A 170,972-nucleotide genomic window follows, 5' to 3' on the forward strand; every position below is an offset into this window, starting at 1 on the left:
GCTGAAACGAGTTCACTTATTAGATTATCCCCAAGTATAAATAGAAAAGAACCGCCCATCAAGAAGTATTTCTCCTCAATCGGCGGTCAAGTTCATTTTAAATTAATACATCAATCTCTACTCCAGACTTAAACTCAACGGTCAGCTTATTATCAAATACCGTAACTTTTTCAATAAGCCGCCTTACCAGTTGCTCATCATATTCCTCCAGCTCATAGGACTGTTCATTCAAGAAGTCTGTCATTTCAGCTATTCGCTGCTTCTTCCTTCACGCTCTGCATTTTTAACCAGCGCATTTTGCTTCTGCTCCCGCAATCGGTAATCCAATTATGTCTCCTGTAGTTATTTATAATAGTATAAGTACTCTTCCCCTACTGGCGGCTATCTTAATACGAGCTTATAGGTTTACTTCTATTTCTAACCCTGACTTAAACTCTACCACTAGCCTGTCATTATATACAGTTGCCTTTTCAATTAGTTTTCTAACCAGTTTATCATCAAATTCCGTAATACCACCGGTTTGCATATTAAGGAAGTCCGTCATCTCAGCGATCCGATCCCGCTTATCTTGACGGAGAGCGTTTCTTGAAAGGGTTTCTTGCCTTAAGTCCCGTAAGCGGTAAATCTCATTGACAATATTATCATATGCTTCCTTTGAATTTGCCAATTGGATCAACTCGGCTTGAAGCTCTTCCAGCCTTTTATCAATATCTGCCGTACTCTCGTCCAAATCCTCGTTTAATACGGTTTCAATATTCTTTTTCAGTATGGCCAGGAAAGAGTTTTTCCCGCTGACGGCTATATTGATAGCTTCTACAATCTTCTCTTTGAGAGTATCTTCAAGTATAGTGGAAGCGGTACAAAACAAACCGGTGTTTTCCAATCTGCTGACGCATCTCCAAACGATGGATTTTTTCCCTCGATTATTCCAATGAACCCTGCGGAATACTTCATGACACTTGCCGCAGAACACCATTTGGGATAAGGGATGATTATTGCTGTAGTTTCTCTTCTTTCCGTTCTTACTTATATGCACACATCTTCTGCGGACAAGCTCTTCCTGAACCTGCATATAAATTTCACGCGGGATTATGGGCTCATGGCTGTTTTCTACATAGTATTGAGGAACTATGCCGTTATTGGCCACCCTTTTCTTCGATAAAAAATCTACTGTATAGGTTTTCTGCAACAGCGCATCACCGATATATTTTTCATTCCTCAAAATCTTATTGATGGTGCTGGTATGCCATCTGTGATTGCCTGCACCTGTCAGAATTCCGTCAGCTTCCAGACCTCTTGCTATCTGTAGCATACTGGAACCTTCAAGGTATTCTCTGTAAATGCGTTTAACGATCTCTGCTTCTTCAGGTACGATAACTAAATTGCCATCCTTATCCTTTGTATAGCCAAGAAACCGGTTGTGATTAATATGGATTTTTCCTTGCTGATATCGGTACTGAATACCCAGTTTTACATTCTGGCTTAACGATTGGCTTTCTTGCTGCGCCAAAGAAGCCATAATGGTCAGCAGGATTTCCCCTTTGGAATCCAATGTGTTTATATTTTCCTTTTCAAAGTAAACTGGAATATTTTTTTCTTTAAGCTGCCTTATGTACTTTAGGCAGTCCAGCGTATTTCTTGCAAAACGGCTGATAGATTTCGTAATTATCATATCGATTTTGCCCTGCATACATTCTTCTATCATCCGGTTAAACTCTTCACGCTTTTTCGTGTTGGTTCCAGTAATCCCTTCATCCGCAAATATGCCAGCTAACTCCCATTCCGGATTGCTTTTAATGTAGTTTGTGTAGTGCTCAATTTGCGCTTCATAACTGGTTGCCTGCTCCTCGCTGTCCGTAGATACGCGGCAATAGGCTGCTACCCGAAGCTTAGGCAATTCTTCAGCCTTTGCACTATTTCCAATCCGTTTACGAGCAGGGATTACCGTAACATTCCTGATTGCCATCTGAAATCACCTCGCTCTTAATAAGACTATAAGCATACTCTGCCTGCTGAAATGGATCATCATATAGATTATCTGGCATTGAAGCATGAAACCTAAAATTTAGGCATTTCTTTTCATTTCCTTTATGTTCATAAATCCTGCCAAGTGCCTCAGCTCGCCTGCGTCTTTCCAGTTGTACTTCTTCGAATGTATCCCTGCTGATAATGGGCGGATAGAATTTATCCTCTACATACCGTTTATCTGTCAGCATTCTTGCAATAGATGTATGGCAGCGCTTAATACCCGCGTTTTTGGCCGCTTCAGTTAAAGAAAGCCCGGAAAGATAAGCCCCAAACAGCTCCTTTATCTTAACCGCTTCCTTTTCGTTAACAACAGCCTTGCCGTTTTTAATGGCATACCCAAAAGGTATATGGCTCATCATCTCACCATCCTTTCCCTCAGGTTCAATCCGCATTTCATTTTGAAGCCTATTTCCTCCTGCGAAAACACAATGATTTCTTCAATAAAATTCTCAAATATTTCACTATCAAATCTATCAATCTGCTTTTCAGCTTTCATTGCAAATTTAAGAAGTTTCTCAACTTCAACAAGAGCAGTCATGCCCCCATTGATTGCGCGGTTTATGGCTTCTTTTTGTTCTTTTAACAAGGCTGCTTCTTTGCTCAGCTCATTTTTCTGTGTATTAAAAAGAGCGGGTTCCAGGTATCCTTTGGCCATAAGTCCCATAATCACCTGTACCCGCTCTGTATTTTCTTTTATTTTAGTTTCCAGCTCCTGAATCTTAGTTATGTTATCTGAGTAATTTGTTTTCTTTAAGCTTTGCAGCAATGGCCTTAGAATGAACTTATGTCCGAAAATAAGCTTATTCATCATAACAACAAAAGCCTGATGGATCCCATCCTCTCTGACAAATTTCATTGAACAAGCCGAAGCGTCTTTTATATGCTTTGTGCAGCACCAGGCAATGTATTTATGATTACCACTGCCATGAATTCGACGCTTAAAACTGCTGCCACATTCTGCGCATTTGATTTTCCCCGAGAAAGGGTAGCGGTTTTGATATTTACTGCTTCCCTTGATTACGCCTTTTTCTTTACCTCTTTGCTTCAATATTTCTTTGACGGCTTCAAATTCCTCATGGGATATAATGGCTTCATGATGATCCTTTATCATGTATTGATCCTTTTCACCACGATTATAATGCCGCTTAAAATTCTCATCTGTATATGTTTTTTGCAGAAGGACATCCCCGGTATATTTTTCATTGCTAAGGATACCGCGGATAGTGGTCGCTGTCCAATGTGAACCTCTCTTTGTTGGGATTTTATCCAAATTTAACCCATCTGCAATTTTCTGTGTGCCTTTACCAGCCAAAGCCTCGGAAAAAATCCGCTTTATGATTTCAGCCTGTTCTTTATTGATAAATAGCTTTCCATCCACATAATCGTAACCATAGGGAGGATACGAAATTTTGTATGTTCCGTTTTGGAACCTACGTCTGATAGACCACTTACTATTTTCTGCAATGGATAATGACTCGTTTTCTGCAAGACTGCTCAAAATTGTCAGCACCAATTCGCCTTCCATGCGCTGTGTGTTTATATTCTCTTTCTCGAAATAGATGAAAACACCGAGATCGGTAAGTTTTCTCACCATCTCAATACAGTCGGTTGTGTTTCTGGCAAATCTGCTGACCGACTTGGTTATAATAAAGTCAATTTTCATGTTTTCACAATCTGCAAGCAGCCTTAAAAGTTCAGTTCGGTTTTCCTTTTTTGTGCCTGATATGCCTTCGTCATAGTAAATCCCTGCAAATTCCCAATCCGGGTTTGCTTTTATATAGGATTCATAATGGTCTTTTTGTGCTTCCAGGCTTGCCATTTGCTCATCGCTGTCGGTTGAAACCCTGCAATAAGCCGCTACCCTCACCTTTGGCTTGAAAGCTTGGAGAGCATTGTTTCCATCAATCCTCGTTACCTTTCTCACTGTTTTCACCTCCTTTGGGCATGTGACATGTTACCTCTGTGTGCCGCTAATAGCAAGCTAATTAGGCCATAAGCTGTGCGTACATCGGCGAGAAAGTTTTAAGATTTAACTTGTCGATTTTGTCGAATTCTTCCTCTGAAATCAGTCCCGCTTTAAGCATCTTTTGCAGGATTTTATATGCCCGCCAGTAATCAACCTCTCTTTGAATTTCCTCCTGTGTTATCTTTGTATTGTTCGTTTCCTGCGGGTTATATGGTAAATGATTAGCCCCCTCTATCATTCAAGCACCTCCTATAAAAACTTGGGACAGCCGCGATTGGCTGTCCTTTATCGTTATTTAGGCAATTTCAGAACTTGTCCGGGGTAAATAGTATCCGTAGTCAGGCTATTCAGTTTCTTGATCTCCGGATATCTTGTTCCTCTACCGAGTTCTTTTTCTGCTATTCTCCATAAGGTGTCGCCTTTTTGCACTGTATAGGTTCTATTGCTCTTGTTATCTGTAATACTGTTTACTATTACAAGGTTTTCTTTTGCTACCCAAGTGTTTATACCTGCAACCTCTAAACCGCCGGATTTCTTAACCTTTTTGCCAAGTAAAACACACTCTTTGCCGCCTTTTATGACCGGCTTGCCTTTATATAAAGTCTGTGTGACCCTGTGGTAATAGTCATTTTTGACCCACGTTGGAACTTCCACACTGCCGGGGTAGTAATTCTTTACACTGACCTTAAACTCCACCATATCTCCAATTCCAATATCAGTATTGATATCTGTACTGTTCTCCAGCGCTTTTTTTACTGCTTTACGGAAAGTGTCCATATTCTCCCCATGCTTGGGAAACCAGTGCATCACATCAGCATGGTTGCTGGCAATACCGAGCTTATATCCTTCGGAGTGGCAGATGATGTCATTCTCATTAAGACCGTACTTCTTGCAGAGCATAACGCAGAGTTCAACAGCATTCTGCCACGCTTTACGGAAATAATCTTCCTGCTTTGCTGCATCATAACCCACCATTACCGACCCGGATTTATACGAAAACCCAGCAGGCTCACAGATTTCAAAGCCAATATGGGTATTGTTGGCTGCTCCTCCCGCATGCCACCCGCGATGATCCCAAGGCAGGTATTGCCAAACCTCTTTATCGTCTACAAAAGCGTGAACACATACCTGCCTATTTATTTCGCCGGCCTTGTAAGATTTGTTCCAACGGGAAAACCACTCAGCCGCCATTACACCCGGCACAGCCGTCGAATGTGCCATGATTCCTTTAGGCGTGATTTTTCGGTCTGCTGTATAGCAATCGTTTCGCGTCATGTACTTCGTGTACAGCTTCATTTCTTTTCATCCTCCTCATTTGAGTGGCCATGCAGTTGTTCCAATGCGTTCTTCAGCTTTTCAGGAATGGGCAGTCCTATATGTGCTGCATTCTCAAGAATTGAAATTCCCTCGTTACTCAGGTAAAAGAAAATCACCGCTGTCCGGATTGCCCCGCCATTGCCGAGCACCTGGCTGTCGATGATGTGTCCTACTCCTACAAGTACAAAAATAAGCACTTTCTTAAAGATGCCCTTGGCCCCGACTTCACTCGAAAGCTTTCTGTCTACAACGGCACACATCACTCCGGTCACATAGTCAATGGCTACAAAAGCGATGAGTGCGTATAAAAATCCATCCAGCCCTCCAAGAAACCATCCAAGAAATCCGCCAATAGCAGTAAAAACCGCCTGCGCCCAGTTCCATACTGTTTTCATTGTCTTAAACCTCCGTTCAACTTGAGTTTTGCATATAAAAAAGCGCCCTGCCTTAAAGCAAAGCGCTGAAAATTAAAACTTCTAATCTATATTTGCTTCGGAAGCGCCTCCCACAACCGCATATCCTCCTGCCCAAGAGACCAGATGGCTATACCTCGCAGTTTCCATCGATAAGCCGCTTCGTTTGCCCAGTAAACAAGGCTGTCCACATCCTGATAATACAGAATAGAAAAACCATCTGCATCTCCGAGGAAGAGACGGGATATCCAAATATTGATGTCTTTCGGTATAATCTTTACTTCATAGTCATTACCGCAAGAAAGAGCCAAAAGTTGTGAGTGGAAGAAGTCATAATCCATCGAAATGTCCTCACTGCGAGTTATCGATTCCTCCACATCGCTATTTACTGAAAACACCTGAAATTCATCATCCCACGTGACACCAGTGCGAGCAAGCCTGCCAAAGCTGGTTATAGTTCCATCCGGGAGTTCCACATCAAAACGCTCGTATGGTTCATATACCCACGCATCGCCCAGCCGCAGCAGCTCGCATACCGTCCGGTTGTCCGAGCAGTACCCTGCATAACCACTACCACCGATTACATTCACTGTGAAACGCAGGGTTGAAGCTGCACCAGAATATACTCTTACTTTATTGCCGCGTTTTCGCATCTCTATAGTATACATATTCGGATTAGCACGAAGATCGGCATCTACAGTTTTTGAGAAACTGGTGGAATAGCTACCAAGCAAGGAATTACCTTGATAAAGCTCGACTCTTTGCGTGTCATAGTTTAAGCAGCAGAAAATATCCCCAAGGAACACCCCAGCCCGTCCACTGCTATTTTGAGGGAAAGCCAGCCTTGCCCGGATATGGATGTCGGAAAACCCGTCGTATTTCCATGCAAGTTTGCCATATCCCTCGAGCTGGGAATATGGGCGACTTTCTGTGCTGTCTGGCTCTTGCCAAACATCCCATTCGCCGTCCAACACAGTCCAGTAATTTTCAGGCAGGATGTTCCTGTCCCGAAAATCTTCATACCAAATAAGCGTCGAGTCGGGTTTTCTTCGCAACATTTCAAAGGTCAGTTTAAAACCTCGATCCGGCTCAACCATCACACCATTTACATCCTTGAACCGACGAGGAGAGAGCATAAAGCTGGCTTCACCGGCAAAGGGATACTCCGAAAATCCACTGCAAACCCTAAAACCGTAAAACTGGACTCCCGGCACACCACCGCTTATGCTGACAGCATGCGTTCCCTCTTGGAGAAATACACCTTTTGCAAGTGTCAACCAGCAAACTCTTCTCCAGTATGGCCACCATAAACGGTTCTCGCTGAAAGTCTTTGATTCACCATCAAGGGAAACGATAATCGCATTTTTGTCCCAGTAAGGAAAGCAAAGCTGTACTGCAATATCGTAATATCCCGCTTCTCTTATCTCAAAACGGTACTCTGCTGACGCCTGGTCATCTCCAAGTGAGGCCATCTCATCAGTAATAATGACATTTCCTTCGTATTCATCCGGAACTCCGTTCCTGTCAATATAAATGGTTCCGAACTCCGCTTTCGGCTCCTTGCCATAGCTTGTCAAATATCTTCGCCTGTTATAAACCCCTTTTAGCAGCGGATATTCCCAGGATATAGCATCCCACCCTTCCATATAGTCATATACATGAGGAAGAGCCCAAGGTACTTTGTTATAGTCATCCCAGTAAGCCACAATTGGAATAAACGGCTGGGGCGGTGCATCGCCTGTGAAATTGTAAACCCCAGTCATCCAGTATTTTGCCGCATAGTAGGTATTAGACACCCCTCGATAGGTTATTCCAAGGTTTTCAGGTGTATCATGAATCCTCCAGTTCCAGCCATAAGCAGGCAACCCCATGAATATCTTATCGGGTGACATAACGGAAACAGCATAATCATATATGCCCTCAAGCCAGTCACGAGGAGATACTGGGCCGGGAGCAGAGCCCGCCCATGCCATGCCATAGCTCATGATGGCGGCGGTATCGCAATAGTCGTTAAGATCGGCATAAACACACCAGTTTTCACCGCCCACCGAGCCTTGAACGCCGGTCATACCAGGCAGGCAGATGTTGACAAGCTTTGTTGCATCATAAGACTTAACTGTATTGTATATATCCCTAAATAGTGCATTCGCCGCATCCTTGTTTTCATAACCGCCGCCGCGCTCCAGGTCAATATCTACCCCAGCGCACCATGGATACTTGTTCATGATTCGGATGATTTCAGTAAGAAACTTATCCTTTGCACCGTTTTCGTTGTTGCGAAGTGCAGTAAAAATATTGGCTATTCCATGATTCATAATAGTGAGCAGCCACTTAATGTGCGGCCATTTCTGAATATACGGTAGCATGCTGCTGATGCTGGTACCGGTTTCAGTGATTGTGCCTGTTGCGTCAACCTCAAAAGTAAAAATGCCTACCGTATCAAATCGGTCGCCGTAGTCTCTAAGTGCTTCATACATTCGGGCATTTCCCATAAAACTCCACACCATGCAACGTTTGCCTTTTAAGAAATCCCTCACAACCGGTCACCGCCTTCTTGCATCTCCTGAAATTCAAAGAGCACCCGCGCCGATTTTCTCTCTTCCAGCTTCACCATATGTTTGCTATCCCATGCCGCAGAGTATTGATAAAATCCATCCTTACGAGTAGGGCTTCCGTTTTTAAGGCATTGGCGGGTGGAAGCCTTGAGCGCCAGCTCATCGCCTGCATTAACCGGGTCAAGAAACCTTACCTTATGCGCACCTACACCTTGGGATAGTTCAATACTCCCTGCGGCCATATCCTGTATAGGATAAATATAGCAGTCAAGGCCAGCAGAAGTTTTACCCAGGTTGAATAAAATTACAGTCTCCGCTGTTCGCACCACACCGTTATAATGCCGGGGCGGAACTGGCTGCCCGTTTTCCTGCATTTTCGTTAGCATTTTGCTCGTGTGGACGGTATAGCCTGTCAACTGATCTCCATCCTGAAGCTGCAGGTCGGTGAAATAGATTATTCCGGTACAGTCGGAAATCTTGAGTATCACAGTAACGCCCACCACATGTTTATTGCTTTTTAGTTGTATGGTTTCTGCAAATCTTGAAAACTGCATCCATTTCACCTACCCGTCTAATGTCCACTGTATTTCGCATACATGCCCGATCCATCCGGTGGAAACCGAGCCGCCCTGAAGCAATAAGTCTGTAAAGTACACTGTGCCGGTGCAGTCAGTGACGCACAGCCTGATGGTGATAGACTTGACTCTGCTGATACTTTTGGGAGAAATACTGTGTGCGATTTGATTGAAATATGCCATATCACCACCCTCAAATCAGGTCTATAAATCTTGTTTCCGTTGTACCGTCCTCGTATTCAATGACTATCTCAACACCAACTTGGCCGTTTTCGCCCTTTTCAAGGTTTTCGGAAGCAATCTGCGCTGAAAATGTATAGCTTTTACGTGTCGCTGGGTATACCGTCTGTGACAGACTCTTTGTCATACCAGGTACACCAACAGCCTTGAAGGAAGCAGTTCCCGAAACACCATTCTCAGTGTCTACTTCAAAACCGGAATTGACCCAGTAGGCAAAACCATCATCCGCCCTGGAATTGCGCAGATGGTTGAATGGTACCATATCTTTAATTTCCTGACGGTTTACCAACTCTGCTGAGGACAGCGCATCCGCTGCCTTGTCCCACTGTGCTGAAGAATCGCCAAGTTCCCGCAGTTTAGTTGAAAGCTCAATCACTGTTTTCCATGGCTCCTGTAAGTTATACTGCCTTCTCACAACACGTGTCTTTACCAAAAGGCCTAGTTCTTTATCGTCTACTGTAACAATATCACCCAGTTTCCATGCTTCGTGCTCATAACCGGTTAGCGCAGATAAATCCATTGCAGACAGTACATAAGAGACGCGAGGCTTCGAATATTCTGCAAGCCGCATTTTTGCATATTCCAGCATCTGATACGGATTTGTAAACGACGAACAATCAAGCGTCGACACCCTCACTTCACTGGAAAAAGTGTAATCTTCCACGTATTCCTTACCTCCATTAATTGAAGCGAAGGTCAATCCGTCCTTTCCATAAGCATAGAGCCTTGTCACTAATTCACGTGTATCGACTACCCGCTGAATACTTTTCAAATTCTTTCTATATGAAAAAAGCGCTCCGCTATCAGTACCACTAAAAGTCAAAAGGTGTACCTGGCGGTTGGCGCTGTCAAACACCAGATCGCCGCCATAAATATTCTGTACAGTGCGAAGGATGGATAAGGCATTTTTTTCTGTACACTGCCATGTCCGTTTCGTAGTGACAGTAACATTTCCTACTGTCCAGCCTGTACCCAAAAGTGCATATTGCATCGGAACATCTGCAGTATCTGCATTGAATTCTCTAGGTTCTTTTTCCGCACTGAAAGACAGATCGTAAAATACCGCTTCAGCATATACTTGCGTAATAACACGCCCATCTTCGCTTTTATTGTCCGTTAAGGTTCGGATCCGGTAAATGTCATTTACGATTTGCACTTGTTTTTCATTTTCCAGTGTGCTTCTTTTTGGATCATGGAACGGAAGCTTGAATTCCAGCGTATCCGCGCCGTTCACCTCACCAGTGACAATGATATCAAAGGCATTTTCAAGAACAGCTTCCCATGCTCCGTTTTTGTCCAAAATCACAGGACGGGCAAAGCCTAGTTTCTCATAGGGCGCTTTCGGTATATCATGAAGCTGTATTTCCAGAAGTTTTGGTGTCTTCAACGGATCGCTGCTGGTAAGGGTAACACGGAACCTTATATATTGCCGATTTGGCGATTGAAGTTCACCGCTGGTTCCCACAGCCTGCCATGCAGACCATTCTTCAAGATCATCGCTTGTGCTGGTCTCTACTATAGACACTGAAGTAACACCTGCAGTATATTCGCTTGTCACAGCTACACGACCGCTGCCCGATAATGCACATGGAACCGCCCTTGTATAAAGTACGCCACTTGCAGGATACTCGCCATCTGTTGCTTTAAGGGTGACTGCGCCAGGCTCTGCCAAAGCATCTACATCCGAAGCCGCATCCCCACCGTTTGCATGTAAAGACGACTTAAAATATAACAGCAAATCATCAGCTGTAAGCTGTGAGTCCGTTTCCAGAAACCAGTCGTCGAAGCCTCCGGCATAGTAGTAGGTATTTGCATGCATCCCCATAATAATGTTTGCTATACACTCCCGATTCAGCTCTCCCGAAAAGGAACGCACAGGCGACACCCAGGTTGCCCCGTCGCTGCGATCGCATATGATGTTCTGTACCTTTTTGTTGCTTACTTCAATGATGGAGGCGATAAAATACCAGCCGCCGTTTTTCAAGGTAATGGTAGACGTTTCACTCTGGTCGTAGATTAGTGCGCCGGAGGAGTTATACAACATCAGCCTAAGTCTCCCTTGATAAAGTGAAACATAAAAAATTGGCTGACCGGGTCCTTGGCGGGTATTGAATATGGGTATATATGTCTGGCCGACCGAATAGGTGGTAGGATTAATCCAACCTCCTACAACAATCTTTTCGCCCAGATTGCTAAAGAAACTCCCATCATTTTCTGCTATAAGATGGGTCTTTTCAGAAGTCGGATTAACAATATTTTGCCTAAAGTATCTTCCGAATCTTCCAGCAATAAGGTTTGCTGATGTACCTGACCAGCCGGAGATGGTAAAATGTCTGCCATGTCCCGATGAATCCATAAGCTGAAGATTTTCGTCTGGTGTTTTTTCATTAAATCGCCATAAAGCAGACGTCCTTGATGTTACAGGAAACTCACCGGTAAAATCCTCTTGGCTCGTTAGAATTGATTTTATCGCCATATTATCACCTCCATCTGCTTTTTGCCTGTATTTTTAACTCAGTAAAGGTCGCGTTTTCTGCGGCAATCTCAATATGATTAACACCTTTCCTGAGAATTGGAAAATTCAGATCCTGCAGGCTGGGAAGACCATTTCTCAAGGTTCGGCCTGTTTCATCAATAACCTTAGCTGTTACCATGCCGGAGTCGACAATCAGAGTTTCACCTTCAGATAATGAGCCAACAATTAGCAATTCCTCGCCGTTTGTAATAAGCGAAATATAGCTTGATGAGGACGTTGATATCAAACCCTTCAAGAGATAAACCGGATTGGAATCCGCATTTCCTTTAACCCTCTCCAATTCATGCAGACCTGTTTCAGAAAGAACAAATATCTCATCTTCCAACGCGTAAACATACGGGTCGGGACAAACAAACCGAAGTTCAAAGCTGCCCGCTGTCCGCAATATCCGCTCACAGTCAACCGCTTCTGATAAGCGAGCCATGAAATATCGGTCGGGCAAATCATCTAGAACAAGTTGTCTAAGACCGTTTTCCGGATTTAACCATTCAGCAACATTATCAAGAACCGATACAAGATCGGCAAAACTGCGCTGGGGAAGCACACTACAGCTAATTATTATGTTTCGTTCTGATATGTCGCAGCCAAAATCTGCAATACCTGCTTTGCCCGGCACAGTTTCAAATGAATTGCGCAGGGCAGGGGAGACCTGCCATTTGGTAAGTCTTGCTCGTATTTTCATACTTTGCGACGATATTCCATTGTAGATAAATCCCATATGCTTCCCTCCATTACGCTGTTATAAAACGTCCCTGCGCCCTTGAACCTGTCTGCATCAGGTTATATAACTCCTGTGAAATCCTACGTATGTCTTCTTCACCACGAACAATCATCTGCTGCACCACAACAAGCGGCCCAGAAGCTAAACCGCTAAATCCACCTCTTCCACTTACATTAATATCAGGAGATATATTAAAATCTGTCGGCACTGCATTTTGCATATTGTCTGCCACTCTGGCCATAGCCTTGTCAAATCCCTCACCAATACCCAGTGCCATATTGCCGCCAATACCTTCAAAAACAGTGGACGGAGATCTGATTCCAAGAAAATTCTTTACTCCATCAACAATACCGGAAAAGAAACCGGAAACCTTATCCTTAATCCAGCTACCAAGGCTTTTAATACCTTCCCAGATGCCTTTTACAATGTTCTTACCAATCTCAACCACTGAAACAACCGCCTTGCCCAAACCTTCTATAATAGCCGCAACAATCTGAGGTAAAGACTTTACTAGTTCTGGAATGGCTTTCACAAGCCCGGCAGCAAGCTGTACGATAAGCGTAATTCCCAATTCTATGATCTTCGGCATATTGTTCGTCACAAAGTCAATGATTGTTGTAATTATCCTCGGCAGTGCTTCAATTAGTTCTGGCAATGCATTTAAAAGTCCCTGCGCCAGTCCCTGAATCAATGTAAAAGCAGCTTCAAGGATTTTGTCCATATTATCCAGCAGCCCTTGCACAATGGTGATCACTGCTTGAACCGCTGCTGGAATTAGCTCCGGTAATGCTTCTCCAAGCCCCATTACCAACGCTGTGATTAGCTGTACCGCTGCATCAATGAGTAAAGGCAGGTTATCAATGAGTGCTCCGACAATGGTCATGACCGCATCTACTGCTGCTGGAATCAGCTCCGGCAGCAGGCTCAAGAGAGTTTGAAGCACCTGAGAGAACAATTCAGTTACAGTTTGCAACAGCACGGGAAGCAGATCTTTGACTGCTGAGATAATCGCACCGGTTGCCTCCGGCAGAGCAGCCACTATATTTTCCAAAACCGGTACAATATTTTTAACTACAGCCTGAAAGGCATCCACAAGATTTTGTGTTAGGTTCGTCATATCAGCGTTCGCATTGCCAAGTCCTGCTATAAACGAACTTAGAGAGGCTTGTAAAAGACCAATGGAACCGCTGATGGTCTGGGTAGACTCTCTTGCGAAGTTTCCAGCATACTGTTCGGTTTTTTCAAAAAACATCTGCATGGCGATCTCGGCCTTTTCGGCATTGGTTGCGCTATTCCAGGCAAAATCCAGCCCTTTTGCAAGAGCATAAGCTTCGATGGTAGTGGCGTTCATGGCGACACCCAGATTATCCATCATGGTGAAGTTACCCTTGGCTGCGCCAGCGATGGATTCCATGGCAGTCTGCATGTCAATGCCCATAACCGAAGCCATATCTGCCGCCCGTTGCATGGCCTTCTCGGTAAGTTCCAGACTTTTTTGCTGATCGACACCAGCACCCTGAAACAGTGCGCCCATTTTGTTGGCGGTGGCAAGGTACTCGGATTGGGACAAGCCCAGATTCTTGTAGGCTTCTTCTCCCGTTTTTTGGATACGTGCAGCATATTCGCCAAACACAGCTTCAGAACCGCCAAGGTTCTGCTCAAGCTCACCAAACTGCTCCACGACCTCTTTTCCCAGCTTGATGGCAGCCGCGCCCGCTGCGGTCGCTGCAGCACCCATAGCCGCGCCAACACCTTTAAGAACGCTGCCCAGCTTCTCAAATTTCGAGCTGGATTTTTCGGCATTGTCTCCACTTTCCTTCAATTCGTCCCCAAGCTCGTCTGCACTTTCAGCAGACTGTTCGAGCTCGCGCTCCATTTTGTTCAGTTCGGCTTTTGCATTATTAAGCTGTATTTGCCACGACTGAGTACGTCTGTCGGTTTCTCCGAAAGATGAGGCGGCATTGGCAAGGGCTTTCTCCAAAGTAGCTATTTTTTCTTTCTGCAATTCGATCTCTTTGTTAAGCACCTTGTTTCTTGCAGTAACAGCTTCAACTGACTTATCCTGCTTGTCGAACTGAGATACGACCAGGTTCATTTCGCTACCCAGTACCTTAAAACTTTGATTGATCTCACGAATGGCGTTTTTAAATTCCTTTTCGCCTTCAATCCCGATCTTCAGGCCAAAATTGTCTGCCACATAACCGCCTCCTTTCCTGCAAAATTTTTAAATTCCGTAAGGTATCACATCATCAATGGTAAGCATACGCTTTGGTTTCGCCAGCCCTAAAAACTGCTTATGGCACTCCCATAAATCAAGCAGGTACCCAATAGGCATTAGCCATACTTCATCCTCTGAACGGTTGAGCTGAACAGTACCGTAATATAGAAGCCGAGTGAACAATTCCTCATCGCTCACTCGGCCGGTGTGTTTTTTAAGTCATCCTCACTTTCAACGTTTCTTTTGGTACCCTTGAACATTGCTTCCATGATAGCGTCTTTATATGCTGCCAGTTCCAAGGGAGATGTGAGAAGTTCCACTGTCTCTTCAGTCAGGAGTTCACGCTTATCCTGATTTTTGAGGTTGTGTATCAAAATGCTCTGGTTAGCCAGCAGTGTAATCAGCCATACCACTTCGTCAAGAGCCATCTCGAAGTTCTCGGTTTTCATCAGTTTCGTGCCGAGGTTTTCAAGACCGCCGTACCTTTTTGCAATCTCCTTTGTCGCTTTAGTGGTTAGAATAAGCTGATATTCTTCATCGCCTATTTTGATAATTGCGCTTCTGTCATTATCCTGCATTATTCGCTACCTCCTCCCACAGCAAATACCGGCTCATAAACTTCCGTATACCAACCGGTAATAGTTTCAGGCGATACACCGGGATCGTCTTCGCTGACCTCCGCCTTCCAAGGGTGCTTTCCCTGGCCATCTGGTTTGTTACGTCTCATGACTGTCCCTTCAATGGTGGGTGTCGAAAAGGTAATGCTGTCGCCCTTCGTCTGCAGATTTGTCGCCGGAATGCCGAATTTTACCCTATAAAGCCAAAAATACCTGTACTTGCCGTTAGCTTTCTTGGCTCTAAAGCCGATTGCCACAGGTGCGCCTCCATCCTCACTGGCAGAAATCAGCACCTTATTGTCATCAAGAGTGGCTCCCGTCAAAACCTCAGCAGCGTCTACTCCGATATCTGCAACACCAAGAGTCAGGGTGCCGCTTTGAAATTCCTTGACCACTTCTGCCGCCCCGTCATCGGCATAAAGTGTCGCCTCTGCCAGCTCCACAGAAAGCTCTGCCGTAATAGCCTTAGCCAGCGGAACAGGCGTGTCGTATGTCTCTTCTCCGTTTTCATTCTCAGTTATTTTGGCATAATATAACCTGTCCAGTCCGATTGTGGCCATGTTTTTCATTCCTCCTTTACTTCATACTCTTTTGCCACATCAATGGCATAGTGGTGATAGCCGGTATCGTCCTCATGGCCTATATACCGCCTGTCGGTAATGGTAAAGCCCGCTTGAAGCAATGTGTTCACTATTTCGTTTTTACGTACAGTGTAGTTTCCCTTTATAAATAAAGACAACCTTACCTCCTGGGTTTCTACCTGAGGCCGGTTGTCTGCAAAAACTTCAAATGTATCTGTCATCGGAGTAATGACAAGGTACTCATCTGGCGGTACACCGCTAAATACCCCGGTTTCAATGGGGATACCCAAACCATCTAATAACGAGTTTAATTCTGACAATATGCTCATATACGACCCAGCTCCTGTTCCAGTCTTGACTTCATTACTTCGATGCAGGACTTCCTTGTAGCTGATTTTGCCGGTTTCAAAAAGGGCCTTGGAGGCTGCCCGGACTTACCATACTCAATAATATTAGCAATCTTCGCATTGCTTTCCCCATCCTTCCTTGGTTCAGTAAAGCCGATTTTTATGTTGTGGTTTCCATCCCTGTCCTGTTTGGCAGGAGAGAGTCCCAAAGCATTTACCAATTCACCGGTTGCCCTGGACGGATATTTAGTGCCGCTCCCGATAACTGACTGAAGGTTGGACTTCACTTTTGAAAGTACCACTTCTCCGCCTGCTTCCAGCACCTTAGGTATGATTTCGTCTGTTCTTTCTCCAAGTCTTGACAACTTGAGCAAGAACTCTTCCGGCATTTTAACTTCCACCTTAGCCATGCAGCCCCCTCCTCTTATGCTTTGCTTGATTTCACCTTTTCCGCAAGCACCTCAATATACATTCCACGTCCTTTTACGTCCTCTACGCTGATAATGTTGTACCTGCCATCGCTGCAAACGAGTACAAGATCTGTGGTAACTTCCAGGTTAGGTATCTTACGGAAGCGGAACAGGGCAGACGCCTGCGAAAACGCCGCCCTGTTTGCCCATTTTTCACTGCCATGCCTATCTTCCTTGTATGCCCTTACCGAAGCAAGAATGACATCACCTTTTTCAGTAAAACCCTCACTATCCTTAACCGGCTTGGTTGAGATAATGTCCACGAAAGTTTTCATTTTTCCAAAGCCCATATTTACACCTTCCAATCCCGGTCGAGCCGCAGCAATAGATTTACTGTATTCCATACCTGCTGTCCTGCCTGCACACTATCTCCAAAAAAGCCAGCCGTCGAGCCATCCCTGCTTTCATAAAAATGGCTCGACAGCATAATGACAGCCTGCTCAGTAGTAGGCGGCATGGGGTTTTCGGCATAATATCCTTCCGGCTTTTTCTGGTAGCTTTCCGCATAGGCAACTGCGGCTTTGATATAGTCCTGCAGAAGTGCGTCATCTTCGCTGTGCTGCAATATGAGGTTTGCTTTAACCTTCTCCAAAAGTTCCATGCCGCGGCACCTCCGTTTTCATTAAGCTGATTTCTGCTGCAGTATCTTGACTGCTTCAGACAGTACCAGTTTGCCATCTACACGTTGTGTTGCCATGAATCCAACTTGTCCGGTCGCAGCATACAACTCATTAAGCCGCTTAAAAACCCTGCCTTGACGGTCTGCCACCCAGTAATAAGAAAAATCGCCGAATACAATCGTTTTTGCTCCAGCGGCAATGGCTGGCATGAATGCAGAAGTTTTAACTGGACGATTTAAGATAGTATCCGGTGTTCCAGCAGTTACAGAAGGCTGCCAGAGATACTGACCGTTGTTGTCTTTGAGCTTCCTTATAGCTTTAATTGTCGAATCATTCATAATGAATACAGCGTTCCTGCGGTACGGAGACTTGAGGCTGTAGAACAAGTCCATGATCTCGTCAAGGGTAATGGCTGTTGCACTCGCCGCGGTTACTCCTATCTCGCCACCGCCGTTATCCGCCAAGATACCGGTTGGCTTGCCAGATCCGTCGCCGATAAAAAATGCTTCCTCCTCTTTTGCTCCGATTCGGCGGGCGAACTCTTTGGCGATATACTGTTCAAGGTTAAATACACTGTCGTTTAACAGTTCCTCTGACACCTTGATCATAGTAGCCAGCTTATATGCGCCGATGGATACCTGAGCAAAGGAATCGTCGCTTTCGGGAATCTGGCCTTCCTCATCCACCCAGGATGCAGTACCCTTGCTTGCCACCACAGGAATTTTCTTGTCACCGCTGGACGTGGTAATAACATTGGCAATCTGCCTAAAGATATTCTCCTCCTCCAGTGCTTCCACAAGAGTACGCTCAAAGTCGTCGGGAACAAGATATCCACCTTCGGTGTCCTCTCCAATCTGCAGCGCGTTGTGTACGTCATATTTGCGCCTGCCGCGCATCATGTTCCAGAAAGACTGCCTGTACTCATCGCTGGCACGTCCGGTTTTTTCATTGTTGCCAGATATGGAAGTGGGTTTGTCTGTAATAGGAATATTCAACGGTTTTGACAGTTCCAAATCTATGGCAGCCTGACGCTCAAGACGCTCTATTTCTTTGCCCAGCGCAATAACGTCGGCTTCCATTTTTTCATAAGTCGCGGTATCCTCCGGTGAAAGCAGTCCGTCGTTCCCGCGTTTGCTGTCGAGGAAAGCTTTAGCAGCTTCCCATACTTTAGCGCGTTTTTCACGCAGTTCCAGTATTTTGCTCATAATCAAATCCTCCTTAAGGTTTTAATAAAAAAAGCCGCTTTTCAAGCGACTCAATTGGTGTTCCTTTTGGTTTCTCTTTTGGTTTAAGCTTTTGCAGGATGGAATTTGTTACTGCCTGCCTGCTGAAGATCATTCCTCCTGATACTTCAAATTCGGATGGGAATGATTCATCCTCCATAAACAAGATTCCATCGGCAAAGCCAAGTTCCACCGCTTTTCTTGCGTTAAACCAGCTTTCTGCATCCATTAGGTGCGATATTTTTGCCCTGGAAAGCCCGGTTTTCAGCTCATAAGCGTTGATGATGGATTCCTTTATTTCTTCCAGCATTGCGATAGCTTTCTCCATTTCTTCTGTATCACCGATGGCTATTGTCATAGGGTTGTGAATCATCATCATGCTGACTGGTGACATAAAGACGTCACCTCCGGCCATAGCTATGACCGAAGCGGCGCTGGCTGCAATACCGTCAATCTTTACCGTCACTTTGCCTTTGTAATCCATAAGCATGTTGTAAATTTGATTAGCTGCAAATATATCTCCGCCAGGGCTGTTGATCCAGATCGTTATATCACCCTCTCCGGACAACAGCTCTGATTTGAACTGCTTGGGAGTTACTTCGTCTCCCAGCCAGCTTTCTTCAGCTATTGGGCCGTCAATATATAATGTCCGGCTGCCATCATCGTTTTGTATCCAGTTCCAGAAGCGGCGAACCGGTTTTTGTTTTTGTGATTTGTTCAACTTTTGATCCCTCCGTTTCAGCATTGTTTTTACCTGCAAAGGCACCTGCATCGGCAAGCCTGGTCATGTTACCGTTAACAAGATACAGATCTCCGCCCAACTCCGCCGGAATCCGGTTCATGTCCTCAAGCTCGCGGATATCGTTAGCAGACATCCAGCCGTTCTGGCGAGCTACAGCATAACCATTCATGCGGCTTGCATAATCACCGCGCAGAAGGCCATCTACATTGAATTTGACAAAGTATGCCCGCTTCTCTGATGGTAAAAGCAGCGCTTTTTGGAGAGCCTGTTCCCAACGCACCACCCACGGGTCAAGCGTGTATTTAACAAATTCCAGAGATTGCTGTTCGATGTTTGAAAAGCTTGACTTTTCAAGATCTCCAACCATATGGGGAGGTACTCGGAATATCCGAGCGATTTCATTTATCTGAAACTTTCTTGTCTCTAAAAACTGTGCCTGTTCGGGTGGAATGCCGATTGGTTGAAACTTCATTCCCTCTTCCAGAACTGCAATGCGATGAGCATTGGCACTTCCTTGATAAACAGCGTTCCAGCTTTCTCGCACCTTTGCCGGATCCTTTAATACGCCGGGATGTTCCAGAACGCCACCCGGATTTGCTCCGTTGGCAAAAAAGGATGCACCATACTCCTCACAGGCAATAGCCATGCCTATGGCGTTCTTGGCCATAGCAATAGGGGAGTATCCAATCAGCCCGTCAAAACCGAGTCCCGGGATGTGAAGAACCTCCTCACTTCGTAGGTATATAAGGCCTGCTTTTGGATTAACCCTGCTCTCATCGCTGTCGCGCCGATAAGTGTAAAACAGTTCTCCATTTGGAGCCCTGTCTACCGTCATTTTGTTTGGCAAAAGTGGATAAAGCGCCAGCACTCGTCCGGAACCGTCCCTAATAATTTGAGCGTAAGCATTTCCCCATAAAAGAAGATGACTCATCAGTGTTTCTCGAAACACGAATGAAGTCATCTCAGGGTTTGGTTCGTCATGGAGTAAATAATAGAGCGGGTGGGTCAACGCTTTTTCTTTGCCACCGTCTTCTTTATAGCGGTACACATGAAGCGGAAGCCCGGCGATGGCTTCTGCAAGTATCCTTACACAGGCATACACTGCAGTTGTCTGCATAGCAGTCCGCTCATTTACAGTCTTTCCGCTGGATGTGCCGCCGAAGAAAAAGCTATATGCATTACCGAACAGGCTGTTTTTCGGCTTATCCCTTGCTTTGAACAAACGGGAAAATACACTCATATAATCAACAGCCCCCTTTCATCATAAATTGATCCGTTGTGTTCATCCCCGTCATGCCTTAACGCGCGGTCAAGCGCCATAATTAACGCTACCGCACCATCTATTCTCTCGGTGGATTTTTCTTTATCCGGCTTAATGTTTCCGGCGGGATCGGTTTTGACATAGATATTGTCCATCATCCACCGCAGTACTGGATTACCGCCATGGGCGATGCGTTCTTCCAATGTCAGCTTCATCAACTCTTTTGTAGGCGGGGACATATCCTTGAAGCCTTGACCGAATGGAACAACCGTAAAACCCAAAGCCTCGAGGTTTTGCGTCATCTGAATTGCGCCCCAGCGGTCAAAGGCTATTTCCTTAATGTTATATTTCATTCCGAGTTCCTCAATAAAGGTCTCGATAAAACCGTAATGTACCACGTTACCCTCGGTGGTAAATAAAAAGCCCTGCCTCTCCCAGACATCATAAGGCACATGATCTCTCCGCACACGCTGATCAATATTCTCCTCCGGTATCCAGAAAAAAGGTAGAATCTGATATTTGTCAGATTCATCAAGCGGTGGAAACACTAGCACAAAGGCGGTAATGTCGGTAGTAGATGACAAGTCAAGTCCTCCGTAACAGGTTCTGCCGCGCAATTTTTCTGCATCAACAGGAAACGCACACTTATCCCATTTATCCATTGGCATCCAGCGCACCGATTGTTTCACCCACTGATTTAAGCGGAGCTGACGAAATAAATTTTCCTCTGCAGGATTTTGTTTGGCATTTTCACAAGCCACTCTCAGTTTTTCGATATCAACTGTAATGCCCAGTGACGGGTTAACCTTTCTCCATACCTTTTCACTTGTCCAGTCATCGGTATCGGCTGCGCTGTAGATAACAGGGTAGAAAGTCGGATCTATCTTACGTCCCTGAAGAATATCCTCTGCTTTTTGATGTACTTCCCAGCAGATGGAATTGCGGTCTGTGCCAGCAGTTGTAATCAGGAAAAACAGCGGTTGTTTTCTTGCATCGCCAGATCCGTGAAGCATTACATCATAAAGATCCCTGTTTGGCTGGGCATGAAGTTCGTCAAATACCACACCATGGACGTTTAGGCCATGTTTCGTATATGCCTCCGCTGAAAGCACCTGATAAAAACTGCCTAACGGTTTATAAACCAGCCGCTTCTGTGACAGCATTGGCTTAATTCGAGATTTTAATGCCGGACACTGTTCCACCATATCTACCGCAACATCGAAAACGATGGATGCCTGCTGACGGTCAGATGCACATCCGTAAACCTCGCCACCATGTTCGAAATCACCGCAGGTAAGGTATAAAGCAATTGCCGCTGCAAGTTCGCTCTTACCCTGCTTTTTTGGAATTTCTATATAGGCAGTGTTAAACTGCCGATATCCGTTAGGTTTCAAGATTCCGAATATATCCCGGACAATCTGTTCCTGCCAGTCAATTAATTCAAAAGGCATTCCATACCATTCACCCTTGGTATGCTTCAGGCAGTTTATAAAAGTAACAGCGGCATCCGCCGCTTCCTTGTCATATCGAGAACCTTCCGCCATAAACTTGGTTGGTTTATACCGTTTTAACTTCCGCAGCTTTGCCGCCTCCTTTCCTAAAATTGAGCAAGAAAAAAGGAACCTCATGGATGAAGTTCCTCTCTAAAGTGGATTTCTATGAAACTTGTTACGTTATAACCGTTATCGTTTGCCTGTCAGGATAAACTCGGCATATTCTTTCTTGTGTTCATTAAGAAATACTACTAATTCATAAAACCCCATTTTATATGCCTCTTCCTGTACTCTTGGCAAGTCAAACATATTACAGGCACCGCTGTCCCGTATGGCCATAATCTGCCGATAAATCTTATCAGTTATCAGATTCTCGTTACCCATGTCCTACACCTCTGACTTCTCTGCCGCTGAAATTGAATCTCTTACCGCTTTATTGAGAAACGAAATATCAAAACCCGCATCTATATAGCCCTGCCGGATCACCTCGTAATAGTAACGACCCGGTGCTCCCAAAGGTCTACCTTCATTCATGATATACACCATTGCGGGTACCCACTGCCCTTTGAAACGTACCTTAACCGTTTCTTTCCGGTATAGATGCGGATAACCTTCATATCTGTCCAGCGCCTTCTCATCATTAGGCATGATTCTCCAGAGCAGTACCGGTACACTTTCACCTTTTTGTTTTTCTATTGTCGCTACTGCGCCGCCATTCCCTCCTCTGAATAACAGCCGGTATCCTGTGAGTTTTGCACTCCCCAGCACTTTTGCCGTTGGGCAGCGGTATGCCATCTGCCTTAAGTTCAGATTGCTTCCGTATGCTAAATATATGGTTCCTTTTTCTTTGCTCATCGTATCATCCTCCTTGTATTTACCAAGGCAGAGGCGGAGATCCACCCCTGCGCTTGTCTATCTATGCTGCCCGAAACCGCCATGCTGCGTTACCATCAAGGTGTTTGCAAAGATGCTCCCGGCAGTTTTTGAACTCATCACCAATAAGTCCTATGCGGTTGAGATATGTCCGCATGGCAAACTTCTCGTTTTCAACCTGTGGTTTCTTGCTGGAAGCGCATTTTTGGGTTAACGCCTGATGGTTTAACGCAAGGGCAAGCACTATGTAGCTTCTGATTTTTCCCGCATGAAGTTCGCTGTTAAAGCCTCGAAGCTCAATCGTCCCATTGCCGTTAAAAAAGCTGTGCAGGTTCAAAAAGTGGTACCTGCTATTATGGTAATGGGTGCTTTGGCTTTCGCTGTAACCTTCGTACCAGATGCTCTCAATCGCCGCCATGGTTTTGGGCTTACGTCGATTCATCTTCTCAACCAGTGCCGCATCCATCTTTTTACAAAACCGCATCCTGTCCGGCGCAATCTGCAATGCTTTATAGAAAAGGTCATTCTTGCTGGCGATAATGTTGATAAAATTACGGATGCTTCGCGGTGTGTGGTCTGCACCGTCTATATGGATATGAATTCCACAGCTTGTGTTTGCAAAACCTCCAGCCTTGCGAAGCCTCCTTATCAATTCCTGCAGGGTTTCAATGTCTTCGCGGTATGTCAGTATCGGGCTTACCAACTCGACGCTATATTCCCGGCCAGCCGCCACAATCCTGCCGTTTTCCTTTTTCTGAGTCCGGATGCTCCCGTCGCTCATGAATTTCCATATCCGTCCATCCGGTGCAATAACCTTTTGGGTATCGTAATAATCTCCGCTGGATTCAACCCTCCCTCCAAGAAAAGCTGCTGCAGTTTTTGCCGCTTGTTTTCTTGTAATCCCCGTCAGTTCTACCTCGATTCCAAATCTCGTTGTAAGCATTGCGCTTTCTCCTCGCTTTCTCTGTGTTTTTTGCCCTTTGGCAGTGTACATTAGGCCACTGAAAACACAGGATAGCAAGGCAATTCTGCGTGAGTTTCCACTGGATTTTGAACAATTTTACACATCTTGAATTGTGTACATTTACAGCTTTCTGATCACATCTATACCATAGGCTACACCCAAAGAAGAACCGCAGTCCCAGTTGATATGAACAGTTCCGATATCATCCACGAAAGATACTGTTCCTTGGTCTCCCGGTTTCAGCTTAGAATACGGATCATCCATGCAGATAAGCTCAACACGTGTTCCCGGCGGATACTGCTCTTTAATGCGAAGGACTGTTTCTTTTGAAGGGAAGCCTCTTGCACTCATAGTTCGTCCTCCTCTCCAGGATAATATGCGGCATACTTTGGGTAATCTCTACCATCCGGCATTACCAACACTCCATCAGACCGTCCCCGCTGCTTAACCAGCAGGCAACGCCACACTCCATTCTCATTAACATGACAAAGCCCTTTATTTTCCTCAATGAAAATGCGATCAACACATAGGTCGGCAACGAAGTTATCATAATCAATCTTTGATAGCTCGATAGTTTTTACAACTACAAATCGTTTCCTCGTCTCATACCGATGCGGCACTTTTAAATCCTCTATTCTAAACGGATGCTTGACAAAGAAGGCGGTGCTATGAAAATTATTCATTTTCGTCCACCGCCTTTGCTCTGCCTTTCCGATACGCCCCGTTACCGGACAGCCTTGAAAGTAACACCTTGCGTTCAGTTTTGAAGTTATCACCTATAAACCCCAACCTAAGCAGGAAACAGCGAAAAGCATATTTTTCATTATCTGTTGGTTTTTCTTTTCGTAGTACTCGCTTCTGTAATTTTGCCTGTTCTGCCATCTGCTTTGCCAGCGTTATATAGGTCTGCACTTCATCAGCATTTAAAGTCGCGTTCCAGAAAGGGAAGGAAATCTCATCATTTTCAGCTAAGACTACAAGTTCCCCCTCAATCAACATCGCCTTCTTTATCAATGTCTCTTTGCTGGCCAGCATATTATTTAGGTTTTCAAGGCTAATCGCGCTAAAGCCCTCCAACGAAAGAGTAATTGTCATGGTCCCCTCTGCTGAAAAGCCCTCCACATTCAACGTGTCAATAACTGAACGGATGGTTTTTATTTCATTGAGACTGATTTTCGGTGAGTGAACCACACTGTCCCTGTCAATCGTCCAACTGCCAGCAGATTTTTCGTCTTTAATCTCATACAAAAACTCCGGTGCTCCGGCATAGCGCACCTGGCCTTCCAGGGCTTCAGCTATGACCGAGGCAATGGCTTTTCTCTCCTGACCGACAATCTTCTGTGAAAAGCGAAAGCTGTTATTGCTCATGCCATACACCTCCCCTCAAATAAGCTAAAACATTTTTGATTCCCATAAAAAATCCCACCTTTCCTTTTTGGTGGGGTACATTAACGCTCTGTTTTGAGGGGAAAGCAAGGACATTTTTAATCAATCTGTGTTTCCGCGTAAGGTATTTTTTCACTACCTGTTACCAAGAATACTGAATCTGCGCCAAATTGTGAAACATAGCGCTTTACAATCACATCGCAGTATTTCGAGTCAAGCTCCATCATAAAACAAACCCGCCCGGTCTGCTGTGCCGCAATCATTGTCGTACCAGAACCACCGAACAGGTCAAGAGTTAAATCTCCAATATGGGAACTATTGAGCATTGCCTTTGCTACAAGCGATACCGGCTTCATGGTAGGGTGCTCCTCCGATACTTTAGGACGGGGTATCTCCCAAACATCTGACTGTTTACGGTCTTTAAGCGGGCAAAGGCGTGTTCCATCAAGCCAACCATACCAGATCGGCTCGTACTGGGTATGATAGTCCTTTCTTGATAGTACCAAGCTGTCTTTTTTCCATATAATTGTGCTCGACCAGTGATACCCTGCCTCCCGCATGACGTTCATCAAACTGCCCCATTCCTGAGCACTCATTACCACATAGGTCATGCATCCGGCTTCAGAAACCTCTTTCATGCATTTAAAAGCGCGCAATAAAAAAGCACCGAATTCTTCGGTGCTCATATTGTCATTTAGAATTTGTCTTGGCTTCCAGCTTGGATGCCTGGTATCTGAACCGTAATCAACATTCCAGGGTGGGTCGGTGAAAACAAATCTCGCCTTTTGTCCGTTCATCAGCTTTTGCACATCTGAAAGCATGGTGCTATCACCGCACATCAGACGGTGGCTGCCAAGTACCCATATGTCGCCCTTTTTGGTAACCGGAATTTTAATCTCTGCAATTGCCTTTTCTGTATCGAAATTATCCTCTTTGACATTAGCGGTTGATTTATCACGGAACAACTCATCAATTTCCGCAGCATCAAACCCGGTAAGAGAAACGTCAAAACCATCTTCATTTAAATCCATAAGCAGATCGGTCAAAAGCGGAATATCAAACTCGCCACTGATTTTATTCAGTGCAACATTGAGCGCCTTTTCCCGCTGTTCATCCAAATCAAGTACAACACAGTCGATCTCCTTATACCCCAAAGCTGTAAGTACTTTATAACGCTGATGTCCGCCGACAATATTCCCGGTGCGTTTATTCCATATGACCGGCTCTACATATCCAAACTCTTCAATGGATCGGCGGAGTTTCTCGTATTCAGGATCGCCCGGTTTTAAGTCCTTCCGCGGGTTATATTTCGAAGGTTTTAATTTTTCTGCTGGTATTTTCAGTATATCCATAAATCTTAATCCTCCAGTTTGACGGCTTTTTCGCCGGTGAATTCCTCCCAGCGCTTAACAGCTAAATCACAGTAAACAGGGGATAACTCCATTGCGTAGCATTTACGCTCGGTCTGTTCAGCCGCAATTATAGTGGTGCCGCTGCCTGAAAACGGCTCAAGCACAATACCGCCTTTGTCGCTGTGCATTTTGATGCACCGCCATGGAAGCTCCACAGGGAACATTGCAGGATGCTCCTTGTTTGCCCGTACAGTGGTCATCTCCCATATCCCAGCATAACCCCATTTCTTGCGTTCTTCCTTTGTAAGCCGTTTCACAAATTTATAACTGTGTCCCGCAAAGGCTGAAAGCCATACATATTCCTGATCGTTATATTCCTCAACTTCTCCTTTATTGCTGAAGGCTGAAATATACTCATACTGCTGAACCGGCTTGTTTGAAACAAGATGATAGGGTCCTACGCCGAAATTTTGCCCTTGCTTCTTCCAAATGCGGATCCAGATAGGGCGGTAACCGTTGTCCAAGAACATATTCACGCTGTAAACACTGGTGGGTTCAATAAACTGAGAGCCGGTGGCATAGAGATCACCTAAGTTCCAGCAGACAATATCTGCATACCTGCACAGGTTTCTAATCACTGGGCGTACTGTCTCGAACCATGGTTCAATCCCGGCCTTTTCATATTCTTTGCCTACCCCATATGGAGGGGAAGTCACTGCCATCTGTGCGTGACACCCTTCCATCAACTTCTCAAAATCCTCATCCTTAGTAGAGTCGCCGCACATCAAGCGATGATTCCCGAGAAGCCAGATATCGCCCCGCTTCGTTACAGGCTCGCGCTGCACAATTTCCTCATGCGCTTTATCTATGTCAAAGCTGTCTTGTATCGCCTCTTTGGAGTACCATCGGTTAAGCAGTTCGTCTATTTCAGAAGCGTCAAACCCTGTAAGCGAAACATCAAATGCACCTGCGTCCAACTCAGCCATTAGCTCGGCCAGTTTATTCTCGTCCCACTCTCCCTGAATCTTATTAAGAGCAAGATTAAGCGCTTTTTCTCTCTGCGGGTCAAGATCCACTACAACGCAGTCTATCTCAGTCTGTCCCAAGTCCAGCAAAACCTTTAAGCGTTGATGCCCGCCTACCACATTACCTGTCTTTTGGTTCCAGATAACAGGCTCCACATAGCCAAATTCCTCTATTGACCGTTTTAGCTTTTCATATTCCTTATCGCCAGGTTTTAAATCCTTGCGCGGGTTGTATGCTGCTGGATTAAGTTTTTCAACAGATATTTTTTGTATGTTCATACTGCATTCTCCTGTTCAATATTTTCTTAAGACCCTTTTTTGCGCCCTCACAATCTCCGTTTATTACTTGCCCCCGCAGAGTCTTAAACTGCTGCTTCGTTAAACGGTCTTTATATTTTCTTAGTTCCCTAAGAAAGATTGAATTTGTTTTATGCATCAGCCACCCCTCCTGGCTGTCAGGAGTTTTTCCATCACATCATCGTGGGGAGTAGCCCCTTTGTATTCGGTAGCACAGTTTTCCCGCACAACTTGGTAAATTTGATACCACAGGTTATTGGCCTGTTTCATGAAGCTTTGACTCATGGCCACATAAGGTGACGGGATGGCATTGCCAGTGGTCGGATGCTTAGCAAGAAAGCCAAATTCGGTGATACATTCCTCGCACTGGATCCACCGCGCCACACTCTGGGCATATTGCTCTATAAGCTGCGCAGGGATAAGGTGAACACACCTGCGTTCCTTAAGCCACTGCCATGTTTTTTCGTATATTTCCACTGCCAGTGTTGTTTTTCCGTTCTTCTGCTTTGCAGCAAGATAATCCCTCGGTGGCGGCATGCTCTCGCCTTCCAGTTCCTCAGCATCCGTAAACTCCATTACCATTAGTTTTCGTCTGCCGGGGTTTCCTTCCAAAATCTTATCCGCCAGAGGCTTTTTCTTCTGTCCTGCGCCGATACGCGCCCCGCCGCGGTAGGTACCGTCTTTTGCCATACACATCACCTCGATTCCTATAAAAATAAACGGGGGATATACCCCGTTTGAAACTGCGATTTTTCGCGCGTGACCCCCCGCCCGTTGCACGATAAAAAAGTCACAGAGATTTTGACCGCCCCTTCCTGTTCCATCTTCCACCTTCTTGTGCAGTGATCTCAGAGTGACAGGAAGTACACAAGGACATAAGATTACTCGTTTCATTAGTCCCACCACAGGACAGTGGCTTGATGTGGTGTACTTCTTCGGCCGGGGTAATTCGTCCTTGCTTCTCACAACGCTCGCAGAGAGGGTGCTCCGCTATGTATCTATCCCTGATACGCTTCCATGTCCTGTTGTATCGTTTCCTCACAGCAGGGTCGCGGTCATAGCGTTCATATCGCTTGGCTTCATGTTTTGCATGTTCATCACAGAACCTGCCGTCCGTCAGCTTGGGACAGCCGGGATGAGAACAAGGACGCTTGGGCTTAAAGGGCAATTGGATCACCTCGCTTGGATAAAAGAAAAGCCCCCGCGGGTTCCCCCTCGAAGGCTCTCGTCATAATATTCGATGATATAAACTATATCATACGGGAAGGCAAACATTCCCTCGTAATTCCCTCATATTTATCCGAACAACATGCTGCGTAGGTGATTCAGCGCTGCTGCCCGTAGACGTTCTACCTGGCTTTCACTGTAGTTTAGTTCATTCATAAGCCGGTATGTAGCGCCGGACTTCTGATCGTTACCCATGTAAAACTCGGCAAGTATATGCTGCTCGGTATCTGTGAGGCTCGACCATGCCGGTTCAAACCAAGACATGTACTCCAGTGCCTGAGTGTATCTTTCTCGCAGTATGTCCAGCTTATCAAGCTGTGCAACCAGCTTGTCGGTACCTGCCTGAGGATTCCTTTCAGATGGCAGACCGGAAAGCTTTGGCGACCTGGGGGAAGCCATTTTCTCATACACATCCTTGATCTCCTGCGGAGTATTGTTGATGATAAACCGCATATTGTTATAGTCTCGGATGGCGGCAATAGTCGCTGCATTCTTATTTATATACTTTAGCGCAATCATATGAGCGCCTCCTTTAGGTTTGCTTTGACCGCATCGATAAGTGCGGCCTGGGTTTTATCTTTTCGCTTTAGAGTTTTCATAACTTGTTCGTCAATTGTGTCCTTCGCGACGATGTGATGAATTATCACTGTATCCCTTTGACCTTGTCTCCAAAGGCGGGCATTAGTCTGCTGGTATAGCTCCAGTGACCATGTTAGCCCGAACCATACAAGGCTAGAACCGCCGGCCTGCAGATTTAGTCCGTGTCCTGCGGATGCGGGATGGATAACGGCTACCGGGATTTCACCATCATTCCACCGTTTTATGGATTCGGCGTTATCCAACCGGATAGCCGGAAAGCGCTCCATTATCCGTTCAAGGTCGTGCTTATACCAGTAGGCTATAAGCACCGGTTTCCCATTTGCTGCTTCAATAATATCCTCTAAAGCGTCCAGCTTGCGATCATGAAGGCGGACAACCCCGCCGTTGCCGTCATAGACCGCACCGTTTGCCATTTGAAGCAGTTTATTACTCAATGCGGCAGCATTGACTGCATCGATTACCTTGCCTTTGAGTGAAAGCACCATTTCCGACTTCATGATTTCATAATGCTGTCGTTCATCCTTTGATAGATGGACTGGAATTTCATTTATCACCAAATCGGGCAACTTCAGATAATCAGTGTTTTTCATGCTGATAGTAATATCAGAAATAAGCCGATATATGGCTTCCTCCGCACCGGGCTTCGGCTTATAGGTAAATATGACCTGCTGATTCCGTTTATCCGGTACAAAATAGGCATATCGGAAATGGGATATATACCTTCCGAGCCGCTTACCCATATCAAGGATGCCGATCTCGGCCCATAAGTCCATCAATCCGTTGCTTGAGGGCGTTCCTGTTAAACCGACGATTCTTTTTACATTTGGCCGTACTTTTCTAAGCGCCCTGAACCGCTTTGAGGTATGAGATTTAAATGATGACAACTCATCGATAACCACCATGTCATAATCGAATGGTAAGCCGCTATCGTTGATGAGCCAATCCACATTTTCCCGGTTTATAAGATATACCTGCGCTCTCTGCAGAAGGGCGGCTTTTCGCTGGGCTTCACTGCCTACGGCGACTGAATAGGTAAGTCCATTCAGGTGATCCCATTTTTCGATTTCTGCAGGCCAAGTGTCTCGTGCAACTCGAAGCGGAGCAATAATTAACGCCTTGCGAATCAAGAAGCTGTCCAATGTCAGATCGAAGATGGCCGTCAAAGTAATGACACTTTTACCAAGACCCATTTCCAGAAGTATTGCCGCGATTGGATGGCTTAGTATGAAATTGGTGGCATATTCCTGATATTCATGTGGTTCGTATTTCATCCAGCATTCCTCCAATCTGACTCTCGTCGTCGATAACATAAACCTTAAACCCTAATTGTCGAAGCATTTCATGCCTTCGTTTCTGTAACGGTCGAGGTTTTGATCCACTCGCTTTTATTTCAGCAAATGCGATGATTCCCCCCGGCAGGAGGAGCAGCCTGTCCGGTACTCCATTAAAACCGGGGGATATAAATTTTAAAGCAAGTCCTCCTGCTGTCTTGACCGCTTTTATCAACTTTTGCTCGATATATTTCTCTCTCATGAGCACCTCCAGGTGTTCCCGAAATCCAAAAAATCTCTTACGCGCGTATATGCGTGTTTTCTTGCAATATATAGCCCTTTTTCTTTGCTATTATTTTTAATAGTAATCATTGGAACAATGGAACACAGGTCATAAAGCACCGCGCTAATTAATGAGCTGGCGCTTGTTCCAATGTTGTGTTCCAAAAGGCTGTTTTTGGCACATGGGAACAGGATTTTTTGTTCCTGACTTCACACATGTTCCAAAGCACGGTCTCTTGGAACAGAGTCAGGAACAGCCGCGCGGACATACACCCATTGCGGGCCGTATAACGGGATGCGCTCCTTTTTCGGTGCTATCTTCCATTCGCCAATTCCCGACATTATTGCAGAGATCTCGTTGCTGTCCATGCGTTTACAATTAGCGCGGTCTTTACCAAAGCACTCACACCAAATCTCAAGGTTGGAAACTGAGGTGCGTCTGCGGACGCCTGCTTTCCGGCTTTCTCCAAATTCGGTGCCATTTATATAAGCCCTGCGCTCATATAAGTCCATCGTGTCCCAATCTTCCGGCAGGAGCATATCTAGATAATCGCGTACGAGACCGTCGCGCTCATCAGATTCCATCGCTTCCCGCTGTTCCTCTTTAGCAAGTTTTTCAAGGCCGGGATCTAAATACAACTTTTCGCCCGCTTTAACATACGCAAGCGCTTCTGCCCATATCTGCAAGACTTCACTCTGCGCGAGCTGCCAAGACTTCTTTGTCCCATTGCCAGGTGTTTTTACCGGCCAGAAGCGGCGGTTGCCGGTAGTATCCCGAAGATATCCTTTCTCGGCATTGGTGGTTCCGAAGAAAACGCACTGCCGCATGTGCGGTGTTGCCCGGCGCCCGAAGCTGGCTCGGTAGATATCATTTTGCCGGGAAAGGAAGCTGCGGAGTGTTTCTAATTCAGCCTTCTTCAACCCAGCGAGTTCTCCAATCTCCAGTATCCAATAGCCCTGGAGCTTTTCAGCTGCTGTCTTGTCTTTGGTGTCCGATAGCGAGAGACTGTCAGAAAACCACTCTCCACCCAGCTTGGCAATTAAGGTGCTTTTGCCTCCACCCTGTGGGCCGTTTAGCACCAGCATGGAGTCAAATTTGATGCCGGGCGTCAGGACACGTGCAATTGCGGCGCACAGGGTCTTTCTTGTGACAGAGCGTACATATGCGTTGTCGACAGCGCCAAGGTAATCGACCAGCAGTGTATCCACGCGCGGGATACCGTCCCATTCAGGCAGAGTATCTATAAACTCGCGTATCGGATGATATGATCGGTCATCAGCCACCTTTGTAACTGCAATCTCATAATTTCGAGCAGAGAAGGTTCCGTAGCGGCTGTCGATATAACTGATTAGCTGGGCATCATCTGCGTCCCGCCAGAATCTTGATGGATGCTGCCACGGCACTTCACCCTTAATTTCCAAGCTGTCGGAGAGCTGGTTGAACACAATCCCCTTGAGCGCGGGGTCATTTTCAATAATCAACGTGAGATTGCGGAGGGTGTTCTTTACCGCGCCATTCTTCTCAAGCTCCAGCTGCTTTTGCCAGTTTTCATTATTAAACTCCGATTTAGCCTGCGCCTTGCGTTCCTCGGCGAATTGCTCCTTGACGCGTTCATCCTTAATCGCCAGCTCCGTCATTGCTCTAAAAGACGGAAGTTTACCGGGTGGAGTATCCTCGGTTGTTTTATCATCCAGATCGCGGAATCGATGTATACGCACAAGGTCAAACGAGTTGAGCAGCTTTCCGCATGCCGGGTCAGTGGCATGGTGACTATAGGCAAACTTTCCGTCGTATATGACCAGGCCTGCCGAAGAATCAGCAGGAATATAATCGTACCTTCCGTGGATTGCGCTTGGCTCATATACATCAGAAAGAAACTCTTCTATTGCTTCCATGATGGAATACGCTCTGCAAAACGCCCCCACTGCACCTTCCTTTGTCAGCGGATCAGCTTGACGGGTTATCTGCCGCCGCACAATCTCTGATTGCCGTGATGACACCGGCCATGTAGAGGTATCTCGCCAGTCAGCATATTTGGAAAGATACACGTCCGGATCAAGCAGAGTTCCATCTTTCTCCCGAAATACAAACTCGCCGTCGGATGGCGTCGACGGCCAGTACATTAACCGCGAAGCTTCATAGGTGGTATCATCGAACAGATCAATTCCGATTTCTTTTGCCACCATGCGGCCTAACGCTGGATATTCGTCCTCGCTGACCTCGCGGGAAAGGGGTACGATTAGCCGAAGTCTCGGAGCCTCAGGCGTATGCTTATGCGTGGAATATACACAGCACTGCCAGTCATGGAGAGACTCAATCATATCCCAAGTATCGGACTTTGCATAATCCATATCCAGGGTAAGCATCGAGCGGCATAGCACATAACCGTTTCTGCGCTTGCCCTCGCGAAGGACTCCTCCTACGAAACCACCCACATCCTTAATTGCGTCTTGACGGGCACGGTTCATCTTACGGAACTCCGACACCGTTTCAGTTGTACGCTTTGTGGTACGGACGGTGTTTTTGAAGTCCTCCCATGTGATGTCACGATTCTTCCACTTTCTGTCCATACGGCTGTTTCCGACCGCTATCTTCATATCCGCTCCACCTCATCGCAGTTTTCCGTAAAGTATCTGATTGGAATATGCCGCCGTTTTGCTTTATCGATTTCGGCGGCCATCCCCGGAGAAATGTTGCTACCAAATACCCAGAGTTCATCACATTTACACAGCCACACCATACCAAAAAACAAGCCAAGTCTCCGCTGCACCGGATCGCTGTCGTCCAATACCTGCGGGTAAAGCAGGTGTGGTGCGAACGGAATCGCGCTTTCATTCACTGCAAACTTTAAATATCTCTTGGCGTTTATGGTATTGCGCTTGATGTCGCCTGCATAGGGAGAACAAATGAATACACAGGGTTTCCGGCCTTTCGCAATTTCCTCGCGGATAATATTTTCCAGCGCTTCTGCAGCAGTGGGATCAGGATATCCTTCTGCATTAAATTTGCTGATGTGCATTTTAATCACCACTATACAGCAACGCGTCCGCGGCATCTGCATCTGTGATGCCTGTTTCTTGCACAAGCTGTGCTTTGAACCGCTCAAGTTCACCCTTGAGATACCCGTTCTCGGCTGCCAGCGTCTCGGCCTTGGTTTCAAACCTTATCCCTTCAGTAAGGCCATTAATTACAGCAAAGGTTAAGCAAAAGATGCAAAGATACATTAATACGCAGGGAAGCGCGGATGCTATTTTTGAAATGAGTTTTCCCCCAGGTTTCGTTTTCATTTCTCTTTCCATGTCACATTACCTCAAATTCAAGGCTTTGTTCGATAAGCGGCAGATAGCCATGGGACTTAAGCAGTTCGTAGATAAAGAGGCGGCCTTTCTGTGTCCAGTAAGTATGGACTTTCGCGTGATACTCACCATCGCTGCCCAGATAGTTATGGGTTTTGGTGCAGGTATATCCGTTCTGCGCATATTTTTGATACAGAAGCCAGATGTTGCCCTGCTTGTACTGCACTCCGAGGGTGTGAAGATACTCATTAAGCCATTGACCGGACTTCCCATAATCTTTTGCGATAGTAGTAATTGCAACAGCATCTTTGCAGTTTAGGATAACATCATAGTAACTGGCCTTTGGTTTCATCTCAGCAATTTGCTGTCTTTGGATGTGAACTGTTTCTGTAAGAGCAGCATTTCTTGTCCGCTCAGCCTTAAGCTCCTGAAGTGCCATGATCAAAAGATCAGGATCGGCAAGCAGTTCATCCACGGCATATACTCCATGCCTTCGGATGGAAGGAAGGACTTCATGAGTCACCCAGTGCTTAAACTTCTTCGCTTCAGGTTTGCGGGAAAGCAGGATAACGTTATAAAGCCCGCTCTCGCTAATAACTGTAATTGGCTCATTGCTTCGTGACCCTAAGTATTGTTTAGGGTCAACTTTCATTTGCTCGTCCTCGTCCAGCCTATCTGCAATCATGCTGGGATTCGAAAGCTCGAGTACATCACAGACATCCTTTAGAACCCACCACGTTTCCCCGCCGCGTTGGACAGTCCGAATATCCTTGCCTTCGTAATTGAATACTGTCAGTTCGTTCATATTGAACCTCCTAAAAATATGGATTCGGAGCGATAATATGCTCCTGCCCATATGCGAAAATCAGAAGTAATTCGAACCCCCCCACAATCAGTCTTTTTTATAAAACTGACATTCGAAGCCATCAGCGCATAGGAATAAGCCCTCCGCCCAAGGCGGTGTTTCGCTCATAATGCGGCAAACAATCTCCGGCGACACATCGCATGATGTTTCTATAACCACCTCATCATGAATGTGCATAACAATCGAAAAACCCATGCTGCTCAGCCTTTGCATCGCATAGCAGAGAATATCCCGGCTTATTGCCTGCACGATGTTCTCGACAAATTTCGGGCCATAGCTTTCGATGCGCTCCCACTTCTTTGAAGCGCCAACGCCTTCGTATGTTATCGAATCGGAGCCAAAGCGGTTAGCTTCAATGCGCGGCTTTACATAAGCAAGCTTTCTGCCGGACGGGAGTGTGATAAAGAGAAATCCACTGCGGTATTCAAATAGGATGTTGTGTGTTTGTTCTGCGGTCTTTTCCCGTACTGCTGTTTTTGCTGCACGGTCAACATCCCACCATAGTCTGGTGATGTTGGGATTCGCTGCACGCCATGCGGTTACCAACGGCTGGAGTTCATCCTCTGCAAGGCCCATATCAAGAGCACCCATCGCTTTGAGAGCACCGACCGATCCACCGTACCCGAGAGCCAGTTCAGCGATCTTGCCCTTTTGCCGAAGCGGACTGCCTTTTGTTATTTCCTCGATGGGAACACGGAACATCTGGCTCGCCGACGCTTCATAGATCTTCCCGTGGCTTGCAAACACCTCATTTCGCCACTGTTCTCCGGCAAGCCATGCAATGACACGGGCTTCGATTGCACTGAAATCAGCAACGATAAACTTGTATCCGGGCATAGGTACAAAGGCGGTACGGATAAGCTCCGATAGAACGCCTGGTACGGAATCGTATAGGATTTCCAAAGCATCGAAGTCACCAGACTTAACAAGCTGCCGAGCCTGAACCAGATCAGGTAAATGGTTCTGCGGAAGGTTCTGAACCTGAATCAGCCTGCCTGCAAATCGTCCGGTTCGATTCGCACCATAAAACTGCAATAGACCTCTGACTCTGCCGTCCGAGCATACTGCGTTCTCCATAGCCGTGTATTTCTTGACGCTGCTCTTGGCGAGGTCTTGCCGTAATGCCAGCACCTCCCGGAAACTCTCCGGCGCTGTTTTCAGTAGTTCCTTGACGGCTGCTTTACCAAGTGTCTCGGTTTCCAAGCCATTTTCAGCAAACCACGCCTTCATCTGGGCAACAGAGTTGGGATTGTCCAGGTCGGTGATATCTCGCACGGCTTCGGTAAGTACGGTCCTTGATCGCCTGTCACAACGGATGGCCTCTCTAATCAGATCCATATCTAAACAGATGCCCCGATCATTAATCTCCTGATCAAGGATGTAGTACTTCCATTCGTCCTCCGGCACAGGGAATTTTGAAAGCCGCTTCATTATTGCCATTTCCGTTTCTACATCGCGAGCGTTATATTCCTTGTATTTCTCCCACTTATCCGGTGCATGAACCGGCAGGTTACGCGTGCGCCCGCCATTAGACTTGGTGGGTTTACAGGGCGAGGAAAAATAGCGAATGAGCTCCTTGCCCTCGGTCAGCTTCTGTTTCTCCGCACCCGTGACCAAAGCGGCGCCCTCCAGCGAGAGGGGTAATCCGAGATAGGCGGACCACACCATCGTGCAGCGCCACGATGCCGGATTAAGGAAATTGCTATTCCCATTCAAAGCTTTTAAGTTGATACCTTGGCGCTCCAGCCAGCGCGACAGGCAGACCCGCTCAAACTGCGCATTGTGTGCCCATTTCACAACTGTTTCGTCTGTTAGCGCGTCTAAAACTTCAGTCGGTAGAGCTTCTCCCGAAGCCAGATCAATAACACGCACCTCATCATCGTCTGCACAGTATCCAAAAAGGAGCACCTCAAAGTCCGGCGCCTCTGAATAGCGATAGACCCCGGATTTACCGAGGTCTGTTCCGCTATATGTTTCAATGTCTATAAAGAGCTCTCTCATGACAGGAAGTCATCATCGCTGTCTGTGGCAAAATCATCTACTGCGTTAGAGCGACTGCCCAGCGGCTCTCCGTCTCGGATTTTTTGGATGTTGCCAAGGCCACAGGCAATGCCCCTGTTGCCGTTGGAGTTGAAAGCGTAGAAATTTATCGACACCCTGGCATATACACCGGAGTAAACCTCAGAGCGGTCAAGGATCGGCTCAAGTTGGCGGTTAACGATCTGGGGAGCCGTGGTGGAGTTGGCATTAACGAAATAGCTGTTGGCGTAGGCTTCGTCGTCAGGGCGGTCTATGTCACCGTCACGCAAGGGGAGCTTAAGAGCTGCTTTGTTCGGTATCTTCCCGCCGAATTTACCCTTGCCCTCCTCGATGGCAGCGTCCACGGCTGCATTAATAGCCGCAATGGTCTTGGTATCTGACTTCGGGATGATCAGGCTGACACTATATTTTTCAGTGCCTCCGTTTATGGACTTTGGCTCCCATACATTGGCATAGGACAGGCGAACAACACCGGTAACGACCTTAGTGGGGTTCTTTCTAGGATTAGAGTTTGTACGGTTATCAGTATTTGTCATGATTTACATTCCTCCATAAAATCAATTTTTGCGTTCGATATGTTCATAGGTGGACGCTTATCCGAAAGCGGAACAAGCGTCGGCTTACTCAGCGGTTTGATAATGAGCCCGCCGAGGACTTCGTTGAATTTTGATTTTCCCATTAGCTTTTCCATCTCAGTAATGGTGATAAGGCTCTGCCTGTAGATGTCACGATATCCGGCTGCCTTTGCCGCTGCAGCGACGGCTCCTTCATCGGAATACTTACGATTGGAGCGCCCCTCGACCACCTTGAAGCCAGGCCACTGTTTTCCGCGATTCACAGCCGCATCGGTGGCATAGGCAATGATTTCATTGGCCCAGCTCGTCAGATCGCCGATTGAGGCGAGTATTTCAGATATCTCCTCATCAGAGAGCAATGGTGGCAGGGCAAACTCGAAAGCTGCCAGCTTCATCTTTGACTCAGCTCTTGCTCTGCACTTAACTGCCGCCTTGCAAAACCGGCAATGCTCTCCGGGCACATATTCACCTCCGCCTTCATAGGCAAGGGCTGCAGTAGGTTTTAGGACTTCCTCTGCCCATTGGTAAAGCAATTCCTTAGAAACCGTATAAGTACTTACGTTTTCGCGTCTCGGCTGGAAAATGGTCATGGACACTTTGCCGATATCGTAGATGCCATCAAACAATTCCAAAGCGCCGAGAGCGTAAAGCTTCATCTGCGGGTTGTCCTCAGCTTCAACCAAAACGCCCTGGCCGTACTTGAAATCCACGATGTGGAGCGTCCCATCGGCTATAATCACGCAATCTCCTGTGCCGAAGCCATCCTTAACATATTTGGAGAAGTCTAACTTCTGTTCGATGAGCACCAACGGGTCGGAACATCTCTGCTTTGCTAAAGCGATCTGTTCCAGCACGAAAGACACGTAATCGTCTGTATGAGCGTCCATCTCATCGCTGTCGTACTTTGATACAGGCTTCTTGGAGCGCATCTTTAAGGCTTTGCGGAGCTTGTGTTCAGCAAGCGCATGGGCAGCTGTCCCTTCGTCGGCAGCAGCGCCGGAGTTATCGTCGAACTCCAACTCCAGCCGTGCCGACGGAGTACAAGCTAACCAGCGGTGTGCACTGGAAGCAGAGAGAATAGCATGTTCGCTCATTCCAATGCCTCCGCTTCCGCAAGAAGGGCGGCATACCTGTTTGGATCGATCTGGCTGAGTTTTGACGCGCCATACTTTTCAAGAAGGCCTCGGACCTCGGCTGTAAAACCGTCATGGGACTTTTCAGCCAAAACCGCGCGCACTTGCTCCAATGTAACTGCCTTTTCCTCGGGCTTCTGAGTTGGCACCTGAGTTGGTGTTTCAGGCTGTGATGCATCGACAGGCTCATTGCCTGCTATTGCATCGGCCGCTGCCTGCAAGCTGTCCGCCAGAGATCTCAGATCCGTGACAACATCAAGAAGCAGTTTGATCTTGCTCATGCTCCACGCCTCCTTCCTTGATTTCCTTGATCTCAACCGTTTCGACCGAATCGCCCGGCGTGATCACGAATACGCCGATCTTCTCTCCGAACAGCCAATTTAAAAGCCTGCTGCGGATACTCTTAGAGCCGCTTTTTATCACAGGATCACGGATGCCGCCGGGTCTGGCAACGCTGATAGTAACCTTGTGTTTCAGACTCATTTTTTTGTCTCCTTTCTGGGGGCGATTTCCTGCCCCCTCATCGATAAGCGAAAAAGGGAGTTCTTTCGAACCCCATTTCAGAAAATATTTTTATATAAATGGTTTTTTGAACCCTATCAGGATAGTATTTTCCTAAGCTTTTCTTGGAGCTTCTTAAGGCGGCCGCGAATAGCTGCTTCCGTAACGCCTTCCTCTGCTGCAATCTCAGTGTTGGTTCGTTTTTCCAGATACACCTTTTTGAAAAGCTCTTTTTGCTGGGGTAAAAGACATTCCATAGCTATTCTTAACTTGTCCAGCATATCTCGATGTTCGGCTTCATTTTCTGCCTGAATTATAAGCAGTTCAGGATTTCCAGTCTCATCAGCAAGATACTTATTACGATCATCGGCATCTTCGCCTTCGCCGTCATGATAGGCATCCAGATGTGCTGTTACCCGATAATCGTATCGGCGTTGCTCGTCCACTTCGTTATCATCCATAGTGTGTAAAAGCTGGATGTCCGCTTCGGTGACACCATTCTCGCCTGGAGTTATTACGATTTTTGCTCCATCTGCGGTGTAATAAATGTAGTTGATTCTCTTCTTTTGGCTTGTTTTGAAATTCCTTGACATGTTTTTGCATCCTTTCCGCCGGATTGCATTGGCGGCGAGGATGCATAAAAAAGCCGGTGCTTCGATGTACACCGGCCACAGTTACCTAAAATGGGCATAGCAAGGCACGGTGGGTACATCTGAAGCTCCCCGCATGGCTCTTGCCATGTTCAGAACTTCCTATGTATCCCGCCGCCTTAATGCGCATCTCGGGCTTTGAGATTATTTTATTTTCCAGAGAGGATGAGTTACTTTTAACTCATCCTCTCTTGTGTTCATTATCGCATTTCTAAAATTTACATGTCCAACTCGGTAAGTTGGTTGAAACCCTATCGAAATGACGAGGATTATGATTGAAATTTAACTTTTGGACATAAAAAAGGACCCCTTTCGGAGTCCAAAACCAACTTAATGAGTTATCGAATTATTAATCTTCATCATCTTTTATTGTACTACCCAGTTTTGGTATGCCTGCCTGTTCCAAAACACTGTTAAAATCTTGTATCGACAATCCGGGCATATTCTCTAGTATATGGATGTATGTCTTGTCCGGGTCTTTATAGTAATCTAATTTGTTTAAAGACTTTTCGAATATCTTTTCTATAATACGGAGATTCAGACCTAATCCAACACAGATCGCCATCAATACATCAGTACCAATATTGTTGTACTTATCATTTTTTATTTTTCCGTGGTAATTCTTATGGAGCAACGTTTTTTCATGAAATATTTCAGGATACTTCCATTTTCTGTTCTCCATCAGAAACCATAAGCACTGACACAACGTGGTTGTCGGATCTCCTAATTTTTTAACTAGCTCAATCTCTTCATTTTCGTCATAGGATAAGATGTGTTCGTGGAATGCTGCATAAACCTCATCTGGTTCATAATCGAAATTTGCCTGATATTTTGGATGGAATGTCAGCATCCGCTGATCAACTCCAACAACATTATACAGGACAGTATACGCCATGAAGTCTTTTTGAATATTCTGATAGGCTGAATATTTTTGCTCGTGTATATTAATAGCACATTTAGCCAGGTTCTTTTTTGCTTTGGTGCTTAAATGCAGTATCCCATTTTCTGTTGTTATATATTTAGGGTCTGCCAGTACAAAATAACCATCGACAAATACGAATCGTCCACCGCTGACCCACTCTTGGAGAGTAGAGTCCAGACGCAGTAATTGATACGCTTCTGCAGGAGTCAAGGCAACAAATTCTTTACGGTTATTAATTTCAGCAAAAATCGTATCATAATCTTCAAATTCAGATATTTTTTCGAGAAGTCCAACTTCAATAAGACGATATTTTACAGATGCCCTCGATGCAATAAAGAATTCGCTTAGGTCTTCAACTAAAATATCGCAGGAGGGGACAATATTGTTCTGTGGATTCATGTAACGATCAATCAGTTCCAGAGCTTTTTGCTTAAATGTCTTATATGGCATCAGCACTCTCGGGGCTAACCTGTGTGCCTGCCATTCCAGCCATTTTACTTCGTTCTCCTTTGTTTTTTTCCCTTCCGGCGGTTCGTAGAATGTTTCTGACTGGCGGCACATGATCGGATAGAGTTTTTCAGTAGCCTCAGCATTTTTGAGTGCTAAAATTTCAAAATAAGTTTTATCCTTCTCCCAATGCAATGCTTCATGAATTAGAGTGTTTCGTTTAGAGCCTTCGCCGTATAGCGCTTCAGAATTGGGATCGACTAATATAGTTCCAGCAGGGAAGAAGGTAGAATGATATGTACCAGACTCACGATCGTAGACTTCAACCTCACCGTCAAGCAACATGCAGCATCCAAAAATGTCCAAGTTTCTGGAAAGGGATACTTCCTTGACTGTAAGGCCGACTTTCTGCAGAATCTTTTCAACGGGCAGCGGCATCGGCGTTGTCAGAGCTTCTTTACAATGCCTTGTTAAGAATTTTGTAGCGTAATCATCAAGGCGATTTTTTCCAAGAATTAGTGCTCCGGTTTTTTTATTTACATCAAAGATATCGCTCGATGTCGGTCTGCTCGTCATCTGTTTCCTTTTCTCCTTTCTCCATATGGTCAAGAGGCATAGTAGCCAGAATCTTCTTTACTTCTTTCCAAGTAGGGCATAATTCCTCAATAAGCGCATGGAATCGGTGTGTATGGTTTCTCTCCAATAAATGTACCAGTTCATGAATCACCACATATTCAAGACATTCCATTGGTTTCTTGACAAGCTGAAGGTTAATCCATATCCTACGTTTATCAATATTGCATGTACCCCACCTGGTTCTCATATTTTTGATTCGAAATTCCTCTGCATGAATTCCCGTCTTTTTCTCACAGTCTATTACAACAGTCTCCAGTACCCGTTTTAATTCCTTCCTGTACCATTCGATGAGCAGCTTTTCTCTTGCCTTAGTGTTCGTTCCCTCTGGTACTGTCATTATTATTTTAGTCGGTGTCTTGACAACTTTATGACGTGTTCCCTCATACACTACCTGCAATCGGTAAGGCTTACCCCACAAATAATGGGATTCTCCGGAAACATATTCTCTCTTGCTTTGACGTTCCTGTGCCAACATCCTGTCTCTGACTTTAGTGATCTCCGGTATTTTTTTAAGAACAAACATTTCGATATCCTCGTCCTTTATTCCGGTTGGCGTGCTGACAGTAACATCACCCTCTGGCGGGTTTATCCTGATATATAAATTTTTCAGATTTTCCTTTCTGATAATCTCAATCGGTAATCCACCGATTATCATTTTTTCATTACGCATCGTATTCTTCCTGTCTTTGTACTATTTCGAAAACATTATTGGTTTCTTCCGTCGCTCTGTCTTCAGTATACATATGAGACAATAATTTTTTATATATAGCAAGTCTAATACGCTGCTGTTTTTGAAAATTTCTTTTCCAATCAGGCTGGATGGAAATGCGAATCGCATTGTCAACATCGACCGTCAGTTCAACATTATTTTGAAAATAATCATACAGAGCACGCCTTGCTGCGCTATCTTTGACCTCATCAGGATAGTTGCTGGTTGTTTCCGGATGAAGAATAGCCTCTGCCAATTCAACGACTTGTCTGAGGTATTCTTCATAACTCATCGCTTCCGCCTTGCGTTGTAGGATAATTTTCTTAAGCATTTCTGACATTTTACCGTAATACACACTGTTTGAACTCATTTTTCTGACAATTTCATGCTGCAAGTTGTTTTCAATAATCTCTGCTTTTGCTTCGTTAGTACCAGGTAAATCTTTGACTAAATCGACTGGCGTGGTGGTTTTACCCTTTAGAAGCAATTCGACAATTGACATATTTCCCAGTTCACTGATAACCCTGGAATCTTCGGCGCGGATATAAGTGTCAAGGATATAACACATATCCGCCTCATAAGGCTTTAGGTCGATATAGTCGCAGCTTGCCAGCTTTATCATTTCTTTAATTTTGTTGTATCCGGAAATCTCTTCGCGCAAATGATTGACATCATCTTCCGAATAGCCATAATCAGATACAAGTTTATCACAACAATTCACAAAAGAACGAGTGAGCGCCGCCGTTAACGTGTACAGAGTATCTCTACGCGCTGTTTTTTCATCGTCTTCGCTGTTATCTCCGCAGAAATATTCAATGAAGTCAGTATCAGCTTTCGGTTCCGGAACGTTCTCGAATAATGCCTCCAACGATGCAAGTGTACCTTCCATTTCTGACTTTGCTTCATCATAGCGACCTTTAATAAGTCCTTCGACATCCTCTTTGTCAAACCCATCAAATGCCTCTGACGTATAATCAGAAATGGCAAGCTGTAGATTACGGAATAAATCCATATAATCAACAATATAACCATAGTCCTTATCTTCGCCATCCGGTCTATTGACACGACAAATAGCTTGAAAAAGGTCATGGTCACGCATGGATTTATCAATGTATAGATAAGTGGCACTTGGTGCGTCAAAGCCTGTCAGCAATTTATCAACCACAATAAGAAGCTTCATTTGTGCTGGGTTTTCTTTAAATTGCTTCTTCACATCTTTTTCAAATTCCGAGAGCTTCTTGCCACCAAGCATCCGCTCATAAATGGACTTTTTGTATTCTTCGCTTTCCTGTGAGAGATCAGAAGTAGCCGTCCGCACACTTTGGGTGGTTGACTCATACGATGTTACAACGGCACATTTTGTAAAGCCCATGCTCATGAAAATTTCCCAATATCTGCAGGCTTCGTAGATGCTATTAGCAACGAGCATAGCAGTACCGCGATCTTCTTTCAATCTTGGTTTAAGACTCATATCAAAAACTATATCAGATGCTATTTTCTCCAAGCGTTGCTTTGAGCTATATAGTTTTTTAATGGAAGTCCAACTTTGTTTGAGTTGGAGCTTTGCGCGTTCTGTTAAGCCCTTTGTTTTTTGTTCAAACCACAGGTCAACTTTATCTTGACTGGACAAATCCTGGTCAACATCTCTTGCCTCATATCTCAAGTCCAAAATAACACCATCGGCCACACCTTCATCAAACTTATAAGTATGAATGTATGGGCCGAAGATTTCAAGGCTTGTTTTCTTATCCGTCTTAAGCAATGGAGTACCAGTAAAACCAATTAAGACTGCATCGGGCATCAATGTTTTTACTGCTTCATGCAGCTTGCCAGAATTGGTACGATGGCATTCGTCTATAAAAGCAACGATGTTTCCCTTTGCCTTAAAGTCTTTCGGAAGATCCTTCAGAAGTTCCTTACGGTATTGGTCTATATCTGCTTGTTTCCCCGCATTATGACCATACTTGTGAATTAGCGAGCAAACAATCGGGTCATCGCTTTTATCTAAAATATCACGAAGGTCCTTACAGCTTTTTGCTCTGCGTACTTTTTCGTTTACGTCGATAAAAAGACTTTCAATCTGGTCATCCAATTCTTCTCTATCTGTGATAATTACAACACGACTATCAGGGACATTTTCTACAATCCATTTTGTAAGCCACACCATAATTAGAGACTTTCCTGAACCCTGTGTGTTCCAAATAATACCGCCCTGTTTCTCAAGAATTCTCTTTCTTGCAGCAATATTAGCAAAATACTGGTTATGTCTTGGAATTTTCTTAATACCGGCATCAAAAATCACAAAATCATGTACAAGAGATAAAAAGCGTTCTTTCTGGCAAAGTGAAATAACACCATCTCTCAGACGATTCGCTTCCTTTTGCTGTAGCGTTTTGATTTTTGCAGACAAGTCATCTGTTGCATTTTTATCTTCTTTCCATTTAAGGTAATACTTTTCTGGTGTGTTGATAGTACCATAAAACAATCCTTCGGCTTCATTTCCTGCAAACAAAAGCTGTATAGCACCAAAGAAATTGAGTATGTTTTCCCTTTTCTGATTAGTTAACATCTGTCGAATACCCGTGCCCGAGCTGACATAGGAACTTTTCAACTCAAATACACCCATAGCTATGCCGTTAATATACAAGACCAAATCAGGACGCTTTCTTGTTACTTTGTCATACCGAAGGACGGACACCTCCTCAGCTACGGCAAAATCATCTTTGTCGATATCCACCCAATCGATGTAATGCACGGTCTGGCGTTGTCCATTGGCATCTTTTATTCCCTGCCGACCATAACGAAGGAGGGAATATACCTTCTGGTTAATCTCATAAAGCGTATCAGCCTGGTTATTGATCTTGCTTACGAGTTCATTGATGGCAATCTTAATCTGGTCATCGCCATACCCACGCTTTTTCAGATTCGCTCTCAGAAGTTCTTCTTTTACAGATGTGTTATCGATATCCTCTAAATTACCAAGATAAGTGTAGCCCAGGTCATCAACCAGCCAGTGAAGAACTCTATTTTGCAATTTCTTCTCAGCATCAACTGTTGCCATCTTGATTCCTCCTTACACAGTGAGGCGCACACGGCCCGTTAAGAGATCGTCCATTGCGCCTTCACGGATTTGTATCATTTTATCTCGTTCAGCTTCCAAGTTTTCAATTTCTTTGTCCATAGCTGTCAACACTGAAGCTATAGCTTGTTGCTCCTCATACTTAGGTATTCTAATTGGAATATTTTCAATAACCTTTCTTGACAAACTTGGCCTACCTGACGATTCAGTATAATCATACCAAGGAATTGCACAAAAAATGTAATACTGAAATTTTACACATTGATTTTCTACGGGTTTTGAGTAATATAAGGTATCTATCGTCCAAAATGGACTATTCATGTAAATTGGTTTGTCTATAGTTCCTTTTCTACCAATTAATACACACTCCCAATCACACAAATATTCAGTTGCTTTTCCTATAACACCACCCGTACCTAAAATAGGGTACTTGCCATTATAACTTTCAACACCCCGCTGGCTTTTCCCGTGTAGGATTTTCAATATATCTCCAATTTTTCCATTATCCCATTCATAATCAAACCCTTCCAACCTCGTTCTACCGCTAATCAAATCCACCAGTGCACCATCACGGATGCTCTTTTTCTTATTTATTAGCTCGGAAAGATTATCAATGTAGGCATCGAAATCAGATAAAACTTTGACAATCTCTCTTTGCTCTGAAACTGATGGATGAACAAATTCCATATCTGCAATCATCGCTCGTCTTACTGAATCAACTGATGATTTTGCTGTATATTTTTCTACTTCTTTGAAAAAGTTTTTTGAAAAGAAGTAATAAAAGTATTTGCCATCAATATTTCTAAAATTACTCATTACATATACTCGCTGATGCGCAGAAAACTTTCCTTTAACATAATGGTACACCTTCCCGGTTCCAATACCGTCCCCAGCAGTCAGTACGGCTTCACAATCAAAGTCAGCTACATCAATACGTTCCACGATAGGGGAACGAACAAAAAATGGATATTTGCCATTTGCTTTGTTATCTTGTGTATCACGACATCCTGTCGTAATATCAACAACATTTGAAACTGTATCTTTTTCCCAATCACTCGGATAAGTTACCATTTGTATCCCATCCTCTCCAAAGCTGCCATAACCGCTTTTCTTGATGCTTCCGCCTTTTCTTCAATTTCTCCAAGTGTATGCTCATATCGCTTTGCAATAAGCAACACCTTAGCAGACATAGTATTTAGCACCTGTTCAATCTCATCTTTAATATCCGCTTCCAGCTTTGCCATCCACTTCATATTAAAGAGCAGATGTTTGATTTCATCCACAGTCAGCTCTACGTATTTTGCTTGCACCTTGTCATCAAGAGCCTTTTGCGCTTCTTTTATAGCTTTGTCCGTTTCTTCTTTCTTTATCATTTTAGCCTGGTACGCAAGTAAAGCATCGTACTCTTCTTTATATATCTCGGGAACAACTGCTGAATCCATAGCAAGCTTAAATGCTGCTTTTAGCTTGGCTTTTCCGAAAGTTCCATTCTTGTTTCTGATATCGAATTTAGCCAGTTCCGGAGTTTTACTAATTAGTACCTCCATCTCGTCGGTTTTATCCTCATCAAATAGAGTCATCAGCTTTGTCATGGCGTCCATAGCCACAGAGGTTTTCTTACTATCCAATTCCTTTAGCCGCTTAATAAGATTCGTCTTCGGGATGCCATCTTCATTCTCATTGAGCACTTCCTTAAGTAACCCGTCGTCACCGGATTCTTCTTCTCGCATTTCATCCAATTCGGCTTTCAAAGCTGTAGACTGCTCTGCTAAAGCATTTATAGCATTGAGGTCTTCTGGAAAATATGATGTCTCAATGATTTCTCTTGGTATTAAAGCGCCATCAAAGGATTTCACTTTCGAAGTATCATCTACGGAAACAGTTTCGCCGCTCTCATCTTTGACTTTTTTCTGTACATACTCGTATTCAATTTCTCTACCGGCCTCGTAACCATAAGCTTTGATAGCATATACATCATCCTGCAGCTTTGCATTCCAGTAATTCAACAAGCAATCGTAAACGTCATAATTATCAAGAAGTAGCGCTGATTTATATGTATCCAAAAGCATGGAGGAGATGGCGCGAATAAGTTGCTTAGGGTTCGTTTCACTGTTAATATTCAGCAGGATGCTTTTAACAGCATTGCGCCATTGTGTAAACATTGTATCAACTTCTTTTTTCTTCTCGTTTTGCACATTAACATCCTGCCAAATGGCTTCCTCTATATTTTCAGTAGGGATGGCAAGGTAGTAAATATTTTGTTGGTTGTCAGTACAAGTGAAGATTTTTTGTTTCAAAGCCGGAGAAATACTCCAAAGTCTTTTAAGCGAGTCAATGTCTGTTCCCGGAATGCCGCCTTTTAAGTGTGCAGCAATATTCTGTGGCAACGTATCGTCAATTTTTTGTATATAACGCGATACATTTAAATTGCCAGCATTTTTCTCCAGAATATCTGAATATTTTACAAAACGGGAATAGCCTTCAATTTCTTCTTGGTTTATAAAGGTCCGGACTATCTTCTCAATGTCCTGCTCACGTAGTCTATTTTTATTACCATCCTTCTTAAAACCACGGCTGGCATCTATTAAGAAAATTCCATCTCTTGTATCCGCATTCTCTTTATCAATGATAACAATGCAGGCGGGAATCCCTGTGCCGTAAAAGAGATTCGCCGGTAAGCTGATAATGCCTTTAATATATCGTTTTCTAAGAATAGCAATGCGGATTGTTTCTTCAGAATTACCTCTGAACAATATGCCGTGAGGCATGATGATGCCTGCTTTGCCATTGTCATCAAGTGATTTTAAAACGTGTAAAAACCAGGCATAGTCACCATTCTTTTCGGGAGGGATGCCGTATCCGTCAAAACGTTTATATTTATCTTCTGTTGCTTTGATACCATCGCTCCATGATTTGTCCGAGAAGGGGGGGTTCATGACAATAAAGTCAAACTTTTTGAGCTCTCCAAAATCGTCTGTAAAAGCGGGGGAAACTAGGGTGTTGCCTTTTTTAATTTCACCTGTACCTTTATGGTGGAGAATCAGATTCATCCTTGCTAGGCCAGCCGTAGCGATATCCTTCTCTTGCCCGAAAATGGTTACAATCGAATCGCCATTTTCATCTACCGGCGCTTCATCTGCGGCACGAATCAGTAGACTGCCGCTACCTGCTGCTGGATCATATAAGGTCCATTTCTTTGTTGGCATCTGCTTAATATTACCAATCCCGATCAGTCTTGCAATAATACGGGAAACCTCACTCGGCGTGTAGAACTGTCCTTTGCTCTTACCAGATTCCTGGGCAAACTTCATCATAAAGTATTCATAAGCATCCCCGATGATATCATCCCCACTTGCTCTGTTATTCTTGAAGTCAATCGCCGGATTCTGGAATACAGCAATTAAGCCGGATACCTTGTCCACCAATTCCTTGCCATAACCCAGCTCATCCGGATTATTAAAGCTGACATCAGGAAGTGCGCCTTGCAGTTTGTTGTCCTCCAAGAATTTCTGGATAATTTTGTCTACACGTTCTCCAACGTCACTCTTTCCTTTTGCTTTGATTAAATCATCAAAAGACGCGCCATCACTAATTTTAAACTCTGCGAACGGTTGTCCTTTATACCTGTCCGATACATACTTAAAGAACAACAACACAAGCACATAATCTTTATACCGAGCCGGTTCAACGCCGCCCCTTAATTTATTACAAGACTCCAACAAAAGGGGATACAATTCTGATTTTTTCACGGCCATAATCCTCTTTTAACCCCATTCTAATTTTGTGTAATTTACGTTTCATCAACAATAATGTTTATTCCATAGCACTTTTTCCGCTTTTAACCCAATTATCAAGTTCTGAGATTTTAAATTTCCACTGCTTTCCTATTTTGTGGGCAGGAATTCCTTTGTCTTTCCTTATCCAACCTCTTACTGTAACGGGTTTCACTCCTAAATAGGTAGCCGCTTCATCGATATTAATCCATTTGTCATTAATAATCTCGCCCATCTTTTCACCTCATCGAGCTTCTGATAGACATAAAGCCTTATAATTAAATATATCACAAAATCTATAGAGAGGAAAGCGGTTTTTTGTTATTTGCTTATATTTATTGTTATAGTACGACGTATGATTGGAACCATAAGAATTGAGAGAAGTGCCTTCCCATGATATTAGTTAATTATTGGTTTGTTTAATAAGGCGTTTGTCCTATATATAAAGCAATTCTGACCAAATTGACCAATTAAAGCAGTAACCTTACATCTATCCTGTCTCCTCAACCCTATCGATTTTAGGGCAGTTGATATGTTCCCACAAACAATAAAAACAAGGGCTTCCCAACATTATCATCAAAGGCAGAGCAGCCAAAAGAAATGATCAATGTCTGGAAACCCTTTATTTATAAGCATTTTAAGCTTTCTATTTCTCGACCCTTGACATCAATACCACCGTCTCAACATGTGTGGTATGCGGGAACATGTCTACGGGTTGGACTGCTGTAGCTTTATAGCCATGGTCCGCAAGGAAGCGCATATCACGGGCTAGAGTAGCCGGATTGCACGACACGTATACCATCCTTTCTGGACATAACCGGACAGCTGTTTCCAAAAAGCCCTTGTCGCAACCCTTGCGCGGCGGATCCATTATTATGACGTCTATGCGCACCTTATCCTCAATAAACCGGCCTATGGCATCCTCTGCCTTGGCGCATATAAACTCGACGTTACTTATGTCGTTCAGCCGCGCGTTCTCGCGTGCATCGTCAACGGCCTGTTGTATCTCCTCTATGCCATATATTTTGGCGGCTTTTTGAGCAGCTATCAGCGATATGGTGCCTATGCCACAATAGGCGTCGAGTACGGTCTGTGTACCATCCAAACCGGCATATTCGATGGCTTTTGTGTACAATACCTCGGTTTGCCTGGGGTTTACCTGGAAGAACGACAGAGGCGATATCTTAAACGTCAGGCCACACAATGTATCCATTATATGGTCATTGCCATATATCACCTTACATTGGCTGCCCAATATGACGTTGGTACGCCGACGGTTTATATTCAGTACCACCGATGCGAGGCCATCGATGTTTTGCCGCAGCATATCCGTAAACTCCTTAGCATGTGGTATCGAATCACCGTTTATAACCGGAACCACCATTACCTGTCCGCTGTTAAAGCCAACGCGCACCATTATGTGACGCAGCAGGCCTTTACCCGTCATTTCGTCGTACACGGCTACATTATAACTGCTGACATAATCTTTGACCGCCTTTATCGCAGCATCAACCGCCGGATGCTGTATGGGACAGGTATCTATGTCAACTATATCGTGCGTACCTGCAGCAAAAAAGCCCATAACCGGCCTGCCGGAAAAAACGCCCACAGGCAATTGCGCTTTGTTTCTATAGTGCCACGGCCTCTCCATTCCTATAGTATCCAATACGGATACATCGTCAAAGCCGCCTATGCGCTGCAATGCATCCTTCACATGCCGCGTTTTATAAGCCAATTGGGCATCGTAGGCCATGGCTTGTATATGGCATCCGCCACAGCGATTCGCCACCGGGCATAGTGGCTGTATGCGATAGTCGGACGGTTCCACGACAGACTCTATATGGCCTACGGCATATCGCTTACCTACCTTGTCTATCTTAACTGATACTCTGTCGCCTATAACGGCCCTCGGAACGAAGACGGTAAAGCCCGCTATATGGCCTATGCCTTCGCCGTCGGTACCTATATCCTCTATAACTACCTCATATACACTATCAACTTTTACCGGTATACCCATATGCCCTCGCTTATTTCAAATTTTAATGTCAATGCTCAATGCTGTATATATTATAACATCTTTTGCACTATTAAACTATAAGACGATAACAACGGATACTTTATCAGAGGGCTCGTGACTATTGTAGAAGGCTTAATATATATGTCGAGCGGGCTTTTGAAGCGTAGGACCACAGCAATCTTTGATTACGTAGTGGTCCAGCTTCACAGCCGTAGCGAGGCATATATATTAAGCCGTGTTCTACACTTCTCTAAGTTTCACCAGATATCCTCCACAAAATCGCCTTGAGGCTCATGTCAGAGCACCTAATCAGTTACCAAGCCTGTGAGATACTTGAACAGCCACGAGGGCTCAGCATGTATATGGACTGAGATTGTTTCTTGCACTCCAAGGTAATATAATTATAGAAAAGACAGACATATAAGTCTGCAAAATCATTACAAGAGAGGATGCTGTAATTTACGGAAATGGCTAATATGATGGAACTCCTGGCCCCAGCCGGCAGCATGGACGCTTTTGAAGCGGCCGTAAAGGCCGGCGCCGATGCCATATATATGGGCGGCAATGCTTTCAATGCACGTCAGTACGCCGGCAATTTTGACGACCAGAGCCTTAAATATGCCTTGGACTACGCTCACTTAAGAGGCGTTAAAGTATATATAACTGTAAATACATTGATACGCGATGATGAATTCGATGCGCTGCTACCGTATCTCGAGATGCTCTATGAATCGGGAGCCGATGGTTTGATAGTACAGGATATGGGTATAGCATCGCTCGTGAAGAAGCATTTGCCCGATATGCCTTTACATGCCAGCACGCAGATGACCATACACAATGCGCATGGTGCTACTATGCTTAGGGAACTGGGATTTAAAAGGGTGGTGCCGGCCCGCGAGCTGTCGCTGGAGGAAATATCGCATATGGCACAAGCCGGCGGCTTGGAAATAGAGGTTTTCGTGCACGGCGCCATGTGCTATGCATATTCCGGCCAATGCCTGATGAGCAGTTTCATGGGTGACCGCAGTGGCAATCGCGGCCGGTGTGCCCAACCTTGCCGTATGCTATACAGCCTGCAGGAGGAAAACGGGAAGTCCTATCCGCCTCAGTACCTTTTGAGCATGAAGGACCTATGCCTTATAGAGGATCTGCCTGCTTTGGCCGATGCCAACGTAACAGCGCTAAAGATAGAGGGCCGAATGAAAAGCCCGGAGTATGTGGCGGTGGTGACCAGCAAATACCGCAAGGCACTGGACAGACTGGCAGCGGATATCCGGCCTTTGATAGACCCGGAGGACATGATGCAGCTTATGCAGATCTTTAATCGCGGCGGATTTTCCAAAGGATATATCTATGGCAAAAGCGGCATCGACATGATATGTCCCGATAAACCCGACAACTGGGGTGTTCCGTTGGGCACGACAAAAGTTTACGATTCCCACCGCCGCATGATCGGCCTGAGGCTACAAGCGCCTTTATCGCTGGGCGATGGCATAGAGATAAGGGACGGTGCTTCCAGTCACGGGCAAATAGTGACTTATATAACGCGTGATGGTCAGGCCATAAGGGTGGCCGGCGCCGGACAAGAGGTGTTTATACGCACCGATAAGCCGGTTAGAGCGGGAGTGGGTATTTACAAAACATCCGATGCCGAGATGGACAAAAGCTTGAAAACATGGCTAAAAACGGCTCAACGTTATGTTGATATAAACGCCCGCGTCGCTATCGTGGAGGGCCGATTCCCTATAATGGAGATATGGGACAGCAACGGCCATTATGTGAAATATACGGGTGCCGAAATCATACAACAAGCCGAACATGCGCCACTGCAAAGAGGGCGCATTATGGAGCAGATAAACAGAGTCGGCGATATGCCTTTCAGATTTAAGAACGTAGAAGTCGAGCTCTCGCCTAATGCCTGGTTACCAGTATCAGCCATAAACGATATGCGAAGGCATGCCCTTGAACAACTGGCCGAAGAGATAATAGATCAAAAGCATAGGAATGCCGTTTCAATCCCTTCCGGCCATGTCGAAACCTCAAGAGCAAACGTTCAGGCAAGGCCGCTTATATACGTCATGCTGGATAAACTCGAGCATGCCAGAGCAGCTATAGAGGCCGGCGCCAACGGCATATATCTACGCCTAAGTGCCAGGCAAGCAGTAGGCCAAAGCGCTGTGCAGGCGGTACGGCTGTGCCATGATGCCGGTATATCAGTAATATGGGCTATGCCTCGCATAGCCCGCGACCGAGATCTGGACGATATAATAGATGCTTTGTCATCGGCAAGGGAGCTTTACGACGGCGTGCTGGTATCGGATGCCGGCCAGATAAAATGCGCCAAAGATGCCGGTATAGGGTCTATATACGGTGATTTCTCCCTTAATATATTCAACAGCAACGCTGCGGCCGCTTACGCCTGCATGGGCATAAAACGCTTTATGCCGTCGCTCGAGCTGACGCTGGACCAATTGCGCGACCTCTCGTCGGGCAGTCCTATACCTATGGAGCTTATGGCTCACGGCCGCCTGCCCTTGATGATAGCCGAGGGCTGCCCGATAGGCGCGACAGTCGGCCATTTCAGCCTTGAGCAGCCTTGTTCAAAACCGTGCATAAAACATAGCTACAGCCTACGCGACAGGAAGGGTAAATCGCTGCCCATTCGCACATATCTCAGCAAATCCGGTTGCTATATGGAGATACTCAACGCCTATGAACTATGCATGGCCGATAAAGTAAAAGACCTGCTGCCGCTGCATCCTTACAGTCTGCGCCTCGATCTCAGCGGCTATGATGATGAAAGCATCAGGCGCATCGTAACCCTTTACAAAACGGCATTAAATAGCACTGACGAGATAATCAAAGGCTCATGTGGCGGCAACGTGACCAGAGGACATTATTACCACGGCGTAGAATGATTACTTTTCTTAACGCTGCCTCTGCGCCATAACGGTCTCAAACATAGCGATAATATTTTCTATGGGTACATTGGCCTGGATGTTGTGAACCTAGGTGAATACGAAACCTCCCCCAGGGGCAAATATCTCTATACGTTCTTTAACGTGCCGCCTTACTTCATCTTCAATAAGTGATTGTAGAATTTTTTAACTAAAAGCTTACTATGTCCCGAAGTCTGAAGCAGTGTTAAGTATGACTACCTGATTTCAAATCACTTAATGCTTGATCTATTCGGTTAATATCTGCCAAACGCCTTCTTTTCGCACTGCTATACAATTTTTTATACTTGTCTTTATCTTTTCTCTTTTCTGCATCAACAAGGAGATATATAAAAGCATCCGTCAGGTCATCTTTGCATTTTTCTAATGCCTGTTCTGCCACCTGGCGTGCCCTGTCAAAATTATCATGCTCCTTATAATAATTTATCAGCGCCACATATGTTTCACTTTCCTTTCCCAAATGAGTTTCCAGATAAGAAACATATTTGTTGTCTCTCCCATATTTATGATATAAATGTGCTGCTTCTTTTTTATAATAACCAGAGGCATCCATTATATCTGCAAACACGAGAAACTCATCTGCCTTTACACACAATTCATTTGACAGATCAAACATTGGGTCATAGCAGCCGTAATCATTATAATAATCGTGCAGAATAATATCGGACAAAATATTTTTTCTCAATTCCCAATCTTCTTGCCCCAGCTTGTTTGTCTTTGATAATGCATTACAAATATTCCAGATTTCTTCAATTTCCCATTGGTCATCAATATATCGCTCATACTTGAGTGCATCAATGAGTTCTCCAATCTGTTTCCATGAAGCTGCAAGAACAGAGCCTTTCTGTTGAGGCTTTTTTTGTATTGCATCTATACACTTCATCTGAATATTCAATAATATTTCCTTTTGTCTTTTAAGCTTTTTCTCATACAGATATTTGTCGTGGGTAAAGACAGTTTTAGAAAACAAATTATTAAAATTTGATTCCGCATCCAAAATCTGTATATTTAATATTTCAAACATATGAGGAAATAGATCATTTGGGAGTTCTTCTCCAATAAGCATGCTCGGATTGAGCTTCTTACATATCGGTTGATTGAATATTTCAACTAATCTCCTTGCAAGTTCCGGGCTATCCCATCTGTCCGCCAGCTTAACGTATGCCATTATCCAGTCCGTTCCAATATCGCCGATACTCAAAGATAGCATGCCTTCTTCAGCAGCATTTTCCAACGTGAATGGCGAATCATCTTCAAAATCTTCCGAAGCCGGAGATTCCATCACTTTGAATTCCAGGTTGCAAACCCTGTCTAATATATCAGCCACGGTTTCATACTCATTTAAGAGCAGCAAATCATGGCATCCCCTGAAAACTCTGTTCAGGAAATCCATTGCCTGGAATGGATCGTTATGCCATACTTTCCAATCATCCATATATCTGCCGTCATCATCAAACTCGTAATAATGTGTCTCATACTCAAGATAAATGTCACCATGATCTATCTTCTCACATAATTCTTCTATCTCTCTCTGACTTGGCATGTATATAACTTTCTTTTCACCGGAAAGCGACATTAAAAAACTTTGCTGTTCGTTCTCCTCCAGTAATTTTGCCTGAGTCAAAATCCATTCTTCCTTTTCTGTTTCAGACATTTTCTCTAACTGCTCTTTTACCTGTTTTATAAACATTATCATTTAACCCTTTACATTTGTTTCATTCATCATAAAAAATCTGCGTTTTAGCGGTTCTTGATCAACCTTCAATTTATTTTTTCGATATAAACCGACAATTATTTCTGTATGCGTTGATAGAAGGAATAACCCCGTCCGCACTTTTTCAGTATACTACGGTCGAGTGTATATGGTCAACGGCTCAGTACATGATAGACTGGCTCCCGCGATTGCCTTATTGCGTTAACCCTCAAGCCTTCATATCGCTTAAACTGATTTCTCGCCGCCACAAACGTCGAGACATTCTATTAAGCTCTTATAAAGTGCTAAATATAATCTAATTCTACCTCTTTAATAGACACATTCTCTAGCAGCTTCCACAAAGGCCTTTATGTTCTCGGGGTCACCGAAGAAAAAGTGATCGGAAGGACTGCATATATATCCTCCGTTCGGGCAGGAGGTATGGAGCTTGTACACCATCTCCTTCACCGATTTCGGATTTCCCTTCTCAAAACCCGCATTCTGATCAAAGCCGCCTATGAAGAACAGCTTATCACCCACTTGCCTGTCGGCTTCAGCCAGATTGCAGTCGCCTCCCATGGCCGGCGGCGTCATGGTCTCCAATCCATCAGCACCATTCTGAGCTACTATATCCAGCAACGGCATCAGACCGCCGCACAAGTGATATACCACCTTGGTACCGGCTTCATGTAACGCTTTGTGCTGTATCTGATCATACGGCAGGCAAAATTCTTTATGCAGCGTCGGGCTTATAACAGTGCTGGAGCCTGCCCCACCGCCTGTTTCCACCAAGTCTAGCTCTATTCTGCCGCCACGCTCTATAACGGTGAGCTTCTTTTTAAGCATGGAATCCAGTACATAATGTAGCCAGTCAGGTTTGTCAAAGCAGGCCATTATGGCATTTTCGGTACCGTACATGTTCACAAAGCTTTGCCATGGACTGCCCTGTCCGAAATCAAAGTATCCGCTGCGCACTATGCCGCTATCACCTATGCGCCGTTTGGCCTCTATAACCGGACTCCAATCCACTTGCGCCGGTAACGGCACGTATTTGTTCCAGAGTTCAAAATCCTTCTCATCTTTTATAATGCACTCTGTAATCCATTCGGTATATTTATTGACCGCGCCTTTCTCGGTTAAAACGCCTTCTGGTGTAATTATTATCCTCTCCCACACGCGGTTGCCGTCGTCATCATAGCCCAGATCGCGGTTATCCACTATCCAGTCGGCCAGATCGTGTTCATCGTAGATAAACCTGGGCGAAACATATATAACTGGATCCATGTCAAAATATTCATATGCCCGATACTGATCCATACCGTGTAGGTATGTATCCAAATAGTATTGCATCCAGCTGTGCACCTGACAAGGCAATCTATCAGGCTTTCCGTTGCTAATGGCCGTTAAAAAGCGTTCCCTTCCTGTCATCTCAATCATTCTCCTTCATACTTACATAAATTTCACTTCGACTTAGAGCATTGAGCGACAGATGCTCGCTCTATCAGCTTTACGCTCAAAACCATCCGACCAAGTGGCCCTCTGCCTTCCAGATAATCTATGAGCATGCGGCAAGCCGTAGCGCCCATATCGAATGTGGGCATGGCTATAGTAGTCAGCGGTACCTCCAGCAACCGCCCTTTCATAAAATCACCGTATCCGACCAGTGACACCTGCTCCGGTATATCTATGCCCATATCGCGCAGCACCCTATAGGCCTCTACCACGTATTCATCGGTATAGCTCATTATGGCAGTAAAAGGTTGGCTCTCATTAAGGCGTTGTTCCAGCACAAGCTCCAAGTCATTCTTGGTATCTATGCGGACTATATTATGTTCATCTACCGACAAGCCGTATTCTTCCATAGCCATTTTATAGCCGGTCAATCTATGGTTTATGGAATATTCATCTTGCTGGTCTATTATAAAAAGTATATCGCGGTGGCCATGCTCGAGCAGATGTTTAGCCGCCATATAACCGCCTTGGACATCATCTGACAATACATATGCGACATCGTTATCCAGCGGTATGTTGTCTATGCATACCACTGGTATATGGGCTTTGCGCGCTGCAGCCAGCAGTTTATCGCCATGTTCCTCGTTATAATAGGTCAGCAAAACACCGTCTACATCATCCAAAACGTTTATATCAGCCGGTTGCCCGGACGCTATATTATATATGGAATAACCATAACCATATTCATTGGCCACCTGGCTGCATGCTAGCACAGTGCGCGAGAAAAAATCGTCATCAGGGCTGTAGCGTATGATAAAAGCCAATTTGTGACGCAAGCTATCATCGCTGCCAGAGGCCTCGGGTATAGCCAGCCCTTTGCCGGGTATACGCACAATTCGCCCTTCCTGTATAAGCTCTTCGACGGCTTTGCGCACCGTCATACGGCTGACATGCAGTATTTCGGCATATCGGTTTTCTGACGGTAATTGCTGTATCCTACCGGCATGGTATGCCTCGATATCCCGTTCGATCTCTTCTTTAACCTGCTGATATATCTGTTTTACAGCCACTATTCCAATCGCTCCAGTTCTCTTGAAATTCTATCGTAATCCAGCGGGTATCTGCCGAACTCTCTGGCAGTCTCCACCATCGTAAAGATATTTTCATCCGGCGTATCCCTGCCGCATTGGTCACCGGTGGACAGCACGAATCCACCGCCTTCTCCGGCTGCCAGTATGGTTTTGAGGCACTCGCGCTTCACGTCCTTAGGTGTGCCGTAGAGCATTGTTTTGGTCGTATGTAAGTTACCCTTTAACGCTATTCGGCGTCCGAACTTCTGCTTTATCTCGGCCAGGTCACAGTCGCCCATCGGTGGCTGTTCCAGCGGCTCTATGGAATCAAGCTCTGTTTCTTCGGACAGCACTTCCACCAGCCATCGTTCTTTACCGCAGGAATGCAGATGAGAAGGTATGCCGGCCTGGCGTGCCATATGGGTGATCTCCTTTATGCTGGGTAGGCTCAGTTCGCGGAATATCGAAGGTGATTGCAGCGTCAGCAACCCCGAAGCACCTATGAGAATAAAATCTGGTCCGGCTTCTATAAGGCGCTTGGCATAGGCCACCGCGTATTGATGGTGTATATCGGCCAGCTCCATTATCTCGTCATGATAATCATAATACATATACGTCATGGCCTCCACACCGCCATGTATGAGGTCTACCCAGCCCTGAAACCCGGGTATGCCTACCGCACCGCCCACTGCTCCCATATCGCCCATGCGTTCCATATGAAGCCTCAGTGGTTCAAGGCTGCACTGCGACGGATCGGGAAAGAGATATTTGGCTTTGGGCAGGTCCTTTTTGATATCCTTGATATATTTTTCTACCACGGTAGGTGGATCGGCTACATAATACACAGTAGTGGACTCCAAATCGCCTTCGGGCGTACGGCAAATGGTCTTGCGTACTATACGTTCATCGGTTTTTTGCAGTATCTCATGTTCATAAGTGCATTGGCTGGCGGGACTGGGGCCTAGCCCTCCCTTGTCAGACCATCCGTCAAAGCCGAAGTATTTTACTGCATCGATATAAGCATCAGATAACGGCGGATTATTGTATAGGTATATGTCCCAGAAAGGCTTGCCTGTGAGACGGCAGGGTATCATATTGGACATATCCGGTGCTACCGGAATCATATCTGGCTGTTGATTTTTGAAAGCGGTCACCATGCGTTGCTTAGGTGTCATAAGCTTACCCCCGTATTTATACATGAAATAAAATAATACATGTATATTATATATCGGTTTTTGATATTGTCAACGGTCAATTTTATTTTGCGCAATTAATTTAACAGTGTTTATTCAGTGGTTATTACGCATAGGCGAGGGTAACGATTAGCCTCAAGGCGATTTTGTGAAGGATATCTGGTGAAACTTAGCGAAGTGTAGGATAAGAATTTCCCAGCGTAACCGAACTATCTAAACAATGCTAAAGACGGTCCCGCCCTAAAATGACAAGATAATGAGAGATTATCGGCGCTTTGGAAATTCCCGAAACGAGCTTTAGTTTCACCGTATCGGGAACACATGAGCCAGAGGCTGATCGTTACCAAGCCTTTAGGACGGCTGAACAGTCACATTCAACAAATAGCTTATCACTTGATCGGCAAGATAAAGCCTGATATTTAGGTACACCCAAAAGCGCCAATCATTGTTAACGTAGCTAATGCCGTCATCGACGGCGACGTGTAAATTGAAACTACACGCCTTATCAATATCGGGCATTTTTATATGCAGCATGGCCAGCTCTTTCATCATTCCCGGTTTTGTTATAGCATGGCTAATCTCATGACATTCATTAATTGCATCGCTGCTATCATTGAGCAGGGGCTATCTTATATTCGGTTCTTTAATAACTTTATCGCTGTAATTCGATATTATCATATGCAAATCGGTATCTTCACCCGGCCAATAATTTTTTTCGGCTGCATCGATTAACCATTTAGGCAATGTCGGTGTCTTCTTTATAGCTTTGTTTGCCATATGGCAAGTTGTAAAATAAAATGCCGTGTGCCTTCAACTGTAAGTCTGTATTGTCAGACTACTATATATGGCCAGTCTTTATTGTGCTTGAAGTTTAAACATATATAAAGGTAAATGATCTATCATCTTATCCCCTTTGCTTATATCTGCGTTTATATAGAGGTAGCGAGGGGTGGATATAGGAAGGTTGCAGCATAGCCATACCTTGTCATATACGTTACCATTTATGTCGTTAATAACTATACTGTTGCCGGCCTTATTTTCGTACTGCCACTTGCCTTTTTTATATAGCAGATCAATTCTTTTGACACTCATTGGATAAAGCAAACGAATATGCATCTCATACGACAAACTCGCTTCCGGTTTGGAATGCAGCTTAAGCGCTATATAAAGTGTATTATTCGCTGACGCGCTGTTTAGCTGGACTATGTTAGCAGACGGTTCTTCAATCCGTTTGAATTCATTATCGCCTATATTCTTTATAAGCATAAACTTATTTTGGGTTATTTGTCCGGGAACATCGAAGACAGCAGTTAATTCAGGGATAACGCTTACTTGAGGCTGCATGAAACTCTCGCTGTTCCTTATAAATCCGTACATAAACGGTGCCATAACATCTATCTGCGTCTTATATTTTTTAACAGCTTGAAGTTTGGCATCTATTGCATCATCCGATAGCTTATCTTCTTCCCATTTAAAACCGCCGATGTTTTTAATATCAGCAGGAGGCATTTCTGGAGCATTTTTGTTCATCGCCCACAACGAAGGCCATAACTTATGATGTATAAGGTATGCATGCAATTCCCCGGTGTAGTTCGAGACATACGCCGCATATTCCGTAAAAGCCCCTGCAGCCCAATGATCGGGGTGAGCGTCCATTGTACTCGGATAGTATATGTCTGTCGGTTTATACTGTTCTATTATATTTGCCAACTGAGTTTCCAGCGCCTGACCCATATAGGGTACCTTAAGCTGGTATATATCGTCATAAGGCGAATAAGCACTCCTTATATCTCCGCTTACGTGCGGCTTGTCCCAAAAGCTGTCCCACAGAAATCTCAAGCTCGTGTCCGCATAACCCAAGAATATGATATTATCGGGCTTTACGCCAAGGCTTTCCAGCGCTTTGCGACTTTCGGAATGCCTGATATAGCCCAGCCGGATGTAGTCTTTTATACCGGGAATGGGGTGTTTGGTCAATATCTCAGCTGCTCTGGTAAAGCTATCGCCGCTGGTTACTATAACCACTTTAACATCATCGCTGTTTTTTACAGCTTGATATATCGTCCCGCCAACTCCAAGGGTTTCATCATCAGGATGCGGCGCTATGACCAGTATTCTTTTACCTTTACTGATAGCGATGGACGTATAATCTGGCTGTTTGCCGTGTGAACACGATGTCAACACAATCACCCCAACAAGCATGAAAAGCATAAAAAACCTAAAGCACCGTTTATTCGAAAATATAATCATACCTCTCCCCTTTCTATTGGCGATGGTATAATTATATAATATCATGGTAAAAAGGAAAAGAAAAAATGAACAGTGAAATATGCATTATAAACTATGATAAGCGTTATATTAACGATGTGCGGGAAATATTCAATAAGACGGCTTTTATGGGAGAGGACATAGATAACTTTTTTTCTAACAGGATTTTTATGGCTTATGTTGCTACCCTATACTATCTGCGTTATGAACCGGAATCGACGTTTCTGGCTTATGATAAAAGCCATGGACGCATAGCAGGATACATTATGGGTTGCGCAAATACACGAAGGTATCATTTGATCATGAACACTATAGGCATACCGTTATCGGTGACATCGTTTTTCTCCTCCGGCACAATATTTCAGCCTGCCTGCATGGCATATTTAGCAAGACTGGTTATATCCGCGTTGCTCAGAGAAGCGTATCCGTCGGTACCGCTTGACCGTTATCCGGCTCACTTGCATATAAACGTTTTGGAAGAATACCGTTCCTCGGGCATAGGCAGCCGCATGATGTCAAGATATATCGATTATTTGCATGAAAGGCGTGTACTGGGCGTGCATCTTCATACCTCGTCATGGAATGAAGCGGCCATAGGACTGTATAAAAAATTCGGCTTTAATGAAATCGGCAAGAAAGAAAGTCATCTTTACGATTATATAACCCCCCGTCCATTTTATCTTATAACCATGGCTAAGGAACTTTAAGTTTACTCATCGGCGAAACGGTATCCCACGCCCACCTCGGTTATAATATATCGCGGTTGGGCCGGATCCCTTTCGATCTTTCTCCTGATATTAGCCATGCATACACGCAAGGATTGCGTATCGTCCACAGAATACGGGCCCCATATCTCTTTGATGATAGACATGTGCGTCAATACCTTGCCGCGATGTTTAATGAGCAGCGCGAGCAGTTTATATTCCGTCGGCGTAAGATGTATATCCTTGTCGCAGATAGTGACCTTCTGCTTGTCGAAATCTACTTTTAAATCGTCCAATTCGAACACTGGCTGCAGCAGCCCTTCCTCGTGTCTCTCCAATGCATTTTCCCGCCGCAGTGCCACTCTTATGCGTGCCAGAAGCTCGGGAACGCTAAATGGCTTTGTAAGATAATCATCGGCGCCCGCGTCCAATGCTTCCACTTTTTGGCGTTCATGACCGCGTGCGGAAACCACTATAATGTCCAAAGCAGACCATTCGCGAATTTTTTTTATCACGTCAATGCCGTCGATATCGGGAAGCCCTAAATCGAGGATCATGATATCGGGCGAATATGATGCGGCCAGCGAAATAGCCGTCAAACCGTTCTCGGCCTCCATACACCGGTAGCTCTGCGTTTCCAGAGCAACCTTTATAAAATGGCGGATTGACTTTTCATCATCGACTATCAGTATCAATGGATTCATGATCTTCCTCCCTTATTGGTATCGTAAACCTGAATACCGCTCCGCCCGCAGGATCATTATCGGCGGAGATTTCGCCCCCATGCGCTTCCACAATCGACTTACAGATCGCGAGCCCTAGGCCCATACCGGGCCTGCTCGTATTATTGAGATTTTTTGTATAAAATCTGTTAAAGATAAAAGGAAGTTCCTCTTCCGGGATGCCGGGCCCATTATCGCTTACTTGAAACATCACTTTGCCGTCTTCCTTTTTTACCGACACATTTATCTTAGAATCGGGCAACGTATATTTTAATGCGTTATCGAGAAGATTTATGAGGACCTGCTCGATCAGTATCCCGTCAACCGGTATCATTATTAGTTCTTTTGGAACAGACACTGAAATCTCATGCTGCTTTGCCCTCTTGTTGACGCGCGAAACCGCTTCGGCCACTATTTCCTCGACCGCTTCCATTTCCTTTTTAAGCTCGATTCTTCCTTCCGAGAAACGGGTCATGCTCAGGATATTTTCCACTAAAATGCTAAGCCATTCGGCGTCGTCGTATATATCCTGCAGAAAATCTCGCCTCATTTCGTCGGTTAGGACATCATAATTTTCTATAACTGTACTCGATGATCCTAAAATGCTGGTCAAAGGAGTTCGTAAATCGTGCGATATTGCCCTAAGCAAGTCGCTTCGCAGTCTTTCATGCTCCATTTCTATTTTGGCCCGTTGCTGTTTTTCATATAATCGTTCGCGCTCCAATACGGGCGCAATTTGAGTCGCTATAGTATCGATAAAAGATTTCTGGCCTTCGGTGAGCATATCCGCGTTGCCCAAACCAATGCCGATAACCCCAAGCACGCCATTTTGGCCGCTGATAGGTTGGAAATATGCCCGACTGTCTGCAAAAAGCCGTGTCCTCGCGCCGCATGCATTCCCTGATTGAAAGGTTTCCGTGCGAGCCATCATCTCAGAATACGAATTAAATATATCATCGCCTTCGATATGGTCAATCGTGAGACCTCCGTCCATGTCGGCGAGAGAGAGCATTACAGGTAACCTGAAGATCTTCGAGATATCTTTGGCCGCAACCTGCGCAACCTGTTCGATGTTTTTTACGGCGAGTAGATCTTTCTCAATCTGATACAGTATTCGAATCCTCATTTCCCGTAACTCGGCGCGCTGCGATTCATGTTTTATTCGCGCGGCTAAAGTACTTGTGATAAGCGCTACGATAAGCATGATGATAAATGTCACAGGGTATTCCGGGCTATACGCGAGCAGCGTATAATAGGGTTCGGTAAAAAAATAGTTAAAAGTAAGCACACTTAACGCCGAAGCCATTATGCCATAAAGATAGCCATCCGTTATGCTTGCGATAATCATGACGCCAAGTATATATATCATGATATAGTTTGACTCATGAAAACCAAGCGCCCTAAATCCATATGAGATCAGGGTCGCAATTATCATTATACCTATAACGATAGAAATATTTTTAAGCGCCCTCAAAATAATATTTCGCGGTTTTAAATCGCAATAATGCTGAAACTCAACAGCGTCGTTATATATTTGCTTATCCATATGTTTTTTTAACATATCAATCCACTTCCATCCGTCTGGATTTACTTTTTAATATTATAATAGCCATATACCCTACAAGTAAAGGGTTTTAAGTTTGTGTATCCCCGAAATCGAAATCGCGGCTTTGGAGTCCCCACTTGAATACGGTAATCCTCTCCAGATTTCTGCATGCCGGCTTATATGTCGGGTCCAGCGCGTACGCCGCCCTATAATGCTTGCGCGCGATGTTGTCGTTGCCTTTTATTTCCGAGAGAATGCCCAGAAGGTTATGCAGTTCGGGCGCATCCGGGTTCAAGACAAGCGCCTCGGATATAATCTTTTGCGCCGCATTTCTATCGTCGTTTTTCAATGAATCGATCGCGGCTGAAATCCTCTCGGCAAAAGCATCAGAACAACTATTTTGAGTTTTCATAATCGGTTACCTCCTTTATAACCAGTTTTATCCTCTTGATTTTTTCGTAAGACAAATACCATACACACTATAGCGCTTACGAATAGAACCATAGCTAATATTACCTTCCGCCTGTCAATCGCATGAGCGACAGGGTGTCCCTGCGCGACGATTTCAACGTTTTGCGCATGTATATCGAAGTCTCCGCCGTGTTCCTCACAGGCGCGATGAAATACACCCGTGACTTTCACGATGTCCCCGCGCGCATCGTATCTCCCGATGAATTTTACGCCCTTAACTTCGTCGCTTTCGGCCCATATGCCTATCGCGTTGTCGCCATCGAATACGTTTATCCATACGTAATCGCCCCTATCCAGAATATCCCCTATTACTTCGCCGGCATATACGACCTCCATGCCGTCGTATTCTTTCGCCTTATCGATCAAATCATTGCTGGATACCTTTACGCCATCGGCTAAGGCTATCATCGGCCACAGGCATAGAAGCAGTATCAGAGCTGCCGCTGTCGCCTTATACATCCTTTTTCACCCTCCTAGCAACGTATAATCCTAAAGCGAGTACCGACATGAATTCAAGCCGCCCTACCCACAAAATGATTATATACGTCACCTTTAATACGGCCGGCATAGATGCCGAAGTCAGGCCGATGCTCAGGCCCACGTTTCCCGTGGCGCTCGCCGATTCAAATGCGGCCATACCGAACGGATACCCGCTCAACATGCCGATCAGCGTTCCAAAGGCAAACGTTGCAATATACGCGGTCACGATCAGAAAGGCGCTGCGCACCATTTTATCCTCTAAAATAACGTCCTTTATATGATGTATTTTCTGGACGGATACCGTGGATTCCGGCAATACCATTTGCTTTATATCGTTTTTAAAGGCATTAAAAATGATGCCGATGCGCAGGCCTTTGAATCCGCCGGCAGTGGAACAGGCGTTGCCGCCGAACAACATGGCGACGGTAATCGCGAACAGCGCGATATCCCCCCATTCACAATAAAACTGCTTGGCATAAATCGTCATAAAGCCTGTCGTCGTATGAGCGGAGATAAGCTGATAGAAGCCCTTGCGGAATAAGGACATGGCATCTGCATATGAGCCGCTTTGTTTCAGGCCAAGCGTCGTAATGATGGTAAGCGTGGTCAGTGTCACCGTAAATGAGATGATCTCGATATCGCGCCTCAATTCCTCTCTTTTACCTGTCAGTACGGCGTAATGCAATGCGAAGTTAAATGATCCGATGGTTAAGAAAATCATCGTCGCGATTTCATAAATAGAGCTATGATAATACAATATGCTTTGTGACATCGGCGCAAAACCGCCCGTGCTCCACGCAGACATGAATATCCATAATCCGTGCAAAAATGCGCGATCCACCGAAAGGCCCGCAATGATTCCGGCTATCCACAACGTTACCGTACCCAAGCAAAGATAGATGAGGCTGATCAGCCAGATATACCTCGCCGTGCTGATGGCGTTGGGCATAAGATGTTCGTCCTTGCCTTCTCCGACGTACATCTTATATGCGCCGCTCGTTCCTTTGACAAGAAAGGTAAGCGCCAAAACCACCATACCCTGTCCGCCCACAAAGGTCAGCAAATGTCTCCACATATTGATACCGTTCGAAACGTGATCCAAATCCCGTATAAGCGTCAGACCGGTAGTCGTCAGCCCGCTCATCACGTCAAAGGTGCAATCAAGATAAGAATTGTAATTGCCGCTTAAATAGTATGGAAGCGCGGAAATCAGCATTCCCAAAAACCATGATCCGGCAGTAACAACCATACCATCGCCCCAGTTCATGCGCTGCTCATGATATCGCCTTCCAAGCAGCACCATACTCCCGCCTACAAGCAGCGTGATCGAACTGCTTATTAAAAAGTCGAAAAATATATCCCATTCAGCGTAGATCACCGACGTAACAGCCGGTATATATTGTATCAGCCCAAGGCCGATGATAATAATACCGATATAATAGCAAATCGGCAACCACCAACTAACATGTTTCTCTATCATAAATACCTCACATGGTGAAAAGCAGCGATATCACAAAACCGATCAATATCAATACGCCGACAAATGCGATTTCCGCTGTCACACCGCAAATATAGTTAAAGACTTTTTTCATTTTGGCCCTCCACTCATCGTTTGGAAAAATAATCGTAAATATGTTCTATACCGTCTTCGTTAGCCACCACGATGATATCATCGCCTGCAAGTAATTGAGTCTGCCCGTTGGGAACGATGATTTTATTTTTTCGGATGACGGAAGCGATTATCGTTCCTTTAGGCAGGCCTATCTCCGCAATGTTTTTTCCCTCCGCTAAAGAGCCTTCGGCTACGGAGACTTCCCGAATGCGGACATCGCCTACCTTTTCCATAAGCACGCGGTTGATATCCGTCCAGTCCACTTCTTTCCCGATGATCTCCGCGATACGTGCCGTACTGCTGACCACAGAATCGACGCCCAAGCGTTTAAACACATTTATGTTTTTAGGATTGTTCACGCGCGCGATGGTATGCGGCACGGCAAAATACTTTTTTGCAAGTTGGCAAGCGACGAGATTATTTTGGTCGTACCCGGTTACCGCGATCAGCATATCGGCTTTTTCAATCCCCGCGTCCTTCATAAGATAGGTGTTTGTACCGTCTCCATATAACAAGTCGATACCCGAACCGCTCAGCTCGCTCGCGAGCTTTTTGCAAAGGTCATAATCTTCATCCACCAATACCAGCTTGTGGTGCTCGGGCGCCAAAGTTTTGGCAAGATAATATCCGACCTTACCGCCGCCAATGATGATTATATACATTCCGCGTCACCGTCCCAACCGATGTATTCTGATATAATCAGCATGTCGCCAGGCTGGATAATAGGGTCGGCATTGGCAAAAAGGAAACTTCCGTTCCTTATAACACCGAAGATATTTCTGCTGCTCAAAGTTGCAGTGCTTCTACCTATAAATTGCCTGGGCGGTTTAACCAATCGAAACGAGATATTGACGCCGCCTAGATTGACGGTTGCGTGTTCATTTTGCGGGATCAACATATCTTTAAGCTTATCTACCGCCAACATTGTCGGACAGATGGTCGTCAAGCCCATTTTATCGAATACCCTGTCCCTTTCGGGATCATACAAACGCGTGATTACAGTAGGCACGCCGAATAACTCATCCGCAATTTGCGAAATCATAAAATTCATATTATCGTCGTTCGTCACAGCCGCTACCGCATCTGCCTGTTCTATTCCGGCGCCGCGCAGCACGTCCTCATCGATCGGTATGCCGGCAATTACCACGCCGTTAAATCCGGATCCCAATTGCTCGAATTTCTTGGGATCGTTATCTATTACGACCACATCGTGGTTCTCCTGAGATAACGAAAGCGCCAAATTGGAACCGATCTTCCCGCAGCCTGCGATTATAATATACATAGCTTTTATAACACCTCCGTGTTTTATAGACAAAGTATAGCGAGATTCATATAAAATAGGTGTGAAGATGTTATTGGAAGGTATAAAGATTCTGTTAAGATCCTGCTGACTATTCAGGTGCTGTTATGCATAGGCGACGGTAACGATTAGCCTATGAAACAACACTGAATAATCAGCTAGAGCATACAAAATAAGGCTTGGGAGAACATCCCAAGCCTTGCAACATGCTAAAATACTGGAGCTGGCGAGCGGACTTGAACCGCTAACCTGCTGATTACAAAGAGCATATCGATTATTTTTAACCGCGTCGCCTTATACATTGAGCCCCTTTAGCTCGCTATTTTACAGCATTTATATTCTTTATATAATTCATAATTTTATATGCTCTTTACCTTCTAATTAGAAGATTCATTAGAAAATTAAAACTATATTATATTAGGCTATTAGGCCTGAAAACTTGTTATTGCTCAAGTTCAGGCCTTTTTTATTAGCTATTTATTGAACCTCAATTAAATTGATGATTGTCTTGTACATTCCGTCTTTCGCTGCCTGCTCTTTGGATTCGTTTGGGATTGCATCAGTATACCACATGATATATTTGTCCGAGACATATGCCTGCCCATACTCTGAGGGGAAATCAATTATAATCTTTTGATTTATGCTGTACACTCGCTTTTTGCGATTTTCATCCCAGCTTACATAGTTATTGCTGACATCAGGAAATTCATAATCATGTCCTTTAGATTTCTCAATAACAGTTTGCTTACCCTTTTGGTACAAGGTTAATATATTCTCTGCCCCAATATCTTTTACAGATGAGGTTATGGTTTTACCGCTAAAAACCAGATTATCGCCATAAGCACCTAGATACTGCGGATTCATATTCTGCGGCGAAATTACCGTGGCTTTATTGCTTGTCATATCCTGATAGTATAAATAGCTATAAGCTAGATTATCCTTTGATGGCCCAAGCCATGCCACAAAATTATTGCCTATCACAGGCATAGCTGCATCTTCTTTAAACAAGCTTGTTTTGGAGGTTTTGAAGTCATAAGAATATATGCAAAACTTTACATTCCCATTTTTATCGGTTGTTCCACAAGAGTATAAGGCATAATTGCTTCCAAGCGCTATTTGGATATCCCCGGAAGATGAGTTTTGCTCTCCGCCCAATGTTTGCATTTTGTTCGTATGCCGGTTAAAAAGCACGGCTTTTTGCTCTCCTCCATCTTCATATGGAATATATTCACTCCATAAGATATATGTATCATTGAATTGTATAAATTCCGGTTGATAGCGATCTTCCAGAGTACACACTGTAGAGCTCTTCCCTGTAGCGATATCATATATTACAATTTTAGACGGTTTATTGTTTACCGCCGCGGTAAAGCCGCATATTTCCTTGTCAGAAATTTTAACTGGCAACCATAAAGTCCCATCATCGAGCACAGCTAAAAATGTCTTCACGTTTTTCTTATCAAATACGGCGCTATAGTCTTTTTCAACTATTTTTTCTTCAGTAGCAGAGTTATTAGTTGTGTTGCTTGAATTTGAATTTGTATTATTTGACTGCGACGGTGTTTTATTGTTTGAATTATGCGTCACACAGCCTGATAAAAGCATAACGATCATTAATACGAGTAAACTAATTTTTCGCATTTATACCCTCCAAAGTGTTATTACCAAATAATGCCACGGCCGTTCATAATCCGCGCCATAGTTATACTACCACCCAAATATGGAACACACCTATAGTCGAGCCTTTAAAATTAATCAAGAGGGGGCCTAGGCCATTGTGGCATTGCATTGCAATAATTTGTTAGATCAACAAACAGCTTTTCCCATAATGGACTATGTACAGCATTTGACGATGTGAAATCGCTGTTATTTATTGTGTATTCTGTTAGCCCTTTTACATCTTTTTTTGTTATCTCAACTATTTTATCATTTATATCTTTCATTTTAGTGAATTTAGTTATTTGATCTTCGCTTAACTTAATAACTCCCTTTTGATCATATGCAATATTAAACGTATCCGGTATCCTGTGCAATATCTGAGCACTTATGTATACCGAGAAATTATCTAAAACCACTGTCGTACAGTTGCCAATACCTCTATCCTTTATTGCATAATATGCATATATACGACTTAAATCATCCATATTCATAGCTTGATTGAAAAATTCGTTCCCTAAAATATTTGCATTTACGATTGTAATTTGTTTATTTTTTAAAGAGTCATCTAACATTTTGTCTGTTTTTAATGCTGATGTTGAAAATTTAAGAGTTTCTTCATAAACTTTCGGAGAAAAATAATTATCTATGTTTGTTAATTTTAGGTGGGAAAAAATATTAAAGGCTAATGAAATGATTAACGATATAATTACAAGAATGAGAATAATAACCAATAAATTTTTATTTTTGCTAATCATAAGTATATTCCTTTCTAGTTACAAATATAAAGAAACTAAATAGGTATCTGCAATTCGTAACTTATACGAACTTTTTATTATAAGCATAAGTAATGCATATTACGAATTGCAGATAGACATTTATATATTTTTACTTTTATTTGTTAGGGGTTTTGTTATGTTGCGTGACTAGATCTCTCATGCTGATTATCAGCAGTATCTGTTGTCTGTTTTACCTGGATTTTGAATACCGACAGGGATTAGCTAGTCGCTTTGGAGGGTTCTATCTCCAAATTGTACCTGCTTGACCTCGATTAAGGTCTACCCTATCATCGAGGGTCTGTATTCTGCCACCAGCAGACCCGCTAAGAATCAGCAGGCCATTATCCGTCCTTTGGTCCTTATGCCCGATCAAAAGGCTGATAGTATTTCTCAATGGGCTGATACTGCAGCCTCTGATCCTATTCTCCGCTCTATATGCGGCCTCGATTCGGATACGGCTTGCGGTGTTGCTTCTTATTACGATTTTATCAATCGTTTGTGGCTCTCTCCTCTTAATAGCTCGGCTCGCATTAAAAAGCTTAGGCCTTTTAAATCAAAGCCTCGACGTAAGCTTAAAGCCGGTCAGAAACAACCGTCTAAGCATTCAGGCGTTGTCGCTAAGTTGGTTAAACTGGCTATAAAAGATGGCTTACCTAAGTATCATCCCAAACGTGTGCTCCAACGCCTCCTTGCACGTGCCGTCGTCGATGATTCAATGAAGTTAGGCATCTTGGGCAATCCTCAGAGTTTTGTTGTAGCGGCGGATGGTACTCCTTTTTATTCTGGCGCTAATCCCAGAGGTACCAAGGTCTGCGATTGCAAATCCCGTGGTATTTATGATTGTAAGTGCCCCAGGCGTTATTCTGATCCTGATGCTCGCTTGGGTTGGGATAGCTATCGTGAACAGTGGTACTACGGCGATAATCTCTTCTGCGTTGTCGCGGCTGACAGCCCTTATGATCCCCCTGTTTATCTTCGCATGGGTCAGGCTTCTCGCCATGATAGTGTGTTATGCATTTTCGCTCTATCTGAGGTAAGAGAGCTTTATCCTAATATTCGTATCGCTGAGGTTATGGCTGACGGAGCTATGGATAATTATCCGACTTATGAGCTTCTCCATAGCTGGAATATCACTCCGTTCATATCGCTTGATTCTAATGCCAAGGCTAAGTCATCGGGTGAGCTGCCATCAGGTGTTTTATGCCTTGATGATAAGGGTAATCCCATTTGCCCTGCCGGCATCTCTTATCAAAACTGCGGTTATTCGCATCCTAAGGGCATCAAGTACTGTTGTTGGTTCGCTTACAAAGGTATTGATAGCCCTTGTAAATGTACTGATTCACCTTATGGCAGAACCGTTTATCTTAAACCTGGGGATGATTTAAGGCTTTATCCGCCGGTACACCGTGACAGCAAGGCTTTTCGCAAGAGGTACAAGAGGCGTACCACTGCCGAGAGAAACAACAAGAGGTTGTTTATCGATTATGATATCGAAGCCTACGGTAGCAGAAGTTCTAAGATGATATTTGCTTTGGCCACTATGGCTGCGATAAACAGCCACTTAGACGCATAGCTTAAAGTTACCGGTTTCAGTATCATTGACCTGCTGGAGAATGGAGTTATAGCAGCGTAAACAGCATATAGGCATAAACCGTAAAGCGATAAATCTAATGCCAAAATCTGCCTATATTAGGCAGGTTAGCTTTGCTATGCCCTTTTCGACTTATTTTTGAGTCAGTCACGCAATTATAAGATTGTCAATGTACAATTATGCCAATATATGGCATACCATATTGGGCTTTAACCTTTCGTCAACCATTGTTTTGATGCTCTATAGCTCGTGCTGGGAATTTGTTGAATTCCCAGTTGGTTTTCGAAAGTACTCTTTACACTTAACTTACAACATAGATGTCTTTATAATTCTTATATACGACATAAATAGTAAAATTCCTTCTTTTTGAAAAAATTTTCTAAATAAGAATACACCAAATATGAGCTTATAAAAAACAGATCCCTCTGATATTGACCATTGTTTTTAATGAGCTGCTAGGATGCTTTGAAGTAATCATAGCTTCAGTATTTGATGTAAAAGAAGCTCATAAGCTTATAGAATCGTTAGATCAAAAACATAACGAAACGATAATAGACAAATGCGAAGTTTTAACAGCAGATAAAGAATACGATGACAGCAAACTGATAAATGTATTATTGAGTGTGAATATATGGAAGGCTGTTCAGTAATGCAAGAGATAAAGGTATCGCTTGAAGGAGACAGGAGGATGCTTACGCTTATAGATCGTTCGAGTTATAAACGGAAGAGGGAATATAACAAGCGGACCACAGTAGAGCATGTAAACAGTAGGATAGGTGCATCCTTTGGGTTTGAGAAACACTATATACGTAGTCAAAAGAAGATGAGCACAAGGTGCGGCTTGGCATTATGTGTGATGCTGGCTATGGCCGTTGGTAGGATAAAAGAAGGGCCAATGGACAAGATGAGGAGTCTGGTTAAGAGCGCTTAAAAAACATAAATAATCCACAGGATGTAAGATTTCCATACTATTATCCACAGGCAAAAATGAAAGTTGTGAGAGGAGGTAGAGTATGCCCATTTTTAGGGTTATAACGAACAAAAAGGTGGTATAGGATACAGGTTAAGGTAATAAAAGGCAAATACGCAGATATAATGGGATAAAAATCTGGCTCTATTGAGATTAATGAGGCTAATATGTTTTCCCTTGAGAGAAAAAATGTATACATCGCAAATAGTTCAATATATTTAAGTCTTTAAATTTACATCCCATTGTAGTATCATAATTAATGTGTTTTGACTTCGCATCAAACCATGGAAAGCATAGCAAAAAACTATAACATTTAATTCATAGAGCGGTTTTGAACAGCGGATATTTAATAATATATAGGAGGTAAACCCATGAAGAAAAAGGTAATTATCATAGGAATCATATTATGTCTTATTGTTAGTGCTGCAATATATTTTTCACTCCCAGCTCCCATTATAAATAATAAAGATAATCTACAAATTTACCGAGTAAGCATTGCTAACTCAAAATATGATTATGATGACGTTACCAGCCAGATAGATTGTAACAAATTGGCACAATTGATCAGTACATACAATCGAAGCAAACTTCCGCATTCTTTTGCTCCGCATCAGATAACGGTCGGCGAAATTGAAATTGACGCTATCGCTGACAATAAGGTAATGCATATTATACTTGGAGATGTCAATGTCGTTTACGAAAGCGCTGATAAGGGTGGCTATACAATTTATAACAGCGAGCAATTAGAGAGCGAAGTTTTACAAATGATTCAAAAATAACGTACTTTAAAATAGTATATACACTTTGTATATAAAAATAGCGAGGCATAATGCCTCACCTATTTTGACGAGTTCCTGTTTCCCGGCTTTATTTATAGGATACCCTGCTTAGACATTGCCTGAAGAAAGGCTCATAACCCCCTTCTTCAAAAAGAGATATGAAATGATATGATACCCTCAAGTAAGACACTAAAATATAAAAATCTACTTGGGGGTATTTTATGTCCAGAAAAAGTAAAATTGAAGCAGCAGAAAAGGTAAAGATCATTGAGCGGTATCTAAGAAGAAGGAGTACTGAATCGCAGCCAAGCCGCACACCGGAGGAAGCGCTGCGTGATATTATTCTGTCTTTCATTATTTCCTTGCCGAAGCTTTCGGTGCCCATTTTTATAAAATGACATAGGATAAGATATGTTTGGTATAGGATTAGACCATTGCCATCACTTTCTTGGCATTGATTGCCCCTATTTTAAATCCAATGCACGGTAGATGGTGTTGTTCCTATCATCTTCATCGATGTAATGAATAAGCCCGGCCAGAAGTTCATCTTCACCGGTACAGTGTATGGCTTTTACCATATTTGCAACACAGCTATATATGATTTCAAGGCGGTATATCTTCCTGCAATTTGAGGATATCATGATACTGTCTATACGCTTCATACTTCGGTTTAGCTTTGCAAAATCTACAAAGGCATCTGTCATAGACTCCATTTCTTCCTTTCTAAATCAATAATTGCTGAGAAAATAATATCTGCAAATCCTTTTGCCCAGGAGTTTTCGATGAACTTTTTAGTTCCCTCGCTTAGGTAATAGAAACTGTCAGTCATGCTGCATTGTTGATAATCATTGGTAGTAAAAGCCATGTGTTACACCGCCCTTAAATCGATTTCTACTACCTATATTCTACTACAAATTGGCATAGGGAGAGGAAATATTGGTAACTTTAGATCAATACTTTTGATACCCTAATCTTTTTATTATTTATCCAAAAAAGGGAGTGTCGCTAACACTTAAATAGTGTTTTGCGACACTCCCTTTTTTATAGCAAAATACCTATTATATAGCCACATTATCCTGTTTATGTATAGACAGCGTATCCGGCAAATTTTCGCATACATGTCGCAGGGTTTGGGAGAACATCCCAAACCCTGCGACATGCTTAAATACTGGAGCTGGCGAGCGGACTTGAACCGCTAACCTGCTGATTACAAAGAGCATATCGATTATTTTTAACCGCGTCGCCTTATACGTTGAGCCCCTTTAGCTCGCTATTTCACAGCATTCATATTCTTTATATACTTCATAATTTTATACGCTCTTTACCTTCTAATTAGAAGATTCATTAGAAAACTACGGCCTACTATTGGGTAAATGTTATCTATATAACTTGGCTTGTTCAGCAGAAAAATCATCGTTCACTAACATTATTTTCTCTTACTTATTTCTTAATCTGCGTTTATTATATCCCATGCATATGATATAATAAATTTAGTTTTTGTGTCTAAAGCGATGGAAGAGACCAAAACGCTCATTTATCTTAAAATGATAGGATAGCTATAAGTATGGGAGTCGAGAGAAATTGTTATGGCTAAATTAGAAGAACTAAGAGCGGGAACGGTGCTCAAAGGTATACTGGCTGATTCGAATGTCACGGTTATAGACGCTAAATGGGTAGGCAATGTTGCTGTAGAGCTTACCTATAAAGATAACGCCGGCAATGTGGGCAATGAGTTGCTTTTCAGAGATAAGGAGCCGACTATAGAGGTGGTACAAAAGGGCTTGCCATGGAGCTTTACGGCTGATGGAGAGATGCTGAGGCTAACATCGGAGGCCTATAGAATAAGATTGGCTTATCTGTTTGACCCATATCTTGCAGTGCATACCTCTATGATAGAGCCATTGCCGCATCAGATAACGGCAGTATATGACGAGATGCTCAAGCGTCAGCCTCTGCGCTTTTTGTTGGCCGACGACCCGGGTTCTGGCAAAACCATAATGGCCGGCCTGCTCATCAAGGAATTGTTAGTAAGGGGAGATCTGGCACGCTGCCTTATAGTGGTGCCTGGCAACCTGGCCGAGCAGTGGCAGGATGAAATGAGCAGCAAATTCAATCTACCTTTTGAGATAATAACCAATGACCGGATAGAAGCAGCGCGGAGCGGAAATATTTTTCTGGAGGTGCCGCTTTGTATAGCCAGGTTGGATAAACTGGCAAGAGATGAGGATATACAAAACAGGCTGGCCGTAACCGACTGGGATCTCATAATATGCGACGAGGCCCATAAGATGTCGGCTACATTTTTCGGAGGCGAGAGGAAGTACACAAAAAGGTATAAATTAGGCCAGCTTTTATCAAAAATAACCAGGAATTTTTTGCTTTTGACGGCCACGCCGCATAACGGCAAAGAAGAGGATTTCCAGCTATTTATGGCTCTGCTGGATGGCGACAGGTTTGAAGGCAAATTTCGCGATGGCTATCATAATGTCGACGTGTCTGATATGATGCGCCGTTTGGTGAAAGAGGATTTGCTCAAATTCGACGGCACACCGCTTTTCCCCGAGCGCATAGCTTATACCGTAAATTATAAGCTGTCGGATCAAGAGGCTGCGCTGTATAAAGAAGTGACCGATTATGTACGCGAGGAATTCAATAGGGCCGATGCCTTGAACAATGAAGGGCGCAAGGGTACGGTGGGCTTCGCGCTTACCGCGCTGCAGCGCAGGCTGGCGTCGTCGCCCGAAGCCATATATCAGTCGCTCAGAAGAAGGCGCGAACGACTGGAGAAACGCCTGAGAGAAGAACGCATAATGAAGCGCGGCGCCGATGCTGTGGAGTCGGACTCTATTTTATTGACGCAGGATGAGATCGAGGATATGGAAGACGCGCCTGATGCCGAGGTACAGGCTGTCGAAGAAGCAGTGGTAGACCAGGCTACCGCCGCTCGTACCATAGCCGAGCTGGAGGCCGAAATAGATAGGCTTAAAACACTTGAGGCCATGGCGTACGATGTAAAACGCAGCGGGCACGACAGGAAATGGGATGAGCTGTCCGCGTTGCTTCAGCAGGACGCCCATATGTTCGATGCTGAAAATAGGCGCGAAAAGCTCATAATATTTACCGAACACAGGGACACGCTCAATTATCTGACCGAAAAAATACGTACACTTCTCGGCAATGCCGATGCTGTGGTAAACATACACGGCGGCATGCTGCGGGAAGAACGCCGAAAAGCGCAGGAACGCTTTACGCAGGATAAAGATGTGCGCATATTGGTGGCCACCGATGCTGCGGGCGAGGGTATAAACCTGCAACGCGCTCACCTCATGATAAATTATGACCTGCCATGGAATCCGAACAGATTGGAGCAGCGCTTTGGCCGCATACACAGGATAGGCCAGACCGAGGTATGCCACTGCTGGAACCTCGTAGCCGATGAGACGCGCGAAGGCGATGTATTCCGCTGTCTTCTCAATAAGCTGGAGGAGGAGCGCAAGGCACCGGGAGGCAGGGTTTTCGATATACTTGGTAAGATAACCTTCGATGATAAACCGCTTAAAGATCTGCTAATAGAGGCTATACGCTATGGCGACAGACCGGATGTGAGAGAGCGGCTCACCAGGGTAGTGGAAAACGCCTTGGATACACAATATCTGAGAAAGCTTTTTGAAGAGCAGGCGCTGGTCAGGGATGTAATGGATGTTTCCAAGGTGATGGAGGTTAAGGAGGAAATGGAGCGCGCCGATGCGCGCCGCCTTCAGCCCCATTTCATAGAATCATTTTTTTTGGAGGCTTTTACCTATCTTGGCGGAAGGATAAGGCAGAAGGAAAGAGGGCGCTACGAAATAACATTCGTGCCGGCTGAAATACGCAATCGCGATAGGGCTATAGGCACAAGGCAACCGGTGCTCAGCAAATACGAGCGGGTATGCTTCGAGAAAACCCTTATAAACGTGCAGGGCAAATCTGTCGCGGAGCTTATATGCCCTGGTCACCCGCTGCTCGATGCCGTCATAAGCCTTATCATGGAGCGCAATGCCGATATATTAAAGCGCGGCGCAATACTAGTCGATGAAACGGGCGTGGCCGAGCCGAGGCTGCTGTTTTATATAGAGCATGCCATACAAGACGGGCGCACCGATGCCAATGGCAAGAGAAGGCTGGTATCAAAACGCGTTCACTTCGTGGAAATGGATAGCAGCGGTGGATGCCGCAATGCCGGTTATGCACCTTATCTCGATTACCGGGCATTAAAGGATAGCGAGATGCCTGAAGCACAGCGGATATTGGATAATATGGGCTGGCTTAAAGGCGATATAGAGGATATAGCTGTGCAGTACGCCGTGAGCCGGCTTGTACCTGAGCATTTTGAAGAGGTTAGAAATAGAAAGGTCGAACTGGTAGATAAGACTATGGCCGCTGTAAGAGATCGGCTGACCAAAGAGATAACCTATTGGGACAGGCGGGCGCAGGAGTTCAAAGAGCAAGAGCAGGCCGGCAAGCCAAACGCCGGGCTTAATTACGAGAAGGCAGCGCAGCGCGCCGACGAGCTGGCAGGGCGCCTGCAAAAGCGTATGCAGGAGCTGGAGCAGGAGAAGCGGCTTTCACCGCTGCCGCCGGTTATAATAGGAGGTGCGTTGATCATACCGGCCGCCATGCTGAAAGGAGAAGAACCCGCTACATTTGCGCGCGATACCGATGATATAGAGAGGGCTGCTATGCAAGCCGTCATGGCGGTGGAACGCCGAAATGGTTTCGAGCCGCGGGATGTAAGCGCCGATAAATGCGGCTATGATATAGAATCGAGGGCAAAAGGCGGCGGCTTGCGCTTTATAGAGGTAAAAGGCCGGACGGCCGGTTCCGATACTGTAACCGTGACAAAAAATGAGATATTAACGGCGCTCAATAAGCCGGACGATTATATACTGGCACTTGTGGAGGTTGATGGCCAAAAGGCCGCTGTGCGTTATATAAAGGTGCCGTTTAAGTATGAACCGGACTTTGCGGCTACCAGCGTCAATTATGATATAAAGCAGCTCATGGCTGCAGGCGAAAGCGTATATTTCGAGGAGGTACATTTATTTGGATTATAAAAGAAAGCTCATAGAGGTGTCATTGCCGCTTGAGGCTATAAATAAAGAATCGGCGCGCGAGAAATCCATACGCCACGGCCACCCGTCCACACTCCATCTGTGGTGGTCCAGAAAGCCGTTGGCTACGGCGCGAGCAGTATTGTTCGCATCGCTGGTCGACGACCCTTCGGAGCATCCGGAGCTATTTCCGACTGAAGAGATGCAGGATAAAGAGCGGCAACGCCTTTTCGATATTATAGAGAAACTGGTTAAATGGGAGAACGCCGGCAACGAGGCTCTGTTAGTCCAAGCGCGCGGGGAAATAGAAAAATACGCGGTTAATGAATTGCCGCCCGTATTGGACCCTTTCTGCGGCGGCGGGTCGATACCATTCGAGGCCCAGAGATTAGGCCTTAAGGCATATGCGGGCGACTTGAACCCTGTGGCCGTGCTCATAACAAAGGCCATGATAGAGATACCAGCGCGATTCTCCGGCATGCCGCCCATAAACCCGCAAGCGAGGGCTAAGCTGGGCAATGATGCTAAAATCAAGGGCGCATCGGGTTTAGCCGAGGATGTGGCCTATTACGGACGCTGGATGCGCGACGAGGCGTACGAGCGCATAGGAAAATTCTATCCCGAGATAGACCTGCCTGCTGAATACGGCGGAGGAAAAGCATCGGCCATAGCCTGGATATGGGCGCGTACTGTCAAATGCCCAAATCCGGCCTGCGGCTGCGAGATGCCCTTGACCAGTGAATTCTGGTTGTCCAAGAAAAAAGGCAAAGAGGCATGGATAGAGCCTGTGGCGGACAGGACGGCCAAAACCATAGTATATAAAGTGCATAAAGGCAAGGGCGATGTGCCCGATGGCACTGTGGACAGGCGCGGCGCCAGGTGCGCCGCGTGCGGCATGCCCGTCGGTCTAGACTATGTGCGTGCCGAGGCCAAGGCCGGCCGCATGGGAGCGCAGCTTATGGCTGTGGTGGCCGAGGGCAAAAACGGAAGGATCTATCTGCCGCCCGAATACGGTAAGCAAGAGGCTGCCTATGATGCTGTGCCTCAGTGGGAACCTGAAGGCGAGTTATTTGGGAAGGCAAGGGTAAACGTACCACTTTATGGCATGACGAAATATGCAGACCTTTTCACCTCGCGTCAACTCACAGCGCTGACGACATTCTGCGATCTTATAGCCGAGGCCCGGACAAAGGCCGCGCATGATGCAGAGGCGACCGGCATGGACGAGGCTTCAGCCAAGGCGTATGCTGATGCTATAGGCGTTTATCTCGCCTTTGCGGTAGACAAGCTGTCCGATTATTGCTCAAGCATATGTACGTGGGTTATTGATAGGGATACTATAGCTCATACATTTGGGAGGCAGGCTATACCTATGGTTTGGGATTACGCTGAAGCCAACCCATTCTGCCGCTCTACAGGCAATTTCCTAAGCTGTGTAGAGTGGTGCGTCAGGTTTTTGAAAAATGTAGTACCGGGCATAGAAGGGCGCGCCGTGCAAAACGACGCCATGAAGGGCATGCCTTTCGGCAAAGGCTTTGTCATATCCACGGATCCTCCGTATTACGATAATATAGGCTACTCCGATCTTTCGGATTTTTTCTATATATGGCTCAGGCGTTCTCTTAAGGATGTTTATCCCGAGCTTTTCTCCACCGTCATGGTGCCCAAGGCCCAGGAGCTGGTGGCCACGCCCTATCATTTCGAAGGCGATAGGGACAAGGCGCGTCGCTTCTTTGAAGACGGATTGATAAGGGTGTTTAAGAATATAAGGGAGGCGGCGTCGGACGAGTATCCCGTCACCATATACTATGCCTTCAAGCAGAGCGAGGCTGAGGCTGACGGCGACGGTGAGCATGCCGATATACTGCACGCCTCTACAGGCTGGGAAACCATGCTGACCGGCCTTATAAGCGCGGGCTTTGCTATAACCGGCACATGGCCCATGAGAACAGAAAGAAAGGGAAGGCCAGTAGCCAATGGGACGAACGCCTTAGCATCGTCTATAGTGCTTGTGTGCCGCAAGCGCCCGGAGGATGCTCCGCCCGCATCGCGCCGCCAATTTATATCAGCGTTGCACAGGGAGCTGAGCGCTGCCCTGTCGGATATGCAGAGCGGCAATATACCGCCGGTGGATCTGGCCCAGGCCGCCATAGGGCCGGGCATGGGCGTGTTCTCGCGCTACAGCGCTGTATTGGAGGCCGACGGTACGCCTATGACGGTGCGTTCTGCACTCCAGCTCATAAATCAGGAGCTGGATGCATATATGGCTTCTCAGGAGGGCGAAATGGACGCGCACAGCCGCTTTTGCACCGCCTGGTATGAGCAGTTCGGCATGAACGAGGCCGATTACGGTCAGGCCGATGTGCTGTCGCGCGCCAAGAACACATCGGTGGATAAGCTGGCAGCGCTCGACGTGTTGGCTTCTTCGAAGGGCAAGGTGAGATTGCTCAGGCGCGACGAATTGAAACCATGGGATGAACTGCACAACGATGCCAAGGGCATGGTGTGGATGTGCGTTCAGCAGATGGCGCGCGCCTTGGAGAAAAACGGTGAGGATGGCGCCGCTTCGATAGCGGCGAGGATATCTGCCGAGACGGCTGAGAATGCCAGGTCGCTGGCATACAGGCTTTACATGATAGCTGATCGCAAAGGATGGAGTGCCGAAGCGTATGCGTATAACGCGCTGGTAGTAAGCTGGCCGTCCATACAATCCAAGGCCGCTGACAAACGTAAGATAGAGCAGATATCCATATAGATGGGAGTGTTATTATGGGTGAGAACATAGACATGATAGGTCAAGGCTTCAGATGCCTTGTCAAAGCGCTGGCGCCGTATGTGGCGCGCGAATTGCAACGCCAATACGCTGATAACTGGTGGAAGGAGGGCGTGTTGGATGTGCTGTGGGATGACCAAAAAAAAGACTTGCCCGAAAGCGGCGAATGGAGCGAGCTGGTCGATTCGCTGGACATACAGCGCTGCCTCATACTTATGGATGCCAACTGGAATACGGTATTCAAGCGCAAGCTTACCATAGACCACCGCAACTGGATAAAGGAATTAATCGGTATAAGGAATAAATGGGCGCATGCCGGCAGCCAGGACTTCGATGAGGATTATACATGGCGAGCGCTGGATACCATGGCCAGATTGGCCGAGCACATAGATGATGAGAGCACAGAGGAAATAAGGGCTCTGGCGCGGCAGGTGCGCTATGGTACAGCCGAAGCCTCCACCACTGCGGCTGTGCAGCAGCCACCGATTGCGGCCATGCAGCCTGATTATGATAATGGCCTGCCACCTTGGCGCTATGTCATAATGCCACATCCGGACGTGGCGCAGGGACGTTACAAAAATGCAGAGTTTGCCGCTGATTTAGCGCAGGTAGTACATGGCGAAGGCGCTATAGAGTATAAAGAACCGGTAGAATTCTTCGCGCGCACATATATAACCGAGGGCTTGTCCGGCCTATTGGTACAGGTATTGAAGCGCGTGTCAGGCAAGGGCGGCGAGCCTGTCATACAGCTCAAAACAGCTTTCGGCGGCGGCAAGACGCATAGCATGCTGGCGCTGTACCATTTGCTGCGCGGCACGGTATCGGCTGAGAGTCTTATGGGTGTAAGAAGCGTTCTCGATAAAGCCGGCTTATCATCGGTCGTGAAGACCAATGTGGCCGTATTGGTCGGAACGGCGTTGGATCCTACCAAAACGCGTCGCCCACCAAAATACTCCGGCATAAGCATAAACACGCTTTGGGGCGAGATGGCGGCCCAATTGGCTGAACAGGCCGGCGATATGTCGCTTTATGAATACGTGAAAGAGGCTGATAAAAAGGGAGTATCGCCCGGCTCTCAAGCGCTGCGCCAGCTTTTTGACGCTTGTGGACCGTGCCTTGTGCTGATAGACGAATTGGTGGCATATGCCAAAAAGCTTTACGGTGTGAGCGATAAATTGCCGGCCGGTACGTTCGATAACCTCATAACGTTTATACAGGAATTGAGCGAAGCGGTGCGCGCCAGTAAAAACAGCGTCGTCGTGGTGTCCATACCGGAGTCTAATATAGAGATAGGCGAGGGCGGCGGCAGAATAGCGCTGGAGGCCATAGAGCACGTCTTTGGGCGCGTGGAGGCTGTATGGAAGCCAATAACGGCCAGCGAAGGCTTTGAGATAGTAAGGAGAAGATTATTCCTAAAGCCACAGGACGAAGCCGGTTTGGATAAAGTATGCCGGGCTTTTAGCGAGATGTACAATGCCAACCCCTCCGATTTTCCGCCCGAGTGTAAAGAAATCACCTATTTAGAGCGCATGAAAGCGTGCTATCCCATCCACCCCGAGGTATTCGACAGGCTGTACGGCGATTGGGCGACGCTGGAACATTTCCAGCGCACGCGCGGTGTATTGCGCCTTATGGCCGCTGTTATACACGATTTATGGATGAAAAATGACAACGGCCTTATGATAATGCCGGGCTCTATAGCTTTGGACAACCCTTCAGTCAGGGATGAACTGACAAAATACCTGGGCGATGGCTGGGATGCCGTCGTAGATAAAGAGATAGACGGACCCAATTCCGAGCCGTATAAGATAGACAAGGAAAACCCTCGTTTTTCCAAGTATATGGCAGCGCGCCGCGTGGCCAGGACCATTATGCTGGGCAGCGCGCCTTCCTCTCGTGAGCAGCACAATAGGGGCATAGAGATATCAAGGATACATCTCGGGGTAATGCAGCCCGACGAGCAGATAGCGGTGTTCAACGATGCTTTGGCGCACCTGCAGCGCAAATTGTCTTATCTTTATAGTGATTCATATGACCTGAGGTTTTGGTATGACACGCGTCCGACACTTAAGAAAACCGCGGAGGATAGGGCTGGTCAGATACCGACGTCCAGGGCCGAAGAGGAAATAGAACGGCGTATAAAGGCTATACGCGAACGCGGCGATTTCGCCGCTGTCCATGCATGCCCGTCATCGTCGCTGGACGTGCCGGATGAACAGGAGGCTCGCCTGGTAGTGCTACCCATATCCTGCCCTTATCGGAGAAACGACGGCCAAGCTGTTGATTATGCTATGAATATAATAGATAATAGAGGCAATGCGCCGAGAATTTATAAGAATATGTTAGCGTTTGTGGCTGCCGATAGCGACGCTAGAGTGGCACTCATAGAAGATGTTAAGCATTATCTGGCATGGAGGTCAATATTGGATGACGCTGAAATGTTAAATTTGGACATGGGACAGAAAAGAGAGGTTGAAAACAGCGTAAAACGCGGCGACAGCGCGGTGAATGTGCGTTTGCAGGAGGCGTATTGCTGGCTTCTCATACCTGTGCAGGAAGGCACCGATCCAATAACGCTTGAGATAGAACGAATAAGCGGCTATGACGAAAGCTATGTGGCTAGAGCGTCTAAAAAGATGATACAAAAAGAAGCGTTGATTACCAAATGGTCAGGCATAAGGCTGAGGATGGAGCTGGACAATTGGTTTTGGAAAGGCCAGCAGCATGTGCAGATAAGAAAGGTATGGGAGGCCATGTGCACGTACTGCTACATGCCGCGGCTCAAAAACGCAAATGTGCTTTTAAACGCCATAACTGAAGGAGTAGCTTCGGATGATAGATATTTTGCCTATGCAGAGGGCTATACAGACGATGGAAGGTATATGGGTCTGCGGTATAAAAAGCCGCTTATGTATGTGGATATAAACGGATACCTGGTGAGGCCGGAAGCCGCCGAAGCTCAAATAGAGGCCGAAAAAGCTAAAGAAGAAGCAAGTGTATCGCAACCACCGGTATATGAGCCGCCACAAGATGGAGGAAGCAACGTAAACGAAGGACATACGTCAGGTGGCGTGGCGTCAGGTAACACAGCTATAGTGGAACCACCGCCACGTAAGAAAAAAATTAGGAGATTTTACGGCACTGTGGCTCTTGATCCCATGCGCTTGGGCAGCCATGCCGGAAAGATAGCCGAGGAAATAGTACAGCACCTAAATGTTATACCCGGCGCTAAAGTAAGGATAAAGCTGGATATAGACGTGGAAGTCGATGACGGCATACCCGACAATGTGATACGCACAGTCAGCGAAAATTGCAACGCGCTTAAGTTCGAATCATCATCTTTTGAAGAATAAGGTAAATGATAGCGGTAGGCTGGCATAGAGAAACCTCTGCCAATGCTTAAAATAGAAAGTATGGTGGGAAACAATGGAATCGGTTCTATATGTTGTTGGCTTGATTATTGCCCTGACCTTCACGATTTTTAATATCGATGATATTATATGGGACATCATTTGTTTTATAAATTGGAGAAAAATAAATTTGCGGTCGAAGCGGATAGCGCTGGAAAAGCTCGACAGCCAACCTCCCAAACTTTTAGCTATCGTCATAGCTGCGCTGCATGAAGAAAAAGTTCTGGAACCGGTAATCGACAACTTGATAGCAACGATGCATTATCCACGTTCTATGTATCATATATTTATCGGCGTATATCCAAACGACGAGGCCACTACGGCGGTAGCTGATGCGTTAGGGCAAAAATATCAAAATGTTCATACTGTGATAAATGTGCTTCCAGGCCCTACGTCGAAAGCGCAAAACTTAAATAATGTGATATCATATATTCGCCAATTTGAATTGGATCATGATTATCGTTTTAGCGCTATCACAATACATGATTCTGAGGATGTCGTCCATCCGTATGAGTTGAAGATGACTAATTTTTTGATAGAAGAATACAGCGCTTTACAATTTCCGGTGTTTCCATTACAAAGGATGCCAAATTGGAAGAATTTTTTCTCCGGCATGACGTCGGGTACTTATGCCGACGAATTTGCCGAGAATCATTTTAGAATTATGAGGATGAGGGACTCGATGGTGGCCGTGGTTCCCTCGGCAGGCACTGGTTTTGTGCTTTCACATGAGATACTGGATTACTACGAAAATCAACCTTTGTTCCCGGAAGATAGTTTAACTGAGGATTATAAACTTTCTATAAAATTAGCTGAGGATGGCTTTCACGTTCACTATGTTTTGGAAAAGGTTATAAGATTATTAGACAATGGTGCTTTAAGATGGGATTATATTGCTACTCGGAGCATGTTTCCTAACAAATTTAGAGCGGCAGTACGTCAAAAGACACGATGGATTTATGGTATTACCATGCAATCCATAAAACTTTCTGATATATTTGGGGTAGGCCGCGGCAATTTAAATGTCACTGAAAGTTATACGTTGTACAGGGACTTAAAAGCTAAATTCGTGAATTTGTTAGTATTGCCTGGCTATTTCGTTTTTGTTTATTTTATCCTTTCGTTTTTCACATCAATTCCTGTTATGTACCCTGTCAATACATTTTCGGGACAGCTATGCATCTTTTTAACATTTATGATGATATACCGCCAAACGATGAGAGCAATTGCTATAAACAATGTATATGGTTTTAAAAGCGTGATTTTTGCGTGCCTTCTCCCACCATTTATGCCAATTCGCTTAATCTGGGGTAATATAATAAATCTATCGGCTACATTATACGCATGGCAATGGGCTATCTTAGGCAATAGTAAAGGTAGAAAGAAAACGAAAAGGCAGTGGAACAAGACCGAGCATGAGTTTTTGGATAAGAATATTTTGCATCGTTATTATCGCAATATAGGCGATGTGCTCCTGGAAAAACAATATATCGCTCCAAAAACTTTGAAGGAGATGTTAATGCTATCCCACAAAGAGAATAAACGGCTTGGAGATGTTCTTTTGGAAAACAATGTTGTTACCGAAGAACAGCTGATGATTGCAGTAGCTGCATCTCAACACAGGTTGTTTGTAAAAAACATTTCGCTGTTTAAAAGCGATGCTGCAAATGATTTTGATAAGCAACTACTTGCTCAATCATCATTTTATCCACTGCTTAAAGTAAACGATGGTTATGTTATAGCACAGACTAATTTTACACCTCCTGATGCATATAACAGTTTTATTGACGATGGATACAATATTTATACGGTATATACCACTAAGGATAGGGTGTTAGAAGCCATTGAAACCGTAAACAACGAAGGTTCTAATCTTACCAATAATTTAGTTAACGAGTTGCTCAGACAAGACAAAATAACTTGGGAGCAAGCTGTGTTAGCAATAGACAATCAATCTTATATTCCTAATATCATCGGTTATATGGGTATTGGTTCACCTTTTAGGATAATAGATAATTCAAACGATGTGTTTACGCATAATTACAAAGCACCTGAAAGGAAACCGGCGTTTTTACGAAGGCCGCGTCGAGAAAGCCCACCTATTTAGTGCTTTAGAAAAATTACGCTGGGAAACTTTGGTCCAAAGCTTTGCTAACTTTTATCAGATATGCTCTGCAAAATTGATTTGAGGCTAAACGTCACCTTCGCCTATGCATAATGACAACTGAACAGTCACCACTAATATCACAGAATAATAACAACATCGCAAAAAGCTATTGCAAAAAACAGAATAAGTGGTATACTGTAAATATAAAGTTTTGTTGTGGGTAACTAGATTACCCGAGCTGTCCAACGCCGCAACAGAATGCGGGTCCGTATTACGGGTGGCAGCAATGGCCTCATGCGAGGAGCAGGGGGGTCAGTGATTGCCGGACATTTCTGCCGGTGAAAATTTAAAGGTGAATTGTACCCAAAAAGGCAACATTAATATAGGTGTATTAAGGTTGTCTTTTTTTGGTTCTAAAAGCGGTAAAACGCAGTTAAAAGTGTTTTACCGTTTTTTTATTTTTCTTGTTTCCATTTTATACTAAGGAGGTGCAAAGAGCGTATGGAAAAAGCAACCTATTCCGTGAAGGAGGTAGCCCAAATACTAGGAGTCGGGCAAGTGCTCGTATATAAAGAAATATCCATCGGGAATATACCAGCTATCCGGTTGGGTAAGAGGCGCGTAGTCGTGCCAAAATGGGCTATAGATGAGCTGCTGGGACGCCAAAATGGTCAAACATTAAATGTATAGTCGTATGTGTATATTAGATTACCCCTGCCTCATGCGCCCGTGGATGCAGGCGGGAGGGTGGTCACGGCCCTCTCTCGCTTCGCTCATTCCGCCCGTGACCACCCTCTCGCAACGTGCTCCACAGATAGTGTGAATAACAAAAGGGAAAGTTGTTTTACACGGGCGCATGAGGCAACCGATATGTTAGAAAGGATTACAAATTATGATGAAAAATATAGTGATGACACAGAGAGATATAAAAATACTCTTAGAATCGATTAGATGGAAGTTTTTACTAGCTCGTCAAATAAAATACATTGGCGGGTTCAAAAGCGATAACGCATTGTATAGGCGTTTGAGGATGTTAATTGATGCGCGCTACTTAAAAAGATTATATACCATGTATGGCGTACCGGCGGTATATATTACAACGTCTCGAGGCAAGAAAATGGCGGGGTTAGACACAATGCTCTCGCCTGTGTCCAATGTCAGTCCGGTTTCTATCAGGCATGATATATGCGTTGTTGATGCGGCGATATACTTAGCGCAGCTACTAAATGTATCATTTTCGGAAATGCAAACCGAGCGTGAAATAAGGAAAAAGCAAGGGTATGAGCTGCCGGAGCATGTACCCGACATAGTCATATCAGCTCAAGGCATATGTGTTGAAGTAGAACTTACGCAAAAAACTGACAATCGCTTGAAAAAAATAATAAGCGATGAATACAGAAAATATGATCGTGTTATATACGTCGTCCCGAATGCATCGGGTCAGTTGTACAGGAAAATAAAAAACATAGCTAACAATTACCCTACTGTGGAAATTATAGAATTGGAGGTTATAGAAAAATATGCAAAAGGGTTATAAGCTATTATTAATTGGCATTTTTATAGGAATATATCTTTTTTTAACCGCATGGGTGTTCGTACCGATTGTTAGGGCATGGCCTCTCCTATCTCCTAAAAATCAGGTAATCGGGAAATTGCCAGATTTAAAACCTATTATAGTGCTATATAAAGATCCGTTTCTATGCCTTCTGGAATTAAGGAATAGAGAAGTAGCCATACCATGGCTAGTTATCAGCTCGCTAATAGTTATAGCAATAACGATATGGATAGCATGGGAGCGATGGAACGAAAGGATATTTCACCCGACCGAAAAGAAAACAAAACGGCCAAAAGTCCACATGCCGAATCATACGGCTGATGCCACTGCCATAGGCATTAGCGATAACGGTAAGCCGATATATATACCGGATAATGCCCGACATGTATTCGTCGCAGGTACGACAGGTTCGGGCAAGACAATAGCTTTGTCGAATTTTGTTGAAAACGGCCTTGCAAAAGGGTATGGCATGCTCATTATCGACGGTAAAGGGGATACGGGACCGAGAAGCTTGATAGATTATTGCTGCCGTATGAGCATCAGATATGGACGCCAAATACACATCATAGGCGGTCCGAGTTCAAACGCCAAATATAATCCGTTCAGAAACTCTAAAGAAACAGAAGCCAAAGATATGCTCATAAGCATGACTGAATGGAGCGAACCGCATTATCGTGCTAATGTAGAAAGATATATACAATCCCTTATACAGCTTTTACTGATAGCCGATATTCCTCTTTCGTATGATGTTATTATCGAAAATATGAGCAAAACAGCATATGAGACGCTCTCCGCTCAGCTAGTACGTGAGAATAAAATAACTAAAGAGGATCATATAGCTAATCTGGCCATATCGTCGGTTAGTTCGGACATAACCGCTTCAGCGACTGCTAGATTTGCAACGATAGTCGAAGGCGAGGGGAACAGCATATTTTCCGCAGATGGCATAGACGTATATACGGCGCTCGCCACAGGAGATATTATATTCTTTTGCCTTTCACCCTTGCTTTATCCATCATTCGCTTCTTCCTTAGGGCGACTAGCTGTGCTGGATGCGCGCAAGGCGGTATCCCGCATGTGGGGTGATCATAAACCCAAATTCTTTATATTTGATGAATTAGGTGCTTATGTATCGCCTATGCTGGTAACCCTTCTTTCCCAAGCGCGGGCGGCAACTGTAACATGTATAGCAGCTACACAGTCATTTGCCGATCTGGAGGCGGCCGGCACATCCATGCGCCGGCAAGTTGTAGAAAATTGCAATTCTTTCATAATAATGCGCCAAAATAGTCCGGAAGATGCACAACAGGCAGCAGATATAATAGGGACATATGAGGATATGGATATTACGTATCAATTAAGCGAACAAAAGCAAACCGGGCTTGGAAGCGCACGCAGAGTGAGGCAATATTTCTTCCATCCTGACGTCATAAAAAACCTATGTGTCGGAGAGGCGGTATTCGTCTCTAAAGAAACTGGCCAGCGTTCCAAGGTATGGATTCGCAAGCCCGAGTGATATCTTTGTATACATTACGTTTGGAGGAGAAATTATGGCAGATAAAAGAAAGGCCGCATTGTTTTACGCTAAAAGATTGGGTTGGATGATAATACCACTGAATAACATCGAAGACGGTAGGTGTAGTTGCGGTAATCCGCATTGCCAAAGCCCTGGCAAGCATCCTTTGACACAGCATGGGATGAAGAATGCAACCGCTGATATTTTGGTAATAGCACGTTGGTGGGAAAAATGGCCTAATGCAAATATCGGTTTAATTTGCAGAGCTAATGGTATATTTGTGCTTGATGTTGACGCAAGGCATGGAGGCATTGATAGCTTATATCAGCTCATCGCTGAATATGGCGAGTTACCGTATACAGTTGTATGCAATAGTGGCGGCGGTGGAGCGCACTTTTATTTCAAATACCCCGTCAATATAGTAATAACGGATAAACAAGGTTTTAAGTCGGGATTGGATATCAGGTCCAACGGTTATATCCTCTTACCCCCCTCTGATCATATATCAGGGAAATCGTACATGTGGCGAAAGAGCTGCACTCCCTTTAGTACGCCAATAGCTGAAGCACCGCAGTGGTTGCTCAACATGATAGGTAACGATAGGCCTGCTGCTGATATCAGAGGAAGCGGTGAATGGTCAAAACTGTTTTGTGACATAAGCGAAGGCAAACGTAATGATACATTGCATCGTTATGCATGTCATCTGTTAGGGCATGGGCTAGGCGGCGTAGAAACTGTGGCTATTATTCAAGCGGTAAACAAAACATATGGGAAACCACCACTATCTGAAAAGGAAGCAGCTGCTATAGTTGCCTCAGCCATAAAGTGGAGGATGAAAAATGAGGGATAAAGCCATCGACGATGTATTTGAACTCGCAGCTATATACGACAGCAAAAAGAATGCAAATCACGCAGAAAATATTGATGAAATCGAGGCTGTACCATGGCCGGATCCTATGAGATCATCTGCTTATCATGGCCTTGCCGGCGATGTTGTGAATGCGCTTCTCCCTTATACCGAAGCCGATCCGGCCGCTTTGCTCATAAACTTTTTAGTGGGGTTTGGCAACATCATAGGCCGTACAGCGGTTTATGATGTTGCCGGCGACATACATTGTACCAATTTATTTGCATTATTAGTAGGCAGCACATCAGAGGGCAGAAAGGGCAGCTCTTGGGCTATCGTAAAAAGGCTGCTATTTCATATTGATGCGGATTGGGTCCAATACAAAACGCCAAATGGATTGTCCAGCGGCGAGGGCCTGATATGGGCCATACGCGACGAGGTTAGCCGTTACGATCCGAAGCAACAGGAAGAGGTAGTGATCGACAGCGGCGTTAAGGACAAGAGATTACTGGTAGTGGAAAACGAGTTTGCTCAGGCATTGCGCGTTATGCAGCGGGAGGGCAATACGCTCTCCCCTATACTGCGCAGCGCATGGGACGGCACTACTTTGCAATCGCTCACCAAAAACTATCAGGCAGTGGCCACAAATCCTCATGTATCTATACTAGGGCATATATCACCTCAGGAATTGCGAAAGCTCTTAACCAGCACTGAGAAATTCAATGGTTTTGCCAATAGATATCTCTATATATGCACGAGAAGGAGCAAGCTATTGCCCGACCCTAAACCGCTGCCTGAATCATTGCTCATAGGGCTCGCAAGCAAGATAAAAAGCGTTATACCGCACGAATCAATCGTGATGCAAAGGGATAAAGATGGTGCTGAGCTGTGGCGCAATATATATCCGATGCTGACTGCGCATGAAGATGACTTGGTAGGAGCTATAGAGGCCAGAGCTGAGGCTCAGGTATTGCGCCTGAGCATGATATATGCGTTGTTAGACGGTTCGCGTATGATATCATCCAAGCATATTAACGCAGCTCTAGCCATTTGGCAATATGTACAGGCTTCATTACAATTCATATTCGGCGCTGAAGCAGACAATGACCCGTTGGCCGGCAAAATACTCGCAGCATTAAAAAGATACGGCGAGTTAACGCAAACGCAGCTTTACAGGGATATATTTCAATGCAATATAGCCGCTACCAGAATCACGGCTGCATTGCAGCAGTTATCAGCCAAAGGGAAGATAAGCTGCATATTGGAGAAAAACGAGGGCGCTGCACGCAGTACAAAGAAGTGGATTCTCAATAACTGAGCACGTATTTAACGTATTATACGTATTCCATATATAAACATCGATTTTACGAGGCTTATAGGGGTACATAAATAAGTACCGATATGTATTATTACGTATTTTTGATTCTCACGAAGCTGGTACGGTACAAGAATTTGCTTAGACAATATAACCGCTAGAGTCGTCAATATGTAGAAATAAGTGTGCGATACGTATTAAGGAATAACATAGAATATCCAAATTGCGTTAACTACGTAAATTATGTAAGAGGCAGCCTTTCTCCTATCTTACTTCGTTCGATAAGGGAAAGCCATTATATGCGGCAGAGTACGGCTCCATTGTATTTCGCCGTACACTGCCTTTATCCGGTTATGCCTGAACACTTGTATTATCATGCATTATTGTGTATCATATAGTTGTATAAGGCGACCGGTTGTTTGGGAAGGAAGACAATATAGATGGTAGTAGTTAAGAAAAACAATCGGTGGTATGTTGTATTATATATGCCGCCATACGGCCAGCAATGGTTTGCAGGCGGTACTACTAAAAAAGAGGCTGAGCTTAAGGAAGCCGAGCTTAAGCTTAAAAAAGAAGCTGGTACGATAAGCAGCGCTAAGTATGCACTGGGCAGTTTTTTGGACCAGTGGCTAGAAACTGTTAAATCTAATTTGGCCTCCAGTACATATGAGAGCTATGTACAAACCGTCAACTTGCACTTAAAGCCGGCTCTCGGCAATATAGCGCTTGGCAAGCTAAAACCTATAGATATACAGAGGTATTATACTGCAGAGCTAAACGGCGGACGCAAGGACAATAAAAAGACTGTGGGAAGCGGCCTTTCATCTACTACAGTGCTCTATCATCACAGGGTATTGCATAGAGCGCTTGAGACAGCTGTAAAGTGGGGATTGATAAGCCGCAATCCGGCCGATATGGTAGATCCTCCGCGCAAAGCTAAAAAGGAGATAAACACGCTCAATGAGAAGCAAATCCATATACTGCTCTCCGGTATCAAAGACGAATATCTGTATATGCCTGTGTTTTTAGCTGTTATGACCGGTATGAGGCGCGGTGAGATATTGGGTTTAAGATGGCGAGACGTTGATTTACAAAATGGCATAATATACGTTACGCAGGCGCTATATCAACGCAAGGCCGGTATTCCAACGTTTACTGAGCCCAAAACGCCGCAAAGTAAAAGAGCTATACAAATATCGGATGCCGTAATAAAGGCTCTGGAGAAGCATAAAGCTGAGCAGGACAAAAACAGATCGTATTTTACGAGCAAGTATGCACCTTATGATCTGGTATGCTGCATGCAAGATGGTAAGCCTATTAATCCGGAGTCATTGTCGAGCTATTTTGCCGATACGACTAAAAGGCTGGGCTTTCCTGTACGGTTTCATGACCTCAGGCATACTCACGCCAGCTTGCTTTTGAAAGCCGGCATCAATCCAAAGATCGTATCCGAACGGCTTGGACATAACTCGATTGAGATAACGCTGAACACGTATTCTCATGTTATGCCGGGTTTGCAAAAAGAAGCGGCAGATAAATTTGAGGAGATGCTGAAAAACGGTACCTCTCATTAGAAGAACATTAGAAGGAAAGCTGATATATCATATATTTTATGTTGATTAATGCTGTAAAATGGCTTGAAATGGGCAAAAAATGGAGCTGGCGAGCGGACTTGAACCGCTAACCTGCTGATTACAAATTGGATTCAGTATATGTTAATCATTCATATTAAACACTACAAAACCCAGTTTTATCAGCTTCGCTAGCATTTATGTTATAAACAATATTATCTTTTTACGTCATTTTTCGTTTGCTACGTTTGCAAAATGTTTGCAAATGTACATAGCTAATTATCGGCTGCAAATCCATCCTATTTACTACCTCAATCGTTCTTGGACTGCCATGTACCCTGCGTATCGCTCCCGCCTTTTCCAGCCTGCATATATATCCGTACACAGTTGCTACCGATTTCAGTCCAACCATATCGCCGATTTCATGTAGTGACGGCGCAAACCCCCGTTCAGTTTGATACTTTACGATAGCATCAAGTATACGCTGTTGTTTTTCTGTTAGCATTCTCCTCACCTCGAATATATTCTATACGAATATATATTTGTATGCAAGAAAATCTTCAAAATGCAACTTTATGCCATTGACAATGTGATATAATTAAGTCAAAAATAGTATGACGGGTGATTAAAGGATATGATAAAAAAGCGTATTCAATCCATAGATGCATTGCGTGGTATATGTATCACAGCGATGATTTTCATGAATAATCCAGGCAACTCGAAGTACACAAGCCCTCTTTTGCTTCATGCCCCTTGGAACGGCATAACATTAGCTGACCTCTTTTTCCCTTGCTTTATATTTGTCATGGGTATGGTTATACCTGTTTCCTTCGGCAAGAGAATGGCCAAAGGCCAAACCAAAGGTCAGTTGATAGCCCATTTGCTTAAAAGGTCGGCAATGCTTTTTTTAATAGGTTTATTTCTCAACGCCTTTCCCTGCTTTGACATGCAGCATGTGCGCATACTCGGCGTATTGCAGCGCATTGCTTTGGTATATTTCTTCAGCGGTCTGATTTTTCTTTTTTCTAGCACAATGAGTATGTTTATTATAAGCGCTGCTATTCTAATTGGTTATTATTTATTGCTCAGATTTGTGCCTGTACCTGGATATGGAGCAGGGGTTTTTGAACGCACTGGCAATCTTATCCAATACATAGACCTGAAACTTTTGAAAGGGCATCTTTACACGCCTGATTGGGATCCTGAAGGGCTATTGAGCACGCTACCCGCCATTGCCTCATCGCTTTTGGGCATCTTAACGGGATGCTTGCTCGTATCCGATAAGAAGAATACCAATAAATTGTATATCATGCTTGTATGTAGTGCACTAGCATTTATATCATCAATTATAACGCAAAAATGGTTCCCGTTGAATAAAAACCTGTGGAGCAGTTCATTTGTACTGTTTACTACAGGCTTCGCGCTCTTGCTTTTGTCTGTATGTTACTGGCTAGCTGATATAAATAACTTAGCAACACTAATAAAACCATTCATAATATTCGGTTCTAATGCAATACTCGTTTATACATTGTCTGAAATGATGACCAAGATACTGGGTTGTGTAAAAGTTGAGGTCTCATCAGGCACTCTTATCATGCTGAAAGAGTGGCTTTTTGAAAATTGGTTTGCTCAATGGGCTGGCAATTATGCCGGTTCGTTGTTATATTCTGCAGCCTATACTTTGCTCTGGTTTATACCTATGGCTGTTTTATACTACAAAAAAATATTTATAAAAATATAATAACAACTGTATACTATATGTTATAATAGAAATAGTGGAGGTGATTTAATTATGCATAAAAAATCTATACTTACTAGAATATTGTTAATTCTTATTTTAGCCGGTTTTATTGTCAGTATTGTAGGAACAAATAACATCGTTAATGGGCCAAAAGCCGAAGCCGAAAATGTGAACCCTGCAGTAAGTTCTTTAGGCGATAAATCTATGCCTCTAAGCAAAGAAGATATATTGAAAAGAGCCGAAAAAATAGTGCTGGAGCTGGAACGTTCTATGCCAACAATTCGTGGCATACCAAAGTCAATATGGTCAGAAGAAGAGAATAAAAGCGTTCAAGTTGGCACATGGGAGGAAGTGCCTAATCAAGAAATCATGTCAGCTTTATATGAACAGTTTGAGGTTTTACCTACACAGGACCAACCTGAAATTATTCGTAAGTATTTAGAACGATTACCAGGTTTCTTTTATGATAGTATAATAGGCGGCTATAGAAGTAAAGATACTGGCGTTTGGTACGTAATTAGAGACGGAAAGAGGGTTGTCCCTAAGGAAGAGTACTATGATACAAACTCTATATATTTATCGCCTGAATTGTTCTATATCGAATATAGGCCAGTTGAATATTATACCGTTGACCACTATGAAAATGTGGAAGTAAAGGAAGGGGATACGCTAATTAGGATTGCCCACAGATATTATCCATTGGATTCTCGGCTCGATGAAAAATCCTACTTAGATGAAATAGCAAAAATTAACAACATACAAGATACTAATTCCATAAAAATAGGTGATATATTAAAGATCCCAATTTATAAAGAAAAATAGAGAGCTGCGGAGAATATAAATCTCCGCAGCTTATTTCTTACATTGGCCCTACCCAGCCACCAGCTCTAAGCTCATACAGAAGGAAATATCTATTGGTCATATCATAATTAGATGGTATATTTGTTCCAGGTTTACAAGCCTTTATTGTAAACGGATAATCTGGCCTTGTATCTCCGGGATCATTCCCATTGCATCCCCAATACGCCCAGGCAACTGGATTACCTATATCAGAGCGTATAGCCATCCTCTCTGGATAATTTGTACCACAGTTGAAACATCTTACCCAAGCATCAACTGTATCCCACACCAGATGGAAACCAGATTGACCGTAATAGGATTTACCAACAGTAGACCATCCAATCAAATCCCCTGCATCGTTATACTCCATTGTAGAATATCTATCGAACACTAATGTGGAACCCATCAAGACTAGATTGGGAAATATTACGGGCCAGCCTAAAATGAGCAAATAAAAATCTTTGTAACCAAATGTTTCTTGACAGGCAGCATATCCTGCTTTAAATGCTTTTGCGGAAAAATCAAAATATTTTACTCTCCACCATTTATATCCATTAGCATATCCTGCATCACTTAGATACATCATGACAGTGCCTCTTGGTGCTGTATAAAGTATTGACGCACTTGTCGATGCTTGACTGCGTATGTGCAGCGAATCAGGATAACTAACTATAAATGGATAATTACCCTTTGGAGCATAATCTGTAAAATTACTCATTTTCTTTCACCCCTTTGTTCTCTGCAATTTGCAGCAAAATTTTTCGTTCTTTGGTAAGCTCATCATATAATGTCATTTTTTCTGTACATCCTTCATTTTTAGTTGTGCTATCACCTGATCCTCTAAATTGTTCCCTTGCTAAATATTCTTTGTCATTCATAATCATTTTCCTTTCTTTAATCCCCACTTTGTTTGCTTTTAACCATCTCCGCAACCTGTTTACCTGTGTCAAACAATCCACAGGCTGCTAGCCCTGCCCCTATACCAAGTAACACCTTCATAGGCACATCCGCTTCTACAACAAAAAAGCTCCCGATAACGCCGAGAGCCATTGCGATGAATGGTATATACTTGACTGGAACACCTATAGCTTTTATTGCCTCACTAATGCCCACTATAATGGGTATTAGCAGGGTATCCAGTACATCAAATCCAAAGCCCATACTATCACCTCCTTTTATGGCATAAAAATAAGCTGTCCCGATGTTTCAACGGAAACAGCTTTATTTTTCTTCTGTTAGTATCCATGCCGCAAACCCGGCTTTTTTAAGACGCTCAACCTGGGCCTCTGCATTAGCCCTGTTGCTGAAACTCCCTGCTACTACCCTGTACAGACGGCTATCACTTTCAGCAGACTTATCTGGCTGCTCAGACTTAGACGGAATGCTAATTTGTACATTTACCACTTTGCCAATGCCTTTGGCTATAGCAAGTGCACATTTATCCTGAAATCCTTGAGATGCAAGCAGCTTTTCCTCATCTGGATTGGATATAAACGCCATCTCGGCTAATGCTGCTGGCATATTGGTTTCGCGCAAAACGTAGAAGTTTCCTTCTTTTACTCCCCGGTCCGTTAGCCCGATATCAGCTATAAGCTCATCTTGGATCGCTTTGGCCAAGATTTCTCCTTTCCCACCGCGTTTATAGCAATACGTCTCAGTTCCACATGCGGTTGGAGAGGTAAAAGCGTTGCAATGTATAGATACAAAATAGTCTGCAGCAAAGGAGTTCGCTATTTTAGCTCTATCCTCCAGTTCTAAGTATACATCCGATGTTCTGGTCATCTTCACTGATACGCCTGCTTCTTGCAAATAATCTGCTACCTTTTTAGCAACTGCTAATGCTATGTCTTTTTCTTTTGTCCCTGCCGGGCCAACTGCACCGGGGTCCTTGCCCCCGTGGCCAGCATCAATTACTATCTTCGCCATATTGCCACCTCATTTCAAAATAAAATTCAAAGCTGTGAACAGCAGGCCTGTTCCTGCAATTACTATTGGTATGAGCCACAGCAGCATGTTGATTTTGCCTGCCGTATCGTTAACCGCTTTCCTTAATCCGTTATAGTCCCTTATGATGGCTCTCGTCTCGGCCATTTCTTTTCGTATGTCTGCCAAGTCCTGTTGTAGCTGCTGTATTTTTTCATACAGCGCCTTGTTGTCATACCACTCCTGATTATCGCCCATTATGTCATTCCTTCCTTCATATCATTGGCGGCAGGTACTTGTATACAGCAGGGTCTTGCTGCCCCAAAGCCCATACGCCTATGCCTTGCAAACCCCATTCAAACTCCGCTCTGTCCATCCAATACTGGTACTGGTTCACGTCCGAATAATAAGCTATGCTGGCCCCGTCGGCATCGCATAGATAAAGCCTGCTTACCCATATGCCTATATCGTCAGCTTTTATTGTTACCGCTAAATCAGAGCTTGCTGTAAAAATATTTGAGTGCAAGTAGTCCCAATCCATTGATATTGTTTCATCTCTCGAACTGCTTTCCTCAGTGCCTGCTGGCACTCGTATATAGCCCCAAACAGGGTCCCACTCAACATCAGTTCTTTCAATCCTTCCTAACTGCTGCATACCTGCGGGTGTAGTAACAGTTACAGCTTCTTGCGGATACATCCAATATGCATCACCTGCAGCTAACAGCGTACAATCTATAGTCGCATTCGTGGTGTATAACCCAAACCTATTACTGCCACCCACCGACGCCGTGATAACCAGCCTAGAATTGAGCCACACCTTGCACTCGCTGCCTCTGACTCTTACTCGCAACGTGTTCGAGCCCGTCGTGTCTGCGTCCACCGATGCTGCAAGTGAACCGTTACAGTATAGAACAACTTTACCAGGTTGCAAACCAACCTTGTTGCTCCCGAATATGATGCCGGCCTCTTGACCCGTAAACGAAAAGGTAGCCCACACAGCCATGTCCTCAAACGAGCTGTAATTGAGAAGGCATTGAGCTGTCGCTACAGAAGTCTGTTTCAAGTGGCTCGCAAGCCCAGCCGTGCCTTGGACTATCCATGTCCCGCCGGTTGCGGTGTAGTAGTTGTTAAACAGTGCAGTGTTCCATTCGCCACTTTCCTCCGACGCATATGATCTGAAATCATCGTTCCATATAGAGGCATATTCCGGTGCTCTGCGCAGCACCTCCAGCGTGAGCCTGTAACCGTCAGCCGCTTGGACTTCTTGGCCGTTAACGTCCACATAAGTTTGAGGAGTTAACGTCCACTGGGCCTGGCCAGCCGACATTTCAAACGTAAATGACTGGCATACATTGAACCCATAAAATTGAGCCCCGCTAGCCGAGCTCTCTCCTACGAATTTCAAAGTATGAGTTCCGGCTGACAGTGAGATAGTGGCCAGCTTGACCCAGTGTACTACCCTGGCCAACGGATACCACTGCGTTGGCTGCGATACTTGATACAGCGCTCCGTCTACCTCTATACCTATCGTTGCTTTGTCAAACCACGTATAATTGACTTGAACCGCTATATCATATGTTCCCGAGGTTGGAACGCTGAACGAATAAATAGCATACCCAGGTTCCTCTCCCTCTGCCGGTGTTCGAGCCGATATAAAATCACTGCTTATTGTCAATGCTTCATCCCATTCATCATAAGCCAACGCACCTTTAGCGCTCACACTGCCGACGAAGGAAGGCACCTGCACCTTTCTATATGCCGTCATAAAGGTCCTATTACCATAATCACTTTGTTGCATAGGTGGCTGAGAAGATATCCTGTCCTCAGCTATCTGCATGTCATATACATGCAATAGCATATACGGACACATGTTGTCCTCGTCCCATAAGGCTGCCCATGGTATCAGCGGCTGTGGTGGTCCATCGTTGGTATGGTTGTAATGTCCAAGCATCCATTCTACGGCTGCTGTATACAGCCACGATGTCCCTCTATACCCAGTGGTAGGATGGTCTATCTGCCATCTGTATCCGTAGCCCGGCAGGCCCATGTATATCTTTGCTGGCGGAATAACCGTCACGGCATAATCATACACATCTTCTAGCCATCCTCTTGGCGAAATCGGTCCCGGTGCACTCCCGGCCCAAGCATAGCCATAGCTCATGATGGTACAGCTGTCGAATATTTGCCCAAGCTGCTGATAATCGCACCAATATTCACCACCCAACGACTGCCCCGGGCCTGTCAATGCCGGCAGGTCAACATGGAGTAGCTTGCCTGCAGCGTGAACGGTGCTCGATATGCGCTGGAACAATGCTACCGCTTTAGCTATGTTAGCTGAACCTCCACCGCGTTCTAAATCTATGTCAATACCTGCTACAAACGGATACTCGTTTATGAGCCTTTGTATCTCCGAAATGAACGTATCTTGAGCCCCACCGGCGTTGTCCAGCAAATCCTGAAACGCCGCTTCATAGCCGTCATTTCTCACACACAAGTACCACTTTACATGAGGCCACTTGTTTATTGCTTCCCACTCACCTGATGTTATGTTGCCTACTATCCTGCCGGTAGTATGCGTACCATCTACATATTCCACGTGGAAGTCAAACAGCGAGATCATATAGAACCTGTCGCCGTAGTCCATCATCTCTTGATACATTCTCGCTGTTTTAGCTCCTGTCCATGACATGTACCGCCTCACCAGGTAACACCTTCCTTCACGTCCCACTCAGTAATCTGGAACACAAACCGCGCTGTATCCCTGCCTGTCATGGTTATCCTGTACATGGCATCGCCGGCAGGACATGTCATCTGTGCGCCGGCATATTCACTATGATCTGCAGGTTGCCCGTTCTTCTTCACCGTGTGGGTTGCCGCATCCACCGTTACTGTATCTCCCCTGTGCAGCGCACCAGCATACCTGAAAGCCCTGGTACGGTAATAAATCTCCAACATAAATGGACCAGTGGTATTTTTCTGTATTGACGCCTCCCAATCTAAACCGGTAGTGACAGTGCCACGGTTAGGCACCAGTACGATAACCGAACCTCTTATGAGTGCATTAAAATGTTTTGGTGGTTCTGCGTTGCCGCTGCTATCTCTGCGCCGCTTTAGCATATCGCTTGCCGCAGGAGCCCAACCTGTTAACAGCTTGCCTTCCTGCAACTGCACGTCAGTTGCTCGAACCGTGCCTGTAAAGTCTTTGGCCACCAGCTTAACCGTTAGCTTATTAACCTGCTTTCCGAGGTCCTTATTAATCTTGCTGACATACCGCAGATATTGACTAGCCATTATCGAATGACCACCTTATCTCAGAGGGGTGCCCAACCCACGTAGTGGCCATGCTGCCGCCTTGGAGCATTATGTCGGTTATTTTTACTGTACCAGCCGCATCTCTCACGACAACTTTGAGTGTTATCTTACACACTCTTAATCCTCCTGCCTGTGGGTTGAATGTTTTAGCAAACTTCTGCATGATATCACCCTATTGCTATGAACTGGGTTTCGCTGGTGCCATCTTCGTATTCAACAGTTACCTCAAATCCTATGCGGCCATTACTCCCCATTTGCACATTATCCAGCTCTACCTGGGCTGACAATGTATATGCTTCACGATTGGCAACAGAAACTGTTTGAGACATCGATTTTTCAACACCTAGCTGCCCTTCTGCCACAAATGCCGCTTTTCCTGATATGCCTGCCGTGTTATCGACCGTCCAGCCCTGGTTTATCCAGTAGTTAAAACCATCATCGGCCCGGCTATTGAACAACAAGTTGAACATAACAACGTCTTCCATCGCCTGCTGAACCGCATCGGTGACCGTTGCCGTACCCGTGCCACCAGTATACACCATCTGGTCAGATAGGGTTTTGAGCGCCGCATCCAGTTGAACCGATGAGTTATATGGTTCTAATACGTTTATTGAGCGCTGGGCTACCCGCATTTTCTGCCGTAAACCGATTTCTTTGTCATAAACAATCACGACATCCCCCAAGGCCGGTATTTCTTCTCCAAGCAGTGCTACTTTGACCTCGTACGTAATAGCTGGCCATGATAGCTTGGCCAGTTGTTGCTCTGCCCATTGTTTCAGGTGATTGGGATTGGTGAACCGTTCATCATTTACCGTTGCCGCGCGCAATTTATGCGGCTTACCAACCGCATCATACCAGCTATAATCCTCTATATATTCCTTGCCATCATTTACAGCTGCTATAGTCAAACCATTTGCGCCATAAGGATATATACGCGTAATAATCCCACGCGTATCTATTATCCGCCTTGCTTCCGAAATGTTCTTTTTGTGGGCAAACAATATACCACTATCACGGCCCACTTGCTGCAATAGGTTAACTTTCCTGTTTATGCTATCGAACTGAAGCTCGCCACCGTATACGAGCGGTATTTGGCGCAACGTTTCTAGCGGCGATGTTGGCTCTGTGATGGAAAAGTATCTGGGCGTTGTGATCTCTACTATTCCAACAACCCAGCCTGTGCCAGACAATATAGCTTCCATAACAGGCCGCGGCCCTGTATCCCTGAAAACCAGGTCATTTAGCGGTTCCGGATCGCCCAGGTCGTACCACAATCCCTCGGCCGTTACTTTTGTAATGAGCTCGCCATCCTGACCCCGTATATCTTCTATAATCCTTATCACAAACTCTCGGCCCATACATCGGATATGCGTCTCGTTATCAATATACTGCCGCTTCGAATCCTCTGCAGGTATGCTGAACTCCAGCGTTTCTTGCCCGTTTGTATCCGTAATGAGCTGATCGGTTATGGTGGCGTCGAATACTTTTTCTAGAACAGCGACCGGTTCACCGCTGCTATCGACAACTATAGGATAGCTCTGCATCATTCCTCAATCCCTATCGCTGTAATACCTATATCCACTCCTGAATTACAGGCTAAACCAAATGCGTTATCTGCCGCCGCTGATAAGATCCCTTGCCCGAAATCTAGTTCTTTCGTGTCTTGGGCTGGTATAGTCATATCTGCAGTTACTCCTGTTGTTCCATCACGAATCCATATTCTGGCTGGCTCTGTCTTATGATTGCTTATAATGAGCTTCATTAACCTGACTTTTTTCCCGCTGGCTGGCGTCCAAAACGGTGTCGTGGCGGACGCAGTCGTGCTGATATCTTTCTTCACAATCTTGACGGGTTCTCTTTTCCTTTGCCATCGACTACCATCATAGAATAAGTTGAATGCACTTACCGCCAGTGGCGCATACTTAGAGTCATCTGGAGCATCCTGATATGGCGGAATGATAGTATCGCTATTCGGATTGCTGCATACAGGATGCCGGCCAGTAAAGTCCTTTACATACACCTTTAACAATGGCGCATCGGTTACTTCAGCCTCTCCTTCCAAGCTGACCTTCATCTTGCCATCTGTATCAATAGCAATAGGCGCGAGTGTATAAAACGTAACTTGGATGCCTGTTAAATTGGCCGCTGATGTGGTATGCCCCGCATCCATGTATAACGGTATTGTACCAGCTTTGCCATCAGCTTGGCCCGGATATAACGGGTTGTTTGAGCTATCCTTAGCGGTTATATCTGCCCCGTCTATTAACCGTTCTCTATGTATACCTCCCCCATCTACGACCCAATCATGGGTTATATCTATAATAGGCTTCCTATTGGTGGTAAAAATGCCGTTTGCATCTGTATTTCCTGTTTCGGTTACCCGAACGACTCCCCACAGTATTATGTCTTGTGCATCAGCGCTGTCCTGATAACCGACTACAGGCACGTTGTTTGTGCTCGAATCCCTGCGCGTCTTAAAACCCGCCATTATAACCACCTCTCTCTGAATTGGAATATGACCTTTGCGCCCACACCGCTATCATCTGTCTCAGCCACTTCGTTCTCCCCGGCCCGCAATTGCGGGAATTCTCCTTCCCAGTACTGCATTGCATTCTGGCCGTTCATAGTAACCGTAAAATTGCCTGTGTCTATGATGACCTCATCGCCCTCTTCTATTTCGCCTTTGTACTTGACGGTCCGACCGTTTATGCTTATCGTCACCCCTGTAACCGATGCGCTGCCAGTAGTCCCGGAGTTCGTCGTTCCAAGGCCTGTAGCCGGCTGTGTGGCTATGGTGTTTGCTGGTGCATATATCTTTAGGATAACCGGACACTCTATGCCGCCGTTGTTTACAATAGTAGTGCTACCGCCATATGGTGCATCCCATTCTTCTATATGCCAGTCGGTTTTATATACAAATGGATCTGCCATCTTGAATGTTACAGAGAACTGCCCTGTCTTTTTGGGACTACTGTATAACACGTCTATTTCTGCACCCTCTGAGGCTTTGACATAGCGTACCAGGTTCGGTTCATCATCGAATGTCAGTTCACGGTACCCATTTAGTGGACCGATGTAATTAGCAAATGCTCGTATTTTTGAATATACTGTCGATACGTCTATTTCGAAGACCCTTAAGTCAAGCGTTATGGTGTTTGCCCCCAGCTCAGTACCAGCATCATATATTCCATGTTTCCCCGGTACAGTTATCTCGTTTTCACGTAAATTAGGTAAAGAACGGATAGTTCTATCTAATAAATAGATACCGAAGTCCGCGCAGCTTTTGCCGTCTATCTTAAAGCCTGTCATATGCTTTTCCTCCCCATCGCCCGCATAACCCTCATGTTCTGGTTATATATGGCTTGTGAAAGCTTATCTATATCTTGGTCATTGCGCACTGACATATTCTCGATATATAGAAGCGGCGCGTTCTGATGATTTGTTACTCCGCCAACTTGCTTCAATGCGTCTCTGACTATCCCGGTTAATTGATCCAATGGTACAACGGCTTCGGCTCCGGCCTCCCCTACACCGATAATAGATGGCGATGTAAAAATAGCACCTTCTTTATACCAGTTCACGTCCACATCCGGGTACGGTACATTGATACCCGCTATTTTGGTGTGTTTTATAGAAAACGAAAAGTGTGGAAGCGGTATGTGCAAGTTCCTAAATGGCGAAAGTATGGCGTCCTTGACTTTGCCGAATATATCCGATGCTGCTTTCCTAAGGCCATTCCAAGCCTCGCTTGCTGTTGATGTTATACCGTTCCATACGCCAGACAGTAAATCCTTGATTGAGTTAATCGGCGTCATAATCACATTCTTTATGCCTTCCCACACCGTTGACGCTGTATTCTTTAACCCGTTCCATAAATTAGAGGCAGTGTTTTTGATAGCGTTCCAAACAGTTGAAAGTAAATTCTTAAGCGCATTGATAGGCGTCAATATAACCGTCTTTATTCCTTCCCAGACAGTCGAGGCAATGGACTTAATGCCGTTCCATGTATTCGAGAAGAAATCTTTTATAGCGTTCCACACAGTTGTGGCAACCTCTTTTATACCGTTCCAGACTTTACCCAACCATGCTGATATCTCGTCCCAATTTTTATACAACAACACACCAATAGCTATAGCAGCTGCAATCACTGCAATAACAATGCCCACAGGACCAGTAAGAAGGCCAAAAGCAGCGCTTAAAATTGGCATTAAACCAGAAAGACTTGAGAATGCCGTCATCAACTGCCCGGCCACTAAAATAACAGGACATATTGCTGCTGCGATTCCTGCTATAGCGATTATGGTTTGTTGCACGCCAGGAGGCAGGTTGCCGAACCAGTTAACGAGATCGGTCAGCTTTTCAATGAGCGGCGTTATAGCCGGAAGCAGGTTTTCACCGATGGTAATGGCTAAAGTCTCAAGCGTTGATTTAAGAGACTCAATGGCACCGTTTGTGCCCTGCATCTTCGCACCTGCAACCTCTTGCGCGCCACCTGCTTTATTAACAGCATCGCTCATCTGGTCCCACTGATCACTTCCAGCCATCAATACCGTGTTTGCCGCCCTGACAGCGTCGGATCCAAAGATAGTCGCCAGCGCTGCATTCCGCTGTTGCTCTGTCATGCCACTTAATTTAGTAGAAAATTGCTCAACTATCCGCGGTAACGGGAGCATCTTACCACTCGCATCGTATATATTTATGCCCAATTGCTGCATTGTTTTTGCTGCCGCATCTGTCGGAGACATCAATGCCATTAACATGCTTTTCAAGCTTGTGCCGGCATCAGAACCCGTTATGCCCGCATTGGCCATAAGGCTGATCGCTGTCGTAAAGTCTTGTATGCTTTGCCCAGCCATGCTTGCCACACTACCACCAGCTTGGAGCGCATATGCCATATCAGTTATCTCACCCGCTGAAGCATTGGCGCTATTAGCGAGGAGATCAGCAACCGTGCTCGCTTGATCGCCGCTCAGATTGAATGAATTAAGCGCCTGGCCAACAATCGTCGCCGCCTCGGCATTGTCGATTTGCGCTGCGGCAGAAAGTTGAAGCGTTGCTTTGGCGGCTTTGAATGTATCGTCTATGCTTACGCCAGCCTTCACTAATTCCGTCATGGCCGCTGCGGCATCTGTTGCTGATGTGCCTGGGAGCGTTATGTCGTTGCCTAACTGTTTAGCAAGTTCGCTCATCTGCTGGAATTGCTCACTCGTTGCCCCGGATACAGCTTTGAACGTATTGCCCATTGTTTCAAAGTCAGCGGCGGCCTTTATAGATGCTCCCGCAGCAAGCCCTATCGGCAAAGTTATACCCATAGTCATGCTTTTGCCAACATCAGTTAACTTTTGACCTACTTTTTGAAAGCCGCTGAATTTCTTTTCTGTTTCATCCATCTGTTTGGCAACATCTTGCATGCCCTTTGTGAACTCATCCATCTTAAGGCTGAGCCTTACTTGCAGATTGCCCACTTCAGCCATTTACCTTACCACCTCCTCGTTTTACTGGTATAGCATCAGGCCCAATAGATCTTACTGCTTCCTCAAATTCTCTTCGTTTCTTCTCTAAATCTATCACTTTGCCAGGCGCATTATTAGCAGGGCGATACAAATCTCTGCCTCTGATCCGCCTTTTGGCCCACATATTCATAATACAAGCTGTGAAATGAGCCAAGAGCTCAGCCTCTTTGTCATAGCGCCATTGATAGGCACGTACAGCATAATCAACCTCACGCATATTCATTTCCCAAAATTCGTCAGGTTTCAAGCCGACTTTCATAGCAGAAAAAAGGAGAGAATCCCAATCCCACTCTTGAGATTCTCCCCCTACGCGTTTTTTTGTTGGCTATCTCCCTCAGCCTTTGGGAAATACTCTGCCATTGCTTCATTTACTGCCTCGGCCACTTTATTATAGCCCACTGCATCTATTATTTCGTCTGCGTCGTCTATAGTGGCATCCCTGTTTTTATGCAGAAGCCCACCCCATAACATCACGGTTATCTCATTTATTCCAACCTCGTTGTTCGCCATTTGCGATCCTAGTTTTGGGAGTGGTACTCCCAAGGTCTTCTCCATCCTGCGGAATGCATAGTTGTTATATTTAATCTCTATATTTTCTCCATCAATATTTAATTCTGCCATTATATCACCTCATCATCACGGAGTTACTTCGTGCCATTCCTCATTAAGCTGGAATGATACCTCTGTTGTAGAAGCATCATTATTCGGCCACGTGTCGGAAATGGACTCTATCAGGGCCTCAGCTTCTTCAACAGCCGTTCCGTCTAAAGTCCTGCGAATAACTACCATGGCCTTGTTTTTCTTAGCTGTACGCAACGCCTCCATTGCCGTATCATCCGGCACATACATAGACGAAAGAGTCACAGTGTCATCGGATACACCATACAGCCATTTGGTATGGCCGTCATCTTTTGAGGTAACCTCGATCAGGTTTACTGTACTTTCTGCGCTTAATTCTGTTTGTTCGCCCACTGCCGTCCATGTAGGCGATACATCTGTCCCAGTATTCACCATTACCAATACTTTTGCACCATCTAACGCCATCTTAAATCACCCTTTCTAAATATTTTCATTGTGCCATATTGTAAAATCCACCGGCACGTGGTATAACCCAGTATCAGGCTCATAAAAATCCTGCTCATCTTGCATATAAGTTGTACCATTAGGGAACGTATTCATCGCAATTCTTACCGCATCCGCTACTCTTTTAGCCTCCAGATAGGTCTTAGCCCAGCACGAAAATTGAAAACGAGGATTAGCAAGCCCCGTTTGGCCATCCTTTGCATTCACTCTTGGTCCACTTATTTTTGTATATGTTATAGCAGGCAATGTATAATTTTTTGGTAATATAAGCGGGTAAATGCGATTGCCGACTAAAGCTGTAATAGCGTTATTGCTACTCAAATAAGCATATATTTCAGTTTCTATCACCGTATCACCACCTACTTTAGAGCAGTTTTAAGCTTAGCTGCTATAACGCTTTTCACCTTGCCGCTCGTCTCATCCATAGCAGGCCTCAGAAACGGTTGAGGCGACATTTTAGATGTGCCGAACTCATTAAACAAGCCATAAAAAGCCTCTTTATCCGGGCCAATAACCACTTCTATGCCTGCCTTGCCCTTATTCTTTACTTCGTGTGTCATGGACCCGGCCAACTTACCGGTTCTTCTTGGCGCTTTTTGAGCTGCAGCGTCCTCTATCACTTTAGCCCCGGCTTCTGCGGCCTGCTCAAGCGTTACCGTTGCTATTTCCGCATCTATTGCATTTAATTTGGCCAATAGTTCTTTTTTACCTATAATCTCGGCTTTAACATCGGCCATCAGATCACCTCTTTACACATAAGCTCAAGCTGCTGTTTTCGCCCATCAGGATCAATTATGCTCTGAATATCAAATATGCGCTGTTCAGTTATAATCCTCATAGTAGGCTTAATGCCATCCCGCCATCTTATGGTAATGCGTGTTGTAACTTCGTTCGCCGGCACCTGCTTTGCGGCTAAATACTCGCGTCCGTTCAGGTCCTCAATTTTGGCCCATACTGTAACGACATCTTGCCAGGCTTCAATCGGTTGGCCTGCTTTGTCTTGAGCAGAAATGGCTTCCTGAATAGTTATTCTATGTCTTAATTCTCCAGCACGCATTATAACCACCTCAAAACTCTATATGGCCACAGCAGGGCTTCTGCCGCCATCGGGACCTCTCTTGCAACACTACCTATGATTGCGGTTTCTCTTTGCTCATACCACCAGCCGATCATCAATAATATAGCTTGTTTTATGGTCTGTGGCACATTTCCTGCATTGCCATAACCGGCAGTGAACCTAATATGCACAGCATCGGCAGCTTGCAATGTTTCCGATGGCCAGCTATATTCATTTTTAAGCACAATCCGCCCTGGTTCTTCTTTTGTATCAATTATGCATATATTTAGATCCAGCATATGTTCTACACCAGCCGAGTCCGTGTATTTTATACTGTCTACTTTTTGCAATGGAGGCAAAGGAATAATTATTTCACTGCCATACGGCCATATATCAAGGCTTAATTCCCACGTTTGCGTGATTAGAGCACGTCTTGTTATGGCTTCGGCATGCTCCCTTGCAGCCATTATTAGCGATGTTATTAAGCTATCGTCGTCGGATATGTCTACCCTCAAATGTTTTTTTGCCTCTTCAAGTGTCACCGGTTCCTCAGAAGGTTCTGATACGAGCTTTATACCCATGATTATCGCCTCTTTCGTGTTTCAGGCGCATCTATTACAGCTTTTTCAACATCTAGCATTTTGATATATACGGCTAAACCTGCTTTAACCCAATCATCAGCCTGCTTATCTGGCAATTCCACTATTTCCCCGATGCCATAGCTAAAATCTAACCCCGCAAGAGAAACAACTATCTTAACCTTCTTCAAAACACCACCTCCATAACATGGGAGGGAGGATTAACTCCCTCTTATTATTAAGACGCTTTCATCTGCAATACTTTTACAGCTTCGGCTAATGTCAATTTACCGTCAACTCTTCTGAATCCTCTAAAACCGACCTGTCCATTTACCGCATAGAGCTCATTTAATCTTTGCAGTACCGTTCCTTGCCTATCGGCTATCCAATAGTAGCTCATATCACCGAATGCAATTACCTTAGCGCCTAAAGCTATTGCAGGTACATCATCGCTTATTGCAACCGGCCTGCCGAGTATCCTATCCGGTTGCCCAGCAACCAAACCAGGCTGCCAGATATAATCTCCGGAAACTGAATTTTTAAGTTTGCGGATTGCTTTTACCGTGCTGTCAGCCATAAGCCAGGTTGCCCTGTCCCTGTATGGCCTGCTGAGCGAATGAAATAGATCAATCACTTCGTCAGAAGTTATTGCATTGCCGGCAGCAGCGGTAATGCCAAGAGACGCGCTCCCTATCACACCTGTAGGTTTACCAGATCCGTCACCGTTTACAAATGCAGCTTCCTCAGCACGGCCTATGCGCCTGGCAAATTCATTTGTAATATACTGCTCCAGATTAAAAGCCGAATCATTTAGCAACTCTTCGGAAACTTTTATAAGCGTACCAACCTTATAAGCCCCAAGCACAACCCTGTCGAAGCTCTCATCCGACTCGTTAAAAGCACCTTCTTCTGATATCCAAGCAGCGCTGCCATGAGACGCGACTACCGGAATCATTCTGTCGCCGGCTGTGGTTATTACAGTGGCCAAGGTCCTCATGATGTTTTGGCTCTCAAGCGCCTGAATCAATGTTCTCTCAAACTCATCAGGTACAAGATATCCGCCTTCACTGTCAGTTCCAATCTGCAAAGCCCTAAGCTCTTCGGGATACAGCGCATTCCTGCCATGCCTTATCGAGTTCCAGAAGGCTTTCCTGTATTCATCGCTGGCGCGTCCGGTCCTTTGCTCGCCCACATCGCCAGGAGTGCCTTTACCACCAGCAATAGTGCCGGCCGATTTATTAAGCTCAGCCTCTATTGCCGACATCCTCTCTTCTCTTTCAATATCTTTTGCTATTTTATCGACATCTGCCATAATGGCCTCGTATTTTTGTTCTTCTTCACCTGTTAAATCTCTTTTCTCAGCTTCGGCCGCATCCAAAATCTCTCTTGCCTGTTTGACCAAAGCGGCTCTTTTTTGCCTAATCTCCAATATTTTATCCATAGAATTATATCTCCTTTTCAATAAGTTCAAGTTTTCTCTTCAATATGGATACTCTCGCCTGATTTCTCCAAGTCTCCCCATTCGCCTGAATGGAAGCCAGGTATAATTTATATACATCCTGCGCCGTCCTCACACCAACCTCGGTTTGAGGATACGCAGGAAATGTAACCGGACTGACATCATAAAGTTCGACCTTGAGCAACTCTCTTAGCGTATTGCCGTTTTGACTGCTCCATCTATCTTCTATAGTCCTAAACCCAAATGACATCTGATTCACATCACCACGTTTCATAACCTCCATAAGGTCTTTAGCCCATTGTGTATTGGGCGGATCTATTTCGATGCGCAAGCCCTTTTCATCTTCAGTAAGCTTCAGTGTACCTGAACGGTTGCGGCCAAGAACGTAATCCGGATTATGATTCCAGAGAGCTCTTATATCGCTCGTTTTTAAGCTGTCCGCGAAGGCTCCATACCGGATTAGTTCTCTGAAGCCTCCCAAATCCTCGCTCAAACTGTCAAACACTGCAGCGTATCCTATTATTTTTGGATTTTCGATATCTTCAATAGCAATGTTATCGAGACTGAATGCTCTGCGCTCTATCATAGGGTCTATTAACCTTTTTAGTTCAGGAGGTTCCATATCGGCATCCCGCAGATGTGCGGCCAAATGCTCCCATACGCCTTGATAATCACTATCTGGAATATCCGTTCCACCACGCCCACCGTTTAGAATGGCGATCCCCGCCGAACATGCCCTCGTGTTTGCGGGCCCTGGATTTCCGTCACTATCAACTTCATGATGAATGAATTTATATGTGCTTTTATTTGATTCATCCCCCTCCGGGTCCCTCCACGCATATGCTTTTCTATAAAAAGCATAGTCCTGATTAAGCTTTAGCCTCGCTTCATTCGCAGGACCGTCCCAGCTCTTCGTACTTACATCGGTATGATGTACCGGTATTGCTGGCATAAAATCATCTCCTTTATTTTGGGCAAAATAAAACCACCTACTTAAAAAGTAGATGGTTCCAATTTCGATTGTTTTTAAGGCTTCTCCCAAATAACTTCATCTATTTGTTCGTCTGTCACTGTAACTATTTCGCCTTCCTGCTCAGATAATTCTATATCATAACCTCTTGGCCGATTTGAGAAATCATAAATTTCCAAAACCGTGCCTTCTCTCCCGTCTATTAATCTTACGATATCAAACTGTTTGATTTTTTGTTTTATCAACATAAGCGCTCACCATCCTTATTTTACCATCATTTTCTATTCTCCAAGCGGTCTTTACTTTTGCGGTTTTCCCGTTATTCCCTGTGATATCCATTACAATCTCATATTTATCCCCATATTGATCAGTTCCCTTATAAACAGCCGGGTACTGATCTATCCCTTGATAAATTTGCTCTATAAGGGTCTGATAATTACTTATATTATATCCCAAAGCCCTTTCAAAAGCTATTGCTTTATTTTTACCCGATGGATGACTCATGTTTAATGAATAAGATTTTAACTTCTGCTCAACATTATAAACTTTTTCTTTATTAATTATACTATTGGCAGTATTGTTTGCAATGTTTTCTCTTTCGGCCGTGATGTAGCAATCGCAGCCCTCATGAGCGGGAGGATGCTTAACGTCATGGCCTAGTGTTAAAGGTGGTCTCTTCTTTTTTGTTCTTTGTTCTCCAGTTAAATTACCATTTACTTCTTCATCTTCTGCTTCAAAAACCTCACCTTTAGCGATATAAGGCTTATTTATGCCGACAACTTTGCCGTTCAATTTGCGACAGTATGGACATGTATCGCCAGTATTTACCCACCTCACTTTTGTTACGCCGTTTTCTTTGTACGTTTCAAGAGTAAATGCATTTCCAGCCCTTACAGCTTCCTCTTGTGCTATTAACTGCGGCCTATTGGCTCTCCAATCATCAAAAACATTTTGGAGCGCTTCCGTTCGGTCTTGCCCAGCAGATATTGCGTCTTCAAGCGCCTTTCTTATTCCTGCTATAGATTTGCCAACATGGCGCAGAACGTAGACTGCAGTATAATCATCGATAAACTTACGCAAATCGCTTGAAACTCCCACTTTGCCGCCTACTTCTTCCGCAGCCGCCGCCTGAGTAGCTTCCCCATATGATACAAATACAGGTGTCATCACATCGGTTATAAACTGTTTATGTCCATCATAGAAGTCTGAAAGCCAACTATCAAACAAGGCATCGTTTCTACTGCCAAATGCCTTCCTGGCTTGCCTCATTATGTCTGCTTCTTCGCGCTTAATACAGCGCAAAGCTGCATCGGCAAATATTCTCTTATAGCTGTTAGATATACTCTTTCTTATATTGGCAGCTCTCACAGCATATAGAGGATTTATCTCATTTTCGCTTTGCCAAGTAACGCTTCGCCCTTCAACTTGTTCCTGGCTTTGTGTCTGTTGCGATTGTTGAGTAACCGTATCTGCAGGTACCATATTAAGCGGGATTAAGTAGACTTTCCCTTGGCTATCAGGCAGCGGGTTCATATTCTCAAGCTCGCGTATATCATCAGCTGAAAGCCAGCCATTCTGGCGCCCTATAGCATAGGCCTGATAGCGGCTCTGAATATCGCCTCTTAAAAGTCCATCCACAAGGAACTCAGCAAAGTATATTTGTCCCTCTGCCGGTGTAAATAGGTCCCTCTTCATCGTCTGTTCCCAGCAGACCAACCAGGGTCTCATAGTATGGACCACAAACTCTATGGATTGTTCCTCTATATTGGAAAACGTGGCACGTTCCAGATCGCCCAGCATATGCGGCGGCACATGAAATATCCTTGCTATCTCTGAAACTTGAAATTTCCTCGTCTCAAGAAATTGGGCATCTTCAGGCGGTATCCCCACCTGCTGCCATGTCATGCCCTCTTCAAGTATTGCCACTCTGTGCGATTGCGAAAGCCCTTGATGCATATCTTCCCATGATTTTTTTAATCTTTCCGCCGCGCCCTCGCTTAGTTTCCCTGGGTGTTGGAGGACACCGCCAGGATTGCTGCCATTGCCAAAAAACCGCGCGCCAAACTCTTCAGTCGCCAAAGCCAAACCAATGGCCTCTTTGGCCATTTTTATAGGTGAATAACCTATTATTCCGTCTGATGAGAGGCCTCTTATATGCATAATATTAGGTGCTCTAAGCCCAGCTTGCCCTCCACTTGGAAGCTGGTAGATGTAGAGAAGCCCTTGATTATCACGTTTGACGGTCATTCTGTCTGGCCTAAGCGGCCACAATGCGATCACTTGTCCTGCATTGTTGCGTTCTATTTCAGCGTATGCATTGCCCCACAAGCAAAGATGCCCCATTAACGCTTGTCTGAACTCAAAGCTCGTCATCTCCGGATTGGCCAAGTCATGCAGCACAGGATAAAGAGGGTGATCTATTGCCTTCTCTTTTCCGCCACCCTGCAGGCGCCTGTATACAGGGAGAGGAAGCGATGCCAATGTCCTGCTTAAAATGTCCACAGCTGAAAACACCGCAGTTGATGTCAAAGCTGTGTTCTCATTCACGGTTACGCCAGACGCAGCTCTGTTACCATTCATAAGCCAATCACTAAAAGTATTTGTACTAATTGAACGCTTGTTAAATGTTATATTTATAGGCCCTATCCTCGTTTTTATCACCTGCTTTTTTTAAAGGGTTATTATGCCCCTGTCCTCATATACTGAATGCTGCGGTTTATCGTGTACCATTGTCCTTGCTAAAGCGTTGATTAATGCCACTATGCCATCTATTCTGTCAGCGCTTTTGCTCTTTACCGGGCGTATATTTTCGTTCTCATCGTATTTAACTTCTATATTGCCAAACATCCAACGCAAAACAGGATTAGCACCATGCACCAATCTGCGGCTCACAACTAATGTCTCCAATTCCTTCATTGCCGGCGACATTGTTTTAGCCCCCTGTCTGACCTCTACCATAGTTAATCCGGCATCTGTCAAATCAAGAGCCACTTGCATGGCGTTCCAAGGGTCGAATCCTATCTCTTGTATGTCGTATATATCTTTTAGCTGCAAAATGGTCTTTTTTATAAAATCATAATCTATCACATTGCCAGGTGTTACCTTAATCAGGCCCTCTTTAAGCCATTTATCATATGGAACGCTATCTTTGCGTATGCGCTCTTTCATGTTATCTTCCGGTATCCAGAAGTAAGGGAGCGCATAAGTCTTTGGATCGCTATCTATAGGCGGAAACACAAGCACAAATGCTGTAATATCCAACTTACTTGACAAATCCAAGCCTCCATAGCATGGCCTGCCTCTCAGCTTCTCCGGCACAACCAAGCCTCCGCATTGGTCCCATTGTTCCAATGTCAGCCATTTCGTTGTTTTGTATTTTACCCACTGGTTCAGTCTCAACTGTCTAAACAAGCGCTCTTCAGCCGGATTATCTTTTGCACTCTGCCATGCAGCTCTTACTTTGTCAATGTCTATTGTTATATCAAGGCTTGGATTTGCTTTATACCAATTTGCTTCATCACCCGGATCTGCATTTTCATCTATGCCGTAAATGACAGGATACCATGTCGGATCATCTATGAGGCCATCTAATATCTTGCGCGCTTTTTCATGGACCTCCCATCCGATGCTTGTGCGATCCGGATCATCTCCGGCTGTGGTAATTAAAAAAACAGCGGTTGCGTTCTAGCATCACCGCTGCCTTTGGTCATGACATCGTATAGCTCTCTGTTGGGTTGTGCGTGAAGTTCATCAAAAACAACGCCATGCACATTCAAGCCGTGTTTGGTATATGCTTCGGCTGATAGGACCTGGTAGAAACTGTTTGTTGGCATATATATCATTCTTTTTTGAGATAACACCAATTTGATGCGCTTCTTGAGTGCCGGGCACTGATCCACCATGTCTACGGCAACATCAAAGACTATTGCTGCTTGTTGCCTGTCTGCAGCGCACCCATAAACTTCAGCGCCCCATTCATTATCACCACACGTTAAATATAATGCCACAGCCGCTGCAAGCTCACTTTTTCCATTCTTTTTAGGGATCTCAACATATGCCGTGTTATACTGCCTGTAACCATTGGGTTTCACTGTCCCGAATACATCTCTTATAATCTGTTCTTGCCAAGGTAACAACTTAAAGTATACGCCATGCCATTTGCCCTTAGTATGTTTTAGATTTTCAATAAATGTAATTGCTCTATCTGCCTCCGTCTTATCGTACACATACAGTTCACCCTTTCAATAATTGCTCCATCGGATCGCTATCTTCGCTAAACGCTTTAACCTCAATTCTCGTTCTAGCGGCAGGCGTTAAACCGAACTCAGAACATAAGGACCTGAAGTTGAGCAAGGCCCTATTTCCAATCTTAACCTCTGGCCGCTCGACAATGTTGACTGCTCCACCCTTATTTGTGTATTCGTAGGTCCTGCCATTCTTCTTTAGGAATCTTTCACACTCCACCCATATCCCATAAGACTGGCAAAGCGCCGCAAATGCCTGCCCATCTATAACGGTCATCAGTCCTAATTGTTCTAATTCTGGTATCAGCTGCTTCCATAACTTCTTTGCATCCTTGTTTAACCATGTTGGGCAATCAGGTGTGAGTGGTGTTGGTTTAGGCTCATCTGATGGAAGTGGCCGTTTCCCCGGATTGCCTTCCAGTATCTTTAAATTTGTTGGTTTTGGCGGCCTGCCTCTTCTTGCCATATGACCATCCCCTTTAAATCGAATTTTGCGAAATCTTTTTCGTGACCGTGCTGCCGGTCTCCCGGCTTAGCTATCTAGAGATTTATACCCCCTATCCCCATCGTCCATTTTCGGCTGCAGTCTTTCTGCTATGACATTCATGGCACAATGGCTCAAGATTGCTCCTATCCATATTTGCCACATTGCCATCAATATGATGAACATCAGTAGCAGCCTTAACAATCCCATGCTTAGCACATTCTCTGCATAATGGCTCATCAGCCAATACCATTGCACGTATCTTTTGCCATCGCTTATTATAGCCGCGGCTTGCTGCACTGCCACGGATTTTATTATATACACTTTCATACTGGCGCTTATGCTTATCACAATATCGTTGGCCTGGCTCACACAGCTCTGGACAACCGAAATAAGCGCATGCGGTCTTTAACCTATTAGGCATAATATCACCCACTTCAATGCAATAAAAAAGAGCCTCACGGCTCTTCAGTAACTCTAAACTATCTTAATGTCAATATATTTTTATAATAGCTGTCATCCCACTTGGTTCCGATTTTTACATTTCTACACATCTCTTTTAGTAATTTTATTAATGCATTATCTTTCAAATTTTCATTATTCATCGGTGAAGTACATGCAACTTGATATAATTCATTATAAGCGTTAATTACATCTTTGCTATTAGCAAATACTATTGGTATTTTATTTAATGCTCGCATTAATTCTTCTTTAGGCCCATTATACCAATTCCCCAATTGATATCTATAGCCAAAAATAATTTCTATTAAGCCAATTTTTGCTTTTAGGATTTGCTGTCTTTTTTGATACCAGAGATTAATCAATGTTGCCAATACTCCAGATAATATTATGGAAAATATATTCAATGCTATTTGTTGAGTAGACATATCCAAATCTTTTCCTTTCATTAATAAATTTCTATTACTAATATGAGAGATTCACCATGACCCTCGTGGGACTGAACTTGAGATTCTTCTTCGTTTGGCTTTTCGTCAATGCTCACTTATACCTTATACAATGCTCAGGTATTATATAAGGTAATAAATAAGTAAATTTAAAAGCTTAGTATATAATTATCCTTAGATTAATTATACTACAAACCCGTCAAAAAATCATATCCAAAACCCGCCAAAAATACGACAATATAATTGAAAGCGCTAAACCTTCAAATGCAGTTGTAGTGCGCTCTACAGAGTTTAGCAACTCGTCAAAAATCCGTCACAATACTTGATCAAAAAAATGCGTGAATTCTTTAAGATAAGATGGTGGCAAAGCCTCCAGTCGGCCTCTTATCTCATTTCTGATCTCTTTCACCCTGCGTTCAACCGTTTTATTGCTCATATAAAGCCTACACTCAATCTGCTTGTATGACATGCCAGCTCTATATTTCATGCGGTATATTTTCCGCTGCTCTGGGTGCAATGTTCTTATTCCTTCTTTTACCGCATCAACAACGAATGATAGTGTGGCCTTCTTTATAGCTATTTTTTCAACAGCACTATCATAGTGGCTGTTTTTTTGTACAGGAACCAGCACTACTGATGCCGACATACTCGGCTCAATATCATCAATTAGCGTCTTTAGTAATGGTAAATTGTAAAGTATCCAGTCAACCATTTTGTTTGAAATCATTTATACCACCATTCCCGGATATACTTGGTGTACACGTCGATTCACACGTTTCCATTTATCGTGCCGCATCAGTAAGATTGCTTGTTTAAAAGTAATATGCACTTCTATCGGTATATCTAATAAATTAAGCCGCTTAAACTTCTCTATGATATCCGGCTGTGTATAGCTAACGTATTCATATATCGTCACTCTGCTACCTCCCAAAGCTCAATCTCGACTCTTTCGCTTTTATCCCTTAATCGTCGTATCGCTAATACGGTCACTTGCTTGTCATCTTTATAAGCGATTCCATTCATGCCGTCTAAAATCGCCTTTTCTAAATTGTCCAAATCTCCGCATTGGCTTTTTATATATACCTTTATATCCATGGCCACGTCGCCAACTAGCGGCTCTTTTATGACTTCCCTCGTTTTCCAGCCGACGAATGTTTCATATTCACGAGTTTTTCGCGGCGTATACACATTGCCGTTTTTTCCTAGCCGTGGTCGGCCTTTTGGGACCGGCCTACCCGGAATTATGATATGGTATCTCATCTTTCTCGCTCTCCTGTCTTTTGCTCACAACTTTATCACTTTCACATCACCGAGCATCACATCGGCATATGTGAAACATTCATACGTATGCTTGGCTTTGACACGAAAAATGTGCTCATATACCTGTACCACCTTACCTTCGTACCATGGCACATGTGCCTTTCCAAACCATGCTGGCCTATATCGTACCGTTAATCCAGGTTTAATAGCATTTATAACACCGTTATAATTCCTTTGACTTCTAGAAACCGCGATTTCTTCTTGAGTCATTACCAACCTCTCCTTTCACACATGCTTCCACTTCGTTATGCCAGCTATCGCATATACCCATCAGCTGCTTGATGATTCTATCTTTCTCCTGCGATTCCAACAGCAGCTGCGCACATTTGAGCAGCAACCGGTCATGGTCCAACTTCAGTCGATCTATATAATCAGCAATATCCTCACTACAGTTAAATCTTTTATCGTTCATCACTTCTCCGCTCCTTTTTTAAACTTTATCCCTCGCGCCTCCAACGCTTTCACCACATGCTCATCGTTTTTGTGCCGCTCGTAGAAATCCACAATATTATCTTTGGCTATCATTTCCGGATCAGCCACTTCAGCTACCCATGGAATATAATAACTGGATTTCACCTTGCATTGCTGGCCGTCATAGCTATATTTCGTACCAGCTGGGCATATGCAATGTGCTATATACTCGTATTCACCCATATCTGTCTTTTTACGATACATCACCATTCCGGTATCGTTGCATATCCAGCAGGCGGGCAGCTCAACATTTTTCTCATCCGGCTGGTCTGGCCGATCATCTTTTAATATCTCAACATCAAAAGTCACTGGGCCCATCTTTTTAACCTCCAATCCTCTCCTGATACCTTAACGAACTCGCACATCTCGGCCAATCTTGAGACTATAGCATCTCCCTTCTCGCCCAATTTTTTGCGGAGAACTGCTGATGAAAAGTTCGTCGTCACTATGATCGGCCTCTCATTCTCGTATAACCGGTTGATGATCTGGTATATCACAGTTGTGGAGTTTTCCGTTGCATTTTCTTTCCCCAAATCATCGATAACTAAAATATCCACGTTATCCGTGAAGGTCCTTATCATTTCAGCTTCTGTCAGTTCTGAGTCCCTTCTGTAAGTGCTCTTTACAAGCGTCAATATGTCTATCACATTGCCGAATATGACCGAATAAAGCTTGCTAATAAGCTCATTAGCTATGGCAGCCGCAAGGTGGGTTTTCCCGGTTCCCACCGGGCCAGTGAAAAGCAATCCTTTCTCAACATTTGGAAACCTAGTGGCGAATTCATATGCTATTTTATAAGCATTCAACGCCTCTGGACTCAGATTGGCGGTATCGAAAGTTTCAAACGTCCGCTTTGCAAATCTGCTGCCCAATCCGCTTTTATTCAGCAGTTTCATCGCTTTGGACTGTTTCTCTTTTTTGAGCATTTCCTGAACATTCTTCTCGTTTTGAGCTATGCTTCTGCGAATGTACTCTGTTAACTCGTCATTCATTGGTTTTGCCTCCTAAGCTTAAAAAAGATTATCATACACATTGCCAGCCGAGGCCTCATTTGGTCCAGCCCTCGCTTTCTTGACCTGCATTTGATACTTGGCGAGTTGCCTTTCTACAACAAGCAGGCTGTCTATCTTGTCATGCCAATATCTATCGCTGAAAAGCCAGTCTATGCAATCCTTTATCTCGCCGCTGCTCGCCATATTCAGCAACCGGTGCGCGGTAGAGTAGTTTTTAAGCAGCCAATCCTTAGGGAAAACCGTAACGCCATTGGCCACAAGCTTATCTTTGAGGTAACATGCAATAGCTTTATCCTCGTCCGAATATTTAGGCCCTCGTGCTTTAGCCCTAGCGGTTGGTTCCCCTTTGGCCTTTGTATCATCATTTTGGTGAGCTTGCTCACCATCTACGTTAGTAGATATAATATATTTATTTATATATTTATTTAGGCACCCCTCAACGTCAGTCGTATCAAGGCTTTGAGGGTTGTCAACCCTTGTACAAATAGACAAGGGTACCCTTGCACATTTGTACAACCCTTGCTTTGTCTTTTCGTTCAACCCTTGCACATTTATACAACCCTTATACCATTGTTCAACCCTTGTATTAAAAGTGTAGGTGGGCACTTTGCCGGGCTCATAGCTGGTACGAATAATTATGCTCCATTCAATAAGCTGCTTCAGCTGTTTTGAAACATAGGAAGGAGATGTATCAACAGCTTCTGCGAACTCTTTCAAGGAAATGCTATCTTCTTTTATCCCCCAGCCATAAGTTCGCCGGAATAAGAACATGCATATTCCTTTTTGAACCCCGCTTATCCTCGCCATGGCCAAAGCTTCGAGTATCAAATTGGCAAGCGGTGTATAGCCATCTTCTATATCTGCTTTTAAAATTTCCCGGTCTCCTTTTGGCATTTATATCCCACCTTCTGCTCCAAACTCTTTATAGAGGCGGCCGAAACCGCCTCTACTCTCTGTTCCAGATGAATTCACTTGTTAACTGGCCGCGGCTTTAGCTTTAGCCTGACATGCCCGGCATAATGGCTTGCCGAATGTGGAATTGCTGTATCGGTCCTCCGCTGCCGTTATTGTAGCTCCGCATTCTGAGCATGCATGGCCGGAGCCATCATTTTTAGCCGTGGCAGCTGCTGGTTTTGGTTTTTTAGCATCTATTACGAGAGATGCCTCACTGCGCAATACATCTTTCAGATCCGTTATCTCGCGGCCGCATATCTGGGATATTTCGGTTAGCATATCATCTTCCGTGACCTTACCGAATAGCTTCTTTATTAAATCTACTTGCTTGCTGCTCGCGGTCTCGATGCCCCCTGTTAGATCCTCCATATCCTGTGTAAACTTTCTGCTCGCCGCTGTGGCCTTTAATACTGCATCTATAAAAGCTCTCTTATTGGCCATTTTAATGAGTGTATTTTGTAGATCAGCCGGATCTGCATTTTCGACCGTATTGCCTTTTGAGTCTTTGCGGTACCGATATTTCCGCTCATAACTGTTGGCCGATCCAATACCATATGCAACTTGTGCTCCGCTTTCGATATGTATGAGCGGCATACCTACCACATAGCTGAATATACCTTTCTCGAAATCCTCGTTGCGATCCAATATATCAGCTTTGCCCTGGGCCAATTTGAACACTCGGCATAATATCTCAGCGCCCGGCTTTAAGAGCGTCGGTTTGTCAGTGCCTGGGATACGGTCATAATCGACCTTTGGCTCTAACAACTGCTCAAATAGCATATCCAGCGCATCGCGCATCTGGACAGCCTTAGCGATCTCAGCTCCGATATTCCGAGGCATAATGTCTACTGTTACTACCGATACTTCTTGAATTTCATCGCTCATTTTCATTACTCCTTTACTCAATTTGTTAAACATGCTATAATTAATCCGTAATATTTTTTTGTAATGGCGCTTTCTAAGCGTCTTTTTTTATTTCCTGCAATGTCGTTTTTACACTATCTATTAAGCCTGTAACCAGTAACGCTAGTGGTAATACAAGCCATTCTCCGCCAATGGCAAAGTATCCTCGCGCTTCGTATGCGCTGTGTATCGCAAATGGCATAAGGACTAGCCCAATGCCTAGTGCTACAATATATAACCAGTATTTTTTAAACAAGCGCCTCATTTTTTCAGCCCTTCTTTCACAACATAGAGGTCATAACCGCCGACATATTCACCAGCAAGTTCCTCCAACTGCTTCCGGCATTTTTGTAATTCGACCTCAGCATCCTTAGCTGCTCGTATTTGCCTTTGCATCTCCATCATCCTTGAGAGTATTGTCGCCATGTGTTCCTCGGTTTTAAGCCTTTCGTCCTCATATGTCTCATGTTTGTATATCATCATTTCTCACCTCCTTTTCCTGCCCATGACTTGCAACTGCACCTCATCCGATTGTTCTTGGTGCTTTTGCTCTAGCCATTCCAGCAGCGCCTTCTTTGGCACTCGCACTTGCCGGCCTATGTGCACCGCCGGAAATCCCAGCCAATGACTCATTTCATACGCCTTGGTAACACCTATTTGGAGGAATTGAGCCATCTGCTGAATTGTCAGTACCGTCGGGAAACCGTCATCAGCATCATCTATTTTGGCATCCATCAGATCAGCTCCAATGGTCTTCTCCACATCAGCTTTGGCCTTCATAAGCGACTTATCGTTGGCCCGTTCCTCTGGCGTCAATGATGTAAACTTGGTCAAAAGCTGTATCAGCAGGTCCTTCTCTTGTTCTGTCATGATTTCTACTCCTTTCTAATCTCCATAAAATGGCCTATCCGATAGCCTTGTTACCGTTACCTTCTTGCCGTAGTAGTCCTGCAGCACTCGACCATCGGTAAATATTAAACGGACGAACCGTGAACCAACGCGGTTTAAGATGCTTGACACTATACCATGGCTTTTTACTTCATCTCCGGGCCAAACATCTTCAATATTCATGGTCCATGGGCCTTTATCGCTCAAGTATTTCTTTCTCGTTTCTGCTCGCATCTCTCTCACCTCCTTATGCCATCTCGGTTTTGTCCCCAACAGTACCATCTTTATAACCACAAATTGTTGTATTAGTGGTTATAAAAATATCTGGGAAGAGTTCTTCCATGGGTGTCTCATAATATCTTTCAAACTCTTTCATTAATTTGATATTAGGACTTCTTTCACCACGCTCTATATAACTTAAAAATTGCTGACTTATTCCTAATTCACTTGCAACAGCAGTTTGACTGCGTTCTCCTCTTAATTTGATTAGTTTTTTGCGTTCCATTATATCACCTCTTATATTACAACGTAATGTAGTATTTCCATAATAAGAATATCACAACGTTACGTTGTTGTCAATAGCTTTAGCTAAAAATTTTACAACAAAAAGTGTATTCATTATACAACATAAGGTTGTATAATGAATAAAGAAAGTTAAGGAGGATACAACATGAATAGGATAAAAGAATTACGGGAGGAGGCTAAAATCAGCCAAGCCGAGTTAGCATCTATATTAGGTGTTACACAACAGGCTTTAAGCAATTACGAAAATGGTCTAAGAGAACCTGACTTAGATACAATAAATAAAATTGCAAATTATTTTGGAGTATCTATAGATTATTTGCTTTGTCGTACCAACGTTCGTAACTCAGATGTTATTGAAGAAGCCATAAAAGACGATCCGGAACTGGAACGCATATGGAATATGCTCAATAACAGAGAAGAAGTCCGCCTGATGTTCAAAAAGATAGCTGATCTAAAGCCGGCTGACGTGAAGCGAATACTCAAGATAATCGAGATCGTCGAAGAAGAAGATTCCGCATCGCAATTATAATTACCCGATCGGCGATGGACAAGCTTTATGGAGGCTATGCATAATGGTTAGAGAAATACTTTCAGCTATGCGCAATGAACAAGATTTCGATACTTTGTTATGGACATATGGTATCGTATGTAAACTAGAGATGCTGCCCGGCTACATCTATGGATTTACATATAAGTCAACATCAAGCATATACCACATATTTATCAACGAAGCTCTATGCGATGTTAAAAGAAATGAAACCGTATTGCACGAGCTCGAGCATATAGAATTGGGCCATTTCGAGGCTGGCTTTATCGGTATTATAGATATATACTATGAGGAACAGGCCGATAAAGAAGCTCAGAAGATAGCTGAAGAAACGGCCATATATAATTGGGAGGTAAAAATAATAAGCGGAGGCATTTATAAATGAATATTTTAAAACATATACCAGGTTTTAGATCTGGAGCTTGGTGGAAAAAGTTAATCGCTGCAGTTTATTATTTATTCAGCCTGCTTATACTTATACCGAGTATTGAAACAGGACTAGCACTCCTGATCTTACCGTTTATAATATTCGGCCTTATAGATAAAATAAAGGCTGGACAGATTTCCAATAATGAAGCCGCTCCTGAGGTAAAACAAACTAATAAGCAAAAGACTACTGTTAAGCTTAATGTTACAATAGAAGGCCCAAAACAGCAGCCCGCTCCTGCACCTGTTTTAAATACACAATCAGTAAATCATCGAATAAATATTAATACCAAAAAGTGGCTTAATACTTGCAATGAATTTGTGGCCATTGACTTGGAAACTACTGGACTAAATCCAGCAATAGATAAAATTGTTGAAATTGCTGCGGTAAAATTTAAATATGGAGAGATTATCGACTCTTATACAACTTTAATTAATCCAGGTATACATATACCATCGAGCGCTTCTAAAATAAATCATATAACAGATGAGACGGTACACGGTGCTCCTGATTTATCTGAAGTTTTGCCTAATTTGTTAAACTTCATAGGAGACTCGATTCTTGTTATGCATAATGCTTCCTTTGACCTTAAATTCTTGAAGTATCATGCTGCAAAGCTAGGTTATGACATTAGTAACCCATTTATAGATACACTGCCAACATGCAAGAAACTTTTTACCGATTTCGAAAACTATCAATTAGCTACTGTGGCTAACTATCTAAAAATAAGTACTGCTGATACTTTCCACAGAGCATGTAATGATGCAGAGATATGTGGGCCAGTATTAATTAAGTGCATTGACACGGCAAAAAATGAAAGCAGCCAAGGAGCCGGTCTTATATGAAGTGATCTGTGTAAATCTGTTTATTGGCCTATATTACGGCAGAAAATTTATTCTATAAATAAAGGAAGAGCAAAAATGTATTTAGTTTATTGTGATGAATCAGGGGACGACGGTTACCCATATTATTCTTCTGAATTATTTGTTTTAACCAGTATCTATATGCATGATTTATCTTGGAAACAAAATTATGATAAAATGGTAAACTTTAGAAGAAAGCTCAAGAGAGATTATGGCTTTCCAATTAAATTAGAATTTCATACTAAAGCCTTTTTAACTGATAAAAAGCCCTATCGACAATTCAATTGGACTGAAAATGAGAAAAAGCAGATCCTATATGATTTATTTAACTTTATAGCCTCGCTTGATATAAAAATTATAAATACGATTATAAATAAAAAGAAGATTATCTCACCAGATTATCGAGTCTTAGAAACCGCAGTAACTTATGGCACACAACGTATAGAAAACGACTTGAATCAATACTGCGATAAATGTGTTTATGATAATATATGCTCCGAATGTAATTTTTTAATAATAACTGATGAAGGAAGGATTGGAAAAATGCGTAAAGTAACTCGTAAAATACAAAAAATAAATTATATTCCTTCAAAGTATGGTAACCCATACCATAAGGAAGTAAAGCGCATAATTGAAGATCTATTACCTAAAAACTCAAAAGAATCTTACTTTTTGCAGGTAAGCGATGCTATAGCATATATAGTGTATTTACATGTGTTAATAAACTTTAATAAAGGTAAACTGCCAAATAGAGTGGCAAATAAAATCAATATTAACGATATAGCTAATCTCTTAGGAATAATAAGAAACAGAATTAACTTTAAGGCTGGACCCCAAAATGAATTTGGACTTGTAATATATCCTCGATAAAAAACACCACCTACTGCACATTCGTGCTCTCAGTGGTTCACTTATATTATATGCTACTTTATAAATTTTAGTCAATGATTAAAATTTGGTAATTTAATATTGGGATGATCTTGATATGCGAGGATACATGTAACGTAAGATAGCCTGAATAGTACCCACATATTAAGCGGTTTACACATAAACCAAATTATAGAAAGAAGGAAAAAGATGAAGTTAACAAATTTACAGCGGATTATACTAGTTGTGTATGCCATCGTGATCATCAATATATGTATCTTCTTTGCGCCTAAATCATTCTTTGCGCGTTCGGATGGCGTTAATATAATACAACATATTGAATATTCGCCTGTGTGGCGTAATTCTCATTATTTTAGAACAAGGGCAATCAAGCAGAACGCATCACCACAAGATGTTAACAATGCTGGAGAATTGGATTGGTATATCCGCATTGATTACTATCGCATGTTTGTAGAAATATTTGTTGCTACCGTTATTGCCAGTATATTATTCGTGCTCTCTATGTTCCCAAAAGAAAAACTCGCAAAAGTTAATGTGGATGCAACACCTTTACCTCAGGTTACACAAAAGAAAAAGATACCGTGGTGGGGATGGATGTTAATATCATGGGCCATCTTCCCCGGAGCAGTTATTGTTATTGCATGGATCGCTGATTTAATCTCAAAAGTAAAAGGAGGATCTTGATATGCGAGGTCACATACGTAAAAGAGGATCGACTTACAGTATTGTCGTAGACGTCGGAAATGACGAAAATGGCAAGCGTAAGCAAAAATGGTACAGCGGCTACAAAACCAAAAAAGAAGCAGAGAAAGCACTTGACCTGCTATTGGCCGAAATCGAGAAAGGTGAATACGTCAGACCAACAAATATGACAATTGGCGAATTTCTCGATGAGTGGTTAGAAGTATATTGCAAACCTAAACTGGCACCGAAAACGTATAAGTCATACAGTGACACTGTACGACTATATTTTAAGCCGATTTTGGGGCATATTGAGCTTGCAAAGCTTAAACCTATTACAATACAGCGTTATTACAATATGCTCAAAGAAGAAAGTAAGTTATCTGATACAACAATAAATTACCATCATAGATTGCTGCGTCAAGCATTAAAACAGGCGGTAAAGTGGCAATATATAAGCAAAAATCCGTGTGATGCTGTTGATGCACCGAAGAAACGTAATACAGAAATGAAAGTGTGGGATATAGAAGATGTCAAAAAGGCTGAAGAAGTATTGAGTAATTCTCCTATATTTCTTCATGTCATGCTCGCTATATATACAGGGATGCGCGAAGGCGAGATATGCGGCCTAAAATGGGAAGATATTAGTTTCAAAGACGGTACTTGCATGGTCCGGCGTACTGCTCAACGTGTAAACAAAAAACTAATATTTAAGGAACCAAAAACAGATACCAGTATCCGCATTGTAGCCTTGCCTCAAAATATAATTGAGCTGCTAAAGCAGGAGAAAAAGAAACAAGCAGAGAATAAAATACTTCTTGGATCCGCATATGATAGCAGTTATGAAGGATATATCAGTGTATGGGAGGACGGCCATTTTAAAGAACCAGATTATGTAAGCAAGAAGTTCCATAAGATATTGGCTATTACACCAGAGCTACCCATGATACGCTTTCATGATCTGCGTCATACTCACGCCAGCCTCATGCTTGCCAGCGGCGTAAATATGAAAGTTATATCCGAAAGGCTTGGCCACTCACAGATAGGGATCACAATGGATTTGTATTCGCATGTATCCGTAGACCTTCAAAAAGATGCAATAAAAAAGCTGGAGACGCTACTCCAGTAAATGGATGTTTGCAAAATGTTTGCAAAGGGCGGCTAATTTTAAATGCCGCCCTTTAAGAATGCCTATTTTATGGAGCTGGCGAAGGGACTCGAACCCTTAACCTGCTGATTACAAATCAGCTGCTCTGCCGATTGAGCTATGCCAGCTTATACTCTTTAACGATACATTATCTGAATAATAGTGCCCATAATGCAAAGATATTTAGTGGTGCGCCTGGAGGGATTCGAACCCCCAGCCTCTTAGTCCGTAGCCAAGCGCTCTATCCAATTGGGCTACAGGCGCTCATCACAGTATATAGTATAGCCTTTATTTATCCTTTCGTCAAGAGTAAAATTTGGCTTCCTACAGACGCCGAGGTCGTAATATATGACTATTCAGCTATGTTACACACAACAGTATCTGAATGTCAATAGTCAGCGAAAATGTCATAGTAAATGGCTGATATTTATTCAGCGAAAATTTCATAACGAGGCATAGATTTACTATAATTGGAACATTAAATATAGATTATATTACAGTAAGCTGGTTATATAACTTTAGCAACTTACATTAATATGATATGAGAACATATATTACCACCAAATGAGCAAAAAAGATAATACTATCTTAAGGCTTACTGCTTTGCTAAATTCTAGCTGCTCCATTCCCGTGCGTAAAGGGTAAAATAAACAAGCTCCGCTTGCCCTTGACGCACGTTCATTTCGCAGCTATTATATAATTAGGCTGTAAGCCTTAATACTGGCTAGTGCCAGGCGCGTGAGGAATTATACAGAGCCTCTAAAATCTCTCTGTCTGATTCCTCATACCAATATGATGGCGCCTTCTGCCAACCTTGTTTCCAAGGATGAGTGGGAGAAGGCTTATAAGGCTTAGCTGTGCTCGATGAACTTGCCTTATTAGCTTTCTGAGCTTTCTTAGGCGGTTCATCGAGCTTTTTCACAGCATATATATTATTGCCATACTGCACCGTATACCTATCCTGGGGCTGGTAAGAACCGTTATCTTAGCTCTAGGAACGATAGGTGCAACGGTTTTGCCATCATCACATACAACTTGATAATATTGGCTGTGTAGAGAAAATACGCCGCCATTATCAACTTTTCTAGATAACTTAACACAAAGTATATTATCTAAGTCGATATCCGGCGGTGATTCTCTAAAAGCAGGCTCGGGATCTTGAGGCTCTATGGCGAACCTTTTATTATATCTCTCCAGGAACTTAGGCAAAAACTCATTGGCCTTTTCCATAGAATCAATGCCATAAATCCTCAATTCTGCCCTGAGCCTATCCTGCAAAGTATTCCATAGCCTCTCTACGCGGCCCTTAGCCTGAGGGGACCTGGCATTAATGATAGATATACCCAATGTACTCATAGCCATTTGGAACTGGGTTTCATTTACCACTTTACCCTCAAGCTGCTCCTCGATAGAGATTTTACCCTTATTAGGAGAAGCAAATATAGTATGCTTATCGGCATATAGAGATATAGGGATACCATATTGGCCAATGATGGTACGCATGAGCTCAAAATAGCCATTCATACACTCGTTTTCAGTAAAATAGAGCGCGAGGACCTGACCGGTGGCATCGTCTATGGCACCGTGGAGAGCCATATTACCTACAGAAGGAATCCATTCAAAAGAGGTGCAATCGATTTGCACCAACATGCCAGCCTGAGGCATACGTTCCCTTCTAGCATGAATCTTACGAGGGCGTCTATGCTTTCTAGGGCTTTGAATACCGGCCTTATCAAGGATTCTATAAACCGAGGAATTACTAAGAATAATACCCTTATCATCCTCAAGCAAATCTCTAAAATGAGAGAAATTCGTATCAAAATACTGTTCCTTCCTCAAAGTGAGGATATGGTTTACTAGCTCATCGCTTAAAGCATTAGCAGGTTTACGGCCTCTGTTCTTATGAATAACGAAAGACGCACCTTGTTCTTTAACCCCCTTCTTAAGTCTAAATATTTGACGAACACTGAGGTCTAAAACCTGCGCAGCTTCACTTGCGGTTAACGTCCCATCGATGACTTTATTAATAACAACAAGTTTTTGCATTTCGCTCTCTGTCATACAATACTGTTCCTCTCTCCTCATAATGACATTATCGCAGAATAATTTTACTATGACAATATCATAGAATAATAACAACACAACAGTATCTGAATTGATTTTACGACGAAATAATATTATAATTTGTAAAGAAGGGGAGAGTGGAGAATGAATGATTAAGTTTAAGAACAAAGACCATATGAAGGTTATAGGCAAAAAGCATTTTTTCAGGTTAATTTATTTTTATTTCTTGATTCCTGTAACCATAATGCTTATATCTACTTTTTTTATATATAACAATTATAAAAGCTCCTTTGAGAAGGAATTGGAGTCCAATTATATATCCAATTTATCCGCATTAGCCGACGATATAGACAAAGCATTGAGCGAGATACAGAATACGACCTTCCTTTTATCTTTGAATAGCAATTTTTATGATGTATTTTACTCGGATAATGAATTAACGCCGCTCGATGGCTATAAAATTCAGGCTGTCAAAAATAATTTAATTAAATTCAAGTCCACCAAAGATTTAATCGACAGCGTATACATCCTTCACAAAAGCAGCAACAAAGTTATAGATACCAACGGCAGCTATGACGCGGAGGGCTTTTATTCCAGGGTGGCTAAATACGATAAATATCCTCAAAAATTCTGGTTTAATTTTACTAATAATTTTACTTCCTACCAAATGCTGAAACCCAGCATCTTGGAAGATAGCTCGAACGGCGTTTCTTATAAAAGGACGGTAATACCGTTTGTAACCTCTGCTATCGAAAGCCTCAAATCCCCCAACCTGCTAGTCGTTAATATAAGCGTAAATAAGCTAAATAGTTTAATAAACAAATATAGGTTCATAGATAGCAGTCAAATAGCTATAGTAAGCTCAGACGGCACAGTATTTTCGTCTACAGATATGCATTTGGCCAATTTAATGACCAGCAACGGCAATTTAATGCCGAATATAATCAAAAATTACAATAATTTCTTTGAATATACTATAGACGGCAATAAACATTTGATTATAAACTTTCATTCTGATTCTGCTAAATTCAATGACTTCATCTACGTAGCTTCTGTACCTTATAACGACTTCTACCAAAAGCTATCAAATATAAGGTTGCTGGCTTATTTATTCATTCTATTCGGTGTTTTAGGTTCTTTAATTATATCTTATTTCATGAGCGTAAAAATATATAGCCCTATAAATAATCTGGTTGATATACTCGCCAAAAATGATATCGAAGAACAAGCTGCAAATGATAATGAGATAGAGTATTTAAATAGCCAGATAACGAAAATACTGTCAGATAATAATTTTTTAAGGCAGGATTTATCCATGGTACTACCGTTTGCATCTGAACAATATCTTATCAAAATACTGACAAAAGACGATTTTTTATTGGACGATGATATTAAAGATTTTATAAGCAACGATAATCTAAACTTTAAATACCAATACTTTTGCGTTGCTGTAACAGAATTGAATTTCAGCGATAAATTTTATAATTCCTACAACAATGATGAATACTTAACCGTAAGAAAGGGTATAGCAAAATTATTTGACGAAATCGCTCTCAAAGATTATACTTCCTATGCATTAAATCTCGCAAGAAATACGATAGGTATTGTGATAAATATGGCCGATGAAAACGACATCGATAACATATTGCCTAATATGCGCCATATGATAGATCTATTTAATTATGACGCTGATCTTTTGAATATTAAAATCGGCATGGGACGTGCTTTTTCTGGTTATATCGGTATGAACCAGTCATACAAAGAAGCTGTGAGCGCATTGTCCTCTATACCTTCATCAAATGATGACAAACTGAAGGTTTACTCCGATATAATGGATTATTCCAATTATCAATACTCAATACGCGATGAAAACAAATTATATAACTATCTTCTAACCCCTCACAAACAAGAAGCGATATCGTTCCTGAATTTATTAATAGAAAAAAATCTTCAGGCCGATCTTCCGCAAAATGTTACAAGACAATTTTACCTGAGCTTATATAATACCATGCTTCGAGTAGCGGAAAATAAGGGGTTAAGCGTAAAAGAATTAATGGGAAATGAATACATGGACCTTCAGTCCGGTATAGAGCTTTTATCTATTAACGAAATCAACATGTATATAAGGCTAATAGCGGACAGAATGCTTGATATCACCGCCGGCAACGGAAAAATAGATATAAATAAAGTAGTAGAGTATATTGAATCGAATTATCAGGCGGACATATACTTAGAGCAAATAGCCGAAAGATTTAACACATCGGCCAAATATCTTTCAAGGCTATTTAAGGAAACATTAGGCGTTGGCTTCCATGAGTATTTGACGACATTCAGGATAGAAAAAGCCAAAAATTTGCTTACAGATACCGACCTAAGCGTAAACCAAATAGGACAAATGATCGGATTCACCAATTATAGTACATTTTTTAGACTTTTTAAGAAGTATGAAGGCGTCAATCCTTCGCAGTATAGAGATAGCCGCAAAAATGATACGGATGTTTCGTGAGGACTTAAATAAGGCGGCCACTTGTGCCGCCTTATTTAAGTATCTTCTACTTCAATACATCTTTTGTATTCTGATATACTTTGTTAGCCAGTTCCACTAACCTATCGCTGCCCTTTTGTCTGCAATCTTGCACATATTTATCCCAATCTGATTCAAGCGATGCATCGCCAAGTATAAATTTAAGCGTCATGGATTCTACGTAATCCATCAGCGGCGTGCTCAGCATATTGGCCTGTTCACGTTCGCCCTCATCGTATAAAATAGGCGGAGCAGATGGCAGCAATTCTCTTTTGGAATTAACCTCGCTGACAAACTCGAGGTCTTCGGGGCTCATATAGGATTCGGCCAAATATTTAGGCCCGCCGTACATCAGGATAAATACACCATTACCGAAACCGAAGTCCTTTCTCAGGTCTTTTGTCCCGCTCGGATTCATCCACTGGAAGGTTATATCAGGCATTAACTCAAATTTTCCATCTGCCGTTCGTTTATACGTTGTACCTTCTACGCCCCATTTGCATAGGATTTGTCCCTCGTCGCTATACCAAAGCCAATCGATAAACTTCAACAGCTGTTCGAAATTCGGGTCGTCTTTGGCTTTGCTGGATATCATTATGCCGTTTTCGAGACGGCTACCAGTTATCACTGGTCCTGCCGGTCCAGCTGGAGGTATCAACTTTTTGACCTCATAAGCGCCTTTTCCCACTGTTTCATCCATGGTCTTTCTCAGTCCTGTCAGATGTTGTGAGTTTGCGCTTATGGCAAATGATTTACCTGTCACAAATTTTTGTATGGCCTGGTCATCGTTCTGCGTGAAGCTTTCCGGATCCATAAGCCCTTCTTTTATCAATTTATTGAAATAAGCGAGGAAGTTCTTATAGTCATCGGTGGTGGGATAGAATATAAATTTATCATTATCCCTGTCATAATATACCCCATCGCCGGCCCCCCAACCCGCTGCAGCTTTGCCGAACGTCGGGGCAGCTATATTGAGCAGGCTCTTAGCCTGATAACGATCGGACAGCGGGTAGGTATCGGGATACAACTGCTTAAGCTTTTTCAATGCCTCATACATTTCATCCCATGTATTGGGTAACGGTATATTATTCTTTTCTAAGATATCCGTCCTCATAGCTATGCCATAATCCGGCGTTAAGATCTCATGGAGCCCGGGCAGCAGATAATACTTACCGTCCCTTTGCTTATACGTGTTTATCTCATCCTCTAAACCCCACTCTTTAACTTGTCTTGAAAAGTTAGGCATCTTATCGACGTAATCGCTTACAGGCAATATAGCCCCTGACGGGATAAATTGTACTTCATCGGGATGATATGTTTTTGGAATGATATACGGAGCATCACCTGTACTTATAAGCAAGCTCCTCTTTTGAGCATAATCGCTCATAGGTACTACCGTAACGTCAAAACTCACGTTAGTCTTATCCTTGATGGCCTTCCAAAGCAACCAATCCTCTTTATAAGGGTAATCCGGATTACTGCTGTAGAGCAAGCTGAATTTCAGCGGCTGTTCCGAATGGAAAGAAGCATTATCATCATCGGCTTCAGACGGCTGAGCGCTTTCATCGCTCTGTTCAGTTGGCACCGGCTGTTCACTGTCACCTGTGTCTGTCCCCGTCTGGTCGTCGCTTCCGCAACCGGCAAACAGGCTAAGCGACATGAAAACCACCAGAATCGCAATAAATACGTTCTTTAATCCTTTACTCATCTTTTTACCTCTCCTTTTCATTTTTTTATATTAAACCCGTCATACGGGTTTAATATTCCGCTATTCTTTCAATGAGCCTATCATTACGCCTGCCACAAAGTATTTCTGTATAAATGGGTATACGCACAATATGGGCAATACTGTCAAAATGGTGGTTGCTGCTTTAACCGTAGCAGCAATCTGTGCCAGATCTTGGGTATTGGAACCGCTGCTAACAGCCGTTTGTTGCGCCCCAGCTATCATATTTCTCAGGTATAAAGTAACTGGGAACAGCTCTTGCTTATCGAAGTACAAGAAAGGTCCAAACCAGTTATTCCACGCCCCTACAGCATAGAACAGAGCCATGGTAGCCATTATAGGTTTGGAGAGTGGGAGAATGATACTGACAAGTATCCTATACGTACCCATTCCATCTATCATAGCTGCTTCTTCCAATTCATTAGGTAACCCCTCAAAAAATGTTCTCATAATTATCATATTGTATGTACTTATAGCACCGGGTATTGTTATAGCCCAGATTGTGTTGCGCATACCCAGATGCTTAACCAGCAAGTAATTAGGTATTAGGCCCCCATTGAAATACATGGTGAATACGATAAACGCCAGTATTATGCCTCTACCTTTCAAGCGCTTTTTTGAAAGCGGATAAGCCAGTATAGTGGTCATAAAAAGACATATGGCTGTACCCACTATTGTGTAAACTATCGTATTTTTATAGCCCGTCCAGAAGTCCTTCTCTTTCATAAGGACTTCATATGTCATAGTAGTGAAACCCTTAGGTAAAAACGCTACTTCTCCGGCATATACGTACGATTCGCTGCTAAATGATATGGCTGCCAGATATATGAACGGATACAGCGTCACAAATATAACTACAAGCATTATCAACACATTTACCACTTGAAAAACCTTATATCCTCTGGAACTATTTATCATCTCTTTTACCCCCTCCGATTACCACAAACTAGTATCTGTCAATTTTCTTGAAATATAGTTAGCCACGGTGACTAATGTAAAACCTATTATCGATTCGAAAAGCCCTATAGCGGTAGCATAGCTGAAATTATTGGACTCCAATCCCATTCTGTAGAGGTAGGTAGATATCACATCTGCGGTAGAATAAGTGAGAGGATTATATAATAATAGGATCTTTTCAAATCCAACGCCCATAAGACCGCCTATATTTAATATAAGCAATATGATTATGGTCGGCATTATACCTGGTATAGTGATATGCACGGTTTGTTGCCACCTGCCTGCTCCGTCTATAGCCGCGGCTTCATATAATTCGGGACTTATATTAGACAGCGCCGCCAGATAAATTATCGCGCCCCATCCCGTTTCCTGCCATATGCCCGAAATCCAGTATATAGGCCTAAACCACTCAGGGGAAGCCAAAAAGTTTATAGGTTCGCCGCCAAGTGTTTTTATAAGCATATTTATCACACCACTAGATGGAGATAACATTTCCATTATTATTTCAGCCACTATTACGGCAGACAAAAAATGAGGCAGATAAGATGTGGTTTGAACTACTCTTTTAAACAGACCATTGCTAAGCTCATTTAAAAGCAATGCAAATATAATGGGTAACGGAAAGCCGAATATAAGCGATCCTATGCTCAATATGATGTTGTTTTTAAATACATTCCAGAATGTAGGGTCGGTTATAAACATCTTAAAGTATCTGAAGCCTACCCAATCGGTACCATATACAGGCCCGCCGGGGACGTACTTTCTAAAAGCTATAATGTTGCCATACAAAGGGCCATATTTAAAGATTATATAATAGATTATCGGCAATATAAGCAGACTGTACAACTGCCAGTCCTTCTTTATAGATTTAACCGTTTCTTTTCTTAGACTGCTTTTTAATTCGACCTCATTTATATTACCAGCGTTTATAGCCATGAAGCAAATCCCGTCCTCTCAAATTCAAATTGCACGATAATTATAAATGCCCCTTGCATAGGCTGCAAGAGGCATTTTAAGAAAAACATTGCAGAAATCTACTTCATAAACGCATGTATTGCATTTACAATATCTCTCAATTACAGGTTGATTTCTGCAATGTCGGTAGAGAAATGCAACTTATCTATTGCTTCCCATAGACCCTGGATATAGGTCGCTCCTAACGCCCTATCATACAGGCCATACCCCGGCCTGCCTTTTTCGCCCCATATCATTCGACCATGGTCAGGGCGTATATAGCCGTCAAATTTAATATCATAAAAAGCTTTAACTATCTCGAAAATATCGAGTGAGCCACACCGCGATAGATGTGCGCTTTCATAAAAGTCCCTGCCGGGCTCAAATTTAAGATTTCTTACATGGGCAAAATGAATCCTGCCCTGGCTGCCGAATTCCCTTATAATAGATGGTATATCGTTTTGCCTGTTAGCTCCTAGTGATCCAGTACATAACGTCAAGCCATTATAAGGGCTGTTATTAAGGTTGAGGAACTTTTGTATATTCTCTCTGTCGGTTATGACTCTGGGCAAACCAAATATAGGCCATGGTGGATCATCGGGATGTATAGCCAGTTTTATATCGTATTTTTCCGCATATGGTATGACGCTGTCCAGAAAATACTTTATATTATCCCAATACTGTTGTTCGCTGACATTCTTATACATATCTATAGCAGCCGATATCTCTTTCAACCTTTCCGGTTCCCATCCGGGCAGGTCAAAGCCGTATGTTTGCTCATCGACGTGCGCTGCCAGATCCTGAGGGTTTATCTTATAAACATGTTCATCCTTATATGCCATAGTAGTGGATCCGTCTTCCAAAGGCTTTGCCAGTTCCGTTCTCACCCAGTCCAGTACCGGCATAAAGTTGTAGCATATAACTTTTACGCCTACTTGCGCGAGGTTATCCATGGTTTCTATATACGCCTGTATATATTTATCTCTTGTATTAAGCCCCAATTTAATATCTTCGTGAATGTTTACGCTTTCTATCACCTCAAGCTGTAGGCCATAGTCGTTTACCCGCTGTTTCAATGATTTAAGCCTTTCCAGCGGCCAAACCTCTCCTACCGGTATATCCATGAGGCTGGTCACTACGCCGTCCATGCCGGGTATCTGCCTTATTTGCTCAAGCGTTACGCTGTCTTGCTCCTTTCCGAACCACCTGAAACCCATCTTCATGATAATTCATCCTCCTATCACCTTATAGCTTGCATCCTATCACACCGGTATTTTGATTGTCAATGTTTCATTTGCCACTTTTCTAAAGGTATATCGTTGGTGTATAATTCATAAGTGTAGAGTTTAATAGGAGAGGATTGCAGCAGTGAATTATATTTTGGATTTTGTTGAACTACATAGCAGCATTATATTGCTTATATTGTCTTTATTGATGCTTATAACCCTTATGATTTTAGTAACCAATACCATCCGGACTGGCAAATTGCTCAGGAAATATCGCCGTCTCATGCGCGGAAGCGATAACAAAAACCTGGAAGCTCTTTTGGAAGAATACTTTGCCAGGATAGAAGGAGCTATGGAAACCATAGAAGAATTAAAGCAGCACAGCCAGCAGCTCGACAGGCGCATACTGCGATGTGTTCAAAAAGTGGCCGTGATACGCTATAATCCCTTTGATGAGATGGGCAGCGATCAAAGCTTTTCTATAGCCTTATTGGATGGGCTGAATGATGGCTATATACTTACAGGTCTCTTTGGAAGGAATACATCTACCACCTTTGCCAAACCTGTAAAGGCCGGCCAATCGCCATATGCTCTGTCCGATGAGGAGCAGGAGGTCCTTAAGCTGGCTATGGAACAGCGTTGATTTCTAATATCCATGTTTCCATAACGTATACTGTATACCATTGGTTATTATATCAGCCATTTTCATCACCATGCTCAAGCGTGTATTTTGAAGCATCATATACTCCATATAGCCGGCTATATTGACTATACCGGCTATATACATATCGCCTACCGGCGGCAGCTCTTTATTTACACCGGCGCCTGGTTTGAGCTGACCTGCGCCTAAGTTTATATACCCTATGCGTTCCATTTTGCCCAGACACGCGTCTATGGCTATAATAAACGGCTTTATGTATGCGCTTTGGATCATATTCAATGTTTCGTGCAGATTTTTGGCGTGTACGGGGCTATGAAGCGTGCCGTGCACATGTATATTTCTATATCTGAGCATCTGCAACTTATACCCTATGAGCGGACCCAGGCAATCCCCTGTAGAGCGATCAGTACCGATGCACAGTATTATTATATCTCTATTTTTTTTATCATATAAGCTGTTAAACATATACCCGAATGAATCAGTAAATTCCACAGTAGCATGCGGCTTACTGGTATCTATCGATAGTTCGGTGCTGTCCAAAAACATCCGGTCTTCTCCTCGTTCTTTTATATGCCTTTGAGATGCTTTAAGTTTGCCCAGATAACAGCTTAAAAATTCATTTGTCTTATAAATTACTATAAATACAAAAAAATCCATTGACCGCAGCGGCAATTAATAATATCATTATAATACAAAATAATTATATTATAGGGGAATTTATATGAATTACATAGATTTGGCCATATTGTTGGTCATAGGCATAAGCGCTTTGGCCGGTATGTACCAAGGTTTTGTAGTAGCTGTACTTAATATAGCAGGGTTTTTTATATCGTGGCTCGGCGCATTGATATTCTATCCCAGATTGTCCCAATATTTGGACAACAGGTTTCATTTACTGGATACTATTATATACTACGCCGAAGGATCATCTAAAATACCCACTGCTGCCTTGAAACACGCTGCTCCCGCATCGGTGAATCCCGATGTTATAAAGGATATCATGGAACAGCATGGATTGCCATCTTTTATGGGTAATTTGTTAGCAGATAATGCCAACACTGAAGTATTCCATCAATTGGGAAGCAATGAACTTGGTAAATATTTCGATGTGATGTTCGGAAATATAATACTGAATATAATAAGCTTCGTCATCATATTGATAGGTTTACGAGTAATTATAGGGATAGTTATATCAGTAGCACGTCATATAACCGATCTGCCCGTACTAAGGCAGTTAGATGGTGTGGCTGGTCTTGGTCTGGGCGCTCTCCGCGGTATATTGATAATAATGGTAATATTTGCTTTATTGGATGTCGCTGTGATAGTCATGCCGGTAGGCTTTTTGTTGAACGCTATTGAATCCTCAGCCTTTGCTCGGTTTTTCTACGAGCACAACGTCATAACTGGTGTGATAGGCGCGTTGATATAGTATTAAGTCCGGCATATCGTAAAATATGCCGGACTTAAATACATCAGCTGCAAAAAGCCTTACGTTTGAGCTCCAAATAGTATAAATAATTTTCGTATGACACCGTTGGAGGGCACCGATGATCTACATGCGGTATATAGCCTCCCTCTTCCACTACCGGAGCTATACGCTTTATTTCGTTTTCTATCTCTCTTTTGCCTTTACCCAATTCTATCTTATTGACGCCACCTAGCAACAATATATCTTTACCGTATTTGCGCCTTAATTCCACCGGATCGGTTCCGCTGTTGACCTCTATCGGGAACATGCAATTTATACCGCCTTCCAGAAAAAGCGGTACCATCTCGTTGATGTCTCCGTCGCAATCCACATATATCACATCTATACCGTGCTTGTGCAGCACATCGGTTATGCGCTTGTATCGCGGCACCATATACTTCTTTATCATAGCGGGAGATATCATGGGCCCGTGATTATAAGCCATATCCTCCCAACCCGAAGCAAAATCGAATTGTGCCTCATTTAACGCTTTCTCCATCACGCTCAATGACAATTCGGTAAGGTGTTCCATCATATCCTCGATGAGTACCGGATCATCGTACATCATGACAGCTATATTCTCGAGGCCCATCCAATCCCTGAGCCGCCCGAATAAACTGCCAAAATGTATGCCGAGCGGATAATCCCGGTTAGCCCATTTTTGTTTCAATTCTTCCCAATTTGACGGATATCTGGCCGGAGATGACGGATCCAGACGCTTTTTGAATTCATTCCAATCCTGGCGGCTTTTTATCGGAAACTCTAAAAAATGCGGTATTGATGACGTGCCATCCTTTTTAACCTCGCACTTTACACCGTCTACGTCGCGTATAATTAAATGCGTTTCGGTCTCCTCCAATACGGTATATTCGAAATGGGGGCAAAGGTCCACGTTAATCGGCGCTTCTTCCTTATAGTCAAACCCAAAGAATTCGTTAGCTTTAGCCTCATTGTCGATATATTCAGGTAATCCTTGCTTATGCCATACATCGTAGGTCTCGTCCCAGTAACCGAATTCATAATTAGGCACCCTGTCCACGTTCTTGTAATGATACGTATTATACCATCTCTCCCTGGCGTTCATAAATACCCACTATCCTTTCATACCAATTTATAATATAATTGTATTATAGAATACTTTAGTGTTCTGCGTCATCATCTATTATTGTCGGAAAATATACTTTTTTTGCTGTCGGGGTGAAATATATGATAGATTTTAAGTTGAATTTCAGCGCTGATTCCGAGTCAATACCATATACGCCTTCCGCGGCCTTTCTCCAATTACCGTTTTACCTGAATGTATGGGGCTATTTCAAGGCCAAAGCCGGCTATTTTACCAGAAGGGAAGGCCAAGAAGATTTCCTTTTAATAAATACTGTAGATGGGTGTGGATTTTTGGAATATCGCGGACAAAGGCGCACATTATACAAAAACGATATTTTCTTTATAGACTGTCGCGAGTTGCAGTACTACGGTACCGGTCCGGAAGGTTATTGGGAATTTCAATGGATGCATTTTGCCGGCTCAGGGTGTCGTCCTTATTTCGATATAATAAACGGTTCCGGTCTAAATATAATTCATTTAGATGATACCTCGGAGATCACCGATGTTATGAGCGATATACGCAATACAATAAATGGCACTGATTTTCAAGCCGATATAAAGTTGTCCATGCTCATAATGCGTATAATGACCTGCCTTGCTATCCACTCACAGAAGTTCTATGTGGGACAATATCAACATTATACCGAAATAATAAACAATGCCATAGATTATATGCGAAACCACTACCATCAACCGTTAGATCTATCGGATATAGCATCAGCCGTGCATTTAAGCCCGTTTCATTTTTCTAGGATATTCAAAGGTTATACCTCTACCAGCCCTCACGAATACCTGATCAGATACAGAATTGACAAAAGCAAAAGATTATTGAGAGATACAGATATGAGCATAAATGAGATAGCTTTGGCTGTAGGCTTCACTAATGCCAATAATTATATAAGGGACTTCAAAAAGTTAGTGGGGACAACCCCATCGAAATTTCGCCGATTTTGGGTGGAATAACGCTCGATTTTATGCGAATTATATCGAAAATCCACGATATCTTGCGATATTTGCATATATATAGTCATATATTAACCTAATCGCCTGTAAAAGCTTAAAATAAAAAAATTCGGCCTAAAAGAAGGATTTTTCAATCTTATGTAGAATATATAATATGGAGGTGTTTACCATGTTATCATTAAAAGGGGTTATAAGGGATAAACCAAAGGGGGGCGACAACGCATATGACAATTCGCTTATACTAAAGATACCCATAGACGCTATAAGGCCTAATCCGTATCAACCGCGCAAAGAGTTCGATATGGCTTCTCTGGATGAGTTGGCCCAGTCCATAAAACAATATGGTTTGCTTCAACCTATAACGGTGCGTCGTATGGGCACTTCTTCTTACGAGCTTATAGCGGGAGAAAGAAGGCTAAGGGCTTGTAAAATGATAAATCTGACAGAAATACCAGCTATAGTGCTGGATGCTTTGGAAGAAGACTCTGCCATGTTGGCTATGATAGAGAACCTCCAAAGAGAGAACCTGAATTTTATCGAGGAAGCTGAGGGCTATTACAGCCTGCTCAAGGATCATAATATGACTCAGGAAGAATTGGCCGCACGTATCGGCAAGAATCAATCGACCATTGCCAATAAGCTGCGTTTGCTCAAGCTGCCCGTCGAGGTCAAACGAATGATTGTGGAAAACAATCTTACCGAGCGCCATGCAAGGGCATTGTTGCGCCTCCCGGATCCGGATTTACAAATCGATGCATTAAAACAGGTAATCGATAAAGGACTAAATGTTAAAAAAACCGAGGAACTTGTGGATAGAATGGTGGACAAGCTGTGTCAGCCGCAACCTCAAAATATAAGCCTGCACAAAGGCCGGATGATAAGGGCTTATAAGGATATACGGCTGTTCATAAACAGTTTAAAGCAGCTTATAGGCAGTATAAGCGATAGCGGCCTAAACGTAACTTATGATCAACAAGAAAAAGACGATGTAGTGGAAATAACCATTTGCATAGCCAAGCAATAGTTTATCGCCTAAAGAAACAAAAATCCGCTATAGCTGTCGTTTGATACAACTATAGCGGATTTTTGTCCCCCTGCGCTGAGTAACTTCGATTTGTAATATAGTAAGTTTAGCGCATGCAATGATATAAAGCCGGAGAACGCCTTGAAATATTGCATAGCGAATTGCCGGCGTTAGCTTGCTCAAGCGAAACGAATTGTAAGTACGCAATCATTACGTGGCATAAGGCTTGACATATATACTGAGCGGGCTTTTGAAGCGTAGGACCACAGCAATCTTTGATTGCGTAGTGGTCCAGCTTCACAGCCGTAGCGAGGTATATATGTCAAGCCTGTAGCGGGTGTAGGCTTTATATCATTTGCGTTGCTTTATATCGCCTGTTTCAATCATGTTGTCTATTCGGGTACCGTTGCACGTGGGCGACGGTAACGATTAGCCTCAAGGCGATTTTGTGGAGGATATCTGGTGAAACTTAGCGAAGTGTAGGATTAGAATTTCCCAGCGTAACTGAATTATCTAAACAATGTTAAAGATGGTCCCGCCCTAAAATAACAAGGTAGCAAAAAGTTATCGGCGCTTTGGAAATTCCCGAAACGAGCTCTAGTTTCACCGATATCCGAAACACATGAGCCAGAGGCTAATCAGTTACCCAGCCTGTGAGACATCTGAACTGTCACCAATCATATATTACGAATCGAAGGTCGAGTAATAATATATCTTTCATTAATAGCTTAAATAATGTATAATTGTAATGTGATATTTAATTGGAGATGGAAGATATGTCTAAAATAATAGCTATCGCTAACCAAAAAGGCGGCGTGGGGAAAACTACCACTAACGTCAACCTTAGCGCCTGTCTGGCTGTGGCAGGCAAAAAGGTGCTGACCATAGATATTGATCCTCAAGGCAATACTACCAGCGGGCTTGGCGTGGATAAGGCAAAAGTAGAAAAATCTATATACGATGTCTTAATAAACGATATGGATATAACAGAAACCATAGTTCCGACCAATGTTGAAAACTTATCCATAATACCGTCCAATATACAGCTAGCCGGCGCGGAAATCGAACTGGTATCGGTGTTGTCCAGGGAACAGCGCCTGAAGTTTGCCATGGAACCGATTAAGCAGCAATATGATTTCATTCTGGTGGACTGCCCGCCATCCCTCGGATTGCTCACTATAAATGCTCTGACGGCAGCCGACAAAGTACTGGTTCCCATACAATGCGAATACTATGCACTGGAGGGCTTGAGCCAGCTTATGAATACCGTAAAATTGGTTCAAAAACATTTAAATCCTTCGTTAGAAGTAGAGGGTGTGGTGCTCACCATGTTCGATGCCAGGACCAATTTATCTATACAAGTGGTAGATGAGGTAAAGAAATACTTTCGCAGCAAGGTATATAGGACCATCATACCGCGTAATGTACGGCTAGGTGAAGCGCCAAGCTACGGTCTGCCTATTATCCTGTACGACCCGAAATGTACGGGAGCCGAGGCTTACACCGATTTGGCCGAAGAGGTCATAGAGGCCACTGAAGATGAGGAGGTGATATAAGTATGCCTAAACGCGCATTGGGCAAAGGCCTTCAAGCTTTAATACCCGAATCTATAAATGAAACGGACGAGCATGAGATCCAGGAGCTGCGTATCTCAGATATAGACCCCAACGACTTGCAACCACGTAAGGTCTTCGATGAAAATGCGTTGAGCGAATTGGCTCAGTCCATAAAGCAATATGGCGTAATACAACCTATAACCGTCAAACCCGTCGACGACCGTTATATGATCGTAACAGGTGAGCGACGCTGGCGTGCTGCCAGAATAGCCGGCTTGAAAACTATTCCCGCCATAGTAAAGGAATTCAATACCAAAGAGATTCTTGAGATAGCGCTTATAGAAAACCTTCAAAGAGAGGATCTAAACCCTATTGAGGAAGCTATGGCCTTGAAGACGTTAATAGATGACTTCGACCTTACTCAGGAAGAACTGGCTGCGCGCGTCGGCAAAAGCCGTTCAGCCATAGCCAACACCATACGCCTGCTCAATTTACCGCAAAGTGTGCAAGACATGATGATGGAAGGTCTTTTGTCGGCAGGCCATGCCCGCGCTCTACTATCGGTTGAGTCGGAGGAGTTGCAACAAAACTTAGCCAAATCAGCAGTAGAAAAAGGGCTTACGGTGCGTGAACTCGAGGAACTTATAAAGCATCAAAATAAAGAGCACAATCGCTCGGATAAGCGCAATAAAGACTCCTACATACCATTTCAGGAATATGCAGATTCCCTGTCACGCATGTTAGGTACCAAAGTAAATATAGTATCGGGAAAACGAAAAGGCCGGATAGAGATTGAATATTACGATACAGAAGATCTTTATAGGATATTGGATGTATTAAACAAGTAGAAATGTTTCACGTGAAACATTTTGGCGAAAATGCTCATTTCGAAGAGAAAATCATCAAAAGAGAGGAGGCAGACCGGCATTTTAAGCCGGTTCGATTATGATGTTTAATAATAGAGAACAGGCTGGGCAGCTATTGGCCCAAGAACTATTGAGGTTATCTATTGAAAACCCTATAGTAATAGGTATACCCAGAGGAGGGGTTATCATAGCATATCAAATATCTTCGGCCTTGCATTGCCCGTTAGACATAATAGCCCCTCACAAGATTCCTTCTCCGATGGATCCGGAGATAGCCATCGGATCTGTGGCCCCCGACGGTACGGTTTTTTATGATGAAACAGTAATACACATTATGCACGTTCACCCGGATTATCTGGACGCGGAAACTAGACGCCAATTGGAAGAAAGCCAAAGGCGAATGCAGTTTTATCGCCGCAATCGTCCTTACCCTGATCTAAAAGATAAAACTGTTATATTAGCCGATGATGGTATAGCAACCGGCATGACATTAAAAGCGGCACTCCACAGCATACAAAGCAAAGAACCTGCGGCTATAATAATAGCCGTACCGGTAGCCCCGCGCGAAACCCTAAAGGAACTAAGAAGGCGTTATAAAGTGATATGCCTTCATGAGCCCGATACCTTCTACGCCGTAGGGCAATTTTATAAAGATTTCGAACAGGTAACCGATGATATGGTAATCAAATTATGCGATAAGATCAATTAATGCACACAAACAATGATGCCTATTTGCTGTTCGCTTCTTTTGCTAGGCTGAATTTTAGCTGGTTCGCGCTTTACACCTAAGTATAAACTTTGCCAAACCGCAGAGACTAAATATGCGTGTACTGCAAAGAAACCCAGGTTGGCAATACGAAAAGAAAGGAATAGCGCCTAAAGGCAGGGCCTTCTCGCGGCGTTTAGGTGATGGAATATTGGCTCCGGGAGAATTTTTATATAAGTCCCGCAAAATATATGATTTCATATTCAACGTATTTCCTTTGGTTGATAAACAATTGGAAGTATATGCAGGCATAGCCCGGCATATACCTGATAAAATGTTATCCAAACAAGCCCTGGACAGCATAGCCACAAAAAAATTTCATTGTCAGGGCGGAAGTATTTATGCACTTTATCCACATACCGACGGGGATAAAATGATAAAATTTATAGTGGCTTATCAGACTATAAGCGATTATTTGGATAATCTATGCGACAGGAGTGGCATATTCGATGAAACAGCATTTAGAAATTTACATCTGGCAATGACCGATGCGCTTCTGCCCGACGAGCAATATAGCGACTATTACAGCTATTATCCGTACAGCCAAGATGGAGGTTATCTTAGATATCTTGTAAAGGAGTGCAAAAATGTTATAAATCTTATACCGGCATATGACGTAATTAAAGATAAGATATTGTATTTGGTTGGAATTTATTCCGATCTGCAGGTCTATAAACATCTGACACATGACATCAGGGAAGATAAATTGATCAAGTGGTCAGCCGTGCATATCGACTCCAGCTATCCCAAGCTCAATTGGTGGGAATTCGCCGCAGCAAGTGGTTCAACTTTGGGCATATTCGTACTGGTGGCATGCGCTTTTGATACAAACCTCCGTGCCGAAACCGTCCAAGGGATATACGATGCATATTTCCCATGGATATGCGGTTTACATATACTACTCGATTATTATATTGACCTATACGACGATGCTGAAAACGGAGATCTCAATTTCGTCAGCTACTATAACGATAACCAGGATTGCGAAAAACACCTAAAACGTTTCTATACGGCATCGCTGAATGCTATCGCACGTCTAAATGAGGCATCATTCCATAGAATGGTGGTGGATGGCCTTCTGGCTATGTACCTTTCCGATCCCAAAGCCATGGCAAATGAGCACTTGAAATGTAGCAAAGAAATCATAAATACTTCTGAAAATTATGCACGGCTCTTATACCGCATATGCAAGCTGATAAGGCGCAGGGGCAGCCTCTGAGCACCGCCCGCTGCGATTCTTTTTCCGTTCGGTTGAGCTTTTTCCATCCACCGTAATAAAGCTGCGGTATCAGCTCGGTTCTATATGAATAGTAACATCGGTGATACCGCTGTATTCCTCCCTTAGCTTGGCTTCTATGGCATCGGCCAGTTTATGAGCATCGTATATATGCATGTCTTTATCGACTAGTACGTGGAGATCCACGCTTATATCATCCTGTTTGCCCCTGGTCCTTATTTTATGGCATGATTTGATGCCTTCCTGCTGTTCCACCAAAGCGGCGATCTCATCGGCATCGATTACAGCAGTATCCAGAAGCACCTTGATCCCCGAGCACAGTATCTTGTATCCGGCCCGACCTATCATCAGACCGATAAACAAAGCTACAATTATATCAGCCCATTGTATATCAAGGCGGGTGAAAACCAGACTCAATATTACCGACAATGATACATATATATCGCTGCTGGTGTGCATTGAATCTGATATGAGGAAATCGCTCCCCAATTCTTTACCTTTATGCCTTTCAAAGGCAGCTACAAACATATTGATGCTTATGGTTATTAGCATTACCAAAAAACCAAATATGCTGGCCTCAACCGTCGTAGGACGGTTGAATCTTCCCATAACCGCGGAGAAGATTTCGTAGCATATGGCAAATAGCATAATAGCTATTACCAACGTTACTAGGGTTTCTATCTTTCTATGGCCATATGGGTGTTCTTTATCCTGTGGCTTGTAAGAGAGATACACGCCTATCAAGCCTATTATGTTGGAAGATGCATCGGTCAGGGAATGAAAGCCATCGGCCTCCATGCTCATGGAATTTATCGCATAGCCCACTATTATCTTCCCAAAGGCCACCAAAAGATTGAGCACCAGCACTATAACGTTGACCTTTTTTACCTCTTTATATACGCTCATCCAATGCCCTCTTTATCAACTGAAATAAGTAACTCTTTCATTATATGCATCTTATCGGTAATGTGTAACATACATGTATGATTCGTTTTATCAATTGATAATAAATAACGATATCATTGGCTAATGAAACTCATTATAAATAAAAACAGAGATCATGCTTTACGGTCAAAGATACAAAAATATCAACAGTAGTTTATAAACAAAGGAGTGCTTCACTAACAGCAGAATTGATCAACAAGGGGAAAAAAGAAATGCTAGACGATGGCTCGTCAAGCCCAGCGTGAATAGTATCCCGATAGGCAAAAAGGCTGTACCTGTCTGTACAGCCTTTTGACATTGCATTACTGAACAATATTTCGCAGTTGTTTTACGGCTTTATCGTCTTTTAATTCTATTATTAAACCTACTTTATCTCCCAATACTGATACTTTCTTAAGATTAGTATCGTCATAAAATACCAGGATTTCATTTACGGGTATGGCCACATTATCGAATTTATCCCTTTCACTTTTTTGCAAGCCATATTTTTCATTTTCGCCTGCCTGTAAGCTAATTCTTTGCGGAGAGTTGTATATCAATTTTATAAAACGACTTTTGTTTTCGTCCTTCGTTACCTTATATCTTATGTTACTAACATCACCGTAACTGCTTATTCTGCCGTTGCCCTTTGTTAATATCGTTTCTATGGAATTCAATATATTGCCAGCCACCTCATTATCACTTATGATACTTTCTTGACCGTTAACCACATTTACTATCTGATCCGGTTTTATAAAAGCAAACTCCTTATTATTGGTCGGCAATTCTTTCTCATGCTCTTGATTGCCGTCTACCACATATTCATCTGGAATGGCTCTTATTTGAACGGTAAAATGATCTTGAGAATCCACTTTATCCAGTGTTCCGCTTATTATATATACCGGTTGCAGCGTATCGTTAATAAAGGAAAAAGGACCGTTATCGAAATAAGTCAATCTAACCTCCTTAACGAATGCCTTATCGGCTTTGCTCTTATCCGAAGCTATAGCACCTTCGCCTTTCCGCATTTTTTCTATAGCTTCCTCTTTGCTTATTATCGGGTACACGCCGATTTCCTCTAACTCCTTTTGGTTAACGGATACGACATCAATATTTCCCTTACTTCCGACTTGAACCCTTATCCATTCGACTTCAGTCCTAGGGTCAAAGTTACCGCTAGGTTTGCGAATAAAGTATATGTTTCTTTTCGTGATTTCCGCACTGCCCGAAGCATCTGTCAATGTTCTTTCCACCACGTTCGAAACTTGCAAACTGTCCTCATATATGCCCAATTTCTTCAGGTACTTTATAGCTATATCTTTTGCCTCATCTGCTGACGGTAGCTCTCCATCTTCATTTCGCTGTTTAGCGTAAAAGACATAACCGCCGCCTAAGGGCGAAACCATAACAGTGCCATTCTCACCCTGTGCGCTTAATACGTCATCTTTGTCTTTTTCGACAGTATAATTCCCTATGCTGAATTTATCGGATAAGTCTTTTAGTTTTTCTTCGGCATCTATATTTTTGATTTTATACACTTTTGCCTTATCTATATCGCTCTCTAAACTTGTAACTACTTCTAATTTACCAAACAAAACGGGTCCACTCGCCGAGTATAACAAGTTCAATTGAGCTATTTTGGGCAATGACCTTACGTCTCCCTTTGGACTGATATTTGCTTCTTCATTAGTGCAAGCGGTAAATAACATGAGCAACAGTATACATATAAGTGAACAACTTATTAATTTTTTCATTATAAACTTCATCCTTTCCTACTTTTAGTTATTCCGGATTAATATGTCCTTATGAGAACCATCACTGTAAGTATCCCAATCCCATTCAGAATCATGAAAATTAACATAAGCTTCCACCCATTCATAAAATATTTCGTTATCACCATCTGTAGTATCTGCATCAGCAAATGCGAATTGTGGGCCAATTAATATAAGTGATAATACAATACAAACAATTCCCAAAATTTTTCTATTAAGTTTCATTTTCATAAAATACCTCCTGTTATTGAATAATTTTACTGTCTCAATTGTACATTAAATGTGTTACATTTCTGTTACATTTCTGTTATCAAATATATTTTTAGCAAAAATGTGTGTTCCATCCACGGCTATATTATATAAAATATTTCAGTTACTTTTTTTATTCATTTGATTTTTGTTTTCAGCAATGTCAAAAATAGGACGAGGTACTTCACCGATTATCAGCACTGCCTTCCGATGAGATTGAGCGTCAGCGCTATGAGGGCTTGCCTATAGATACTATACGGTATCTCATACAACAATTCAACTGCCTCGTCTACGTACTGTCGGGCCTTGCTTTGCGCCTTGTCAACCGCACCCGAGCATATTGCTTCGTTTATTAAGATTTGTTTTAAATCTTCATTCAATGACTCTTTATTTAATTTATCCGCATACCTGTCACTGTTATCGCTTTCCGCCAATAGATAAATAAACGGTAAGCTTATATCGCCTTCGGTTATATCTTGGGCAACAGATTTACCGAGTGTCTTTTTATTCCCCGTGACATCGAGGATATCGTCCGTAATCTGAAATGCACGGCCTATCTTATATCCAAACGACCCCATCAGATTTATTTCATGACTGCCGGCTCCCGCGCTTTGGGCGCCAGCCATACAACATGCGCATATTAAAGACGCCGTCTTTTTGTCTATGTAATCCATATAATCCTGTTCGGTCACGCGTATGTCGAACCTTCTGTAAGATTGCACTATCTCTCCCGAGCACATATTTTGTATGGCATTTACGAAATAAAGCATGCTGTTTATAAGTTCGTGCTCTGACAGAATCTCAAATGCCTTAGCAAAAAGAAAATCACCGGCCAATACGGCGACGTGATTGCCGGAAATACTGTTTATAGTCGGATTATTCCGTCTGTAATCCGACATATCGATGATATCATCGTGAACCAGCGACGCCGTATGAATAAGCTCAGCCGCAACCGCCGCATGTATCATTTTCTCATCCAATTCGCCGAAGCACATGCCCGATAGCAGGACCAGTCTGGGCCTTATTCTCTTGCCGCCGTTAAAAAGGCCGCTGAGCATATTGCGAATCCTATAGTCGCTTTCCCCTATCGCATGCAGCAGTTCGTTTTCTACGCATACCAAACCCCGGCTTATCTGTGGTATATCATGCTCCTCAACCTGTATCATAAAGAAACGTCTCCTTATATGCTATACCTATTGAGGTATTTTGCTCATCAATATATAATTTTATTCCAAACCGGTTGTTTCACGTGAAACATCAAAGATTTTGCCGGCAGCAGTATCTATGAGCAGCCATACCGGCTTCGACAAAGGTTGAGCGGTATAACCGGAAGAGATGATGATAGGTATATCGTATTCAAAACGCTCCACATATACATACTTTCTTATGAGCTTGGGATCGACATCTGCAAAATGCGGCATATATTTCTCCACAATGCATTTATCATTAAGAATAGCTCTCTGCACAGCCTTTGCATGCTCATCGCGTGAAGGCATTGTCCACGTTGGATGCGACATGGCCGGATGATTCAAGAGATAATCCAGACGAATCAGCTCACGTATGAGCTGAATAGGCTCATAGCCGGAGCAGCGGACAAAATCCGCCATTATGCCATACAACGCTTCATCCTTATGCCCGTGTCCGTAATAGCCTCTATCATGCCAATAACAGCCGAATAGGCAGTAAAAATCAAAAGCGCCATGATGAAAGTTTTTTATAATATAGTTTAGCGTATGTACCAGCCTACCGCTATTATAGTATTTATTCAACACGTCTTCTACCCAGTGCAGTTCGCAAAGCGCATCGAAGCTAATGCTGTCATTGAACAGCACCTCGTACGGTGGACGGTCATCATATGCATAGCCGAATTGTTCGGCCATATTGCGCAATTCGGAGCCTTTCAGCAATTTAAGGAATCCCAGTTGCAAGACATCGGGCCTTAAACCATATGCATAATCAAAAGAACGGCCGAACGATGAAAAATCTTCATTCGGAAGCCCGGCTATAAGATCCAAATGCAGGTGTATATTACCGCGACGCGCCAGTATAGCAACGACATGGGCCATGCGATGAAGATCGGTATGACGGCCTACGGTCTTAAGCGACGACTCGTTTACCGATTGTATACCTATTTCAAACTGAAAAAGATCGTCGGGCACTGATAAAAGAAATTCCAGCATATCATCGTCTATTATATCGGCGCATATTTCAAAATGAAATCTCATGCCTTCCGGCCTTTTATCATAATCCGTTATAAAGCGCCATATATCCATGGCGCGACGCCTATGAGCGTTAAAGGTGCGATCCAGAAATTTGACCTGTTTTGCGCCTGACCGCATTATATGCGCAAGATCATCTTTCACGCGACCCATAGGCACATATCTGATGCCATCTGTAGTAGAAGAAAGACAATACGAGCATCTAAATGGGCAACCCCTCGAGGTCTCATAGTACACTATCCTGTTTGAAGCGTCTACATGCTCCACAGCATAGGCCATAGTAGATATGTCGCTCATATCACTTACTACAGCAAAACCACTGCCACAAATAATATCGCCGCTGCGATAATATACGCCTTCTATCCCACCGGCTGATCTCCTGCCATCCTTGAGCAGCGTCAGCAGCTTTGCAAAGGCCTCTTCACCTTCGCCGCACACTACATAATCGATGCATTCATGTTGCTTGAGCAACATGAATGCATCGTATGATACCTCCGGTCCACCCAGTATTATTGTAACATGCGGCAATACTTTTTTAAGCGCCGAGCACAGGCGCCATATCATATCTATGTTCCATATATAGCATGAAAATGCAACTGCATCCGGATTGCCAGAATATATTTCTCCCAGAATATAATCGATCTTATCGTTTATGGTAAATTCTTCTATTTTTATATCAGCTATATTTGAAGCAACCGCTTCTAGCTGGTATAGCGCCACCGCAGTATGGGTAAAGCTGGAATTAAGTGCTATTAATTTTATAAACATTTTCTCCGCCTCACAAATGATATTTCCAAGGAAATCACGGCTCATATTATCGGCTTCTTGGATGGTATGCCGGCACGGCGCGGATAGGCGGCGGGCGTACGGGTCACTTTATCGAGCACCACTATACGCCTGTCGCCGCCCGACATGGGCAACTCGGCACGCAACACATCGCCCAGCCTTCCGCCCATCAGCTTTATAGCCTTATCGGCTTTCACCAGCTCACCGTCTACATCCGGCCCTTTCATGCACAGCACATGCCCGCCTAATTTGGCAAATGGCAGGCAATATTCAGCCAGCACCAGTAGAGAGGCAACCGCCCTGGCCGTAACTACATCAAAAGCCTCTCTATAGCCTTTCTTGCATGCGTAGTCCTCGGCGCGCCCCCATATGAGTTCCACATCTTCAAGGGATAACGCCTTTATGACGTTATCCAGGAAATTCAGTTTCTTTTGGACTGAATCCATAAGGCATACCTTAAGCGACGGAAAGGCTATCTTCAGAGCCAGACCGGGAAAGCCCGCCCCCGTACCTATATCTATAATGCGGGCATCAGGTCGTATAACTCCGGTGCTGTAGCACAGCAGGCTGTCTATGAAATGTTTTATTACTATACCCATGTCATCGGTTATGGAAGTAAGGTTAATATGCTCATTCCACTCGATCAGCATATCCTTATATGCCATAAACCTATCTATGGCCTCATCATCCAGCGATATACCGCATTTTAAAGCCTCGTTATTCAAAAAAGCCCTTACATTCTCCATGACATCCCCCTACAGCCCGTGCTGCTTCAAATATATAAGCAGCACTGATATATCGGCAGGCGACACACCTGATATGCGCGACGCCTGCCCGACCGACTGCGGCCTTATCCTGTCCAACTTTTGGCGTGCTTCTATGCGCAGGCCCTTTATGGCGTTGTAATCTATATCGTCGGGCAGCTTATGGTCCTCCATCTTCTTAAACCGCTCTATCTGCATCATCTGTCTGGCGATATAACCCTCATACTTGACGTTGATCTCCACTTGTTCTATAGCCTGCTGTAATAAACCCGACGGTCTATCCTTGTCGATGGGCGCCAGCGCAGCATAGCTTATCTCGGGTCGCTTGAGCAGGTCGTACAGTGTTACACCGGTCTTTATAGGTTGGCTGGATAGCTTACCCAAAAGCTCGTTTACCTCCGTGTCGGGCGCTATAATAGTACTTTTCAAGCGTTCCAATTCACTTTCCACTTGATCCTTCTTAAGCAAATATCGCTCATAGCGCTCAGCGCCAGCCAGCCCTATTTCATAACCTATGGGCGTAAGCCTCATATCGGCATTGTCCTGACGAAGTAAAAGGCGATACTCGGCGCGCGATGTCATCATGCGGTAGGGCTCGGCTGTACCCTTGGTGACCAGGTCGTCTATAAGGACGCCTATATAGGCCTGCGAACGATCCAGTATAACTGGCGGTTTGCCCTGTACCATACGCGCAGCATTTATGCCGGCCATAATGCCCTGAGCCGCAGCCTCCTCATAGCCCGAGCTGCCGTTTATCTGGCCGGCTGTAAACAGGCCGCGTATATGCTTTATCTCAAGCGACAATTTGAGCTGTGTCGGGTCTATACAGTCATACTCAATGGCATAAGCCGGCCGCATTACCTCAACATGCTCCAAACCGGCTATCGAGCGTAACATCTCGATCTGCACGTCCTCGGGCAGGCTGCTGGACATACCCTGTACATACATCTCATCGGTATTCAGTCCCTCTGGCTCTATGAATATCTGATGGCTGGGCTTGTCGGCAAAGCGCACCACCTTATCCTCAATGGAAGGGCAATATCGCGGCCCCACGCCTTTTATATCACCCGAAAAAAGCGGCGAGCGATGCAGATTTCTCCTTATTATTTCATGCGTCCGCTCGTTGGTGTATGTCAGATGGCACGGCACCTGCTTGGCATCCAGTTTATCATCCATGAATGAGAACGGTATGGGTGGTTCATCGCCCAACTGTAATGCCATTTTTGAAAAATCTATGCTGCGCCCGGCCACCCTGGCCGGCGTACCCGTCTTAAAACGCTGCAACTTTATGCCCAAAAGTAAAAGGTCCTGCGACAGATGAGTAGCCGGAAACATACCGTTCGGGCCGCTGCTATAGCTTACTTCGCCTATTATCACCCGGCCGTTCAAATATACGCCGGTGGTCAATATCACAGCTTTGGCGCGATATATGGCTCCTGTATGCGTTACAACACCACGTACGGCACCCTCCTCAACCAGAAGGCGCACCACCTCGGCCTGTTTTACATCAAGATTATCCTGTTGCTCCAGCGTCTGCTTCATAACGGCCTGATAAGCCTTCTTATCGATCTGAGCCCTCAGTGAATACACCGCTGGGCCCTTGGATGTATTAAGCATACGCACCTGTATGGCTGTTTTATCTGTGGTTATGCCCATCTGCCCACCCAAAGCATCTATCTCGCGTACCAGATGCCCTTTGGATGTACCGCCTATAGACGGATTACATGCCATCATGGCTATACTGTCCAGGTTTATAGCCACTACCAGTGTCTTACAGCCCATGCGTGCCGATGCAAGAGCCGCCTCACACCCCGCATGGCCTGCTCCAACCACTATCACATCGTATGTGTTTAATTCAAACTCCATGTAAATATCTACTTCCCTACACAAAAGCGTTCAAAAATCCTATCCACCACTTCATCTTCCACCGTCTTTCCGCTTATGAGGCCCATGGCCTCTATAGCATCCTTTAAGTCGATGGATACAAGATCCATAGGCATACCGTCGTCTATAGAAAATAAACATCTCTGCAGTGCCTCGGCAGCTGATATCAAGGCCTCTTTATGCCTCACATTGGTTATCATAGCCTCATCCGACGCTATGGCTTTGCCATGATACACCATATCCGTTATTGTACCCTCAAGGTCATCAAGTCCATACCCTTCTTTAAGCGACATCTCTATCACCGGTGCATCGGGTAAAACAGCATTCACCTCAGCCTCTGTCACAACCCTTCCAAGATCCGATTTGTTCAATACGACTATAGCTTTTTTAGATGATATAAGCGATGCTATAGCCCTATCGTCTTGGTGCAAAGGCTGCGACCCATCCAGCACAAATATAACGAGGTCGGCCCTATAAACGGTATCGCGCGTTCTCTCAATACCTATGCGTTCTATCTCATCGGCTGCTTCCCTTATACCGGCTGTATCTATGATATTGAGCGCTATCCCGTTTACATTGACATAGTCCTCTATTATATCGCGCGTGGTACCGGGTATATCAGTGACTATGGCTCTGTCCGCCTTGAGCAGCGCATTTAAGAGCGAAGATTTTCCTACATTAGGCCTGCCTATGATAGCAGTTTTCAAGCCTTCGCGGATTATGCGGCCCGTATCGGCCGTAGCCAGTAGTTTCTCTATGCTGTCATACTCATCCGCGAGCTTTTTGCGCATATCTTTCGTGCTCAATTCATCGACATCCTCTTCGGGATAATCTATAAGCGCTTCTATATGTGTCAGTACATCTAAAAGTGCAACCCTTATCTTCTCTATACTCCTCGACAGCTTGCCCTCGAGTTGCATAACAGAACTAGTCAGCGCCACATCGGTTTTAGCCGATATTATATCCATGACCGATTCAGCCTGCGCCAGATCGATTCGTCCGTTCAAAAAGGCGCGTTTTGTAAATTCACCGGGCTGAGCTAAAACAGCACCTTCCCTTACAGCGACCTCCAGCACCCTCCGCAAGGGCAACATGCCGCCGTGACCGCTTATCTCTACCACATCCTCACCGGTATACGAATGTGGCCCCCGCATAATGCTAACCAGCACCTCATCTATATCACGGCCGGTATCCGGATCTTTTATATGGCCGTACAATATGCTCCGGTTCGGGGCATCTTTTATTTTCCGACCCTTTATATTTATAAATATACTGTCAGCTATATCGATGGCTTTTGGCCCGCTTAAGCGGACTATGCCTATGCCACCCTCACCGATTGGCGTGGATATGGCTGCTATAGTGGCCTCCGACAATATTATATTTATCGCCTCCCTTATAATTGTACTTATATAATAAATGCTCAGTATCTATCATACCGAGCATTAAAGCAAAAAGCTTTTATTTCAATGTTATAACGACCTTGCGCCGCGGCTCTATACCCTCGCTATACGTCGTCACATCCGGGTCGTTCTGCAGCGCCGTATGCAATATACGCCTTTCATATGCGCTCATAGGCTCCAATATAACCCTACGGCGCGTACGCTTTACCTTATCCGCCATCTTAAATGCAAGGTCGACCAACGCTTGCTCCCTCTTTTTTCTATAATTCTCCGCATCCAATATTATCTTGCTATGCTCCTCGCCATCGCGATTACATGCCAAGTTGACCAGATATTGTAAAGCATCCAGCGTTTCTCCCCTATGCCCTATCAAACGACCTATCCTTGCGCCTTCTATGTTCATTATAATATCGCCGCCATCGCGCTGTTCCACTACAATACTGGCATCGACTTTCATACGCTCTATAACGCCTTCTAAAAATTCCTTTGCTTTGTCGGCTTTTTTATCCTTTACCGTAACTTTAACCTTAGCCGGTTTAGACCCCCATAATCCTAATATGCCCTTGCTGGCCGGTTCCAATACTTCGATATCTACATCATCCCTTGATACGTTTAGCTGGTCCAAAGCCGATTGAATAGCTTCCTCTTCGGTACGGCCAGTGGCTTCTACGAAACGCATTCTATATTACCCCTCCTTTACCGACTCCTGTACTAAACTTGTGTCTTTAGGCTTTATAATCAAAAACTCCACTACCTGGAATATGTTGCTTACAACCCAGTATAAAGCAAAAGCCGAAGCGTAGGTAGACGTTATATACAACGAAAACAGCGGGAAAAATATATTCATTGTTTCCTGGCTACAGCCCATAGGATTCTGCTGTTGTGCCGACGACGTCTGCGGCGGCATGGAAAGCTTCATATAGAGGTATTGAGTAATACCTGATAATGCCGGTAATATGAAATAACCGTTTATCTCACCTGTCTTAGTAGTCACCCAAAAGGCATCGGGCAGGCTTATATCCTTAATCCATAAGAAGCTTTGTCCTACCAGAGCACCGGGATTATCAGGCGTACCTACTAATTGCCTTATAACAGCGAACAACATAAAAAGGAGTACCATCTGTACTATCGCAGGTAGGCAGCCACCCAATGGATTTATTTTTTCCTTCTGATACAGCTCCATCTGTTTCTGTTGAAGCTTTTGTTTATCCTTCCCGTATTTCTTTTCCAATTCTTTTAATTTCGGCTGAATGGCATTCATTTTTTGTGTGGAACGCCTTTGCATTATATCGAGCGGTGCTAGCACGGTACGTATCAATATAGTGAATATAATGATAGCGTAAGCATAACTCCCCACCATTCCGTTTATCCATTCGAGAATCGATGCTAAAGCAGCAGTCATCTAATTTTCTCCTCTATTTTTGTCATTTCACAGGATCATAGCCGCCAGGATTAAATGGATTACACGACAACACGCGTTTTATAGCCATGAATCCACCCTTCAACGCCCCGTACTTGGATATGGCTTCATAGGCATATTGGGAGCATGTAGGATAAAACCTACAGCTGGGACGTTTCAGCGGCGATATATACCCCTGATAAAATCTTATAATATACATCAAGATATACTTCATATTTCATCAACTCTATTCCTTACTATCGATATACAATCCAGCTTTTTTCAATACATCCAGCACAGCGCGTTCCACATCGGCATACTTCAGACTTTTATTTCCTGTGCGGGCTATAAATATCAGATCATAACCCGGTTTTATATCATTTATATGCAGTCTGAAAGCCTCTTTAATTAAACGCCTTACTCTATTGCGTACAACGCTTTTACCTATCTTTTTGCTGACAGAAAAGCCGGCTCTTACATTACTCTGCTTATTTTTGGCAAAGTATAATACCATATCCTTATTGGCCACACTTTTTCCAGCTCTATAAACGACCCTGTACTCCCTATTATGCCTTAGCCTGTTATCCTTATTCCATCCTGGCATGCTATACACTCAGGCAGATAATACCTTTCTGCCTTTTTGTCTGCGGCGTTTCAAAACCTTACGACCATTTTTGGTGCTCATTCTCGCCATAAAGCCGTGCACCCTTTGTCTATGCCTCTTTTTCGGCTGATACGTCTGAAGCATGTTAAACAACCCTCCTGTAAAGCTAATAATATATTACATCGTTTTATTATAACCTATGTCTCGATATTTGGCAATCCTTCGAGCAATATTTTTCACCGCACCCGTCCCTCGTTGTGGACAGTCTCTATCATAGCAAGGATATTGTTCTGTGGAGTATTAAAAGATATAGGGCATCCATTAGCCATTACGAAACTCCCACGGTTGCACACCGATATCTGCCTGCGCGTCTCCCTCACAACGTCTTCTCTACTACCCTTTTGCAATATATAAACGCTGTCCAGATTGCCGAATAAACATACCTGGCCTTCTAATCTATCATAAATTGAGCCTATATCTAAAGTAAAGTTCTTTTTACTCTCTTCCACCATTAAGCCTTTTACTCCCAACTGCTTGATATCATCGAGCAGCGGATTAATATCTCCTAGGAAGTATACCACCGGTATCAATCCCATCCGATCAAGTGCTGTGTAAAATTTCTTTTGGGCCTCGAAAATAAGGTTTCGATACATATCAGGAGACATTATATCGGCTGAACAATATGTTTCCGAGCCTATATATCCGTCTCCCCCCATCTCTTTTAACGCCTCCATACGTGGCAATATAGCCTCATAACACTTGTTAATAAGATATTCCATTTTATCAGCTTTATCTATCATGGAAATCAACCCATTTTCAAAACCAACACAACCATGAGGGTCTAATATCCAACTGATGGGATTCCCTTCGTTGAGCATAAGCACACATTCATTTTTATATTTATCGGAGAGGATCTGTATATGGTCAAATATACCGCTTTTTATAATTTCCTCCTTGTCTTGATAGTGAGAATCGATATATTCATCTATAATTGAGTAGGATTCTAGTTTGTATACGGCTTCAAATATACGGCGCTTTTCCTCTCTTATAGCCTCACTTTCCTTAATTTTAGGTGCGCCAGTGGTTAAATGAAACATATCAGGATGAAATTTCTCATAAAACAAACTATCTACCTCAGCAAGTTCTTGGCCGGTAATACTCCATGCCTCGGCTTCACGATCATACCCCGTCAAAAAACCGGCAAGTTGGAATTTATATAATCCCCACCAATGCGGTGTCACAGGAATTTGATCTGCTGTTTCACAATTTAGAGTTTTTAACATAGTTTCTCTGCTATTCATAAACGCTGCATTCCCCTCCTAACCATCCTTACTACCTCGGAGCTTTCTTCGGGCAAATCGCTAAGAAGAATCCCGTTTGTCTGCAGTTCTCTCCCAAAAGCTGTTGCGGTCCTTCCGCTGTCAATATAGGAAACCTCATACAGAACATCTCCAATCAATCCTTTGGGATAAACCAATTGCTGCGGTTCTGCCCCCTGTAGTCTGAATGCAAATACGACCGCCTCTGCCGACACATTGTTAAACTGAAACACAGGAAATCTCTCGCCCTTGCCACCCATCAGTGGCTGCGATGTAAGCCTGTAAGCATCTCCATTTAAAATATAATCTTCGTAAATATCTTCGTAAAAGCCCGCAAGTTCTTTGAGCCTCCTTTTACACCATTCGGGCATCTCAGGCAGACGATAGGAAAACCCCGGAATCCCCATGAGAACTGCGCGTATATAGTAATCGAATTTATAGGGCTCCATATCCTCGCTGATGGGATTTAATATACCCAGATTATGATCCTGCAGTACTTCTGACCAACTGAAATGAAGGCATGCGCTCTGGTGCAAATAGGACAGAGCACCCCAGAATACCTGCAGGTGGAATTCAGTATAATCCGGATCGCTGAGATGGCCCCAGTGAGTATGAGATAGCATTTCTATATCATGCCTCAGACCTCCTGACGAGCAATTTTCAATAACCACATCAGGATATTTTTTATGGATATCATCCATTAAATGATAATATCCGATATAATGGGCGTACAATCCATCTCCTTCACCATGGCCGTGATTGCTAGCATTACAGCCGGGAGCGGGATCGAGGTTGAAATCGAACTTTATCCATTTTGCACCGTATTCCCCCAGAATCTTATCTACTACCGACATGGCCCACGCCTTGCCTTCTTCGCTGCCAAGGCATACGTAGCCTAAAGATTTTCCGTCTCTTTTAGCTATAATATTATCATGCGTATGATTCAACTCCGCACCTTGTCCTACTGCTTCGATCTCACACCATATGCCGGGTAATATGCCTATTTTTTTCGCGTTATCGCAAAGAGCTTTCATCCCGGATGGAAAACGCTCTTTATTTATGACATCCCAGTCGCCGCGTTTTTCATACCAACCTTGCCCATTTTCGCTTCCAAACCATCCGGCATCCATCACCGCATATCGGCAACCTAGCTCTTTTGCAATTTTTGCATTTTCCAAATATATATCTTCTGTGATATATTTATCCTCATATGGCCACCATTCGTTATACTCAAGCGGGACATCGGCTATGCCACCATCATTGAGCAGGCTCAGCCTGCTTCGAAAGTAACGGCGCATCTGCAGCGAAGCTTCTTCGACATTCTCTCCTTCGGCAACATAAATGGATGCCGAAGTAAAGCTTCCTCCTGGCGCTATATCTGTATAAAACCCTTCGGATGAAAGCCCCATAGTGAATTGGAATTGCTCTTGTTCAGGGTTTACAGTACAATTCCAGCACCCCGACCATGCCAACGCCACCGAATAACAACGCTGCGGTGTAATAAGGCCTGCCCACGGACTAAACCCTTTGCTTGAACGGCCGGAAATCGATCCAAATGAGAATTCGGAGTTTATTTCCTGCTCATGAGGAAAAAATTCCGAACCCCAATCCGATGTAAAATACTGCAGCGTCATGCATTCTGATTTTACCGACATGCCCACATCCAGTTGATAGAGCCTGATATCCTCGTCCGTATTGTTATGAAAAACCGCGGTATACTTGCTCACCCTGAATTCGGCATCGCGAAGCACCGTAATCTCTACGCGGAGATTAGCGCGGTAATCCAAAAAACGCATGTACAGCTCCTTCTGCGAACCGTCATCGAGTTTCTCAGTGGTATGAGCGGTTAATTCATGCACATAATTTTTATCGTTATATCCTATCCTATAAATCGCATTCATATCGTTAATTCCTTTCTCATTATATAAAAGATATCCCCTGCCGAAGCAGGGGAATTATTTGGCTTAAATCTATTCGACTATCTGGAAATTATCTATATACGCCTGACGTTCGGCTATAATTTCATCGATACCCATATCCTTACATGTTTTGCCCCACTCATGCACCAGTTTCTCAACTTCGGCTTCCGATTTGGCCGATAAGACCTTGGCCCAGAATTCCAGCTTTGCATCTCTTATAGCGGGAAATTTCTGTAATTCAATTTCCCCGGGTAAAAAGTAATAATCTTTGGGCGGATCCATGTCAGCTTTATAATGGTCGCGTATTTCCTGGCGGTTTTCCCACCCCAGTTTATTGTCTTCTCTGACTAGAGCAGGAGAAACAGTTTGTTTATCCCTTATAGCCGGTACATTGAATACCAGCTGTGAATAATAGAACACCCCGTAAGCGGCAGCTTTGTTCCAATCGAGATTGTTTGTTTTTTTAACAAATTCGGGAATAAATTCATATTTACCCTCTTCGTTGAATTTATATGTCACACCTTCAACACCGGCTTGGACCAGCATCTGCCCATCTTCAGTAGCTAGATAATCCATCACGGCTAAAAAGTGACGAAGGGTTTCCTCATCGACTTTATCCTTATTGAATATGACTGAAGACCAACCGCCGACCCAGTTTGTCCAATCTCTCAAACGGCTTTTCTTTATTTCCTCTGAATTATACATTATCGGCGGTGCTACATACATCAATTCCGGAACAATTTGCTTTGCATTATCACTATAGGTATTCATATCCCACCAGGCTGCGGTAATGGCAGAGGCGGTACCTGAAGAAGCTTTTTCCTGAACTTGCGCTTGTTTTATTGTCAGCGCTTCTTTATCCAGCAACCCTTCAGCATTTAAGCTATATATATATTTAGCGGCTTGCATCAGTTCCGGGCTGTCGGTATACTCGTAATTTTTAACTTTCCAGTTATCGTTGGGATCAAACGGTAAAGTATAGCTCTCGTGGTCACCTATCAACGGAAAGAAAGGCTCATAAAGCTGTTCTATGCCCGAAAGATTTTCGCCCAAAACCAAGCCATTTGCCTTTTGCCCGTTTACGGTGATTTCCTCCTTGCAACGGCGCAGATATTCTTTGAACTCAGTCGGTGTCTTCGGATAATCCATGCCTAGCTTGTCGAGGAAGTCTTTGCGCACATACAGCCCGTGAGGCGGTTCGTTCAATACCTCATTCCCACGACCGGTTTGCGTCGGAACAAAATAATTTGTGTTATCCTTGGTCTTATATAGGACCAGCTCGGGATACACAAGTTTATAAAGATTGTCATAATCCTTTATGATCTCACTTATATCCCATATCTTACCTGTTTGCCCTAATTTTTCATAAATGGTACGCGTATAGCTGTCATTGCCTCCAAAGAAAATATCGGGCACCTCATTGGATGCCACCATAAGGTTGAGTTTTTGGGTATAATCATTACCCGTAGGAACTGTCATCGGAATATAATCCATATGGAAATTGGTACGTTTCTCAATTTCCGGCCCGATAATATCCTTATCTTTTTCCGGCCCCGTCCAACCCTGTTCAAACCACGTCACAGGTTTACTGTGATGCTTGGAAAATTCACTCCACTGAGATGCCAGTTCGGGAACTTCCGAATTATCAGACGAGTCTTGCTGAGCAGGCGGAGCGGCATCCTCCTCATTGTTTCCAGCACAGGCAGCAAAAACACCGATCATTAAAATTACTGCGATAGCCAGTGCCATCAGACGCATAAACCTTCTTGTCATAGTTATTCTTCTCCTTTTCTTTCATTTTATTTATATAAAAGGTCAGCTTGCGCTTCACCCTTTTATCGAACCTACCAATATGCCTTTTATAAAGTATTTCTGAGCAAAAGGATAAACCATAAAAATGGGAGCCACAGTCACTACCAACATAGCCATTTTGAGGGATTCTGGAGTAATGCTTATCTTACGCGCCATCGACCCTACAGCCGTCGAAAGATTTTTATCCTTAAAAAAGCTCATCATATCCGCACCCTGCAAGATATTCAAGAGCAATGTCTGCATGGGCCAAAGCCGCGTATCGCTTACCATAATGGTACCATCCAGCCAGTCATTCCATTGAGCTATTCCACCCAAAAGAATTACAGTGGCAAGCGCCGGTTTGATCAACGGCATTACTATATGCCAGTAAATAGTCCAATAATTCGCTCCATCCAAGTGCGCACTTTCTTCTAATGACTCAGGTAAATCTTTTATGCTTATACGAAGAAGCATAATATAAAATGGCGTAGCCAGCCATGGAATTACATATACCAATATATTATTCGTCAAATTCAACGCCTTGCAAATAAGGAAATAAGGGATTATACCTCCGCCGAAGTACATCGGAATAACGATCATCCAATTGAAAAACTTTCTAAACGGCATGTCCGACTTGCTTATACCATAAGCAAACATAGAATTCACAATTACTCCTAGCGAGGCTCCTACAACGGTTCTGAAAACCGATATGAAAAAGCTTGTTATAATTCTGTCGTCTTCAAATAATTTAGCATAGTTCTCCAAAGTAAACTTTCTCGGGAAAAAGTATATACCGCCGCGCATCGCATCAATGCCATCATTAAATGATAGAGCGATAACATAAATAAACGGATATATGCATATAAACATAAATAGTATCATCAATATCACATTAAATATATCAAATACTTTTTCCCCATTGCTCGTTTTCATAACTGCACCTCCGCCTTATATAATAGATTCGTTTACGAGCTTCTTGGAAACCCAGTTAGCTACAAGGAATAGAATAAGCCCTACCACAGACTTAAACATACCGAGAGCCGCACCAATAGATAAATCATTTATTGAACCGCTGGTCAGCGTTCTAAGCACCGCGGTATCCAGTATATCGGCTATATCTCTTACAGCAAGGTTGTTCATGGTCCACATCTGATCAAAGCCGGCATTTAATATACCGCCCACCTGCATTATAAACAATAAGGCTATCGTACTGTAAAGAGACGGTAAAGTAATATATATCGCCTGTTTAAACCTTCCTGCACCATCGATCTTAGCAGCCTCATAATTTTCTACAGGTATCGTAGATATAGCAGCTATATAGAATATAGTACTATACCCAAGCGATTTCCATAAATCCGTAAAAACAATTATCGGATAAAAAAGGTTCTTTTGCTGCATAAACAGAATGGCATCGTTAGTCAGCCCCAATTTCATTAAAACTTGGTTGACCACGCCATTAGCGGAAAGCATGCTGTACCATATACCGGAAACGATTACCCATGATACGAAATTGGGCATATAAGTAATGGTTTGAACGGTTTTCTTAAACCGCTGATTACGCAATTCATTGAGCAACAGTGCAAAAATAATAGGCGCAGGAAAATTGACAAGGAGTTTCAAACTGCTTATAACCAATGTATTGCGTAAAGAACGCCCAAATACCGGTGAACTGAATACTCTCCTGAAATTTTCGAATCCTACCCATTCGCTGCCTAAAAATCCTGATACCGGGTCATATTGTTGAAACACCATAACTAAGCCAGCCATAGGCAAATAAGCAAACAAGATGAGTATAACCCCAGCTGGTATCAAAAAAAGATATAGCATACGGTATTTTTTCATCAAACGCTTTGTTTCTTCAGAAAATCCTAGTTTTCTCATCAAGACACTCCCTTTTTAAAATAAAACAAACAAAATAAACCACTCAAATCACGCATTAAGTATAACATGGTTCATTCTGTTTGTATTTGCACTATTGGACTCACAATGTGGACTATTTCTATATATTCTGATGAAATTATTCTCCTAAAAATTATAAATTTTCTCGAAATTCCGACGGAGTCTTACCGGTTTTTTTCTTAAAAATCCTATCAAAATAATGCGGATCATCATACCCTACCGACATTGCTATAGATTTCACGCTCTGGTTTGTTTTTGTGATAAGCTCGACCGCTCTCTTTATTCTGAGTGATGTCAGATAGTCGGTAAAACTATATCCAACCTTGTTTTTTATGAGCACTGAAATATATTTAGGGCTAAAATTAAACTTTTCAGCCAATATTTCCAACGTTAAAGGAGAGGAAAAATTCTGCTCGATGTAGCGAATGATTTTATCGCTTTCGGATAGCATTTCCTCGTATTTATCCTTTAACTGCAATATGCACTTTTTCAATGCCTCTTCTAATTCACTGCTTTTAACAGGCTTAAGGACATAACTATTCACACCGCTTCTCATAGCCTGGCGCGCATATTCGAACTCGGCATATCCGCTTACAACGATAAACTGAGTAACATGGTCTATTTTTCTAACCTCTTCGATAAACTCCAATCCACTCATTAGCGGCATCTTTATATCCACAATAATGACATCTGGCAGCAGCCTTCTATAAAATTCCAACGCCTCTTCGCCGTTTTCGGCTTCGCCTACAACGCTCGTTTTAATACTTATCTCCTGCAATGTATAGCGTATACTGCTCCTAACCAAAGGTTCATCATCCGCGATCAATATAGTTAACACTTTGCATCGCTTCCTTTCTATCCATCTTCGAAATCCTGACACATATCTCGGTATACCGGCCCAAAACACTGTCGACGGTAAGCCCATAACCATCCCCATATAACAAGTACAACCTTTCATGTATGTTTCTTAGTCCTATTCCGAAGTTATCATTTTCTACAGTGCCGCTTTTATCATATATATATTCTCTGAGTTTTATAAGTTTTTCTTCCGGTATCCCCACACCATTATCCCGTATAACAAAAACAATATCGTCGCCGTCAAATCCACCTCGGATATCGAGCCTGTATCCACCGCTCATCTGTTCCATGCTGTGGCTTATGGAATTTTCAACTATGGGTTGCAATATGAATTTCAACGTCCAATAAGGAAGTATTCTATCATCTATATCATAAAAAACCTCCATCCTATTTCCGTATCTCACTCGCTGGATATCGAGATAATTGCGCACATGTTCAATTTCGTAGCGTATTTCGGTCATTGGACTCTTATCCCTATTCATATTATAATGGAACATATCGCTCAGTTTCTCAATCATCATAATCACGCTCCGAGAATCATTTTGCTGAGCCAATGCTTTTATAGATTGGAACGTATTAAAGAGAAAATGAGGGTTTATCTGTTTTTGTAAAGCATCTATCTCGGCCTTTTTCTTTAACACTTGGTTTTGCCTTACGGAAGCAATCATAGCATTAAAGGAATTTATCAGATCTCCCATTTCATCCTCAAGTTCTAGATCAATTTGTCCAGCGAATTCCTTTTTCTCTATATCATGAATAAACCTCAAAATTTGCTTTATAGGCTTTGAATACGTGTCAGATACAAATCTTGCCACAATTATTAAAAGTAAAATAGCGACTATTAGTATTGAAAATACCAGCAACTGAAAATCCAAAACCTCTTTTTCAGCATACTTTTTATCGGCAAACGCTATGAAATTCCACCCTGATGTCCTAGATTTCCATGATGAATAATAAAAATCCTTGTTAATACCAAATGCATAATTACCACTATCTTTAATTTGATTGGACAACTGTTCTATAGGCAAATCATCCCCAAGAATAGACGGATCCGAATTATAAGCAACTTGACCATTATCATTTAAAACGAGCATAAATCCATTTTTTTCAAAGCTGGTGCCGCGCACTAAATCATCAAGAACATTTTTATCGATGGTTGCTATAATATAGCCTTCTATATCCCATTTATAGATGTTTCTTATATTCAAAGCATAAGCGAACTGTTCTCTATTTGAGGAAACCGGTGGTATAAAGTCAGACATTATATGGGTCTCTTTTACACCATCTTCTAAGTATTTATACCATCTCATCTCCGGAATACCTTTTTTATCATAATCCGTTACAACATCCCTCGGATTTGACGACATGATATAGTTTTTATCCTTTACTATTATATAAATATTCATCCAATCGTAAAATTCATGTATATTTTTAATATAAGTGTAAGAATCTCTATACACAAGGTATGCTTTGTATCCTTCATTATCTCCTGATATCAATGCTTTCACGTTATCCTCACGGCTCACCGTCATCACAGTATTCCTAAGAATATCCATATACTGATCAAAAACATTTACAGTCTGCTTAGCCTGGTTATCCAATAAATTCCTATTAAATTTATAAAGCAGGTTCCCAGATACATTTGTTACAATACATATCAAAGAAATAGTTATAAATATCCAAATAAAACATATCATAGCAAATAATTTATTGGCCATCCCTCGAGGAGTTATCATACGCATTAATTTATTGAATTTTTGCATCTCTTTATACAAATTCCTCCAAGCTAATATCTTATTTCGACAATATAAGCGCTTATTCTACTACTACAGCATAGCACATTATAAACGAAAATTGAAGTTGATAATTACATAAAACTCTGCTATCATATACTTAACATAATTTATTCACAGGCTGTGGATAATATTGTGTATAACTTGTTCTTTAAAGTGAATATCGAATTGGTTTGCTCTACATATAGGCAAATTTGACTGTGGATTTTTGTAGCTTGAAAATGTTGGTAAATAAACAACATTTTATTTTTTGCCGAAAAAATGGTTTAAATAACGCTTTAAGCGTTTA

At 43.6% G+C, this 170,972-nt stretch carries 172 protein-coding genes, 2 tRNA genes and 3 pseudogenes; 34 read left to right on the forward strand and 143 right to left on the reverse strand.

Annotation, left to right across the window (positions count from 1 at the left end):
* Positions 1–97: 97 nt before the first annotated feature.
* The 54 genes and pseudogenes from MAHAU_RS15800 to rlmD all read right to left on the reverse strand — a co-directional run.
* Positions 98–321: pseudogene (locus tag MAHAU_RS15800) on the reverse strand (recombinase family protein); the annotation flags it as partial.
* 76 nt (positions 322–397) lie between these two features.
* On the reverse strand, positions 398–1,966 hold the full coding sequence (locus tag MAHAU_RS13870; protein WP_013782344.1) for a recombinase family protein: 1,569 nt from the start codon (positions 1,964–1,966) through the stop codon (positions 398–400).
* Positions 1,929–2,387, reverse strand: a complete 459-nt coding sequence (locus MAHAU_RS13875) for a recombinase (RefSeq protein WP_013782345.1) — start codon at positions 2,385–2,387, stop codon at positions 1,929–1,931. Before MAHAU_RS13875 ends, MAHAU_RS13870 begins: the two co-directional genes overlap by 38 nt.
* On the reverse strand, positions 2,384–3,952 hold the full coding sequence (locus tag MAHAU_RS13880; protein ID WP_013782346.1) for a recombinase family protein: 1,569 nt from the start codon (positions 3,950–3,952) through the stop codon (positions 2,384–2,386). The genes MAHAU_RS13875 and MAHAU_RS13880 overlap by 4 nt, the downstream gene beginning before the upstream one ends.
* 61 nt (positions 3,953–4,013) lie before the next feature.
* Positions 4,014–4,232, reverse strand: coding sequence for an SHOCT domain-containing protein (locus MAHAU_RS13885; protein ID WP_013782347.1), 219 nt, complete (start codon positions 4,230–4,232; stop codon positions 4,014–4,016).
* 53 nt (positions 4,233–4,285) lie between these two features.
* Entirely contained in the window at positions 4,286–5,290 is a 1,005-nt protein-coding gene (locus tag MAHAU_RS13890; protein WP_013782348.1) for an N-acetylmuramoyl-L-alanine amidase, read from the reverse strand.
* Complete coding sequence (locus MAHAU_RS13895) at positions 5,287–5,706, reverse strand: phage holin family protein (RefSeq protein ID WP_004400092.1); 420 nt, start codon at positions 5,704–5,706, stop codon at positions 5,287–5,289. Before MAHAU_RS13895 ends, MAHAU_RS13890 begins: the two co-directional genes overlap by 4 nt.
* A gap of 86 nt (positions 5,707–5,792) precedes the next feature.
* Entirely contained in the window at positions 5,793–8,261 is a 2,469-nt protein-coding gene (locus MAHAU_RS13900) for a glycosyl hydrolase family 18 protein (RefSeq protein WP_013782349.1), read from the reverse strand.
* A complete protein-coding gene (locus tag MAHAU_RS13905) occupies positions 8,258–8,833 on the reverse strand; it encodes a hypothetical protein (protein ID WP_003868535.1) in 576 nt (191 codons plus the stop codon). The genes MAHAU_RS13900 and MAHAU_RS13905 overlap by 4 nt, the downstream gene beginning before the upstream one ends.
* 9 nt (positions 8,834–8,842) lie before the next feature.
* Positions 8,843–9,037 (reverse strand): hypothetical protein, encoded by a 195-nt coding sequence (locus tag MAHAU_RS16255; RefSeq protein ID WP_003520677.1) that lies wholly within the window; start codon positions 9,035–9,037, stop codon positions 8,843–8,845.
* A gap of 10 nt (positions 9,038–9,047) precedes the next feature.
* A complete protein-coding gene (locus MAHAU_RS13910; protein WP_013782350.1) occupies positions 9,048–11,570 on the reverse strand; it encodes a phage tail spike protein in 2,523 nt (840 codons plus the stop codon).
* Between the two features lie 4 nt (positions 11,571–11,574).
* The gene (locus MAHAU_RS13915) at positions 11,575–12,348 is read right to left on the reverse strand and encodes a distal tail protein Dit (RefSeq protein ID WP_013782351.1); all 774 of its coding nucleotides are present in this window, start codon (positions 12,346–12,348) and stop codon (positions 11,575–11,577) included.
* 13 nt (positions 12,349–12,361) lie between these two features.
* The gene (locus MAHAU_RS13920) at positions 12,362–14,548 is read right to left on the reverse strand and encodes a phage tail protein (RefSeq protein WP_013782352.1); all 2,187 of its coding nucleotides are present in this window, start codon (positions 14,546–14,548) and stop codon (positions 12,362–12,364) included.
* Positions 14,549–14,575: 27 nt separating this feature from the next.
* Positions 14,576–14,767 (reverse strand): hypothetical protein, encoded by a 192-nt coding sequence (locus tag MAHAU_RS16260; RefSeq protein WP_003520671.1) that lies wholly within the window; start codon positions 14,765–14,767, stop codon positions 14,576–14,578.
* Positions 14,764–15,147: a hypothetical protein gene (locus tag MAHAU_RS13930; RefSeq protein WP_003516030.1), complete on the reverse strand. Its 384-nt coding sequence runs from the start codon at positions 15,145–15,147 to the stop codon at positions 14,764–14,766. Before MAHAU_RS13930 ends, MAHAU_RS16260 begins: the two co-directional genes overlap by 4 nt.
* Entirely contained in the window at positions 15,147–15,746 is a 600-nt protein-coding gene (locus tag MAHAU_RS13935; protein WP_013782353.1) for a major tail protein, read from the reverse strand. The genes MAHAU_RS13930 and MAHAU_RS13935 overlap by 1 nt, the downstream gene beginning before the upstream one ends.
* Positions 15,747–15,751: 5 nt before the next feature.
* Positions 15,752–16,096, reverse strand: coding sequence for a hypothetical protein (locus tag MAHAU_RS13940; protein WP_013782354.1), 345 nt, complete (start codon positions 16,094–16,096; stop codon positions 15,752–15,754).
* Positions 16,093–16,524, reverse strand: coding sequence for an HK97-gp10 family putative phage morphogenesis protein (locus MAHAU_RS13945; RefSeq protein WP_003516027.1), 432 nt, complete (start codon positions 16,522–16,524; stop codon positions 16,093–16,095). The genes MAHAU_RS13940 and MAHAU_RS13945 overlap by 4 nt, the downstream gene beginning before the upstream one ends.
* Before the next feature lie 14 nt (positions 16,525–16,538).
* Positions 16,539–16,874: a head-tail adaptor protein gene (locus MAHAU_RS13950; RefSeq protein WP_013782355.1), complete on the reverse strand. Its 336-nt coding sequence runs from the start codon at positions 16,872–16,874 to the stop codon at positions 16,539–16,541.
* Between the two features lie 2 nt (positions 16,875–16,876).
* Positions 16,877–17,185 carry a head-tail connector protein gene (locus tag MAHAU_RS13955; RefSeq protein WP_013782356.1) on the reverse strand — a complete coding sequence of 103 codons (309 nt, stop codon included), beginning with the start codon at positions 17,183–17,185 and terminating at the stop codon, positions 16,877–16,879.
* 21 nt (positions 17,186–17,206) lie between these two features.
* Entirely contained in the window at positions 17,207–18,409 is a 1,203-nt protein-coding gene (locus MAHAU_RS13960) for a phage major capsid protein (RefSeq protein WP_013297316.1), read from the reverse strand.
* A gap of 13 nt (positions 18,410–18,422) precedes the next feature.
* Positions 18,423–19,148, reverse strand: a complete 726-nt coding sequence (locus MAHAU_RS13965; protein WP_013782357.1) for a head maturation protease, ClpP-related — start codon at positions 19,146–19,148, stop codon at positions 18,423–18,425.
* Complete coding sequence (locus MAHAU_RS13970; RefSeq protein ID WP_013782358.1) at positions 19,087–20,409, reverse strand: phage portal protein; 1,323 nt, start codon at positions 20,407–20,409, stop codon at positions 19,087–19,089. The genes MAHAU_RS13965 and MAHAU_RS13970 overlap by 62 nt, the downstream gene beginning before the upstream one ends.
* On the reverse strand, positions 20,406–22,058 hold the full coding sequence (locus MAHAU_RS13975; RefSeq protein ID WP_013782359.1) for a terminase large subunit: 1,653 nt from the start codon (positions 22,056–22,058) through the stop codon (positions 20,406–20,408). Before MAHAU_RS13975 ends, MAHAU_RS13970 begins: the two co-directional genes overlap by 4 nt.
* 54 nt (positions 22,059–22,112) lie before the next feature.
* Positions 22,113–22,307: a DUF5049 domain-containing protein gene (locus MAHAU_RS13980; RefSeq protein ID WP_004400074.1), complete on the reverse strand. Its 195-nt coding sequence runs from the start codon at positions 22,305–22,307 to the stop codon at positions 22,113–22,115.
* Between the two features lie 3 nt (positions 22,308–22,310).
* Positions 22,311–22,778 carry a gamma-glutamylcyclotransferase family protein gene (locus MAHAU_RS13985; protein ID WP_013782360.1) on the reverse strand — a complete coding sequence of 156 codons (468 nt, stop codon included), beginning with the start codon at positions 22,776–22,778 and terminating at the stop codon, positions 22,311–22,313.
* A 61-nt stretch (positions 22,779–22,839) separates the two neighbouring features.
* A complete protein-coding gene (locus tag MAHAU_RS13990; protein ID WP_013782361.1) occupies positions 22,840–23,739 on the reverse strand; it encodes an amidoligase family protein in 900 nt (299 codons plus the stop codon).
* A gap of 141 nt (positions 23,740–23,880) precedes the next feature.
* Positions 23,881–24,111, reverse strand: a complete 231-nt coding sequence (locus MAHAU_RS13995) for a DUF4314 domain-containing protein (protein WP_013782362.1) — start codon at positions 24,109–24,111, stop codon at positions 23,881–23,883.
* The gene (locus MAHAU_RS14000) at positions 24,108–24,443 is read right to left on the reverse strand and encodes a DUF6329 domain-containing protein (RefSeq protein ID WP_013782363.1); all 336 of its coding nucleotides are present in this window, start codon (positions 24,441–24,443) and stop codon (positions 24,108–24,110) included. The genes MAHAU_RS13995 and MAHAU_RS14000 overlap by 4 nt, the downstream gene beginning before the upstream one ends.
* Positions 24,436–25,128, reverse strand: a complete 693-nt coding sequence (locus tag MAHAU_RS14005; RefSeq protein ID WP_013782364.1) for a virulence factor — start codon at positions 25,126–25,128, stop codon at positions 24,436–24,438. The genes MAHAU_RS14000 and MAHAU_RS14005 overlap by 8 nt, the downstream gene beginning before the upstream one ends.
* Before the next feature lie 116 nt (positions 25,129–25,244).
* On the reverse strand, positions 25,245–26,498 hold the full coding sequence (locus MAHAU_RS14010; RefSeq protein ID WP_013782365.1) for a site-specific DNA-methyltransferase: 1,254 nt from the start codon (positions 26,496–26,498) through the stop codon (positions 25,245–25,247).
* A 5-nt stretch (positions 26,499–26,503) separates the two neighbouring features.
* On the reverse strand, positions 26,504–27,802 hold the full coding sequence (locus MAHAU_RS14015; RefSeq protein ID WP_013782366.1) for a site-specific DNA-methyltransferase: 1,299 nt from the start codon (positions 27,800–27,802) through the stop codon (positions 26,504–26,506).
* 156 nt (positions 27,803–27,958) lie between these two features.
* Complete coding sequence (locus MAHAU_RS14025) at positions 27,959–28,510, reverse strand: P27 family phage terminase small subunit (protein ID WP_013782368.1); 552 nt, start codon at positions 28,508–28,510, stop codon at positions 27,959–27,961.
* A gap of 100 nt (positions 28,511–28,610) precedes the next feature.
* Positions 28,611–28,988 (reverse strand): HNH endonuclease, encoded by a 378-nt coding sequence (locus tag MAHAU_RS15475; protein ID WP_013782369.1) that lies wholly within the window; start codon positions 28,986–28,988, stop codon positions 28,611–28,613.
* A gap of 128 nt (positions 28,989–29,116) precedes the next feature.
* Positions 29,117–29,566, reverse strand: a complete 450-nt coding sequence (locus MAHAU_RS14035) for a hypothetical protein (protein ID WP_013782370.1) — start codon at positions 29,564–29,566, stop codon at positions 29,117–29,119.
* A complete protein-coding gene (locus MAHAU_RS14040; protein ID WP_013782371.1) occupies positions 29,563–30,918 on the reverse strand; it encodes a DEAD/DEAH box helicase in 1,356 nt (451 codons plus the stop codon). Before MAHAU_RS14040 ends, MAHAU_RS14035 begins: the two co-directional genes overlap by 4 nt.
* Positions 30,899–31,180, reverse strand: a complete 282-nt coding sequence (locus MAHAU_RS14045; protein WP_013782372.1) for a PDDEXK family nuclease — start codon at positions 31,178–31,180, stop codon at positions 30,899–30,901. Before MAHAU_RS14045 ends, MAHAU_RS14040 begins: the two co-directional genes overlap by 20 nt.
* A 230-nt stretch (positions 31,181–31,410) precedes the next feature.
* On the reverse strand, positions 31,411–33,798 hold the full coding sequence (locus tag MAHAU_RS14050) for a virulence-associated E family protein (RefSeq protein WP_013782373.1): 2,388 nt from the start codon (positions 33,796–33,798) through the stop codon (positions 31,411–31,413).
* The gene (locus MAHAU_RS14055) at positions 33,795–34,220 is read right to left on the reverse strand and encodes a DUF7768 domain-containing protein (protein ID WP_013782374.1); all 426 of its coding nucleotides are present in this window, start codon (positions 34,218–34,220) and stop codon (positions 33,795–33,797) included. Before MAHAU_RS14055 ends, MAHAU_RS14050 begins: the two co-directional genes overlap by 4 nt.
* Position 34,221: 1 nt before the next feature.
* The gene (locus MAHAU_RS14060; protein ID WP_013782375.1) at positions 34,222–34,500 is read right to left on the reverse strand and encodes a hypothetical protein; all 279 of its coding nucleotides are present in this window, start codon (positions 34,498–34,500) and stop codon (positions 34,222–34,224) included.
* 1 nt (position 34,501) lies between these two features.
* Positions 34,502–35,302: a phage antirepressor KilAC domain-containing protein gene (locus MAHAU_RS14065; protein ID WP_013782376.1), complete on the reverse strand. Its 801-nt coding sequence runs from the start codon at positions 35,300–35,302 to the stop codon at positions 34,502–34,504.
* Positions 35,303–35,389: 87 nt separating this feature from the next.
* The gene (locus MAHAU_RS14070) at positions 35,390–37,363 is read right to left on the reverse strand and encodes a DNA polymerase (protein WP_013782377.1); all 1,974 of its coding nucleotides are present in this window, start codon (positions 37,361–37,363) and stop codon (positions 35,390–35,392) included.
* Complete coding sequence (locus MAHAU_RS14075) at positions 37,360–37,938, reverse strand: DUF2815 family protein (protein ID WP_013782378.1); 579 nt, start codon at positions 37,936–37,938, stop codon at positions 37,360–37,362. The genes MAHAU_RS14070 and MAHAU_RS14075 overlap by 4 nt, the downstream gene beginning before the upstream one ends.
* Complete coding sequence (locus MAHAU_RS14080; protein WP_013782379.1) at positions 37,935–39,071, reverse strand: DUF2800 domain-containing protein; 1,137 nt, start codon at positions 39,069–39,071, stop codon at positions 37,935–37,937. The genes MAHAU_RS14075 and MAHAU_RS14080 overlap by 4 nt, the downstream gene beginning before the upstream one ends.
* Entirely contained in the window at positions 39,068–39,391 is a 324-nt protein-coding gene (locus tag MAHAU_RS14085; RefSeq protein WP_013782380.1) for a hypothetical protein, read from the reverse strand. The genes MAHAU_RS14080 and MAHAU_RS14085 overlap by 4 nt, the downstream gene beginning before the upstream one ends.
* Positions 39,366–39,593: a hypothetical protein gene (locus tag MAHAU_RS14090; protein WP_013782381.1), complete on the reverse strand. Its 228-nt coding sequence runs from the start codon at positions 39,591–39,593 to the stop codon at positions 39,366–39,368. Before MAHAU_RS14090 ends, MAHAU_RS14085 begins: the two co-directional genes overlap by 26 nt.
* A gap of 116 nt (positions 39,594–39,709) precedes the next feature.
* Positions 39,710–40,204 carry an RNA polymerase sigma factor gene (locus MAHAU_RS14095; RefSeq protein WP_013782382.1) on the reverse strand — a complete coding sequence of 165 codons (495 nt, stop codon included), beginning with the start codon at positions 40,202–40,204 and terminating at the stop codon, positions 39,710–39,712.
* A gap of 406 nt (positions 40,205–40,610) precedes the next feature.
* Positions 40,611–42,206, reverse strand: a complete 1,596-nt coding sequence (locus MAHAU_RS14100; RefSeq protein ID WP_013782383.1) for an ImmA/IrrE family metallo-endopeptidase — start codon at positions 42,204–42,206, stop codon at positions 40,611–40,613.
* Positions 42,172–42,936 carry a M48 family metallopeptidase gene (locus MAHAU_RS14105; RefSeq protein WP_013782384.1) on the reverse strand — a complete coding sequence of 255 codons (765 nt, stop codon included), beginning with the start codon at positions 42,934–42,936 and terminating at the stop codon, positions 42,172–42,174. Before MAHAU_RS14105 ends, MAHAU_RS14100 begins: the two co-directional genes overlap by 35 nt.
* Positions 42,929–46,036 (reverse strand): type I restriction endonuclease subunit R, encoded by a 3,108-nt coding sequence (locus tag MAHAU_RS14110; RefSeq protein WP_013782385.1) that lies wholly within the window; start codon positions 46,034–46,036, stop codon positions 42,929–42,931. The genes MAHAU_RS14105 and MAHAU_RS14110 overlap by 8 nt, the downstream gene beginning before the upstream one ends.
* Positions 46,037–46,048: 12 nt before the next feature.
* Positions 46,049–47,125 carry a restriction endonuclease subunit S gene (locus tag MAHAU_RS15895; protein WP_013782386.1) on the reverse strand — a complete coding sequence of 359 codons (1,077 nt, stop codon included), beginning with the start codon at positions 47,123–47,125 and terminating at the stop codon, positions 46,049–46,051.
* Positions 47,119–49,809 (reverse strand): HsdM family class I SAM-dependent methyltransferase, encoded by a 2,691-nt coding sequence (locus MAHAU_RS14125; protein WP_041644180.1) that lies wholly within the window; start codon positions 49,807–49,809, stop codon positions 47,119–47,121. The genes MAHAU_RS15895 and MAHAU_RS14125 overlap by 7 nt, the downstream gene beginning before the upstream one ends.
* 58 nt (positions 49,810–49,867) lie before the next feature.
* A complete protein-coding gene (locus MAHAU_RS14130; RefSeq protein WP_013782388.1) occupies positions 49,868–50,062 on the reverse strand; it encodes a helix-turn-helix domain-containing protein in 195 nt (64 codons plus the stop codon).
* A gap of 411 nt (positions 50,063–50,473) precedes the next feature.
* Positions 50,474–51,844, reverse strand: coding sequence for a 23S rRNA (uracil(1939)-C(5))-methyltransferase RlmD (rlmD, locus tag MAHAU_RS14135; protein WP_013782389.1), 1,371 nt, complete (start codon positions 51,842–51,844; stop codon positions 50,474–50,476).
* A 476-nt stretch (positions 51,845–52,320) separates the two neighbouring features.
* On the opposite strand from rlmD, the gene MAHAU_RS14140 reads away from it, so the two are divergent.
* Positions 52,321–54,762 carry a U32 family peptidase gene (locus MAHAU_RS14140; RefSeq protein WP_013782390.1) on the forward strand — a complete coding sequence of 814 codons (2,442 nt, stop codon included), beginning with the start codon at positions 52,321–52,323 and terminating at the stop codon, positions 54,760–54,762.
* Positions 54,763–54,988: 226 nt separating this feature from the next.
* Here the strand turns inward: MAHAU_RS14140 and MAHAU_RS14145 are convergent, their stop codons facing one another.
* The 6 genes from MAHAU_RS14145 to MAHAU_RS14170 all read right to left on the reverse strand — a co-directional run bounded on the left by MAHAU_RS14145 (position 54,989) and on the right by MAHAU_RS14170 (position 62,390).
* Positions 54,989–56,491 carry a hypothetical protein gene (locus tag MAHAU_RS14145; RefSeq protein WP_148258443.1) on the reverse strand — a complete coding sequence of 501 codons (1,503 nt, stop codon included), beginning with the start codon at positions 56,489–56,491 and terminating at the stop codon, positions 54,989–54,991.
* Between the two features lie 333 nt (positions 56,492–56,824).
* Entirely contained in the window at positions 56,825–57,922 is a 1,098-nt protein-coding gene (locus MAHAU_RS14150) for a uroporphyrinogen decarboxylase family protein (RefSeq protein WP_013782392.1), read from the reverse strand.
* A 32-nt stretch (positions 57,923–57,954) separates the two neighbouring features.
* A complete protein-coding gene (locus tag MAHAU_RS14155) occupies positions 57,955–59,016 on the reverse strand; it encodes a substrate-binding domain-containing protein (RefSeq protein WP_013782393.1) in 1,062 nt (353 codons plus the stop codon).
* Positions 59,016–60,191 (reverse strand): uroporphyrinogen decarboxylase family protein, encoded by a 1,176-nt coding sequence (locus tag MAHAU_RS14160; RefSeq protein ID WP_013782394.1) that lies wholly within the window; start codon positions 60,189–60,191, stop codon positions 59,016–59,018. The genes MAHAU_RS14155 and MAHAU_RS14160 overlap by 1 nt, the downstream gene beginning before the upstream one ends.
* A 369-nt stretch (positions 60,192–60,560) precedes the next feature.
* Positions 60,561–60,743, reverse strand: coding sequence for a hypothetical protein (locus MAHAU_RS14165; protein WP_171804988.1), 183 nt, complete (start codon positions 60,741–60,743; stop codon positions 60,561–60,563).
* Positions 60,744–61,064: 321 nt separating this feature from the next.
* Positions 61,065–62,390 (reverse strand): PIG-L deacetylase family protein, encoded by a 1,326-nt coding sequence (locus tag MAHAU_RS14170; protein WP_171804989.1) that lies wholly within the window; start codon positions 62,388–62,390, stop codon positions 61,065–61,067.
* A gap of 134 nt (positions 62,391–62,524) precedes the next feature.
* On the opposite strand from MAHAU_RS14170, the gene MAHAU_RS14175 reads away from it, so the two are divergent.
* Positions 62,525–63,184, forward strand: coding sequence for a GNAT family N-acetyltransferase (locus MAHAU_RS14175; RefSeq protein WP_013782396.1), 660 nt, complete (start codon positions 62,525–62,527; stop codon positions 63,182–63,184).
* A 2-nt stretch (positions 63,185–63,186) separates the two neighbouring features.
* Here the strand turns inward: MAHAU_RS14175 and MAHAU_RS14180 are convergent, their stop codons facing one another.
* The 9 genes from MAHAU_RS14180 to MAHAU_RS14220 form a co-directional block, all read right to left on the reverse strand.
* Positions 63,187–63,885, reverse strand: coding sequence for a response regulator (locus MAHAU_RS14180; RefSeq protein ID WP_013782397.1), 699 nt, complete (start codon positions 63,883–63,885; stop codon positions 63,187–63,189).
* Positions 63,857–65,464, reverse strand: coding sequence for an ATP-binding protein (locus MAHAU_RS14185; RefSeq protein WP_013782398.1), 1,608 nt, complete (start codon positions 65,462–65,464; stop codon positions 63,857–63,859). Before MAHAU_RS14185 ends, MAHAU_RS14180 begins: the two co-directional genes overlap by 29 nt.
* 73 nt (positions 65,465–65,537) lie before the next feature.
* Positions 65,538–65,861 carry a hypothetical protein gene (locus MAHAU_RS14190; protein WP_013782399.1) on the reverse strand — a complete coding sequence of 108 codons (324 nt, stop codon included), beginning with the start codon at positions 65,859–65,861 and terminating at the stop codon, positions 65,538–65,540.
* On the reverse strand, positions 65,858–66,379 hold the full coding sequence (locus MAHAU_RS14195) for a hypothetical protein (RefSeq protein ID WP_013782400.1): 522 nt from the start codon (positions 66,377–66,379) through the stop codon (positions 65,858–65,860). The genes MAHAU_RS14190 and MAHAU_RS14195 overlap by 4 nt, the downstream gene beginning before the upstream one ends.
* A complete protein-coding gene (locus tag MAHAU_RS14200; RefSeq protein WP_013782401.1) occupies positions 66,372–67,880 on the reverse strand; it encodes a TrkH family potassium uptake protein in 1,509 nt (502 codons plus the stop codon). The genes MAHAU_RS14195 and MAHAU_RS14200 overlap by 8 nt, the downstream gene beginning before the upstream one ends.
* Before the next feature lie 125 nt (positions 67,881–68,005).
* Positions 68,006–68,674, reverse strand: coding sequence for a potassium channel family protein (locus MAHAU_RS14205; protein ID WP_013782403.1), 669 nt, complete (start codon positions 68,672–68,674; stop codon positions 68,006–68,008).
* Positions 68,665–69,294: a potassium channel family protein gene (locus MAHAU_RS14210; RefSeq protein WP_013782404.1), complete on the reverse strand. Its 630-nt coding sequence runs from the start codon at positions 69,292–69,294 to the stop codon at positions 68,665–68,667. The genes MAHAU_RS14205 and MAHAU_RS14210 overlap by 10 nt, the downstream gene beginning before the upstream one ends.
* A 495-nt stretch (positions 69,295–69,789) precedes the next feature.
* On the reverse strand, positions 69,790–70,953 hold the full coding sequence (locus tag MAHAU_RS14215) for a hypothetical protein (RefSeq protein ID WP_013782405.1): 1,164 nt from the start codon (positions 70,951–70,953) through the stop codon (positions 69,790–69,792).
* A 110-nt stretch (positions 70,954–71,063) separates the two neighbouring features.
* Positions 71,064–71,726, reverse strand: coding sequence for a hypothetical protein (locus MAHAU_RS14220; protein ID WP_013782406.1), 663 nt, complete (start codon positions 71,724–71,726; stop codon positions 71,064–71,066).
* A 382-nt stretch (positions 71,727–72,108) separates the two neighbouring features.
* Here MAHAU_RS14220 and MAHAU_RS14225 point away from each other — a divergent pair, with 382 nt between their 5' ends.
* From MAHAU_RS14225 to MAHAU_RS15805, 5 genes are all read left to right on the forward strand, one after another.
* Positions 72,109–73,320, forward strand: coding sequence for a hypothetical protein (locus MAHAU_RS14225; protein ID WP_148258444.1), 1,212 nt, complete (start codon positions 72,109–72,111; stop codon positions 73,318–73,320).
* A 449-nt stretch (positions 73,321–73,769) separates the two neighbouring features.
* Positions 73,770–73,988 (forward strand): hypothetical protein, encoded by a 219-nt coding sequence (locus MAHAU_RS14230; protein ID WP_041644184.1) that lies wholly within the window; start codon positions 73,770–73,772, stop codon positions 73,986–73,988.
* Positions 73,988–74,269, forward strand: coding sequence for a hypothetical protein (locus tag MAHAU_RS14235; RefSeq protein ID WP_041644185.1), 282 nt, complete (start codon positions 73,988–73,990; stop codon positions 74,267–74,269). The genes MAHAU_RS14230 and MAHAU_RS14235 overlap by 1 nt, the downstream gene beginning before the upstream one ends.
* Positions 74,270–74,679: 410 nt before the next feature.
* Positions 74,680–75,087 carry a hypothetical protein gene (locus MAHAU_RS14240; RefSeq protein ID WP_013782408.1) on the forward strand — a complete coding sequence of 136 codons (408 nt, stop codon included), beginning with the start codon at positions 74,680–74,682 and terminating at the stop codon, positions 75,085–75,087.
* Positions 75,088–75,308: 221 nt separating this feature from the next.
* Positions 75,309–75,485 carry a hypothetical protein gene (locus MAHAU_RS15805; RefSeq protein WP_171804990.1) on the forward strand — a complete coding sequence of 59 codons (177 nt, stop codon included), beginning with the start codon at positions 75,309–75,311 and terminating at the stop codon, positions 75,483–75,485.
* A 66-nt stretch (positions 75,486–75,551) separates the two neighbouring features.
* On the opposite strand, the gene MAHAU_RS14245 is transcribed toward MAHAU_RS15805, so the two are convergent.
* Positions 75,552–75,791, reverse strand: coding sequence for a hypothetical protein (locus MAHAU_RS14245; RefSeq protein WP_013782409.1), 240 nt, complete (start codon positions 75,789–75,791; stop codon positions 75,552–75,554).
* Positions 75,788–75,952 (reverse strand): hypothetical protein, encoded by a 165-nt coding sequence (locus MAHAU_RS15810; RefSeq protein ID WP_013782410.1) that lies wholly within the window; start codon positions 75,950–75,952, stop codon positions 75,788–75,790. The genes MAHAU_RS14245 and MAHAU_RS15810 overlap by 4 nt, the downstream gene beginning before the upstream one ends.
* Positions 75,953–76,673: 721 nt before the next feature.
* Between MAHAU_RS15810 and MAHAU_RS14250 the strand changes: the two genes are divergently transcribed.
* The 10 genes from MAHAU_RS14250 (at position 76,674) to MAHAU_RS14295 (ending at position 95,274) form a co-directional block, all read left to right on the forward strand.
* On the forward strand, positions 76,674–80,180 hold the full coding sequence (locus tag MAHAU_RS14250) for a helicase-related protein (protein ID WP_013782411.1): 3,507 nt from the start codon (positions 76,674–76,676) through the stop codon (positions 80,178–80,180).
* Positions 80,170–82,932, forward strand: a complete 2,763-nt coding sequence (locus tag MAHAU_RS14255) for a DUF1156 domain-containing protein (protein WP_013782412.1) — start codon at positions 80,170–80,172, stop codon at positions 82,930–82,932. The genes MAHAU_RS14250 and MAHAU_RS14255 overlap by 11 nt, the downstream gene beginning before the upstream one ends.
* Positions 82,933–82,946: 14 nt before the next feature.
* Positions 82,947–86,303, forward strand: a complete 3,357-nt coding sequence (locus tag MAHAU_RS14260) for a Swt1 family HEPN domain-containing protein (protein WP_013782413.1) — start codon at positions 82,947–82,949, stop codon at positions 86,301–86,303.
* Between the two features lie 187 nt (positions 86,304–86,490).
* A complete protein-coding gene (locus MAHAU_RS14265; RefSeq protein ID WP_281004388.1) occupies positions 86,491–88,467 on the forward strand; it encodes a glycosyltransferase in 1,977 nt (658 codons plus the stop codon).
* Positions 88,468–88,968: 501 nt separating this feature from the next.
* On the forward strand, positions 88,969–89,157 hold the full coding sequence (locus tag MAHAU_RS14270; protein ID WP_013782415.1) for a helix-turn-helix domain-containing protein: 189 nt from the start codon (positions 88,969–88,971) through the stop codon (positions 89,155–89,157).
* 202 nt (positions 89,158–89,359) lie between these two features.
* Positions 89,360–90,004, forward strand: a complete 645-nt coding sequence (locus tag MAHAU_RS14275) for a hypothetical protein (RefSeq protein ID WP_013782416.1) — start codon at positions 89,360–89,362, stop codon at positions 90,002–90,004.
* Positions 89,988–91,538, forward strand: a complete 1,551-nt coding sequence (locus tag MAHAU_RS14280) for a type IV secretory system conjugative DNA transfer family protein (RefSeq protein ID WP_013782417.1) — start codon at positions 89,988–89,990, stop codon at positions 91,536–91,538. Before MAHAU_RS14275 ends, MAHAU_RS14280 begins: the two co-directional genes overlap by 17 nt.
* 34 nt (positions 91,539–91,572) lie before the next feature.
* A complete protein-coding gene (locus MAHAU_RS14285) occupies positions 91,573–92,388 on the forward strand; it encodes a bifunctional DNA primase/polymerase (RefSeq protein WP_013782418.1) in 816 nt (271 codons plus the stop codon).
* Complete coding sequence (locus MAHAU_RS14290) at positions 92,378–93,703, forward strand: DUF3987 domain-containing protein (RefSeq protein WP_013782419.1); 1,326 nt, start codon at positions 92,378–92,380, stop codon at positions 93,701–93,703. The genes MAHAU_RS14285 and MAHAU_RS14290 overlap by 11 nt, the downstream gene beginning before the upstream one ends.
* Positions 93,704–94,140: 437 nt before the next feature.
* Positions 94,141–95,274 (forward strand): tyrosine-type recombinase/integrase, encoded by a 1,134-nt coding sequence (locus MAHAU_RS14295; protein WP_013782420.1) that lies wholly within the window; start codon positions 94,141–94,143, stop codon positions 95,272–95,274.
* Between the two features lie 220 nt (positions 95,275–95,494).
* On the opposite strand, the gene MAHAU_RS14300 is transcribed toward MAHAU_RS14295, so the two are convergent.
* The gene (locus tag MAHAU_RS14300; protein ID WP_013782421.1) at positions 95,495–95,776 is read right to left on the reverse strand and encodes a LexA family protein; all 282 of its coding nucleotides are present in this window, start codon (positions 95,774–95,776) and stop codon (positions 95,495–95,497) included.
* 129 nt (positions 95,777–95,905) lie between these two features.
* Between MAHAU_RS14300 and MAHAU_RS14305 the strand changes: the two genes are divergently transcribed.
* On the forward strand, positions 95,906–97,012 hold the full coding sequence (locus tag MAHAU_RS14305) for an acyltransferase family protein (protein ID WP_013782422.1): 1,107 nt from the start codon (positions 95,906–95,908) through the stop codon (positions 97,010–97,012).
* 51 nt (positions 97,013–97,063) lie between these two features.
* A complete protein-coding gene (locus MAHAU_RS14310) occupies positions 97,064–97,834 on the forward strand; it encodes a LysM peptidoglycan-binding domain-containing protein (protein ID WP_013782423.1) in 771 nt (256 codons plus the stop codon).
* Between the two features lie 37 nt (positions 97,835–97,871).
* Here the strand turns inward: MAHAU_RS14310 and MAHAU_RS14315 are convergent, their stop codons facing one another.
* The 42 genes and pseudogenes from MAHAU_RS14315 to MAHAU_RS14520 all read right to left on the reverse strand — a co-directional run bounded on the left by MAHAU_RS14315 (position 97,872) and on the right by MAHAU_RS14520 (position 125,434).
* Complete coding sequence (locus MAHAU_RS14315) at positions 97,872–98,570, reverse strand: SH3 domain-containing protein (protein ID WP_013782424.1); 699 nt, start codon at positions 98,568–98,570, stop codon at positions 97,872–97,874.
* Positions 98,563–98,730 carry a hypothetical protein gene (locus tag MAHAU_RS14320; protein WP_013782425.1) on the reverse strand — a complete coding sequence of 56 codons (168 nt, stop codon included), beginning with the start codon at positions 98,728–98,730 and terminating at the stop codon, positions 98,563–98,565. The genes MAHAU_RS14315 and MAHAU_RS14320 overlap by 8 nt, the downstream gene beginning before the upstream one ends.
* Before the next feature lie 16 nt (positions 98,731–98,746).
* Positions 98,747–99,013, reverse strand: a complete 267-nt coding sequence (locus MAHAU_RS14325) for a hypothetical protein (RefSeq protein WP_013782426.1) — start codon at positions 99,011–99,013, stop codon at positions 98,747–98,749.
* Positions 99,014–99,073: 60 nt separating this feature from the next.
* A complete protein-coding gene (locus MAHAU_RS14330; RefSeq protein WP_013782427.1) occupies positions 99,074–99,778 on the reverse strand; it encodes an N-acetylmuramoyl-L-alanine amidase in 705 nt (234 codons plus the stop codon).
* Between the two features lie 9 nt (positions 99,779–99,787).
* Positions 99,788–100,033: a hypothetical protein gene (locus MAHAU_RS14335; RefSeq protein WP_013782428.1), complete on the reverse strand. Its 246-nt coding sequence runs from the start codon at positions 100,031–100,033 to the stop codon at positions 99,788–99,790.
* Positions 100,034–100,049: 16 nt separating this feature from the next.
* Positions 100,050–102,464 (reverse strand): glycosyl hydrolase family 18 protein, encoded by a 2,415-nt coding sequence (locus tag MAHAU_RS14340; RefSeq protein ID WP_013782429.1) that lies wholly within the window; start codon positions 102,462–102,464, stop codon positions 100,050–100,052.
* An 8-nt stretch (positions 102,465–102,472) separates the two neighbouring features.
* A complete protein-coding gene (locus tag MAHAU_RS14345; RefSeq protein WP_013782430.1) occupies positions 102,473–103,066 on the reverse strand; it encodes a phage tail family protein in 594 nt (197 codons plus the stop codon).
* Entirely contained in the window at positions 103,059–103,202 is a 144-nt protein-coding gene (locus MAHAU_RS14350) for a hypothetical protein (RefSeq protein WP_245543923.1), read from the reverse strand. The genes MAHAU_RS14345 and MAHAU_RS14350 overlap by 8 nt, the downstream gene beginning before the upstream one ends.
* 52 nt (positions 103,203–103,254) lie before the next feature.
* Positions 103,255–104,634, reverse strand: coding sequence for a phage tail protein (locus MAHAU_RS14355; RefSeq protein ID WP_049783377.1), 1,380 nt, complete (start codon positions 104,632–104,634; stop codon positions 103,255–103,257).
* Positions 104,631–105,575: a hypothetical protein gene (locus tag MAHAU_RS14360; protein WP_013782433.1), complete on the reverse strand. Its 945-nt coding sequence runs from the start codon at positions 105,573–105,575 to the stop codon at positions 104,631–104,633. Before MAHAU_RS14360 ends, MAHAU_RS14355 begins: the two co-directional genes overlap by 4 nt.
* Positions 105,575–106,396: a phage tail domain-containing protein gene (locus MAHAU_RS14365; RefSeq protein ID WP_013782434.1), complete on the reverse strand. Its 822-nt coding sequence runs from the start codon at positions 106,394–106,396 to the stop codon at positions 105,575–105,577. The genes MAHAU_RS14360 and MAHAU_RS14365 overlap by 1 nt, the downstream gene beginning before the upstream one ends.
* A complete protein-coding gene (locus tag MAHAU_RS14370) occupies positions 106,393–108,561 on the reverse strand; it encodes a phage tail tape measure protein (protein WP_013782435.1) in 2,169 nt (722 codons plus the stop codon). Before MAHAU_RS14370 ends, MAHAU_RS14365 begins: the two co-directional genes overlap by 4 nt.
* Positions 108,554–108,817, reverse strand: coding sequence for a hypothetical protein (locus tag MAHAU_RS14375; RefSeq protein WP_171804991.1), 264 nt, complete (start codon positions 108,815–108,817; stop codon positions 108,554–108,556). Before MAHAU_RS14375 ends, MAHAU_RS14370 begins: the two co-directional genes overlap by 8 nt.
* Before the next feature lie 89 nt (positions 108,818–108,906).
* Complete coding sequence (locus tag MAHAU_RS14380) at positions 108,907–109,221, reverse strand: hypothetical protein (protein ID WP_013782437.1); 315 nt, start codon at positions 109,219–109,221, stop codon at positions 108,907–108,909.
* A 15-nt stretch (positions 109,222–109,236) separates the two neighbouring features.
* Positions 109,237–109,644: a phage tail tube protein gene (locus MAHAU_RS14385; protein WP_013782438.1), complete on the reverse strand. Its 408-nt coding sequence runs from the start codon at positions 109,642–109,644 to the stop codon at positions 109,237–109,239.
* A 15-nt stretch (positions 109,645–109,659) separates the two neighbouring features.
* The gene (locus tag MAHAU_RS15230) at positions 109,660–110,031 is read right to left on the reverse strand and encodes a DUF3168 domain-containing protein (RefSeq protein WP_013782439.1); all 372 of its coding nucleotides are present in this window, start codon (positions 110,029–110,031) and stop codon (positions 109,660–109,662) included.
* An 11-nt stretch (positions 110,032–110,042) separates the two neighbouring features.
* Positions 110,043–110,420: an HK97-gp10 family putative phage morphogenesis protein gene (locus MAHAU_RS14395; RefSeq protein WP_013782440.1), complete on the reverse strand. Its 378-nt coding sequence runs from the start codon at positions 110,418–110,420 to the stop codon at positions 110,043–110,045.
* Positions 110,420–110,740, reverse strand: a complete 321-nt coding sequence (locus tag MAHAU_RS14400) for a phage head closure protein (protein WP_013782441.1) — start codon at positions 110,738–110,740, stop codon at positions 110,420–110,422. The genes MAHAU_RS14395 and MAHAU_RS14400 overlap by 1 nt, the downstream gene beginning before the upstream one ends.
* The gene (locus tag MAHAU_RS14405; RefSeq protein WP_013782442.1) at positions 110,740–111,321 is read right to left on the reverse strand and encodes a head-tail connector protein; all 582 of its coding nucleotides are present in this window, start codon (positions 111,319–111,321) and stop codon (positions 110,740–110,742) included. The genes MAHAU_RS14400 and MAHAU_RS14405 overlap by 1 nt, the downstream gene beginning before the upstream one ends.
* 2 nt (positions 111,322–111,323) lie before the next feature.
* Complete coding sequence (locus MAHAU_RS14410) at positions 111,324–111,509, reverse strand: hypothetical protein (RefSeq protein WP_013782443.1); 186 nt, start codon at positions 111,507–111,509, stop codon at positions 111,324–111,326.
* Positions 111,510–111,556: 47 nt separating this feature from the next.
* Complete coding sequence (locus MAHAU_RS14415) at positions 111,557–112,759, reverse strand: phage major capsid protein (RefSeq protein WP_013782444.1); 1,203 nt, start codon at positions 112,757–112,759, stop codon at positions 111,557–111,559.
* 4 nt (positions 112,760–112,763) lie between these two features.
* A complete protein-coding gene (locus MAHAU_RS14420) occupies positions 112,764–113,729 on the reverse strand; it encodes an HK97 family phage prohead protease (protein WP_013782445.1) in 966 nt (321 codons plus the stop codon).
* Between the two features lie 74 nt (positions 113,730–113,803).
* On the reverse strand, positions 113,804–113,995 hold the full coding sequence (locus MAHAU_RS14425; protein WP_013782446.1) for an SH3 domain-containing protein: 192 nt from the start codon (positions 113,993–113,995) through the stop codon (positions 113,804–113,806).
* Positions 113,964–116,327 (reverse strand): phage portal protein, encoded by a 2,364-nt coding sequence (locus tag MAHAU_RS15480; RefSeq protein WP_171804992.1) that lies wholly within the window; start codon positions 116,325–116,327, stop codon positions 113,964–113,966. The genes MAHAU_RS14425 and MAHAU_RS15480 overlap by 32 nt, the downstream gene beginning before the upstream one ends.
* Before the next feature lie 90 nt (positions 116,328–116,417).
* Positions 116,418–117,973, reverse strand: a pseudogene (locus tag MAHAU_RS16265) (terminase large subunit).
* 7 nt (positions 117,974–117,980) lie between these two features.
* Positions 117,981–118,457: a phage terminase small subunit P27 family gene (locus tag MAHAU_RS14440; RefSeq protein WP_013782448.1), complete on the reverse strand. Its 477-nt coding sequence runs from the start codon at positions 118,455–118,457 to the stop codon at positions 117,981–117,983.
* A 91-nt stretch (positions 118,458–118,548) separates the two neighbouring features.
* The gene (locus tag MAHAU_RS14445; protein ID WP_013782449.1) at positions 118,549–118,899 is read right to left on the reverse strand and encodes an HNH endonuclease; all 351 of its coding nucleotides are present in this window, start codon (positions 118,897–118,899) and stop codon (positions 118,549–118,551) included.
* A gap of 58 nt (positions 118,900–118,957) precedes the next feature.
* Complete coding sequence (locus MAHAU_RS14450; protein ID WP_041644187.1) at positions 118,958–119,383, reverse strand: DUF6680 family protein; 426 nt, start codon at positions 119,381–119,383, stop codon at positions 118,958–118,960.
* Between the two features lie 310 nt (positions 119,384–119,693).
* Positions 119,694–120,107 (reverse strand): sigma factor-like helix-turn-helix DNA-binding protein, encoded by a 414-nt coding sequence (locus MAHAU_RS14455; protein ID WP_013782451.1) that lies wholly within the window; start codon positions 120,105–120,107, stop codon positions 119,694–119,696.
* Positions 120,108–120,296 carry a hypothetical protein gene (locus MAHAU_RS14460; RefSeq protein WP_013782452.1) on the reverse strand — a complete coding sequence of 63 codons (189 nt, stop codon included), beginning with the start codon at positions 120,294–120,296 and terminating at the stop codon, positions 120,108–120,110.
* Positions 120,293–120,640, reverse strand: coding sequence for a RusA family crossover junction endodeoxyribonuclease (locus MAHAU_RS14465; RefSeq protein WP_013782453.1), 348 nt, complete (start codon positions 120,638–120,640; stop codon positions 120,293–120,295). Before MAHAU_RS14465 ends, MAHAU_RS14460 begins: the two co-directional genes overlap by 4 nt.
* Positions 120,641–120,664: 24 nt before the next feature.
* On the reverse strand, positions 120,665–120,910 hold the full coding sequence (locus tag MAHAU_RS14470; protein ID WP_013782454.1) for a hypothetical protein: 246 nt from the start codon (positions 120,908–120,910) through the stop codon (positions 120,665–120,667).
* Positions 120,882–121,112, reverse strand: coding sequence for a hypothetical protein (locus MAHAU_RS14475; RefSeq protein WP_013782455.1), 231 nt, complete (start codon positions 121,110–121,112; stop codon positions 120,882–120,884). The genes MAHAU_RS14470 and MAHAU_RS14475 overlap by 29 nt, the downstream gene beginning before the upstream one ends.
* Positions 121,112–121,489, reverse strand: coding sequence for a hypothetical protein (locus MAHAU_RS14480; RefSeq protein WP_013782456.1), 378 nt, complete (start codon positions 121,487–121,489; stop codon positions 121,112–121,114). Before MAHAU_RS14480 ends, MAHAU_RS14475 begins: the two co-directional genes overlap by 1 nt.
* The gene (locus MAHAU_RS14485; RefSeq protein WP_013782457.1) at positions 121,477–122,163 is read right to left on the reverse strand and encodes an ATP-binding protein; all 687 of its coding nucleotides are present in this window, start codon (positions 122,161–122,163) and stop codon (positions 121,477–121,479) included. Before MAHAU_RS14485 ends, MAHAU_RS14480 begins: the two co-directional genes overlap by 13 nt.
* A gap of 18 nt (positions 122,164–122,181) precedes the next feature.
* A complete protein-coding gene (locus MAHAU_RS14490) occupies positions 122,182–123,078 on the reverse strand; it encodes a replication protein (RefSeq protein ID WP_013782458.1) in 897 nt (298 codons plus the stop codon).
* An 81-nt stretch (positions 123,079–123,159) separates the two neighbouring features.
* Positions 123,160–124,023: a hypothetical protein gene (locus MAHAU_RS15235; RefSeq protein ID WP_013782459.1), complete on the reverse strand. Its 864-nt coding sequence runs from the start codon at positions 124,021–124,023 to the stop codon at positions 123,160–123,162.
* Between the two features lie 73 nt (positions 124,024–124,096).
* Positions 124,097–124,306 (reverse strand): hypothetical protein, encoded by a 210-nt coding sequence (locus tag MAHAU_RS14500; protein WP_013782460.1) that lies wholly within the window; start codon positions 124,304–124,306, stop codon positions 124,097–124,099.
* Positions 124,303–124,524 (reverse strand): hypothetical protein, encoded by a 222-nt coding sequence (locus MAHAU_RS14505; RefSeq protein WP_013782461.1) that lies wholly within the window; start codon positions 124,522–124,524, stop codon positions 124,303–124,305. Before MAHAU_RS14505 ends, MAHAU_RS14500 begins: the two co-directional genes overlap by 4 nt.
* A 3-nt stretch (positions 124,525–124,527) precedes the next feature.
* The gene (locus tag MAHAU_RS15485; RefSeq protein ID WP_013782462.1) at positions 124,528–124,911 is read right to left on the reverse strand and encodes a helix-turn-helix domain-containing protein; all 384 of its coding nucleotides are present in this window, start codon (positions 124,909–124,911) and stop codon (positions 124,528–124,530) included.
* 15 nt (positions 124,912–124,926) lie between these two features.
* Positions 124,927–125,163 carry a hypothetical protein gene (locus MAHAU_RS14515; RefSeq protein ID WP_013782463.1) on the reverse strand — a complete coding sequence of 79 codons (237 nt, stop codon included), beginning with the start codon at positions 125,161–125,163 and terminating at the stop codon, positions 124,927–124,929.
* 13 nt (positions 125,164–125,176) lie between these two features.
* Positions 125,177–125,434, reverse strand: a complete 258-nt coding sequence (locus MAHAU_RS14520; RefSeq protein WP_013782464.1) for a helix-turn-helix transcriptional regulator — start codon at positions 125,432–125,434, stop codon at positions 125,177–125,179.
* A gap of 165 nt (positions 125,435–125,599) precedes the next feature.
* On the opposite strand from MAHAU_RS14520, the gene MAHAU_RS14525 reads away from it, so the two are divergent.
* From MAHAU_RS14525 to MAHAU_RS14550, 6 genes are all read left to right on the forward strand, one after another.
* Positions 125,600–125,983 carry a helix-turn-helix domain-containing protein gene (locus MAHAU_RS14525; protein ID WP_013782465.1) on the forward strand — a complete coding sequence of 128 codons (384 nt, stop codon included), beginning with the start codon at positions 125,600–125,602 and terminating at the stop codon, positions 125,981–125,983.
* 43 nt (positions 125,984–126,026) lie between these two features.
* Positions 126,027–126,386, forward strand: coding sequence for an ImmA/IrrE family metallo-endopeptidase (locus tag MAHAU_RS14530; RefSeq protein WP_013782466.1), 360 nt, complete (start codon positions 126,027–126,029; stop codon positions 126,384–126,386).
* Positions 126,383–127,273, forward strand: a complete 891-nt coding sequence (locus MAHAU_RS15240; RefSeq protein WP_013782467.1) for a 3'-5' exonuclease — start codon at positions 126,383–126,385, stop codon at positions 127,271–127,273. The genes MAHAU_RS14530 and MAHAU_RS15240 overlap by 4 nt, the downstream gene beginning before the upstream one ends.
* A gap of 75 nt (positions 127,274–127,348) precedes the next feature.
* Positions 127,349–128,161, forward strand: a complete 813-nt coding sequence (locus MAHAU_RS14540) for a DUF3800 domain-containing protein (protein ID WP_013782468.1) — start codon at positions 127,349–127,351, stop codon at positions 128,159–128,161.
* Positions 128,162–128,368: 207 nt separating this feature from the next.
* Positions 128,369–128,863 carry a hypothetical protein gene (locus tag MAHAU_RS14545; protein WP_013782469.1) on the forward strand — a complete coding sequence of 165 codons (495 nt, stop codon included), beginning with the start codon at positions 128,369–128,371 and terminating at the stop codon, positions 128,861–128,863.
* 1 nt (position 128,864) lies between these two features.
* Positions 128,865–129,989 (forward strand): site-specific integrase, encoded by a 1,125-nt coding sequence (locus MAHAU_RS14550; RefSeq protein ID WP_013782470.1) that lies wholly within the window; start codon positions 128,865–128,867, stop codon positions 129,987–129,989.
* Between the two features lie 70 nt (positions 129,990–130,059).
* Here the strand turns inward: MAHAU_RS14550 and MAHAU_RS14555 are convergent.
* From MAHAU_RS14555 to MAHAU_RS14565, 3 genes and pseudogenes are all read right to left on the reverse strand, one after another.
* Positions 130,060–130,135, reverse strand: a tRNA-Thr gene (locus MAHAU_RS14555).
* Positions 130,136–130,194: 59 nt separating this feature from the next.
* A tRNA-Arg gene (locus MAHAU_RS14560) sits at positions 130,195–130,271 on the reverse strand.
* Positions 130,272–130,731: 460 nt separating this feature from the next.
* Positions 130,732–132,068 (reverse strand): annotated as a pseudogene (locus MAHAU_RS14565) (ISNCY family transposase).
* Between the two features lie 151 nt (positions 132,069–132,219).
* Between MAHAU_RS14565 and MAHAU_RS14570 the strand changes: the two are divergent.
* Positions 132,220–134,577, forward strand: coding sequence for a helix-turn-helix domain-containing protein (locus MAHAU_RS14570; RefSeq protein WP_013782471.1), 2,358 nt, complete (start codon positions 132,220–132,222; stop codon positions 134,575–134,577).
* A gap of 46 nt (positions 134,578–134,623) precedes the next feature.
* On the opposite strand, the gene MAHAU_RS14575 is transcribed toward MAHAU_RS14570, so the two are convergent.
* The 4 genes from MAHAU_RS14575 to uxuA all read right to left on the reverse strand — a co-directional run bounded on the left by MAHAU_RS14575 (position 134,624) and on the right by uxuA (position 139,455).
* A complete protein-coding gene (locus MAHAU_RS14575; protein WP_013782472.1) occupies positions 134,624–136,303 on the reverse strand; it encodes an ABC transporter substrate-binding protein in 1,680 nt (559 codons plus the stop codon).
* 60 nt (positions 136,304–136,363) lie between these two features.
* Complete coding sequence (locus MAHAU_RS14580) at positions 136,364–137,239, reverse strand: carbohydrate ABC transporter permease (RefSeq protein ID WP_013782473.1); 876 nt, start codon at positions 137,237–137,239, stop codon at positions 136,364–136,366.
* 18 nt (positions 137,240–137,257) lie between these two features.
* On the reverse strand, positions 137,258–138,214 hold the full coding sequence (locus MAHAU_RS14585; RefSeq protein ID WP_013782474.1) for an ABC transporter permease: 957 nt from the start codon (positions 138,212–138,214) through the stop codon (positions 137,258–137,260).
* Between the two features lie 140 nt (positions 138,215–138,354).
* A complete protein-coding gene (gene uxuA / locus MAHAU_RS14590; RefSeq protein ID WP_013782475.1) occupies positions 138,355–139,455 on the reverse strand; it encodes a mannonate dehydratase in 1,101 nt (366 codons plus the stop codon).
* A 145-nt stretch (positions 139,456–139,600) separates the two neighbouring features.
* Between uxuA and MAHAU_RS14595 the strand changes: the two genes are divergently transcribed.
* Entirely contained in the window at positions 139,601–140,101 is a 501-nt protein-coding gene (locus MAHAU_RS14595) for a DUF4446 family protein (RefSeq protein WP_013782476.1), read from the forward strand.
* A gap of 3 nt (positions 140,102–140,104) precedes the next feature.
* On the opposite strand, the gene yyaC is transcribed toward MAHAU_RS14595, so the two are convergent.
* Complete coding sequence (yyaC, locus tag MAHAU_RS14600; RefSeq protein WP_013782477.1) at positions 140,105–140,665, reverse strand: spore protease YyaC; 561 nt, start codon at positions 140,663–140,665, stop codon at positions 140,105–140,107.
* 175 nt (positions 140,666–140,840) lie between these two features.
* Between yyaC and MAHAU_RS14605 the strand changes: the two genes are divergently transcribed.
* Complete coding sequence (locus MAHAU_RS14605; RefSeq protein ID WP_013782478.1) at positions 140,841–141,548, forward strand: CvpA family protein; 708 nt, start codon at positions 140,841–140,843, stop codon at positions 141,546–141,548.
* Between the two features lie 43 nt (positions 141,549–141,591).
* On the opposite strand, the gene MAHAU_RS14610 is transcribed toward MAHAU_RS14605, so the two are convergent.
* Positions 141,592–142,671: a uroporphyrinogen decarboxylase family protein gene (locus tag MAHAU_RS14610; protein WP_013782479.1), complete on the reverse strand. Its 1,080-nt coding sequence runs from the start codon at positions 142,669–142,671 to the stop codon at positions 141,592–141,594.
* 122 nt (positions 142,672–142,793) lie between these two features.
* Between MAHAU_RS14610 and MAHAU_RS14615 the strand changes: the two genes are divergently transcribed.
* The 6 genes from MAHAU_RS14615 to MAHAU_RS14640 all read left to right on the forward strand — a co-directional run bounded on the left by MAHAU_RS14615 (position 142,794) and on the right by MAHAU_RS14640 (position 149,085).
* Complete coding sequence (locus MAHAU_RS14615; RefSeq protein ID WP_013782480.1) at positions 142,794–143,654, forward strand: AraC family transcriptional regulator; 861 nt, start codon at positions 142,794–142,796, stop codon at positions 143,652–143,654.
* 169 nt (positions 143,655–143,823) lie between these two features.
* Entirely contained in the window at positions 143,824–144,678 is an 855-nt protein-coding gene (gene noc, locus MAHAU_RS14620; RefSeq protein ID WP_013782481.1) for a nucleoid occlusion protein, read from the forward strand.
* Positions 144,679–145,454: 776 nt separating this feature from the next.
* On the forward strand, positions 145,455–146,234 hold the full coding sequence (locus MAHAU_RS14625) for a ParA family protein (protein ID WP_013782482.1): 780 nt from the start codon (positions 145,455–145,457) through the stop codon (positions 146,232–146,234).
* A 2-nt stretch (positions 146,235–146,236) separates the two neighbouring features.
* Positions 146,237–147,082: a ParB/RepB/Spo0J family partition protein gene (locus MAHAU_RS14630; protein WP_013782483.1), complete on the forward strand. Its 846-nt coding sequence runs from the start codon at positions 146,237–146,239 to the stop codon at positions 147,080–147,082.
* Positions 147,083–147,179: 97 nt separating this feature from the next.
* Positions 147,180–147,809, forward strand: coding sequence for a phosphoribosyltransferase (locus MAHAU_RS14635; protein WP_148258445.1), 630 nt, complete (start codon positions 147,180–147,182; stop codon positions 147,807–147,809).
* A gap of 112 nt (positions 147,810–147,921) precedes the next feature.
* Positions 147,922–149,085 carry a tetraprenyl-beta-curcumene synthase family protein gene (locus tag MAHAU_RS14640; RefSeq protein WP_013782485.1) on the forward strand — a complete coding sequence of 388 codons (1,164 nt, stop codon included), beginning with the start codon at positions 147,922–147,924 and terminating at the stop codon, positions 149,083–149,085.
* A gap of 69 nt (positions 149,086–149,154) precedes the next feature.
* On the opposite strand, the gene MAHAU_RS14645 is transcribed toward MAHAU_RS14640, so the two are convergent.
* The 20 genes from MAHAU_RS14645 to MAHAU_RS14740 form a co-directional block, all read right to left on the reverse strand.
* Positions 149,155–150,009 (reverse strand): cation diffusion facilitator family transporter, encoded by an 855-nt coding sequence (locus MAHAU_RS14645; RefSeq protein ID WP_013782486.1) that lies wholly within the window; start codon positions 150,007–150,009, stop codon positions 149,155–149,157.
* A 341-nt stretch (positions 150,010–150,350) separates the two neighbouring features.
* Positions 150,351–151,781: a hypothetical protein gene (locus MAHAU_RS14650; protein ID WP_041644189.1), complete on the reverse strand. Its 1,431-nt coding sequence runs from the start codon at positions 151,779–151,781 to the stop codon at positions 150,351–150,353.
* 24 nt (positions 151,782–151,805) lie between these two features.
* Positions 151,806–152,030 (reverse strand): hypothetical protein, encoded by a 225-nt coding sequence (locus MAHAU_RS14655; protein WP_013782488.1) that lies wholly within the window; start codon positions 152,028–152,030, stop codon positions 151,806–151,808.
* Positions 152,031–152,242: 212 nt separating this feature from the next.
* A complete protein-coding gene (locus tag MAHAU_RS14660) occupies positions 152,243–153,214 on the reverse strand; it encodes a polyprenyl synthetase family protein (RefSeq protein ID WP_013782489.1) in 972 nt (323 codons plus the stop codon).
* Positions 153,215–153,274: 60 nt separating this feature from the next.
* Positions 153,275–155,035 (reverse strand): B12-binding domain-containing radical SAM protein, encoded by a 1,761-nt coding sequence (locus tag MAHAU_RS14665; protein ID WP_013782490.1) that lies wholly within the window; start codon positions 155,033–155,035, stop codon positions 153,275–153,277.
* A 41-nt stretch (positions 155,036–155,076) separates the two neighbouring features.
* Positions 155,077–155,799, reverse strand: a complete 723-nt coding sequence (gene rsmG / locus MAHAU_RS14670; RefSeq protein ID WP_013782491.1) for a 16S rRNA (guanine(527)-N(7))-methyltransferase RsmG — start codon at positions 155,797–155,799, stop codon at positions 155,077–155,079.
* A 9-nt stretch (positions 155,800–155,808) separates the two neighbouring features.
* Positions 155,809–157,683: a tRNA uridine-5-carboxymethylaminomethyl(34) synthesis enzyme MnmG gene (gene mnmG, locus MAHAU_RS14675; RefSeq protein ID WP_013782492.1), complete on the reverse strand. Its 1,875-nt coding sequence runs from the start codon at positions 157,681–157,683 to the stop codon at positions 155,809–155,811.
* An 8-nt stretch (positions 157,684–157,691) separates the two neighbouring features.
* Positions 157,692–159,074: a tRNA uridine-5-carboxymethylaminomethyl(34) synthesis GTPase MnmE gene (gene mnmE / locus MAHAU_RS14680; protein ID WP_013782493.1), complete on the reverse strand. Its 1,383-nt coding sequence runs from the start codon at positions 159,072–159,074 to the stop codon at positions 157,692–157,694.
* Positions 159,075–159,159: 85 nt separating this feature from the next.
* Positions 159,160–159,780 (reverse strand): RNA-binding cell elongation regulator Jag/EloR, encoded by a 621-nt coding sequence (jag, locus tag MAHAU_RS14685; protein ID WP_013782494.1) that lies wholly within the window; start codon positions 159,778–159,780, stop codon positions 159,160–159,162.
* A gap of 6 nt (positions 159,781–159,786) precedes the next feature.
* Complete coding sequence (locus MAHAU_RS14690) at positions 159,787–160,503, reverse strand: YidC/Oxa1 family membrane protein insertase (RefSeq protein ID WP_013782495.1); 717 nt, start codon at positions 160,501–160,503, stop codon at positions 159,787–159,789.
* A 22-nt stretch (positions 160,504–160,525) separates the two neighbouring features.
* A complete protein-coding gene (gene yidD, locus MAHAU_RS14695) occupies positions 160,526–160,735 on the reverse strand; it encodes a membrane protein insertion efficiency factor YidD (RefSeq protein ID WP_013782496.1) in 210 nt (69 codons plus the stop codon).
* Between the two features lie 12 nt (positions 160,736–160,747).
* Positions 160,748–161,104: a ribonuclease P protein component gene (rnpA, locus tag MAHAU_RS14700; protein ID WP_013782497.1), complete on the reverse strand. Its 357-nt coding sequence runs from the start codon at positions 161,102–161,104 to the stop codon at positions 160,748–160,750.
* Between the two features lie 9 nt (positions 161,105–161,113).
* Positions 161,114–161,248, reverse strand: a complete 135-nt coding sequence (rpmH, locus tag MAHAU_RS14705) for a 50S ribosomal protein L34 (protein ID WP_013782498.1) — start codon at positions 161,246–161,248, stop codon at positions 161,114–161,116.
* Positions 161,249–161,340: 92 nt separating this feature from the next.
* Positions 161,341–162,405, reverse strand: a complete 1,065-nt coding sequence (locus MAHAU_RS14710) for a uroporphyrinogen decarboxylase family protein (protein ID WP_013782499.1) — start codon at positions 162,403–162,405, stop codon at positions 161,341–161,343.
* Positions 162,402–164,324 (reverse strand): glycoside hydrolase family 36 protein, encoded by a 1,923-nt coding sequence (locus MAHAU_RS14715; protein WP_013782500.1) that lies wholly within the window; start codon positions 164,322–164,324, stop codon positions 162,402–162,404. Before MAHAU_RS14715 ends, MAHAU_RS14710 begins: the two co-directional genes overlap by 4 nt.
* 69 nt (positions 164,325–164,393) lie before the next feature.
* Entirely contained in the window at positions 164,394–166,115 is a 1,722-nt protein-coding gene (locus tag MAHAU_RS14720) for a type 2 periplasmic-binding domain-containing protein (RefSeq protein WP_013782501.1), read from the reverse strand.
* 54 nt (positions 166,116–166,169) lie between these two features.
* Positions 166,170–167,066 (reverse strand): carbohydrate ABC transporter permease, encoded by an 897-nt coding sequence (locus tag MAHAU_RS14725; protein WP_013782502.1) that lies wholly within the window; start codon positions 167,064–167,066, stop codon positions 166,170–166,172.
* Positions 167,067–167,081: 15 nt separating this feature from the next.
* On the reverse strand, positions 167,082–168,014 hold the full coding sequence (locus MAHAU_RS14730; RefSeq protein WP_013782503.1) for an ABC transporter permease: 933 nt from the start codon (positions 168,012–168,014) through the stop codon (positions 167,082–167,084).
* Positions 168,015–168,165: 151 nt separating this feature from the next.
* Complete coding sequence (locus MAHAU_RS14735; RefSeq protein ID WP_013782504.1) at positions 168,166–168,870, reverse strand: response regulator transcription factor; 705 nt, start codon at positions 168,868–168,870, stop codon at positions 168,166–168,168.
* Positions 168,845–170,491, reverse strand: coding sequence for a sensor histidine kinase (locus MAHAU_RS14740; RefSeq protein ID WP_171804993.1), 1,647 nt, complete (start codon positions 170,489–170,491; stop codon positions 168,845–168,847). Before MAHAU_RS14740 ends, MAHAU_RS14735 begins: the two co-directional genes overlap by 26 nt.
* Positions 170,492–170,972 lie beyond the last annotated feature (481 nt).

The sequence above is a fragment of the Mahella australiensis 50-1 BON genome, from assembly GCF_000213255.1.
GTDB classification, from domain to species: Bacteria; Bacillota; Clostridia; order Mahellales; family Mahellaceae; genus Mahella; species Mahella australiensis.

Coding starts and splice junctions, on each gene's coding strand:
- MAHAU_RS14405 (WP_013782442.1), bottom strand. CDS start 111,321: ATGGGTATAAAGCTCGTATCAGAACCTTCTGAGGAACCGGTGACACTT.
- MAHAU_RS14305 (WP_013782422.1), top strand. CDS start 95,906: ATGATAAAAAAGCGTATTCAATCCATAGATGCATTGCGTGGTATATGT.
- MAHAU_RS14210 (WP_013782404.1), bottom strand. CDS start 69,294: ATGTATATTATAATCGCAGGCTGCGGGAAGATCGGTTCCAATTTGGCG.
- MAHAU_RS14515 (WP_013782463.1), bottom strand. CDS start 125,163: ATGCGAGCAGAAACGAGAAAGAAATACTTGAGCGATAAAGGCCCATGG.
- MAHAU_RS14245 (WP_013782409.1), bottom strand. CDS start 75,791: ATGACAGATGCCTTTGTAGATTTTGCAAAGCTAAACCGAAGTATGAAG.
- MAHAU_RS14095 (WP_013782382.1), bottom strand. CDS start 40,204: ATGTCAAGGAATTTCAAAACAAGCCAAAAGAAGAGAATCAACTACATT.
- MAHAU_RS14205 (WP_013782403.1), bottom strand. CDS start 68,674: ATGTATATAATCATCATTGGCGGCGGTAAGGTCGGATATTATCTTGCC.
- MAHAU_RS14720 (WP_013782501.1), bottom strand. CDS start 166,115: ATGACAAGAAGGTTTATGCGTCTGATGGCACTGGCTATCGCAGTAATT.
- MAHAU_RS14525 (WP_013782465.1), top strand. CDS start 125,600: ATGAATAGGATAAAAGAATTACGGGAGGAGGCTAAAATCAGCCAAGCC.
- MAHAU_RS13935 (WP_013782353.1), bottom strand. CDS start 15,746: ATGGCCACAATCGGACTGGACAGGTTATATTATGCCAAAATAACTGAG.
- MAHAU_RS14530 (WP_013782466.1), top strand. CDS start 126,027: ATGGTTAGAGAAATACTTTCAGCTATGCGCAATGAACAAGATTTCGAT.
- MAHAU_RS14425 (WP_013782446.1), bottom strand. CDS start 113,995: ATGTTGATAAAACAAAAAATCAAACAGTTTGATATCGTAAGATTAATA.
- MAHAU_RS14370 (WP_013782435.1), bottom strand. CDS start 108,561: ATGGCTGAAGTGGGCAATCTGCAAGTAAGGCTCAGCCTTAAGATGGAT.
- MAHAU_RS14715 (WP_013782500.1), bottom strand. CDS start 164,324: ATGAATGCGATTTATAGGATAGGATATAACGATAAAAATTATGTGCAT.
- MAHAU_RS14105 (WP_013782384.1), bottom strand. CDS start 42,936: ATGCGTAATGAAAAAATGATAATCGGTGGATTACCGATTGAGATTATC.
- MAHAU_RS14470 (WP_013782454.1), bottom strand. CDS start 120,910: ATGACTCAAGAAGAAATCGCGGTTTCTAGAAGTCAAAGGAATTATAAC.
- MAHAU_RS14445 (WP_013782449.1), bottom strand. CDS start 118,899: ATGCCTAATAGGTTAAAGACCGCATGCGCTTATTTCGGTTGTCCAGAG.
- MAHAU_RS14080 (WP_013782379.1), bottom strand. CDS start 39,071: ATGAGCGAACATGCTATTCTCTCTGCTTCCAGTGCACACCGCTGGTTA.
- MAHAU_RS14140 (WP_013782390.1), top strand. CDS start 52,321: ATGATGGAACTCCTGGCCCCAGCCGGCAGCATGGACGCTTTTGAAGCG.
- MAHAU_RS14225 (WP_148258444.1), top strand. CDS start 72,109: ATGCCCGATCAAAAGGCTGATAGTATTTCTCAATGGGCTGATACTGCA.
- MAHAU_RS15805 (WP_171804990.1), top strand. CDS start 75,309: ATGTCCAGAAAAAGTAAAATTGAAGCAGCAGAAAAGGTAAAGATCATT.
- MAHAU_RS14520 (WP_013782464.1), bottom strand. CDS start 125,434: ATGGAACGCAAAAAACTAATCAAATTAAGAGGAGAACGCAGTCAAACT.
- MAHAU_RS13890 (WP_013782348.1), bottom strand. CDS start 5,290: ATGAAGCTGTACACGAAGTACATGACGCGAAACGATTGCTATACAGCA.
- MAHAU_RS14240 (WP_013782408.1), top strand. CDS start 74,680: ATGAAGAAAAAGGTAATTATCATAGGAATCATATTATGTCTTATTGTT.
- MAHAU_RS15480 (WP_171804992.1), bottom strand. CDS start 116,327: ATGAATGGTAACAGAGCTGCGTCTGGCGTAACCGTGAATGAGAACACA.
- MAHAU_RS14275 (WP_013782416.1), top strand. CDS start 89,360: ATGATGAAAAATATAGTGATGACACAGAGAGATATAAAAATACTCTTA.
- MAHAU_RS14150 (WP_013782392.1), bottom strand. CDS start 57,922: ATGACAGGAAGGGAACGCTTTTTAACGGCCATTAGCAACGGAAAGCCT.
- MAHAU_RS14625 (WP_013782482.1), top strand. CDS start 145,455: ATGTCTAAAATAATAGCTATCGCTAACCAAAAAGGCGGCGTGGGGAAA.
- mnmG (WP_013782492.1), bottom strand. CDS start 157,683: ATGGAGTTTGAATTAAACACATACGATGTGATAGTGGTTGGAGCAGGC.
- MAHAU_RS14650 (WP_041644189.1), bottom strand. CDS start 151,781: ATGAAAAAATTAATAAGTTGTTCACTTATATGTATACTGTTGCTCATG.
- MAHAU_RS14185 (WP_013782398.1), bottom strand. CDS start 65,464: ATGTTAAAAAAACATATGGATAAGCAAATATATAACGACGCTGTTGAG.
- MAHAU_RS14450 (WP_041644187.1), bottom strand. CDS start 119,383: ATGAAAGGAAAAGATTTGGATATGTCTACTCAACAAATAGCATTGAAT.
- rnpA (WP_013782497.1), bottom strand. CDS start 161,104: ATGCCAGGATGGAATAAGGATAACAGGCTAAGGCATAATAGGGAGTAC.
- MAHAU_RS15240 (WP_013782467.1), top strand. CDS start 126,383: ATGAATATTTTAAAACATATACCAGGTTTTAGATCTGGAGCTTGGTGG.
- MAHAU_RS14050 (WP_013782373.1), bottom strand. CDS start 33,798: ATGAAGATAGCGGTCGGAAACAGCCGTATGGACAGAAAGTGGAAGAAT.
- MAHAU_RS14395 (WP_013782440.1), bottom strand. CDS start 110,420: ATGGCCGATGTTAAAGCCGAGATTATAGGTAAAAAAGAACTATTGGCC.
- MAHAU_RS14545 (WP_013782469.1), top strand. CDS start 128,369: ATGAAGTTAACAAATTTACAGCGGATTATACTAGTTGTGTATGCCATC.
- MAHAU_RS13980 (WP_004400074.1), bottom strand. CDS start 22,307: ATGGGTAACGAGAATCTGATAACTGATAAGATTTATCGGCAGATTATG.
- MAHAU_RS14335 (WP_013782428.1), bottom strand. CDS start 100,033: ATGGGCGATAATCAGGAGTGGTATGACAACAAGGCGCTGTATGAAAAA.
- MAHAU_RS14195 (WP_013782400.1), bottom strand. CDS start 66,379: ATGTATAAGGCGACAGCGGCAGCTCTGATACTGCTTCTATGCCTGTGG.
- MAHAU_RS14710 (WP_013782499.1), bottom strand. CDS start 162,405: ATGAATAGCAGAGAAACTATGTTAAAAACTCTAAATTGTGAAACAGCA.
- MAHAU_RS14145 (WP_148258443.1), bottom strand. CDS start 56,491: ATGTTTATAAAACAGGTAAAAGAGCAGTTAGAGAAAATGTCTGAAACA.
- MAHAU_RS15810 (WP_013782410.1), bottom strand. CDS start 75,952: ATGGCTTTTACTACCAATGATTATCAACAATGCAGCATGACTGACAGT.
- MAHAU_RS14465 (WP_013782453.1), bottom strand. CDS start 120,640: ATGAGATACCATATCATAATTCCGGGTAGGCCGGTCCCAAAAGGCCGA.
- MAHAU_RS14010 (WP_013782365.1), bottom strand. CDS start 26,498: ATGGATATACTGAAAATACCAGCAGAAAAATTAAAACCTTCGAAATAT.
- MAHAU_RS14475 (WP_013782455.1), bottom strand. CDS start 121,112: ATGAACGATAAAAGATTTAACTGTAGTGAGGATATTGCTGATTATATA.
- MAHAU_RS13915 (WP_013782351.1), bottom strand. CDS start 12,348: ATGGGATTTATCTACAATGGAATATCGTCGCAAAGTATGAAAATACGA.
- MAHAU_RS14610 (WP_013782479.1), bottom strand. CDS start 142,671: ATGAACGCCAGGGAGAGATGGTATAATACGTATCATTACAAGAACGTG.
- MAHAU_RS14455 (WP_013782451.1), bottom strand. CDS start 120,107: ATGATTTCAAACAAAATGGTTGACTGGATACTTTACAATTTACCATTA.
- MAHAU_RS14075 (WP_013782378.1), bottom strand. CDS start 37,938: ATGACAAATACTGATAACCGTACAAACTCTAATCCTAGAAAGAACCCC.
- MAHAU_RS14175 (WP_013782396.1), top strand. CDS start 62,525: ATGAACAGTGAAATATGCATTATAAACTATGATAAGCGTTATATTAAC.
- uxuA (WP_013782475.1), bottom strand. CDS start 139,455: ATGAAGATGGGTTTCAGGTGGTTCGGAAAGGAGCAAGACAGCGTAACG.
- MAHAU_RS13940 (WP_013782354.1), bottom strand. CDS start 16,096: ATGAGCATATTGTCAGAATTAAACTCGTTATTAGATGGTTTGGGTATC.
- MAHAU_RS13910 (WP_013782350.1), bottom strand. CDS start 11,570: ATGGCGATAAAATCAATTCTAACGAGCCAAGAGGATTTTACCGGTGAG.
- MAHAU_RS16255 (WP_003520677.1), bottom strand. CDS start 9,037: ATGGCATATTTCAATCAAATCGCACACAGTATTTCTCCCAAAAGTATC.
- MAHAU_RS14615 (WP_013782480.1), top strand. CDS start 142,794: ATGATAGATTTTAAGTTGAATTTCAGCGCTGATTCCGAGTCAATACCA.
- MAHAU_RS14215 (WP_013782405.1), bottom strand. CDS start 70,953: ATGCGAAAAATTAGTTTACTCGTATTAATGATCGTTATGCTTTTATCA.
- MAHAU_RS13955 (WP_013782356.1), bottom strand. CDS start 17,185: ATGGAACTTTTGGAGAAGGTTAAAGCAAACCTCATATTGCAGCACAGC.
- MAHAU_RS14000 (WP_013782363.1), bottom strand. CDS start 24,443: ATGAATAATTTTCATAGCACCGCCTTCTTTGTCAAGCATCCGTTTAGA.
- MAHAU_RS14110 (WP_013782385.1), bottom strand. CDS start 46,036: ATGGCAACAGTTGATGCTGAGAAGAAATTGCAAAATAGAGTTCTTCAC.
- rpmH (WP_013782498.1), bottom strand. CDS start 161,248: ATGCTTCAGACGTATCAGCCGAAAAAGAGGCATAGACAAAGGGTGCAC.
- MAHAU_RS13885 (WP_013782347.1), bottom strand. CDS start 4,232: ATGATAGAGGGGGCTAATCATTTACCATATAACCCGCAGGAAACGAAC.
- MAHAU_RS14540 (WP_013782468.1), top strand. CDS start 127,349: ATGTATTTAGTTTATTGTGATGAATCAGGGGACGACGGTTACCCATAT.
- MAHAU_RS14635 (WP_148258445.1), top strand. CDS start 147,180: ATGATGTTTAATAATAGAGAACAGGCTGGGCAGCTATTGGCCCAAGAA.
- MAHAU_RS13970 (WP_013782358.1), bottom strand. CDS start 20,409: ATGAGTGTATTTTCCCGTTTGTTCAAAGCAAGGGATAAGCCGAAAAAC.
- MAHAU_RS14355 (WP_049783377.1), bottom strand. CDS start 104,634: ATGATGCAGAGCTATCCTATAGTTGTCGATAGCAGCGGTGAACCGGTC.
- MAHAU_RS14660 (WP_013782489.1), bottom strand. CDS start 153,214: ATGATACAGGTTGAGGAGCATGATATACCACAGATAAGCCGGGGTTTG.
- MAHAU_RS14360 (WP_013782433.1), bottom strand. CDS start 105,575: ATGGCGGGTTTTAAGACGCGCAGGGATTCGAGCACAAACAACGTGCCT.
- MAHAU_RS14005 (WP_013782364.1), bottom strand. CDS start 25,128: ATGAGCAATAACAGCTTTCGCTTTTCACAGAAGATTGTCGGTCAGGAG.
- MAHAU_RS14280 (WP_013782417.1), top strand. CDS start 89,988: ATGCAAAAGGGTTATAAGCTATTATTAATTGGCATTTTTATAGGAATA.
- MAHAU_RS14725 (WP_013782502.1), bottom strand. CDS start 167,066: ATGAAAACGAGCAATGGGGAAAAAGTATTTGATATATTTAATGTGATA.
- MAHAU_RS14630 (WP_013782483.1), top strand. CDS start 146,237: ATGCCTAAACGCGCATTGGGCAAAGGCCTTCAAGCTTTAATACCCGAA.
- MAHAU_RS15485 (WP_013782462.1), bottom strand. CDS start 124,911: ATGACAGAACAAGAGAAGGACCTGCTGATACAGCTTTTGACCAAGTTT.
- MAHAU_RS14480 (WP_013782456.1), bottom strand. CDS start 121,489: ATGGGCCCAGTGACTTTTGATGTTGAGATATTAAAAGATGATCGGCCA.
- MAHAU_RS14260 (WP_013782413.1), top strand. CDS start 82,947: ATGGGTGAGAACATAGACATGATAGGTCAAGGCTTCAGATGCCTTGTC.
- MAHAU_RS13985 (WP_013782360.1), bottom strand. CDS start 22,778: ATGAGCAAAGAAAAAGGAACCATATATTTAGCATACGGAAGCAATCTG.
- MAHAU_RS14300 (WP_013782421.1), bottom strand. CDS start 95,776: ATGCTAACAGAAAAACAACAGCGTATACTTGATGCTATCGTAAAGTAT.
- MAHAU_RS14375 (WP_171804991.1), bottom strand. CDS start 108,817: ATGCGTGAGGTTGATTATGCTGTACGTGCCTATCAATGGCGCTATGAC.
- MAHAU_RS13945 (WP_003516027.1), bottom strand. CDS start 16,524: ATGGCTAAGGTGGAAGTTAAAATGCCGGAAGAGTTCTTGCTCAAGTTG.
- MAHAU_RS14035 (WP_013782370.1), bottom strand. CDS start 29,566: ATGATTGCGCTAAAGTATATAAATAAGAATGCAGCGACTATTGCCGCC.
- MAHAU_RS14100 (WP_013782383.1), bottom strand. CDS start 42,206: ATGACGAGCAGACCGACATCGAGCGATATCTTTGATGTAAATAAAAAA.
- MAHAU_RS14380 (WP_013782437.1), bottom strand. CDS start 109,221: ATGGCAGAATTAAATATTGATGGAGAAAATATAGAGATTAAATATAAC.
- MAHAU_RS14365 (WP_013782434.1), bottom strand. CDS start 106,396: ATGACAGGCTTTAAGATAGACGGCAAAAGCTGCGCGGACTTCGGTATC.
- MAHAU_RS14290 (WP_013782419.1), top strand. CDS start 92,378: ATGAGGGATAAAGCCATCGACGATGTATTTGAACTCGCAGCTATATAC.
- MAHAU_RS14160 (WP_013782394.1), bottom strand. CDS start 60,191: ATGACACCTAAGCAACGCATGGTGACCGCTTTCAAAAATCAACAGCCA.
- MAHAU_RS14065 (WP_013782376.1), bottom strand. CDS start 35,302: ATGAACGAACTGACAGTATTCAATTACGAAGGCAAGGATATTCGGACT.
- MAHAU_RS14040 (WP_013782371.1), bottom strand. CDS start 30,918: ATGAAATACGAACCACATGAATATCAGGAATATGCCACCAATTTCATA.
- MAHAU_RS14180 (WP_013782397.1), bottom strand. CDS start 63,885: ATGAATCCATTGATACTGATAGTCGATGATGAAAAGTCAATCCGCCAT.
- MAHAU_RS14055 (WP_013782374.1), bottom strand. CDS start 34,220: ATGCACATCAGCAAATTTAATGCAGAAGGATATCCTGATCCCACTGCT.
- MAHAU_RS14285 (WP_013782418.1), top strand. CDS start 91,573: ATGGCAGATAAAAGAAAGGCCGCATTGTTTTACGCTAAAAGATTGGGT.
- rlmD (WP_013782389.1), bottom strand. CDS start 51,844: ATGGGTATACCGGTAAAAGTTGATAGTGTATATGAGGTAGTTATAGAG.
- MAHAU_RS13960 (WP_013297316.1), bottom strand. CDS start 18,409: ATGAGCAAAATACTGGAACTGCGTGAAAAACGCGCTAAAGTATGGGAA.
- MAHAU_RS14340 (WP_013782429.1), bottom strand. CDS start 102,464: ATGTCATGGACAGGAGCTAAAACAGCGAGAATGTATCAAGAGATGATG.
- MAHAU_RS13995 (WP_013782362.1), bottom strand. CDS start 24,111: ATGAGTGCAAGAGGCTTCCCTTCAAAAGAAACAGTCCTTCGCATTAAA.
- MAHAU_RS14025 (WP_013782368.1), bottom strand. CDS start 28,510: ATGGCAAAAGACGGTACCTACCGCGGCGGGGCGCGTATCGGCGCAGGA.
- MAHAU_RS14605 (WP_013782478.1), top strand. CDS start 140,841: ATGAATTACATAGATTTGGCCATATTGTTGGTCATAGGCATAAGCGCT.
- MAHAU_RS13870 (WP_013782344.1), bottom strand. CDS start 1,966: ATGGCAATCAGGAATGTTACGGTAATCCCTGCTCGTAAACGGATTGGA.
- MAHAU_RS14585 (WP_013782474.1), bottom strand. CDS start 138,214: ATGGCTATAAACGCTGGTAATATAAATGAGGTCGAATTAAAAAGCAGT.
- MAHAU_RS14505 (WP_013782461.1), bottom strand. CDS start 124,524: ATGATGATATACAAACATGAGACATATGAGGACGAAAGGCTTAAAACC.
- MAHAU_RS14165 (WP_171804988.1), bottom strand. CDS start 60,743: ATGCTGCATATAAAAATGCCCGATATTGATAAGGCGTGTAGTTTCAAT.
- MAHAU_RS13930 (WP_003516030.1), bottom strand. CDS start 15,147: ATGCAGGATAATGACAGAAGCGCAATTATCAAAATAGGCGATGAAGAA.
- MAHAU_RS14345 (WP_013782430.1), bottom strand. CDS start 103,066: ATGGCTAGTCAATATCTGCGGTATGTCAGCAAGATTAATAAGGACCTC.
- MAHAU_RS14500 (WP_013782460.1), bottom strand. CDS start 124,306: ATGAGGCGCTTGTTTAAAAAATACTGGTTATATATTGTAGCACTAGGC.
- MAHAU_RS14190 (WP_013782399.1), bottom strand. CDS start 65,861: ATGAAAACTCAAAATAGTTGTTCTGATGCTTTTGCCGAGAGGATTTCA.
- MAHAU_RS14270 (WP_013782415.1), top strand. CDS start 88,969: ATGGAAAAAGCAACCTATTCCGTGAAGGAGGTAGCCCAAATACTAGGA.
- MAHAU_RS14330 (WP_013782427.1), bottom strand. CDS start 99,778: ATGGCGAAGATAGTAATTGATGCTGGCCACGGGGGCAAGGACCCCGGT.
- MAHAU_RS14125 (WP_041644180.1), bottom strand. CDS start 49,809: ATGGCCGTGAAAAAATCAGAATTGTATCCCCTTTTGTTGGAGTCTTGT.
- noc (WP_013782481.1), top strand. CDS start 143,824: ATGTTATCATTAAAAGGGGTTATAAGGGATAAACCAAAGGGGGGCGAC.
- MAHAU_RS14235 (WP_041644185.1), top strand. CDS start 73,988: ATGCAAGAGATAAAGGTATCGCTTGAAGGAGACAGGAGGATGCTTACG.
- MAHAU_RS13990 (WP_013782361.1), bottom strand. CDS start 23,739: ATGCTTACAACGAGATTTGGAATCGAGGTAGAACTGACGGGGATTACA.
- MAHAU_RS14045 (WP_013782372.1), bottom strand. CDS start 31,180: ATGAGAGAGAAATATATCGAGCAAAAGTTGATAAAAGCGGTCAAGACA.
- MAHAU_RS14070 (WP_013782377.1), bottom strand. CDS start 37,363: ATGAGAGAGCTCTTTATAGACATTGAAACATATAGCGGAACAGACCTC.
- MAHAU_RS15235 (WP_013782459.1), bottom strand. CDS start 124,023: ATGAGCGATGAAATTCAAGAAGTATCGGTAGTAACAGTAGACATTATG.
- MAHAU_RS13975 (WP_013782359.1), bottom strand. CDS start 22,058: ATGAGGTTCCTTTTTTCTTGCTCAATTTTAGGAAAGGAGGCGGCAAAG.
- MAHAU_RS14580 (WP_013782473.1), bottom strand. CDS start 137,239: ATGATAAATAGTTCCAGAGGATATAAGGTTTTTCAAGTGGTAAATGTG.
- MAHAU_RS14690 (WP_013782495.1), bottom strand. CDS start 160,503: ATGACTGCTGCTTTAGCATCGATTCTCGAATGGATAAACGGAATGGTG.
- MAHAU_RS13950 (WP_013782355.1), bottom strand. CDS start 16,874: ATGGGCTTTGGAAAAATGAAAACTTTCGTGGACATTATCTCAACCAAG.
- MAHAU_RS14550 (WP_013782470.1), top strand. CDS start 128,865: ATGCGAGGTCACATACGTAAAAGAGGATCGACTTACAGTATTGTCGTA.
- MAHAU_RS14325 (WP_013782426.1), bottom strand. CDS start 99,013: ATGGGCTTTGGATTTGATGTACTGGATACCCTGCTAATACCCATTATA.
- MAHAU_RS14640 (WP_013782485.1), top strand. CDS start 147,922: ATGCGTGTACTGCAAAGAAACCCAGGTTGGCAATACGAAAAGAAAGGA.
- MAHAU_RS14220 (WP_013782406.1), bottom strand. CDS start 71,726: ATGATTAGCAAAAATAAAAATTTATTGGTTATTATTCTCATTCTTGTA.
- MAHAU_RS14420 (WP_013782445.1), bottom strand. CDS start 113,729: ATGCCAGCAATACCGGTACATCATACCGATGTAAGTACGAAGAGCTGG.
- MAHAU_RS13895 (WP_004400092.1), bottom strand. CDS start 5,706: ATGAAAACAGTATGGAACTGGGCGCAGGCGGTTTTTACTGCTATTGGC.
- MAHAU_RS14575 (WP_013782472.1), bottom strand. CDS start 136,303: ATGAGTAAAGGATTAAAGAACGTATTTATTGCGATTCTGGTGGTTTTC.
- MAHAU_RS14315 (WP_013782424.1), bottom strand. CDS start 98,570: ATGAGTAATTTTACAGATTATGCTCCAAAGGGTAATTATCCATTTATA.
- MAHAU_RS14385 (WP_013782438.1), bottom strand. CDS start 109,644: ATGGCGTTAGATGGTGCAAAAGTATTGGTAATGGTGAATACTGGGACA.
- MAHAU_RS14665 (WP_013782490.1), bottom strand. CDS start 155,035: ATGTTTATAAAATTAATAGCACTTAATTCCAGCTTTACCCATACTGCG.
- MAHAU_RS14250 (WP_013782411.1), top strand. CDS start 76,674: ATGGCTAAATTAGAAGAACTAAGAGCGGGAACGGTGCTCAAAGGTATA.
- MAHAU_RS14130 (WP_013782388.1), bottom strand. CDS start 50,062: ATGGGCGAGATTATTAATGACAAATGGATTAATATCGATGAAGCGGCT.
- MAHAU_RS13875 (WP_013782345.1), bottom strand. CDS start 2,387: ATGATGAGCCATATACCTTTTGGGTATGCCATTAAAAACGGCAAGGCT.
- yyaC (WP_013782477.1), bottom strand. CDS start 140,665: ATGTTTTTGGACAGCACCGAACTATCGATAGATACCAGTAAGCCGCAT.
- MAHAU_RS14655 (WP_013782488.1), bottom strand. CDS start 152,030: ATGAAAATGAAACTTAATAGAAAAATTTTGGGAATTGTTTGTATTGTA.
- MAHAU_RS14570 (WP_013782471.1), top strand. CDS start 132,220: ATGATTAAGTTTAAGAACAAAGACCATATGAAGGTTATAGGCAAAAAG.
- MAHAU_RS14015 (WP_013782366.1), bottom strand. CDS start 27,802: ATGAACATACAAAAAATATCTGTTGAAAAACTTAATCCAGCAGCATAC.
- jag (WP_013782494.1), bottom strand. CDS start 159,780: ATGCGTTTCGTAGAAGCCACTGGCCGTACCGAAGAGGAAGCTATTCAA.
- MAHAU_RS14485 (WP_013782457.1), bottom strand. CDS start 122,163: ATGAATGACGAGTTAACAGAGTACATTCGCAGAAGCATAGCTCAAAAC.
- MAHAU_RS14090 (WP_013782381.1), bottom strand. CDS start 39,593: ATGAGTCTGAAACACAAGGTTACTATCAGCGTTGCCAGACCCGGCGGC.
- MAHAU_RS14200 (WP_013782401.1), bottom strand. CDS start 67,880: ATGATAGAGAAACATGTTAGTTGGTGGTTGCCGATTTGCTATTATATC.
- MAHAU_RS15895 (WP_013782386.1), bottom strand. CDS start 47,125: ATGGTAACTTATCCGAGTGATTGGGAAAAAGATACAGTTTCAAATGTT.
- rsmG (WP_013782491.1), bottom strand. CDS start 155,799: ATGGAGAATGTAAGGGCTTTTTTGAATAACGAGGCTTTAAAATGCGGT.
- MAHAU_RS14490 (WP_013782458.1), bottom strand. CDS start 123,078: ATGCCAAAAGGAGACCGGGAAATTTTAAAAGCAGATATAGAAGATGGC.
- MAHAU_RS14645 (WP_013782486.1), bottom strand. CDS start 150,009: ATGAGCGTATATAAAGAGGTAAAAAAGGTCAACGTTATAGTGCTGGTG.
- MAHAU_RS13905 (WP_003868535.1), bottom strand. CDS start 8,833: ATGCAGTTTTCAAGATTTGCAGAAACCATACAACTAAAAAGCAATAAA.
- MAHAU_RS14730 (WP_013782503.1), bottom strand. CDS start 168,014: ATGAGAAAACTAGGATTTTCTGAAGAAACAAAGCGTTTGATGAAAAAA.
- MAHAU_RS14060 (WP_013782375.1), bottom strand. CDS start 34,500: ATGGAAAGAGAAATGAAAACGAAACCTGGGGGAAAACTCATTTCAAAA.
- MAHAU_RS14320 (WP_013782425.1), bottom strand. CDS start 98,730: ATGAATGACAAAGAATATTTAGCAAGGGAACAATTTAGAGGATCAGGT.
- MAHAU_RS14310 (WP_013782423.1), top strand. CDS start 97,064: ATGCATAAAAAATCTATACTTACTAGAATATTGTTAATTCTTATTTTA.
- MAHAU_RS14295 (WP_013782420.1), top strand. CDS start 94,141: ATGGTAGTAGTTAAGAAAAACAATCGGTGGTATGTTGTATTATATATG.
- MAHAU_RS14085 (WP_013782380.1), bottom strand. CDS start 39,391: ATGAGCAAGATCAAACTGCTTCTTGATGTTGTCACGGATCTGAGATCT.
- yidD (WP_013782496.1), bottom strand. CDS start 160,735: ATGAAGTATATCTTGATGTATATTATAAGATTTTATCAGGGGTATATA.
- MAHAU_RS14440 (WP_013782448.1), bottom strand. CDS start 118,457: ATGGCAAGAAGAGGCAGGCCGCCAAAACCAACAAATTTAAAGATACTG.
- MAHAU_RS14400 (WP_013782441.1), bottom strand. CDS start 110,740: ATGCGTGCTGGAGAATTAAGACATAGAATAACTATTCAGGAAGCCATT.
- MAHAU_RS14415 (WP_013782444.1), bottom strand. CDS start 112,759: ATGGATAAAATATTGGAGATTAGGCAAAAAAGAGCCGCTTTGGTCAAA.